This window comes from Deefgea sp. CFH1-16, from assembly GCF_016881365.1.
In the GTDB taxonomy this organism is placed as follows: domain Bacteria; phylum Pseudomonadota; class Gammaproteobacteria; order Burkholderiales; family Chitinibacteraceae; genus Deefgea.
Window position 1 is genome coordinate 1200791 of record NZ_WLYT01000001.1, and the last position, 227972, is coordinate 1428762.

The following is a 227972-nucleotide window of genomic DNA, read 5'->3' on the forward strand; positions in this document are numbered from 1 at the left end:
AAGTCTGGATCAGTTTGGCTAGTCAAGACGGCGAATTTATCCGTCGACAACACTGGCGAAGTCACTTCCATACGTTTAGCGTGGTCTGGGCCATCTTCAAACAGATTGCGCTCAGGGCCAAAGCAAGTGTTCAGCGACATGACAATCGCTTCACGGATCGGGTCGATCGGTGGGTTGGTGACTTGCGCGAATTGTTGGCGTAAATATTCGTACGGCGAGCGCACTTTGGTCGACAACACCGCCATCGGCGTGTCGTCCCCCATCGAACCAATCGCTTCTTGACCATCATTGGCCAAGATGCGCAAGATTTGATCGCGCTCTTCAAACGTCAACTGGAATTGTTTTTGGTACGTCAGCAAGGCGGCTTTGTCCATCTCTTCGAGTGGACTATTGTCAGCAGCCATTTCCAAATGCTGGGCGTGTTCTTTGAGCCAAGCGCGGTATGGTTGTGCCGTTTTGAGTTTGTTATCGATTACATCAGATTCGATAAACTCGCCCGATTTGAAATCAACGGCAACGATTTGGCCTGGTTTCACACGGCCTTTTTTCACTACTTCTTCTGGCTTGTAGCCCCATACGCCGATTTCCGACGCGATGGTGATGTGACGATCTTTGGTAATCACATAACGCGCTGGACGCAAACCGTTACGGTCAAGCGCGCAACCAGCGTAGTCGCCAGCCGCCCAAACGATACCGGCGGGGCCATCCCATGGTTCCATGTGCAGCGAGTTGTATTCGTAGAAAGCGCGCAAGTCGCGATCATTGGTATCCACGTTTTGCCAAGCCGGTGGCACCATCAAACGGAAGGCACGGAATACATCCACACCGCCTAGCACCAAGCTTTCCAACATATTGTCCATACTCATTGAGTCTGAACCGTTGGTTTGCACGATAGGACGAATCGCTTCCATATCCAGCAGATTGCTGTCCATGATCGCTTCGCGAGCACGCGCCCATGCGCGGTTACCCGTTAGCGTATTGATTTCACCATTGTGCGCGAGGAAACGGAAAGGCTGCGCCAATTTCCATTGTGGCCAGGTATTGGTCGAGAAACGTTGGTGATACACCGCCATACTCGAAGCAAAACGCTCGTCTTTTAAATCAAGATAAAACACCGGTAGATTTTCTGGTGTCACCAAGCCCTTATATGACATCACATAAGGGTTGAGTGTTGGGATGTAGAAAGCGGCATCAGCCGTATTGGCTTTTTCTGCCAAGCGACGCGCTTGATACAAACGTCGAGCAAAATCAAGCTCCGACAGGGTAACTGGCGAATTAACAAAGATTTGCTGAATGGTCGGCAAAGAGCGCATTGCCGCTGCGCCAAGCGCATCAAGATTAACCGGTACGTCGCGAATACCTGCTACTTGCAAGCCTTGGCTTTCAAGCGCTGACACGAGATTGCTGATCGACTTGGCCGATTCAGTTTTATTGAGGTTTGAGAACACCAAGCCAGCAGTGAACTGCTCAGCTAAGGCGTAGCCATTATCCGCAGCAACAGCGCGTAAAAAGCCCTTTGGCAGGCGAAATAGCAAACCACAACCATCGCCCGATTTACCATCAGCAGCCACCGCTCCGCGGTGAGTCAAACAGGCCAGCGAATTGATCGCAGTCGAGACCAGCCAGTGACTCGGCTTATCATCCATTTGTGCAATCAAACCGAAGCCGCAGCTATCTTGCTCGAACTGCGGGCGGTATAACGTGCCCTTCAACCAGCTTTGTCTATCCATCACAGCGGCACCCTTACTAAAGCTCAAGAATCAGTCAAATACATGCTGCTAGGGATTGACCCTAGTCAAGCAAAGGGGCTTGATTCTAGCGATAAAGGGGGCTCAAAGCAACTCAAAGCCATAAAAGCACGGCAATCGGGGGAAACCCCAAGAAAGGGGCAGATTGGGAGGTGAAGATTGACGAAAATACTTAATAAATCAGTCAGTTTGCGCAAAACATTCATTCAGAATTCTTCGCGCAAACGAACTCAATCTGCCGATTTTAGCGGCGTTTTGATAGCTCACTACGTTCAATCGCAATGGCGATCAAATAATGGATAATATCGCGGTCATGACCGATTTTTTCGATGCATGCGGCGCGCAAACGATCGACTAAATATTGCTCAGGCGAATCAATCACGCGAGCAAAACGATTGTATTTAAACTGCGAATTACCGACGATCTCTTCCAAAACGTCTAAACGCTCAGGTTGATTATTGCGTAAGCGATACATTTTGCTTTTGGCTAACACTTTACGTTCATGATTCGGCCGTAAAATCACATGCCAATTGCTCGGCTCGTTTTGAACTTCTTCCATTTGGTCTCATCCCTACGTGATAGCCTGCGATATTGACGCTTTACATGCCGTCAAAGACTCAGGCTGATAAATCTCGACGGCATCAAGCAGCCCATCAAGATTAGAATGCATTGATTATACGGCCAATTGACGATACCGAAAGATAATCCCTCTTGCACAAGCAAATACCCTGCGGCCTCTGAGCGACGCTCCGACTCTCCACCACATCGTGGAAAATCAGCCACAAACAGCACAAAACATCTTAAATATAATCAAATTCTTATATACTACATACAATAAATACGCACTTAAATATACGTAAATTTTACACCCTCACCCTCTTCACGACGATCTAAAGCGAGCTAAAACTTGAACCGTTCTCTATACGCCCCGATTTTATTAGGCTTTCTAACCGCTTGTGGCGGCGGTGAGTCACCAAACCCTGAGCAACCCGGTATTGGCGTCAATCCAATGCCCAGCTTAGCACCCGTGCCGAGTTCCTCTCCAGCACCCAGCTTAGAACCGGCACCGAGTGCCTCTCCAGCACTTAGCTTAAGCCCTGCACCGAGTGCCTCTCCAGCACCTAGCTTAAGCCCTGCACCGAGTGCCACTCCAGCACCTAGCTTGCCACCATCCACGCTGCCCACCATACCTTGTGGCGGTGACATTTGCCTCAACCAGCCAGCAGACCTATTACTTAATGATTTCTCGTTCCGCAAGCGCCTCATTCAAGAAAATATGGTTCCCTATCTGGATTTGGACGCTCCGCGTGTCATTGATTATATTCGTGAACCAACAAGCTCCTATAACAATGCTTCAGCCAAAGGCAATGACCAAGCCAGTACCAAAAAAAATGATTTAGTTCGTTGGTACCGGGATATTCGGCATGCTTCTGGGATGGCTAATAATCCGTACCGTGAGTTTGATGGTGGCCCCATTTTCAAACACCCTCCGGTATTTGCCAGCAAAGCCCCCTTCAATACAGCCGAGCATGATGTTGGCGTCTATAAGCGGGAGTTTCTGGAAAATCGCTTAGATTTTTATAATTTCTTTCGTGCGCTCTATGGTGCTCAGCGCTCGTATATCTCCAACTACAAACAAACGACCACGCAAGCTGGGGCATGGCTTGGCCGTCAAGTGGTACCCGCTGGGGGCAGTGGCCATTATCCAAGTTGGACCATCGCCAATGAACAATACGGCATCAAAAAAGCCACCTTTGATGCCGGTTACCATAGTCGCTCCAGTGCCAATATCCAAGTCGGGAATACCGGTGGTGACCAGACTAATTTGAACCACTTTAACAGTAATAATCGCTTAGCTGCTATTTGGAATGAGGGCGAATGGGATAGCATGGCCGCCCTCGGGCACCGTAATGTGTTCTTAGATGAATCCAGCAAGGACATTGGTTTTGGGGTGTACAACTGGTCCTTAGTTTGGACCGTGTGGGGCAGTAATCCGGAAAAAAAACTGGGGCTGGAATAGTCTAACGGAGAAAGCCTACTACACTAAATATCCTGCCGCGACAGCGCAACAAGGGGTTGAAATGTGGCACTCGCACGGATACTACCCGTTCTTTGCCACCTCAGGGCTAAACCAATCAGTTGGTGCCAAATTATTGCCAAACTATGTCTCAGCACTAACGTCAGGTGAGCAAGTAAAACTTAAAATTGAACTGTTTCACAGCCAACAAGACGGCGATTTATCGGTCGGCAGCCCGATTCTTGGTGCTCCTTTACTCAGCCTTGAGCTCTCAGACATTTACGGCACAGGACCTGATAAAGGTGGAGAATCGCCCGTTGGTGCCTCTGTTTCCGGTGGCAAAGATTGGGTCGGCGCATTACCAGATCATGCGCTTGGCGGTCGATGGCACTTCTCAACTATGGGTGCCAGCCAGCTACAATTTCGCATGCCAGAAAAAATGTGGAAAACCATCAGTGCTGGCTTTAGCAATGCCGCATCCAAGCAAAAAAATTACTACACCGTACGCTATACATTCACCACCAACGGTAATGGCTTAAAGATTAAGCAGCCGTTTTATATGAATCAAAGCATTGGCGCGCCATTAATATTGCAAACCACTTATTTTGATATGGACGCCGAATTATAGGACCCATGGTGAATGCCAGCCCAAAGCCAGCGATGACTGGTTTTGGGCTAGTAAAGCTAAAAGTCAGTCAATCAACACCATATATATGGAAAAACAAAAAAGCCAGCATACGCTGGCTTTTTTATCAATGTATCTAGCTGTAGACTTTAATCAACAAACCCTACAGACCCATACCCATCAACGTGGCAGTACGGTTTTTCCCATCAAGAATTGGTCGACCTCACGTGCGGCTTGGCGGCCTTCGCGGATGGCCCACACAATTAACGATTGACCACGGCGCATATCGCCCGCGGCAAACACTTTGGCGACATTGGTTTGATAGCAAGCTTGGCCCTCTGTGGTGGCTTTGGCATTGCCACGCGCATCTTTTTCGACGCCAAAAGCATCAAGAATGCTAGCAACAGGATGGGTAAAGCCCATCGCCAAAAATACCAAATCGGCTGGCAGCTCAAATTCGCTGCCAGCAATCGGCGTCGGTTTGCCGTCTTGCCATGCTAGACGCACCAACTGCACCGCTTTAAGTACGCCATTTTCACCAACAAACGCTTGCGTTTGCACTGCAAAATCACGCTCCGCACCTTCTTCATGACTACTCGAAGTGCGCATTTTGACCGGCCAATATGGCCAAACCAGCGGTTTGTTTTCTTGCTCTGGCGGTTGTGGCATTAATTCCAGCTGCGTCACGCTCGCTGCGCCATGCCGGTTACTGGTCCCCACGCAGTCAGAACCGGTATCGCCACCACCAATCACCACCACGTGTTTACCCGCCGCATGAATTGGATTGGCAGCCCCGCCGACCACTTGTTTGTTTTGCGCGATCAGCAATTCCAAAGCGTAATGCACGCCTGTTAGCTCGCGCCCCGCCACAGCCAAATCACGCGGCACTTCTGCGCCACCGGCCAAAATCACCGCGTCAAACTGAGCATCAAGCTCTGCAGGGGTAATCACGGTTTGCGCATCGCAAACGATACCAGCAGGTATATCTTTAGAACCAACAATGGTATTGGTCTTAAATAAAATACCCTCGGCTTTTAATTGTGCCAAACGACGATCAATCACCGATTGCTCTAATTTAAAATCAGGAATGCCATATCGCAATAAACCACCCACCGCGGCGTTTTTTTCAAACACCGTTACGGCGTGACCCGCCCGCGCCAGTTGCTGCGCGGCGGCCAAACCCGCTGGGCCAGAACCAACAACAGCGACTTTTTTACCGGTTTTAACGCTAGCAATTTGCGGTAGCACCCAGCCGTTTTCCCAGCCTTTATCAATGATTGAGCGCTCGATGGATTTAATCCCGACCGGATCATCATTAATGCCTAGCGTACAGGCGGCTTCGCACGGCGCAGGGCAGACACGGCCAGTGAACTCCGGAAAGTTATTGGTTGAATGCAGCACATCCAAGGCGGTTTTCCAGTCTTGGTGGTAGACCAAATCATTAAAATCCGGGATCACATTGTTGACTGGGCAACCGTTATTACAAAACGGAATGCCGCAGTCCATGCAGCGTGCGCCTTGCAATTTGGCTTTGTCATCGCTTAATGCCGGAACAAATTCACGATAATGCGTTAGGCGCTGGACCACCGGCTCGTAACTGTCTTTAACGCGTTCAATTTCTAAAAATCCAGTTGGCTTGCCCATTATGCAATCTCCTTCACTGCGGCTGCGGCATTCACATTCGCTGCGGCCATTTCTTTCAATGCCCGGCGATATTCATTCGGAAACACCTTCACAAAAGCGGCACGGCTTACTGGCCAATCTTGCAGCAACTGGCTGGCACGAACGCTGCCGCTTAACTCTGCATGGCGAGCAATCAACGCTTTGAGCTGGGTTTCATCAGCGATGTCATTGTGGAACGGCGCGGCTTGTTCCGCAGCGGGTAACACGCGCTCTAGCGCAACTTGCGCCATATTGCAGCGTCCAGCAAACACGCCATCTGGATCGTAGACATACGCCACGCCTCCCGACATCCCGGCGGCAAAATTGCGCCCCGTTTGCCCTAGAACCACCACCGTACCACCGGTCATGTATTCACAACCATGGTCGCCCAAGCCTTCAACCACCGCCGTGGCGCCGGAATTACGCACCGCAAACCGCTCGCCACCGACACCGGCAAAGAAAGCTTCACCGGCAATCGCGCCAAAGAGCACGGTATTGCCAACGATGATGTTTTCCCAAGTTTTGCCGCTAAATGCCGCATTCGGACGAATCACAATTCGCCCACCCGACAAGCCTTTACCCACGTAGTCATTGCCTTCACCGGTTAAGGTGATGGTGATGCCGCGCGCCAAGAAGGCGGCAAAACTTTGCCCTGCCGTGCCGTGTAGCGCCACTTGCAGTGTGTCTTCCGGCAGGCCAGCATGGCCGTAACGACGTGCCACTTCACCCGAGAGCATCGCACCGACAGTACGGTTGATGTTTTTCACCGCAAGACTGATTTGGGTCACTTCACCGCGTTCCAGCGCTGGAGCGGCTTGCGCCAACAATTGCTGGTCGAGCGCCTTATTCAGGCCATGATCTTGCACTTCGGCATGCAAGCGTGACACTTCTGGTGCGGCTTTGGCTTGGTAGAAAATCTTGCTAAAGTCCAGACCCTTGGTCTTCCAATGGTCTACCCCAGCCTGTTTATCCAGTAAATCAGAACGGCCAATCAACTCATTAATGGTGCGAACGCCCATTTCGGCCATGATTTGCCGCGCTTCTTCGGCAACGAAGAAGAAGTAATTCACCACATGCTCAGGCTGACCTGAGAAACGCTGACGCAGCACTGGATCTTGCGTCGCAACGCCGACTGGGCAAGTGTTCAGATGGCATTTGCGCATCATAATGCAGCCTTCCACCACCAGCGGCGCCGTGGCAAAACCGAATTCATCCGCACCGAGCAAAGCACCAATCACCACATCACGACCGGTTTTCATTTGGCCGTCAACCTGCACCCGAACTCGACCGCGTAACTTATTGAGCACCAGCGTTTGCTGGGTTTCAGCCAGTCCCAATTCCCACGGACCGCCCGCGTGTTTAATCGACGACTGTGGCGAAGCACCGGTGCCGCCGTCATGACCAGCAATCACCAAGTGATCGGCCTTGGCTTTAGTCACCCCTGCCGCCACGGTACCCACGCCGACTTCAGCCACCAATTTCACCGAAATCGACGCCACTGGATTGACGTTTTTCAAGTCGTGAATCAGCTGCGCCAAATCTTCAATCGAATAAATATCGTGATGTGGCGGCGGAGAAATCAAACCCACGCCCGGCACCGAATGCCGCAATTTACCGATGTATTCGGAAACCTTGTGCCCCGGCAATTGACCACCTTCACCGGGCTTGGCGCCTTGCGCCATTTTGATCTGGATTTGATCGGCGTTAACCAAGTATTCGGTCGTTACCCCAAAGCGGCCCGATGCGACTTGTTTAATCGCTGAGCGCAGGCTATCGCCTTCTTTAAAGGTGTAATCACGTTCAATGCGATTTTTACCGATGACTTCCGACAGCGTTTGACCCGCATTCAGTACGCCCAAAACGCGCCGCGTCTTCACCGCCTTCACCGGTATTGGATTTGCCGCCAATGCGGTTCATCGCAATCGCCAAGGTTGAATGCGCTTCGGTCGAAATCGAGCCCAGCGACATCGCGCCGGTGGCAAAGCGTTTCACAATCTCGGCCGCCGATTCAACTTCGTCCAGCGGCACGGGTGCGCCCGCCGGTTTAATTGCAAACAGGCCGCGTAGCGTGAGATGACGTTTGCTTTGATCGTTAATCAGCGCGGCGTATTCTTTGTAGGTTGAATACGAATTGCTGCGCGTTGCATGTTGCAATTTGGCAATCGAATCTGGCGTCCACAAATGGTCTTCACCGCGAATCCGGAAGGCATATTCGCCACCGGCATCGAGCTGATTGGCCAACACTGGGTCGCTACCAAATGCCGAGGTATGTAGCCGCACCGCTTCTTCAGCAATGTCAAACAGACCAATACCCTCAACATTACTGGCCGTGCCGGTGAAGTATTTTTTCACCACTGATTTTTGTAAACCAATCGCTTCGAAAATCTGCGCGCCGGTGTACGACATATACGTTGAGATGCCCATTTTTGACATCACTTTCATCAAGCCTTTACCCACGGCTTTGATGAAGTTTTTCTGGTATTTCGCCGCCAGTTCCGCGTCGCCGCCATTGGCATACGCCAAATCCGCCAGCGTAGCCAAGGTCAAATACGGATACACCGCTTCTGCGCCGTAGCCGCCAAGCAAGGCGATATGGTGCGTTTCCCGCGCTGAGCCGGTTTCAACCACTAAACCAGTGCTGGTACGTAGGCCGCGTTTTACCAAGTGCTGATGAATCGCCGACGTGGCCAGCAAGGCAGGAATCGCCACATGCTTGGCATCCATCGCCCGATCAGAAACGATCAAAATATTGGCGCCCGATTTGACGGCGTCTTCCGCTTCGGCCACCAAAGACGCTAAGCGCGCTTCAACGCCCTCTTTACCCCAAGCAACGGGGTAGCAGATATCCAGTTGATGCGAATAAAACTTACCGCCAGTGTATTGGCCGATATTGCGGATTTTTTCAAACTGCGCGCTAGACAAGACCGGTTGCGCCACTTCGAGGCGAATCGGTGGATTAATGTCGGTGGTGCCGAGTAGGTTCGGTTTCGGGCCAATAAACGACACCAGCGACATCACCATTTCTTCACGAATCGGGTCGATCGGTGGATTGGTCACCTGAGCAAATAATTGCTTGAAGTAGTGATACAGCGGCTTGTTTTTTCGCGACAACACGGTGAGCGCAGCATCATTGCCCATTGAGCCCGTCGGCTCTTCACCGGCTTTGGCCATCGGCTCTAAAATAAACTTGAGGTCTTCTTGCGTGTAACCAAAGGCTTGCTGTTGATCGAGCAGCGAGTGGGCATCCGGCAGCGGGAAACTCACCTCGCCATCATCGCCTTCGATGTCATCGAGCTTAATGCGGATTTTTTCAATCCATTCGCGATACGGCTTGGCGTTGGCGAGGCTGTCTTTAAGCTCTTTATCGTCGATAATCCGGCCTTGCTCTAAGTCGATCAAGAACATTTTGCCCGGTTGCAAACGCCATTTTTTTTATTAATGTGCTCTTCACTAATCGGCAACACACCCGATTCAGACGCCATCACCACCAAATCATCGTTGGTGACTAAATAGCGCGCTGGACGTAAACCATTACGATCCAGCGTCGCGCCGATTTGACGACCGTCGGTAAACGCCACAGCGGCCGGGCCATCCCAAGGCTCCATCATCGCGGCGTGATATTCGTAGAAGGCGCGGCGATTTTCATCCATCTCATCGTTGCGTTCCCACGCTTCAGGAATCATCATCATCATCGCTTGCGCTAGCGAATAACCGCCCATCACCAATAATTCCAGCGCATTATCAAATGACGCCGAATCCGATTGTCCCGGATAAATCAGTGGCCAGATTTTGTCGATATCTTTGCCCAGCACCGGCGAGCTAATGGCTTTTTCACGCGCACGAATCCAGTTCACATTGCCACGCAAAGTGTTGATTTCGCCGTTATGCGCGATATAGCGGAATGGATGGGCTAAATCCCAAGTTGGGAAGGTATTGGTCGAGAAGCGTTGATGCACTAAGGCCAGCGCCGAGATACAGGCAGGATCTTGCAAATCTAGGTAATACTCGCCCACTTGGTCGGCGAGTAATAAACCTTTGTAATTGATAGTACGAGCGGAACACGATGGAATGTAATACTCGCCACCGTATTTAAGCTTTAAGGCGCGAATGGCATGGCTGGCGCGTTTGCGAATGATGTACAACTTGCGCTCTAGCGCATCAGTGACCAACACATCATTGCCACGACCAATAAAGAGCTGGCGAATCACTGGCTCAGTGGCTTTAATCAGCGGCGACATCGGCATGTCGTGGTTAACGGGGACATCACGCCAACCCAGTACAACTTGTTTTTCGGCGCGAACTGCGCGCTCGATTTCTTCTTCACAGGCGGCGCGGGCCGCGGCTTCTTGGGGCAAGAAGCACATCGCGACACCGTAATCGCCCATCGGCGGTAACACGATACCCTGGGTGAGTGTCACCTTGCGAAATAGAGCATCAGGGATCTGGATCAATATACCTGCACCATCCCCCGCTAAAGCATCTGCGCCAACTGCGCCACGGTGGTCAATATTTTTTAGAATGAGCAAACCTTGCTCAATAATATGATGGCTTTTTTGGCCTTTGATGTGAGCAACAAAACCCACACCACAAGCGTCATGTTCATTGGCGGGGTCGTACATCCCCTGCTCGTTAGGAAATGCCATGTCCATTCGTCTATTCCTATGCAATATCAATGTCTGAGTAGCAGACTTCACCACATCGTTTAACCGACTTCATCAAGAAAAAATCGCCCAATGGATAAGTGTGCCAGAATAATTTGCTGCTGAAAAAATAAAAACAAGAAACTTAAGCAAAATCAGGCGAAACACCACTAGCCGAAGCGACATTTATCTTCTATGACGAGACAACAGCCTACATAGAAATTACGAAAAATGTCCACAAAAACCTATAGATTGCTTGCAATTTCAATAATAAATTGCATAATTAGCAGCCTAATTGCTTCAGTTTGGTGGCAAGGACTATTACTTGGCTTACTAATGGCTGGCGCATTGCTCATTGGCCAACAGCAAAATCAAACACAACAACACGTCGAGACTTCGCCGCCCCCCATTCACAGTGATTTACCTTTATTGCTGGTTGATTTGCTGCCACTGTGGCAGCGCAATTTAGGCTTGGCGCGCGATCAAAGCCAAGAGGCAGTGAATAAATTAGCGCAACATTTTGCGGATATTATCGATAGCCTAGGTGGCTCAATTCGTTTGGCTTCAGATGGCGCACATGGCGGTAATGTCATTGCCACCATCCATCGCTCTGAGGCGCAACTGAACAATATTATTCAAGCACTCGAGCAAGTGCTCAAAGATCGCGCCGCGCTATTGCTTGAGCTAGAAGACTTAGGTCAATTTAATATTGAGCTGAAACAAATGGCGACTTCAGTGGCTGAAATCGCGGGGCAAACTAATTTATTGGCACTGAATGCCGCGATTGAAGCGGCTCGGGCTGGTGAAGCAGGTCGGGGGTTTGCGGTGGTCGCCGATGAAGTCCGTAAATTGTCAACGCTCTCTGGCGAAACCGGTCAGCATATTCGCAGCAAAGTCGATTCGATCAATGCCACGATAGAAGGCGCTTTAACTGCGGCTAAGAATTTATCTCTTATCGAAGCTTGCATAATCGGAGAGTCAAAAAATATTATTGATAGTGTCGTACTCAGCTTTCATCAAACGGCAGAACAATTGAACCAAACAGTGCAACAACTTAATACCGAAAGCCAAGCTGTCGAACAAGAAATCCACGAAGTTTTGCTTCACTTACAGTACCAAGATCGAATGGGGCAAATCATGGGACATGTACAAGGCGATATGGATAAATTACAACAGTTACTGGCCAAGCAAAGCCCGTTACCAGCACAAAGCCAGTGGTTAAATGAGCTAGAATTGAGCTACACCACCGATGAGCAAAGAACGCTACACTCTGGCATGTCCCTCCAGAGCGCCGCGATAAAGGCAGGAATTGATTATTTTTAAATCCGCGTAATTCCATTCGCACAATGAATTACACTTTACCGCGTAGCGCCGCCTGTTTACTCCAATTCGGCACTTCATCTGCAGTGATTAACTCTCCAATCATCACGCCCGAAACATAGTCACATGCTGCATCTTCCAAGCGCTGTAACTGCGCTGCCGTCGTGACATTGCTGGCATAGGTTTTCAGCGATAAATCATGCGCGAGTTGAATGCTGTATTTAATCAAAAATTGACTAAGTTCCTGGTGTTGAGCACGTTCAATCAAACCGGCGGATAAATGAAATTCGCTCAAAGGCAGCTGGCCCTGCTCTTCGAGCCAAGTAAACCCTTGCCCACGATCGATCGACAAGGCAATACCCACCTCTTTAATTCTTAATTGCAATAAAGTGTTCAAAATACTTGCCGCATCATCACGCCCTACCCAACAAGCCACTTCTAATATGACTGAGCTTGCTGGCAGTTGTAATGCATCAATTTCGCTTAAAAAAGTAGGGGCCATGGTATAGGCGGCAAAAGTTGCAAAAGGCAAAGGAATATTCATTGCCAACCGCAATCCATGTCGCTGCCAAGACGCCAGATCATTAAGCGCCTGAGTCATAAAATTTTGCGCCAGCACGGTAAATTGCGGCAATGCATACAATTGCTCAATCAATACATCGCGATTTTGCCCCGGAAAAACGGAGTCGTCCCACGTTGGCACCAAACGTAGCCCTTGTAACATTCGACTATGCAAATTAATCCGTGGTTGATAAGCAAAACCAATTAAACCGGCATTGATTGCAGCAATTAAATCAGCCGGCAATACCGCACTCAAGGCGGCATTGGTCCGTGGAGAAAATCCACTTAAAGCTGCGCGCAATAAATCGGCAGTCAATGGCTTTTGTACTGAGCCCACAATATGCAAACCATCACTACGCCCTAAAGAAACCACGGAAGAAGACAACAACACAGTTTCTCTAGAACTCACCACTAAAATGCCCGCTTGTTGGCGGCTACGCCCCAGCTCTTTGAGTAAACCGATACCATTCACGCCCGGCATTTCTAAGTCGAGTAAGATTAAATCAGGCTTTAACGTCGGCGCTTTTAATTGCAACAAAGCATTCAAGCCATCGTCCGCCGTCGCAATCACCTCCAATTCCAGCTCTCGGCACAAATTAACCGCGTGTCGCCGCTGTACCGAAGAATCATCCACCACCATCACTGTTGTTGACACAATGGCTCCTTAAGCGCCGATCACGCTAGAAATTCTCGACAATGGCAGCACTTCATCGGCCGCCCCCAATTTAATGGCTTCTTTAGGCATACCAAAAACCACACAGCTGTTCTCATCTTGGGCATATGTTCGCCCTCCGGCCTCTTGCATTTCTTTTAAGCCCTTTGCGCCATCATCGCCCATTCCCGTCATAATCACGCCAATGGCATTACGGCCAGCAAATTTAGCGCCAGAACGGAACAACACATCCACCGAAGGACAGTGCCGACTCACCAATGGACCATCAACGACATCCACCAGATACTGAGCGCCACTGCGTTTAATCATCAAGTGCTTGCCACCTGGCGCTATCAACGCCAAACCGGGTAATAATCGATCACCATGCTTGGCTTCACGCACATCGATATCGCACAGCTGATCTAAACGCTTAGCAAATGATTCAGTAAAATTAGGGGGCATATGCTGCACAATTGCAATCGGTGGGCAGGTGCGGGATAATTTTTTCAACACCTCCTCCAAAGCCTGTGTTCCTCCCGTAGAAGCCCCCAATAAAACAATACGCTCTGTCGTTTGCAGCATCGCGCCCTGAGTCGGTGGCGCAATCACGACATCGGCGGATAATTTAGGGCGAACGACAATGGCCGATGTGTCTGGTTTTGGTTTTAGCAACGACACTTTGGCCCTTGCTGCGGCTCGAACGGCACTAACCAAGCTAGCGGCGTCATCCAGCAGCGCCTGTTTTACCCCTAAGCTAGATTTAGCCAAAACCTGCACCGCCCCTGCGCGCAAGGCCTCAATCGCGGTGGCCGATCCTTGCGTGGTAAGCGAGGATAAAACCACCACTGCGGTTGGATGATCATGCATTAGCTGCTTCAAAAAAGTGATCCCATCCATTCTGGGCATCTCAACGTCCAGCACCAATACATCGGGCCAGTCTTTTTTCATTTTTTCAAGGGCATAAACAGGATCAGGCGCAGAATCGATCACGCGAATATCTACAGTTGCATTTAAAATTGCACTGACCACCTGACGAATTACCGCCGAATCATCAACAACCATGACCTTAATCATATTTTTATCCGATAAATATCGTAGCAATTTAAATTATTCTAATGTCGATTTATTTTATATACCTAGAACTTGAACAATCAGAATAAAAAATAACGACTATTAATCAAAAGATTGATAGCGAGCTATATAGCCAGCATTTTTCATTATTGATACAAACAACAAAAATCCAAACTTTAAACATCCACTATCGACTTATATTGATAAATACCAGGCTTAACTAGTTTTAAATCATTACTCAACCCGTACAGACTTTCAGAGTGGCTAACTAATAAATATGCATTACTTTTTAGTTTTTTAACCACTCGGCTTAATATGTCTTGTTTGCCATTGCTATCAAAGTAAATCAGTACATTCCTTAAAAAAATAAAATCAAACAAGCCAATCTCAGGCAATGGCACAGCAAGATTAATTTGCCTAAATCCCACTTTATTTCTCAGTACCGACGCAATCAATAAGGAACCCTCTTGCTTGCCCACACCTTTAAGACAATATTTGCGCATCAATGTGCTAGGAATGCCATCGGCTCGAGTGAGTGAATAGTGCGCTGTTTTCGCCTGCGCAATCACTCGCAAACTAATATCACTCCCGAGCACATGCCAATCAGCTTGTTCACCGAGCTGGTGCGCCAAAATCATGGCAATACTCCAGATTTCTTCCCCAGTTGATGAGGCTGCGCTCCATACATTGAGTGAGTGATTTTTAGGCCACGTCGCCACTTCATGCTGCATCCAATCAAAGTGTTTGCGCTCACGAAAAAAAAAAAGTCTCGTGAGTCGTCAATAAATCCACCGCAATTTCTTGCTCTTGTACTTCATCAGGATCTTGCAACATCCGTAAATACGCTTCGTACGAACTCAATTGTCTTGCAGTTAAACGTTTTAGTAAGCGCTGCTGTATTAAGGTTTTTTTACTCTCTGGCATATACATGCCCGATTGTTCGCGCATCCACGCACTAAATCGAGCAAATGTGGCATCATTTAATTGCATGGGGCTCTTCATGGGCCTGGCTCTCATCCATTTTTGGCATCTCCCCATCATGCTCAATGCCTGCCAAAATCGACATTTCCTCAACTGACAATACCCGAGAAATATCCAATAACACGATAAAGCGATTTTCCACACACGCCATGCCTGAAATAAATTCAGTGCGTAATTTACTGCCAAATTGCGGCGCTCTTTCGATATCATCGAGCGCAATAGTTAATACTTCATGGACCGCATCGACTAAAACGCCAATCAACTGCGTCATGTCCGTTTCAGGGTCTAAAACTTCAACAATCACCACGCAAGTGCGCCGACCCAGCTCGGTACGAGCTCGACCAAAACGCAAGGCCAAATCCGTTACCGGCACCACCGCACCCCGCAAATTCATGACCCCGCGTAAAAAATCCGGCATCATCGGCACTTCGGTCAAATATTCATACTCTAAAATTTCTCGAATCGAGCGAATGCCAATTGCAAATGTTTCTCCCCCCAGTTGAAATGAAAGATATTGCTCGGTGCTTTGCATTTGGACTTCTGCATCACTTTTACCGGCCGTTTTATTGATTAATGCGAGCGCCCCCATCATTCACCTCCTCTCAAAAATGGACAAAATCATTTTCATCTAAACCAGATGATTGGGGTGCATGCTGAGGCTTTGCTGGTGATCGTTTTTTACTTATTCCCTTAACGGATGGCACATAGCTGCTACGGTGGCTAGTGCTATCAATTTGAAAAAATCCCATCACATCTTGTAGATTGCCTGCTTGCGTGCTGACTTCTTCAGCCGTTGCGGCCAACTCTTCACTGGCTGACGCATTGGCTTGGGTCGAGCTATTGATTTGCTGAACCGCGCCATTAATTTGCCCAACCCCACTAGCTTGCTCATTGGCGGCGGCGGCAATTTCTTGCACTAAATCGGCGGTTTTAGTGCTTGAACGCACCATTTCATCGAGCAAACCACCTGCTCGCTCAGCTAATGCCACGCTACTACTGGCCACCAAACTGATTTCTTGCGCTGCAACTTGGCTACGTTCTGCTAATTTACGCACCTCGGCAGCCACCACGGCAAAGCCTTTACCATGCTCACCGGCACGCGCGGCTTCAATCGCGGCATTCAATGCCAATAGATTGGTTTTGTAGGCAATATCATCGACGATGCGGATACGTTCGGCGATTTTACGCATCGCTTCGACGGTTTCGCGTACCGCTGCACCACCTTCTGAGGCTTCGCGGGAAGCTTTAGTGGCAATGCTTTCAGTTAAGCGGGCATTTTCATTGGTTTGATTAATGGATGAGGTCATTTCTTCGATCGAAGATGAGGTTTCCTCAATACTGGCCGCCGACTCACTTGACGATTGCGATAGACTTTGTGAGGTGCTCGATAACTGCATTGAAGCGGCAGACATATTGTCGGTATTGCTTTTTACCTCAACAATAATGCCGCGCAAACGTTCAACCATGGTTCGAATACCATACGCCAAGCTGGTTTTATCCTCATTACGCACCGCGACGTCGATCATTAAATTACCTTTCGACAATTCAAACATCAATGCTTGTACGTAATACGGTTCGCCACCTAAAGCTCGCGTAATCGAGCGAATAATCAACCAGCTAATCACAACTGAAAGAAGCAGTGCCACCAGTGCCACCGTGACCAATAGCCATTTGGTGTTGTCTACGTTATCAGCAGCCACTTTACCTGCAGCTAGACTTAAGCGCGTTTGCTCATCGCCTAAATCGCGAACTGTGTGCAGTAAATCATTCATTGGAACAATGACCTGCTCTAAAACTACTTTCGCTTCGTCATTATTATTGAGCAAGCCTAACGCTTGAACCTTATCTGACAACTCAAACGCTGGAGGAATTAAAGTTTTTAATTGATTTTGAATCTCAATTTCTTTGCGTGAATTTTGGCCATCGCGCACTTCCATTGAATGATTAAAAGCCGTATATGATACTAAAAAGGATTTTTTCGCCGCCTGATATTTATCTTCTAAGCCTTTGAGCTTAGATTCATCCAATTCAAGTACCGTTTGCCGATTGAGCACGCGCATTTCTTGCAGATGCTCCACCATCGAGCCATACAAATTATTGCGAGCAAAGTTGACTTTAACAATATCATCGAGATCATTATTAATTTGCGCCAGCCCCTGCACCGCCACCACAACACAAATCAGTAGCATCACCACCAGCGAGCCAAAAAACCAAGACCTAGCCGCATTGCAATACTCATATTTTTAGTTGAATTCATCGCTTTCTCCTTGGTTCTGCGCTGGCCGCAAACACAATCAAAATGCCAAATGGTTATGGTTATGTATTGCTGACCGAGTGGCCAATTCATGATTAAAACTAAAAATTTCAGCATCGCGCAGCGTGACATGCTGAACCAGCTCATTAACATCTAAAATCAATGCCACTTGCCCATTCCCTAAAATCGTTGAGCCACCAATCGCTTTTAAATGCTGAAATAAAGCACCTAAAGGCTTAATCACCGTTTGAAACTCCCCCAATAAAGCATCCACCACTAAACCGACTTTTCGTTCATTGGCGCGAATCACCACCACATTGGCACGCTCAATTTCTTGATCGCTCGACTCCAATTCAAGAAAATGAGATAAGCGCAATAAAGGCAATAATTCACCACGTAGATTTAAATGATCCAAACTACCGTCAATTTTTAATTCATCGGGTAATTCAATACATTCAATGACCGACTCCAATGGCACCACATAAGTAGCATTGCTACTACGAACTAAAAAACCATCGATAATGGCAAGGGTTAGCGGTAAACGAATTCGTATTACCGTGCCCACGCCGATATCCGAATCAACCATCACATGACCGCGTAACGCATCAATGCTTTTTTTCACCACATCCATCCCAACCCCGCGACCCGACAAATTAGTCACTTGATCGGCGGTCGAAAAACCCGGCTCAAAAATCAGGCTGAATATTTCTTGGTCCGACAATTGCGCATCAGCACTCACCAAGCCACACTCGAGCGCTTTGGCGAAAATTTTATCGCGACGTAACCCCGCGCCGTCATCACTGACCTCAATCATCACACTGCCTGATTCATGATAAGCATTGAGATAAACAGTGCCATGTATTGGCTTACCGGCCTTGATCCTTGCCTCTTTGGACTCAATACCATGGTCCATTGCATTCCTAACGATATGCATCAAAGGATCAGAGAGCTTTTCAATCATGGATTTATCGAGCTCGGTTTCCGCACCAGTGACTTCCAAATGAATGTCTTTACCCAATTCTTTAGCCACATCTCGCACCACCCGAGGAAAGCGCTGAAACACTTCACCAATTTGCGCCATTCGCATCGACAGCACGCCGGCGCGAATTTGCTCAATCAAATTACTCATGCTCAAGCTCCATTCTTGCAAAGCCATCGCGCCATTTTGCTTAGCCAGTAAATTACCTGCGGCACCAGAAATCACCAATTCGCCGACTAAATTAATCAAGCTATCGAGCTTTTCAGCCTCCACCCGTAAAAAGACCGTTTCACCGGTTTTTTCGGTTTTAACTTTTTTACCTCCGCCCAGCTCCGCGCTGGCATCCTGCGCTAAGCGACTCATGCTCGATGAAACATTTGGCGCTAGGTTTTCTGCCTCAAGCGGCGCTAGGCCTAATTCAACCCACGCGGCATTAATTTGTTCCCACACATCATCAGGAATTTGCCCGGTTTGCAGCTGTAAAAAATCGTGGGCCTCAGCCAGTGGCGCTATCAAAATCAAGCTATCTTCACGCACAAACTCAAATACATCATGTAAAGCCGCTGCAGTGGTGTCGCCTGCAAAGCGCACTGCAAATTGCAGATAATTATGTTCGGGATCAAAATCACTCGCGTTTAACTGCGTATCAATTAATGATAATACCCTTTCAATACGACCTTGCCGTGCTAGAAAGCGAAGGAAACTGGCGGGATCCAAACCATGGCGCAATAAGTCTGGGCCAAAACCCAAAAAGATCAGCCAACTGGGGCTAGTTTCAACTTGAAGCGGTGGCGCGACTTCAAGCGCCTTGGCTTGAACACTGGACGTAGCCAGCGTTTTTTTGACTTGATATTGCTGCAAATCAGCCAGTAAAACGGCTCGATCATCAGGCGAAGGAATAATTGCTGCATTACTCAGCGTATCGACCATGCTTTGCACATAGTCACGACAACCCAACATGACACTCACCAAAGTTTCATCGAGCTGAATGCTACCTTTTCGCAATAAATCGAGTACGTTCTCAACTTCGTGGGTAAATTGAATGACATTGTCCAGCGCAAATAAGCCCGCCGAGCCTTTAATCGTATGCATCGTCCGAAACAGCGCATTAAGCAGATCCATATTGCCTTGGGCGTTTTCAGCGTCGAGTAAAATATGCTCCATTTGCTGCAACAGCTGATTGGCTTCATCAATGAATCCCTGTAGTCCTTCATCATCCATTGGGCATCTCCTGATTTGCCGCGAAGAGCTCATCGCTTAAACCCAATAAACTCACTAGTTCGACCAATTCTGCTGTTGGTTGCAACAACTGCAATGGCTGCTGTTGTCGCTCGGCCTCTTGCTTAACCCAGAGTAACAACTGCACAAAAGTGCAATCACACTCTTGAATCTGCGGTAAAAACAAAGATAAACCTTTGCTTTCATTCATGATCGATTTGAGTTGCTGATAAGTGTCGCGCACTTGGTAGATGGTTTGTTCGCCGTTCAAAATAAGTTCAGTCATTGCTGATTCACCATTTTGTTCTCATCGAGATTCAAGCCAATTTAAAATCACATTTAAGGCAGAATCAGTTTTTGCACCGCTTCGAGCATTTGTGCAGGTTGAAACGGCTTAACCACCCAAGCTTTGACACCGGCAGCACGCCCTTCATTTTTAAGCGTTTCACCTGATTCGGTGGTTAACATGATCACCGGCGTAAACCGATAATTTGCCAACAGTTTCGCGGCCTTAACAAAACTGATCCCATCCATATTCGGCATATTGACATCCGAAATAATCAGGTTGTATTTACGGCCATCAAGCTTAGTGAGCGCATCACGACCATCGCAGGCATCCACGACCTCATAACCGGCTTTTTTCAGCGCCATACCCACGGTTTGTCGCATGCTTGATGAGTCATCAACAATTAAAATGGTCTTCGCCATGCGATACCCTTTGCCTAAAAATGCCGCTAACTCAGGAATTGATACACAGCTATTAAATTAGCTTACTTTTCTCTTATCGCAAGCTGAAATAAAACAAGTAAGTAGTCAAGCAGGTCGTTGGCTGGCGCAAAGCTAGCGCGCTAACGAAGGGAGGGTGCTGCAGCCAGCAGCAAGAGAATCAAACGATGAATTGGCGCAAAGGTATATTGCGTCATAAATAAAACTGGCGGGATTGAATTGCAATTGTCCCGCCACATTGCTTTATGCTAACCAGTGCTGAATCGGTAAAAAATCGTTTAATAATGCGGCTTCTGGCGAAGCCACTTCAGGATGATAATCATAACGCCACGCCGCCATGGGTGGCATCGACATTAAAATCGATTCAGTGCGACCACCCGACTGCAAACCAAATAAAGTGCCACGATCCCAAACCAGATTAAATTCAACATAACGACCACGGCGATATGCTTGCCAATCGCGTTCACGCTGGCCGTATTCCAAATCACGGCGGCGCGCCACAATCGGGGTATACGCCGGTAAAAAGGCATCGCGCCCACCGATTGCATCATCGCAAAACTTTGTGCAAAACCCAGCTCAGAAAAATCATCAAAGAAAATCCCACCAATGCCGCGCGCTTCTTGGCGATGTTTTAAATAAAAATACCGGTCACACCAGTCTTTAAAGCGCGGGTATAAATCAGAGCCAAACCCCGCTAACGCTTGATGACAGGTTTGATGAAAATGCGACGCATCTTCGCGGTGGCCATAATACGGCGTTAAATCCATGCCGCCACCAAACCAGAACACCGGTTCAGCGTCACTGCCAGCAGCGGGTTGCGCGATAAAAAATCGCACATTCATATGCACTGTTGGAATATACGGATTGCGCGGATGGAGCACCAATGAAACGCCCATCGCTTCCCAAGCACAGCCAGCGAGTTCCGGCCGATGCGCGCTCGCCGATGGCGGTAAAGTCGCGCCCAATACATGCGAGAAATTCACCCCACCACGCTCAAACACCGCGCCGTTTTCGATCACTCGGCTAATGCCGCCGCCACCTTCTGGACGCTGCCAACGATCGGTTTGAAAACAGCAGCCATCGATGTTTTCTAATGTCGCGACGATATTTTGTTGCAATGTCAGTAGGTATTCTTTTACTGCAGTGATATTCATTCCATCATTCCTTCATTGAGCTGACGGGCATTCTGTTTTAGCCATCCGAGCGCAAAAAAAATCCCCTTTGGCAACACCGGCGAAAGGGGATTTGGCCCTGAAAGGCAAGGTCGCAGCGTTTAATCCGCGGCCAGTTGGCGATCAAAGCTGCTGCGTTGGAATTGCATTTTTGCTGTGCGTCATTTGATTATTGCTATCGACATAAATCAACGATGGCTGATGGTCGGCCAGTTCGCTGTCGTCGTAATCGGCAAAAGTTGCAATGATCAATAAATCACCCACTTGTGCATGGCGCGCTGCTGAGCCATTCACTGAAATAATCCCTGAACCACGTTGGCCTTTAATGGCATACGTCGAGAAACGTGAGCCGTTGTTGATATTCCAAATATCAATGGCTTCATATTCACGAATGTTGGCGGCATCGAGTAGATTTTCATCAATCGCGCACGAACCTTCATAATGCAGTTCGGCGTGCGTTGCCGTTACACGGTGCAGTTTGGACTTGAGCATATTGCGTTGCATGGTTTTCTCCCGCGCTGCAGGTCATACCGAAAGGGTGGACCAAGTGCCCTAAACAGAGCGTTCACTTAAGCGCATTTAAAATAGGGCTCGATTATAAATTGCATTGGCGAAAATGCCCAATGTAAGTAGTAAAGCAAAAACTTTCTGATCGCCCTGTCTCTCCCTGCCTCACTGCTGGTACTGACAGTGACTGAGCGCCCAGAATCAATTAGGCTTTGGCGCGATAAATTAAACAACCATCGAGCAAAAATTCGCCTTCGCCCACTTGAGCATTGGGGGCGATGCGTTCAAAGTCAAAACGCTGGCCATCGAGTAATAGCCAAGCTGGAATCGCTTTTTCGTTAAAACGCCCTAGCCTTCTTCGGAACGAACGATATCGCGCGCTTTTACTTGCTTGCTACTGGCTTGCTGGCGAGCGATTTCGGCGGCGTCTTCCATGGCATCACGCACTTCAGGCAACGGCGTAACACCGCCACGATTGAACGTAGCTTGAGCGCTCACTTCGCCTTTTTGCACCGGCAAAGCGCGTAAATACAAATTAAATAGCACGCGCGGCAACACCACCCGTTTCACTTGCTTATCGGGGTTAATCACACAAGCCACGCCAAAGTTTTCGCTGCACTTTGGGCATTGCGCTGTTGCAGCAATCGCAATATGGTTTTCCACCAAACGCGCAATGCCATTCATTTGTTTGGCGTCGAGCATCGTGCCACAACGAACACAGGGCTTAGAGAATTGCTTTACTTGATTACCGTTGGCAAATTTCAACGGTAAAAAATCACTGAGCCGGCGGTTAGGCTGCATCATTATTCCTTGTGAGTAGGCGTTTAATTGTTAAACGCGGCCACGAAATTCACGTATTCCAAATCAGCAACGCCGTGATCATTAACGGCGCTGAAGTCAATTTAACAGTATTAGTGCAAAAGCTTGATGGCAAGCAATAGAAAGCCAAGAAAATATTCTGGTAAAGCTTGCCAGCACCACGCGTAGCGTCAATCAGGCAAAACCAGCGAGCCTAACACTCGCTCGGTGACTGCGCTTTACATTCTTGCTACACGCATCTCGACGGCTAATTCCAGATAATCAATATTTAGACGTTGCAAGGCGACGGTAGTTCCTGCCGGCAATTCAGGCAGACCACCGACACGCAGCACCAAAGGCATACCGTCAATGCGTACCAGATTTTCTTTAATCACTTGCGCGTTAAAGTCTTTTAGGTTTTCTTGCTCCATGAAACGCAAGCACCAGTAGCGTTCCATCTTATCTTGGAATTCCGCGTAAGCGGCATAAGCGGCGTCAAACGAGGAAATCGCGGTGAATAATTCAGCGTCATTTTTTTGGTAGCGCGGTTTTTCGCCGCGCAGCATGGCCACTAATTGCTGTTGATTAATGTAATCCACAGCACGGCGTAGCGGCGAGCTCGACCACATATAGCATTCCACGCCAAGACCCGCATGTGCTGTGGCCTGTGTTGACAAGCGCACGCGGCCACCGCCTTGCGAGCGATAAATACCGGCGATTTGCGCGTCGCGCAGCTCTTTACCCCATTGGCTATTGACCAAAATCATCAGCTCGGCAACCAGTTTATCCATCGGCGCGCCGCGTTTGCGTGGCACGATGCGTACTTTTTCGCTCGCCACGCCATCAATCACGTCGCCATCCACCACATCGCGGTCGATATAAAAGTTGTAATCCATCCGCGTTTGCTGCGGCTGATCGGCCTTACCGCGACGCCCTTCCAGTGCACCAGCAAAATGCCACAAGAAATTGAGCTCGTCTTTCCACGGATAATCTGGCCCGTCTTGACCGGCGGTTTCTTCGTTGAAATACGGCTCGATATCATGGTGGCGCAAGTTGGCCACCACCGGCACGCGTTCGATCACTGAGCGGTAGCTCAAAATATCAAAGCCAAGCGACACTTCCAAATACATCGATACCGCTGGGCGCGCCGCACCTTCTTCTAGCGTAAACACATCTACTGCATCGTCGGGCAACATGGTGATTTTGTCGCCGGGGAAATACACCGTTGACAGGCGATCGAGTACCACTTGATCCAGCGCTGAGCCTGGCGCAATCCCCAACACGGGCGCGGCAATATGGATGCCGACCTGCCAGTTACCGTTTTTCAATTTTTGCAAACTGAACGCATCGTCGATTTCAGTGGTGGTGGCGTCGTCAATCGAGAACGCTTTTACGTCGGCAATCGGTAAATCCGCTAGCAATATATTAGTCTGTGCATTCACCGGCTCAAATTCAGCAAAACCACGTCCCTTAGGGAAATGTTCCACCAAAAAGCCATCGAGGAAATATTGCGCGATATTCGGAATCGCACCAACTTTATCCAGTAAACGCAAAGTCGAGGTTTGCGCGCTTTCTGCTGCTTGCGCCAAGGCTTTGTATTCCAAACCGTTTTTGTCTGGGCGATGTATTAGCTTAGAGAGGATAGGCTTAAAGGCTTCTGGCAACATACCTGCTAGTAATTCTGCTTGCCATGCCGCCATTTGCTCCGCTTCACGCTGTTTACGCTCTAAACCGGCGAGCGCCGCTTTGAGGTTTTCTTCTGGCGCGGCTTTGTAGTTACCGCGACCTTTACGATAAAAGTACATCGGCGCAGCGTGCAGTGCGATCGCGGCGGCCGCTTGCTGAATTAAGCTTGGATTTTTACCAAAATACTCAGCGGCAATCGCGGCAAAATTGAGCTCGTCGCCACCGCAGCATCCCACAATAAAGTCACATCAACGTCGGCCGCTTCGCTTTGGGCGGCTTTGAAAAAGTCATCCAAACCGACTTTATCGAACTTGAGCAAGACATTGGCGGCCTTGATTTTGCTGCGCTTACCGCGGGTATCTTCGACTTGCAAACTCGCTGGCTGCTCGTCTTGGATCGTTGCAACCTTAAAGCTGCCATCTTCTTCGTAAAATACATTCATTTATGCGCGCGCCAAAAAAATCTAAAAAAATTTCGAACCACAGAGGCACAAAGACACAGAGAAATCACAACCTAAGTTGAATCTAATTTCTCTGTGCCTCAGTGTCTCTGTGGTAAAAGGTTTTCTGCTAATCACTCAGTTGCGCCAGCAATTCGGCTTGGCGCTCGCTCATCAAGGCTTGTGTTAGCTCAGTTAAATCGCCATCCATGATGTAATCGAGTTTGTATAAGGTCAGATTAATGCGGTGATCGGTCATCCGACCTTGCGGATAATTATACGTGCGGATGCGCTCCGAGCGGTCGCCCGAGCCGATTAACGATTTGCGCTCGGCAGCTTCTTTGGCGTTGATTTCTTGCATTTGCGCGTCTTTAATTCGCGCCGACAGCACCGCTAACGCCCGGGCTTTATTTTTGTGTTGCGAGCGATCGTCGTCTTGGCACTCAAACAATAATGCCGGTCGGAATATGCACCACACGCACTGCCGAGTCGGTTTTATTAATATGCTGACCACCGGCCCCACTGGCGCGGTAAGTATCAATCCGCAAATCGGCTGGATTGATATTGATTTCTTCCATCTCATCAGCCTCGGCCATCACCGCCACAGTACACGCCGAGGTATGAATCCGCCCTTGCGTTTCCGTCGCTGGCACCCGCTGTACGCGGTGTGCGCCCGATTCAAAACGCAGTCGCGAATACGCGCCTTGCCCAACAATGCGCGCGATCACTTCTTTGTAGCCACCGAGCTCAGATTCATTCACCGACATGATTTCAACTTGCCAGCGGTTACGCTCGGCGTAGCGGCTATACATGCGGAATAAATCAGCCGCAAACAACGCCGCTTCATCGCCGCCCGTGCCAGCCCGAATCTCAAGGAAAATATTGCGCTCGTCGTTCGGATCTTTAGGCAGTAGCGCGGTTTGCAAATCATAATCGAGCTGCTCAAGGCGCAATTTACCGTCTTTGATTTCTTCCGCGGCCAATTCAGCCATTTCTGGATCAGACAGCATCAACTCAGCATCGGCCAAATTGGCATTGATGCGATTAAATTCGTGCCACAACTCAACCACCGGGGTGATATCGCTGTATTCACGGTTTAATTTGCGATATTGGTCCATATCGCGCGTGGCTTCTTCAGACGCCAATAAAGCGCTAACTTCTTCTAAACGATCAGCCAATTGCGATAATTTGGCTTGAATTGATGGTTTCATGCGGTTTCCATAAGGCGAGCTACATGCAAGATTAAAACCTCGCAGAACTCAAACCAATGCTAAATATAAGGTTTACTCGGGTCGATTTAGGCAAATCTTGAATAAACCCATTCGTTTTTTAAACGAAAACGGCTTGCTCAGCGGTAAAGCGAGGTATCACGCCGACACGATCATCCCTCATCCAGAACAGGCATGCGGCGCATCCTCAAAGGATTAACCGCGAAATCCACACCGCGCCTAAATACAATCAACACAAATCAACAGTTTGCTACCAAGGCCAGACAATACGAAGGTATATGAATATAACCCTTAACCCTAAAAGGCTATATTCATATACTCCCCACTCCCCACTCCCGGCTTTTAATCAATATCTTGTAATCGATATAAACGGCGAACTAAATTCACCAAAGCTTCTTGCTCATCTGGCGCGGCGCTATTGAGCGCAGCGAGCGGCGTATGCAAAAATTTATTATTCATTTGCTGCGCCATTTGCTCGATCACGCTACTGGGATCAGCACCAGCGGCCAAGCGTTTTTGCGCTTTGGCGACTTCAGTTCGGGTAATGCGCTCAGAATGATCGCGTAAATCGCGAATCGTCGGCACCAAAGCACGGCTGGCTAACCAAGTATTAAAATCACTCAAGCGCTCGCTGATAATCGCTTCGGCGCTTTCTACCGCCAACGATCGCGATGCCATCCCTTGGCGGACGACTTCGGCCAAATCGTCCACGGTGAATAAATACACATCGCTTAAATCGGCGACTTCGCTTTCTATATCACGCGGCACGGCCAAATCGACCATAAAAATCGGTCGATGACGGCGCGCTTTTAAAGCACGCTCGACCATGCCCTTGCCCACAATCGGTAAGGACGCTGCAGTGGACGTAACCACCACGTCAAACTCGGCCATTCTGGCCGGTAAATCGGCCAACAACATCGCTTCGCCATTAAATTGCTGCGCTAGCACTTGACCGCGCTCGAGCGTGCGATTGGCAATGGCGATTTTTTTAGGGTTTTGTGCCGCAAAATGCGTGGCGCACAGTGCAATCATTTCACCAGCACCAATAAACAGCACTTTGCAATCGCTAATCGAAGGGAAAATACGCTCGGCCAAACGAACCGCAGCGGCGGCCATCGACACCGATGACGCGCCAATTTGCGTTCGCGTGCGAACTTCTTTGGCCACGGAAAACGCCCGTTGAAACACCCCATTGAGCAAAGTCCCCAAGGTGCCGGCATCTCGCGCCAATCGTTCGGCATCTTTAAATTGGCCAACAATTTGCGTTTCACCCACCACCATCGAATCCAAACCCGACACCACGCGATAAGCATGCCGCGCCGCAGCTTCACCTTCATAGATATACATATGGGAGGTAATGCTACCCAAGTCTTGATTTCTGTTGTCTGCAAGCCAATACATCACTTGCTCGATATCGCGAGCGTGGCAATACAGCTCGGTTCGATTACAGGTGGAGACAATCGCAGCTTCAAACACGCCTTTGAGCGCGACTAAGTCGGCCAATGCCGAAGGCAACTCATCCGGATTAAAGGCCAGCCGCTCCCGTACCGCAAGCGGTGCAGTTTGATAGTTAAGGCCGAGGACGAGCAGGTTCATGAAAAAATGGCGGGTTGCAAAACCCGCCATTTTACCCTGAAAACACCCACTTCACGCCACACTAAAGGAGTAGAACGCGATTAAAAATTCAGCAGTCGCGCTGACTGGTAAAAAACAAAGGAAATCGTCCACGCCAAGCCCAAAGACCAAACCAGCGAAAACGCAGTAAATGCCGTCGATTTCGATTCTTTTTTCATCGCCGCAATCACTGAAACGCAAGGAATATACGTCAGCGTAAACAGCATAAAGCTATAGGCCGACACCGGATCAAGCGTGTGCGCAAGCTGCGTTGCCAGCGCCGTACCATCATGGCCGGTAATTACCGATAAGGCGCCGAGCACGACTTCTTTGGCAACAAAACCAAAGATCAGCGCAATCGACAAGGTCGAATCAATGCCAATCGGCGACAATACCGGTTGGAAAAAATCAGACACCATCAAGGCATAACTGTGTTGTGGATTAGGAAAATTAGTCAGTAACCACACTAACACCACCCCAATGACGATCATGGTGCTAGCTAAACGCAAAAAAGTCGCGCGCCTCGCCCCAACCCCGCCGCCAGATATGGCTCAGCAATGGCAAACGATAAGGCGGTAATTCCAGCGCAAATGGCTCATTGGATTGAAAGTGCGAGCGAAATAACACCGCAGTGCCCATCGCCACCAAAATACTGATGATATACAGCGACAACAACACCCATGGCGCATTCGCCGGACTAAACAAAGCCCCACTCAAAAAGAGGAAAATCTGCAAGCGCGCTGAGCACAATGAGAATGGAATCGTCAGCATCGTGAGCAAGCGGGCTTTATGATCGCGAATCACCCGCGTCCCCATAATCGCCGGCACATTGCAGCCAAAACCCATCATCAGCATCACAAAACCACGGCCATCGAGGCCCATTCGGCTCATAATGCCGTCCATCATAAACGCGGCACGGGCAAAATATCCCGAGTCTTCAATCACTGACATTAAGCAGAAAAACAAGAAAATAATCGGCGCAAAAGTCAGTACCGTGGTGACGCCATCAAACACGCCGTTCACAATCAAACCTTGCCAAAAAGCCGGCAGCGATTGCGTAGCAGGCAATAAAAAGCTGTCTTTAAGCCAAACTAATCCCGCTTCCATGGTGTCTTGCAACGGCGTACCAATGGCGTAGGTGAGTTGGAATAAACCAAACATCACCACAATAAACAGCGGCAAACCCAACCAAGGGTGTAGCACAAAGCGATCAACTTGCGCCGTCGTATCCAGCGCCAGCGTTGGTGGCTGCTGCACTGCGGCTTGAAATAGGCGTTTTTCTTGCGCATGCATGGCGCTGGCCGCCGGTACATTGGCTAAATCAAGCTGCACACTGGCTTGCGACATCAGTTGATTTAATTGCTGCTTGGCTTCATTCAGGCCCGCGCCCAATTTGGCGCTAATTAATTGCACTGCGCAGCCCAATTCCTTGGCCAGCAAAGCGCAATCAATCGAGATACCGGCGCGTTTGGCTTCATCTTGCATATTGAGGCAAATCAGCAGCGGCGCCCCTAAGGCTTTGAGCTGCAATGCCAGCGCCAACTGGCGATCGAGTTGCGTGGCATTGAGTACCAATACAATGGCGTCGAGCTTGGCTTCAGCCAAAAAACGCTGGGCGACATGCTCGTCCTCAGCGCCGCCGACTAAATCATAAATCCCCGGCAAGTCAAAAATTTGCACCATATTAGCGCCGAGCAAAATTCGGCTGGAAGCCAATTCCACCGTTAAGCCCGGCCAATTGGCCACGCGAGCAGTGCCGCCGGTGAGGCGGTTAAATAAAGTGGACTTTCCAGTATTGGGCATGCCAACGAGGGCGACCCGCTTCATACTAAAACCTCAGCCTGATTCAGCACGACCACCGTCGATGCAATCGGCAGCACCTGAATCAACGCGGCATCAGCGCGGCGCAGCATAAATTCAGTATTGCCCACTCGCAAATGCAAGGGACCACCCAGCCAACCCCGGCGAATCACCGTAACTTCACTGTGCTCACGCAAACCCAGCGCCGACAACCGTGGCTGTAAATCAACATCCGTACTGATGGTGTGTACCACGGCACGTTGGTTTAAATCGAGCTGAGAGAGAGCACGCATAGTCGCCAATCCGCAATGAGAATGATTCATAATATCACACTGTATGGCTGACTTCTCGTTGACAACGATCAACAAAGCACGATTCAGAACCCGCTCGCAACCAAAAAATAAAGCGCGAATAACCCTCGCTGTATCGCCAAAATTAATCACGCGTTGCGCAGCCATCGGCGTGAATAACGCCGATTTATTTTAGTAACAACATTTTATAGCGTAAAAAAAGCGGCCAAGGCCGCTTTTTACTTTGCATGGATCGCAATGCTTTATTTACGATTAATCGCTCGCCATGCAATGTCGGTACGATATTGCGCGCCATCAAAATGAATATCGGCCAAAATTTCATACGCGCGTTTTTGCGCCATTTTGTAGTTTTCACCAAATGCGGTAACACACAATACACGGCCGCCACTGGTGATTGGCTCACCCGCTGCATTGAGCGTAGTACCAGCATGGAACACATGACCGTCTTCTAAATCACTTGGCAAACCGGTAATCACATCGCCTTTGCGCGGAGTTTCAGGGTAATTGGCCGCGGCCATCACCACGCCCAAGGCCACCCGACGATCCCATTCGCATTCAACTTGATCGAGCGTGCCATTCACGCCGTGCTCGCATAAAGTCACAAAGTCTGACTTCAAGCGCAGCATAATCGGCTGAGTTTCTGGATCACCAAAGCGGCAGTTAAATTCCAGTGTTTTAAGCGAACCATCAGGGCTCACCATCAAACCGGCGTACAAAAATCCAGTGTATTCGATGCCGTCTTTGGCCATGCCTTGCACGGTAGGCAAGATTACTTCACGCATTGCGCGCGCGTTGATTTCTGGCGTTACCACGGGTGCTGGGCTATACGCGCCCATGCCGCCGGTGTTCGGGCCTAGATCGCCGTCAAGCAAACGCTTATGGTCTTGGCTGGAGGCCATCGCCAATACGTTTTTACCATCGACCATCACGATAAAGCTGGCTTCTTCACCGGTAAGGAATTCTTCAATCACCACGCGAGCACCGGCGTCGCCAAATTGATTGTCGGACAACATTGCATCCACCGCCGCATGGGCTTCGAGCAAGTCCATCGCAACCACGACACCTTTACCTGCCGCTAAGCCATCCGCCTTAATCACAATCGGTGCGCCTTTAGCGTCGATATACGCATGTGCTGCCGCAGCATCGGCAAAAGTTTGATAATCCGCAGTTGGAATGCCATGGCGTTGCATAAAGGCTTTAGCAAAGTCTTTAGATGATTCGAGCTGAGCGCCTGCCTGAGTTGGGCCAAAAATTTTCAGCCCAGCCAAACGAAATGCATCCACAATCCCTTGCGACAACGGCGCTTCTGGGCCGACGACGGTGAGCTGGATGTTTTCAGCTTTAGCAAATTCAATCAATTCTGGAATAGCGGTGATTGCGACATTGGTGAGATTTTTTTCGAGTGCAGTCCCTGCATTGCCTGGCGCGACAAATACTTTAGTCGAGCGCTCAGATTGGGCTAATTTCCAAGCTAATGCATGTTCACGGCCACCTGAGCCAATGACGAGGATATTCATTTCTTTCTTACTCCAAGCGCTGATTAGTAATCAAAGCGGGAAATAAAAACAACACATTGCCATTATTACTACCACCTGGAATATAAGTCGCATACAGATTGACTTTGTCATATTTCAGAGCAACTAAAGGCAAAGCAAAAGGCAACGGGACATAACTGCCGATATCACTGCGCGAGAACAAACCCGCAGTCAAACCCGCTCCCGCTTTAAGTGGTCCTAAGACATTCCAGTACCACATATAGGCATAACCAATATGGGTTTCTGGCTTGCTATGCGAATCAGAAAACATCATCGCATAAATCATTTCTTCATTATTATTGGGTAAAGCACGATACAGGCTGAGGCCACCGCCATACGCCAGTTCGTTATAGTTATCGATTTTATCTCGATCATAGGTGCTGCGATTATGCCAAGCGTAGCCAGAGAGTAATAATCCAGTTTCGCCTTCATTCCAAATACCACTAATATTGCTGCAGGCTTTATCAAACAGCCACCAATCGGCACAGTCTGCTGCTGATACATTGGCCGCTAACAATAGCCCGATACACATTGCCCATATTTTTTTAAATGTCATTATTTTAATAATTCGTATAGTTAGAAATGTTTTCATCTTCCCGTAAAATACGAACTCTATTGGTTCGTTAATTGGTTTTTTATTATTAGTATTTTTTTATGTCTATCACCTCGGCAGCGCTTAAGCACTGCCGAGGTCGCACTCAATTAATGACGGAAGTGGCGAATGCCAGTCATCACCATCGCAATGCCATGCTCGTCGGCAGCAGCAATCACTTCTTCATCACGCAAGCTACCGCCCGGTTGAATAATAGCTGACACACCGTTTTCGGCAATCACATCTACGCCATCACGGAACGGGAAGAACGCGTCCGACGCTGCGACTGAACCACGCAGTTCCAAACCTGCATTGCGCGCTTTGATCGCGGCAATTTTAGTTGAATCCACACGGCTCATTTGGCCTGCACCAACGCCCAGTGTTTGGCCGCCTTTGCAGAACACAATCGCGTTTGATTTAACAAACTTGGCCACATTCCACGCGAACAACAAATCTTTCAATTGTTCTGGTGTTGGTTGCAACTTAGTCACGACTTTCAAATCAGCCAACATCAAGGCATGCACATCGGGCGTTTGCACCAATAAACCACCGCCAACACGCTTCAAATCAAAACGGTTTTCACCGCTTTCAATGGCGATTTCCAAAACGCGAACGTTTTGTTTTTTGGCGATCAAAGCCAATGCTTCTGCCGTATACGACGGTGCAATCAATACTTCCAAGAATTGCGTCGAAACCGCTTCAATCGTGTCGGCATCCACGGTTTTATTGAAAGCAATAATGCCACCGAAAGCACTGGTGGTATCGGTCGCTAAGGCTAGGCGGTATGCGCTATAGCTGTCTTTACCCACGGCAACGCCGCAAGGATTGGCGTGTTTAACAATCACACACGCTGGCTCGGCAAATTGCTTGACGCATTCCCACGCGGCATCCGAATCGGCGATATTGTTGTACGACAACTCTTTACCTTGGTATTGCTTGTAATTGGCCAAGCTGCCTGCTGCTGGGTCCAAATCACGGTAAAACGCGGCTGATTGGTGTGGGTTTTTTCGCCGTAACGCATGTCTTGCACTTTTTCGAACTGCAAGTTTAAGCGCGTTGGGTAAATCGCTTTTTCACCGTCGGTAGTCAATGCCGTCAGGTAATTTGAAATCGCGCCGTCATACGCGGCAGTATGGCTAAAGGCTTTTTTCGCCAAATTTTTACGCGTTGCCAAAGCCAATGCGCCGCCATTGGCTTGCATTTCTTCGATCAATAAATCGTAGTCAGCGGCATCGGTCACAATCGCCACATGCGCGTGGTTTTTAGCGGCCGAGCGCACCATGGCTGGGCCACCGATGTCGATGTTTTCAATCGCGTCTTCATAGCTGCAATCGGGTTTGGCAATCGTCGCTTCAAACGGATACAGATTCACACAAACTAAATCAATATTACCAATGCCATGCTCGTCCATGGTGGCCACATGGGCGTCTAAATCGCGACGGCCCTAAAATGCCACCGTGGATTTTTGGATGCAAGGTCTTCACGCGGCCATCGAGCATTTCAGGAAAGCCGGTGTAATCGGCAACTTCAATCACGGGTAGACCGTGATCGGCGAATAATTTAGCGGTGCCACCCGTCGAGAGAATCTCGACACCTTGCTGATGCAAGGCTTGGGCAAATGCTAACACACCAGTTTTATCCGATACGCTGATCAAGGCACGGGTAATTTTGCTCATCATGCTTCCTCTGTTTGAATTGAAACTAGACCCCACAGGGGTCGATTTATAACAAATCGTAGGCTTGTAATTTTTTACGCAGGGTATTGCGATTAATGCCGAGCATTTCTGAAGCGCGCGATTGATTACCCTCAACGCGCTGTAGCACGTTCACCAAGAGCGGCTTTTCCATGCGAGCCAAAACCATTTCATACAATGCACTCGGCGGCTCACCATCTAGGTCATTAAAGTACTGCGCGAGCGATTCATTAATTGCCGTTGCAATCAAGTCGGTGGGGGTGGTCATTCAATCTCCCGATTTTTCGGTGTTCGTTATTGTCTTCATCACACAGCTGTTACGCTATTCTGATTCATTCGCTGTGTTGCGGTATTGCAGTCGCTCGCCAAAATTGAGCAAGCTTTTTAAGTAGGTATCGACCGCTAGTGCTTGTCCAGCGGTTGTTTCCTCGGCATACATCGTTTGCCTAAATTCATTACTGCCATGTAAACCCTTGGTATACCAAGCAATATGCTTACGCGCGATTCGGCAACCGGAATATTCGCCATAAAACGCATATAAATCGTCCAAATGCCCGAGCAATACGCCATGAATTTTCTAGCACTTCGGGCGGCGGTAATGTTTCTCCCGTCGCCAAAAAATGCGCAATTTCACGGAATAACCAAGGTCGGCCTTGTGCCGCACGGCCAATCATAATCGCATCGGCCCCGGTTTCTTTGAGCACCAAAGCCGCTTTGGCTGGACTATCGATATCGCCATTGGCAATCACCGGAATCGAGATTGATTCTTTGACTGCGCGAATCAATTCATATCTGGCTTGCCCGTGATACATATCTTCGCGCGTGCGGCCATGAATCGCTAATGCGGCAATTCCTGCTCGCTCGGCCAACTGAGCAACGCGCAAAATATTCTCCGCGCCATTGGCAAAACCCAAGCGAGTTTTGAGTGTTACAGGGACGTCAACAGCATTGACCACGGCATCCAATATATCGCCAACCAATTGCTCGTTTTGCAACAAAGCCGAGCCCGCCAGCTTATTGCAGACCTTCTTAACTGGGCAGCCCATATTGATATCCACAATCTGCGCGCCATTGGCGACTTGAAACCGCGCCGCTTCGGCCAACATTTTGGGGTCTGATCCGGCAATCTGCGCCGAAATCGGCGCCAATTCACCTTCAAAATTTAGCGCGCAGCAAAGACTTTTGACTTGAACGCAAAGCCACATCGCTAGTCATCATTTCTGAGACTGCATGCCCGGCACCAAACTGCTTACACAGCTGACGAAAAGGACGATCAGTCACTCCCGCCATGGGGGCAACGATCAGATTATTTTTTAACTGATACGGGCCAATCTGCATGGCATTTAAATCATTCAAGGGGAAGGCGCGGATTCTACATCGTGCCTAAAAAATAGGCAACAAAAAGCGGCAAAAAGCCGCTGTTTTTGCTGCTGATTGCCGCTCAAAATCCAGCTATGCCGCAACACTGGACTCAGCTCGCGCATCCGCCATCCATTCTTGCATCGCGGGCAAGGCTAGCACTGCATTCATGTATAAATCTAACGGTGCAGGCACGGCAATACCGTAAGTCACAAAGCGAGTGACCACCGGCGCAAAAAACGCATCCACCCAAGAAAAATGCCCAAACAAAAATTCACCATGCCCCGCAAAACGCGAGCGCAATCATGCCAAATCGCCAATACCCGATCAATATCGGCCTGCAATGCGGGGGTCATGACGACAGGGTGTTTCTGCCGAATATCCATCGGGCAAGTACTACGTAAAGCTGAAAATCCAGCATGCATTTCAGCGCAAACTGATCGCGCATAAGCGCGCGCCACGATGTCTTGTGGCCATAATTTTGCCGCCGGATAACGTTCGGCCAAATACTCCGCAATGGCTAAAGAATCCCAAATATGGATATCACCATCAATCAGCACCGGCACTTTAGCGCTAGGCGAAAACTGCAAACGCTCAGCCAAGGCATTGGGCGCATACAAATCATGCGCCACTTCGTCAAATTTAATTCCCGCGACTTTCATCCCCAACCACGGCCGTAAAGACCATGAAGAGTAATTTTTATTGCCAATCACCAATTGCATACTTCACTCCATCCGCCATAAATAAAGCCCAAATGAAGTCAATCATTCAGGCTCTGCATCAAATAACAGCCATATATCCACCACCTAACACCAGCGCTGCCAGCTTAAGTATGATCGACCGATTTTCCCCTCAACTGGAATTTTTATTTGAAAACATGTGCCTTGCTCGGCTACCGAGGTACAACGAATCGAGCCACCGAGTTTTTGCGTTACCAAATTAAATACGATCGGCAAACCTAAACCAATACCGCCTTGATTACGCTTGGTGGTATAAAACGGATCAAAAATTTTAAGCTGCTCGAGCTCTTGCATGCCCTTGCCATTATCCTGCACGCTAATTTGATACCAATTTTCCATTTTTTGACACCACGATATCAACTTTTCCATTCTCGCCCTCATCAAAAGCATGAATTAAAGCATTTTTAAGCAACTGCCTTAACACTTTAATGAGCACCCCTGGATAGCACAGGCACACCCACTGTTCATCGCAATGCAATTCAATGACAATCTTATTTTTTATTATATTGGTTGCCAAGAACGATCTCATCAATCATATCTTGAATGTCTTCTTTTAAATCAATAGAGAGGAAAACACATCAACATCTTGATCTACGGCAACTTCTTTAAAATTATTAATAATAACTGCAATTCGATGTAGGTTTTTTAGTGAAAGTTTAATACTTTGATCAAACTTATCTAAGTAAGCTTCTAGCGATTTTCTTTTTAATGATTGGTCAGAAACCATTTTACTTAACTCATTATTTTCTTCCTCCATATAGCTGGTAGCCGTAATACAAATCCCAACCGGCGTATTTATTTCATGCGCCACCCCAACGACTAAAGCACCTAAGGAAGCCATTTTTTTCTGATTCAATTAGATTTTTTTGAGCCTTAGCCATCAAATCAAAAGCATGTGTTAGCTCTTGGTTTTTCTCAATAATAATATCCGTTTGCTCAGTCACTTCTTTCTGTAGATCAGAAATAAATTGTGCCGACAACCGCGTCCTTAATTTAAAATTAAATATCAAGCTAATGATTAAGCCGAAAAAACTCAATACAGAAAAAACAATCATTAATTTGTTTTTAGTTACTGCATAGGTAACTCTGCTATTATTCCTTGTTTCTTGCAAATGATAAAAATCATTAATCCGCGACATGATTTGGCTTTTAGCTTGTAAATAAGTTTCGCTATATAGCTGCTTCACCGCCGCTGGCGTAACATAATCGCCGGCTTCTTTGGGTTTATTTTGTGCCACCAATTTAAATACGTTTTTTTCTAACTCAGCCAATTGATCCGAGCTGGCTTGTGCCGCGCGCAATTGCTGCAATTCTTGCTCAGTGAAGCCGTTTTTATCGAATAATTTTTGCAAGCTAATGGTTTGACCATTGGGAAATGGCGGCAAACCTTGATGCGGCATTAAGAAATCCCAGTACACGCGATGATAATTTTCTGGTCGAGGCTGAATGCCATTGCGAATATCTAAAATTTGATTGTAAAACTGCAAAAACTTGGGATTTCCCGTTGCGGCATAAGCCCGAGCCATCAATGTGAGCTGGTCTGAGCTCAAGCGCATTTGTTCGGCTAATAAAAATGACTCATAACGCCGATCACTCGCCGCTTGCCGTTCTGCCAAAGTAAAATAGCTAAGATAAACAAACACTGCCGCCAGCAGCGCGCACAGCAACGCCAATATGGCTGACCAGTCTATTTGTTTAAACTGTTGCTTTGTCTCTTGCCTCATCCTGTGACTCCAGCAAACCTCATCATTACTACGCCGCAGCGCGCTCCCCCCCAATGCTGGCCAATTAACCGCCAACTTGAAACAGCACGACTAGTCGCTCTGCCAATTTAAGCGCACTCCGAGTGCTGAACTCAGTATCATGTATTTACAGTCATTTTGCTGACTCATTTGACAAGCAAATGCAATGCATAAACAAGAATTTTGCAAGCAACATACTCAAAAATACAGTCAACACGCTTTACCAATACCAATCAGCTATCAGCCTTTTCCAAAGCCAAATATTTTCTAAGGGGTATTTCAATCCCCACGGATATTTTCATACGCCCGCCATCAATACCCTCTATGTGATCAAGAGCGACATCCAGACGTTACACTCAGCATGAGCTTTACTTTCTGTAAGCAAGGCGACGACATAAAAAAACCGCCGAAAAACGGCGGTTTTTAACATTCTTAACGAGCAGCCCAAAGCTTAATTCAGTTGCACGGTATAACCGGCTTGATTGCTTGGGTGATCTTTATTCACAAATACGGCACGATCATTCTTCACCATTAAAACTTGGAAGAAAGGTTTAAAACGCTCATCGCTAATGCCAAATGCCGCTTGAATCTTGGCAAACAACGCTTGTTCTTCTGGCTCAGCTTCGCCATCGGAGAACGCTGAATCGAGCAGATTCATCAAAATGCACATTTTTTGTGCATCGGTTAATACCGGCGTCGCTTCGGCCAAGAAAGTATCAATCGAATTTTTTTGGCGATACGCCAAAGCACGATCGAGCAATTGACGGTTTTGCGCGCCAACACCGATCGCACCACTGCTTGATTTTTGGCCGCCCAATACCGACAACAAATGGCCGACTTCTTCGTTATCCATCTCGCCATCAGCCGACATCATGTATAAAAGGCCAGTCGCAAAAGCGAAATGTGGACTCATCGTCGTGCTAGTGTCGCTCTTGAACATATCAAACAAACCCATCTCAATTCCCCTTCTGAATAATTCAATAAAATAATACGGCTGATCTAAGCTAATTCAGACCCCATGTTCTGCAATGAGTTCCATATCTACAGCAATCTATTTAACAAAATTTATTGGGTATTGCGATGCAGTACTTAAACTCACTACGCCAGCGGCCAATACATCAACAATTTAAGCGAGTCGCTACCACGCGTAAAAAAACCGCCCGAACAATCGGGCGGGCTTGGGTTTATTCCTTGCCTTGGGCGTGGTCAGATAAAATCAGTGCTGCGCACGATCCATCTCACTGGCGGCATTAAGCTTCTGGCGGTTCTTGAATATGCACGGTACGCGTTGGGAAGGCAATTTTGCGCGTGGTGCTGCTCAATAATGGCCGCAATTTGCAATAACACATCTTGTTTCACCGCATGAAAACGCACCCAGTCGGTGGTTTTAGTGAAGGTATACAGCATAATATCCAGCGATGATGCGGCAAATTGATTGAAATTGACGATTGTCGTTTGCGTCGAATCAATTTCGGGATGCGCTTGTAGCATCTCTTTAATCTGGCTCACGATGCTATGCACTTGGGCAATATCGTCATAGCGCAGACCGATGGTTTCGCGAATCCGCCGATGCGTCATACGCGAAGGGTTTTCGACCACGATGGAAGTAAAAATCGCATTGGGGACGTAAATCGGGTTTTTATTAAAGCCGCGAATCCGCGTATGCCGCCAAGAAATTTTTTCTACCGTGCCTTCAATCTGCTTATCCGGCGAGCGTATCCACTCACCGACGCTAAACGGTCGATCAAGATAAATCGTTAAGCCACCAAAAAAGTTAGCCAGCAAATCTTTGGCGGCAAAACCCACCGCCAAACCACCAATCCCCCCCGCCGCGAGCACCCCAGAAACGCTAAAACCAAGCGTCTGAAAAATGCTCAGCGCCGTGGCAATCACCACGCTTAACCGTCCTAGTTTAGATAAGGCATCCACCGTGGTGGAATCAACACTTTCGCCGCGTTCATAGCGATCGCTCAAAAAGCTTTGGCTGGTTAAAGTGATTAAACGAAATAAGAACCAAGCCAAACATAGCGTCACCCCTACATTACGTAATGGCGAAGTTAAACCCACGATATTGACATGCAAATACTGTGGAATCAGCGTCAAAATATAACTAATCCCCAACACCCAAACCAAACTACGCAAGGCCGGCCGAGCTGCATGCACCAATACATCATCCCAGCGGGTATTTGATTTTTGCGCCAAACGCGTTACCTGACGCAGTGCAAAAGCCAGCAAAGCATTCACCGCCACAATCACCAAAATAGCCAAGAGCACGCTATGGACTTCGGGCGTGTCAAACAGCAGCGTTTTAAGTTGAGTAAGCCAAGTGTCCACTGGCGATTTCCTTATTCATTCAAATTTAAATCGAGCACTGCTGAGCGGCTCAGCAGTCAAGGCGCGTACTTTGGCATTGCACACCCGCAATGTCTGCGCCAAATTACCGCGCTCTGCCCTCATCAATATAAATGAAGATGAACAAGTCCCCAGCCATCTCTATCCAAACTCGTTTTGCGGACTGCAGCGCCAGCATCAATCTGGCGGCTGTCGGTTGTTGCTCGAGTTATTGGCCAGCGATTAACTGACTGATGACTGCAATTTAAACAGCATTTTTCCTATCGTACGGGTATTAAAATCGGGATGTTGAATGGGTAAATTTTGTTCATCGATATATTGGCCCATAATCCGGCGTGCCACTTCTTTATCGCCAGTTTGAACATTAAACACTTGGATTTGCGTACTGTCGCGCTGCACCACGCGATACTGACTACCATCTTTTAACTCGATCAGCAGTTCAGCCTGAATCTCACCGATATCCTCCCCCACCGCGCGATATCTGCCCAGCAGCGGGTGAAAATGCGCCGATCGCATGACGAATAAAAGCTTTTAGCGTATGCCGCATGTATTCATTAATTGGATTAATTTCACCGCAGGCCTCTGCCAATAGCACTTGGCGCAGCAAGGTCACCATACTCGCTTGCGTAGCTGTAGCTGAGTACCAAAACAGCCAAGCTTTATGATGCCCAACTTGTAAGCGAGTCAGATTTTCATACTCGGCAACCAGCACCGTGTTTTTAGACTCCGGCGTCAAAAACACCATCATCACCTTCTCGTTATTGAATGCGCCATCCTCAACAATCGCTTGATAGTATTCGCACAACTGCTTTGGATTCGCCGCACCCACTTTTATTTTATTTTCAATAATAATGCGATACAACAAGGCATCATCGTTACCTAACAGTGTCAGCTCAATATCGATCTCTTTTCTCGCCCCATTAATAAGTTGGTAAGGCTCTTCAAGCGCTACACGTGAATTGATGAAGTTTGCGCGCAAGATCTCAGCAAAATGCTCGACCCCCAGTTGCGCGAGAAAAACACGCACAAAAGCATCACCACCTAAACCGTGGTCTTCCGAACTATCTAATAAATACCCCAGCATTGCCGACATACTCGGCTCATGTAATCGCGCCTTGCCTTGGCTTAAAACTTGAAAAATATTCATTTAAATTAATCCGCATTTCCATCAAAAGAAAAACCCACTGCAGCCAGCTGCTGCAGCAGTTTGCCAAGGGTATATGAATACAGCATTTATCTAGGCATTATTTCTGGTCAATACCTATAGAAAAATCATATGTCAGATAAATAATTTACAATAAGCCGTATTTTTATCTACCGGATTTTCTCGTGACTTCACTTGCACTGATCCAACTGCTGCTAAGCAGCTATCGCCAATTGCTGGGGCATGATTTAGTGCCGGCCACTGACTCCTTAATCGATGCCGCGGCGTGGCTGCAGCATGAGGCGCCGTTTTGTGTGCTGGCGCATGATGCTAGCGACGACCCTCGGTTTATTTTTGCCAACGACAGCGCCCACCGCTGCTTTGATTACCCCGATGGCCAATTACTTGGCCTGCCATCACGACTCTCTGCTGCGACACCTGATCAGCAAGAGCGGGAACAATTGCTTAGCGCGGTGCGAGAACACGGTTATGCCTGCGGCTATCGCGGGCTGCGAATCGCCAAAACCGGACGGCGTTTTTGGATTGAAGACGTCACCGTGTGGAATCTGATCGACGAGCTGGGCGTGCGCCATGGTCAAGCCGCCACCTACCGCCGATGGCGCGATGCGCCCGATTCAGCACCAACCAGCGTAGCAACACTCAGCCAATCACAAGATTCACCACAATGACTGACTTAAAACTGCGTTTAACACTGGCTCGCTTTGACGACGCCATCATAAGAGGTATTATTTCACACACATAAAACAATACCAATAAGGTATGACGTCTGAGATATGTCTGGGAAGCATATCAAGGCCAATTTGGACAGGCGAATCCCACTATGGATGGAGAGGATAATGAATAAAAAAATCAAACTCGCCACACTACTGACAGCGCTGTTTTTAAGCGCCAGTGTGATGGCAGCCGATTGGGACAGCAAAGCCGTGTATACCGCAGGTGCCACCGTCACCTATCAAGGTAAAAACTGGAAAGCCAAATGGTGGACTACCGGTGAAATACCCGGCGGCACGCAATGGGGCCCTTGGGCAATCGAAAGCAACCCAGTACCAACAGCAAGCCCCACAGCAATACCAACTGCGACACCAACGACTAGCCCAACGGCAAAACCCACTGCAACACCAACCGCAATACCGACAGCCACCCCAACGGTAAAACCGACTGCGACCCCCACTGCTATACCGACGGCAACCCCGACGGTAAAACCAACTGCGACACCAACAGCAACGCCAACCGCAACGCCAACGGCGACCCCAACACCGGGTGGCAATACTTGCGCGCAGGTGTGGAATCCGGATGAAATTTATCGTCCGAACTTGGGCCTGGTCATCCGCAGTGCGTATGGCAAAAACTACCAAGCCAATTATTACTCGAGCAATATCGAACCTAGCGCCAACTCCGCCGTCGGCGGCGCATGGAAAGCCCTTGGCGCGTGTACTGGCCCAAGCACGCCACGTGCCTCTGGCCCAGAAACCTTAGCCGAAGCACAAGCGCACGAAGCCGCCGCGATCAGCACGCCGTATATGCAAATGATCCGCGCCTCGGTTGCCACGCTCGACAATAAACTGGTTGAGCAAGTCACGCCGGGCAATCAAAGCAATCCAGCCAACGTGAAACGGGTGGAAGGCATTGTGTCGCAGCAGCAATGGAATTATTTCTTCCCTGAAGCCAACCCGGGCTACACCTACACCAACTTCTTGCGTGGCGTAGCGAAATTCCCGAGCTTCTGCGCCGACTACAGCGATGGCCGCAATGCAGATCAAATTTGCCGCCGCGTTGTTGCTGCCTTTTTTGCCCACGTGGTGCAAGAAACCGGCAATCACAGCGCATCGAGCCCGAATCCAAAATGGCGCCAAGGCTTAACGGCACTGCGTGAAGGGGGCGATGGTAAAGGTTCAGAAGCCTATTCATCCGGTTGCGGTGATGTGAACTGGCAAAAACAGTTTGATGGTACCCTCGCTTGTGGCAAAAACCCAGACGGCACGTGGATTTCTTACTACGGCCGTGGCGCGCATCAAATCTCTTACATCTTCAACTACGCCCCACTGTCGTTGGCGATTTATGGCGACCGCGCCGTGCTACGCGACAACCCCGACTTAGTGGCTTCAACATGGTTGAACATGGCCTCGGCCTTGTATTTCTTTGTGACACCACAACCGCCAAAACCATCGGTATTGCATACCTTGGACGGCACTTGGGTACCGAACGCGACCGATATCGCCGGCGGCTTGGGGAACGACTTCCCAACCACTAGCCAGATTATCAATGGCGAATGTATGTCTAATCCAATCAAACCAACGGCACAGGCGCGTAATAACTTCTACGTCGAATTTGCCCGCGAATTGAATTTGGACATCTCCAAAGAGTCGATGAAATGTACCGATATGAAATCGTTCAGCGGTGGCAGCTCAGCCGCAGTGGCCATCTATTGGAATAAATCGGAAGAAACCGCCGACAACCCAGCACCAATCAAATACCAATGCCGCCTCACCAGCGAGCAATCGGGCTTCTCGGCGCTGATCGACAATCAATACACCCAATGTGTTGAAGCCAAATGGGCCGTCAAATTGAAATAAACCCGCAGCGCTAACCCGCCGCCAACAAAAAGCCACGATATTCGTGGCTTTTTTTATTCCATCCCCCCAAAAACCACGCGGCGCCGCAGCATAAAAAAATCGCGCTAATCAATCGGGCGGTTTGACGTCTCCGGTAGGGTGTATTCGGCGCGAAGCGGCAATACACCAATGATGCGAGATTCATGCGGCGTAATGCCTGCGGCGATTACGCCCTACTCGCTCGGTGCGCTTGAACGGGGATCTCAAGCCCCAGACCCACGATCAAGATGATATTTAGATGTATTGCCAGCAAAGCATTGATATTCAATCCCTAGCAACAAATACGCCCGTAGGGTGTGAAAATCCCGCAGGGATTTGCGCACCAAAACCGCGATTGAGCAGCGATGTAGTAAACACCGCATCCGCGTGCGCAAATCAAAGATTTGCACACCCTACGGCGACCCAAACACCAGCACAAAACCAAGTACGCCAATGGTGGGACCATGGTTTTCTATCCCCTGTATCCAGCCGAGTGAGGAACAAGCGGGGTGGGGTTTTTGCGCTCATTGTTTGAGGCCGCAGGCCGAGTTTTGAGCGCAACCGCCTCGATTGTCCAGAGCGAGGGTACCGACGAAGTCGGCGCAGATACCGGGGGCTGCTTTGGGTTGTTGGGGGATTTGCAGATGACGGGGCCCCCGCAAAGTTGCAAACTTTGTGGGGTGTGAGGTAAAACCCCCTTCCCGCCCGCGCGGCGGAACGCGCACCAAAATCACGCGGCGCAGCCGTATAAAACACAACCACCAGAATCAATCGGGCGGTTTCATTCATCGCGGTAAACGTTGGGCTGCGCAAGCTTAGCCCAACCTACGGCGCTGGTAATTCAAGAATGCAGTGCAGATGATCAGGCAAAACCACCCACGCATGAATTCGAAATGGATGTCTCTGCCGCGTATAGGCCACCGCCTCACGCAGTAGATCGATGTGTTGCACCAAATAAAAAAATTGTTGTGGCGTTCCAGCAAGGTCACAGTAAAAAACCATGTCCCACCCGGTAGCCATGCGCGGTGATAATTAGGCATGCACGCAGTATCGCCACCCAATTCGTAAAAGCAATCCCAAACGTAGGGCGTCAATGAGCAAAGCGAATTGCGCCGAGCAATCGTGGAGCAACCACAGCACACGATTCAATTCACCCGTTGTGCAATTTGCATACAGATCCGTGCAATTGACGCAAAAGCCGGTGCAATTCGCTAATGCTCATTGCCCCCTACGATTGCATCAGACTCGGATCGATTGTGGCTTACGAGTTACTCGCTGAGCCCATTGATTTAAACCTCTTCTGAAACTATTGCCTCCAGATGTCTTTTTAATACAAACCCTCCGAAAGAACTTCCATCGAAAATCACATCCGAATCAAGCAAGAGCATAGGATCAACATTTGTATTGTAAAAGTTACTAAATACCAAAAATTCATCAAAAGAATCTGGATCATTTGGGCAATAAGTGATTTCGGCATTGCCGCGCATAGTGGTATTTTGAAACGCTTTTATTTTTCCTGACAATTTCACATTTCCATAGATGCGTGATTTTTTTTGTGCAATCAATGCGTCAGTAATAACAGCACTACCATAAACCCATGCCTCATTTGTCACGTATGCTTCCCCAGCAAGAATTGCACACCCAAACACCTTGGCCTCTCTTCCGGCACAGCTATGATCTTTCATCACAACGCTGCCACGAACTTCTGCACTGCCGTGTGCCGTCGCATAATCACCTAGATAAGCATTTCCTTTGATTTTTGCTGATCCGCTAACTTTAGCCTGCCCTTCAACAATAGCATCGTCGTATATCCAACTATCATCGCTAAACAAAGCCAAATTACGAGTAGCCTCTACATACCCTCCGATATCACCAATATTTATATCAGCAAACGGCCTCAGCGCTTTTATGCGATACACAGTACTCCCTGATTTAGTGACTTGGTATTGGTCTTTAATTAGCTCATATCGCTTTGTGCGTGACATCTCAGAATGGCAATCCACTTTAGATTATGTAAGAAACACGGGCTACGCATTCGCATAACCCGTTATTAAAATCACCCCACCTTCTTCTTCAACATCTCCAGCGCCATTGCTGGATTGGCCTTGCCGCCGGAGCCTTTCATTACTTGGCCGACCAAGGCATTCAGCGCCTTCTCTTTACCGCTGCGATATTCTTCAATCGCTTTCGGATTGGCTGCCAACACGGTATCGACAATCGCTTCAATCGCGCCAGTGTCCGACTCTTGCTTCAGGCCATCGCGCTCGATAATCACGTCGGCTGATGTTTTATCGGTGGCACCCGATTCCCACATTTTCTTGAGCACGTCTTTGGCGGTTTTATTGTTGATGGTGTTGTCCGAAATACGAGCAATCAACGCGCCCAAAGCGGAAGCGGAAATTGGGCATTCAGCAATGGTTTTCTCTTCGCGGTTCAGCGTGGCCGAGATGTCGCCCATGATCCAGTTCGCGGCTAGCTTGGCATCGGCGCCCGCAGCAACGGTCGCTTCAAAGTAAGCGGCCAGTATCTTGCTGGAGGTCAACATGCGCGCGTCGTAGGCGGATATACCGTACTGCTCGATAAAGCGCGCTTGCATTGCCACTGGCAATTCTGGCAATTCGCTGCGTACGCGCTCAATCCATTCTTCTGAAATCACCAGCGGTGGCAAATCTGGATCAGGGAAGTAGCGGTAATCGTGCGCGTCTTCTTTACTACGCATCATGCGCGTTTCGCCCTTATCCGGGTCGAACAGCACCGTGCCTTGCACCACGCGACCACCGTCTTCGATGGTTTCGATTTGCCAGCGGATTTCGTAATCAATCGCTTGCTGCAAGAATTTGAACGAGTTCAGATTCTTAATTTCGCGGCGCGTTCCCAGCTCAACTTGACCGGCTGGGCGCACTGAAACGTTGGCATCAACGCGGAATGAGCCTTCCGACATATTGCCGTCGCAAATACCGATCCACGTCACCAACTCGTACAATGCTTTGGCGTAAGCCACGGCTTCGGCGCTGGAGCGCATTTCTGGCTCAGAGACGATTTCGAGCAAGGGTGTACCGGCGCGATTTAAGTCGATGCCGGTCATGCCTTGGTAGTCTTCGTGCAGCGATTTGCCGGCATCTTCTTCTAAATGGGCGCGAGTAAGGTTGATTTTGCGCTCTTCGTCACCGACTTGAATGGTGATGACACCGCCTTCCACCACCGGCAAATCCATCTGGCTAATTTGATAGCCTTTGGGCAAATCAGGGTAAAAGTAGTTTTTACGATCAAACACTGAACGGCGTTTAACGTTGGCGCCAATCGCGAGACCAAACTGAATCGCGCGCTCAACGGCAGCGCGGTTCATCACTGGCAAAGCGCCCGGCAAGGCGATATCGACCACCGCCGTTTGCGTATTCGGCGCAGCGCCAAACGCCGTGCTGGCCGGTGAGAAAATTTTCGATTTTGTGGTGAGCTGAGTGTGAACCTCTAGCCCGATTACGACTTCCCATTTCATGGCGTGTCTCTCTTCTTTAAACCATCAGACAGGCTGACGGCGATACCAATAACGATATTGTTCGGTAAATCCTAGCTTGGCATATAAAGCCATCGCGGGATCGTTAGCGACCACAACTTGCAACACAGCCGAAGTCGCACCATTATTTTTTCCCCAAGCCAATAGCGGCTTAATCAGACGAAGGGCATAGCCTTGGCGGCGTTGCTGGCTGTCACTTACGATGTCATACAGCACTAGGGTATGTTGTTGAATAATCGCGAAGCCACAAGCAATAGCTTCTTCACCCTGATACAACGCAGCAAACTGCGTCGGGCATACATAACTCGCCAACATCTGCCGAGCTGCCGCACGATGCGCGACGGCGACTTGATTGAGTTCGGCAAATTGCGCAAACCATGCATCGCTGACCTGCGCGCTCATCCGCACAGCGCTATCGCGCTCTACTGAAAAATTGAGCAAGCTACGCTTCTGCACTGAACTCAGATCAATCTGGCTATAGCCACGCGCCGCTAATACTTCATCCAAAACTTGCGATGCTGCGGTTAGCTTGAAAATAGCGGGTATATTTTGCTCGGCATAACGCTGCTCGCAATAGGCTATTTTTTCCTCATCGGGCAACGTGCTAGCCACCAACGGCGTCACTGAATTGGCGCGCTTGGTATATAGCCGCCAGCAAAGCGCAGCACCCAGCCATCGAACAACTCCGTTGCGAGTGCTGGCCATGCGCTGGTGGTGAGCGCTTCCAGATGAGTCATTTGCTGCATTACAGTGCAGGCGCCTTGGTATGCCAGTCGGTCACTTGCTGGTATTGATGCGCCATGCCGAGCATGCGGCTTTCACCGGCGTAGTTGCCGATGATTTGCATGCCAACTGGGCGACCATTGCTGCCAAAGCCAACGGGTACGCTCATGGCAGGCAAGCCCGCCAAGTTCACGCCCAGCGTGTAAATGTCTTCGAGGTACATCGCCACTGGATCGGCAGTTTTTTCGCCTAAGTTCCACGCGGTGCTTGGCGAAACTGGGCTAAACAACACGTCGCATTCTTTAAACGCGGCTTGGAAATCGTTGGCGATCATGCGGCGGATTTTTTGCGCTTGTAGGTAATAAGCGTCGTAATAACCGTGGCTCAAAACATATGCACCGGTCAGAATACGGCGCTTCACTTCATCGCCAAAACCCTCGGCGCGAGTTTTTTCGTACATATCGTTGAGGCCATTGTAATCCGCAGCGCGGTGGCCATATCGTACGCCGTCAAAACGACTTAAGTTGGTCGATGCTTCGGCTGGAGCGATGACGTAATACGCAGGAATCGCCATTTTGGTATTCGGCAAACTCACGTCAACAATGATGGCGCCCAGTTTTTTGAATTCAGCCACTGCGGCGTCAATTGCCGCACGCACGTCGTCCGCCAAACCATCCGCAAAGTATTCGCGTGGCAGGCCGATTTTCAGCCCAGCCAAAGATTGATTTAAATCGCGGGTGTAGTCCTCGCTCGCTTGTTGCAAGCTGGTGGAATCACGCTCGTCAAAGCCAGCCATCACATTGAGCAAAATCGCGCAATCTTCAGCGGTTTGCGCCATTGCGCCGCCTTGATCGAGCGAGCTGGCGTAAGCGATCATGCCAAAACGACTGACCGTACCGTAGGTCGGTTTAATCCCCGTGATGCCGCAAAATGCCGCAGGCTGTCTGATCGACCCCCCGGTATCGGTGCCCGTGGCCATTGGCACTAAACGTGCTGCCACTGCCGCTGCCGAACCGCCTGACGAGCCGCCAGGTACGGCAGTTAAATCCCAAGGATTTTTAACTGCGCCATAAAAGCTGTTTTCATTGGATGAGCCCATCGCAAACTCGTCCATATTGGTGCGACCGAGCGTCACCAAACCAGCGGCATCGCAGCGCTCAACCACATTGCTTGAATACGGCGCAATAAAATTGTCGAGCATTTTGCTGCCACACGATGTTTTCCAACCTTCAGCGCAGAAAATATCTTTGTGCGCAAAAGGAACACCGAGCAACGGTCGAGTATCACCCGCAGCCCGCGCAGCATCTGCCGCGGCGGCTTGGGCCAGCGATTTTTCACGGTCAACGGTAATAAAGGCATTGAGGTGCTGATGCGCCGCGATGCGATCTAAATACTGCGTTGCCAACGCGACAGCGGTGGTTTCACCACGAGCGAGTTGGTCAATAATTTGTTTGATGGTTAGCATATTTGTGCGTAGGGCATAGGGCATAGGGCGTCAAAGCAGCAGGTTTTACTCCCCACTCCCAACTCCCTACTCCCCGACCCTAATTCCTTATTCAATGACTTTCGGAACCAGATAAAGGCCGTTTTCAACCGCAGGGGCAATCGCCTGAAACGCTTCGCGGCGATTGGTCGCTGTCGCCACATCGTCACGCAAGCGCAGTAACATGTCTTGTGGGTGTGGCATTGGCTCAACACCAGTGGTGTCGATACTGCGCATTTCTTCAATCAAACTAAATAGTTGATTGAGTTGTTTATGGCTCTCAATCACTTCATTTTCGGTCACAGCAATCCGTGCCAGACGCGCAATGCGCTGTACATCGTCTATCGATAGCGACATATTTATTTCCCTGTAGATACGTCCTAAATAGCGGCGCAGTCATGTTGATCAACACAACATACTTTTAATCGTAACGTGGCGCAATTTACCGCGTTTTTTTCATCCTAAAACCACGGCATATCTTTGCCGACCAAGTACAGCGTACTTTAATCGGAACGTGGTCGTATTTACCGCGTTAAAGCTACTTAAACAACAACGCAATAGGGTATCATATCGGGTTTGTTTCTCCCACCTACGGCAAAGGCTCGCGGTAGCATTTACAGTGGACGCGAAATTAAAAATAAATGCGAAGCTTGATTCCTTGCAATACAGCATAATACGAGCATTCGCCCAATTTACAGTGGGCTGAACTGAAGTTTGGCTTGCCATCACACAACATCATTGCGGGATTATTAATGTTTGGACTTCTTTCTGGCTACTTTGCCAACGACATCGCTATCGACTTGGGTACAGCTAACACCTTGATTTATATGCAAGGTAAAGGAATTGTATTGGACGAACCGTCGGTCGTCGCCATCCAACAAGAAGGCGGCCCTTCAGGCAAGAAAACCATTTTATCGGTCGGTACAGAAGCCAAAAAAATGCTCGGCCGCACTCCAGGCAATATCAATGCCGTGCGCCCAATGAAAGACGGCGTGATTGCCGACTTTCACCATCACCGAACAAATGCTGAAACAGTTCATTAAAAAAGTGAACCCAAGCCGTATGTTTTCATCGCCACCGCGCATCGTGATTTGCGTGCCTTGCGGCTCAACGCAAGTTGAACGCCGTGCGATTCGTGAATCGGCACTCGGTGCTGGCGCGCGCAAGGTTGAATTGATCGAAGAACCAATGGCGGCAGCGATTGGCGCAGGCCTACCGGTTGAAGAAGCGACCGGCTCAATGGTGGTAGATATCGGTGGCGGCACCACCGAAGTCGGCGTGATTTCGCTCGGCGGTATTGTTTACGCTTCTAGCGTGCGTGTGGGTGGCGATAAATTTGATGAATCGATCATCAACTATATCCGTCGTAACTACGGCATGTTGATCGGTGAAACCACCGCTGAAGAAATCAAAAAAACGCATCGGCTCGGCCTTCCCAGGTGCCGAAGTGCGCGAGATGGAAGTGAAAGGCCGCAATTTAGCCGAAGGTATTCCACGCTCATTCACGATTTCTAGCAATGAGATTCTCGAAGCCTTGACTGACCCACTCAATCAAATCGTTTCGGCAGTCAAACAAGCGCTGGAACAAACCCCTCCAGAACTTGGTGCTGATATTGCCGAAAAAGGCATGGTACTGACTGGTGGTGGTGCATTATTGCGCGATTTGGATCGCTTATTGATGGAAGAAACTGGTCTACCAGTGATTGTGGCCGAAGATCCACTCACTTGCGTCGTACGCGGTTCAGGTAAAGCACTTGAAAAGCTCGATAAAGGCGGCATTGGCATTTTTGCTAATGACTGATTAGATTGCCGGTAAGGTAAGCAAATAGGGCTTGGCGTATGCCAAGCCTTTGCTAGTTTGGGCCGCTGCCACCTTACCGCCATCCTCACACCTTCACTACTTCGCAGATCCAATGCAAGCTAATCAACCTGCCTTTTTTAAACAAGGCCCGAAACCGCTAACGCGTGTTTTGATTTTTTCTGCACTCTCGCTTGCGCTGATTTTCGGCGATGCCAACTACCAATGGTTGGGGCTCGCCCGCGATAAGCTGTCTTTGGCACTTTACCCCCTGCAATGGCTGGCCACCACGCCCATCAATGCGGTGATTGAAGGTGGGGATTTTCTCCAACAACAAGCCCAATTGGTCAGCGAAAACAAAGCGCTCAATAACGACAAGCTCGCTGCCAAAGGCATGGCCATGCGTTTGCAGGCTTTAGAAATTGAAAACGCGAATTTACGCTCGCTGAGCATTGCCAGTGAAAACACGCCACGCCGCTCGCAACTGACCAAAATTCTCTACAATAGCCGCGATCCTTTTGCGGCGAAATTAGTCCTTGATAAAGGCCAGCAAGATCAAATTAATGCCGGGCAAATCGTGCTCGACGCCAGCGGTGTGGTTGGGCAAATTGTTCGCGTGCAACCGCTCACCAGTGAAGTGCGGCTGTTATCAGATCGCAATCACATGGTGCCAGTGATCGTGGCGCGCAATCAATTGCGTACCGTGGTGTATGGCACCGGCCGCCATGCGCCACTCGAAGTACGCAATATGGCGCAAAATGTTGACGTTCAAGTGGGCGACCAACTGCTCACCTCCGGCATTGATAGTATTTATCCTGCAGGCTTACCCGTAGCGCGAGTAACTCGAGTTGAGCGCACCACTGGCAACGCCTTTGCCCGCATTTATAGCGAGCCTTTAGCCAAAATTGATCAGCATCGTTATTTTTTAATTTTGGATGCGCCCGCTGCGCCGCCACCTTATCCAACAGAAGCCTCAGCACCGAAGGCCAAGACTAAATAATGTGTATTTTTTATCCTTTTTGCGCACTGACTGCGCGTGTGGCCGGAGATTGAGCCATGCCAATTAGCCGCCAATTACTTCGTCCTGCCGGTATGGGCTTTATTTTTTGCTCATTTGTACTGGCTATTTTGATTAATTTATTACCATGGCAAGCCACGGCAATGAATTTTTCCCCTGATTTTGTCGCGCTATTGATTATTTATTGGGCACTCAATCAGCCGCGCCGTGTCGGTGTGGCTTGCGCCTTCTTTTTGGGGGTGCTGATGGATGTCGCCAATGGCAATATTTTAGGGCAACACGCGCTAGCCTATTCCATCATTGCTTATTTGGCCTTGGTGCGGCAGCGGCAATTGGCGATCTTCCCTTTTTGGCAACAAGCACTGATTGCTTGTGCGCTACTGCTATTGTCGCAAGCCATTATGGTGTGCATTCGCAGCATCATGGGCGAGCCTTTTGTGGGCTGGGGCTATTTTACTGGCAGTTTATTTGCTGCCATTTTATGGCCACCTTTTTCAAATTTGATGCTGATGTATCAACGTAAAGACGCGCCCGACGAATTATGAGTTTGCATGATTGCGCTTGTTTTCAATCGGTGCAGCCTATCTGTGTTTTTTTCGCTATTTCGCCAATAATCGGTCGTGGTTGTTTGGCATGCCGCAATGGTGTTTGCCATGAGTAAGAATGTTGTTATCAATCCTAAAGGCGAGCCCGTTTTGCATTTCAAATCCGCCTGATTGTTGCTGTGCTATTTATTTTGCTGATGTTTGGCGTGTTGTTTGCGCGCTTTTTTTGGTTGCAAGTGGTTGAGCACGACCGTTATCTGACATTAGCCGAACAAAATCGCATTTCTTTAGTGCCCATTCCGCCATCGCGCGGCATTATTCGCGACCGTAACGGGGTGATTCTGGCGCACAATTTTTCGGCGTATACGCTAGAAATCACGCCATCCAAAGTCGCCAATTTAGATGAAACCATTGCCAGCTTAAAAGGCATTGTCGACATTACACCACGCGATCGCCGTCGCTTTAAAAAGCTACAAGACGAAACCAAAGACTTTGAAACGCTGCCGATTCGTACCCGCTTAAGCGACGAAGAAGTCGCGCGTTTTGCTGCGCAAAGTTATCTGTTTCCTGGCGTAGAGCTAAAAGCACGGTTATTTCGCCAATATCCCTTGGGTGAAGTGGGCAGTCATTTGATCGGCTATATCGGCCGAATTAATGATCGAGACATTAAAGACCTCAAAGACGACGAAGTGTATGCCAACTATCGCGGCACCGATTACATCGGCAAGCTGGGGATTGAAAGCAGCTATGAAAAACAATTGCACGGCCAAACCGGCTTTGAACAAGTTGAAATCGATTCCGGTGGCCGTGCGGTGCGTACCCTTAAGCGTACCGCGCCACAATCGGGCAAAGACTTAACGCTATCGGTTGATATCAAGCTGCAAGAAATGATCGAAAAACAATTTGGTGAACGCCGTGGCTCATTGGTGGCGATCGATCCGCAAACTGGCGGTATTTTGGCTCTGGTGTCTAAACCCGGCTTTGACCCAAATTTATTTGTCGATGGCATTGATCCGGTGAGCTGGAATGAGCTCAATACCTCGATCGACAAGCCATTACTTAATCGCGCAATTCGCGGCGAATACCCGCCCGGATCAACCTATAAGCCATTTATGGCCATGGCGGCGCTCGAACAAAACTTGCCCTTGGTGCATCAAACGATTTCTGACCCCGGCTATTTTATTTATGGCGGACATCGGTTTAATGACTCCAAAAAAGGTGGTTATGGCTCAATGAGCTTTGATCGCTCGATTGCATTATCCAGCGATACTTATTTCTACCAATTAGCCGTGCAAATGGGCATCGACAATATCGCCAAATTTATGGGGACCTTAGATTTTGGCCGCCCAACGGGCGTGGATTTACCCGGTGAGCGTCCGGGGATTTTGCCGAGCCCCGAGTGGAAAAAGTCCCGCTTTAAAAATCCAGCACAACAAAAATGGTATTCAGGCGAAACGGTCTCCATCGGGATTGGCCAAGGTTATAACGCCTTTACACCCATGCAAATGGCGCATGCCACCGCTACACTGGCCAATCGTGGTTTAGCATTTCGTCCACACGTTGTCGCCACCTTAACCGATCCTCGCAGTGCTGCCAAAACCTTGGTTGAGCCTAAACCCCTCAAAGCCATGGACTGGAAACCGGCCAATATTGAGCGCGTCATCCGTGGTATGGAAGGCGTGATGACCATTGGTACTGGGGCCAATGTGTTTCGCGGCGCGCAATATGTGTCGGCCGGTAAAACCGGTACGGCGCAGGTGTATAGCTTAAAAGGTGCCAAATATAACGCGCATTCCGTCAAAGAGCGCTTACGTGATCACTCTTGGTTTATTGCTTTTGCACCGTCAGACAAACCAACGATTGCACTGGCGGTAATTGTTGAGAATGGCGGATTTGGTGCGCAAGCCGCAGCGCCGATTGCACGTAAAGTGCTCGATTATTACCTCACGGGCAAAATGCCTGAAGATCCACCGAGCAAAACGGCATCGGCCGTACCCGCCATCGTCGAGGAAGTAACCGGTGATTAGCTATATCTGGGATCGTATTAAGCGCCCAATTGATCCTGCGCTATTTATTTTGATTTTACTGGTGTTCGCCGTTTCGGCGGGGGTGCTGTATTCCGCATCCAATCGCGATTTAGAGCGTGTGACCGATAAAGTGGTTTTTATGGGCATCTCGCTCGGTATCTTGTGGTTTGTCGCCAATATTCAGCAAAGAACCTTAATGCAACTGGCGTTACCCGCCTATGTCGGTGGCGTGATTTTGCTGATTTTGGTGGAGTTTTTTGGCATTACCAGCCATGGCGCAACCCGCTGGCTCAATATTGGCATTACTCGGATTCAGCCCTCCGAAATCATGCGGATTGCCTTGCCACTGATGGTGGCTTGGTATTTCAATCATTTCCAAGCCAGCCTCGGTAAACGCCACTTTATTGCTGGCGCCTTAATTATTATCGTTCCGGTCCTGCTAATTATGAAGCAGCCCGACTTAGGTACCAGTTTGCTGGTCGCATCATCGGGCTTTTATATCTTATTTTTTGCCGGTTTACCTTGGGTAGTATTGGCCGTGATGAGTGCAGCGATTGCTGTTATCGCCTACACCGTTACCCATTGGGACTTATGCATTAATATTTTGCACGAATATCAATGCCGCCGAATCGCCACCATGCTTAACCCAATGGAAGATCCACTTGGCGCGGGCTACCACATTATTCAAGGCACGATTGCCATTGGCTCGGGTGGGCTATTTGGTAAAGGCTGGCTGGCTGGCACGCAAACCCATCTGGATTTTATCCCTGAGCGCACCACTGACTTTATTTTCGCAGTGTATGGCGAAGAATTTGGTTTGCTAGGCAATGGTTTATTATTAGTACTGTATTTGGCGGTAATTTTCCGTGGCTTAATGATTGCCAATAGTGCTTCAACCTTGTTTGGTCGCCTATTAGCGGGCGCAATTTCGATGAATTTCTTTACTTATGCGCTGGTCAATATGGGTATGGTCACGGGCCTATTGCCGGTAGTTGGCGTGCCTTTACCGCTGATTTCCTATGGTGGTACGTCAATGGTTTCGATTTTGGCCGGTTTCGGTATTTTAATGAGCATCCAGCGTGATCGCCCACTGATGAAGGCTTGATATGAAACTCACCCACTCGGCCACACTGGTATGCGCTAGTTTATTACTGGCCGCTTGTAGCAGCACACCAGACAAGCCCACGCCACGCCCCGTAGTACCAGCACCGACTCAGCCGTCATCCATGACTGGCACACCATCACCCTATAACTGCAGCTATAAGGCCAGCTCAGGTAACGGTGCTTTTTATAAAGACGATGGCCCAATGGCCGATTTTCCGGCCAATTTGGATCAAGTGCTCGAACCGATCCCACGCTGGGAAACACCACATAAATGGGCCAATCGCCCGTATACCGTACTCGGACTGTCGTTTACGCCGCATAGCCAAATTGATGGCTACAAAGAGCAAGGTATTGCCAGCTGGTATGGGCGTAAATTTCATGGGCAAAAAACCAGTATTGGCGAAACCTACGATATGTTTCAAATGACCGCCGCGCATCCTACGCTATCGATCCCCAGCTATGCCCGCGTGACCAATGTTAAAAATGGCCGTAGCGTGATTGTTCGGGTGAATGATCGCGGGCCATTTCATAAAGGCCGAGTGATGGATTTGTCTTTTTTGGCCGCTTGCCGTTTGGGCTACGCCAATAATGGCAGCGCTGAAGTCATCGTCGAAAGCCTGATGCCAAGCGACGCGCCGAGCGACATCATTGCCAACGCCAAAGTGGCGGTTCACAGCACGCCGGCACCGGTGAGTAATCAACCACGGCCAATCCCCGTCGCCGAAAGCAATGGCAAAGTGTATGTGCAACTAGGTGCGTTTTCGACGCAAAGCAATGCCGAAAACTTTAAAGCGCATGTCGCCAGAGAGCTCGATCAAGACAGCAAATAAACTCAGCATCCAAAGCAGCAGCAACCTTTACCGCGTTCGACTCGGCCCTTTTGCCAGCCGCAGCGAAGCAATGAATACCATCAGCCGAGTGACTGGAGAGAAAAACATTCAAGCGGTGATTAGCCAATAAGCGATCGAAGAGGATGGATCTGCAACCAGGTCTTAGTTGCAGATCAGTAGAATACCAAATTATAGATGCATATCGTTGCAGGCCTTTATTATCAATATCTGCAGCAACATACTACTTAAGTCCGGGCAATGTTCAGATTTGGTGTTGATGCTGTGCCGCGCTCGTCGGTCTGGGGCTTAAAAACCCGTCTAAGCGCACCGAGTGAGGAAGGGAGACAAACATGTTTCATCGTTTGGCTCACGACAATCGAGGGCATCGGGGACCGATGCGCGCTCGGGGCGCCTTTCTTTCCCCCTCTTTCTTTGGCGAGTCAAAGAAAGAGGGCTCCGCCACTGACTGCGACTGTAAACAGCCGTGCCGCAGGCACTTAAAACCATCAACACGTAATCTGAACATTACCTAAGGCCAGGATGGTTTTTTTGCGGCTGATCGAGCCAATATCCTTGTACTTGATCCACACCAAATTCAAGCAACATATTAAAAATCGTTTCGCTTTCGACAAATTCAGCAATCGTCGTTTTGCCCATATCATGCGCAATGCTGACCATGCCACGAACAAAAATCTGGCTGTCTCTATCATTGGGCAAATCGCGAATAAACAAGCCATCAATTTTTAACACGTCGGCTTTGAGCTGCTTCAAATACGCAAAGGACGCAAAGCCCACGCCAAAGTCATCCAAACACACCACACAACCGGTTGAACGCAGCGCGTCGATAAAGCGCTGGGCATCGGATAAATCCGATACTGCTGAGGTTTCGGTTAATTCAACCAATAAGCGTTTTGGATTCACCGCGTATTGCGTGAGCAAGCTGGCGATATACAGCGGTAATTCGGGCTCATCAAATGATCGACCTGACACATTGACCGCAATCGACGGGCAATCGGGATATTGCGCCAACAGTCGAATCACTTCTTTAATCACCCAGCGATCCAAATCGATGATTTTGCCAGTTTTTTCTGCATGGCCAATAAAATTGCCCGGCATAATACAACCGCCCTCGACACCGGGATCTTTCATGCGAACCAAAAGCTTCTAAATGCGCCAATTGCCGATTGTGGGTGTAATAAATACCTTGGTAATGCAGTTCAAAACCATCGTTTTCTAAGGCATCAACAATGCGCTCTTTCCACGATAAACGGTTTAACTCATTGCGCGAATGATCAGCGTCTGGGCGATAAATTCGCCAAGTATTTTTACCTGCAGCCTTAGCTTGATACATTGCCGTATCGGCGTGGGCGACCAATTGATCCGCAGAATTAGCGTGTAATGGATAAATCGCTACACCAACCGACGCCGAAGGGCGCATCAAATGACTGCCAGCGGCAAATTGAATCTGCATCACCGTTTGCACAATCCGATCGGCCAATTTACTCACTTCAAATTCATCACAAGTCGGCAACAGCACTGCAAACTCATCGCCGCCCAGCCGGGCAAACACTTCATGTCGGCGCACTTGCAGATTGATTTCACGGGCGATGCTTTTCAGTAATTCATCGCCAACGGTATGCCCAAAACTATCGTTAACCAGCTTAAATTCGTCCAGATCAAAAAACACCAAGGCCATTTGATGATCGCGCCGGTTCGCTTCGCTCACCATGCGTTCTAATTCTTGCTGAAAGCGATGGCGGTTAAACAAGCCGGTTAATGCATCACGCTCAGCTAAGTTCACCATCCGTTCAGCGATTAAACGCTGCTGCGTGACGTCTTCATATACCCACATTCGGCCATTGGTGACGCCTTGTGGGTCGGTTACGCGGTAACAATTTTGTACGATCACTCGGCGATCATTGAGTGTGACCTCACCAAAATCAACCCGATCTTCCAGCGCGGTGTGCTCTTCTAAATAACAAGACAGCACATCACTGAGTGCCGGTCGATTATCAGCCAATTGCAAAACCTGCCCAATCGGGCGGCCAATCATGGCTTGTGATGACGACAAACCCCATATTTCACAAAAGGCGGGATAAAAAAACACAATCCGATGGTCATTATCAACAAACAACACCCCAAAGCGCATTGCGGCCAACAACGCCAGCATACGCGCACGCTCTGATTTCGGCATGCTGTAAATAGCTTTTACCCAAGGACTGAATCTGACGTAATTCAATCACCGATTTACGCAGCGCCAAACGCTCATCTTTGATTTCAGTATTGTCACGCAGACTGATTCTGAGGCCTAAATAGCTTTGTTCGGCATTGAACATCGGCTGCCAACTCGCCGACACCCAAAATAAGCTGCCATCGCGGCGCATGGCGCGAAATTCGTAATCTTGCTCAGTGGATTTATTATTAACGGCTTGTAAAAAGGTGTCTTCAACGCGCAAGCGCTCTTCTGGCGTGGCAATGGTTAATGGAAAATCCGGTAGCAATAAGCATTCACTCACTGAATAACCCGTAATTCTTACCACCATGGCATTGACCCAAACCAATTGCCCTGCCGGATTGATCCACAGCTCGGCGCTATTGCTGGCATCCGCGATGGTTTGGTATTGCGCTTCGCTGTCTTTTTAACGCCGTCACATGCGCCTTAATCGCGCGGGCCATAGCATTAAAGCGCTGCGATATTTTAGCGATTTCATCAGAGCCATCGGCGACCAAGACCGGCTCAAAATAACCGGTCGCCGCGGTTTCAGTGGCTTGAATCAGGCGATATAAATGCCGTGAAATCCACCACGCGGCCAACAGCATTAAACCCATGATGGCCATAAAACCCAGCATCGCAATCAGGCCGTTTTGCCAAATTAAATACTGAAAACTGCGATAGGCACTGATATTGCTCAACCCAAAACTCAGTTCGCCCAATTGCACCCCATTGACAATCAAGGGCGTGCGAACATGCTCTAATGTTGGATGCTGCCACAATGCATACGAATTATGGTTGCTGCGAGTGGGTAATTGTTTAGAAATATCCCAGCCACGCGCGGCAATCATTTGTTGCTGCCCATCGAGCAACACCAAATAATCAATTTCGTCCGCCAGCTGTAGATGATTGAGAATATCGGCCGCTTTAACTCGATCGCCTTCGATCATCGAGGGTAAGAACACCGCATTTAATAAAGCTAGAGAGTGCCTGTATATGCGCAGCCTCTTGCTCCTGCGACATCTCAGACCAGATACGGTGGGTATTAAACAGTAATGCGAGCAATAATAGCGCCTGCACCGCAATACAGGCCAAAATAAACCGCGAACGCAAAGAAAGGGAAGATAAAGACATACTAAAGCTTACTATCCCTAAAAAAGCAATATAAGAAAAACCGCATATTAGCGAACGAAACGCGACACAATCAATCTGCCGCGTTGCTGACTAGCGTAGCAATACTTTAATAAACACCTTTGATCGCCGCTGGTAGTTGTACAACTCTTTTTTCTCCATTGGCAAATCATCCACCGAAGCTTGCTTAAAGCCACGCTCGACAAACCAATGGCTGGTTCGCGTGGTTAAAGCAAATAGCTTTTCGATGCCCAAACCACGGGCTTGTTGCTCAACGTGGCGCAGTAAATCAGCACCACGATCTTCATCACGATAATCCGGATGAATCACCAGACAAGCCAACTCGGCCATTTTGCTATTCGGGAATGGGTGAATGGCCACGATACCAATGGTTTTACCATCATGCTCGAGTACCGAGTAGCGATGCACTTCGCGCTCAAGTAATTCACGGCCGCGCTTCACCAGCACGCCTTGATCTTCGAGTGGCTCGATCAGCGCCAGCATTCGACCAATATCGTCAATCGTTGCTTGGCGCAAGGTTTCCAGTGGCTCACGCGAAATCATTGTGCCAATCCCATCGTGGGTAAACAATTCCATCAACAAGCTACCGTCGACATTATTGCTAATCAAATGCGCCCGCTGTACGCCATTACGCACCGAACGAATCGCACACGGTAGATACAAAGACACATCGTCGTTGGCATCCGGGTGTTCGGCCAAAAACTGCTCGGCGGCCAAAGCGGTCAATTCAGTTTGCAACTCACCGGCGTCATTAATCACCCCATCTTGACCAAATAAAAACAGCAATTTGTCGGCTTTTAAAGCAATCGCCGTCGAGGTTGCCACGTCCTCTAAGGTCAGATTAAAAATCTCGCCAGTTGGCGAATAACCGATGGTTGAAATCAGCACCAATTCGCCATCATCCATACGGTAATTAATCGCCGTGGTATCGACTTTACGCACTTCACCGGTGTATTGCAGATCCACGCCATCGCGCACGCCCATCGGCTGCGCGGTAATAAAATTACCCGCCGAAACGCGAATATCGGCGTTGGCCATCGGCGAATTAGGCAGCCCCATCGAGAGCCAAGATTCGATTTCTACGCGCACATGGCCAGCCGCTTGAATCACGCATTCTAGTGATGGCTGATCGGTCACCCGAATACCGTTTAAATAACGCCCTTCCAAACCGCGCTCGGCAATTCGCGCCTCAATTTGCGGACGCGCACCATGCACCACAATTAAGCGCACCCCAAGGCTGGTTAGCAAATTAATGTCATGCGTTAGCGTGGCAAACTTGCCATCACGAACCACTTCACCGCCTAAGGCAATCACAAACGTGCGACCACGAAAAGCGTGGATATACGGTGCAGCTTGACGGAACCATTGAACAAAATCTTGCATCAACTCAACCTCTTAAAATCAGGGAGTGGAGCGTTGGGAATAGGGAGTAAAGTCAAAAACACATGACTCACCCGCCCTTACTCCCTACTCCCCTACTCCCCTACTCCCCGCTTTAATAAGCACCACGTCCACTGACCACGGTTTTAATCGTTTTGCAGACAATCGCAATGTCGTACCACAAATTCCAATTTTTTACATACCACGCATCGAGCGCCACGCGCTCGGCGTAAGTGGTGTCGTTGCGGCCAGAAACCTGCCACAAGCCGGTTAAACCCGGACGTGCTTCGAGATAAAAGTCGACTTTATCGCCATAGCGCTCAAGTTCGGCGTCGATAATTGGCCGCGGACCAACCAACGACATCTCGCCACAAATCACATTCCACAATTGCGGAATTTCATCGAGGCTGGTTTTGCGTAAAAAAGCGCCAATTTTAGTGATTCGCGGGTCATTCTTAAGCTTGAAATCGGTATCCCATTCGGCGCGCGCTTGCGGATCAGTCGCTAATAAATGGTCCAATACTTCTTGCGAATTGTGCACCATAGTGCGGAATTTCCAGCACTTAAATGGCACGCCATTCATCCCCACACGGACATGACCAAAGAAAATTGCCCCCGGCCCGCCTTCGCATTTAATCCGCCACATCACATACAGCAATAAAGGGCTGAGCAATAAGATGCCACACACCGCGCCAAACAAATCAAAAGCGCGTTTTAACATAATCAGTGGCTTAACCAACAGATTATTACGCACACGCAGCAGCAAGACTTCATGACTGAAAAAATGATGCGGCACCACGCCAAATAAAGGCAAACCGGCAATCGGCGGAATAATATGCAGGTCTTTATACCGCAGCGACAGTTGCTCGATTTGCGTTTCTAACTGGCGCAATTCATCTTCATTCACCGCAATCACCACGTGCGGGCGACCATTGCTACTGAGCCAAGCCAACAGTGCTTCGCGCTCTAAACGCACCACCGGCAAACGCTCGCCATTAATCTGTAATTCATCTGGCGCGTCTTGATCGACTGACAAAAATGCCTGCACTTCAAAGCCCAGCTGGCGCTCGCTATACATCGCCCGATACGCCTCAACCGCATTGGCACCGGCGCCAATAATCACCGTGGGCAATTGCCAGATCCGTTTTTTTAATAAGCAATCGCGCATTAAGCTACGAAAATACGGCAGCAACACCAGCGCTACGCCCCAAGATACCGGCCACAAAAAACGCGACACGGTAAATTTACCCAGCAACACCAACATGCCATTGAGTAAGGCCGCCAACAATAAGGCGCGCAAAATTTCGAGCAATTCATCCCAAAACGGCAGACGCAAGCTGTAATGCCCACGCCACCAAAAACTGGCAATGGTCATCAAGGCCAAGCCTAAAAATGCCAAGCCTTGCTGCTGCCCTTCCCAAGCCCACCACAGACCAAAACTGGCCGAAATGCGGTCATAGCGAAAAATCCACAACAGCAGCATCGCCACGCCAAATGACAGCGCCAAGGCCATAAAATCAGCCAGCGCCAACCAAGGTTTGGCGCGCTCAGCTTGTAAGTGTTTTTCTTGAATCATTGCGTCTCTTTGGGCGTCTTATCTGCCGTTGGCGCAATGCCATACGCGGCATATAAGCTCGCCATCATCGGTGTTAAAGAATAAAACTCCAGCGCAAAAGCCTGCGCTTGTTGCCCCAATTGGCGGCGTAATGCCGGATCGGCACTCAAAGCCTGTAAATGCGCGACAAACTCATCTGGCGTATGCGCCAAATAACCGTTTTCGCCATTTTTAACTAAATCACGATTGCCAACGACATCGGTCGCCACCACCGGCAAACCGGCCGCCATCGCTTCAATCACCGCCACTGGCAAACCTTCCCAACGACTGGTTTGAATATAAATATCCAGCGTTGCCAACTGCGCCAAAGCAGCAGCACGATCACACCAGCCCGACACGGCAACGCCTGCTGCGCGCAGTGCCGCTTCGCCGCTGGCTTCGCCACCGCCCACCCAGACAAACTCCAGCGCGTCGCTGGCCATTTTGCTCGCCACTTCGGCAAAAAACTCCGGATTACGCGCCCAAACAAACCCGGCCTACCGTACCAATGCGTAGCCGGCGGGGAGTGGGGACTGGGGACTGGGGAGTGAGCGCATTCGCTGGCGGTATTTTGCTTAAATCGACTGCGTTATTTACCACCACCACATTGCCAGATAAGTGCCGGCGAATTTCTTCACCCTCAGACTTTGAACAGGCAATAAAGGTCACCGGCACTCCGGCAAGTATTTTTTCAATCGTTAAGAAGATCCCGTTTTTCAAACGGCCTTCCGCGCGCTGCAAAAAAGACAAGCCATGCGGCGAAAAAAACCAACGCGGCCCATCAGAGCGCAAAGCCCAAGCCAAACTCACCAAGCGCCCTAGCGCCCCAGCCTTACTGGAATGCAAAGCACCACATCGGGCGCAATCGAAGCAATCCATTTGAATAAAGCGCGGCCAGTACGAAAATCGTTTAAAGGATGAATCGCTCGCTGCATCGGCAAATGAATACAATTGACCGCTGGCACAAATAAATCCCGCCATCCTGCTGGCGTTTCCTCGCGCACCGAATGAATCACCGTCACTTGATGCCCGTCTTGCGACTGAGCGTTGGCGATGGCCGACACCATAGACAAAGTCCCAGCGCCAAACGATTCCACCACATGCACAATGGCACTCATGCTTTTTCCCCCGCGCAATTTGGCTTTGATTTTAAACGCCAACGCATACGGCATGGCCAACAAAGCCAGCGTGCGGGCTATGCCTGCCATCGCCGCAGCACTACCGTCGAAGTATTTGCGCTGTAATTTCAACCGAGATTTAAGCTGCGTGTTGCGCTTACCCAGCGAAATACCATTTGGGTCGAGTTCATATTTGATCAACACATCGGGTAAATTAGCCACTTGGTGCTGCCGCGCCAACGCCCAAAACAGCGCGTAATCTTCCGCCGCCGGAAAGTCCAAAGGATACATCCCTAGCGTATCGACCGCTGATAATTTGTAGATCACGCTTGGGTGAATATACGCCGAGTTTTTTTTTCATAAACTGGAGAATCTCAGCGTGCTCAGTGGGATGGCGCAATACAAATTGTTCCACGCCATTTTGATCGACAAAGCTCGCCGCGCCACCGAGCAAGACCACCTCGGGGTGTGCGGCAAGAAACGCCATTTGCAGAGCGATACGGGTCGATACGTTCTCATCGCCGCAATCGAGCCGTGCAATCCATGTGTAGTCACGCGATGTCGCCCATTGCAAACCGGCGTTCAGCGCCCCTTCGATACCTTTATTTTGCGCCAAATTGAGTACGCGTAAACGTGCCGCAACCGTGGTAGGCGGCATTCGCTGCCGCCATCTCAATCGGCGCGCGCGTGCTGCCATCATCCACCACCAACACATCACACGGCTCATCCGCGCCAATACTGGCCAATGATTTCAGTAAGCCATCAGGATTGTTGTAATGGGGTATCAGTAATAAAACCGAATGCTTTAATTCCACGTGCCAACTCCAAGCAGTCGTTTAATTTTTCGGGTCAATGACAACGGTAGTGCCAACGATGCTGCCGCTTTGGCGATATTGAGCATCGACTGTGGCCGCCAATCAAAGTAGCGGGCGAGGATTTTGATTCGCATCGCTTGCTGTTGGCGGCGGCGGCTCATCGAAATACCGCTGTCGTTGTATTCAGAGCGCGTCAGCACTTCGGGTAAATTGGCGGTTTGGTAGCGAGCAACAAAGGCCCAGAAATACGCAAAATCTTCCGCCGCTTGGCAATCCATGGGATAGAGGCCAATTTCATTTACGCCGGTGGTGCGAAACATCACGCTCGGATGGGTAAAGGCATTGTCTTTATGCATCTGCCGCACAATTTGCGCGTGCGTTTGCGGTTGATGCAGCGTAAAGCGATCACCGCTGGCATCAAAAAATGTCACCGCGCTGCCGAGTAAATACACTTCGGGGTATTGGTCTAAAAAGGCCACCTGACGCGCGATACGATCCGATACACACAGGTCGTCGCAATCGAGCCGCGCAACAAATTCATAACCCGCCGCCAAAATCGCTTCTAGCCCAGTATTGAGTGCGTATTCAATGCCGCAATTGTGCGGTAAATAATAAAACTTCAGCTCACCTTTAGCGCGCCACGCGGCGCGGCATAAGGCTTCGTCAATGGTCGCACGCGTGCTGCCATCGTCAACAATCACCGCGTCAACGCACTCATCCGCGCCGACCGACGCCAAAGACGCCGCTAAACCTTGCGGATTATTAAAATGGGGGATCAAGAGTGCGGCGCGGTTCATGGCAGGCTTTAGGCTGTGAATGCGCTATTTTAACGGTTTTCCCCCGCAAAATCGCGCATTCTGGCGTAACAAGATGTCGCAAATGCCAACCCATTCTGCATGAACGGTCAGCAAAGCCGCTTAAACGTCGTGATACTCGCTAAGCAGCGCCTGCCAGCGATCGATTAACACCGCCTGCGAATAGCATTTTGCGCGTTGCTTCAGCCATTCACTTAACTCGGCGGCATGCGTTTGCTGTGCAATGATTAAATCGGCCAGTGCTGCGCCGCTGGCTTCACTCACGACAAATTCATCGCGCCGTTCGGCAAACAGCTCATACACCCCACCGGCATTGGTGCTTGCCAGCAGCACGCCCATCGGCATGGATTCCAACACCACCAAGGGGCAGCCTTCAAAGCCCGACGTGAGCAATAACACATCGGCATTCGCTAGATAATCGCTGACATTGTCTTGCCGTCCAACCAAGGTGATTTGCCCGCTCAAACGCCGCTCGGCAGCAACGGCAAGTAGCCAAGTCTCTAGCGGGCCATCGCCAACAACGGTCAAATGTGCTGCCACGTTTTTGGCATTAAGCGCCACCAGCGTATCCAGCCACAGGTGCGGCTGCTTTTCGGTCGCGATCCGGCCAATAAACACCAAGCGCAAAGGCGCAGGGTCAGCGCGTGGCACGGCGTTGGGCATTGCTTGCGCGGCATCGACAAAATTGGGTAAAACTTGCCACGTGGTTTTGGCGGCACAGCCGAGCCAGCGCGCCATTGAATCTTTGGCGTGCTGAGAAACAAACAGCAATTCATCCAGCTGCCGATACACAAATTGGCATGCAGTGCGATGCACTGGATTCATTTTGGCAAACTGATCAAGCTCAAAAAACGGCCCATGCACCCATGCCATCACCCGTTTTTATTTAAACCCAGTGTTGCCGCGTACGTCATATACAGCGGCAGTAAAAACGTCCCGGCAATCACCACATCGTGCTCGCGAGCCACGCGGCGCGCAGCGCGCCAACCGGCCAGCCAGGTCCATGGTTTGAGTGGCTGCCACACACTGGATAAATCAACGACTTGCACTTGGCTAATGCGTGAAGCCCATAAATTGCGATTGCCACCCAGCAGCACCAGCGTCACCGCGAAACCACGTGCGGCTAAAGCTTCACCGACTAACACCGCGCAGCGCTCGACGCCACACCAAACCCAAATCACGTAAAAAAATGGCGATTTTCATGCTTGCGCTCGCTTGATGATTTGCCACACGCGATCACTGATCAGCATGCGAAATATTTGTTTATGCCATTTTTTAGCTTCTGACTGGGGTATTGGCAGCTTAGTCTTGATAGAAAAAGCGTCAAAACACATACCCAGACTCACACCTTGCGTGCGCTGCAAAGCATCTAACCAAGCCTCAGCCAGCGCCGGTTGGCTCGCCGGAGAAAACTGCGCGATTTGCAATAACATCGCAAACACGCTGCGGCACTCGCTCACCGTCAATACACGAGCTGGTTCTAGCAGCTCAGCCCATTCGGTCGCGACGGCTTGCAAGGGCAAAGGTAGCGCTTGCCTCGCGTAATCGAGACGAATTTTCTGCGCGGTGGCGCGAAGTTGCTGTTTTTTTGGCCTGCGTAATTTGACCGGCGTGACAACGATAATCCAGCAGCACGGCAGGCACGCCAGTAAACACCGCGCCTTGCAAAGCCAAACGGCACCATAGCGCATAGTCTTCGGCGTGAATCGCGCTCGCGTCGTAGCCAGCGTTTTTTACTAAACTGGCGCGCAGCATGACCGTGGGATGGGCGAGCGTAGAATTAAACAGCAAGCCGGTTTTAATGCTGGCATCGGTACTTTGCGTTTGCCATTCTCCCGAGCGATCACCAATAAAGCGCACCCAAGTGCCGCAAACATCGGCGCCGGTTTCTGCCAAGCGCGCCAACTGCATTGCCAACCGCTGTGGCCAGCAAATATCGTCGGCGTCGATGCGTGCCAGCCATTGCCCTTGCGCCAAAGCAATCGCTTCATTGAGCGTGGCAATCAAACCGCGATTTTCGCGGCTGATCACCTTAAAGCGCGAATCAGTGGCCGCAGCTTGCTGCAATAACGCCCAAGTGCCATCTGTTGAGCCATCATCAATCGCAATACATTCCCATTGGGTATGGGTTTGGGCGGCAATTGAATCAAGGGTTTGCTGTAGATACGCCTCGGAATTAAAACAAGGCAAAAGAAAAGAAACCAAACTCATCAATGATTTGTCCCTATTGCTGGCGCTTGGCGAAAAATTGGTCGCGCGCGCCACCAAAAAGCCAGCACGATAAACAATTCCACACACAACACACTTTGCGCCGCACGCACGCCGCCTTGCGCCGAACCGGGCACCCACCAGCACATCAAGATCACATTCAGTATCCCTGCCGCCACCAGCACACGACTGAAATAGCCCTCAAACCCAAATACCAGCAAGGTTTGCTGCCCATACACCAAAGACAAAGCGCCAAGCAAAATCACCGGTGCAAACCACAGCATCACCGCTTGTGAATTGCTTAACGCTAAAAACGCCTTGGATAAAGAAAAATCAGCGCCAAACCACGCCACGCTAATCGGCGTCAGGAGCGGCAAAAACAGCGCCAACATCAAAGCCATGCTTAAACCCACTGCGCCTTGAATAACAAACGCTTTACGAATTAAACGCACGGCTGCAGGCTGATCGGTGGCCGCCAATTGGGCAATCCGGGGATAAGTGGCTTGCACCAAGGGGCCAATCAAACCTTGGGCGATATACACCAGCTTACTCGCCGCTGCAAACAAGCCCACTTGCACTGGGGTCGAAAATAAACCCAGCAATACCGTGGTCGATGTGGTGTAGAGACTGGTTGAAATCGCCGACAGGAAAAACGGCCAACTGGCTCTGAGCGCGGTTTTCAGCTCAGAATAATGAATCCGCACCCACGCCGGTTTGGCCACGCCCCAACCAGTAAACCACCAAACCACACCGGCCAAAATTTGCGGTGTCGCTTGTAAAATCACCGCCAACACGATGTCATTGGGGCCACTCACCCACAACAATAAAAAGCCCAAGGTCAGCGCACGCGCCACCACCATTAAGCCCGAAGCGAGTTGCAGCTTTTCAAAGCCTTGGGAAATACCAAATAGGGAACAATACCGAGCTGAGAATATATAGCTGGCTCCACAAGAAAACCTCGGCATGCGCTTGCCAACTACCCAAAGTAAAGGTCAGCAGCAATAAAATCAGGCTCGACACCAGCATTAGCCCGAGCTTGGCCCAAGTAACGCGCCAAAAAATCCGCGCCGCGGCTTTCGGGTCATCACGCACTTGCGCCACATCGCGCACAGCAGATAAATTAAAACCAAAATCGGTCAGCAAAACGCCGTACTGAATCGCCGCAAAGGCGTAATTCATTACGCCAAAGCCTTCGGTGCCTAATTGCACCAATAAAAACGGGAAGGTAACAAAAGACACCACATAATTAAGGCCCTGTACCAAGTACAAGGCCATAATATTAGAACGCAAACGCGTATCAAACACTCACTACCCCTTCGCCGCTATCGCGCTCAAACGCAATCAATGCCGGCATTTTACGCTAGCCATAAAAAAACGCTGTAACACCATGTTTACAGCGTTTTTTAACCACGCAGACGAAAAACTAAAACAAAGTCATATCATCATCACTACCACTACTGACTTTGAAATACGCCGAATCACCGCGCAACGCCTCAGCCACTTGTTTGATATTGCCGCTGGTAATCGCCACCGATTGCGCGGCGGTAGAATGATCTTGACTCGAATACGAGATTTTTTCGACTGAATCGGCAATATCGTCGGTATTGCGGCTAATTTCTTCTAAAGCATCATGAATTTGCGCCATATCCTTACTCGCGGTAATCGAGGCGCTGAGCACTTGCTGCATTTCCGCTTGCGCCACGCCAATCAAACTCACGCCTGAGCCAACACGATCGACACTTTGTTTGATGGTTTTCATAATTTCATCGGTCATGGTGCCGATGCCCGCAATCATCTCGCCAATCGAGCGCGCCGAACCAGTGGTGCGATCGGCTAGTTTGCGCACTTCATCGGCGACCACGGCAAAACCTCGCCCCGCTTCCCCGGCACGCGCCGCTCTCAATGGCGGCATTTAATGCCAATAAATTAGTTTGATCGGCGACTTCGCGAATCGTGGTCACAATTAAATTAATTTCACTCATTTGCACATGCAACTGGCCAATATGTTGCGCCGACATCGTGACGCTTTGCTCAACACTGAGCACTTCATGCGTGACTTCTTGCAACACCCGTGTAGTTTTCATTGCCGCCTCGCCCGTTGCTGCAACTTGGCCAAACGCCTCGGTTGCTTGCTTGGCCATACTCGCCATGGTGCTGGCGAGCTGATCGACATTCGCGGAAATTTGCTGCGCATTTTGACTTTGCGCCTCACTTGAGACGGATAGATGCTGGGCTTGATCGGTTAATTGCTCGGCACTGCCCAACAACATCGCAGTCTGTCCGTTCAAGCTAGAAATCACATCCGTCCAACGCCCACGCATTCGCGATAGCGTGGCCAACAAGCTGGTTTGATCGCCCTCTTTCACCGGAACAATATAAGTTAAATCACCTTGCTCTAAAGTAATGTGCCGCCTCATTACCCACTGAGGGTTCTCCGCCCAGTATTTTCATCATAAAACGGTACAGAAAAAGACCGCCAAGACCTGCCACGATCACTAACACTAAACCCATACTTAAGCCGAGCCAGAAAATCACCTCAATCTTGTGATCAATCACTTGTACCGTTTGCGATTGCAAAGCATCCACCGCGAGCTGCAATTGATCAATCTGCGCTTGCAACGCATTCGATTGCGCGTCAAAACCTGTTTGTGGCGCTTTCATCAGCGCATTACCGGCCTCACGGCTTTGAGCGTAAGTGGCGACCATTTGCAGCCCACTCGTCAATAATTGACGCGCATTGGCTTGCAACAAATCCGCTGAAGCTTGCATCTGGGGTGCCAATTGACTGATTGCCGCGATATTTTTTTCGGCACTGGCGAGTGTTTTTTTTCGCATCAGCAATGCCGTCGCTCTCTTGAGTGACCGCCGCATCAGTGAGGTATTGCTGAATTTGCACCACATCGTATTTCACTTGCACCAAAGACTTCACTAGAGGATCGATCTGAGTGTGTTCATACTGGCGTAACGACTGGAGCTGATGCAAGAAAACAAACAGCAGCATGATTTGCAATGAGGCAACACTAATCACAATGGCGATAAACGCGATCAATAAAGGCTTAATGTTTTTCATCGATCTTCCCATTTAACAACACATCAAAACGATGCTTTTCTTATTCAAGCACTAGCCAACTGAAATACATATGAAATTTTAATAATTATTTTCTGACATCAACCACAGAGCCAGGCTTAGCGCCCGCTGGCACAGATGCAATCTGACCATCCAACCACTGCACTTTACCGCGCGGGCCAATTAATTCACCGTTAAAACGCCGTAGTTGCGAAGCTGCTGGCATGGATGCAACCTGTGCGCTCGATTGCAATTGCTGCCGTTGCTGCGGGGTATAAAAGAATCGCCCCCACTCGGCCGACACCGGCATGGCCCAACAAAGCAGTAGCAATAGGCAGTATTTCATCTTGGCTCCACGGGCAGCGCTTGAATCGTTAGCCATAGGTAATCACAGTTCAACGCAATGCCACTGGGCTGGGCCAAACTCATTTCGCAGCGCGCTGGCGCCGTAAAGCCCGGCTGCTGCTTAAGCCAGAGCATAAAATTCGACAGTGCGTCTTCGTCGCGCAAGCGCAGTTGGATATTTAGCGGGCTGGCAACGGTGTGTAAATTGGCCATCGGGCTTGCTGCAGGCCAAGGCTGCGGCGCCTGCAATTGATACTGCAATTGCTGCTGAGGGTTTTGTTGTCGATAGAGCGCCAGCGCTTGCAAATACTCAACGCGATGCTCGGCGCCGAGCATCAATTGGGCGTTCAGGCGCTTAAATTGCGCTTGATGCTGCTGAATATTTTGCCACGCCTGCTGGCGCTGGCTCACTTGCTGGCGCAGCTGAGCTAAAGTCTGCTGCCGGCGATCTTGCTCGTATTGGCTCCAAGACCAATATCGATGAGCAGCCCATAGTAATACCCCTGCCACAAGCAGCGCGGCAGTCAGCCAGCATAAAGCCAGTTGCAACGATTTTTCCAATGGCCAACTGAATGCGCGATTCATGGCGCCACCTGCGGCGAGCTGGCTAATGTGAGTTGCAATACAAAATCCATCGGCTGCGCCGCTGCCGATTCAGGGTGATTGGCACTGGTGCGCATTTCAGTTTGGCTCGGCAGCAGTGCCACTTTGGCATTGGGCCAGCGCTGCAATTGAGCAGCCAATTGCTTCATTTGCTGCCACGCTTGCTGCTCTGTTGCTTCAGCGCTGGCGCGCAAAGTGACTTGGATTTGCTGCGCTCGCAGCGGCAAATTCGGATCGGTGCTCGCCACCAAGCCCGCCGTTCCCGTTTGCCACTGAAAATGAAGTAATTGCAGCTGCGAAAACGGCGCTAACACCTGACTAAAACGCTGCGCGGTCTCTTCTGCACTGGGCCAATTGGCGATATCTCGCTGATATAGCTGCACAAGTGCTTGCATTTGCACCGGATCAATGGCGCTGGCCGTCTGTTGTAGGCTGGCTAATTGCTGCGTTTCATGCTCAATTTGCTGCTGCAAACTCGGCCATTGTGTCTGCAGGGTTTGACCATGCCACAGCGCCAAACTAAACAGTATTGCCGCCAAAGCGACAACCGAAAAAGCCGCCAGCTCAATACGTCTGGATAATTGTTTAGCGCGAGCAAACCGTAATACTGCAGGCTGCGCATATTGATTTGGCACATTCAGACTCAATAAGGCCGCCACGAGTACATCCAGCCAGCTTGAGCACTCACTGGGCAAATGCAATTGCTGGCGCAAAAAAAGCCAGATCCACTTGCAAATCAAGCTTTAATTCGTCGTCTTCGGTCGCCAAATCCGCGGCCACTTGCTGTAGCGACTGAGCAATGTGGCTGTCAAATAGGGCCCATACCTGCAAGATTTCACCGCGCGCCCATCACCCGCAGCGTCGTCAAATATTGCCGCGCGCGCCCGTACTTCTTGAATAATTTCTTGCGCTTGCGCCAATAAACCCTGGGTGGAATCCAAACGACCTAAGCGAGAAAACTGTAAAGCGCCATCGGCAAAATAGCTTTGCCGCAGCGTCTCAGGGGTCGAGCGCGACATAATGAGTAAGTACGGCCAATCTAGCGACAATTTTTGCAGTAAATTTTGCGTCAACAACGCCACCGAATACACGCCAACAATCGCGCATTGTGCTGCCAGTAAAGTACTGATCAGCGCATTGATCAGCTCTTCATTGAGTAAGGCGGAAAGTTGCAATTGATCTTGCGCACCACGCTGGCGATGCACTTGTCCTTGCCGATAAGGCGCGCCGCGATAGCGCTGTTCGAGCTTACGCGCAATCAAGCGCTGCTGATCTTTACGCGCCAGATGGGGAATCATTTCTTGTTGAAAATCTTCCTCAGCTAAATCCGTCAAAATATAAAACCAGCGCTGTTGCTGCTGCAGCGCGAACTGCGCCAAGTCGGCAAGACCAGCAGCGTCGTGATTAAAATGCGCTAAGGGCCGCGCGCCTTGATTAGACCAGCACAAGGCAGCGATATGCGTTGGCGTTAGCAGTAAGACTAAGCGCTTCATCGAATTTGACTCAAGGTATCAAAAATCGGTAGCAACACCGCCGACATCACCCAAGCGAGCAGCAAGCCCAGTATCACCGTTAACATCGGTTCGAGCAGCGTTTGTGCTTGTGCGACGGCCAATTTAATATCGCGCTGATAAAAATACGCCACATTGCCTAGCGCTTGATCCAATTGCCCAGTGGTTTCGCCAATATGCAGCATGCGCAGCACCAGCGGCGGAAAAAAGCGCCGCTGAGTAAAGCTCGCGGCCAGCCCCTGCCCTTCATGCATCAACTGCGTAATCTGGCGTAATTCAGCGGCAATCACCCGATGCCCAACCACACCTTGGCAAATTTTTAGGCAATCTAAAATCGGTATCCCGGCGCGATACAGCAGCGCAAAACAATTGGCAAAGCGCGCCAAAATAATTTTTTTTGTTGGATCGGCCCCACCAGCGGAATTTGCAATTGCCATGCCGCAAGCCGATCAGCAAAGCGCTCATCATGCTGGCGCGCCCACGACAGCAATGCATACGCCGCAGCAAGGCTAATTAAAATCAACCACCAAAAATGCTGTAAACCATCGGCTAACGCCAATAACAGCTGGGTATGCCACGGTATGCTTTGTTGCATCGCCTGCAAAAATCCTAATAATTGCGGCACTAAGTACAGCAATAAAAACACCAGCACCGCCAACACCAAACAGGCGACAAAAGCTGGATACAGTAGGATTTTTTGGGCCTGCTCGCTTAACTCATCTTGCCACTGCAACGAGACGGTCAGCCCTTGCAATACCGTCACCAATTGCCCGCTGACTTCGCCGGCATGAATCATTTGCACCATCACCGCGTCAAACACCAAGGGATGCGCCGCCAGCGCTTGCGACAACAAGCAACCGCCTTCAATATCATCAATCACCGTGGCCAGCACTTCACGAAATTGCGGCTGTTCGAGGTGATCGCGCAAATCGATTAAGCCCGCCAGCAAAGGCAAACCGGCACGCAGTAATTGCTCTAAATGAAACGTAAACGTGATTAAATCGCGGCGACTGATTCGCGCGCTGCGCCAACGGCGGCGCGGCTGCGTATGGCTTTTGGCGTCAATCAGCGTTAAACCCAAGCGCGACAAGCGCAACTCAATATCGGCCAAATTGGCCGCATCCATGCCGCCTTGTTGGATTTTGCCCTGCGCATCAGCAGCGCGATATTCAAACTGCATCACGGCATCCGCTCGCTTAAATCGACCACGCGAGCAATCTCGTCGAAGGTCGACACCCCCTCTTTGACGCGGCGGCAAGCATCGTCAGCCAAGCTTTTAAAACCTTTACGCATCGCCAAATCACGGATTTCTTTAAAGCTGGCGCGGCGGGCAATCAATTCATCAAGGTCAAGATCCAGCTTTAAGATTTCACTCACCGTACTGCGGCCTTGATAACCTTGCTGCGCACACTGTGCACAACCTACCGCACGATAGATTTTTGCATCTTGGGTATCTAACTGCAATACGCATCTTTCATACTCATCAGGGCTATACCCCTCGCGGCAAGCCATGCAGAGACGGCGAATTAAACGCTGCGCGATAATGCCGATGATATTGCCCGACAGAATATCCGGCAGCACGCCAATATCCAGCAAGCGCGGCACTGCGCCCATTGCCGAATTACTGTGCAAAGTGGAATACACCAAATGCCCAGTCATCGCCGCTTGAAACGCCATTTCGGCGGTGGCATGATCGCGAATTTCACCAATCAAAATCACATCTGGGTCTTGGCGCAACATTGAGCGAATGCCAGTCACAAAGTCCATTTTGGCGGCTTCGCTCACCGACGTTTGCCGAATCAATGGCAATGGATATTCAACCGGATCTTCCAGCGTCATGATATTGAGTGCGACTGAATTGATGTGATTTAAAATCGAATACAAGGTGGTGGTTTTGCCCGATCCGGTCGGCCCGGTCAGCAAAATCATCCCTGCGGGGCGGCGAATCATCTGCTGCAATAACGCCAAATTCGCCGCGCTTAAATCGAGCTCAGCCAAGCTCAATAATCCATTTTGGCGATCTAAAATTCGCAACACTAAGTTTTCGCCCCAACTGGTTGGCTGCGCTGACACGCGAAAATCCATCGCCCGTCCGGCCAAAGTCAGCGAAATTCGCCCATCTTGCGCGGCACGCGTTTCGGCAATATTCATCTGTGCCAGCACTTTTAGTCGCACCACCATCGCTGGCCAATAGGTTTTATGCAGTGCGCGGATTTGCCGTAAAACGCCGTCAATTCGATAGCGGATGCGAACAAAAGACGATTCCGGCTCAAAATGAATATCCGACGCACCGCAACGCACGGCGTCGGTCAATAAAGCATCAATCAAACGCACCACCGGTTGCGAATATTCAAACTGCGAATGATTTAAGCTGCTAATCAATTTCTCCGGTTTCGATTTCGCGCAAAATGCCGTCAATGGATAATTCAAAACCATAATATTGATCAATGGCGCGAATTAAATCCGATTCGGCGGCCAACACCACTTCGATCTCAAATTGCCCTTGCGTGTGTAACCGCAGCTGATCTATCTGTAATAAATGATTGGGATTGGCCATGGCCACAGTCAGCTTGGTTTGCGCTGAATTTAAGCCAATCGGCAAAATCAATAAGCGCTTGGCCATCGCTTTGGGGAGTAAAGCAATCGCTAACGCATCACAAATAACGCGGCTCAAATCGATACTGACTTGGCCTAGATTTTCAGAAAGTGCTTCGCGTAACACGTGATCGGATAAAAACCCCAAATCCACCAAAATTTTGCCTAATAACAGCCCCGATTGGCGCTGCTCAAGCAAGGCGATGCGCAGTTGATCGTCAGAAATCAAACCCTTATCGATTAATTGCTCACCCAAGCGCCGTTTAGTGCTGTGCAGCATGTTGCGCCTCACTCGACACGGGCTGCGCGCTTAAGGCCGCAATCCGTTGCTGCACCGCCGAACGATCAAACGTCCCGACGCCCTGTAAAGCTTGCCGATAATATTGCAGCGCCAAGGTGGGCTGCTGCAAATGATCTAAGCTCACCGCCAAATTAAACGCCGCCGTGGCGCTGGGGTTTTGGCTATAAACGATAAAAAACTGCGCCTGCGCTTGGCTCCAGTGCTGCTCGCGGGCATAAAACTGCGCTAACAGCTGTGGATCAGCTTGGCCACTTTGCTCTAATTGCAAAATATCTTGCTCAGCCACCGCGTGTGGCAATGCCATCAATGCCTGTTTCACCGCGGCATCTTCAGGGTGCAGCTGCAAAAGATGTTGATACAGGCTGCGAGCGCGTGGTGCATCACCACGGATTTGTGCGATCGCTGCCAAACCCAAAACCGCATCGCGCTGCCGAGGGTTTTGCTGCATTGCTTGCTGGTAATACTGCTCGGCCTGCGTAAAATCACCTTGTTGGTAGGCTTGCCATGCTGGCAATAAGGGGTCAACCGAGTTCGCTGGCTGCCGTTGAATCTGCGGTTTTATCTGCGTCACGCCCGCTAAATGCGGCGGCCCACTTGACCGAACTGGCTGCGTGCTTGCATTAAATCGTGATTGCGGTACTGAGCGCTTAGGGCTGGCCGAAGGCGCTGACGCTTGAATAAGCTGGGTATTGGCTTCTAGCGCTTTAGCTGAGGATACTACATCAACATACCCATCAACTGGAGTGTTCAATTGCCAAGTCGTAGCGACTGATGCACCGGTGCGTGACTCACTTTTGACTACTTCACTAGAAACGGATTCACGGCCAAGCGCTGCGCTCGCCAGCGTTGGTTTTACTGTAATTTGATACGGCAAAAATACGTAGGCCAACCCCAAGCCAAGCACGATGCCGCCACCAACAATCAAACATGGCAAACTCGCCGCCAGAGCATGTTTAAACTGGCTGATACGCTCTGCACCAGCCGAGCGATTGACGAGCGCAGCGGCCTCATCGACGGCGCTTAAATCTGCGGGCACGCCCTCGGGGGATTTGAAGCTTGGCACATTCATTGCGCCGGCCCTATAGAAGGCATCAGCCCACTTTGAAACGCCGACAATTCTGGCGCTGATTTGGGATTAAAAAAATCTGCACTCGGCAAACTACTTGGGTCAACACCTTGATCTTTAATCATGATCGGGCGCAAAAACACCACCAATTCGATCTTGCTGACTTTGTCGTCACGATAGCTAAACGCATCCCCAATCCACGGCAGGCGCGATAAACCCGGCACGCCTTGGCGTAAATTGACTTGTTTGTCTTGAATTAAGCCACCCAAGACAGCGATTTGACCGCTGGCAATTTTGAGCGTGGAATCAAACTCGCGCACCTGTAATTCAGGCACCAAGCTTTTTAATGCCACCTTGGTGGTCGATGCAATAATCGCCACCGCTGGATCTTCGACATAGCCGCTGACATTGGTAATGGTCGGCCGTACATTCATTGAAATCGCGCCCGATTCAGAAATCTGCGGCGTCACCTGCATCACCAACCCCACCGGCACGGTATGCAGCACGCTCTCATACGCCGCTGGGGTAATGATGCCATTGGTGTCGGATGTGGCTGGCGTGACGGTGATGGTGAAATAAACCAGTTCTTCCACCACTTTCATCACCGCCGGTTGATTATTCAGCGCGGTAATTTTGGGGCTAGAGAGCACTCGGGTTTTGCCAAATTGCTCGAGTAATTTCACCGTGGCATTAAAGTTATTACTTTTGTAAGCCAATAAACTCACCGGCGCAGTCGCCAGATTATTCGCCAATACGCTTTGCCCAAAGCTCCAACCGGCGCCGGTGGCGATTTGCGCCCAATCAATGCCCGCCTGATATTGATCACTGAGCACCACTTCAACAATCGTGGCTTCGATCAGCACTTGCCGCTGCGCAGAGGCTTGAATCTTGGCCAGATACTCGGCCACTTTTTTTGCTGCGATTTGTGCGTTGCCCGAATGCTAATGGTGCCGGTTTCAGGATGAATGACCACCAAATTGGGTACTGCCGCTACGGATGAGATCGCCTGCACGGCTTGTTGTTGGATGGCGAGGGTTTCAGCTTGGATTTTATCGATTTGCGCCAGCGTTTTTTCTAGCTTGGCGCTGTTTTCGATGGCCGTAGTTTGCGCCTGACCTGGCAGTAAAGCTTGTTGTGCCGCGTATTGGCTGAGTTTGCTCGTTGCGGGGCTCGTTGGCGCGGGCTCAGGTTTAATGTCGAGGATTTCTTTTAGATTGCTTTCTAAGCGCTGCCAAAATAGATTTTTCGACTCGCTATCAATCGCCGAAAACGAGGTGCTACCGGTGCTATTGCTGGCATTACTTGGGTCTGAAACCGATTTAACTGAATTTAAAATATTTCAAATTCGAGCGCATGGTGCGCTGCAAATTAAAATAATCGAGCTGGTAAATGCGCAGCGTTGGCGTATCGGGCACCACGGTGAGCACACCATTGACCATGCTCCAGCGAATATCAGCCTGACCAGCAATGCGATCGAGAATTTGTGGCAAGGTTTGGTTAATCGCGTTCAACGTAATGTTGCCGCTCACCGCAGGATGCACGTCGATATTGAAGCGTGCGTCACGCGCCAAAGCAAACAATAAATCATGAACCCCAAGCTGACTAACGACGACGCTGTAAACTTCGAGTTGCTGGCGCACATTGGGCTTGGGCAAAATAGGAATTGACGGCACCAGCGGCGGAATCGCTGCGCTGGGCATCGAAGCGGCGCTTTGACTGATGTGCCCAGTGGTTTGTAAACCGTTGGATGTTGAGCAAGCACTGCCAAATAACAAGAAACATCCCGCGATGCACAAAGCCTTTTGCATACTTTAAATTCTTTTTATTAACTTACCTCAAACTAGCATAACTTTTAAAAATTCAAAGTTTCAGTGACCTGCCCGTGCATCTAGTCGCGCAGCAACAACATTTCGCCGCGCAAAACGCCGATGGTTTGAATCTTATGCTTGCGCTGTGGATGTGTTTGTTCCAGCAACTGCGTTATTTCACGGGCTTTTTTCTTATCTGGATAAAGCCCTGCCAACACCCCCCATGCCAAGCTGCCATTAAGTAATGTGGGATACACCAGCACCCGACTTGGTCCTAGATGTGCTTCTAAATCACTGACCAACTGCTCTAAACGCCGCAGCTGACTTTGTGGCACTTTTGACACCAAGATCGTCATGCTATTGGCGTCAGCGGCAATCAATTTTTTATTTGAAAGCATCACTCGCTCATTGAGTAATAAGGGCGCAGCTGCAGCACGTGATTTACTGTCGGCATTTTCACTGAGCGATGAGAGTTTATCTGAGCGCGGCCACAATAATGGCTCGCTAATTTGCACTGGATCGGGATAAAAATACCCCCCCAGTAGCGTCAAAGCGCTAAGTAAAATGAATGCAGCAGTCCATCGCCAAAAATGGCTAAAACGCGGTGACGATACAGCCTCATCTTGCAGTACGCTTTGCACATGCTGAGCATCTACAGTCACGGCTTGATCGGTGTAAGCCGCAAACAAGGCTTGATCTGCAATTAGATTAATCTGCCGACTGATTCCTTGCGTGGCTTTGGCAATCAATTGCACCGCTGGGGCACTAAACAAGGTTTCCCCTTGATAACCCGCCGCCGATAAACGACACGCCAAATATTCGCTCACTTCCTCTGCTGTAAGTAAAGGCAGCACCAAGGTATGGCTGACTCGTTCGCGCAGCGAATTTAAAGCTGTATTCGCCCATTGCAGCTCTAACTCTGGGCGCGCAAACAGCACGATTTGCAATAATGGCTGCGATCTGACGGTCAAATCAGTCAATAAACGCAACAACTCAAAAGATTCAAGCGGCATCGCATGTGCAGCATCGAGCAATAACACCACCTGCCGACCTGCGGCATGCCGACGCATAAGCTCAACTTCGATGTGATCAAAGACTTGATGGGCACTGCCACTACTCAGTTGAATTTGTAATTGCGTCGCAATGGTGACTAAAAACTCATTCTCAAGCACGGCAAAATTCGGCACAAATAGGGTATCAACGCAATTGGATAGCCGTGTCAGCAACATGCGGCACAATAGCGTTTTGCCCGCGCCGATTTCAGCGATCACTTGAATCAAGCCTTCACCCGCCTGAATACCGCTCAGTACGGTATCAAGTATTTCACCGCGCCCCGCCCCAAAGAAGAAAAAATCAGGATGCGAAGTCAGACGAAATGGTGGGCTATGTAAACCAAAATACGTTTGATACAAAATTAAACCCCAAGAGATAAGCCGTATGGCAGCAGCTTGAAAACAAGATTTCATCTGTCAACTAGCATAGCTTTTTTGTTTTAAATAAATTGTAAGTAAATGTAAAGAAAGAAATTGCTCTAGCAACACTCATCGAGGTATCTCATGCCCCGCCTTAAAAACCATGAGCCAGCATGCAATACGTCAAATAGTCAGGTGTGAGAAAATATATACACGGTATAATCCGGCGTTATGATTGAAGAAGCTGCAAGCCTGTCATCAGCGCAATGACGGTGATGCGAATCGTTTTGCTGCAACGCAGCATCAATAATGACCTCTAGCCTGTATACTTAGAAAGCCCTAAAATTCGTTTTCAATCACTCAGCTTAAATCCATGAACCTGCTTGAATTTCAAAATGTCAGCTTTTCCTATGCTGAAAACCAGATATTGCGCGACGTTTCTTTATCGATACGCCGTGGTCAACTGGTGGCGATCATGGGTGGCTCAGGCTCGGGTAAAACGACCTTGCTCAAATTAATTGGCGGCCAATTACAGGCCCAGCAAGGCGCAGTGTGGCTGGATGGGCAAAATGTTGGCCAACTCAACGAGCACGATCTGTATCAAATGCGGCGGAAATTGGGCATGTTGTTTCAATTTGGGGCGTTATTTACCGATTTATCGGTGTTTGATAACGTGGCTTTCCCGCTGCGCGAGCGCACTCAGTTACCTGAATCGATGATTCAAGATTTAGTGCTGATGAAGCTCGAAGCCGTTGGTTTACGCGGCGCGGCGCAGCAAATGCCGCATGAATTATCTGGCGGCATGGCAAGACGCGTGGCTTTTGGCGCGCGCCATTGCTTTAGACCCTGCGGTGATGCTGTATGACGAACCGTTTACTGGCTTAGATCCGATTTCTTTGGCCACGGTGGGCAAGTTAATTCGTGAACTCAATGATGCCCTTGGCACGGCGTCGATTGTGGTCACGCATGATGTGGCCGAATCGCTGGCGATTGTCGATTACGTTTATTTTTTGGCCGAAGGCCGAATCGTTGCCGAAGGTACGCCAGCAGAAGTCAAAGCCTCAACGCACCCTTTCGTGCAGCAGTTTATTCATGCACGTCCCGATGGCCCATTGCCATTTCATAAGCCAGCAGTACCTTATGCAGAGCAACTGGGTTTGACATGTTGAACACCACCATCGCGGAGGCCACTTTTGTTGTTGTTTAATTTTTTTAGCCGTCTTGGCGCACCATTCACCAATGCCTTGATTAAGCTGGGTTTTGCTTGTCGTTTTTTAATCGCGATTTTGCGGCATTCAGCTAGCTGCCTGCTGCGCCCACAGTTGACGATGCGTGAGATTTGGTTTGCTGGCGTGTTATCGGTATTGATTATTTCAGTGTCGGGGCTGTTTGTGGGCATGGTGTTGGCGCTACAAGGCTATGACACGCTGCAACGCTTTGGCGCTTCGAGCTCGCTCGGGATTTTAGTAGCGTTATCTTTAGTTCGCGAATTGGGCCCCGTGGTTGCTGCGTTGCTGTTTGCCAGCCGCGCCGGTAGTGCCATCACGGCTGAAATTGGTTTAATGAAAACCACCGAACAATTGTCGGCGATGGAAATGATGGCGGTTAATCCAATCGCCCGCGTAGTTGCACCGCGTTTTTGGGGTGGGGTGATCTCCATGCCTTTACTGGCGGCGATCTTTAGTGCGATGGGGATTTTTTGGCGGTTACTTGGTCGGCGTGCACTTATTGGGTTTGGACGACGGTAGTTTTTGGTCGCAAATGCAAGGCGCGGTCGATTTTCGCCTTGATGTGATGAATGGCATCATCAAGAGTGTTTTCTTTGGCTTTGCCGTGTCTTTAATCGCCGTTTTTGAAGGCTACGATGCACCGCCAACCGCAGAAGGCGTTTCGCGGGCGACGACTCGCACGGTAGTCACGAGTTCTTTAGTTATTTTGGCGCTGGACTTTATTTTGACCGCGTTTATGTTCCGAGGGGTTTAATAGTGAAACGAGGCATGATTGATTTTTGGGTGGGTTTATTTGCCGCAGCTGGCATTGCCGCCCTATTGTTTTTAGCGTTACAAGTGAGTAGCTCCAGCAGTTTGCCTGCCACATCGAGCTACGTATTAAGCGCTGATTTTGAAAACATCGGTGGCCTTAAACCTCGCGCGCCGATTAAAAGTGCTGGGGTGGTGGTTGGCCGCGTGAGCAATATATAGTTTTGATAATGAACGCTATGTCGCCAAGGTCGAAATGGCGATGGATAGCCGCTACCACTTTAGCAAAGACAGCTCGGCAGAGATTCTGACCTCGGGCTTATTGGGCGAACAATATATTGGCATCACGCCGGGCGCAGACGAGAAAAACCTCGTCAATGGTGATCGCTTTAAAGTCACCTCTTCTGCCATTGTGCTGGAGCAACTCATTAGTCGCTTTTTATTTAGTCAAGGCGACAAAGCCAACAACTCGGAGCAATAAATATGTACTCGCTTTTTAGTAAATTATTATTAATCATCACCTTCAGCTTTACCGCTGGCGCAAGTATTGCCAACAATGATACGCCAGAACAAATTGTGCGCAGCACCAGTAAAGATGTGCTCGATATCATTAAAAAAAATGATAAAGACACTAGTAAAATGCGCGACTTAGTCGATCAACGCCTATCACCATTGGCCGATTACAATCGAATGACTTCGCTGGCTGTAGGCCGTTACTGGAAAAGCGCGACCCCCGCGCAGCAAGATGCGCTGAGCAAAGAATTTCGCACCATGATGATTCGCACTTATCTATCGGCGCTGACTTTATACAAAAACGCGCAAATCAATGTGCGCGGTACGCGTGCAGGTAATGACGCCAGCGAGCAGACTGTGCGCACCGAAGTGAGCTTACCGGGCCAAAAACCGATTCCGCTGGATTTTAGCTTTGAAAAAATCGGCAGCGAATGGAAGGTGTTTGATATCAGCGTTGAAGGCATTAGCTTTATCAATAATCATCGCAACCAATTTGGTGCAGTGATTCGCAAAGATGGCATTGATGGTTTGATTAAATCGCTGAGCGAAAAAAATAACACCTCACGTCAAAGCAAATGAAGACCGAGATCCGTATTAGCGCAGAGCTCAGCTTTGCCAGTAGCCCCGCAGCACTCAATCTACTCGACGCCTCATTGTCGCAAGCCGAGCTCACGCTCGATTTTAGCGATTTAAAGCATGTCGATTCGAGTGCCGTGGCCTTACTGCTCGAATGGCAGCGCCGTGCTAGCGCGGCGCAATGCACATTACGGCTGATTCATTTACCTGCAAATCTGCTGCAACTGATCGCCGTTTATGGCTTAAGTCATTTTTTTTATAATGCCGGCGAAAGCCAATCAAGTTGCTAAAAATGCTCTCTATACTTCATCTATCTAACTTGCTTTTTGAGTCCGCCATGTTACGCCGCCTGATTGTGTTCCCTTTATTGCTGCTCGGTGCTTGTGCAACGCCGCAAAATAATTACGACCCACTCGAGCCGGTCAACCGCCCCATTTATAAAATGAATAAAGCGGTTGACGATGCGGTATTGCGGCCAGTAGCCAAAGGCTATGTGCGTTTTGTGCCACCGCCGCTACGTAAAGGCGTGGATAACTTTTTTGAAAACATCGACGATTTATTCAGCATTCCCGCCGCCTTATTGCAAGGCAAAGCCACGCCGGCCTCTAAAAGCTTTGGCCGCGTTTTGGTGAATTCAACCATGGGCGTGGGCGGCCTTATTGATTGGGCCAGTGATTTACCGATTGAAAAACAAAATGAAGACTTAGGCCAGACTCTCGGCTATTGGGGTCTGCCAACAGGGCCTTATTTGATGGTGCCATTTTATGGCCCGACTACCTTACGCGATAGCGTAGAACCCTTGTCGCGCTTTATTTGGGGGCCGATTGATTACGTTGATGATTTAGCCGGACAAATCACTTATTACAGCGTCTACATCGTCAACGCCCGAGCGCAAATCCTACCGCTAGACAAAATCATCGATGAGCAAGTGGATCCTTACGCGTTTATCCGCGACAGCTATTTACAGCGCCGCTGGTTTAAAATTCACGATGGCAACCCACCGTTTCCTTTACCTATGGGCTCAGCAGACGATTTAGACGCTGCAGCCGAACCTTTGAGCGCCAGTGCACCTGTCGCCGCCGCAGCGGAAAACCCATGAGTGCGATTACTTTTGATCGAGTCAGTAAACAAATTTGGCGACTTTACTGCCCTCAACGACATTGGCTTTAGCGTTGAAGAAGGCGATTTTTTTGCGCTACTTGGCCCCAATGGCGCCGGCAAAACGACGTTGATTTCTATTCTTGCTGGCCTGAGCAAAGCCAGCCAAGGACGCACCACCGTCATGGGCTACGACGTCAGCAGCGATTACCGCCAAGCGCGGCGCGCTGTCGGCATCGTGCCGCAAGAATTGGTGTTTGATCCTTTTTTTACTGTGCGCGAAACCTTGCAATTTCAATCGGGTTATTTTGGTTTAAAAAACAACGGCGCTTGGATTGACGATATTCTCGAAAACCTCGGCCTAACGAGTAAAGCCGACGCCAATATGCGCGCCCTATCTGGGGGTATGAAGCGCCGCGTTATGGTGGCTCAAGCTTTGGTGCATAAACCCCCTGTTATCGTGCTTGATGAACCAACCGCAGGGGTCGATGTCGAGTTACGGCAAACATTGTGGGCCTTTATTCGTAGCCTGAATCAAGCTGGCCACACCATTGTGCTCACCACGCACTACCTCGAAGAAGCGCAAACGCTGTGTAATCGCATCGCCATGCTCAAGCAAGGCCGCCTACTGGCGCTAGAAAACAAAGAACAAATCATGAGCCGGGGCGCCGCGCGCACCGCGCTGATCAAACTCACAGCCGGGCAATGGCCAGCGGCTTTGCAGTCGCTGTTACTGCGCGAGCGTGACAATGGCTTTGAAATCAAACTGGCAGACTGCAATGCACTTGAGCATATTTTAATGACCTTGCGCCAAGCGGGCCTCACGCTCAAAGACATCGAAATTGCCCAAGCTGATTTAGAAGACATTTTCGTTCAAATGATGAGTGCTTAACCGCGCGCAACCGTCCCCTCACCGCTGGACCTTAGGCAACGACAATGACCGGTTTTTACACGCTGTTTTATAAAGAAATATTACGTTTTTGGAAGGTAGGCTTTCAAACTGTCGCCGCGCCGATTTTAACGGCATTGATGTACTTGTTGGTGTTTTCACAAGTATTAGCCGATCGCGTCCAGCCCTTAGCGGGCGTGAGCTATACCGCGTTTTTGATTCCTGGCTTGATGATGATGAGCATGCTGCAAAATGCGTTTGCTAATACCAGCTCGAGTATTATTCAATCCAAAATCACCGGCAGCATGGTGTTTGTTTTGCTGCCACCGCTGTCGCACTTTGAGTTTTTCTCAGCCTATACACTAGCCGCAATTGTGCGTGGACTGGTTGTGGGCCTAGGGGTATCGCTCACGGCACTAATATTTGATTTACCTAGCCTTAAATACCCTCTATGGATTTTAACTTTTGCCCTGTTAGGCTGCGGCATTATGGCGGTATTGGGCATGATTGCTGGGATTTGGGCCGAAAAATTTGATCAGCTCGCCGCCTTTCAAAACTTTTTGATTATGCCGCTGACGTTTTTATCTGGCGTGTTTTACTCGATTCATAGTTTGCCGTCATTTTGGCAAAAGGTATCGCACTTTAATCCAGTTTTTTATATGATTGACGGCTTTCGCTACGGTTTTTTTGGTCAAAGTGATGTCAATCCATGGCTTTCTTTGTCCGTAGTCGGATTTAGTTTACTTATTCTCGCCGCAATGGCCTTCTCCTTGATAAAATCGGGATACAAAATTCGCCGCTAACTTTTTACTCCAGCGATAATTTCATCGCCTAGAGTCGATTTGACCCCCTAAAGAGCATCATGACGCCAGAACAAGTACAAGCCCTTATTGCCCAAATCCTGCCTTGCGAACAACTGGATGTTGAAGGCGATGGTCATCATTTTTATGCCACGATTGTCTCAAGCCGCTTTGAAGGTTTGGGTTTATTGGCGCGACACCGCTTAATCAACGATGGCTTAAAATCCTATATCGATTCAGGCGAACTGCACGCAATTTCAATGCGTGCGACCCTCACACCGGCTGAAATGGCCAAACGTTAATGGCCGAACCCGATAAACGTTTTGATTTATCGGCCATTGATGACGCCAAAGCCGTTATTGAACAAGCCAAAATCGACGCCAAAAAACCCCAAGATCGCCGTAGCGTTGGCCGTTTAGTAGCACTAACTAATTTGCCGTGGCTCATTGGTATTGTCGCTTGGGTGTGGTGGACTTGGTTTAAATAAAACTTCACCGTCGTCAAGCCACTGCCAAGCAGCATGCGATCGCGCATTGGATGCTGCATAAGCCATAAGCCGACGGATTTCATTGCCTATTTCGTTTTTAGAGAATTGATACAATCATGGACAAATTAAGAATTATCGGTGGTCACCCACTGGCTGGTGAAATTACTATTTCTGGCGCCAAAAACGCCGCACTGCCGATTTTATGTGCTTGCTTGCTAACTGCTGACACATTACGTTTGACCAATGTGCCGCAATTGGCCGATGTGAAAACCACGCAAAAATTGCTACAAGGCATGGGCGTTCGCGTGATGACTGATAACGTCCACGAGTACGAACTCACTGCTGCTGAACTCACTAGCCTCACTGCGCCGTATGAATTGGTTAAAACCATGCGCGCTTCAATTTTGGTACTCGGCCCAACGCTGGCCCGCTTTGGTGAAGCCCAAGTGTCTTTACCAGGCGGCTGCGCCATTGGCGCGCGCCCTGTTGATCAGCATATCAAAGGCCTTGAAGCCATGGGTGCTGAGATCATTATCGAGCACGGTTATGTCAAAGCCAAAGGTCGCCTCAAAGGTGCGCGCATTGTTTGCGATATGGTCACGGTAACCGGCACTGAAAACCTATTGATGGCGGCAACGCTGGCTGATGGGATTACTGTGATTGAAAACGCGGCACGTGAACCCGAAGTCGTTGATTTGGCGGAATGCCTGATCAAAATGGGTGCCAAAATCACCGGCCACGGCACTGACACCATTACCATTGAAGGCGTTGCCAGCTTGCATGGCGCAGAACACGCCATCATCGCCGACCGTATCGAAACCGGTACTTTCTTAGTCGCCGCTGCCGCCGCGCGCCAAGGTAAAGTGCTACTTAAAAATACCCGCGCTGACATTCTAGATTCGGTACTAGATAAACTACGCGAAGCTGGCGCTTATATCGAAGCCGGTGAAACTTGGATTTCATTGGATATGAAGCATCGCGCGCGCGCAGTGAATTTACGCACGCTGCCGTATCCAGCTTTCCCAACCGATATGCAAGCGCAGTTTATGATGCTCAATTGTATTGCTGAAGGCACCGGCGTGGTGACTGAAACGATTTTTGAAAATCGTTTTATGCATGCACCTGAATTGGTTCGCATGGGCGCAAAGATTAATACCGAAGGCAATACCGCCATCATCACCGGCGTTGAAAAACTCTCTGGTGCCGTCGTCATGGCCACTGATTTACGCGCTTCTGCCAGCTTAGTCATTGCCGGTTTGATTGCTGAAGGCGAAACCATTGTCGATCGTATCTACCATCTTGATCGCGGCTATGAGCATATTGAAACCAAACTCGCTGGCATTGGCGCAAGTATTGAGCGATTTCATTAATGTTCAATATCAATCCCAAACCAGCAGATGAAGATAGCGACGGCAAACTCAAGCCACCCACACAGGCAGAAAAAACCTGTGCCGTGATTTTACATTTGTCTGGGCTATGTTGGTTGCCGATTATTCCACTGCAAGTATTGGCGCTGATTGTGCCTTTTTTGGGTTTGCAATTTGCCCGCGCGCACTCGGAATTCGTTGAACAACACGCGGTGCAAATTTGTAACTTTCAAATGTTAATGGCTTGTTTTTATGTCTTGGCGCTGATTGCGACTTTATTCTTTAAAACGCCCATTTTTATTTGGTGGGTTGCCATTGGCGCTTCTTTGTTTTCAGTTTGGGAAGCGGCCAAAGCCATAAATGGCTGGCCAGCTAAATACCCTGCCGGTCTCAAACTATTTAAATAAAACCGTGGCGCTTGGCGCCACTGCAGGAAATCCTAATGATTACGATCGCGCTATCGAAAGGCCGTATTTTTGAAGAAACGCTCCCCCTATTGGCAGCGGCAGGGATTGTGCCAAGTGAAGCGCCCGAAAGCACCCGTAAGCTCATTATCGGCACCAATCAAGCCGATGTGCAGCTGATTATCGTACGTGCTTCGGACGTGCCAACTTATGTGCAATACGGCGCGGCCGACTTAGGCGTTGCCGGTAAAGACGTGCTCATCGAGCATGGCGGACAAGGTTTGTATCAGCCACTGGATTTAGAAATCGCCAAATGCAGCCTAATGGTGGCGGTACAAAATGGCTTTGATTATGCCGAAGCGGTGAAACAAGGCGCGCGTTTACGCATCGCCACCAAATACACCGAACAAGCTAAAGAACATTTTGCCAGCAAAGGCGTGCACATCGATTTAATCAAATTGTATGGCTCAATGGAATTAGCGCCCTTGGTGGGTTTGGCCGATGCGATTGTGGATTTGGTTTCAACCGGTAGCACGCTCAAAGCCAATGATTTAGTGGCCGTTGAGCATATTCGCGATATTTCGAGCCGCTTAGTGATCAATCAATCGGCACTCAAACTCAAACAAGCGCGGATTCAACCGATGCTGGATGCCTTTACTGGCACTGTAAATCAACGGAAAAACTAGTTCGATATGCAGTGGCGAAACTGGATTAGCTGGAAAAAAGCGCCTTTTTATGCGTTAGCAATGATGTTTTGCTGGCCTTGGCTGCTGCAATTTCTGAATTTTACTCATTTCAACAATGGGCTAGTTTTCTTTATTGCTGCTGTTTATATCAATTATTTTTCATTTATTTTTAGTATTGCCAAGGGGCAGCGCCTAAGCGAAGGGGTGACTCCCGAGCACGCGGTGTGGCTATTTATTTTAAGCAATATCTTTTTGGCTTTGGTATTTGCTGTTGGTTGGCACCATTTTGCTTTGTTTGGTACTGCGCAGCAATGCATCGCCAACCCCACGGCACTGCAAGCAATTTACTTCTCTGCAGAAGTTTTTTCTACCGTTGGCTTTGGCGAATTATTGCCGTGCTTCAGAACAAGGACAAATACTATTTATTGCCGAATCACTGATTGGAACCACGCATTTTGGCGTGTTTATGACGCTCATTTTTAGTCGGGTGATTTTTCCGCAATCCAAACCCAAAACGCCGCGTAAACCCAAAATCGAGCCCAACGACGATCACGCGGTCAGTAAAACGAATAACTCCACTTCTTAGAATTTATGAGGCCTTGTAAAATGAAACCCTCAACAGCATCCAATCTAAAAAACACCGATTATTTCAAAAATCATTTTTAGTAGCCGCTGGCTACAGCTGCCGATTTACCTCGGCCTAATCGTGGTGCAAGGCGTTTACGCTTATAAGTTTCTCGCTGCGCTTTACAATATGCTGATGAATTTAACCTCATTGAGCGAAACCCAAATTATGCTCGCCGTATTGGGTTTGATCGACGTCGTCATGATTGCGAATTTATTGCTAATGGTGACTGTCGGTGGTTACGAAACCTTTGTTTCTCGGCTGCATATTGATAATGATCCAGACCAACCTGAATGGCTGGATCACGTGAATGCAACGGTACTTAAAGTCAAACTTTCGATGGCGATTATCAGTATTTCATCGATCCATCTATTGCAGACTTTTATCAATGCCGCTCAAACCTCAGAAGCGACAATGAAATGGCAAGTGATTATTCATTTGTCTTTCCTCGTGTCTGCTGCTGCGCTCGCTTACACCGATAAACTGCTGCATTCGGTATCTAATCCGCACTAAGCACCGTCCCATCGATACAGCGCGCCGTCCTTGTGACGGCGCTTTTTTTGTCTCATTGCGAAAAAACAACGGCGTACCGCGCCTTCATTACTTCTGATTTTCAGCTTGAGGCCCTAAATGACATTTAGCTGGATCGCCGCCGATAGACGGAGAAGTCAGGGTATAATCAAGGCCATTCTTTCTTGCATTGGGTCTACGCCATGATTCGCCGTTTTGATTCTACTTCCGTCGATTTTCAATCTGAACTCACCGCACTGCTGGCGTTTGAAACCTCGCAAGACCCACAAGTCGACGTTCGCGTTGCCGCCATTTTGGCCGATGTAAAAGCACGTGGCGACGCCGCCGTGATTGAATACACCAATCAGTTTGACGGCACCAGCGCCCAATCGATGGCCGATTTGGAGTTAAGCCAAGAAGAACTCAAAGCCGCGTTTGAACGCCTACCAAGCGATCAAGCCGCCGCATTACAAGCCGCTGCCGCACGCGTGCGTAGCTTTCATGAAAAGCAAAAAATGACGTCATGGTCATACCAAGACGAAGACGGCACACTGCTCGGCCAGCAAGTGACCGCGCTCGATCGCGTGGGTATTTATGTTCCCGGTGGCAAAGCAACGTATCCATCGTCGGTACTGATGAATGCCATTCCGGCGCACGTTGCTGGCGTTCAAGAAATCATCATGGTGGTGCCAACGCCACGTGGCGAGCGCAATGATATGGTGCTGGGTGCGGCGTATGTGGCCGGTGTGAGCCGTGCCTTTACCATTGGTGGCGCGCAAGCCGTAGGCGCATTGGCATTTGGCACGCAAACCATTCCGCAAGTCGACAAAATCACCGGCCCAGGCAACGCCTACGTCGCCGCCGCCAAACGTGCAGTATTTGGGATTGTCGGCATTGATATGGTGGCCGGTCCATCCGAAATTCTGGTGATTGCCGACGGCACCACGCCTGCCGATTGGGTGACAATGGACTTATTTAGCCAAGCCGAACACGACGAAATCGCGCAATCGATTCTGCTGTGTACCGACGCCGCTTACTTAGCTGAAGTTGAAGCCAGCATCGCTAAATTGCTACCAAGCCAGCCGCGCAAAGATATTATCAGCGCATCACTGGCTAATCGCGGCGCGCTGATTTTGGTGAAAGACTTAACTGATGCCTGCGAAATCAGCAATTACATCGCACCCGAGCATTTGGAGTTGTCAGTCGCCAATCCAGACGCACTATTGCCGCAAATCCGCCACGCGGGAGCGATTTTTATGGGGCAATTTTTACCTCAGAAAGCTTGGGCGACTATTGCGCCGGACCCAACCATGTATTGCCGACGGCCCGCAGCGCGCGTTTTTCCAGCCCGCTCGGAGTGTACGACTTCCAAAAGCGCTCGTCGATGATCAAAGTCTCTGAAGCTGGCGCACAAAAATTAGGCAAAATCGCCAGCGTTCTCGCGCACGGTGAAGGCCTAACAGCACACGCTAATGCCGCAGAACTACGTTTAAAAGCTTAAAGCAAACAGCCCCGCAATCACGACTGTGGGGCTGTTGAGATTGGCAATTTATAACTTAAGTATTGCGCTATAGACTAATAAGAAAATGTGCTACAGCCACATACCCTAAACAAGCAATTCACTCAAACCACTCAAATCGGGTGAAATATTCGGCACCATCGCCGCATTTAAATGCAGCAAAATAAAATTCACTCGACGCGCAAAATCATCCGCCAATTCAAACTGGCCAGTACTGCGAGCGTAACGCTCAGCCTGATCACTTAAACGCATTTCTAAATGCCGTAAACCATCGGCTTTTGCAATCAGCAGGCCACGCTGAATAATGCTCAGTGCCAATACCAGCTGCCCTTTTTTGGCCATTAATTGCGCCCATAACGCCAATAAATTGACCTCGACCCAATGATATGGCGTGCGAGCAACAATTGCTAAACCATCCGCAATTAAATCTTCTGCCGTGATTAGATCGCCCGTTTCTAGCTTAATTTCAGCCAAACGATATGAACTGGTCGCCGCATAATGTGGCAGTTTCTGCTGTAAACATAACTGCAAAGCTTCGCGCAGTAACGCTTTTGCGGCAGGGATTTCACCGATCTTTTTTAAATTAACCGCCCAATTAATTTTGGCCTTAACCAATAAAAAGGGATCGTCCTGCCCCAGCAATAATCCATGCGCTAGACTGTGCATTTTCGCCGCCAATGCATGGTCGCCACCGGCATCACAAATTTGCCCCAAGCCAATTAAGGCCAAACTGCGCGTTTTTAAAAACTCGACTTGTTTACCACACAAAACCGCACATTGCTGCCAATGCTCAAGCGCTTGGGGGTAACATGCTTGCGAGTAATAACAACGGCCAATTTGCTCGATAATTTCTGGCGTGCGCTGCATTTGCTTAAATTCTTCGGCGTAGACCAATGCTTCTGTTAAGCAGCTCAGCGCATGCTTTACATCTCCGAGTTGATCTTCGATTTGCGAGAGCAACAAAGCGCAATCAATCAAACAAGACGCATCAAACACTTGCCGCGCTTCAGCTAACAACGCCAAACACTGCGTGCGCGCACGCTCCGGTTCGATAAACATCGATTGCCTTACCGCCAATACGCGCTGTTGTCGCACTACTTGCTCAGTTAAAGGCAGCTCAAACACAGAATGGATTTACCTCTTGAATTTGTTGTACTCAGATTCATCCGCGGTATAAGTACCGACGAATAGGCGTTTACAGACGATTATTTGCCTTATTATCGTCATCAAGGTCGAATTACTTGAGCGAAGCACCAAGATAAATGTCATCACGGCAAATAATAGTGTCAGATTAAACATGAATGACCCGCGACAAGCTTCGTCCCCCATTCATTTTTGTAAGAAAGAAACGCGGCGGCGAACGTAACGATTCGGCGGATTCTGATAGAATAGGACGGACATCATCGTGGTCCGCGCATTCCGCCCAATGCCCTTTGCCAATCTCGAGAACAGACTCATGCGCCAAGTAACAGTTAGCCGCAATACCTTAGAAACTCAAATCACCATTACCCTCAATTTAGACGGCACGGGAATCAGTAAATTTGATACCGGTGTACCTTTTTTTGAACATATGCTCGACCAAGTCGCTCGCCATGGCCTATTTGATATCGAAATCAAAGCCGTTGGTGATTTGCATATTGATGCTCATCATACGGTTGAAGATGTTGGTATTACGTTAGGGCAAGCCTTTGCTCAAGCGGTTGGCGATAAAAAAGGCATTGTGCGTTATGGCCACAGCTATGTGCCACTGGATGAAGCACTCTCGCGGGTGGTGGTCGACTTATCTGGCCGCCCTTGCTTGGAATATGATTGCGAATACACCCGCGCAATGATCGGCGGCTTTGATGTCGATTTATTTGGTGAATTCTTCCGTGGTTTTGTTAACCATGCTGCGATTAGCTTGCATATCGACAATCTGAAGGGCAAAAACGCCCACCACCAAGCTGAAACGATTTTTAAAGCGCTTGGCCGTGCTTTGCGTATGGCCGTTGAGCACGACCCCCGCATGGCGGGCATCACACCATCGACCAAGGGCACGCTAGTCGGCTAATTTGGCTAAAAACATTAACCACAGAGACACAGAGGCGCAGAGATAAACCAAGACGACCAATGAACACTCAATCGTTTTTGTTTTTCCACTACTCCCTCTGTGTCTCTGTGCCTCTGTGGTGAAATATTTAAAATGAAAATAGCAATCGTAGATTACGGCATGGGCAATTTGCATTCGGTGACTAAGGCGTTTGAGCTGGTTGCCGAAGGGCAAGCCGAGATTATCCTTACCGCCGACCCGGCTGTTGTGGCTAGCGCAGATAAAGTGGTCTTTCCTGGCCAAGGTGCCATGCCCGATTGTATGCGTGAACTCGAGGCCAGCGGTTTAAAACAAGCTGTACTCGATGCTGCGGCAAGCAAGCCTTTTTTAGGCATTTGCGTTGGTGCACAGTTATTGTTTGAACATAGTGAAGAAGGCAATATGGATTGTCTTGGCGTTTTTAAAGGCAAGGTGATTAAGTTCAAGCCCGAAAATATGCATGATGAGCACGGCCAAAAACTCAAAGTGCCGCATATGGGCTGGAATGAAACATTCATTGTGCAAGATCACCCACTATGGGCTGGCATTGCTGACAAAGAGCGCTTTTACTTCGTTCACAGCTATCATTTTGCGCCGGCCGAACCACACGACACCATCATTGAAACCAGTTATCCCAATCGTTTTGCCGTGGCAATTGCTAAAGATAATATTTTTGCCATCCAATGCCACCCCGAAAAAAGCCACACTGCTGGGCTGCAATTATTAAGAAATTTTGTGCATTGGAATGGTAAGCAATAAGCTAAGCAGATATTCAGTTTGCAATCGCTTCGCTCAATTCAGTTAGTTTTAACCTATACTGCTTACTTGGCTTTGACCTATTAACGACTCTTTTACTTTTACACGCTAACATCATGCTGATTATTCCTGCAATTGATTTAAAAGATGGCCAGTGCGTACGCCTGCGCCAAGGTGAAATGAACGATGCCACCGTATTTTCTGACGATCCAGCAAGCTTCGTTAGTCATTGGCTCGATCAAGGTGCGCGTCGGATGCATTTAGTCGATTTAAACGGTGCGTTTGCGGGTAAGCCAAAAAATTTGGCTGCGGTAAAAAAAATCCTCGCGGCAATCAATGGCGAAGTGCCGGTGCAATTGGGGGGCGGCATTCGCTCGCTGGAAACCATCGAAATGTATCTGGATGCCGGGATTGATTACGTCATTATTGGTACCGCCGCAATCAAACAACCGGGGTTTTTACACGAAGCGTGTGATGCCTTTCCGGGTCAAATCATTGTCGGTCTAGATGCCAAAGACGGCATGGTGGCCACTGATGGTTGGGCTAAAGTCACCGACCACAATGTGATTGATTTGGCAAAACGCTTTGAAGGCTACGGCGTTGAAAGCATTATTTACACCGATATCGGCCGTGATGGCATGTTGTCTGGGGTGAATATCGAAGCCACGGTCAAATTAGCCCAAGCTTTAACCATCCCAGTCATTGCTTCTGGCGGTCTAACTAATTTGGACGATGTGCGTAAATTATGCGAAGTGGCCGATGAAGGCATCGAAGGTGTGATCACTGGCCGTGCTATTTATGAAGGCACCATCGATTTTGCCAAGGCACAAGACTTAGCGGATGAGCTTTCCGCCTAAATCGTCAGCGAGGGCGCATGGAAAAACCAGACTGGTTCAATTGGGCAAATGACGAAAGAAAAACGGGTGATTGGATTCGCGCCAATAACCCCAAGTGGTTTGCCGAGGTTTGCCAGATTTTGTTTGAATATGACCCGATGATGATTTCGCTAGTGAGCGAGCCGGAAGGTTATGCGCCAGAAGTAGGTAGTATTTTACGCAGTCTACCGCAGTGCTTGAACGTCGACGACGTGCAACAACTTCTTTTTAATGTTTTCACCCAATGGTTTACGCCAGAATTTGCTGGCAGCCGCAGCCAATACGCTGAAGCTGCGGCCGCCATTTGGGAAAACTGGAAACAGCAACAACTCGATTAATCTGCGGTGCCTCACCGCACGGAAATAAAATGCCTTTAGCCAAACGTATTATTCCCTGCCTTGATGTCACTGCTGGCCGTGTCGTCAAAGGCGTCAACTTCCTCGAATTACGTGATGCCGGAGACCCTGTCGAAATTGCGCGCCGTTATGACGCACAAGGCGCTGACGAGCTGACCTTTCTCGACATTACCGCTTCAAGCGACAACCGCGATTTAATTTTGCACGTCATCGAAGCAGTTGCATCGCAAGTTTTTATCCCGCTCACCGTTGGCGGTGGCGTTCGCGTTCCTGACGACGTGCGTCGTTTACTCAACGCTGGCGCCGATAAAGTCAGCATCAATACCACGGCGGTGACCAATCCCGAAGTGGTCGAACAAGCCGCTAGCCGTTTTGGTAGCCAAGCCATTGTGGTGGCCATTGACGCTAAAGCCACCGATGCCACCAATAGCCGTTGGGAAGTCTTTACCCACGGCGGTCGCCGTGCAACCGGGCTCGATGCGGTGGAATGGGCGCTAAAAATGCAGCAACTTGGCGCCGGTGAAATTTTACTCACCAGCATGGATAGAGATGGCACCAAGATCGGCTTCAATCTGCCACTAACGCGTGCCGTATCTGATGCGGTCAATATTCCAGTTATCGCCTCGGGTGGCGTAGGTAATTTGCAGCATTTGGTCGATGGCGTGAAGCAAGGCCATGCCGATGCGGTATTGGCGGCGAGCATCTTCCATTTTGGCGAATACTCAGTTCGAGACGCTAAGCTCGCCATGCAAGCAGCAGGCATTGAGGTGCGTTTATGAGCCAGCCACTTTGGCTAGATGAAATCCAGTGGGATGACAAAGGCCTAGTGCCGGTCATCGCCCAAGACGAAACATCAGGACGGGTCATGATGTTTGCGTATGCCAATAGAGAGGCCGTTGCACTTACTGCCGAGCGACATACCGCCCATTATTGGACTCGATCACGGCAAAAACTTTGGCACAAAGGCGAAGAATCAGGACATTTTCAACACGTATCAGCCATTGAGCTCGATTGCGATGGTGATGTACTGATTTATAAAATTCGCCAAGAAGGTGGCATCGCTTGTCATACCGGCCGTGAAAGCTGCTTTTTCCGCACTCTGCAAAATGACCAATGGGTTGTTTCCGAAGCAGTTTTAAAAGATCCCAAGTCGATTTATGGTGCGAATCATCAACATTAAAAAATCTCACACCGTTACAATTGCCACGAACTTGTAACGTAAGCGCAATATAATCCCTCATGTTTGCTGTATGGAGCTCGCTATGGTTTCCGCTGAAATTCTTGAACGTCTATCGACTACGCTGGCTGAGCGTCGTTTAGCTGATCCAACTTCGTCATACGTTGCCAAGCTGTATCATAAAGGCACCGATGAAATCCTCAAGAAAATCGGCGAAGAAGCAGTCGAAACCATTATGGCGGCTAAAGATGGCGACAAACTGCATTTGGTGCGAGAAGTTGCTGATTTATGGTTTCACACTATGGTTTTGCTGGCACATCAAGGCTTAAGCCATGAAGATGTACTGGCCGAATTAGCAAGACGTGAAGGCATTTCGGGTATTGATGAAAAAGCGGCACGTAAATAAGCACTCGTGCAAAAGTTTTATCGCCTAGCCTAAGCGCCGAAAATTGACGTTAACATTTGGCAAGGCTGCGATGCACGAAAACTTTTGCTTATCTACTTAGGTCTAATGGGAAGCACAATGAGCGATTGTTTATTTTGTAAAATTGTTGGCAAAAAGATTCCTGCGAAAATCATTTATGAAGACGATGATCTCATCGCTTTTAACGATATTCGCCCAGCAGCCCCAGTACATTTTTTAGTCATTCCGAAGCAACATATTGACTCTTTACTTGGCTGCACCGAACAAGATCAAGTTTTACTGGGTAAACTTTTGGCACGCGTACCCCACATTGCGCGTGAACAAGGCTTACAAGCCGGCTTTAAAACAGCGATCAATACCGGTGAAGCCGGCGGGCAAGAAGTGTATCACTTACATTTACATGTCTTGGGTACCCCAGAAGAGTCATAGACGCTCAGACGCAGATTAATTACCCTGTATCAATATATCTATTTGTATTGATACAGAAATTTAGCACTTATCGGCGATCAATCGCCCTCTCTACTTATCGAGGCATATCATGGGTTCATTTAGTATTTGGCATTGGTTAGTGGTACTGGTCATTATCATCTTGGTTTTTGGCACCAAAAAATTAGGCTCAGTCGGTAAAGACTTAGGCTCAGCAGTCAAAGGCTTTAAAGATGGTTTAAAAGATGGCGAACAAGCTGAAGCTGACGCCAAAAAACCAGCAGAAAAAGAAGTCGGTCGTGTCATTGATAACGACAAACCTTAAGCGTGCTTGGCACTCAGGTTTTCGCTATTTTTATTCACCCCGCTTTTTTCGGTAATGCCTGTGCTTGACATGAGTTTTGGTGAGTTATTAGTCATTGGTGCTGTCACATTGATTGTGGTGGGGCCGGAACGCATGCCTAAAGTTGCAAGAACGGCCGGCATGCTGCTGGGCCGCTTGCAGCGCTTTATCGCCAATGTGAAATCTGAAATCCACCAAGAAATGCAAATGGGCGAACTCGCCAAACTAGAGACTCAATTGCGCGAAGGGACTGATGATTTACGTAATTCAATTCATCAGCCCTTTGCCGACGCCGCCGCTATGCTAGCCGAAGGCGCACAAATGCCACCGACAGGCAGTGATGAGGACAGCAGCGCCGCCCTTGAGCACGCCATCGAAACTTTGCCAGCACTCCCCAATAGTGCCTATCGCGATCGGCGCTAACCTCAATGAACGATGAATCACTGAGTTCATCAACTTGCGGCAGTGAATAGACCCAACCCTTGCCGACAGCGAAAAAGACATGATCGATAATCTACAGCCTTTATTTAGCCATTTATTAGAGTTGCGCACCCGCCTAGTTCGCGGCGTACTGGTTTTTTTGCTGGGCTTTATCGTTGCCTTTGCTTTTTCGGCGCAACTTTACGATTTACTCGTTGCCCCATTAGCGACGGTACTTCCCGGCCAAAAACTGGTCACAATTGGCATTGCCTCGCCGTTTATGGTGCAAGTTAAAATCGCCGCCTTAGTGGCTTTTGTCATTACCTTGCCGCACACTTTATTTCAAGCTTGGGCTTTTATTGCGCCCGGTCTGTATCAGCATGAAAAAAAGCTCATTATTCCTTTAATCATCGCCTCCAGCCTGTTGTTTCTTCTGGGCATGGCCTTTGCATATTTTCTGGTTTTTGGCGTGGTGTTTAAGTTTATTGTCTCGGTTGTACCTGCCAGCATGCAATGGCTGCCTGACTCTGGCGAATACCTTGATTTTGCCATTGGCATGTTTTTGGCCTTTGGCGTGACTTTTGAAGTGCCGATTGCTGTGATTGTATTGGTCAAAATGGGCGTAGTCTCCATCGCAAAATTGCGTGAAATTCGCTCTTATGTCATTGTCGGCGCTTTTGTCATTGCTGCCATTGTTACGCCGCCCGATGTCGTATCGCAATTGATGCTCGCGATTCCACTGTGTTTGCTCTACGAGCTGGGCGTTTTTATTGCAGCCATGTTATTTCGCCCCAAAGCGGTCGTACCCGTTTGATTTTTCTCTGAGTTCATTATGCCGATTCAACTGCGCCTATTGCAGACCTTGCTCTTTTTGTTTGCCGCCGTGCCGTGTGGGATTCCTTTTCGCTGGAATCCCAATCCCGTTTTCCCATCTGAGCTAGCCGCCTTTGTGTTATGCGTGTTGATTACGCTCACTTGTGCCTTTATTCCAAGTGATCACAAAGACAAAATCAATCCACCGTGGACTAGTCTATTTTGGCTGGCTTTTGCCAGTTTTATTGGGATACAAGCGGCCATTATTCAGCCGTATTACGCCACCGAAGTCGTTTATCCTGTGGTCTATGCACTGGGTGCCGGGATGCTGGCTTGGTCTTTATCGCGCGCGATGGCGGTCTACGGCTCGCAAAGTATTGTCACCATGTTTGCCTGGGGTTTACTTGCTGGCGCCATCTTTAATTCTGGCCTCGCAGTGCCACAAATTATGCAATTGGTACAAGAAGGCCCACGACTGATTTTTGGCAACATCGGCCAAAAAAAATATGTATGGGCATTATCTGGCTTGGGGCCTTGCGAGCGCGGCATATTTAGTCACGCAAAAAGACGAGCTGCCAAAGTGGATGTTTTGGATTGTTGCACCGTGGTTGGCGTTGTCATTGGCATTTTGTGGCTCACGTTCGCCATTTTTGTACGCCGTTGCATGGCTACCGGCGGGTTTATTCTTGTGGTGGCGCGGTGGCGAGATCGTTCGTCAATTTGGTAAAGCACTGAGTATTGCTGCTGTTTTAATCATTGTGATGCAATTTTTAGCGCCGCTAGTGAATGAATTACTGCAAGCGCTACTCAAAGCCAAAAATGAAGTGCCAACGGGCTTGGATCGCATTGATTCTAATGGCTCACGCCGCTTGGTTGAATGGGAAAAAGCTTGGTTAGCTTTCTTGCAGCATCCATGGCTTGGACTGGGCTGGGGCGCATATGGCGCGCAAAGTATTGCGCTGCAAGTTCGGCCCGAATTTGCCATTGTCTCTGAGAGTGTTTTATTTACTCACGCGCATAATTCAGTGCTGAATTTACTCGCTGAAACCGGCATTTTTGCTACTGCGATCATCGTAGCAGGGATCACTTGGGCGTTTGCTAATTTATGGCGCAACTGGAATCAACCGGTGGTGGTGTTTGGTGCGGCACTGGCCATCGTATCGATTTTGCATAGCTTGGTGGAATATCCACTGTGGTATTTCCACTTCCTAGGTCCCTTTGTTGTCGCGCTACTCTTGTTGCGCAGCGATGGGCCACAATGCCAAGTGCCAGCGATCGCAGCGCGAATCAGCTGGACCATCTGGGCGGCGATGGCACTGACAATTTCGGTGCTCGGCGCACAGCTATATCTCAAGATTTACCCGATTATGGATCCCGCCAAAGACGAAAAAATCAACGCAGCGCGAATTCAAACTTTAGAAGGCCTACGCAGCAATCCGTTAATCGACTTTTATGCTGACTTTGGTTTATCTAATTACATCGTCGCCAGCAAGAGCGAAATGCCTTGGAAGCTTGGCATCTTACGCAATCTCAACGCGATTCGCCCTTACCCTGGGCAAATGACCGATCAAGCCGTGATGGAAGCACTCAATGGCAATCAAGCCCTTGCCCAGCAGCTCATGCGCCAAGCGGCTTTTGCTTATCCAGAAAGCTATGATTATTTTTACGAAACCTTATTTAAATTTGATGAACCGGCAGTGCGCGCCTTGGTAAAAGAAGTCGATGAAGGACGCGAGTTTTTTAACCGCAACCTCGATTTCAAATTAAAGCGCCCAACCCCGCCTGAGGAAGAAACCGTCAACTAAATACATAGGCAGATCATTTGATCTGCCTTTTTTATAACTATCTGCAGATCATTCAACCGGCCTTTTTTATAACTGACTGCAGATCATTCAACCGGCCTTTTTTTATAACTATCTGCAGATCAATCAATCTGCATTTTTAACTGAACGCAGAGCAACCGATTTGCCTTTTGCTAGCGAACAACACTGCAATCTGTTGCCTTTTCAGCCTTAGCCACCAACCTTGCGCCTTATTTCATCAGCGACTCACATCCTTACGGCATAATTTACTGTAATAGCGCATCGACGCTAAGCCGCAACTTAAATAATGGATGAGACAATGTTAATCACCACCTTCGCGCTACTGGCATTTATTCTGCTACTGGCCTATATCGCCTTACGCGGCGTCTATGAATTTCGCTTATCTCTTGGCGAAAACGCTGACGAGCACATGCCGTTATTTGCGCCGCACACCGGTACTTCAGCCTCTTTTCACCAACGTCATCCGATTTACGCCATTGTGTTATTGGTGCTCGGTGCGCGTTTAGCGACTTGGCTATTGGCATGGCTGTTGTTTATCTTTCGAGAAAATCAGGTGGTCGGCTTTTTTGACAGCCTCAAAACCATTTGGTGGCGCTGGGATGCGGTGCATTATCTAAATATTGCTGCTCACGGCTATGTCACCGACGCGATGCCAGAAAAGCTCAATCTGGTGTTTTATCCACTCTACCCGGCCTTGGTCGCGTTGATTGGGCTCACTGGAATACCAGTGTTTGCGGCCAGCTTAATCGCCTCATTAGCCGCTTTTTGTGGTGCCTGTATCGTGCTCTATCGTTTGGTCGAGCGCGAAACGCAAAATACACAGCTGGCTTGGGATTGCTGCAAAATCTTAGTGATTTTCCCGTTCTCGTTCTTTTTTGCGATGCCGTATACCGAGAGCTTATTTTTACTGCTCACTTTACTGTCATTTTGGTATTTACGCGGCGGGCATTGGCTACTGGCTGGCGTATTTGCTGCGCTGGCAGGCTTTACCCGCAATCAAGGGATTTTATTGCTGGTTCCATTTGCCGTTGAAATCCTATTGCGCTGGCGCAATGGCCAGCTCCACCGCCCTTGGCGCGCGCTGCTAGGGCTTACCTTAGTCCCGTTGGGTTTATTGGCTTATTTAGCGATCAATCACATTGTGGCCGGCAATTGGCTGCAGTTTTTAATCTATCAACGGCAAAATTGGTCACAAAGCTTTGGCTTTATGCCCAGCAATGTTGCCAACGCCTTTAGCAACCTCGTGCAAGGCGATTTAAACCTCGCGCTGGGCACTTGGTTGCCCACCGTGCTGTGCTACTTTGCCGCGATTGCCTTGCTGCTCACCAGTGGCCGGCAATTGCCACTGCCGTATTTAGCCTATGCCGCGGTGTATTTATGGGTGTCGTATTCGCCAAGCTGGTTGCTATCGGGCCCACGCTATTTGATGAGCTTATTTCCACTGGTGATTGCTACCGGTATGTTGATGCAAAAAAATCGTTATTGGCATCAAGCGATCGAACTCATCATGCTCTTCGGGCTGGGGTTTTTCTTGCTGATGTATATCCATTACCAAGTGTATTGAGCAGGGCTAGCGAGCTATACCCTAGCAAAAAATCAAATCGCCACCGCATCAATAAAAAATTCTCGATTGCCATCACCACCGGCAATCGGGCTGGCGAAATAACTGAGCACGCGAAATTGATTTTCCGTCGCGGCGAGGCAAATTTTGGCTTCAACTTGTGGATAAAGGCTGTCATCACGAACGATGCCACCTTTACCCAAGGCCTGTGGGCCTAATTCAAATTGCGGCTTCACCAAAAACAATAATCGCCCCCCCACCGGTAACACCGAGCGCAATGCGGGCAATACCAAGCTCAGCGAGATAAACGACACATCCCCCACCACTAAATCCAGCGGCGCATCAAGCGCAGATTCAATCATGGCTAAATTTAAATGCCGCGCATTGACGCCTTCAAACTGCGTCACTCGCGCATCAATCGCCAAGCGCGGGTGCAATTGATTATGCCCTACCTCAATGCCCACCACGCGCCGTGCGCCGGACTGCAATAAGCAATCAGTAAAGCCACCAGTTGAAATGCCGACATCCAAGGCCAAAACGCCGCTGACATCCAAGCCTGCCGTGGCTAAAGCACCCGCCAATTTAAGTCCGCCGCGTGATACATAGCGGTCTAACTCATCCGGCGTTACGCTGATTTCAGACGCGGGAGAGACTTTAGTCGCCACTTTATGAATTTGCTGGCCATCAACCCACACTCGTCCAGCCAAAATCATGGTTTGCGCCGCAGTGCGCGACGTGGCCAAACCCAATTCAAGCAGCCATAAATCAGCACGCATATTGATTCCAAAAAATAGATCCGCAGCACGCCGATTAACAACGCCACAACGGATGCACTACCAATCAAAACGCCCTCTAAAAAGAGGGCGATCAGCCAACAAACGCAGCGCCAAACGCTGGCCATCCAATCAAATAAATGATTCGTCTGGGCTTAAGTAGCGCCATTGGCCGCGCGGTAAATCACCGAGCAAAATCCGCCCAATCCGAATCCGCTGCAAACCGACAACTTCCAGACCAACTAGCTCGCACATCCGGCGAATCTGGCGTTTTTTTACCTTCACGCAAAATAAAGCGCAATTGATCGGTATTTTGCCACCAAACCCGCGCGGGTTTGAGTTTAACGCCATCGAGCTCAAGGCCGTGATTGAGTAAACGTAAACCATCGGCTTTTAAATGCCCAGAAACGCGCACTAAATATTCTTTTTCAACTTGAGAGTTTTCGCCGATCAAGGTTTTAGCCACCACGCCGTCTTGCGTCAAGACCAATAGTCCAACTGAATCAATATCCAAGCGCCCTGCTGGCGCGAGGCCTTGATAATGCACCGGCGAAAAAGGAATCCCGCTATTGTCGCCAACCCAATGGTTTTCTGGCTTAAACAGAACCACTGCTGGCTCGTAGCCGTCTTCGGCTTGGCCGGAAACATAACCTACCGGTTTATTAATCAAAATCGTTGCGCGGCCAGCTTGTACTTGGGCGGCAAATTTATGCAGCTCAATCTGCTGGCTCGGTAAAATCTTTGTCCCGAGCACATCGACCACTTGGCCATCGACCAAGACCCAGCCACGGGCAATATATTCATCGGCCTCGCGACGCGAGCATAAGCCCAATTCGGCCATGCGTTTGGATAAGCGTAGGGGTTCTTCCATAATTTTTTCTGCTAATAAAGGCCGACAATGCAACATTTTACTGTTTTAATCGTCTAGGCATAAGACCTATTCATCACATCGAGACAAAAGCATGGAATATTATCTAGGCATTAAGCACTTGCATCTGACTTTAATTGGCCTTTCTGGCCTGCTGTTTTTATTGCGCGGCGTTTTAATGCTCAAGCAATCGGCAATGTTGCAACACCCCGTGTTACGCATCACCCCGCATATTATTGACACTGGGCTGCTCATTGCCGGTTTTAGTTTGGCGCTGATGGCCGGCATGAAACCCGGCGCGCACCCATGGTTGATGGCCAAGCTGATTGCTTTGGCGCTGTATATTATTTTGGGAACCATTGCGATTAAACGCGGTAAAACCTACCGCACCCGCGTCATCGCCTTTATCGCCGCAATCGCGGTGTTTGTGTATATATGATCTTCGTGGCGATCAGCAAAAACCCAATGATTTGGGCTTAAGTCACAACGATAAATCGATTTGGGATTTGGGCAAAAGTAAACGCTGTTACCCAAATCGTTCAGAGACTTAAATCAGCGGCGTTGCTGACGCAGCGTCGCCTGACTCGCTCAACCAATGCCCCGACTTACCGCCGATTTTTTCCAGCAAGCGAATGTCGTTAATCACCATGCCTTTATCCACCGCTTTGCACATATCGTAAATCGTGAGCAGGCCAACGTTAACGGCGGTTAAGGCTTCCATTTCGATGCCGGTTTTACCGTAGGTTTCGCAAGTGACGCTGCAGCGCACCGTCGATTTTTGTCGATCAATATTAAAATCAACACTCACTTTAGTTAGCGGCAAAGGATGGCATAGCGGGATTAAATCGCTGGTTTTTTTTCGCCGCCATAATCGCCGCAATTCGCGCCACACCGAGCACATCGCCTTTTTTATTAGTGCCGTCTTCGATAATGCGCAAGGTATCGGGCAACATCCGAATCTCGCCTTGCGCCGTGGCAATGCGATGCGTTTCGGCTTTGTTGCCAACGTCGACCATATGCGCGTCGCCCGCGCTATTAAAATGCGTTAAACCACCCGCCACCGGAATGGCTTCAACACCAGACAAGCGCGCGGCCAAGCCAGCCAAATCGTCGGGGGTATTTAAATTGGGGAAACTGCCTTCTGCAAAAGTTAAACTCACGGCCTGAATACTCTCTAACCAATCCAACATTTTTAAGCGATTACTTGATAAATGCTCAACTAAAGACGCAAGCACGCCTTTGCGTAGCAAACAAATCGTCGGGTGAATGCGGCCATCGGCGGTTTTGGCGACCACAGCTTGCGCGCCCGAGCGCGCCATTTCTGCACGTAATTTAAGTAATAAATCTGACGGTAAAAATGGCAAATCACAAGGAACGACTAGCATCATATCTGCTGGGGATGCCAAAAATGCCGAATGAATCCCAGCCAAAGGCCCAGGATGGCTTGGATAAACATCGCGCAGCACCGCATAACCGTAACGCGCATAATCAGGCAAATTGCGATTTGCAGAGATCAACACATGATCGACCGATACCGATTGACGCTGTAAACCCTCTAAGCACCATTCGATCAAAGGGCGGCCCGATAGCTCAACCAAGCCTTTATCGCGCCCATCCATTCTACGCCCTTCACCACCGGCCAAGATTACCGCATCAACCATCATTATTACCCTTCCCAACGTTGCTTTGCCGTGCTGTCAGATTCGCGAGCATCAACCCAAATGCTGTGGTTGGTAGTCACTTCTTTCTTCCAAAACGGCGCCTCAGTTTTCAAGTAATCCATGATATACGCATTTGCCATATAGGCAGAATCCCGATGTGCGCTGGCAGTTAAAACCAACACAATTTGCTCGGCGGGTTGCATTGGCCCCACGCGATGAATCACCGTCACTGCACCTAAGTCCCAACGCGCACGCGCCTTGAGCACAATGGCATTAAGCGCTTTTTCGGTCATTTTGGGGTAATGCTCTAGCTCTAAAGCAATCAATTCTGGTTGTGGATTCAGGTCGCGCACGCGGCCGACAAACATCACCACCGCCCCCACCGTGGCATCACCGGCAAGGCGGGCGCGTACTCGGCGGCGGCATCAAAATCCTGCGTTTGCACGCGTATCACATCCTGCATCAGAGTCATCTGCGTCATATCAGCCCCCGTCACTGGCGGAAAAATCGCCACCTCGGCACCATCACTAATCGCATCGCTCAATTGCGCCATTTCTTGATTGATTGCCACGCGAAACACTTTTCCAGTCGCCAACTCGGCGTGCCAAACCCCGCCGCGCGCCGCCAATAGGGCAATTAAATCGGCCACCGTGGCGGGCGTGCTGGGTAACATTTCTTCAGACACCCCAAAAGCTTCTTTTAAACGAGCAAAATAAACCAAATTAATCATATTTGAACCCCTTAAACCAAGGCCGACAACGGCAAGTAATTCACCGTATCGCCGGCGCTAATCGTTTGCCCTGCCGCCAAATCCACCAAACCATCGCCCCACACCATCGACGTCAACACACCCGATCCTTGTCGTGGGAATAGCTCGACTTGGCCGGCTGCATTCAAACGCAAACTCGCAAGAACTCGCGGCGATCTCCGGCTTTTTTCCAATCAAATGCCGCGATCAGCGGCAAACTCACCGGATCCAGCGCCGTTACGCCTTGGCGCGCTAATAAGAACGGACGCACCAGCATTAAAAATGTCACCATGCTCGACACAGGATTACCCGGCAAACCAATAAAATCAGCCTCAGCAATTCGGCCATGGGCAAATGGCTTGCCCGGCTTCATAGCGATTTTCCATAGATCGAGCGACCCTAGGTATTCAACTGCTGCCTTTACATGATCTTCTTCACCGACCGATACCCCGCCAGAGGTGATGACCACATCGTTTTGCTCGGCAGCCATCGTGAGTAATTCAATCGTCGCGGCTCTATCGTCGGCCACAATGCCAAAATCAGCCACCGCGCAGCCTAAGGTTTGCAGCAAAGTATGCAGCGCATAGCGGTTGGAGTTATAAATTTGCCCCGCCGCCAGCGGCTTACCCGGCTCAACCAGCTCGTCCCCAGTACTCAACAGCGCCACTTTGAGTGGTCGCACCACCGGCAAAGTCGGGCAACCGATCGACGCCGCCAAGCCGATTTCTGCCGCACCCAAACGCGTTCCGGCCGTTAACACCACCGACTGCGCGGCAATATCCTCACCGGCGCGGCGAATATTCGCGCCATTTTTGAGTGGCATCGTCACCGTAACTCGGCCATCGTTCACCGTGCAAACCTCTTGCATCGCCACCGCATTAGCGCCAGCCGGAATCGGCGCACCGGTAAAAATCCTAGCTGCCTCACCGACCGCGAGTGCCTGCCCTACTTCACCCGCCGCAATGCGCTGGCTCAGCAAAAAATCGGCTGGCGGGGAATTAAAATCGGCGATATTAAGCGCATATCCATCCATCGCGCTGTTATCAAAACCGGGCACCGCCAACGGCGAAATCACATCGTGCGCCAAAACTCGGCCATTGGCCGCCAATAAATCCAAATGTTCAAACTCGCGCACTCGGCGCGCTGCAGCCAGTAAGTTCGCCAAGGCAGTCGCAAAATCCAGCATAAAAACTCCAATCATTATTAAATTTTAAAACTGCGTTTGCGCTCAGCAGTAAACGCCCACCACGGCTGCTGCGGCGCTTCACCGGCCATAAAACGCGTAATTGAGATCAACACATCGAGCACACAAGGATCTTGCCGCACGCCCGTGACATCACATAGCGCCAGATACAATTCATACGGACTGCGCCCAATTAATTGCGTGGCCTCGGTAATGCCCAGCAACTGCAAATCTTTTGCCAACGCCGGGCCAATATTAGGTAAATCTGTCAGTTGATTTAAGCGATTTCGATCGACTTTACTCGGATTCATGCCGCACTCACTCTGCTAGATTTGTACTCAAATGCCGCGAGATTCAGTTGCAAAAAAAGCATAAATAAACTGCGCCAATGCCGGTACATCATTCAAATCCAGATGGGGTATTGCCTGCTGAAGCTCGCTGTCTGTCGCAATGGCGACAATACTGGCATGATCTGGATACAACAGCGGCTTGCCATTGGCCTCGCGCCAGATTTCTATTTTGGGGATTTCTTCCGATTTAAAGCCTTCTAACAAGGTCAAATCAGCCGGTGCCAGCCGCGCAATTTGCTCAGCCAATGTGGGCTCAGCCGCACCGCGTAGTTCGTGCACAATGGCATAGCGAAACGGCGACACCACCATCACCTCACCTGCACCAGCCGAGCGAAACCGCGCGCTATCTTTACGCGGCGGCTCTAGCTCCAAATCATGATGCGAATGCTTAATCACATTCACCCGCCAACCCAGCTGAGCGAGTTCCGGCAGCAATGCTTCAATCAACGTGGTTTTACCCGAACCGGAATAACCAGTAATACCGAGGATGTGGGTCATCTCGCTCACTTTCAGTATTTAAATTTAAAATAATCACCTTCATTCATTCCAGATAGATTTACGTCTGAATGAACAATTCATTAGGCATTTATTTGCAATCGACAGCGACTCATACATTGTCCAACACAGAATCAGATTTAAAGGCGAAGGCAAATAAATGCTCGTTTTTTCTAACTCAGCGAGGCGAAAATCTCGCGGTAAACGTTGGGCTGCATTTCATTTAGCCCAACCTACTAACTAAATTATGGATTTACTGCAAGTAAAAATTGAAGCGCATAAATAATTCCGTACAATGACGCAGAAAAACCAATAAGCATTAAAAATCTAGCAACATTTACTTTCCAAGGTTCTACAAATGGAATCCACATGAAATATACATTTTCAGCCATGCATTCAGAACTGCGTACAGTGAGCAAACTTGGCAAATCACGATTAACAGATAATATTTCTATACCTATTTCCTCTTTTGGATTTAAGGTATCAAAAACCATAAAATATCGATTATCATCAGTTGTTGAGTCCGTATATTTTCGTATAGGCCATAAATTCACAAATTGTGGCTTGAAATTGAATATTAACTCAACATTCTTTGCTGTTTCTCTTCCTGTATTTATGACTTTTATAGAACCCGTGCATGCGCTCTGATTTTGAGCAACTTGATCATTATAAACAGGCTCATTAATCAAAAACGTAAACGCATGCGGACTAGACCAAATTAATTTTGGTTTTGCTTTTATTCCAACATTGAGAAACCATGCGATAAATGGAATTACGATAGAGACAATTTCTTTTATGTGCTGACTTATAAAATCACTCAAGATCTGAATACTCACAAAAATCTCCACACTAGAAATATTAGGTTCTCAATTAAGCTACGATCAGCCCTCTAAACAGCAGTTTAACCCATACACCTCATTTACTTCCAAGCATCGTCAGCGGCTATGCGCCGCGGCACTCACTTTTCTTGCTTCGCCAAGAAAAGTAAGCAAAAGAAGGCGACTCGAGACGAACTCGGCTCCGCCGTTCCCTCGCGTGGCGCGAGCCAAACGATCAAACTGTTCGTCTCGCTTCGTGCTCGGTGTTCGTTTTAACGGGACTTTAAGCCCCAGACCAAGCAGCGCGAAATAATCATGAGGTATTGCCAGCAAATCATTGCTATTTAAAGGCTACAGCCATATACATCAATCACAAATCACAAATCACAAATCACAAATCACAAATCACAAATCACAAATCACAAATCACAAATCACAAATCACAAATTCTGCGCTGTTATACCAATCCAATCACCGCAACTAAGTACGCACTGGTGGCATCATGGTTTTCCATCCCGTTCAAGCGCACCGAGTGCGGAGCGAGACGAACGGTTTTTCGTTTGGCTCGCGACAATCGAGGGCATCGGGGACCGATGCGCGCTCGGGGCTCCTTTTCTTTGGTTCGTTTCTTTTGGAGAAGCAAAAGAAATGAACCCGTCCGCGCGGCGGAAACGCGCACCCAAACCACCGTGCCGCAGGCACATAAACTAAAAAAAAACAACTCACACTCTACACATTGAATTCAACAAGCACACTTCTCAAAACATCAAACAAAAAAATCGGACAAGGCCTGTGCCTTATCCGACCTACATACCACCGTATATCAATACAACCATTGGCCCGAAATGGCCACAGCCCAATACCTAGCCACCCGTTTGCGACATAAAGCGGATAATCTTGCCGGGCTGCTCTTTAAACTCATGTTTTTCGGGTTTTAACTCAATCGCATGCTGCAAAGCACTGAGGATTTCTTCGTCCGTTGCGCCACCGCGCAATAAGGGCGCGAATTCAAATTTTTCTTCCTGCCCCAAACACATATACAAAGTGCCATCGACCGACAAACGCACTCGATTACACGTGGCACAAAAATGCTGTGAAATGGGGGTGATAAAACCAACTCGGCCACTGCCATCTTGCGTTTGCCAGTAGCGTGCTGGTCCGCCGCCCAATTCTGCAACTTCAGGAATCAGATCAAACTGCGACACCAATTGCTCACGGATTGGATTCAAATCCATATATTGCGCATTGCGGCCGGTGTCGCCCATCGGCATGGCTTCGATTAAGCGCAAAATAAAACCATTTTCGAGGCAAAAAGCCACCATACGCTGAATTTCATGCTCATTTACACCACGCATGGCGACCATATTGAGCTTAATCGGCGCAAAGCCTGCGGCCTTGCCTGCCATAATTCCGGCCATAATCGCATCGAAACTATCCCGACCGGTGATGGTATTAATACAGCCCTTATCCAGTGAATCCAGACTAACATTGATGCGCTTAACACCGGCGGCTTTGAGCGCCACCGCGTGTTTACCCAGCTGAGTGGCATTGGTCGATAAAGACAGGTCTTCAACGCCGGGCAAAGCGGCCAAACGGGCGGCCAATGCAGGCAAATTGCGGCGTAATAAAGGCTCGCCGCCGGTTAAACGAACTCGCGATACGCCCGCTTTGGCAAAGATGCCGACTAAGCGGGTCATTTCATCAAAGTTGAGCCAGTTTTTCGGCTCTTCGTAATCGTCAAAACCCTTAGGCAAACAGTAATTACAGCGTAAATCACAGCGATCGGTGACCGACAGCCGCAAATAACGTATGGCACGGCCAAATCGGTCTTGCAAAGCGGTCGAACTCGATAAGGTGGACGTTGACATATTTTTCCTTTTAACTTCAGCAAGTTAATTGCACGAGGTTCGCACGGTATATTGACTTAGTCGAGCGATAGGCATCGTTCTGACAGTGTAGTCAAAGCAATCACTCAAAGCGCAATTTTGCTGATGTGTACGGTCTCAATGACGGTGGCAAAACCGATAAGACGATTAAGCACTATAAAATACTTTTTTTTAATCTGCTGATTGTATTAAGGACTACCTCTTTGTAGGTGTGCCGAGATAGAACCAAATACCCGCCTGTAATAAACAGTGAATCCGTATACTAAACCTATGATTTTAATCGACCAAATTGCTGCGCAGCGCGGTGATCGCCCCCTTTTTTCGAATCTTTCTTTCGCCCTTCAGGCGGGAGATTGCATTCATTTGCGCGGCGAAAACGGCATCGGTAAAACCAGTTTACTTAAAATGCTGGCGGGTCTTTCTCAGCCTGATCAAGGCCAGATTTTGTGGCAAGGGCAAGCGCTGACTGAGCTTGGCGACGACTACCACCGCCAGCTGCATTATTTAGGGCATAAAGATGCGCTGAAAGACTTGCTCAGTCCATATCAAAATTTACATTGGGCGGCGCAAATCGCGGGGAACCCATTATCAGAGGCGGCAATTTTGCACACTTTGGCCAAAGTGGGCTTATTGCAGCAATGTGACCTACCCGTGCGTAGCTTGTCGCAAGGACAAAAAAAACGCGCCGCCTTAGCCAGATTGCTGGCCACGCCACGGCCGCTATGGCTACTTGACGAGCCATTTGTCGCGCTCGATACCACGGCACAAAGTGAGCTGGGAGAGTGGATTAATACACATTGCCAGCAAGGTGGGCTTGTTATTTTCACGTCACACCAGAAATTACCCTGCACAATCAAGCAGGTAACGGAATTCACCCTCACGAGGCCGGTATGAGTAGTTGGGCTTTTTTCTGTACGGTGATCCGATCCGGCGGGATTTATTTTTGGCTTGGCAGCAGCGCGGTGATTTATTGGTTGGGCTGGTGTTTTTTGTCTTGGTGGCTTGCTTGTTTCCTTTGGCGATTGGCCCTGAGGCCAAATTATTAAGCCGCATTGGCCCCGGTGTTTTATGGGTTGCCGCCATTTTGGCCAATTTGCTGGCCTTACCACGGTTATTTCAAGCCGATTGGCAAGACGGCACGCTCGAGCAATTACTGCTCGCCCCCGCGCCAGCGAGCATGATGGTGGCCGGCAAAATTGTCGCCCATTGGTTAACCACCGGAGTACCACTGACCTTAATCGCTCCCTTGCTTGGCGTGCAATACGGCTTAAGTAGCGATTTATTGCTGATGTTAATGGCGACCTTATTTATCGGCACGCCGGTACTGAGCGCGCTGGGCAGTATTGGCGCGGCGCTGACTTTAGGCGTACGCCAAGGCGACATGCTTTTAGCATTGTTAGTCTTGCCACTGTATGCGCCAGTGCTGATTTTTGGCAGTGGCGCGGTAGCAGCCGTTGCTGGTGGCTTAAATGGCTATGCCGAGCTTTCTTTATTGGCGGCAATTGCTTGCGGAGCACTGTTTTTAGCCCCGTGGCTAGCGGCAATGTCGATCAAATTGGCGGTGGAATAATGCCCCATTCAAATCCTAGGACTGCAATGAAACCGAATACCGATGGGCCACGTTGGCTGAATATTTTTCATTTTGCTTCGCCGTATCAGTTTTACCCTTTAGCCGGTCGATTGATTCCACTGTTTGCTACGCTGGCGACGCTATTGGCCATGGCAGGTCTGTGGTTGGGATTTGCGATAGCGCCAGCCGATGCCCAGCAAGGTGAAGGCTATCGGATTATTTTCTTGCACGTGCCGACCAGTTGGATGGCGATGCTGATTTATGTGGCAATGGCTTTTTGGTCGGTGATGCATTTGATTTTACGCACACGGTTATCGGCCATGATGGCGCAAGCCTTGGCACCGACGGGCGCTTTAATGGCGTTTTTATCGCTGTTCACCGGCGCGCTATGGGGCAAGCCAATGTGGGGAACATGGTGGGTTTGGGATGCACGGCTAACGTCGATGTTGCTGCTGTTTTTCCTGTATCTGGGTTTTATCGCCCTCACCCGCAGCATTGATGAACCCGAGCGCGCCGATAAAGCCGGCTCGGTGTTGGCGATTGTTGGCGTATTTAATGTGCCGGTGATTTATTTCTCGGTGAAATGGTGGAATACGCTACATCAAGGCGCGTCGATTTCAATGGAAAAAGGCAGCACCATGGCCAGCACCATGCTGATTGCCATGCTGCTGATGTCGCTGGCGGCGTGGATGTATTCAATCACCACCACGCTCAGCCGAGTACGTAATTTGATTTTGCAGCGCGAAGCGCGCACACGCTGGGTGCAAGAATTACTCGCCATTCCAGCGAATAAAGCCTAGGAGTTGCTATGTATTGGAATAATTTAAGTGATTTTATAGCCATGGGAAACCATGGGGTATATGTATGGGGGCTCTTTTTTTGCATGTGCTGCAGCCCTATGCCTAGAGTGGGTATTAATGAAAACCCAGCGTCGCAATATCGTACGGCAAATACGCCGAGCGGCGACAATTCAACACATCAACCAAAAACCACCCGCAGTCAGCAAGGATGCATCATGACCCCCAGACGTAAACGCGCCGCATGGATTATCGGCGCGCTCATTGCATTGAGCTTAGTGACTTTTTTTGTTGTGAACGCGTTCCGACAAAATCTAGTGTTCTTTTATTCGCCGACGCAAATTATCGCCGGTGAAGCGCCACAAAATAGCGCATTTCGCGTTGGCGGCATGGTGGCCGAAAACAGCCTGGCGCGGGCTGCCGATGGCGTAACCATGCAATTTATCATCACCGATACCGCGCAAAATATCCCCGTGCAATATCGCGGCATCTTGCCGGATTTATTTAAAGAAGGTAAAGGCGTGGTCGCGCAAGGGCGCTGGGAAAATGGCACGTTTATATCGCCAGCGAAGTACTCGCCAAACATGACGAAAACTATATGCCGCCCGAAGCGCAAGAAGCGGTCAATCAAGCGCATATCACGGCAGCCAACAACAAAACCCACGCGGCAAGCCAAGCCTCACAGCACAATAAGGAAGCACAATGATTGGTGAACTCGGTAGCTTTGCGCTGATCTTGGCGCTACTGGTGGCGATTGCCCAAGGCACACTCGGTATTTGGGGCGGCATCCACAATAATTTGCCGCTGATGCGCGTTGCGCGTCCGGCGGCGGTCTTGCAGTTGCTGCTCACCAGCATCGCCTTTGCGCTGTTGGCAACGGCTTTTTTGCAAGACGACTTTTCGATTCGTTATGTGGTTCGACAATCCAATAGCCTATTGCCGGTGTTTTACAAATTCGCTGCAGTCTGGGGTGGCCATGAAGGCTCACTATTATTGTGGGTATTGATGCTGGCAGGGTGGGGTGCGGCGGTCGCCGTGTTTGCAAAAAACTTACCCTTATCGGTGCAAGCCTTGGTCGGCGGCGTTTTAGGCTGGATTGGCTCGGGGCTGTATTTATTTATTTTATTCACCTCCAACCCATTTATTCGCCAACTGCCTGCGGCGGCCGATGGCGCGGATTTAAACCCACTCTTGCAAGATTTAGGGCTGATTTTCCATCCGCCATTGCTGTATATGGGTTATGTCGGTTTTTCGGTGGCGTTTGCTTTTGCCGTGGCGGCGCTGATTTCTGGGCGCTTAGACGCCAGCTGGGCGCGTTGGAGTCGACCATGGACTTTGGCCGCTTGGGTTTCGCTGACTTTGGGCATTATGCTCGGCAGCGCTTGGGCGTATTACGAGCTGGGTTGGGGCGGCTGGTGGTTTTGGGATCCGGTCGAAAACGCGTCATTTATGCCGTGGTTAGCCGGTACCGCCTTGATTCACTCTTTAGCCGTGGCCGAAAAGCGCAATGCCTTTAAGCATTGGACGGTGTTGCTGGCGATTGGTACGTTCTCTCTATCATTACTCGGTACCTTTTTAGTTCGCTCCGGCGTTTTAACCTCAGTACATGCTTTTGCCACTGATCCAGCGCGTGGCTTGTTTATTCTGATTTTCTTGTGCTTGGTGATTGGTACTTCATTGGCGCTGTACGCTTGGCGTGCGCCGCTACTGGAAGGCGGTGGCGCATTTAGCTGGCGCTCTCGCGAGGCTTTATTGCTGGCCAATAATGTAATTTTGGTGGTTGCTTGCTCAACGGTGTTTCTGGGTACGCTCTACCCATTGCTGATTGATGCGCTGGGGCAAGGCAAACTCTCGGTTGGCCCACCGTATTTTAATAGCGTGTTTATTCCATTGATGATGCCGGCGCTCATCCTTATGGGATTGAGTGGCACGGTGCGCTGGAAATACCAAGACGCGCATACTTTATGGCTGGCGATTCAATTACCGTTGATTTTGGCCTTGGTCGGCGGCGCACTCTTGCCATTATTGTGGGGAGAATGGCGTTGGGGGGTGGCGCTAGCACTGACGATAGCCCTATGGATTGCGCTCACCGCAGCGCGTGATTGGAGCTTACGTTTAATCAGCTATCACCGGCAGGGTGGTTCTTGGTGGCAAGCGCTGTGCAAAGTGCCGGCGGCATTCTCGGGCATGCATATTGCCCATCTGGGGATGGCGGTGTTTGTGGCTGGGGTGACGATTGTATCGAGCTATGAGCACGAAGATGATTTACGCATGGCCATGGGCGATACGCATCCAATCTCCGGTTACACCTTGCGCTTTGACGCGGTGAATTCCGCCCGGGCGAGTAATTATTCGGCCTTAGTTGGGCGATTAACGCTGAGCAAAAATGATCGCGTCGAAAGCGTTTTGCTGCCAGAAAAACGGCAGTATTTCTCCAGCCAAATGCCAATGACTGAAGCGGCGATTCATCACACGCCGATTAAAGATATTTATGTTTCGCTTGGCGAGCCTTTGGGCAAAGACCCGTTTAAAGACGATTGGTTAATTCGCGTGCACTACAAAACCGCTGGTGGGCTGGATTTGGTATGGCTGCATTTTAATGGGCTTAGGCGGCATGATTGCGCTGAGTGATCGCCGTTACCGGCAAAAAAAAATGGGGTAAATCAGCATGAAACGCTACCTACCCCTGATGATTTTCTTTAGCTTGGCCGTGCTGCTAGGGATTGGGCTCACGCTCAATCCACGTGAACTGCCTTCGGTATTAATCGGCAAACCCGCGCCGCAGTTTGAGCTAGATCGGCTCGATAAGCCCGGCCAATTTTCGCCCAGCGAGCTGCAAGGCAAGGCGTGGCTACTGAATGTATGGGCCTCATGGTGCAGCGCTTGTATTCAAGAACATCCGGTACTCAACGACATCGCCAAATCGTATGACTTCCCGATTGTTGGTTTGAATTACAAAGACCAAGATCGCGATGCCAAGGATTGGCTGGCATTGCGCGGTAATCCGTATAAAGTCGTCATTGCCGATCGTGAAGGCCGCGTTGGTGTGGATTATGGCGTGTACGGCGTGCCAGAAACCTTTGTGATCGATAAAGCCGGGCGCATTGTGTACAAGCACATTGGTCCAGTCACCCAGCAAGTATTTAAAGACAAACTCTTGCCCGAGCTACAAAAGGCCCAACGATGAAACGCTCTTTTTACTGGCTAATGCCAATATTATTGGCGCTCTCGCTGACGGTGTCGGCCAAAACCGCCTCATCGATTACCAGCAATCCCATCGCCGAAGCGCGGCTGGTTGAGTTATCTGCCGAGTTGCGTTGCCTCGTTTGCCAGAACGAAAGCTTGGCCAGCTCACAAGCGCCCTTGGCGGAAGACTTGCGCCGCGAAGTCCGCGAGCAAATCGCACTGGGCAAAAATAATTCAGAAATCATCAGTTATTTGACTGATCGCTACGGTGACTTTGTAACCTACCGCCCACCCTTTAAAGCGCGCACGCTGTTACTGTGGTTGTTGCCACCGGTGTTATTGCTGATGGGACTGCTTTTATTGTGGCTGCGCCTGCGCCGTATCACGCCGCCAGCAGCAAAAACCGACGCCGATGCGATCAAAGCATTACAACAAGAATTTGATGGGAAGAATCATGACCGCGACTAATATTGGCATTTTCACTTTACTGTGCGCGCTGCTCATTGTCCTTTGCTTATTGATGCTAGTCTGGCCTTTATTGCGTGGCCGCTCCGCTGCCGGCGATATTCGCCGTTCACGCTACGCTTTGCATGCCACAATTTTAGAAGAGCTCGATGACGATTTGCGCAATGGCCGTTTAAGCCAAGATGATTTTGCGGCCGCAAAACAAGAAGCCGAAGCGCGGCTGGTGGCCGAAGTGGGCCGAGCCGATGCCAGCAGCGCGCAGCAAAAAACGCTGCCAGCGAACAAAATTGCTTTGATTCTGGCCATCGTCTTGCCACTGACGGCGGCGGGGCTGTATTTTAAAATCGGCACCCCTGCTGCGCTGAACCCAAGCACCCATCAAAGCCCCAATGTTGGCCCAGCCGAAGTCGATAGCATGGTGAAAAAACTCGAAGCGAGAATGGCGCTCGAGCCCAATGATACCGCCGGTTGGTTAATGCTGGCACGCAGCTATCGCGCTCAAGCTCGCTATACTGAGGCCGCCCAAGCGTATGAAAAATCTTGGCCTTTGCTCGAAAAAGACCCAGGCGAGCTAGCCCGTTTTGCTGGGGTATTGGCGATTGAAAACAATGGTTTTACCGGACGACCGACTGAGCTATTGGTGAAATCACTGGATTTAAATGCCAGCGAACCTGATGCGCTGATGCTAGCGGGCAGCGCCGCCGTTGAGCGTGGCGATTATGCCTCGGCCATCCGTTGGTGGAACAAACTACTGGCTTTACTCGATCCGGGTTCAGAAGACGAAGTCTGGCTCCAAGGTGAGATTCGTACATTACAAGATCGCCAAGCCTCTAGCCCCGCCGCTGCGGCCCACCCCTAAGTAGTTTTAGTTCTACTTCAATGGCACAGCCGCAACGCTGTGCCATTTTTTTTGCCCGTTCAAAACCACTGTATATTTGGATACAATATTTTTATGACACACCTATAACGTGTCGCTACACTGACCGCCTCTTACTTTGCCAAGCTTGGATGCTAGCCAAATGAATATGCGTCAGCGTTTCCCATTTTTGCCATGGCACTGGCTCATCGCCCTTGTCAGCGGCGTATTCCTCGCTCTGATTTATCCACAAACGCAATGGGATCATGCGCTGATCGCGCCGTACTTTGACTCGGTGCAACAGCGTTTTTTCCTCAAAGACCACGCTTTTCTAACCCAATTTATGCATCAAGGGTTAAAAAATCTGATGATACTGCTAGCGCTCATCATGCTTGCAGCATGGGCGGCGAGCTGGAAATACCCAAAACTGCAAGCCCATCGCCGCCGTATTGGCTGGATTTTATGCGGCATGGGACTAGCAGTACTGATCATCTCGATGTTTAAATCTTTCAGCAACCATGCCTGTCCATGGGATTTAAGTCTTTACGGTGGCTTTGCCGCAGAAATTCCTTTATGGGGCGCACTGCCCATCGGCGCTAAACCCGGGCAATGCATGCCCGGTGGCCATGCATCGGGTGGTTATGCTTTGTTGGCGTTTTATTTTGGCTTACTCGATCTGAATCGGCGCTGGGCTTATGCTGGCTTAGCCGCAGGTTTAATCTTTGGCACCGCCATGGGTTGGGCGCAAATGATGCGCGGCGCACACTTTTTGTCGCACAATTTATGGACGTTGTGGACGATCTGGGTGGTTTTATTACTTTGGTACTGCGTATGGCCCCCTGTACGCAAAATGGAATCGACGCATGTTTAAATTTAAAGCTTTAACCAGCGAAAAACTCAGCTTGATTGCTACGCTATTTTTTGTTTTTGCCTGCAATAGTGTCTTTTGGCAGCAGCTGTATACGATACAAAACCCCAATACTGCGGCTGGTTGGTTGTTTATGCTAATTGGCGCGCTATTTTTAATCTTGGTGCTCAATCTATTTCTCAACCTGCTGGCTCTGCCCTACGTCCTAAAACCCGTGTTAACGGTATTGCTCTTGATTACCCCGGTAGTGGTGTATTTCATGTCGCAATTTGGCATCATGATTAACGGCGGCATGCTGCGTAATGCCGCGCAAACCAATCTGACCGAAACCTTAGATTTACTCACCCTAAAAATGGCCTTGTATTGGCTGGTTTTAGGTGGTTTACCACTGTATTTGCTGTGGAAAACACCAATTCAATATCGGCCATTTCGCCGTGAAGCCATGGTTAAAACCAGTGTGATTGTGGGCAGTATTGTGCTGCTGTTACTGGTGAGCTTGGGCTTTTATAAAGAGTTTGCTTCGGTGTTTCGCAATAACCGCGAATTGCGTTATTTAATTACGCCAATGAATTTTATCCAAGCCAGCTCTAATTATTTAAAACACAGCGTGAATATCAAACCGATTGTTGTTGCCGCAATTGGCACCGACGCCAATATATACGTCGCTACCGCAAAGTCGCCCTAAACTCACCATTATTGTCGTTGGCGAAACCGCTAGAGCGGCTAATTTTTCACTCAATGGCTATGACCGAGAAACCAATCCGCGGCTTAAACAACAAGCCGGCTTGATTAACCTGTCACAAGTGAGCTCGTGCGGTACCGATACCGCCGTTTCGCTGCCGTGTATGTTCTCTAAATTTGGCAAAGACAATTACAGCGAAAGCCAAGCTAAAAGTCATCAAGGTCTACTCGATGTAGTACAAAGAGCCGGTTATCAAGTGCTGTGGCGCGATAATCAATCAGGCTGCAAAGGCACGTGTGATCGCGTTCCCAATGAAAGCATGATCGCAAGCGCCGATCCAAAACTCTGTAATGACGGCGAATGTTTGGATGAAGCCTTACTCACTGGGCTGCAAGAAAAAATCGACGCTCAACAGCAAGACGCGGTGATTGTGCTGCATATGATGGGTAGCCATGGTCCGGCTTACTTCAAACGCTATCCACCGGCTTTTGCCAAATTCCAACCAACGTGTAATGACAAACAGCTTAACCGTTGCAGCCGAGAACAAATTCTCAATAGCTACGACAATTCGCTGCTGTATACCGACTATGTGTTGTCGAATGTAATTGATCTATTACGCAAAAATAGCCATCGCGTGGATACAGCCATGATGTATCTGTCTGACCACGGCGAATCACTTGGCGAGAATGGCCTATACCTGCATGGCGCGCCGTATATGCTGGCACCGAGCGAGCAAACTCATGTGCCTGCCATGATGTGGCTATCGCCTGAATTTGCCCAACAAGCCAAGATCGACCTAGGCTGCATGCAAAAGAAAGCGGGACAAGCCTATTCGCACGACAATCTATTTCACTCGACCTTAGGCTTGCTCGACATCAAAACGTCGCTGTATCAAACCGAGCTCGATTGGTTCGCCGCGTGCAAAGCAAAAACCGCGCAATAAATGCGCGGTGGTTTAGGGCGAATTGATGAAGATAGATCTCATGCTGTGCCGCGCTCGTAGGTCTGGGGCTTAAAAACCCGTCCAAGCGCACCGAGTGCGGAAGGGAGACAAACAGCTTTATCGTTTGGCTCACGACAATCGAGGGCACAGCGGAGCTGGGCGCGCTCGGGGCGCCTTCTTTTGCTTACTTTTCTTGGCGACGCAAGAAAAGTGAGTCCCAGTCGCGGACTGCGACTGTAAACAGCCGTGCCGCAGGCACTTAAACCCATCAACACGTCATCTGAATATTGTCATTTTTTATTAGGTATTTAATCACAGAGCATATACAGAATGCTCTGCATTTATATACCTACTTAATACCCAGCTCCACCGCCCAAATCGCCGCTTCAAGGCGGGAACGAAAGCTGAGTTTTCTGAGCAAGCTTTTCACGTGCACCTTGACCGTGCCCTCGGCAATGCCCAGCTCACGGCCGACTAATTTATTCGATAGTCCATGCGCCAAGCACACTAAGATTTCGCGCTCGCGATCGGTCAATGACGCCAGCATCGCATTGCGCTCGCTGCCATCGTCTTCCCGCAAAGCCAAAGCCAAAGCGCGGCCCAAGCGTTCTGGAATCGCCATTTGCCCATCAAGTGCTTCGGCCAAACGCGCAACGATTTCTTCAGGCTCCATGTCTTTTAATAAATAACCATCCGCACCAGCACGCACCGCAGCGACCAAATCGGAGGATTGATCCGACACGGTGAGCATCACAATGCGCGAATCAATATCGAGCTCCTTCATCGCGCGCAGCGTGGCAATGCCGTCCATGCCCTTCATATTCAAATCTAAAATCACTAAATCCGGATTGTGTTCTTGCACTAAGACCAAGCCCTCAGCGCCACTCGCCGCTTCGCCCACCACGACAAATCGTGGATCGAGTGCCAACAGCTGCACCACCCCTTTACGAAATAGCGGGTGATCATCGATTACGATGACATTAAATTGTTCGTTCATTTTCTCGATTCTCAAGTCGGTTGCGTTGAATTCGACGCCGCAAACGGCGTAGTCGGAATAAAGCGTAGTTCTATCAGTGTGCCACAGGGTTCACGGCGTAAAAATTGTAATTCACCATTTAAATTCGTTGCGCGATCACGCATGATGCCCAAACCATAATGCTGCTTACGCTCCGGATGATTGGCTAAACCCACGCCATCATCGGCGATTTTGACCACAATCTGTTCATCTTCCCAAGCCAAACTCACCCAAGCATGCTGCGCCTCAGCATGGCGCTCTATATTGACTAAGGCTTCGCGCACAATTTGCAAAATATGAATTTCTTCATGCGCCGCCAATTCAACACCGAGCAAACGATTATCAAGGCTAATGCTGTGCTGTGCTCGATCGACAAATTCACTGACGGTTTTTTCCAACGCTTCGGTTAAACCACGCTCGTTCATTTGTAAACGAAAGGTATTAAGTAGCTCACGCAATTGCCGATAGGCGCCGTTTAAGCCTTCACGTAGTTCAAACAATGCCGCATTCGCTGTGTCGCTACGCTGCGCTTCAGGAAACTGATTTTGCAAACGCACCACTTGGATTTTTAAATACGACAGCGATTGCGCCAATGAGTCATGCAACTCGCGCGCAATCACACTGCGCTCATCATGCAGCGCCAAGCGATGTAAATCTTGTTTGCGTTTGGCATTAGCCAGCGCCGTACCAATTTGCCGCGCCACGGCTTCGAGCAACTGTTGCTGCCAATCGAGTAAGGCCTGCTGCGTTTTCAGCTGAATCGGCATAATGCCGTAATTGTTAATGCCATCAGTGAGCTGAAACACTGGGGTGTTATTCGATTGCGCTGCGGCGTTCACACCTTCAACGCAGTTGGCACAATCATTTTTGTCGCAGTTTTCAGCGGCGGTGCTCGGCATTAAAGCTAGCCGAAAAGCTTGGGGTGCTTGTTCGGTTTCGGTAAGGCAAATCGCCGCATGCTCCAACTCGATTAAAGCGCCGACATCCACTAAAACCTGATCAAATGTCGCCTGATTTGGCTCTTGGTCTGACAATAACTGCTTGGTGCTATACAGCAGCTCTAGACTGCGCTGATTTTGCGATAAAGCTTGGGTTTTTTCCGCCACCCGCGCTTCAAGCACTTCGATGCCCAGCGCCAGCTCAGCCACCATATGATTCATCGCTTGGCCCAATAGCGTAATTTCACCAGCGCCGTCTTCAGGGGCTTGTACGCTTAAATCCCCTTGTTTGATTTTTTCGGCCGCTGCAGCCATCGCGACTAAAGGCCGAGTCACTCGCCGCGTGAGCCACAATAAAGTCAGCACAAAAACAATCGCCATACTGCCCATCGCAATCCATTGAATCTGCCCCAACCACTGTAAACGCGCCTCGTGTTTGGCTTCTATGGCTTGCACATAGGTATCAATCAAATCCACAAAATGCACCGCTCTAGAGAGCAAATTATCATCGGTATGCGGTGAGGCTAAAATGCCTTTGACCTCAGTACGCCAGGCTTTTTCTAGCTGATCATACGCATGCCGAACAGAGTCCGTCGGGTCGGTCGAAAGGTTTTTGAGTAATTCGGGGCCATATAAATCGCGCTCAAACTCTTGGACGGCTTGCTGCAATGCCGGCATATTGCTCGAGACGTGCGATGGCGCAGCCAAATGGGTAGCCACGATCAGATAGGTTTGCTTGCGCAATGAGCCCGCGACATTGATCGCTGTGCCTTCCCCTGTCGAATACACCACGGTAACCCAACTTAAAAACAAAGCTAAAAAAGCGGGTAAAACCATAAAAAGCAAGGCTTGTGTAATAAATCGCAAGATTGACGCTTGCCGAAAATAATTCATGATGCGCAAAAACCATACCTCCAAATTTCCATGCTCACGATGGTGAGGCGATTCAACAGCAAAAACAATCGTTGATCGGCACAATAATTCACACGAAGCAAGCGCGCTGCGTCTCGATAGCAAGGCTTGTCATGCCGAGTTGACCAGCAAAACCCGAGTACACCACGCCACCCCGCTTTAGGCAACCTAGCCAAACTATCGGTCTACCCCTAAAGCAATACGTCAATTGCAAAAGAGAAACCCTACCCCCTAAAGGGCATTGTCCGCATAAGTGCCGCCGAATACCCTTATTTTTATCTAATTATAGGGTTGAATGCTGCTGTGGATGTAGCACGCCGCAATCTATTACGAGGCCGCCGCCCACAAACGTCGGCCACGCCAGCGCCACCATGGTCAGCAGAGGATTTTTTTACTCGCTGCACGCGTTGTGGCGACTGTGTCAGTGCTTGCCCCAGTCAAATTATTCAACTGGGTAGCGGCGGTTTTCCAACAATCGATTTTTCTCACGGTGAATGCACATTCTGTGCCGACTGCACCACCGTGTGCCAGAGCAAGGCGCTCGATTTAGATCGTTGTACGCCTTGGCATTTACGCGCCAGCATCGATGATCGCTGCCTGGCGCAACACGGCGTGGATTGCCGAATTTGCGGCGAAAGTTGTGATGCCAAAGCCATCCACTTTGAACTGGCTATCGGCAAAGTGGCGCAGCCGCGAATTCAAACCGAGCAATGTACCGGTTGCGGCGCGTGCTTTGCATCTTGCCCCAGCCAAAGTATCCAAATAAGGGAGTGTCTTGTATGAATATTTTCAGCCTCGTGATCCGCGCCGTTCCTGGCCAACTTGAGGCGGTCAAAGCCGCAGTCGTTCAAGTGCCCGGCGTTGAGATTCATGTTGAGCATGAAGGCAAGCTGATTATCACCGTTGAAGACGTACCCGGTGTGCGCTGCACCGAAATGCTGACCCGAATTCAAAACATCCCCAACGTCGCCTCAGCCACGTTGGCCTATGAATATTGCGACGAAGAAAACGCGCCGCCAAAAACATTAAAACAGGAGCAATGAGCATGAGTTTAGACCGCCGTGACTTTATTAAAATATCCGCTGTTACTGCTGCTGCCGCCAGCGCCGGTATTCCGCTAGCACAAGCTGCCCCCGCCAAAACCCTGCCAGCAATGGCCGGTGACGGTAAAGACGCGATTCGTTGGACAAAGCGCCTTGTCGTTTCTGTGGTACTGGCTGTGCTGTCTTAGTCGGCACGCAAAATGGGCGTGTGGTGGCCACACAGGGCGACCCAGATGCCGAAGTGAATCGCGGTTTAAACTGCATCAAAGGCTATTTCCTTTCCAAAATCATGTACGGCTCAGATCGTTTAACTCAGCCGCTACTGCGCAAGAAAAACGGCAAATACGATAAAAACGGTGAATTCACGCCAGTGAGCTGGAATGAAGCGTTCGACATCATGGAATTGAAATGGAAAGACGCGCTCAAAACCAGTGGTCCAGAATCGATTGCGATGTTTGGCTCAGGCCAGTGGACCGTTTGGGAAGGCTATGCCGCTGCCAAGCTAATGAAAGGTGGTTTCCGTAGTAATAATCTGGACCCCAATGCCCGCCATTGTATGGCTTCGGCAGTGACTGGCTTTATGCGTACCTTTGGTATGGATGAGCCGATGGGTTGTTATGACGATATCGAAGTCGCCGACGCGTTTGTGTTGTGGGGCTCGAATATGGCCGAAATGCATCCTATTTTATGGAGCCGCATTACCGACCGCCGTTTATCCAACCCGAAAGTTAAAGTATCAGTGCTTTCAACTTACGAGCATCGCTCGTTTGAATTGGCCGACAGCGGTTATGGCATGGTCTTCACGCCACAAACCGATTTGGCGATGATGAACTTCATCTGTCATCACATCATCTCGACCGGTCGAGTGAATCAAAACTTTGTTAAAGCGCATTGTAATTTCAAGCTTGGCGTCGATGATATTGGTTATGGCTTGCGCCCGAACAATCCACTCGAAACCAAAGCCAAAGAGAACGGCTATGCCGGTGCCGACGGCAAGCCGAAGGGCAATCCAAATGAGATGAAAGACTACTCATTTGAGCAATTTGCTAAATTTGTTGCTGATTATCCGGTGGATAAAGTCAGTAAATTATGTGGCATCCCGCAAGACCGTTTGATTGCTTTGGCTGAACTCTACGCCAATCCAAAAATCAAAGTGACCTCGTTCTGGACCATGGGCTTTAACCAGCACACCCGTGGTACTTGGGCGAACAATATGATTTACAACATTCACTTGCTCACCGGCAAAATCGCCGAGCCGGGCAATAGCCCATTCTCACTCACTGGCCAGCCTTCAGCCTGTGGTACCGCGCGTGAAGTGGGTACGTTTGCCCATCGTTTGCCTGCCGATATGGTGGTCACTAATCCAGAGCACCGTAAACACGCCGAAGAAATCTGGAAACTGCCTGATGGCACCATTCCGGGCAAGATCGGTTTGCACGCCGTCGCCATGGCACGCGCAATTAAAGACGGCAAAGTCAAAGTGTATTGGCAAATGGCCAATAACAATATGCAAGCTGGCCCGAATATTAACGAAGAGCTCTACCCAGGCTGGCGTCGTCCAGACACCTTTATCGTGGTGTCTGATCCGTATCCAACTGCGTCAACTTTGGCGGCCGACTTGATCTTACCAACCGCCATGTGGGTGGAAAAAGAAGGTGCATTTGGTAATGCCGAGCGCCGCACGCAATTCTGGCGGCAACAAGTCAATGCTCCGGGCGAAGCACAATCTGATTTGTGGCAGCTGATGCAATTTGCGAAACGCTTCAAAGTAGAAGAAGTTTGGCCTGCCGATTTGATCGCCAAACAAAGCAGCGTAAAAGGCAAAACCTTATACGACATCTTGTTTGTCAACGGTCAGGTCAATCAGTTTAAAAACGCCGACTTGCAAAAAGGCTTTGAAAACTTTGAAGCCAAGTTGGCCGGTTTCTATGTGCAAAAAGGCTTGTTTGAAGAATACGCCCAGTTTGGCCGTGGCCACGCCCATGATTTAGGCCCATTCGATCTTTACCATAAAGCGCGCGGATTGCGCTGGCCGGTGGTGAACGGCAAAGAAACCAAGTGGCGCTACCGTGAAGGCTATGACGTTTATGTGAAAAAAGGCGAAGGCGTACGCTTTTACGGCAATAAAGACGGCCGTGCCAACATCATTGCGCTGCCTTACCAAGCGCCACCCGAAATGCCCGATGCCAATTTTGATATGTGGCTATGTACCGGTCGTGTGCTGGAACATTGGCATACCGGCACGATGACGCGCCGCGTGCCTGAGCTGCATAAAGCAGTACCGGAAGCGATGGTGTTTATGAACCCGAATGATGCCAAAAAACGCGGTTTGCAGCGCGGTATGGTGGTCAAAGTGGCTTCACGTCGTGGCGAAATCAAAGCGCGTCTTGAAACTCGCGGTCGTAATAAACCGCCAGTAGGTTTGATCTTCATTCCATTCTTTGACGAAGGCCGTTTGGTCAACAAGCTGACTTTGGATGCAACGTGTCCAATTTCGAAACAAACCGACTACAAAAAATGTGCGGTTAAAGTCGTTAAAGCCTAATGGAGGATAGGTATTGCCGTCCAAGCATTGCTAGCAATGAACTAGACGGCAATACCTTTATAAAATGAAAGCAACACCCAATCGACGACAGTTTATAAAAAATAGTGCAGCCGCCTGTGGTGGCGCCCTAGTGCTGTCTAGCGGCTTGGGGGGTTTGGCCAGTCAACAAGCGAAAGCACTGCCGGTACAAGCATTACGTCCGCCCGGCGCTTTGCCTGAAACGCAGTTTCAAAGTGCTTGCGTGCGCTGTGGTTTATGCGTTCGCGATTGCCCTTACGACACCTTGAAACTCGCCAGCTTAGGGCAAGGCATAGGTTGGGGAACGCCGTATTTTGCTGCACGACATATCCCTTGCGAAATGTGTGAGGATATTCCGTGCGTCAAAGTCTGCCCAACCGGCGCTTTAGATCACCAGCTCACCGAGATTAACGACGCGCGAATGGGCTTGGCCGTGCTGCACGACCAAGAAACGTGCCTGAATTTTCTCGGTCTGCGCTGCGACGTCTGCTATCGCGTTTGTCCGGTGATTGATCAAGCCATTACCTTAGAAACCATGCATAACCCACGCTCAGACCGGCACGCGATGTTGATCCCAACCGTGCATTCCGATTTTTGCACCGGCTGCGGCAAGTGCGAGCAATCGTGTGTGCTACCTAAAGCAGCGATTAGCGTTTTACCGCGCTCGCTGGTTCAAGGGCAATCGGGCGAACATTACCGTAAAGGCTGGGAAGAAAAAGCCAATGCCGGCGGCGAATCGTTAATCGGGCCACAAATTGCCTTACCGCCCAATCTGCCAGAGCAGGAGTCGCCATGAGGTCATTTTGGCAACGCAATCGATGGTTGATGTTACGGCGTAGCAGCCAACTGGTGATTTTGGCGCTGTTTTTAATCGGCCCGCTGTTGGGCATTTGGTGGGTTAAAGGCACGCTGGCGTCGAGTTTTAGCTTTGGTTTTTTACCACTGACCGACCCGATGATTTTGCTGCAAACCTGGCTTGCTGGGCATACGCCTGAGCGGCAAGCCGTGATCGGTGCCGCGCTGGTACTGGCGGTGTATTTGATTGTGGGTGGCCGAGTGTTTTGTAGCTGGGTTTGTCCGGTTAATTTAATCACCGATTTTGCCCGCTGGTGTCGTAGCCGATTGGGTTTAAAAGCTGGGCAGCAAGTGGCCAGAAATACCCGTTATTGGCTATTAGCTGGCGTCTTACTGCTGTCGTTCATTACGCAAACGGTGGCTTGGGAATGGGTGAATCCGGTTACCGGATTGCAGCGCGGCATGCTGTTTGGCATGGGTTTAGCGTGGACGATGGCCATCGCGATTTTTATTTACGACACCGTATTGGTGAGCCGTGGTTGGTGTGGGCATTGGTGTCCGGTGGGGGCTTTTTATGCGCTGCTTGGTAAAACCGCGCTCATTCGCATTACCGCGCCCAAACGCCACGCTTGTGATGACTGCATGCAGTGCTTTTATGTCTGCCCTGAGCCGCAAGTGATTCGGGTGGCGCTCAAAGGCCAAGGCAGCCCGGTGATTGTGGCGGGCGAATGCAGTAATTGCGCGCGCTGTATCGATGTTTGTGATCAAGACGTTTTCAAAATTAGCCATCGCTTTAATCAACATACTGATTTACCACTTTAAGGGAGAAATACAATGAAAAAACTAGCCTGTATTTTAGGAATGCTGTTGGCCTTTGGCCTTGGCGCCATCGGCGTGCAAGCGGATGAACTCAAATCACTGCGCGGCACTGAAGCCGTCAGTGGCGACGTAACCCCCGAGCATTACCGTTGGGAGCGCGATAGCCGTCCACTGCCACGCCAGTTTGTACAGCAACCGCCGTTAATTCCGCATTCCATCAAGGGTTATAACGTCACCACTGAATACAATAAATGCCTCGATTGCCATAGCTGGGATCGCACTGCAGAAACTGGCGCCACCAAGGTATCGATTACCCATTTCAAAACCCGTGGCGGCACTGAGCTGACCAATATTTCTCCACGCCGTTATTTCTGCCAGCAATGCCACGTACCGCAAACCGATGCCAAACCACTGGTTGGTAGCTCGTTTAAACCTGCCAATGGCTTAGTGAAATAATTCGCCCACAAAGGAAGATGCACCATGAGCGAAAGCAAACCTAGCCTTAAAGCACGACTGTGCGAGCGACTCAAAAAAACTACGGACGATTAAAATCGGTATCGTTGGCATTGTGATTGCCTTTGTCGTAGGGATTATGTTTTGGGGCGGTTTTAACACCGCGCTAGAAATGACCAATACCGAAAAGTTCTGTCTGTCTTGTCATGAGATGGCCGACAATGTGTATCCGGAATATCAAGATACGATTCACTACACTAACCGCTCCGGCGTGCGGGCCACTTGTCCAGATTGCCATGTGCCGCATGAGTGGGGGCCAAAAATGATTCGTAAGATTGAAGCGTCTAAAGAAGTTTGGGGCATGCTCACGGGTACCATTAATACCCGTGAAAAATTCCTCGCAAAACGCGAACACTTAGCGCAAAACGAATGGAAGCGAATGAAAGCCAATGATTCGAAAGCCTGCCGTAATTGCCATAATTACGAGTATTTTGACTATATGGAGCAAAACTCACGCTCGGCCACCGCCCACCAAAAAGGCTTTGCTGAAGGCGCAACGTGTATTGACTGCCATAAAGGGATTGCCCATCAATTGCCTGCGGTACACCAAAATGTACGGACCGGCGAAAAAGGCGTAACCGCCGAAGTGATGCATCCAACGCGCAATAAAGCCAGCGCCGCCAGTGCAGTGGACGATGACGATTTTGCTGGGATTGAATAAGATTTAAGCAATACCAAACGGGGCTCGATTGAGCCCCGTTCTTTTTATGTCGATACCAATAATTAGGCTTGCAGTTGCGCCAATAATTGCTGCGCCACAAGTTCCGACGACGCTGGATTTTGCCCGGTAATCAAATTACCAGCACTCACAGCATACGGCTGCCAATCGGTGCCTTTAGAATACACGCCGCCTTTGGCAACCAGTTCATCTTCTAATAAAAACGGCACCACATCAGTTAAGCCAACGGCAGCTTCTTCTGAATCACTAAAGCCGGTCACCGCTTTGCCCGCCACCAACGGTTGACCATCGGGCGCTTTTACATGCCGCAACGCCGCTGGCGCATGACACACTAAGGCGACCGGTTTGCCCGCTGCATACAGGGTTTCTAGCAAGGCAATCGATTGTGCATCTTCGGCTAAATCCCACATTGGGCCATGGCCACCGGGATAAAACACCGCATCGTAATCACTGGCTTTGACTTCGGCTAATTTAAGCGTTTTGGCCAAAGCCGCTTGCGCAGCAATATCTTGTTTAAAGCGCGTCGTGGCGGCAGTTTGAAAATCCGCCGCATCACTTTTAGGATCTAGTGGTGGCTGACCACCGAGTGGTGACGCCAGCACCAGCTCAGCGCCAGCATCGAGCAGCAAATAATACGGTGCGGCAAATTCCTCGAGCCAAAAGCCGGTTTTCTGGCCGGTATCGCCCAGTTGATCGTGCGAAGTCAGTACCATTAAAATTTTCATTGCTGCTCTCCAAACCGTCTCACGCTGGCGGATGCCAGTCGTGTTTCACCCTATTGATCTTAGACCCGAATACGCTTGCCAGCCCGCCATCAGCGCGTAATACTGGCGCTGCTTTTATCTTTGGAATCCGCCGTGTTTGCTGCTGCCTTTGCTGCCTTAATTGAATCTAACCCCCAGACTAAAATCGCCAAACTGAGCGATATTCATCTCGAACAACGCGATCCACTCGATCCCACGCCGATTATTCCAATTGCCAGCCCCGGCCGCCCGACTCACCCCGAGTTGGTCGCCCCCAAAGATTTACCTCGCCGCCGCAATTTGGCTGAAGCTGAAAACCGCGCAGCCCTGTTGCATGCCTTTGCGCATATTGAATTTAACGCCATTAATCTAGCGCTGGATGCACTGTATCGGTTTCGCCAGATGCCCGCGCAGTATTATGCCGATTGGCTCAAGATTGCCGTTGAAGAAGCGTATCACTTCAATCTGCTCTGCGAGCATTTACAAACACTCGGTTTTGCCTACGGCGACTTTCCAGCGCATAACAGCTTATGGGAAATGGCGGTTAAAACCGACGCCGACGTGATGGCCAGAATGGCCTTGGTGCCGCGAATATTAGAAGCGCGTGGCCTTGATGCCGTACCACCGATTCGACAAAAACTCGCCAATATCGGCGATCAACGCGCCTGTGAAATTCTGGACATTATTCTGGCCGATGAAATCGGCCATGTGCGTATTGGCAACTATTGGTATCACTGGTGTTGCCAAGAGCGCCAGCTCGAACCCATTGCGACGTTTGTCGCGCTGCTACGGGATTATGAAGCACCGGTATTTCGCGGCACCCTCAACCACATCGCCCGCCAAGCGGCCGGATTTACTGCTGAGGAAATGGCTTTAATTGAATCGTTAAAAGAGTAGAAAAATCGCGAACCAAGCCCAGCAATCGGCTTGGTTCAAATTACGTATTGATGTTGTTTTTTAAGTGCCTGCTCGACGAGCGCGGCACAGCATTAAGCCAAGCTAAAGATCTTAAAAATGACGTATTGCCTTGTATGTATTTAGCTAAAAAGCATACAAGGTAATACCCTATAAAATTTTACCTGTATTTTACCTTTTACCGCCCCACTCTCCACAATAATCCATCACGCCACTTGCCAATCGCTAAACTCACATCTATAGTGTGTTACATACCTAACACACAAGTACAGAACATGGCCGACTGGAATAATCAATCGCCCATCTATTTGCAGCTGGCTGAGCACTTAAGCCAAGCCTTGCTCGATGGACAACCGCAAGAAGGGCAAGCAATGCCTTCGGTGCGTCTATTGGCTGCTGAATATGGCCTGAATCCCCTCACGGTAAATCGTGCCTTGCAAGCGATGGTGGAAGGCGGTTTGCTCGAAAGCCGCCGTGGCTTGGGCATGTTTGTTTTACCGCAAGCGAGCGAGCGATTGCGTGCTGCCGATCGTGCGCGTTTTTTAAGCCAAGAATGGCCGCTACTGCGCGCCAAATTGCAACGTTTAGGCATTAGCGCCAGCGATTTAGACTGGCATGCCAAGGAGTCCGCATGAACGACTTAGTCAAAGTCAGTGATTTAAGCATTCGCTACGGCAACAAAACCGCGGTCAAGCAGATCTCGTTTGCTTTACCTGCTGGGCAAATTGTCGGTTTATTGGGCAGTAATGGCGCCGGAAAAACCTCGCTGATGCAGGCGATGATGGGCTTGATACCTTATCAAGGCCACATTGAAATCTTAGGCTTTAATCCGCAAACTCAGCGCGAGGCGATGCTAGAGCACGTTTGCTACATCCCTGATGTGGCGATTTTGCCGCCGTGGATTGTCGTTGCCGATTTACTCCAATTGATGTGTGGCCTGCATCCAAAATTTAAGCTTGAATTGGCGCAGCAAAAGCTGGCGCAAACGATTATTCCGCTCAACGCCAAAGTTAAACAACTGTCGCGCGGCATGATTGTGCAACTGCATTTGGCCATTATTAGCGCCATTGATGCCCAGCTGATGATTTTGGACGAACCAACGCTAGGGCTAGATATTCCCGCCCGCAAAGCGTTTTACGATATGTTGATCAACGATTGGTGCTCTGACACCCGCACCGTACTGATTGCCACGCATCAAGTCGATGAAATCGAAAATCTACTCTCGAATGTGCTGATGATTAATCACGGGCAATTGGTGCTCAACGACAGCATTAGCCATCTGGATGAGCGCTTTATCGGCGTGCGTTATGGGCTAGACGCTGCAGCGCAAATTGAGGCCGCCGCTCCGCTACACCGCTTTCGGCAAATGGGCGGTGAATGTGCGATTTTTGCGGGGAATGCGCCCGCCAATATTGATCAACTCGGCCAAACCTTCCGCGTTGAACTCGCCGATTTATTTGTCGCCTTAGCGCAACCGAGCATGGAGAAACCACATGCAACAGTTTAAAACCCTCATGCTGCGCGAATGGCTGCAGCAACGTCGCTCTTGGCTATTACTCGGCTTATGGACGCCTGTGATTGCATGGGCGCTGCTGTATATCGTGCTGATATATCAAGGCATGCCACAGTTTAATAGTGCAACAATTTCGGATGCAGCCAAAGTCGCGAGCTTTGGCATTTCAACTCAATCGAGCATGGTGCTGTATATCGCGCTGATTGGTGTCTTGCTGACGATTCCGGGCCTGCCGTACCGTGATAAAGATGATAAATCGTTGTCTTTTTGGCGCTCTTTGCCCATCAATGAAGCAAACGCGGTGATTGTGCCGGTGCTGATGAATGCGCTGCTACTGCCTCTATTGGCCATCGTACTCGCTATTACTCTGAATTTATTGCTGTCTGCACCACTGTGGATCACTCACTGGACAGCACTCATGGGGGCGAACCTGTTGCTGACATTGATTGGTTTTAGCCTGCAGGCCCTACTGACCTTGCTGTGGTTTTTACCCTTAGTGCTATTGTTGGCACTAGGCAATAGCGCAGTTCGCCGCTGGGGGATGGTGATGGTCTTGATTGGCGCTTTTATGGTGCAGTCCTTACTCGGCAGCCTGAGCAATGACGCGCCCGCCAGCCGTTTTGTGGATATTTATTTTTCGGGGTTGTTTGGTGTGATAGATCAAATCGATTTAGGCCGCTTTTTGAGTGCGAGCAGCAATCTATCCGATCAAGTTGGCAATCTGCTGCGCTTTGCCATTAATCCACCTTTTGTTATGGCGCTGCTAATCAGTGGACTATGCCTCGCCGCGCTAATTTGGCGACGCAAAGCCGGTCAAAGCGCATAAATCTTTGGGGGAAGCATCATGAATAAATTGAAGCCGCTACAACAATGGTTATTTCCTGCTTGCGTGTTGGCCGTATTGGCCTTGGGCACAGTGACTGTCTGGCACGCAAAGCCCAACCCACATTTTGTGATTAACAATGGCGCTACCGCCTTTGAATTTGCACTGCAAAGCAAGGATGTCATTCAGCCTAGCGGCAAGGTGGTGCAGGTTTTGCTTAAGAACCAAGGGGCGAAATTAATTAATCATAGCCCTGTGAATGTGCGGCAATTTTCTTCGCCTAAAGCAAGTGTTGAGTTAGATGAGGCGCTGCTGGCCGAGTTGAATCAGGACTTATTGGCGCAAGGCATTATCCAGCTACGCACCGAGCAAAATATCAGCCCCAATATGCCAGCGATTGTTTTTAATAGCGCCCTGGTGGCTGAGCAAAGCGTTTTTCAAAGCGCTTTGAGCGAAGTAGAGAATTACGGCTCTGGCATCACGAGAATCCAGTCACCTAACTTGCAGCACATCAGTGTTTCTAATCGTGGCACAGGCAGGGTCGAAATATTGACCAACACCGTACAATCGGCCACGGTTTCTAATTATGGTGTTGGCGATGTCTACATGCCGAATGTGGGAAACATTGAAATCGATAGTCGTGGGACCGGCAACGTCTACGTTGAAAATGCCGAAACCGCGACGATTCAATTGTATGGCATTGGCACAGTTTCATTTGCCAACGAGCCAAAAATCAATTCAACCATCAAAGGGATGGGGAAAATCAAAACCAATACCCCGCATCCTTATCAATAAGGGCCAGCCACTGTAATGCGCATGCAGTGGCCCCTTGGCGATATTGGTGTTGAATAAAAGCAATATGCCGCTTGCTGGCAGCAACACATCATCGGAAAAAACCCAGCAACAAAGGGTATCTCCACCTAGCGCATTACAATCAATGACTAGGTAGCGATACCCTTAGATTAACGAATGTTTTTCACTGCGGCGAGCCCTTGCTGGCGCAATTGCTGAACTTGCGCTTCGACTTCGCTGGTGCTCAATTGTTGATCTTGGCGGTGGTAAACCCAATCGATGTCTTCTTGGTATTCACGCAGTTCATTACTCTGAATCAGCCCGCTGCCGTTAAACCACAATTGAAACGACAGATACATCGGATGGTCTGGCTGCGCTTTACCACGGTAGCTTTGCACTAAACGGCCATCGATATAAAACCGAATTTCGTCGTTGTGCACATTCATCACCAGCGTATGCCAGCCGGCAAAGCTTTGTTGGGTGGCGACAGCGACGTGATTTTCCGGATCGTACGCCGCAATGGCGTAGGTACCGCTCCACATCGTAGGCGCTGCAATTCCCCAGCCGCCATTGGGTAGGTATTCAAAATCGATTTCACTATACGGCTCAGCGCCTTCGATGTAGCGCGTGATGCCAAAGAAGGTTTGCACGACAGAGTCACCATCGGGCCCTTGCACTGGCGCATCAGTAAAATACATCCGCGCCGCCCAAGTGCCATTTTGATACCGCGCTTCGGTCGTCATCAGCTCAACTTGCGAGCTTTGCCCACCATTGGCTCGGTTGCCAACGACTTGGTCGGCGCTGATATTGCTACTGGCTTTTAAGCGCATCAGCGTATTGCCCGGCTGCGCCGCATCACTCAAGAACGAAATATTGTTCGGGCTCCACTGCCCATTACTCAATCCCGGACCACCATCCCAGCTGCGTAATAACCAGCCATTATTCGCCAGTTGCGTGGTATTGCTATAGCTAAAATCATCGAATAATAACCCCACGGTGGAAACCGGCTCGGTTTGCTTACATGCGCCTAAATCCAGCCAACCGCCCCAAGTGTCTTGGCTTTGCGGTGCGCGATCAACCCACCATTTAGCCGTGAAGTTATGTCCTTGATAACTGACATTAGCGCCGGCGGTATACACCTTGCCGCTCTCCCAAGGCGTGCTACAAGCTCCATTCGGTGTCGGGCTTGGGCTTGGGCTTGGGCTTGGCAGGGTACTGCCGCTGGCCCCCAAGTCAAGCCAAAGCGTCGCAGAAACTGCAGGGTTCCAACCGGCTCCCACATAAAGCAGTGTGGGCAATGATGGCTTGATAAGTATGATTTTGATAACTCACCCGCTGGCCGAGCGAGTAGGTTTTCCCTTCTTGCCACGCTGGATCTGCAGCATATGCAACACTTGCCACGCCAAAAATCGTGGCGGCCAAGATGGCCCTGTTAAACTCATTCATCCTGTCTCCATCCTGTTCATTTTTATAATAATGAATCAAAGTCATTGCTCACCTTAAAACCGCAGTGAGTAAGCCACACTAAACGATGAGGAAGAATGACGAAATAGCAGAATGAAACTTGCGTTTTGTCCAGATCGAACATGTCGATGATCTATCAAGAGTTATTTGAGGTTGGCCCAGAAACGCAGCAAATGAGCGTTGGCGTGCGTGCGTTTCATCACCCGCAGCTCACCAGCCTTGCCGAGCATCATATTCACTTTATGGGCGTATCCGAGGCGCGTGGCCAATTTCATATTGAGCGAATGGGTGCACCATTTCATATCTTATTGATTGGCGTGGAAGGACAAGGCGACATTATTGATGGCGAGCGCAGACTGACTTTAGGGCCCAATCAACTGGCGGTATTACCGGCGTATGGCCATCGTGGCTTTCAGCGGCGCAGTGAACATTGGCGCTTTGCTTGGTTTTTGCTCGATGACGCGCCCTACTGGAATAAACTCGCAGGCCCCGATGCCAGCGTTGTTTCGGTGCAATACGCCCACAATCTATTTTATGCCTTACATACATTGTGCTTTGAAGCGCGAATTAAACAGCAATCTCAAGCCGGCAGTGCGCTGCAATTGGTGATGACTTTATTACAGCGGATGCTCAACGGCGCGGTGCAAAGCATGGCATTGCCGGATCGATTACAGCAATTATTTTCCGGCATTTTTTATGCGCCAGCGCAAAGCTGGCGTGTTGATGTCCTAGCGCAGCAATATGGCGTGAGCGCCGCGCACTTTCAAAGGCTGTGCCTCAAATATTTGGGCGCTACGCCGCAGCAATTGATTATTCAGCAGCGCATGCAAAGAGCGCACCAATTATTATCTAGCGGCAATCATAGCGTCAGCGATGTCGCGATTATGGTGGGCTATGAAGAAATCGCCAGTTTCTCACGGCGCTTTCGTAGTCACTTTGGTTTGCCGCCGGGTGAAATTAGCCGCGCACAACATCGCAAATGCGCCGACACCCATCCCAGCGTAACGCCAAACTAATCAGCAAACGCCTGCTGGCTACCGCAGCTCATGATTCGCGGTATAAATACCGAAACACCATGGCGTTTTTACGCAGAGAATCAAATACTTAAACGCTAAAATTAGCAATTGATTATATTGATATTGTGCGATGCCTAGCTTATTTTCCAAATTACTCAATCTTGAATCGCCTTCTGCTGCAAACACCACGGGAATGAATCCTCATTCACCGAGCAATCAACTCATAGAAGTGCATGAGCTGGATGTCGAAAGCTATATCAGTGAGCTCTGCCAATTGATCGCTAAAAACAAATTCGACACCGATTTACGTCAGGATTATGAAGCGCAACTAGCCCAAATTGCACGCCATACGCCGGTCCGTGCCCGCACCCAATAATCCGCAATGACGCGATACTGCAGATAAAACTGATTATTTACTGTCGATTTACGACAGAACTCGTTATGCTACAGAGCTTATCATTGTTGGATTTAGCCAATGAATTTACTCAGTAGCACGCTGCTGATTGCCTTGTTGATTGCGATCAGCGCCTTTTTATCGATTTCAGAAATTTCACTTGCCGCCAGTCGTAAGCTCAAACTCGAGCAGATGCGCGACGAAGGCGACGCCCGCGCCGATCTGGTTTTGGGCCTACAGTCACAACCCGGGCACTTTTTTACTGCCGTACAAATTGGTGTGAATGTCGTCGCTATTTTGGCCGGTGTACTCGGCGAAAGTGTTTACGCCCAAGCCTTCACCCAATTTTTTAGCCAATACATCCATCCGACGCAGGCGCAAAGTATCGGCTCGATTGGTTCATTCCTGATTGTCACCACCGCGTTTATTTTAATTGCCGACCTAATCCCCAAACGAATTGGTATGGCGGCATCTGAAGCCGTTGCGGTGCGTATTGTGCGGCCGATTTTATTTTGCGTCTCTTGCTTACGGCCTTTGGTTTGGTTTTTTAATGGTTTAGCCAACTGGGTGATTCAACGCCTTGGTTTGCCTGCCGCACGGTTAAATGACATTACCACCGAAGATATTTTAGCTTTAGCCAATGCCGGCGCCTTAGCTGGGGTGGTCGCCAAACAAGAGCATCAACTGATTGAAAACGTGTTTGAGCTCGAAGAGCGTACCGCACCATCGAGCATGACCGCGCGCGAAAACATTATCTGGATTGATCGCTTAGAAAGCGACGAGCTAATTAAAAATAAAATCTTGGCCCATCCTCATGCCAAGTTTCCAGTGTGTATGGGCAATATTGATCAAGTAATTGGTTATGTTGATTCGCAAGATATTTTAAGTAATGTGTTACGTGGAGAAAGCATTTCATTACGCGGTGATGGCTTATTACGCAATGCGCTTATTTTGCCCGAATCGCTGACGCTGGCTGAAATCATGGCGCACTTTAAAGCGGCGCGCGAAGACTTTGCCGTCATCATCAATGAATATGCTTTAGTCGTTGGTCTGATTACGATGAATGACATCACCGGCATGCTAATGGGCGATCAATATATTGCCCCTGACGAAGAACAAATCGTCCAGCGCGATGAGAACTCTTGGTTAGTTGATGGCATTACTGCGATTGGCGATTTGGAGCGCGTCTTGCAAATCGATGCCTTTCCCGATGATGACCAATACGAAACCATTGCCGTTTTTTATGATGTATATCTTACGTAAAGTGCCCAAGCGCACCGATTGCGTGATTCATGCTGGGTTTAAATTTGAAGTGGTCGATATTGACCATTATAAAATTGACCAATTATTAGTCACCCGTGTGCAAAACGAGAGTTCAACCCCATCCGTTTAACTCGGCCAGCAGCGCTGATCACCCTCGGCACTGCTGCGCATCTACATTCCAAATCCAACTTTACTGTAGCTAAATTTACGTAAAATATTGTTTTCGTGTAATTTACGTGACAAATTAAAGAATAATAATATACCATTTACGTAACAATATATTGAGCTACTGTGACAGCATGTATCACAGGCAGGCTGCGGCTTATGGCTTCAAAAAAGGATAAAGAATGAATTTTCTGATTGTTCCGGGCTTGAATGGTTCTAGTGAAGCGCATTGGCAAAGTCGCTGGGAAAAAACCAATAGCAACTTCAGCCGAGTCGAGCAAAACAATTGGCAATTGGCGGATCATGACGATTGGCTGACTAATTTAGACGCCGCAGTACAACGCTCAGGGCCAGACACGATCTTAATCGCCCATAGTTTAGGCTGCTTACTCGTTGCCAATTGGGCAGCTCAAACCACCAAGTCGATTCGTGGTGCTTTTCTAGTTGCACCACCCGATCCAGATCATCCGCATTTTCCAAATACTGCCATCGGTTTTGATTCGCTATCAAAATCGCCATTGCCCTTTCCCAGCATGGTCGTTACCAGTAGCAATGATCCTTATGCTTCACTCGAATTTGCCATCCACACGGCAACGGCATGGGGTAGTAGCTGGAAAAACCTTGGCGCGTATGGCCATCTTAATGTGGATAGTGGTTTTGGCGATTGGCCTGCAGGCCTGGCCTTACTTAATCAATTGCTCAGCCAATGTCAGCAACTGGAATTAAGCGCTAATATGGCTTGAAATTGACCCGTAAAAAAAGCGAGTGCCATTCGCACTCGCTTTTTGCATTCTCCAAGCAAAATAAATTCAATTAGAATTTCAAACCAACACCAGCGTACAAGCCATCCGCTACGGTACGGGTGTAGTGATTGTTAAACTCGGCTTGGCTAAAGCGGTAACCGAAATCAATCGCGATGGGTTTGCTGATATTAAAGCGAACACCCACTGAAGAATCAACATAGCTAGTCAAGCGGCCTGAAGACGCAAAACTAGGTGCCCAGTAGGCGCTGCCATAAAGCGAAAACTGCTGCGTCAATGGAATAGTCAAATCGCCACCAAATGACAGCGCGTATTCAGTATCGCTGTAATTAAAGTCGAGCAAATTGGCCTTAGCACCCACCGTCAAGGTGTTGTCACCGAGTGGAATGTTTTTACCCAAGCCGATATTGGCAATCGTATTTTCGTGATCGTAGTTGTATAACAAATCAGCAGAAAGCTTGAATTGATTGATGTTATTGCTGTAATGCACACCAAGGTATTCATGACCGATTGAAGATGAAAAATCGCTTGCATGTGCGCCAACAGAAAGTGCTAAAGCACAGGCAGTGATATAAAAACGCATGAAAATAGTATCCGGCAGATAAATTGGCCGCAAAGCTTACAGTTCTTATGCGCGTCGCCGCTATGTACAAATGTACAGATCGGCACGTTTGGCTGAATTTAGCGTTAAAACCACGGTAAACGCTGGCAATAATGATCCAATAACAAAGCAGCAAACAACCACGCCAAATAATGTATCGAATAGCGAAACAGCGCTTTGGCCAATGCATCACTGGGCTGACGATACAATTGCCACACACGACGACGCAAAAAACCGGTATTCAGCCAAATCGCGGCCAGTGCATATACACCAGCAGAAAATCCCAAAGCCAATGGCAATAAGGTGGTTGCCGCCAAAATCCATGGGAATACAGCCAAATCGCCAATTGCGTAAATGCACGGCCATGCGTCACCGGCAACATGGGCAAACCAGCACGGCGATAATCATCGAGGCGATACAAAGCTAAAGCCCAAAAATGCGGTGGTGTCCATGCATAAATAATCAGAAATAACACCGCCGCCTCTGGCGAAACAGAATTGGTCATCGCGGCCCAGCCCAGCACTGGTGGCATTGCCCCCGCAGCGCCACCAATCACAATATTCTGCGGTGTTAATGGTTTTAACCAATGGGTATACACCACTGAATAAGCAAAAAAGGTAGCTAGCGTTAAATACATGGTGAGTGTATTGACAAACAGCCCCAACATTATTAAACCCAAGCTGGTGCAAAACAGCGCATACACCGCCGCCCATTGCCAAGATAAATGCCCTTGCGGCAAAGGGCGTAAATGCGTTCTCACCATTAAGGCATCGCGCTGGCGCTCTAAAATACAATTGGCGGCCGCTGCGCCCGTGGCCACCAAAGCAATATACCAATACACGCGGCCAACAACACCGACCACTGTATCTTGCTGGGCATAGCCAACAGCATCCCAATCAAGGCGCAAAAGACGATGAGCGCCACAACTCGCGGCTTACCCAAACGCAATAAATCACTACCCTGATGCGAAACAACCAAGCCCAAGCTATTCATAGCGAACTCCTTACCCACGTCGCATCAAGCCGCGAAATCGCAGTATATTTAGCCACTGGCAAACGCGCGGCGATAAAAAACTAATATCGCTAACAATAGCGCTGCGCCGCCGTTATGCGCGACAGCCAATGGCAGGGGCAATGAAAACAGCACATTGCTAATTCCAAGACTTACTTGCAGCAATAATGCCGCCGCCAACGGCAACGCCAAACGACTAGATCGCTGATGCAATACATAAATTAAGCGCCCAATCACCAACAGCACCAGCATGGCGCCAAGGCGATGCAAACTTTGGATCGCCGCAAGATGCGCCAAGCTTAAAGACGCACCATCGGCCGTTTGGCCTAATACGCGATCAGGGCGAAACGCCTCCCATACGCCGCTATGCCCAGCGAGCTCGTTTTGGCAAAAAACTGAAGTTGAACACGCCAAGCCAGCGTAATTAGTCGATACCCAACCGCCCAAAATAATCTGTCCGGTGAGCAGTAATAGCGCCAGATAGCACCAAGAGCGAATTTCAGTCATAACCGCCGGCAGCGGCGTCGCAATTCGGCCCGCCATCGCCACCAATAAAGCCAACAAACTCATACCACCCAATAAATGCGCCGTGACTACCGCCGGCATGAGCTTTAAAGTCACCGTCCACATCCCAAGCAGCGCTTGAAAAACAATCAACAATACCGGCAACACCATCAGCCATCTTGGCAAACGATCTGGCCGTTGCCGCCACAAGAGCATCGCCAATGCCAAGACCAACACGCCTAAACCAGCGGCCACATAACGATGCAGCATTTCTTTACTGCCTTTGCCTGAATGCACTTCACCACCAAAGGTTTGCTCAGCTTGAGTAATTTCGTGCGGCTCATCCGGTGCGGTGAGTTGACCATAGCAACCGGGCCAATCTGGACAACCCAAACCCGCATCCGATAAACGCACATAAGCACCCAGCATGAGTAAGGTGAAAGTCCAGAGAATGGTCAGTAGCAAGAGCGCTCGAATCATCATTCACCTCAAGTTAAGTCGATAGACCAAAGTTTTCTTGCATCGTTATCTCGTCTGGTCGTACTCAAGTACTGCCTGCGGCGTCACCGCCTTGCCATCAAACTTTTGTACTGAAACTTAAACCACGATTGTTTTTTAAAATCGTCGCTATTTCTTGAATGGTTTTTTGTCGCCCAGCGACATCTTGCAACAACGTTGGCGGATAAAAAATCACCGCATTGCCATGCGGATCGATCAGATATAAACCCAATGCAAAGTGCGTCGGCAATCGCATTGAACACGCCGCAACACTGCGAATCCGCCCACGCTCTCGACCTTGGGCGATTTGTAATTGCTGGGCGCTCATCATCAATTGCGTGGCCTCATGGCTGCAGCCAGCGGGGTCGTGCGCCACCAAGCGCCATTGCTGATCAGCCGCTACAATCGGTTGCGCCAGTAACTGACCGTAGCTTTCGCCACCTTTCACGCGACCACTCAGCCAAAACCATTGCGCCAATAGCACTGGTGCAATACATAAGCCCAGTATTGATATCAGAGTCAATCTAGAGCTAACCTTTGCTGACATACCCCCTCCTTGCGGCAGAGTAAAACTGCCACCATAAATACGCCCCCAAAGCACTCATCAGCCACCAACTGAGCGCATACGCCAAATGCCGCGCTACCCCCATCGGTCGATCCACCGTTAAAGGATAAATACCTACAGGAGCGTCTAGAGCAACACCATAAGCAATTGGCATGGGTAAATGCGCCCACGCCGCGAAACGGCCAAGATCTAAATTTTGAAACACTCGCCCCTGAATCGGCGTCGCGCCCAGCTCAATAAAGCGCGGCCACGGCTGAAACGTAACCCTTGGCGCACCTTCAGCCGCCGGTGGCAACATCCGCTCACCTGGCGACCACCAACCACGATTAACCATCACAATCGAGCCGTCTTTTAATCGAAAAGGCGTAATCAGGTGATAGCCCAACTTACCATCCAGCATGCGTTGATCCAGCATGATTTCCGCGTGGTTAAGCCACTCGCCATCAAGCAATACCACCCGCCATGGTGGCGGACTTCCTTGCGACCAAGTGAGTTCGGGTAAGCGTTGTTGGCTGGTGATTTGCTCGATTAAGCTTTGTTTTTGACTCGCCCGCCACAGCTGCCAAGCACCTAAAGCGAAAGTTAAACAAACTAAACCGGCCAAAAAAATCAAAGCGGCATACTGCCGTTTGCGCAAAATCTGTTGATTTGGCTTAAGCTGATGAGCTGGAGGATTGGGAATGAAAATCGTACTCATAGGACTACTCCTAACCATCATGGCACTGCTTGCTCTGGCTTTAACTCAGCTCATCCGTGGTGGATCACAACGCTTATTTACCTTACTCGCATGGCGAGTTGGTTTATCGATTGGTTTATTTTTATTCTTGATGCTCAGTCGCTTCATGGGCTGGATTTAGCGCATTATTGCAGGCAACGATACAAAATTTGGCCGAGCTACTTATAGCCAATACACCAAAATAAACAGCAATAACCACACCACATCGACAAAATGCCAATACCAAATCGCCGCCTCAAAACCAAAATGGGCCTGCGGGGTAAAGTGTCCTTTTTGCACCCGAAACCACATCACCGCCAAAATGATCGTTCCCACCAACACATGCATGCCATGAAAACCAGTCAGCATATAAAAAGTCGCGCCGTAAGCGCCTGAGCCTAAGGTTAAATGCAGCTCATTCCACGCATGACGATACTCATAAGCCTGCAAGCATAAGAACAGCGAGCCGAGCAAAACGGTAATGCCTAGTCCTAGGCTGAGTTGCTGCCGCTTGTTTTGCATTAATCCCCAATGGGCCCAGGTTAACGTCAGCCCCGACGTCAATAAAATAGCGGTATTGAGCGCAGGTAATCCCATCGCACCCATCACATGATAAGCGTCAATGCTTGGCCCAGTTGCCATCGGCCAATTGGCTGTAAACCCTGGCCACAACATGCTTTGCGTATCGCTAAAAAAGCCCAGTTCGGGCACTGAAATCACTCGGGTATAAAATAAAGCGCCAAAAAATGCCGCAAAAAACATGACTTCAGAAAAAATAAACCAGCTCATTCCCCAGCGAAATGAATAATCCACCTGCTGACCATATTGCTGTGCCGTTGACTCTTTTACCACGTCGCCAAACCAACCAAATAGCATCCAAATTAAAATGGCAAAACCCAGTAATAAGCTCCAAGTACCCAGCGAAACCTGATTCAAACTCAATGCCGCACCCAGCCCAATAAAAAACAAAGCCACCGCCCCCACCGCTGGCCAGCGCGAGGGAGACGGCACAAAATAATGTGCATCGTGAAACGCCGTTTTCTACATTCATGCTCCACCTCCACTCACTAAATACCGTGCCAAAGCTAGCAAAAGTGCCGCTAACAGTAGCGCACACAACACACCGGCGGCGATTAAATATGGCAATTTAAGCGGCGCTCGCTCGGCGTTTTTACGACTTCTTACGCCAAAAAATCCCGCCAGCACCGCCAATATCGTCGCCCATAAGGTTTTCATGGCTGCGCTACTTTTTGCAAACTATACGACAAGGTCGCCGCGCCCATTTCGGCCGGCAATTGATCCGCCACCAATAACACCACGGTGACTTCACGGCGCTCTTTGGCCGCTATTTGCAATTGATCAAAACAAAAACATTCTAATTTTTGTAATAACCCCGCCGCCCGAACTGGGGCAAAACTCGGTACGGCGCGCACTTGTAACACTTGATCTGATTCGTTTTGCAACACAAAGCGCGCTTTGACGACGCCCCCAGCTTTGGCCATCACCACCGGATCTAAAGCCTGCATCGTCATCGGTAAATCAGCTGCCACATTGCTATCAAACTCTAAGCGCAAAGCCGCGCCCGGCTGGGTAATGACCGCCTGTGCCCGATCCAAGCCAATGACTTTACAAAATGCGCTATACAGCGGCGACAAGGCATAGCCAAACCCAAACATCAACACCGCAACCGCCATTAAGCGTAGCGCCACACGCTGATTTTTTTGCGCTAAATCCATCGTTCATCCTTGCTGCTGCGAGGTCAAACCGTGAAATAAACTTGTCTGAGCATCACGGCAACAAAAAACAGCGCCGCGAGCAAAACCAGTTTTAGGGCGGTTTTATGATTACGTGTCATTCATCGTTCTCCAAACCTTGCGCACATAAACCGCGCTGCACGGTGGCCAAATCCGGCGGCGTTTCCCATGTATGATGTGGCGCGGGCGAAGGCACTTCCCACTCCAAGGTATTGCCGCCTTCCCATGGCCGACTCGGCGCTGGGCCAAACACCGCCGCGAATGGTGTGAATCACATTGAATAAAAAAGAACACCTGGCCGAGACCAAAACAGATCGCCCCCACGCTGGCGATCGCATTAAAGTCAGTAAATTGCAGCGCATAATCTGGAATTCGCCGTGGCATGCCAGCGAGCCCCAAAAAATGCATCGGGAAAAACGTCACGTTAAACCACAGCATCGACCACCAAAAATGAAACTTGCCCCGTCCCTCGTGGTACATAAAGCCAGTCCATTTCGGCAACCAGTAGTATGCGGCTGCAAACAAGCTAAATAGAGCACCAGCGACCAATACATAGTGAAAATGCGCCACCACATAATAAGTGTCTTGCATTTGCGTATCGACCGGCGCAATCGACAAAATCAATCCGGAAAAGCCACCCACGGTAAACAAGCAAACAAAACCAATTGCAAACAGCATTGGCGTTTCAAACGTCATACTCCCCTGCCACATCGTCGCAATCCAGTTAAAGACCTTCACCCCAGTCGGCACGGCAATCAGCATGGTTAAAAACATAAAAAAACAACTGCGCTGTCGCGGGCATACCGACGGCAAACATATGATGCCCCCACACCATAAACGACAGAATCGCAATCGAGCAGGTGGCATAGACCATTGAAACGTAGCCAAACAAAGGTTTTCGTGCGAATACGGGGATGATTTGGCTGACAATCCCAAACGCTGGCAGCGCCATGATGTACACCTCGGGATGGCCAAAAAACCAGAAAATATGCTGAAACAGCACCGGGTCGCCGCCCCCCGCAGCTTTAAAAAAAATGCGTACTAAAATGCCGATCAGTCAGCAACATCGTGACCGCCCCCGCCAAAACCGGCGCGACTGCAATTAATAAATACGCAGTCACCAATGACGTCCAAGCAAATAAAGGCATTTTCAATAGCGGCATTCCCGGCGCGCGCATATTTAAAACAGTCGTAATAATATTAATCGAGCCCATAATCGACGATAAACCGAGCAAATGAATGCTAAAAATCGCCAAATCCATACCCATGCCACTTTGAATCGATAGCGGCGGATATAAAGTCCAGCCGCCGCCAGCCGCTCCGCCGGGCACCAATAAAGAAATCAGCAACAACGCGGCAGCGGGAGGCAACAACCAAAAACTCCAGTTATTCATCCGCGCAAAGGCCATATCTGGCGCGCCGAGCATTAAAGGCAACATCCAATTAGCCAAGCCGGTAAATGCTGGCATAATCGCACCAAAAACCATGATAATGCCGTGTAATGTAGTCAATTGATTAAAAAACTCAGGTTGCCAATACTGCAATCCCGGCTGAAATAATTCCGCCCGAATACACAAAGCCATAAAGCCACCGACAAAAAACATCGCTAAAGCAAAAAACAAATACAGCGTGCCAATGTCTTTATGATTGGTGGCATACAACCAGCGCCGCCAGCCGTGATCCATCGCGTCATGGCCATGATTTAAATGCTCAGTTGCGGTCGTCATCATTTACCCTTTGCTCGCGCTGCACGAATTTCTGCTGGCATCACCAGATCTGCTTGATTACCCCAAGCCGTACGCTCGTAACTAATTGCCGCAGCCAGCTCAACATCTGACAAGGTGCCCCAACTTGGCATCGCATTTTTGCCATTGAGCACAATACGGATATGTTCAGCTTTCGCGCCATTAGCGATCTTGGAGCCCGCCAAAGCAGGAAACGCCCCGCTCCCCGCACCATCGGCCTTATGGCAAGCGGCGCAATTGGCTTCATAAGCTTGCTTGCCACGCTGCAATAATTCATCGCGGGTCCACACTTTATTCGGATCATCGCGGGCCGCTTTGGCTCTGGCTTGCTGCTGTGCCAACCACCGATCAAAATCCGCCTGTGACACCACATTGACCACAATCGGCATAAAACCGTGATCTTTACCGCACAGCTCAGCGCATTGCCCGCGATACGTACCGATCTTGTCGGCTTTAAACCAAGTGTCGCGAATAAAACCCGGAATCGCATCTTGCTTCACCCCAAAAGCAGGTACGCCCCAGCTATGAATCACATCATTGCTAGTGGTTAAAATCCGGATTTTTTTACCCACCGGCACCACCAAAGGCTGATCGACTTCAAGCAGATACTGTGGATTTTTTGCCTCACCTTGACTCTGGTAATTCTCGATTTGCCCGCGTGGCGTCGCCAATTTACTTTTAAACCCAAAACCATGATCCAAATAGTCGTAAGCCCAGTACCACTGATGGCCAGTGGCCTTAATCGTAAAATCAGCATCGTGAGTGTTTTTTTGCGCCAGAATGACGCTGGCAGCAGGCCAGGCCATGCCCAATAGAATGAGCGCTGGAATCAGCGTCCATAAAATTTCGACCAGGGTATTTTCATGAAACGGTTTCGCCACATGCCCGAGTGATTTTCTATGCCGCAAAATGGCATAAAACATAAAGCCAAAAACCAAAACAAAAATCAGCAAAATCAGCAGCATCAACCAACTGTGTAAGGATTCGATTTGTTGTGCAATCCCCGTCACGGGCGGCTGAAATGTCCAGAATTCACACCACTAGCCTTGGCATTTGCTATCAATAGCAGTGCCATTACTCCAGATAAACGCCAAAGCATTGATTTTTCCTCCCAACTCACGCTTTCACACTAGTCGAGTTTTACTCAGGCGCAAGTCAGCAAAAGCAAATAAAAATGCGGCGTTGCAGCAAAATCCGCCCATCTGAAAGCAAAGCTAATCACGTCAAAACTGACTATGAAAAAATAGCTGTTTTTATACACTGCGTCTTGGGAGTGCCTCGCCATGGACTTACATTTAAATGAATTGGATCAGCATTTCACGTTGCCGGTAACGCGAAAAGTCGGCTTTCTGCGCCCTTTAGCGTGGATCAAAATGGGCTGGCAAGACCTCATCAAACACCCAGCACCCAGCCTGCTATACGGGCTGATTATTTCAGTCACTGGTGCTTTATTACTACTGTTTACACTGCAAGATGTACACCTCTACACCACCGCAATTACTGGCTTTTTACTGCTAGCTCCGCTGGGTGCCGCCGGTATTTATGAATTAACCAGTGAGCGAGATGAAGGCCGTGAAACGTCTTTTTTACAATCAATTCATGACCTGTATAAAAATGGCGGTCAGTTGGCGTTTTTTAGGTGTGATTTTGGCTTTTATCGCCATTTCTTGGGAACGCACTTCGGCGGTCTTGTTTGCCTTAATGTATTCAGGACAAATCATCGAAAAACAATCCATTTTGCAAGCTTTAAGCGGTGAATTTCTACCCTTTACACTGGCATGGCTTGCTGGCGTTTTGTGCTCGCTTGCTTTGTCTTTGCACTTACCGCAGTCTCAATTCCACTGCTGGCGGATCGAGAATTAGATAGCGTAACAGCGATGATGACTAGCTTACGCGCCGTGGCCGAAAATCTCCCAGCAATGGTCTTATGGGCGTGCATCCTTGTGGGCTTGACTGCATTGGGATTTGCTACATTTTTAATCGGCTTAATCGTCATATTTCCCTTACTAGGGCATGCCACTTGGTATGCTTACAAAGAACTGATAGAGTAAAATTACACCAATACTGCATCTTGACGTAAATTAAAAACACTGAAGCAGTGCGGGATTATCCTGATGTGGAGTTCACTACTTAGCTATTAGCATGGGCCGTAAGATTGATATCAATCTACGGCTCATTTTCTTTTAAGCGGAGTAATACTCAATGCATCTCGAAGTACGCAAACTGATGTTAGCCACCACGCTGGCCCTGATGGCTGGTACCAGCATGGCAGCAAATAAAACGCTGATTTATTGCTCCGAAGCCAGCCCATCCGGTTTTGATCCAACCCGCCAAGTGACTGGCGGCGATTTTGACGCCTCAGCCGAAACCATTTTTAATCGTCTTACCGAGTTCGAACGTGGCTCGACACAAATTCGCCCAGGTTTGGCCGAAAAATGGGATGTTTCACCCGACAATTTGACTTACACGTTCAACTTGAGAAAAGGCGTTAAATTCCACACCACGCCGTACTTCAAACCAAGTCGTGATTTCAATGCTGATGACGTGATCTTTACTGTGCAACGAATGATTGATAAAAATCATCCATTCAATAAAGCCGCGCCGGCTGATTTTCCTTATGTTTCTGACATGAGTCTGGATACTAATATTGCTGCAGTCGAAAAAGTCGACGCCAATACCGTCCGCATTAAACTCAAAACTGTCGACGCCGCTTTCTTGCAAAACTTGGCAATGTCATTTGCCTCGATTCATTCAGCTGAATACGCCGATCAATTACTCAAATCAGGCAAAGCCAATCAAATCAATACCCAGCCGATTGGTACTGGCCCTTTTGTATTTCGCAGCTATCAAAAAGACTCCAACATTCGTTTTGACGGCAATAGCGAATATTGGCGCAAAGGCGACGTTCAGCTGGATAAATTGATTTTTGCCATTACCACTGATGCGTCGGTCCGTTATCAAAAACTGCAGAAAAATGAATGCCAAGTGATGGCCTACCCACGCCCGGCAGACATCAAGGCCATTCAAGCCAATCCAAACTCAACTTGCTACAACAAGCCGGTTTTAACCTCGGCTGGCTCAGCTACAACGTACAGAAAAAGCCATTTGATAAATTGGAAGTGCGCCAAGCACTCGATATGGCGATCAATAAACCCGCCATTTTAGCCGCGGTGTATCAAGGTGCAGGGCAACCAGCCACCAACCCAATGGCACCAACACAATGGTCTTACAACAAAAAGCTCAAAGACGCGCCATTTGATCCAGCCAAAGCCAAGGCGATGCTCGCCAAAGCCGGTGTAGCCGACGGCACTGAAATCACCCTGTGGGCGATGCCAGTACAACGCGCCTACAACCCGAATGCCAAATTGATGGCCGAAATGATTCAAGCCGATGGGCCAAAGTTGGCATTAAAGCCAAGATTGTCAGCTACGAATGGGGCGAATACATCAAGCGTGCTAAAGCGGGCGAGCATGATTCATTGATGATTGGTTGGACTGGTGACAATGGTGATCCAGACAACTGGCTTGGCGTGAACTTAGGCTGCGAAGCGGTCGGCGGCAATAATTATTCGCGCTGGTGCAATAAAGAATTTGATACTTTAGTGGTTAAAGCACGCACGCTGAGCAATCAAGCTGAGCGTACTAAGCTGTATGAAAAAGCTCAAGAAGTGTTCAAGCGTGAATTGCCATTTACCCCAATCGCTCACTCGACGGTGTATCAACCCATTAGCAAATCAGTGCAAGGCTTCAAAGTCAGCCCATTTGGCCTCAATTCCTTTTATGGTGTGACCGTCAAATAATCTGCAATGCGCCCAGCCTAATTTATTTTAGGCTGGGCTTTCTCCGTCTTATCACCGCCCGTGGTTTTTTCTCACGGGGAGAATGCCCATGTTCAGCTTTATCATTAAGCGTATTTCAGTCGCTATTCCCACCTTCTTGGGCGTCACGTTACTGGCTTTCGCCCTCATTCATATGATCCCTGGTGATCCAGTGTTATTGCTGGTTGGTGAGCGCCGACTGGACCCTGAATTTTACCGCGCCGCCATGCAGCGCCTTGGCCTTGATCAGCCGCTCTACGTGCAATATTGGGATTATTTGCGCCAATTGCTGCAAGGCAATTTAGGCGAATCCATCGTGACGCACGAGCCAGTCATGAGCGAGTTTCTTAAATTATTCCCCGCTACCGTCGAGCTTTCGATGGCGGCGATGCTGTTTGCCGTCATTTGTGGCCTCGCTGCCGGCATGCTCGCGGCGACTAAACGCGGTACGGTGATCGATCATTCCGTGATGGGTGCCGCACTCACTGGCTATTCCATGCCGATTTTTTGGTGGGGACTGATCCTCATCATGGTGTTTTCAGTTCATCTTGGCTGGACGCCGGTTTCGGGGCGAATCTCGCTGGAATACGACATTCCGGCAGTGACTGGCTTTATGCTGATTGATACTTTGCTCTCCGGTGAAGAAGGCGCGTTTAAATCTGCAGTGATGCATTTGATTTTGCCAGCCATTGTTTTAGGCACCATTCCAATGGCGGTGATCGCTCGAATGACGCGCTCGTCGATGCTCGAAGTATTGCGCGAAGACTATATCCGCACCGCGCGCGCCAAAGGGCTCAGCCGCACGCGGATTATTATTGTGCATGCGCTGCGTAATGCCTTAATTCCCGTCGTCACCGTGATTGGTCTGCAAGTGGGCACCTTGCTCGCCGGTGCCGTGCTCACCGAGACGATTTTCTCTTGGCCGGGCATTGGTAAATGGCTAATTGACTCGATTTCTCGCCGTGATTATCCGGTGGTGCAAGGCGGTATTTTGCTAATCGCCACGCTGATTATTTTTGTTAACTTGCTGGTCGACATCCTCTATGGGGTGATCAATCCACGTATTCGCCATTCGAGATAAGCTTTTATGAATACCCCGACCACTGTTGTTGAAGCCCCATTTTCTCACCCCTCGCCATGGACAGAGTTTTGGCAATCGTTTCGCGCCAACCGTGGCGCGCTGATTGCGTTAATTTATTTTGTTTGCTTGGTTTTAGTGGCGGTATTTGCCCCTATCCTTGCACCACACAGCCCTATCGAGCAATACCGTGATGCATTTTTAACGCCACCGGCTTGGCTAGCAGGCGGCTCGTGGCAATTTATTCTGGGCACAGATGAAGTCGGCCGCGATATTTTGTCGCGCCTGATGTATGGCGCACGGCTCTCGCTCACCATTGGCTTGGTGTCGGTGTTGCTATCGTTAATTCCTGGTGTGATTTTGGGGCTGATTGCGGCGTTTTATCCGGGCAAAATTGGCGACGCCATTATGCGTTTAATGGATGTAATGCTGGCCTTGCCTTCATTGCTGCTGGCCGTCGCAATTGTGGCGGTACTCGGCCCTGGCCTCACCAATACCATGCTGGCGATTGCCGTGGTGTCGTTGCCATCGTATGTGCGCTTAGCGCGCGCTTCAGCGATGACCGAGCTACACAAAGACTATGTGATTGCCAGCCGCTTAGCTGGCGCAGGCCAATTGCGTTTGATGTTTAACACCGTGTTGCCTAACTGTATGGCACCGTTAATTGTGCAAGCGACGCTGGGTTTCTCGGCGGCGATTTTGGATGCTGCAGCGCTCGGCTTTTTGGGTTTAGGTGCACAACCACCGCTACCTGAATGGGGCACGATGCTCGCATCCGCGCGTGATTACATCGAAAGCGCCTGGTGGGTGGTCACCATGCCAGGACTCACGATCTTGATTACCGTGATTGCCTTAAATCTAATGGGCGACGGTCTGCGCGATGCGCTCGATCCTAAATTAAAAAAATTAGCGTAAGGCAAGGTATGAGTTTATTAGACATTCGCAAGCTCAACGTGACCTTTGGCCACGGCAGCAATCCATTTCGGGCGGTATCGGGGCTTGATCTGAGCATCAATAGCGGTGAAATTTTAGGTATCGTCGGCGAATCGGGCTCAGGTAAATCGGTCACCATGCTGGCCATGATGGGCCTGATTGACGCGCCCGGCATCGTCACCGCTGAGAACTTAAGCTTTGCCGGCCAAGATTTAATTGGTATGAAACCGGCGCAAAAAAGACAAATCATTGGCCGCGATATTGCAATGATTTTTCAAGACGCGCTCACCAGCCTCAACCCAGCGTATACCGTTGGTTACCAATTGATAGAAACGCTCAAACAGCATACCCCACTACGCGGGGCGGCACTCAAAGCGCGCGCTTTAGAATTACTTGAGCAAGTAGAAATCCCCGACGCCAAATCGCGCCTCAATGCCTACCCGCATCAACTCTCGGGCGGAATGAGCCAGCGCGTGATGATTGCAATGGCGATTGCCTGTAAACCCAAATTGCTGATTGCCGACGAGCCCACCACCGCGCTCGACGTAACAGTGCAAGCGCAGATTATGGAATTACTGGTTAATCTGCAAAAACAAAACGATATGGCGCTGATTTTAATCACCCACGATCTGGCCGTGGTGGCCGAAATCGCACAAAAAATGGTCGTGATGTACGCCGGTGAAGTCGTCGAAACCAGCGCCACCGACACCCTATTTGCTACCCCACGCCATCCGTATACCCAAGCGCTGCTCAGCTCGATTCCAGAGCACAGCAAAGGCGCACGACGCTTAAATACCCTCGCTGGCGTGGTGCCGGGCCAATACGATAGGCCAACAGGTTGCTTACTTAGTCCGCGCTGCTTATATGCCAGCGCACAATGTGCATCGCAGCACCCACCCTTAATACCACTATCAGGTACCAGCGTGCGCTGCTTTACTCCATTAGATTCCAACGGTATACCTAGTCATGAGTGAAAACAATATAAGCCCTATTCTGCGCGCTGAACATTTATCGCGGCACTATAAAGTCGGCGGTGGACTCTGGCAAAGCGCCGCCACCGTCAAAGCACTCAATGACGTTTCATTTGAACTGTTTGCCGGTAAAACACTGGCCGTTGTCGGCGAATCGGGCTGTGGTAAATCCACGCTAGCGCGCCAGCTCACCTTAATTGAAAGCCCCAGCGCCGGTCATTTGATTATCGACGGCATTGATATTGCCAGCGCGGATGCCAGCCAGCTCAAAACACTGCGCCCTAAAGTGCAAATGGTGTTTCAAAATCCTTTCGCCAGCTTAAACCCGCGTAAAACCATTGGCGACATGCTCAGCGAGCCTTTATTACTCAACACCGAACTTTCTGCCGAAGAACGCAAAGCCCGCGTGCACGAGATGCTCAAAACGGTTGGTCTACGCCCAGAGCACTATCATCGCTACCCGCATATGTTTTCTGGCGGCCAGCGCCAACGCGTGGCGATTGCCCGCGCCATGATGCTGCAACCGGCGATTTTGGTCGCCGACGAGCCGACCTCTGCGCTCGACGTGTCCATCCAAGCGCAAATTCTGAATCTATTTATGGATTTGCAAGAGCAACTGGGCACCGCCTACGTATTTGTCAGCCACAATCTGGCTGTCGTTGAGCATGTCGCCGACGATGTAATGGTGATGTACTTTGGCAGCACCGTTGAATACGGCCCAAAAACCAGTATTTTTGAGCACCCTTTGCACCCGTATACCCGCGCGCTGATGTCGGCAACACCGGCGATTCGCGCTGAAAATCGGCGCGAAAAAGTCAAATTGATCGGTGAGCTGCCATCGCCAATCAATCCGCCATCCGGCTGCACCTTCCATACGCGTTGCCCCTACGCCAACGCCCACTGCCAAAGCGCCGTCCCCGAATTACGCCCCGTTGCCGGCAGAATGATCGCCTGCCACCGCGTAGAAGAAATCAATTCGCTCACGCAAGTATAAATGCATAAATCTGCTCCTTTAAAAGACGCTGCGGCGTCTTTTTTTACGCCCACGGCAAAGCGGCATGACAACTGAAAACGCCGCGCTAAGTCATTGTGATTTAATCTGTTTTTCCGCCCCTAATCAGCATGATCGATAAAAAAGCATTGACGAAGCGATATATCCAATATATAGTTCGGCCTCTCTGTCGCGGGATGGAGCAGTTGGCAGCTCGTCGGGCTCATAACCCGAAGGTCACAGGTTCGAGTCCTGTTCCCGCAACCAGACCTACTTCGCAAGCCAAGTCGAAGTTTGTAGAGCAACAAAACAGTCGCGGGATGGAGCAGTTGGCAGCTCGTCGGGCTCATAACCCGAAGGTCGTAGGTTCGAGTCCTACTCCCGCAACCAAATATCTAAGCCACTGATTCATGCTTAATGGGTTGGTGGTTTTTTAGTTTCTGCTCGTCGGATTTTGCAGCAGAAACCCAGTACAGACGCGGGATGGAGCAGTTGGCAGCTCGTTGGGCTCATAACCCAAAGGTCGTAGGTTCGAGTCCTACTCCCGCAACCAATACCAAAAAACCTAGGTCTCAAACCTAGGTTTTTTTGCGTTCTGGCTACCTCTGCTACCTCGCCCTATTTCACCACCACATTCGCCCAAGCTTGCCGACCAAATGGGTTTACCACGTAGCCACTGACTTTATCGGTGGTGATGACCGAGGTGAGTGGATGAGCGAGAGGAATCCATAGCGCTTGTTGGCGGATGATTTTTTGCGCGGCTTGGTAATGCTGCGTGCGCTCGGCAAGCTTAGCGGTCGTTTTGCCTGAGCGAATCAAGCCATCGAGTTGCGGCTGGCAAAAGCGCGCAAAATTAAGCCCAGATTCGACCGAGGCACAGGCAAACTGCGGGGTTAAAAAATTATCCGGGTCACCATTGTCCCCAGTCCAGCCCATAAACAGCAGATCGTGCTCACCGGCTTTAGCGCGCTTAATGAGTTCGGCCCATTCTATGGTTTTAATTTCGGCCCGAACGCCAATTTTGGCCAAATCCGCCTGCAGCATTTCAGCACCCATGCGCGGATTCGGGTTCAAAGTGCTGCCGCTAGGGCGTACCCAAATGGTGGTTTCAAAGCCATTGGGCAGGCCTGCTTTGCTTAATAACGCTTTGGCTTTAGTTAGATTTTGCTGTTCATGATTGCCTGCCAAATAGCTCCACGTTGCAAGCGGAAAAGGCCCCTGCGCTGCGCTGGCAGTGCCTTCAAATACGGCCGCTAAATAGGCTTTCTGATCAAAAGCCAATTGCAGCGCTTGGCGCACTTCAACCTTATCTAATGGCTTGTGCTGGGTATTGATCGCCACAAACGCCGTCGCAAACATCGGCGTACTCAAGACCTTGAGCTTTTTATCGTTACGCGCAGCAGTGATGTCTTGCGGCTTCACGCCCAGCGCAACTTGGCATTCACCCGCTTTGGCTTTTTGTACCCGTACCGCAGGATCGGCGGTGATCGCGTAAATCAGTTTGTCTGACTTGGGCTTGCCGGCAAAATAATTGGGATGCGCATCGTAACGAATCACTGCGTCTTTTTGAAAACTTTTCAGCGCAAAAGGCCCGGTGCCAATCGGTTTAGTATTTAACTGCCCCTGTTGATTGGCCGCCAGCAATTGATCGGCATATTGCGCCGAATAAATCGACGTAAACCCCATACTGAGCAGCGGCAAAAAAGTCGCATCGGCTTGCTTGAGCTGAATCACCACCGTGTCATCGGCGGTTTTTTTAATACTCGCAATCAATTTAGCCAAGCCAAAAGATTGCGCGTGCGGGTAGCCATTCGGGGCGCTGGCATACCAAGGATGGTTTGGATCGAGCATGCGCTGAAAACTAAACAGCACATCATCGGCATTTAAAGCGCGGCTGGGCTGAAAATAATCGGTTTTTTGAAAGGCGACGTTTTTGCGTAATTTAAACGTGTATTGCAACTGATCGTCGCTCACCTGCCACGATTGCGCCAAGCTCGGCACCAGCTTGCCTGTCGCCGCATCGTATTCGAGCAAACGATTAAAAATCGGATCAGCTGCCGCGTTGGTATTGGTGAGCGAATTGTATTGCACCACATCAAAGCCATCTGGGCTGGCCTCAGTGCATACGGTAAGCGGCTTGGCACTCACAGTACCCACCACCAGTATTGCCACTAATGCGGCGATTTTATTTAGCTTCATTCATATACTCCAATAAATTAACCAGAATGACGCTATAGCGCCCAAGAAAAAAGTCGTATCAAAATAGCTGGCCCAACTTGAACAAAAAACGGCCGCTCTCAAACATCCCAAGGCGGATCATTCAAATCCGCATTCGCCGGAAGCAATGCCCGTAACGGCGGCAATGGCGTTTGCACAATCGGCGCAGACTTGACCTTGGCCTTGGGCTTTTTCACTGCCGCGCTAGTCTCCGCTGTAATCGCAAATTGGGCCGCATCGGGCAACCAACGCACAAACCGAGTGACATCAACCCCGTGCGGTACATACCATTGCTTGAGCTCAGGGTTAAATCGTGCACCTAGCGCCTTAGCTTGGTCTTTTTCCTTAAAAGGAACATTTAAATACACCTGCACCTTGCTACTAATCATTTAAAACCTTTCATAATAATTGCGTACACAAATAGATTATTAACGCAGTTGCCATCTAATGACGAGTTTTTTTTTAAACCTTCCCCGACCCCAGTCGCAAACAGCAGGCAAAAAAAATCATCGCTAAGCCATCTATTAATTTTTGATGGTTTAGCGATGATTGAATTGATTACGCGCCTAGCGCGTTAAATTAAAACCTTAAACGCGATATGCGATGGCTTCGACTTCAACCAAGACATTTTTTGGCAAGGTTTTTACGGCAACGCAAGAGCGCGCTGGAACGCCAGCACCAAAGTATTCGGTGTAGATCACGTTAAACGCAGCAAAATCAGCCATATCGGCCAAAAAGCAGGTGGTTTTCAACACATTGTCGAGCGAGCTATTGCCTTGCAGCAACACCGCTTTCAGGTTTTCCAACGCTTGGCGTGCTTGCACCGACACATCACCGGCAATCACTTCACCCGTTGCTGGCACTAATGGAATTTGGCCCGAAGTAAAAATCAGGTTTCCAAACGCAGTCGCTTGTGAATACGGACCAATAGCTGCTGGTGCGGCGTCGGTAAAAATAATTTCCTTCATCTTCATTCCTTTAAAATATTAAAACTGCAATCAAACTCAGTACGAGCCAGTATTCACTCGCTCAATCCTACTCTGGCATTATTTTGCTTGTTTATGCAGCATAATTTGCAAAATTTGCACGTCAGTTTGTACCATACCCTGACAAGCCAATTGCCCTAAATTATTGATCGATTGATCAACGTCATGCGCCACAATACCTTCATTACCCGTTACGCAAACGCCATCCATCGCCATCAATACTGATTTATAAACCGATTGCGCCGAAGTCGAGACCTTCATCGCACAGCTATTGGATGCGCCATCGCACACCATGCCGGATAAATCGCCAATCATGCTCGAGATCGCCATGCTCACGGTTTTAAAATCGCCTTTGAGCAACCAAGCCACACCCGCAGCCGCACCCATCGATGCCGTTGTCACCGCGCACAATGCCGATAGTTTCGGTAGTTTGCTGTGGATGTAAATCGCCATTAAATGCGACAACATCAAAGCGCGAGTTAATTGCGCTTTACTCGCCTGTATATGCTCAGCCACCACCACCACCGGCATCGTCGCGGCAATACCCTGATTACCCGAGCCCGAATTACTCATCGCTGGCAACGTGGCACCGCCCATTCGGGCGTCTGACGCAGCGGTGGTGCGAATCAAGATCTGGCTCAACAAGCCTTCAGACATTAGCCCTGCGGCGATTTGGCGCTGTAATGTCGCGCCAATATGTAAACCAAACGTGCCCTTCATGCCTTCTTGCGACAAAGCATCATTGAGCACGCCAGCCGCGTCGATAAAATCAATCATTTCTAAAGGTGCCAGCGTGGCAAAATCATAAACATCTTGCGCTGTCGCACTGGCAATATCGTAAGCGGCGGCAGCCGTTGCTGCGCCCACATCCGCCAATTCAAAAATAACCTGGCCATTGTGCTCAATATAAATAACCCGGGTATGGCTATCGGCAATGCGTACCTTGACCCACTCCTCACAGTGAAACACACACGCTTCCGAATACAAAATATGCGGCACATTGGCAATCGATAACTCAACGCGCTGCTCGGCAATCATCGCCTTGCCCGCATCCACTTGCGCCGGTGTTAAGCCTTTGAGCACTTCCAATTTACCATCTGGATTGCCCGCCAATGCACCCACCGCCGCGGCAATTTTTAAACCAACGGTACCCGTACCCGGTACTGTTACCCCCATGCCGTTTTTCATTAAATTGGCCGACACCTTGGCCTCAATGCGCTCTGGCGTTTTTGCCAAATGCTGCGCAGCAATTGCTGAAGCTAAAGCCAAAGAGATTGGCTCAGTACAGCCCAAGGCAGGCGCTACTTCGTGCTGCACGGCTTTAATAAATTCTGGCCATAGGGCGTGTGAAGAAGACATATTCATGCGTTTTAAGACCTTTTTGATGTCAAATATCTCAGCATGCTGCTGCGCTCGTGGCGCGCCGCACTGGGTTTAATGAGTATTGGTTTTTAGATAGCGATACAGCGTAGGCTCAGAAATCTCCAAAATCGCCGCCGTTTTAGCCACAAAGCCACGAATTGAAAACAAACCTCGTTGCTCTCTAAATCTTTCACGACTTGGGATTTCTCATCAGCCGACATCCGCGATGGCGCGATCGGGTATTGCTCTAACACACTGTGTAAAATTTCTTGCCCAACATCGTCGACCGATGCCGACAACAATTCTTGATGCTGTTCGGCCATATCCGCTGGAAGCAGCTTATTGACCGACTCTTGCAACTCAAGCAAGCGCTTATCATCGGTATTCACGCAGAGCATGGCTGCGGCTTGACCATTCTCACCTTTAATAATCAAGGTGGAAGAGCGCAGCAACACACCACCTCGCGTTTTACTGCGGTAATTGAGTTTGTAGCTCACGTCGCTCGACTGCATACATTCTTGCAGCATGCGCAGCGCCAGATCCGTCGCCGGCGCCCCAACGGCACGACCCGATAAATGGCCATGGCTAATCGCCGCCAGCGACGCATTCACATCGGATAAATCATGCACGACGACTTCAGAATCTTCACCCAAAACGGCGGCAATAAAGTCGACCAATAATTGGGCATCTATTTGTATTTTCATCACGTCGTGCACAATAAAATTTATCTCATCGAAAGTATATCAATCTTAATGATAAAAAATCAATCACAACTTAACGGTAAATATTGTTACTTTTTCGGGCTTTTTATTCACAAAATGCTGATTAAACCAGCATCTAGATTGGTCTTTTACCCGACTCCACCCATCGCCCACCAAGCCGAGCAACACACTCAAACCATGAGTAAAATAAATAATTATTCTCACGAAATTATATCTATCGCCTTCTGCCAGCCAGTGCGGCCACTCGCAACGCAGGCGAAGCGACATCATTCGCTCGGTTCGCCGATCAAAAGAGCAAAAAAAACCCGCGTGGTTTAACGCGGGTTTGAGCGAGTCATTTCACAGCCAAAAATCGGTGTGAATCCAATTTATTCATGTTTAAACAAAGCATCAGTGCGCAGCAATCGCAAACCATTGGCCACCACCAATAAACTCGCACCCACGTCGGCAAAAACCGCCATCCACATGCTGCCGTAGCCGAGCAAAGTTAAGATCAAAAACAGCAATTTAATCCCCAGCGCCAAGGCGATGTTTTGCAGCAAAATGCGGTGAGTTTGCTGCGATAAGCGGATAAAACGTGGCAATTTGCGTAAATCATCATCCATTAATGCCACATCAGCGGTTTCAATCGCCGTGCCGCTGCCAGCGGCGCCCATCGCAAAACCAATATCGGCGCGCGCCAAAGCGGGCGCATCATTAATCCCATCCCCAACCATGCCGATTTTTTGGCCCGGCTTGAGTTGCGCCTGCTGCGCGACAATCAGCTCTAATTTATCCGCTGGCAGTAAATCGCCACGGGCTTCATCAATGCCGACTTGCTCGGCAATACTGCGCGCGGTGTGGACATTGTCGCCAGTGAGCATCATGGTTTTGACCCCCAAGGCATGCAGCTCAGCAATCGCTTGGCGGCTACTGTCTTTGACCGTATCGGCCACGGCAAACAACGCCAATACCCCTTGCTCGCTGGCCAATAAAATCACGCTTTTACCTTGCGCTTCCAGTGGCAACAATTGCGCTTCCAGCTCTGCCGAGCACCAGCCTTGCTGATGAATTAAACGATGATTGCCTAAATAATAGCGCTGACCCGCAATCGTCCCTTCTACGCCCAAGCCAAGCAAAGCCGTGAAACCACTCACCTCTAACAGTGCTACATCTTGACCCGCCAGCGCCAAAGCGCGCGATACCGGATGATCTGAGCGCTGTGCCAAACTCACGGCTAATTGTTCAACCGCGATGCCTTGCGCCGCGCTGGCTATTTGCTGCGCCTCAGTTTGCAAATCAATAAAATCGGTTTGCACTGGCTTGCCATGCGTCAGCGTGCCGGTTTTATCCAGCGCAATACATGCCAGCTTGCGGCCTTCTTCTAAATACACCCCGCCCTTAATTAAAATCCCTTGCCGCGCTGCGGCGGCCAGACCACTAACAATCGTCACCGGCGTTGAAATCACCAAAGCGCAGGGGCAAGCAATTACCAATAACACCAAGGCTTTGTAAATCCACGCCAACCAATCACCGGCAAAAACCAAGGGTGGGAGTATCGCCACCAAGAGCGCAATCGCAAACACGATGGGGGTATATACCCGTGCAAATTGATCAATAAAGCGTTGAATCGGTGCGCGTGTTCCTTGCGCAGCTTCTACTGCATGAATAATCCGCGCCAAAGTGCTATTACTGGCCAATGCCGTCACGGTAAATTCAAAAGAACCGGCCTCATTAATACTGCCAGCAAATACCGGATCCCCCACGCCCTTATCCACCGCCAAACTCTCGCCGGTAATCGGCGCTTGATTAATCGTCGATTGCCCAGCGCAAATTTGCCCATCCACTGCGATTTGCTCGCCCGGTTTAACCCGCACGCGCTGACCAATTAGCAGCGATTGCGCAGGGACATCCAGCCAACTGCCATCGTCTTGCTGCACTGTCGCCTTATCCGGCGCCAGTCGTAGCAAACCTTGAATTGCATTGCGTGCCCGATCCAGCGATTTGGCCTCGATTAATTCAGCCACAGTAAACAACACCATCACCATCGCCGCCTCGGGCCACTGACCAATCAGCATTGCCCCGGTCACAGCAATACTCATCAAAGCGTTGATATTTAAATTGCCATTGCTGAGTGCAATCCAGCCTTTTTTATACGTCGTTAAGCCGCAAGCCAAGACCGCCAGCAGCGCCAAGCCCGCCACCAACAGCGTTGGTCCATCGAGCCAATGCGTCACTTCAGCGGCCAAGGCCGCCACCCCCGCTAGCGCCAAAGGCCACCAGGGTTTAGTCGGGGCGTCAGTGGCCACCGCCTCACCCAGCTCGGGCGTAAAGCCCAAGCTGCGAATCGCCGCCAAAAATCGCCTCAAGCGCTTCGGGCTGATGCTGCACCGTCAGCACCCGCTGCATGAGGTTAAATTCCAAACCCGAAACCGCCGTCATCGCGCCGAGTTTTTTACGCAACAAAGCCTCTTCAGTCGGGCAATCCATTTGCATAATGCGAATCGGCGTTTGCGCCCAACCATCCGCTGTTAGCTCAGCTGCAGCCAAGGTGGTCAATGCCTCACCCTCGCTGTGCCCCGCACAACACGCCGCATGGCTAACCGACGAATGCGCCGCATGCGCGGAAGAATGTTGACGATATTGCGACATCAGGCAGCTCCAACGATTAAACATTAAACACATTACACACCCTGAAGTTACTATAGAGTCAACCGCTAAAATCAACGATGTGCAGTATTGCAAAATTTAATTCGGTAGATCGTGAAAGTGTGATCGTAAAGCGGGCAAATTTCAGGGTTTGCGCACGCGGCCTCATCGCAACCGCGTGCGCCAAGGCGCCCCTACAAAACCTAAGTTTCACCGTAGGGTGTGCAAATCCGCAGGGTTTGCGCACGCCGCCTCATCGCAACCGCGTGCGCCAAGGCGCACCCTACAAAACCTAAGTTTCACCGTAGGGTGTGCAAATCCGCAGGGTTTGCGCACGCGGCTACCCAGCCATTTGAATCAAGCAATGCAACAACACGGATAAAGGAATCGAGAAATGAAAATCGGCGAACTGGCCAAGCTGGCGCAATGCTCGGTTGAAACCATACGGTTTTATGAAAAAGAAGGGCTACTGCCAACCGCCGAAAGAACCATCGGCAATTTTCGCGTTTATGGCCCGGCGCATATTGAACGACTGCGCTTTATCCGCAATTGCCGCGCACTCGATATGAGCCACGAAGAAATCCACACCTTGCTGCATTTGGCCGATCAAGGCGGCGATGGGTGTAGCGCGATTAATGACCTGTTTGACGAGCACATCGCCCACGTCGACACCCGCATCAAAGAACTCGAACAACTCAAACAGCAACTGGCCGAGCTACGCCAACACTGCCAAAGCAATCACAACCCTTGCGGTATTTTGCAAGGCTTAGCCGACATGGAAACCCCCAGCAAATTGGATAAAAAACGCACGCATCTTGGGTAAAGCAATACGCCTATTTTTATTTAACATAAAACCCAAAAATCGTACGTAAAGCACTGAATATGCAAAGTAAAATGCACGAAAAATTATTATTTAATTCTTTTTACCATATATATCAAAAAAACAAAAACACGTCTTAAGTTATTGATTTTATTGAATACACCTTCAATTTAAAGATCTAATTACAGTTCCAGGAAAAAATCTTAGATTTATTATCTATCACGCCCTCTGATTAGAACAAAAGCCATACACATTGCTCTTTATCAAAAGAGCTCATCAAAAAAAATGCGTAACATTTTGTCAACTTAAAATAAACATGATTAGCAGTGAAATAATCCCAAAGCAGTGTTAAAATTTACGCCCGCTCGCACTCTGTTTCAACGTTCGTACTACTTTAATTTTTTCAGTATGAACTTTAATTTAATTAACGTTTCTAGCAAATATTTGTATTTTAAAATTGCTATTCAACAGCTCACAAAAAGTTAATACATCTCAATGACAAAACGCGTTGCCATCCTCGGTTATTCTCACAGACTGCCTAATTCAACTGGTAATAGCTACTGGGATAATCTTCTCAATGAAGAACATCTCATTACCGAAGTCGAGGCTGGCCGCTGGTCTAAGGAAGCTTTTCTTCACGCCAATAAAAACCACGCCGGCACCAGCTACACCTTTAAAGCCGGTTCAATTGGCGATATTTCTGGTTTTGATGCGGGCTTTTTTGGCATTGCCCCGCGCGAAGCGGCGCAAATGGATCCGCAACAACGCATTTTGCTTGAGCTCAGTTGGGAAGCCTTAGAAAACGCTGGCATCAAACCATCAACGATCCGAGGCAGCCAGTGCGGCGTGTATATTGGCATTGCCAGCGCTGATTATTCCTATCGTTTAGCCGACGACTTAGCCGCGATTGATTCAGCCGTTGCCACGGGTAACACCGCCAGTATTGCCGCTAACCGACTCTCCTATGCGCTTGATTTACGTGGCCCGAGCATGGCGATTGATACCGCCTGTTCATCCTCAATGGTGGCTTTTCATCAAGCCTGCCAATCGATTCTTTCTGGCGAAAACACCCAAGCCTTAGCGGGCGGCATTAGCCTGCATTTGCACCCTTATGGCTTTATTATTTTTTCCAAAGCCTCAATGCTGTCCAAAAAAGGCCATTGCAATGTCTTTGATGAAGCTGGTGACGGTTATGTGCGCTCAGAAGGCGGCGGGATTTTTGTCTTAAAAGATTATGATTTAGCCCTTGCCGATGGCGATCCGATTATTGCCGTGGTTGCGCATTCAGGCGTCAATACCGATGGCAAAAAAAATGGCCTCACCGTACCCAGCTGCACCGCGCAAGCCGAGCTACTCAAGCAAACCTATGCCAAAGCTGGTATCGCAGCCAGCGAAATTGATTATCTCGAAGCGCATGGCACCGGCACCGCTGTCGGCGATCCCATCGAAACCCGCGCCATTGGCCTTGCGCTTGGCCAGCACCGCAGCAGCGAATCGCCATTACTCATTGGCTCGGTCAAAAGTAATCTGGGGCATTTAGAAGCCGCCTCAGGCGTCGCCGGTTTAGTCAAAGCCTTGCATTGCCTGCAATACCGGATGGTGCCAGCGACGATTGGCATTAAAAAAACTCAATCCAAAAATTAAATTTGCTGAGCTCAACCTAAAAGTTGTCACCCAAGCGCAGCCATTAAAAGCCACTGGCCGCTTAGTGATTGGGGTGAATTCCTTTGGTTTTGGTGGCGCCAATGCCCATGTGATTTTAGAAAGCGCACCACAACACGCGGCCAGCGCGTCAGCCGCACCAGCGCAAGCGTTGCCGATTATTTTAAGCGCCCGCTCCGCCGCTGCCTTGCCCGCTGCCGCCAGCAATCTGAATGACTACTTGGCCAAAACGCCCGATTTCAACGTTTATGATCTGGCTTACCAGCTCGCTCTACGCCGCGAGCAACACCCGCATCAAGTGATGGCGTTTTGCCAAACGCCAAGCGAAGTGAGCGCATTTTTAAGCCAAGTCATTGCGCAATCAGAGCCATTACTCGGCGGCAAAACCATCGCCAAGGCGCAAGGGCCGGTATTTGTTTTCTCTGGCAATGGCTCGCAATGGGCCAGCATGGGCCGATCTTTACTCGCCAGCAACGCCGTATTTCAACAAGCTATTGCCGAAGTCGACGCGCATTTTATGCCGCTCAGCGGCTATGGATTACAAGACGAAATCGCCGGCCGTAATGGTCAAGATAGCGACCATCGTTACGCACAAACCGAAATCGCCCAACCCGCGCTGTTTGCAATTCAAGTTGCCCTAGTGCAAATGCTACGCAGCCAAGGCATTACCCCGTCGGCCGTCACCGGGCATAGCGTCGGTGAAGTGGCTGCCGCATGGACCGCTGGCGCGCTAACGCTCAAAGACGCCACCGCAGTGATTTATCATCGCAGCCGCATGCAAGGCAAAACCAAAGGCAGCGGGCAAATGACCGCCGTCGCCATGGGCGAAAGCGAAATGAATGCGCTATTAGCCGAATGCGGCCTCAATATTGCCATTGCGGGTGTCAATAGTGCGCGGGGGATTACATTGGCTGGTGAAGTCAATGCCTTAAGCCAAATCGAAGCGCAACTTGCCGCGCGAAATATTCGCTTTAAACGCTTGGATTTGGATTACGCATTTCACAGCGCAAAAATGGATCCAATTGAAAACGATTTAATTGCCGCACTCAGCGACATTAAACCGCAATTAAATAGCATTGCATTTTATTCCACCGTAACCGGCGAATTACTCAGCGGCGAACAACTTAATGCCCAATATTGGTGGCATAACATCCGCCAACCGGTGCTATTTGAAAATGCCATTAACGCGATCAATCAATCCGGCGCCAATGTCTTTTTAGAAGTCGGCCCACACAGCGTATTGCGCTCGTATATTTTAGAAACACTAAAAAATAATGCTTGCGAAGGTTTAGTGCTTGGCACATTAAGCAAAACCGAACACTGCGAAAATAAAGTCTTTAGCGCCATGGCCAGCATTATCGCCAGTGGTTGCGAAATTGACTGGGCGACGCAATTTCCAACGCCCGGGCAATTTATGCAATTGCCCAATTACCCATGGCAACGCGAACGCTTATGGGTCAATAGCAGCACCGAATCGCTAGGGCAACTGAGCCGCGACATGCTGCACCCCTTGCTGGGCTACGCGCTCAAGCAACACGCTAGCAGCTGGGAAAACCAACTCGACACCATTAAAAAACACCGTACTGGCCGATCATGTCGTCGGCGATGCGGTAGTTTTCCCCGGCACTGGCTATGTTGAGCTGGCGCTGGCAGCGGCCAGCCAGCACACCCCAAGTGCACTGATTGAAATTGAAGAATTAGAAATTCTCGCACCACTGATTTTGGCCGAAACCCCTACCAAGCTGGTCCGCACCGTCATCAGCGGGCAACAAATCCACATCAGTGCGCGAGACTATTGTGGTGAAGACGTATGGACCAGCCATGCCAAGGCGCGCATTAAGCCCGAACCCAATGCGCTATTACTCGCGCAAAGCCATATTCAAATTCCACAGCGCGATGTCGACTTTAACTGCGCCAGCCATCAAGCGCTGACTCAAGCAGCAGGCCTAGATTACGGCGCGGCATTTTTGTGTGTTGAGCACGGCTGGATCGATGGCAATCAAGTCATTGCCAAGCTGCAATACCCAAGCGAGCTGCAAGCCGAGCTGGCCGATTATCACTTGCACCCGGCGCTACTCGATTGCACATTCCAGCTGATTATTCAGCTATTACAAGACGAAATGGCGGCGCTATCGGGCGTGGCGTTTGTGCCCACCAAAATTGGCCGCATTGCTTTTGCCAGCAACGCCAATCCACCGGCTTTGGCCCAGCTCACGCTGATTCAACGTGCGCCGCATTCTTTAACCGCAGATTTCATCATTTGCGACGCCGCGGGTGAAGTGATTGTCGCGATTAAAGAAGCGCGCTTTCGCAGCGTTCGGCTGCGTAAAACCCAGCACGATGCCCTGCATCTGTTGCACTATCGCGGCCAAGCCGCGCCTTTACCGGCGCAGCAATTGCCACAACTGCCTGTTACCGCACTGGCTGCTAGCCTGCAGCAACACGTTGCCAGCTTAAGCGAGCAAGCCGAATTTAATCGCTATTTAAACGAAGTCGAGCCACTGCTCGACAGCCTTGCTAGTCATAGCAATATCGAGCTACTGGGCGAGCTGGATGCGGCCAACAATTCTGAGCGCTATCTCAACTGCTTGGTGATTGCCGCCAAAGATCAGCTGATTGAGCGCCATGGTGATCAATGGCAACGCAGCGCCAATAGCGACGACGGCATTAGCGCCAATGCCATTTGGCAAGTGTTGGTCAGCGAATACAGCGCGTATTTCCACAGCATTCATGCCATTGGTTTGGCCAAAATTCGCCATCAAGCCGATTTTGATCCGAGCGCGGCTCAGCCGCAACTCGCCGCCAGCGATTACCCAAGCCTGTGGCGCACTGCCTTGGGCGGTCCTGCGCCAACAAACTTTAGCCAAACAGATCGCCGATTTGCTTGCCGAGCACGCCGCGATGCTCGATATTGGCCAACGCCTGAGTATTTTAGAAGTCGCGGAAGGCACACCGATTTTTGCCCAAGAAGCCGCCAGCCAACTCGATTTGGCCCACTGCGACTATGGGTTTGCCACGCCATCGGACGACACCTTGGCGGAGCTCACGCAATGGCGGCAGCAGCTGCCAGATTTACGCATCGAGAAAATCCCAGCCATCGATCAAATCGAGCGCACCGTGCCACACGGCGTTGATCTAGCGATAGTGAGTCTGGACTTTAGTGATGTCAGCAGCGCCAAAACCGCCATCGCTTATGCCAGCGCGCAATTGGCGCCACAAGGAAAACTCTTACTGATTGGTCGTCATCGTTCGCAATGGCTGGATTTTATTTGCGCTGATCTAGCTCAGCCGATTGAAAACCCGAGCGAATACTGGGCCAGCCACCTCAGCCAGCAAGGGTATTGCTGTGCCGAGCTTATTGAAGTTGCGCCTGATCGATATACTGACTTGTTTTTCCAAATCGCCACCCTAGATCAGCCCGCGCCGATAATGGCCACGGCCAGCGATATCACGCCTTGCCTCATCCTTATCGATCCAGCGCAAATCGACGATGCAGCACACCAAGCATGGCGAGCTAAATTGCAGCAACAACTGAGCGTGCAAGGCATCACTGCCGAGCTGCATCAGGCCAGCACCGAGCAGCCGCTCAATGCCGTTATCAACCAATTATTTAGCGCGCAACGCGGGCATATTATTTTGCACCCGGGGTATCGCCCTGCCAGCGACAGCTTAAGCGTGCTAGCGCAACAAACCCAACGCTGTGGGCAATTGGCGCAATTACTCAACGCCGTCGAGCACAGCCAATGCGCTGCTGATTGCTGGATTATCACCCAAGGCGCCACCGATCTAACCCCAACAGCACCCGCGTTAGATCGCGCCGACAGTGCGCTGTGGGTTTTGCCCGCACTTTGCTCAATGAAGCCAGCGACGCGGCGTTTCACTTAATCGACTTTGCCAACAACAACTCGGCGATTCAGACCGCCGCATTAGCGCGAGAAATCGCCGCTAAGAGTCCCGAGCAAGAAGTCATTATCGACGCCAATGCGCGCGCGCTTTGTGCCGCGCCTGCAGTTAGTTCAAGCGGCGCATAGCGAAAAATCCGCCGCCAGCGACGGCGAAATCATCCAGCTTGGTTTTGAATTCCCCGGTCAATTACGCAATTTGCGCTGGGCCGCCACCACGCCTGCGCCGCTGGCTGCCGATCAAATCGACATCGACGTTGTGGCCACTGGGCTTAATTTCCGCGATGTGATGTATGCACTGGGTTTACTCTCGGATGAAGCAGTCGAAAACGGCTTTGCTGGCCCGACCTTAGGGCTTGAATTTGCTGGCGTGGTGCGCCAAGTGGGCGCCGACGTAGTAGGTTATCAAGTTGGCGATGAAGTGGTTGGTTTTGGCCCATCGAGCTTTGCCAATCGGGTACGCACCCAAAGCAGCGCCATTGCCAAAATCCCCGCTGGTATTTCATTTGCTGCCGCAGCGACGATTCCGAGCGTATTTTTCACCGTGTACTACGCACTGCAGCATCTAGCGCGCTTAGAGCCCGGTGAAAAAATCTTAATTCATGGTGCCGCCGGTGGCGTAGGTATTGCCGCAATTCAATTGGCCAAGCACTTAGGCGCAGAAATCTACGCTACTGCCGGTTCCGATGAAAAACGCGCCTTCTTGCAGCAAATGGGCGTGCAGCATATTTATGATTCGCGCTCGCTCAGCTACGCCGATGAAATCTTGCGCGACACCGCTGATTTAGGTGTGGATGTGGTGCTCAATTCGCTGGCTGGTGAAGCGATTAATCGCAATTTCTCGGTACTTAAACCGTTTGGCCGTTTCTTAGAATTAGGCAAACGCGATTTTTACGAAAACAGCAAAATTGGCCTGCGGCCGTTTCGCAATAACATCAGTTTATTTCGGCATTGATGCCGACCAAATGATGCAAGTGCGCCCAGCGCTCACCCAGCGTTTGTTTACTGAAGTAATGGCGCTGTTTAGTGAGGGCGTATTGTCGCCATTGCCGTATCAAGTGTTTGATGCCGAGCAGATTGTCGACGCCTTCCGCCATATGCAGCAGGCCAAACAAATCGGCAAAATTGTCGTCACTTATTCGCATGGCCTGATGGCGCAACATGCCGCGCCGCAACCAGCCGCGTTGCAATTGTCGGCTGAGGGCAGCTATTTGGTCACTGGTGGTTTAGCTGGCTTTGGCCTTAAAACCGCGCAATGGCTAGCGGATAAAGGCGCTAAAAACCTAGTGTTAATCAGCCGCAGCGGCCCAAGCGCACCCGAAGCGCAAGCGGCGATTGCCGCGCTGCGACTGCGCGGCGTAAAAGTGTTGCCACTGGCTTGCGACGTCACCCAATTGGCCGAGCTCGCCCAAGTGTTTGCCCACTTTGGCCAAACCATGCCGCCGCTCAAAGGCATTGTGCACGCCGCGGTGGTGATTGATGACGCGCTGATTCGCAATACCGATCCGGCGCAAATCAATAAAGTGCTGGCGCCCAAAATGCTCGGTGCCGATTACTTGCATCAACTGAGCGCGCCGCTCGATTTGGATTTCTTTGTGCTGTATTCATCGGCAACAACGATTTTTGGTAATCCGGGCCAAGCGAGCTATGTCGCCGCCAATCATTATATGGAAGCACTCGCAGAGCAACGCCGCGCGCAAGGCCTACCCGCCACCAGCGTTTGCTGGGGTGCGATTGACGACGTGGGCTTTTTGGCTCGTAACGAAAAAATCAAAGATGCGCTACAAAATCGCATGGGCGGCAAGGCACTGAGCTCTGATCAAGCACTCAATTATCTAGAGCAAATGCTGATCGAGCAAAGCTCGGGCTTGAGCGTGTTAGAGCTCGATTGGCCGGCTTTGGCGCGCTTTTTACCCAGCGCCAAATCGCCAAAATTTAGCGCCATCGCCCGCCGCATGCAAAGCAATGACCAAGGCACAGACCAAGCCAGCGATATTCAAAGCTTGATCGACACGCTAAGCGACACTGAGCTGCACGCTACGTTTGTCAGCATGCTTAAGCAAGAAGTCGCGCAGATTTTGCGCGTGAATGCCGACAAAATCGACGCCAGCGGCTCTTTATACGACATCGGTTTAGATTCGTTGATGGGCGTTGAGCTGGTGGTGGCGCTCGAAGAGCGTTTTGGTACCCGCCTGCCAGTGATGGCATTAAGCGAAAGCCCAACGATTAACAAGCTAGCTGATCGCTTGATTTTGCAGCTTAAACACCACGAAGCCGTCAGCGACGACGCCACATTGGCACAAGTGCAGCATTTATCTGCCGTGCACGGCGCAAGTAGCGAAACCGATTCACATGCTTTAGCCAGCCAAATCAGCCAGCAAAGCACTACGCGGATTATTCAATGAGTATCACCAGCAAATTGAAAGACCAGCTGATTCAGCAAGCGCTCGAGCGCAAGCTTAAAAACGCCGAAGCGCCCATCGCTCGCCCCGCTGCGCGCGACGATATCCCCGAAGCGTTTTATCGTTTTCATCTGCATCCGGGCTATTTGCAGCTGCGTATCATCAATGAAGGCGCCAAAAAAATGGGCATTGCCAGCCCATTTTTTAAGCAACACGACGGCATCGCTGGCGCAATCAGCCAAATCGACGGCCAGCCGTATATCAACTTTGCCAGCTACAACTACCTCGATTTAAATCAGCACCCCGCAGTACACCAAGCGGCCAAAGACGCGATTGATCAATATGGCGTTTCGGTCTCGGCCAGCCGCGTGGTCTCAGGCGAGCGGCCGATTCACCGTGAGCTGGAACGCGCCATTGCCGATGCGTATGGCGTCGATGACGCGGTCACTTTTGTCAGTGGCCACGCCACCAATGTCAGCACCATCGGCCATTTATTTGGCCCTAAAGATTTGGTGCTGCATGACGAGCTGATTCACAACAGCGCCTTGCAAGGCATTTTGCTGTCGGGCGCCAAACGCCTACCGTTTGCCCACAATAATTACGCCGCGCTGGATGAAATCCTCAGCACGCAGCGCCGCCAATTTGAGCGGGTGTTGATTGTGGTTGAAGGCATTTACAGCATGGACGGGGATTTTCCTGATCTGCCACAGCTCATCGAAATCAAAAACCGCCACCGCGCCTTGCTGATGGTCGATGAAGCGCATTCATTTGGCGTGATGGGGCCAACCGGCATGGGCATCCGCGAGCATTTTGGCGTGGCTGGGCAAGACGTTGATATCTGGATGGGCACCCTGAGCAAAACGCTATCGGCGTGCGGCGGCTATATCGCTGGCGAAGCGGCGTTGATTGAGCATTTAAAGTTTTTGGCCCCCGGCTTTTTATACAGCGTCGGCATGCCAGCCCCCGTTGCCGCAGCGGCTTTGGCAGCACTTAACTGTATGCAGCAAGAAAACCAGCGGGTGCAAACGCTACAAGCTCGCGGGCAATATTTTTTGGCGCAAGCCAAACAGCGCGGCATCGACACCGGCCACAGCGCAGGCCTAGCGATTATCCCGGCGATTGTTGGCAGCTCGCTGAAAGCCGCGCGTTTATCGGCGGCACTATTTGCCCAAGGGATGAATGTGCAGCCGATTTTGTACCCCGCCGTGCCAGAAAAAGCCGCGCGACTGCGATTTTTTATTAGCTGCGAGCACAGCGAACAACAAATCGACGCCACGCTCGACGCACTGCAAGCGGCATTACGCGCATAAATGGCCAAGTATTCGCTGATTTTTCGGCAACTCATCACCGAGCTATTTGCGCCCAAAGCGCCCGCCATCGAGCAAAAAAATCCCGGTCGAGCGCCACCTGATCGAGGATATTTTGCGCGAAGGTCGGCGCAAAAATAATATCCATCTAGTGAGCGAATTTTGCAGCGACACCGCGCAGCAATACCGCAAGGACCACGGCATCTCGCTCACCAGCTGGATTGCCAAAGGTTTAGCCTCTGCGGTTCATGAAGATTTGGCGATTCAATCGAGTTTGCGCGGCAAAACACGGCGGGTGATTTTTCAAGAAGTCGATATCGCCGTGATGATCGAGCGGCAACTGACCGATCAATCCTACCAACCTTTGCATTACATCATTCGCAACGCCGCCAGCAAAAATCTAACGCAAATCCAAGCCGAATTAAGCCAAGCCAAAACCGGCGAAATCGGCAACGGCGGGCCACTCACCGCCTTAGAATTGGCGTTTTTTAAGCTGCCTAGCTGGCTCAGAAAACCAGTGTGGTGGTGGCTGCGCTACGACCCTTATTCGCGCAAGCAAATGCTCGGCACGGTGGGTATTACCTCGAACGGCATGTTTGCCAAAGGCGCTGCGGTGATACTCCCCATATCGCCACTCAGCCTAACGCTATCCATCGGCGGTGCCAGCCAGCGCATCGTCGCCAGCGGCGAGCAATTCAAAACCAGCGAATATATACAACTCAACCTCAGCGCCGACCACGACGTCACCGACGGCGCCCCCCTCATGCGCTTCGCCAACCGCCTAGTCACCCACCTCGAACAAGCTCAAAGTAGGGTGGAATAAGCAAAGCGCATTCCACCAAGCCACGCACCAAGCAGCGCCTCCACCGAGCAGCGCGTACGTGAATGCGGTGAACGGTGGAATGCACTTCGTTTATTCCACCCTACACATTATTCCACCCTACACAAAACATACATCAACCTGCATTTATTTTGTATTTTCATACAATAAAGCATGTCAAATTATCATCGCCTTTGGTGTCCGGGTGGCACTTACTTTTTTACGGTGAATTTATTGCATCGGCATGGCAATGATTTATTGCTAAGGCATATTGATGTCTTACGCCGTGTGGTGACAGGCGTGAAACAACGCCACCCTTTTATCATTCACGCATGGGTGGTGTTGCCGGATCACTTGCATTGTGTGATTGAATTACCAGCCGGTGATACTGATTTTTCTCTGCGCTGGTTTTTGATTAAATCTAATTTTTCAAAGCAAATTCCCAAAACTGAATTTCGTTCTACGGTACAACAACGCCTTGGCGAGCGAGGTATTTGGCAGCGACGATTTTGGGAGCATTTAATTCGCGATGATAGAGACTTTGCCGCGCATTGTGATTACGTACACATCAATCCGTTTAAACATGGCTTAGTCACCAAGGTAAAAGATTGGCCCCATTCAACCTTCCATCGTTGGGTCAGGCAAGGGCTTTATCCTTTGGATTGGGCGGGCGATTAATGGTGGAACTCTACGAATCGATATCCAAACATCCACGCCGTAGGGTGGAATAAGCAAAGCGCATTCCACCGAGCATCGCGTCCACGTGAACGCGGTAACCGGTGGCGTGCTTGGTAAACGGTGGAATGCGCGGAGCTTATTCCACCCTACATGTAAATGTACATTTTTGAATTTATGGCATTAACGCCATGATCGTAATATCTCACCAGCTAATTGGTGGGCGGCGAGGGGGTGGTGATGGGGTTTTATTGTTTCGCCACCCTCACGTGGGGTTTGCCAAATAAAATAATCGGTGTTGCCGCTGGGTTCGCCGTGGGTGGCGTAGACCTTGGGCAAAATCGGCACATGGTCGCCGTACCAACACAAAGTGGCGGGTCGGCTTAAGGCGGTGAGTTGCGCTCGTAGTTGCGCCAACATCCGGTTGGCGTTGGCTTGGTGACGCAAATAAATGGTTAATTCTTCGCCGTCTTTGGGCGCTGCGCCGTGGTACACCTGCTCGGCGTCGCCCGCTGCCAATTGCTCTAAATGCAAAGGGCCGTGGTTTTCCATGGTGATAACAAAAATAAACGTCGGCTGCGTCGCTTGCGCCAGCACCTCACCGATTTTGGCCGCCACTTGCAAATCATCCACATACGGCATGCCGGCAGGCGGTGGCGCAAAGGCGCTGATGTCGATAAATTCATCAAAACCCAATTGCGGATACAAGGCATCGCGGTGGTAAAAACTGGCGGCATACGGGTGAATACACACCGTGCGATAACCCTGCTGGCGCAACTGCGCCGCCAATGACGCCGAATACTGGCGGGCAAAACGGCGGTAAGGATTAAATTGATGCACGCCCAATTGCTGCGGCGATAAACCCGACAAAAACGCAAATTCGCTACGCACGGTATTGGCGCCCCAAGCCGGTACTGCCAGCTGGCCGTACTGCAATGATTCGGCGCAAAATCGATCATATTCACTCAAAATGTCGCTGCGAATTTGCGGATAATAACGGCGAAAATCCACAAAAGACTCGCTTTGCACCACCAATAAATGCGGTAACACACCCTGATTCGGCTGCGGCATCGGCCACGTCGGTGGCGTCAACTGAGGGTGGCGTTGCTCGGCCCAATAATAAGCAAATAAAGTCGCAAAAAACCCAAACTGCTGCTGATCCTGCGTTGGACAAAACTGCATCGCTGGCACCGCGCGGCGCAATAACTGCACCGCCAAGCAAACCGCCAACACCAAGCCCGCCCACGCCGACCAATACACGGCGTAGCTCACAGAGTTCAACACCGAATCTTCCAGCGCCACGCCCAAATACAGCAGCGCAAAAAATAGCGCGGTACAAAATAGCGCCTTCGCCACGCCAAAAAAAGGCAAATACAAGCGAGGATGGCGAATCGCATCGGCGATGTATTCAAAATCTTGCACAATAAACGGCTCGCGCAGGCTATGAAACTTGCTATTGCTAATCAGCACCAGCAGCAGCAACAAACCCGTTGCCAGCACCGCCGCAAACGCTGGCCGCTGAAACAAAGCCAGCTCAAAACAAAATAAGCCCGCCCAAGCGCACACCAACAAGGCATTCATCGCCCAAGGTCGCCGCCAAATCGCCTGTGGCCGAGGCTGGGCCAAGCGCTCAATCAACACCGTGGCAATCAGCCCCAGCGCTATCGGCCAAGCACAAGCCGACGCCAGCAACCCCCACCCCGCAAGCAATCCATCAAACACGATAACCGATCCAACGCAAAACTCGCTGCGACAACGCCGCGGGCAACACCGCCAACCACCAACTGCCCCAATTGAGCGGAAAAGGAAAACTAATCCGCGCCCGATTGCGCTGCAAACCGTGCTGAATATACGCCGCCGCCCGCTCGGGCGACCACTGCCAAGGCTTAGGCCCAGGCATCGCCTCGCACATTGGCGAGGTCACATAGCCCGGCATAATCACATTCACCGCAATGCCCTCATCAGCCAATAAAGCGCGTAAACCCTCGCCATACGCCTTAATCGCCGCCTTACTAGCGCTATAACTTGGCGTCATCGGCAGGCCAAAATACGCCGCCAACGAGCTAACCAAAGCAATCTGCCCCGATCCGCGCTGGCGCATCGCCGGTAAAAACGCATTCACCAAGGCCAAGGTGGCCAATACATTCACCTCAAATAGGCGCTGCATATCGGCCCACAACTCGCCCTCGGCGGTATCAGACACATTAATATTGACCCCGGCATTGGCAATCAATAAATCCGGCACGTCGTTCACCAAGCAGCGCGCCGCCCATGCTTGCAAAGCGTCAATATCACGGCAATCGAGCACCACCGGCAATACACTCGCGCCTTGCTCGCGGCAAGCTTGCGCCACCGCCTCCAAGCGATCTGCGCGCTGGCCGAGCAAAATCAAACGCACCCCGCTCGCGGCATACGCCAGCGCCAAAGCGCCACCAATCGCGCCCGTAGCGCCGGTAATTAAAATGGATTGAGGAATATAATCCGATTGATGCATGCAATAAAAATCCAATTAAATCGATACCCAAACCCAGCCGCGGCTCGTCACTGCGGACTAGTCCGCAAGCTATTCGCAAGATAGGCCTATACCAAGCCTGCAAAATTAGGCGTTGGTTTAAGACGTGCCACATCGGGAATAGACAGAGGAAACTGACGTAATAATTCGTCAAGAGGAGACACAGCGCTCACTAAGCGCTGCGCGCATGGGCCAATCGCTAAACGATTGCCCGCTTTGCAATAAAAATCCACCATTCAGTTGCGAGGTATGAATCACGGTATTGCGAAAGCGCGACAGCAACGCCATAGACGGCGGCTCGCTGGCATACCAAAAGTCATCCAAATCGCCCTGAAAAGTCAGCCCAGGTAAATTGTAAATCGGATCGCTTAAAGTGATCGTTGGGCAGCCCAAGCTCACCGCCAAACCACCCGCAGTACTGTTCACCGTTACCAAGCCACGCGCATGTTCAAGCAAACTATTTAGGTCTCCCGATTCAAGATAATCAACTCGACCTTGCAAATCCAAAGCCTGACTTAAACGCTGAATATAAGCAGGATAATCTTCTAGCCCCATATCCAATGGATGATTTTTAATAATCAGTTTGGTATTGCTCGACGCATGCAAAGCAAAAGAATGCATCACATGCGAAATCACCTGCTGCATATTATCAAAGTGCGAATGATCACGAATTTGCGCATCACTATTGAGCTGCAAAGGCAGCACATAATAGCTTTGCCCTAATTCATACAGCTCATTAATACAGGCCGCATCGCGTTTTTTTTTGCCAATGCAGCTGGGCAAAGCGCCGCAAATAACCGGCATATTCAACCGGCGCGGTGACTGGCGCATGGGTTTTATAACCGGGATAAAACAATGGATTCCAAAACCCCGCCACGTGATAGGCCACATCGTGCACTGTGCGAATACTAAATTGCGAGCGAAATGGCTGGCCATCACCATACTCGGGCAAAGCCCCGCCTACCTCCCAATACCAATCCGGATCTTTAGGCAGGGGCGAATGCATATTGACGCCACCGCGCTCAAGGGTGATCCAATACGGGCGAAAATAGCCCTCTTCAAACACATGCGTTTGCACCCCAAAAGCCTTGGCCGCAGCTACAGCAGGCAAATGCACCGGTCGCCGATCACCAAACAACACTTGATCGGTTATCCCAAACTCAAGGTATTTATCCGCAATAAAATTGGCTAGATCAGCAGTGTCTCCACGGTAATGCCAAGCGCTCTGCCCCCCCCAATACAAATGATCACCCGCATTAAAATTAATTTTATAAACGGTATGACCATTGGCACGCAGCTGCTGTGCCAAACGGGCAAAAAAAGGCGAACACACGCCCTGCAAAAAAAAAAAAAACTCGACTCGTCATCGTACGCCAACCACACTCCGTAAAATAAAACGCCAACCCTGCCGCAGCCACTGAGGCCCAGCGCGCTGCTGTTGCCATTGCTGCAAGGTATCTAGCGCCTGTTCTGGCGTAGCACTATGCCGAGAATCCCTAGAAAAATACCTTGGGTATAAGATCAAACAGCAAGCAATTAGCTGCTCTAAGCTCAATACCCTAGTACGCCGTGCATTAAACATTTGATCCTGCGTTAAGCCCCAGCCCGAATAAAACGGCTGGCCGTAACACACCACACGCTTACCGCGCAGCAAGGCCTCAAACCCCGTCAGCGACGTTAAAACATGCACCTCGTCCACCTGCGGCAAAATCGCCCCCATTGGTACATCGTGTAAAATTTCATCACACCACTGCCCCGCCAGCGACTCATCTTGCCCCACCGCGCGCAGCCCCGCCACCACATCAGGATGCGGCTTATACACCAGCCATGCCCGCGGATGTGCCGCCCGCACCGCCTGCAATAGCGCCATATTGTGCCGAATACCGCTCGCACCAAATGCTAATGAAGCATCTGATTCAACCTGACCCGGCACTAAAATCACCTGCTCAACATCCGCCGGGCGCGACCAAACCCCAGCCCCTACATTGTATTTAGTCAGCCCTGCCGCCAAAATTCGCTGATGTAAATCACCAGCGCGCGCCAGTAAATCAGCACTGATCTCTGCGTGGTTTAACAAGGTTTCTAAATCAGACACCTGCTGCGCGTTGTAATACATCCCCTTGGTATCCAGCACCCACGATAAAGGCCGAATCAAATCGGCCCCCAAGCCCACTGAGCGCAAAAAACCATCCTCAACCCGAATCACTTGCTGCAAACGAATCGGGCAAGCACGCACATCGCGCATGCCCCACACCACCAAAATCGCCCCATCGGGCAGCGCCGACCAATCATCAACAAAGCGCACCGTTTGCCCAGGAAAGCAACTTTTTAACGTACGGCGCTTCCAATTTGAAAACCCCAGCGCAAAAACCGTAGCGCTCATACTGGCACCGGATCAAGGCTAGCCAACAATTGATCAACCACCACAAAATGGTCGGCCCAAGTCGGCGCCACAAACCCCGCCATTCTAGCCAACTGCGCCACCCGCAAAGGATGCTGGCTATCGCAATAATCACCAATCAAAGCCAACCAACGCGCGCCATCTAAAGGATCGACATACTCGGGAATATCCCCCGCAATCTCATGAAACGCTGGCAAATCACTACACAGCACCGGCAATTTCTGGGCAAAAGCTTCAACAATCGGCATGCCAAAACCTTCGGCAAACGAAGGAAACAACAAAGCCTGCCCATGCTGCAAATACGCCGCCAATTCAATATCAGTACAACGCCCAATCTCTAAAACATGCCCCTGCAAAGCTGGGCAGCGCTCAAGTAAATCCAATGCGTTTTCGCATTCCCAGCCTCGCTGACCAATAATCACCAACTTTGGCGCAGCAGCGCCCAAGCGCAATACCAATTGCCGCCATAACTGCAAAATAAACGCATGATTTTTACGCGCCTCGATCGTACCCAGCATCACAAAATACGGCCCCGGCACAGGGCGCGGTAAAGCCTGCAACGGCAAATCAGCCGCCGCCAGCCACGCCACTGCCGCAGGCGGCATGGGTAAAGCCTGCGCCAATGCAAAAGCGCGCAACTCATCCAAAGTCGCCTGAGAATTCACCACCACCGCGTGGGCATACGTCAACACCGTTTGCATTCGCAATTGATGGCGCTGCAATTCACCGGGGCGACAATATTCGGGATGAGAAATCGGAATTAAATCATGAACAAAAAATAACGGCCTAGCCTGAATCGACGCTAACTTTTTAATATAATTTTTTATTCTCAAGCCCAGAATGACCGGCATTAATTAAAAATACATTCGCTTGATGTAGATCATCATTCGAATTAAAAAAAGACTTTGCTACACAGCGCTGCACCCAAGACTTAAAACCCTTATTAACTTGCAGCAATGCAGAAAAAACTTTTTTTGAATCAGCATTCGCTAATAATACCCACCGAGAATTCAATCGAACTAATGCACGAGAATCAGCAGAAAAATGACGGATATACTCTAAAACAACCCGATCAACCCCAGTAGGCAAACGACCTTGCATCGTTCTATCGATTGAACGCGTGGCATCAATTATTATTTTATACATCGAGGATCAATTCATAGCAACAGAACTATAGTATAATTGAATTTCGCTTTAATTTGTTTATAAAAAAATCAATCAACTCTAATTATGATAATAAAAAAACAAATCAATTCAACGGTTTAGCAAAAACCAAACCGGGTAAATTTTCGCTCAAGGTGTTTGCATCAATACAGACACTTTTATATTTTAGCCACAATCGTTCAGACAACCATACCTGCATTTTCAAGCTGCACTAAATTGCTAACGAGCATTTTGTTTTACAAAGCGATGTTGAATAAACTAAAAACCACAATTCCCACCCTAATGACTCCGATCAAAAAGCTGTGGCAAAACAAGCTATTTCTCTACACCACGCTAATTCCAACACTAATCGCGGTGATCTACTTTGGTTTCATCGCCTCTAATGTATATATATCTGAGTCTCGGTTTGTGGTTCGCAGCCCAGAAAAACAAAGTGCATCTCCTTTAGGCATGATGTTAAAAGGCGCTGGATTTTCTCGCGCCCAAGACGATTCATATACCGTACAAGACTATATTTTGTCGCGAGACGCATTAAAATCGCTTAACGACGAAATGAAGTTGAAACAATCTTTTTCAGCCCCATCAATTGATATCTTTAGCCGATTTGCTGGCTTAGATTGGGATGATAGTTTTGAATCATTCTTCCGTTACTATCAAAATAAAGTCAATGTGCAGCTTGACTCGGCCTCTTCAATTACCACGCTCACCACGCGAGCATTTACTGCCGAAGATGCCCATGCAATGAATCAACGGCTCGTGGTGTTAGCAGAAAACTTAGTCAACAAATTAAATGAGCGTGGCCGCCAAGACATGATTCGTTTTTCGAATCAAGAAGTACTTGATGCTCAGAAAAAAGCCAAAGAAGCTGCATTGGCATTGGCTAATTATCGCAATGAAAAAGGCGTAATTGATCCAGAAAAAACAATCAACAATTCCATTGCAACAAATATCAAAACTACAAGAAGAACTAATCACTACTCGCACTCAAGTACAACAACTTGAAACGCTGGCAAAAGATAATCCGCAATTACCCATCTTGCGTCAAAAAGTCGGTATTTTAGAAAACGCCATCACCGCCGAAACCGAACGCGTGACCGGTGGCGTACGCTCGCTCGCTGGTAAAGCCGCCCAATACCAGCAATTGGTATTAGAAAGAGAATTCGCTGACAAAATGCTCGCCACCGCCTTAGTTTCATTAGAGCAAGCGCGTAACGAAGCCCAGCGCAAACAGCTGTATTTAGAACGCGCAATTCAACCGAGCTTGCCAGATCAAGCAATGGAACCGAAACGACTACGCGGAATTGCCGCCACCTTTATTATTGGCCTCTTAGTTTTTGCGGTAATGAGCATGCTATTGGCTGGCGTTCGTGAGCATATGGACTGATTTATGCGCACCGCCAGAGCTTTAAAAATACAACTGCGAGTGATTGGCGCTTTATTAATGCGCGAAGTACTCACCCGCTATGGTCGACACAATATTGGCTTTATGTGGCTATTTGTCGAGCCGATGATGTTCACGCTCGGGGTAACTGCGCTCTGGACAATGGCAGGGATGCATAACAACTCAACCATTCCAATTGTTGCCTTTGCGATTACGGGTTATTCATCCGTCTTACTTTGGCGCAATATGCCAGCGCGTACCGTCGGTGCTATTGAGCCCAATTTATCGCTGATGTATCACCGCAATGTCAAAGTCATGGATATTTTTGCTGCGCGGCTATTACTCGAAGCCGCCGGTGCCACGATTTCTTTTATCGTGCTCGCCATTATTTTTACCGCACTGGGCATGATGAAAATGCCGCAAGATATTCTAAAAGTGATCACGGGCTGGTTTATGTTGGCGTGGTTTGGGATGTCGCTCGCGCTATTTTTAGGCGGGCTATCTTGCCGCAGCGAAATGGTCGAAAAATTCTGGCATCCCGCAGCCTATATTTTGTTTCCACTATCAGGCTCGGCATTTATGGTGGACTGGCTGCCGAAACCAGCCCAAGAAGCCATTTTGTGGCTACCGATGGTGCATGGGGTAGAGATATTACGTGATGGCTACTTTGGCGCAGCCGTTCGCACCCATCATGACATCGCCTACATGGCCCTATGCTGCCTCATCCTCACTGCATTAGGCCTTTCGCAAGAACGCATTAGCAGCAAAAAAGTCACGCCCAGAATGATCGAAATTCAAAATCTAAGCAAAGCCTATCCCACCCGCAGCGGCATGGTCACCGTGCTCAACCAGATTAATCTGAATATTCGCCCGGGTGAAAAAATCGGCATCTTAGGCCGCAATGGCGCAGGCAAATCAACACTCATTCGGCTAATTAGCGGGGCCGAGCAACCTACTCATGGGCATATCCACCGTGGCATGAGTATCTCTTGGCCGCTGGCATTTGGTGGTGCGTTTCAAGGCTCGTTAACGGGGCTAGACAATCTACGCTTTATTTGCCGGATTTATGGCGTCGATTTTCGCCCCAGAATTGAATACGTAGAAAACTTCTCTGAGCTAGGCCGCTATCTACGCGAACCCGTTAAACACTATTCATCGGGTATGCGAGCACGGCTGGCTTTTGCCATCTCAATGGCCATTGAATTTGATTGCTTTTTAATTGATGAAATCGTCTCGGTTGGCGATAGCCGCTTTCACCAAAAATGCCATATCGAGCTATTTGAAAAACGCAATGATCGCGCCATGATTTTGGTTTCGCACGATCCGGGTTATGTACGCGAACACTGCCAACACGCAGCGGTTTTAATCAACGGCACACTCAACACTTTCGACCAAGTTGACGAAGCCTTTGAATTCTACCAGCAGCATTCCGCCTAAATTGTATGCGCCGATTATTTTTAGCCATCAAAGCCCATTTTTTGCGTCAATGCTCAATCTGCGATGCACGCCAGCGCGTGCAGGCGATCGTGCCAGCCCAAAGCCCACATTTAGCGCATTTAGATAAGCAACTGCTGGTCGATGTCTCAGTCATTATCCAAAATGATGCCGGCACTGGCATTCAGCGAGTCGTCCGCGCCCTACTCTTACAACTACTCAAAAATCCACCAGCGGGCTACAGCGTAAAGCCCGTTTTTTGCACGCATCAGCACGGCTACCATTACGCCCCCCAAGATTTTGGCTCACCCAATTACCGCAAAATCGCACAAGCCAAGCCAGAAAAGTTGCCCCCCACCAAGGCGATATTTTTCTTGGTCTCGATTTATGCGCGCACTTACTGCCTAAGCGCCACCCCGAGCTATTGCACTGGAAAACCACCGGCGTAGCGATCCACATCATCGTTTACGACCTACTACCGGTACGCCACCCCGAATGGTTCAAGCCCAAATCAAGCCAAAATTTTCATCGTTGGCTCAAAACCATTGCCATCTTTGCTGATAGTGCAATTTGTATTTCAAACACCGTTAAAGCCGATTTAAACCATTGGCTCACCCAGCAATATGCACTGAACAATCGCCTAGCGATCAGCACCATCCCCTTAGGCGCAGACCTGCAAAATAGCCTGCCAAGCACTGGGCTGCCCGCAAATATTGAGCAGCAATTGGTTCAAATGTTTCAGCAACCAGCCATCTTAATCGTTGGCACTTTAGAGCCGCGCAAAGGGCATGCCCAAGTGCTGGCCGCCTTTGAAAAGCTCTGGCAGCAAGGGTATGCGATCAATCTCATCATCGCTGGCAAAGCCGGCTGGCAAACCGAAGATTTGCAGCATCAGCTCAGCAATCACCCCAACCCCTCGCTGCATTGGCTAGCCAATGCCTCAGACGAACTATTAGAGCAGCTGTATATCCGTTGCTCGGGCGTGATTGTGGCCTCTTATGCCGAAGGGTTCGGGCTACCACTGCGTGAAGCAATGCATTATCAAAAGCCAATTTTTGCCCGCGACATCGCTGTATTTAGAGAAATCGGCGATCAAGGCATTGCTTATTTTGACGCGCACAACACCGAAAAAATGCACATCGAGCTCGCCCATTGGCTGAGCCAACTCGATCAAGACCCGATCATTTATCAAACGATGAATGAAACTTGGCACGACAGTGCCTCGGCATTGCTGACCAACCTTGGCCTCAATCGCCCATAGACCGCATTTAGACATAGTCAGGAATCGCACATGAGCATTACCTCGTACGCGCAAAACTTTGAAGACGTCATGCTTTGGCGCGCCCTCTCACATGTGAGCAATGGGTTTTATATCGATATTGGCGCGCAAGACCCAACCATCGATTCGGTTAGCCTTGCATTTCACCAGCAAGGCTGGCGCGGTGTTCATATTGAGCCAACACCACATTACGCCGAGCTACTTCGGCGGCAACAACGCGCTGGCGATATTGTTATTCAAGCCGCCATTGGCAATGGCGCGCCGATTATGTCTTTTTATGAAATCCGCAATACTGGCATTTCAACCGCAGACAAAGAAATCGCCACACAGCACCAAAATCGCGGTTTTGATGTCCACGAAATTACTGTAGCCAGCATGCCACTATCGGCCGTGTTTGAGACCTGCCCTCAAGCAGAGATCCACTGGTTAAAAATTGATGTAGAAGGATTTGAGCAGCAGGTTTTACTCAGCTGGGGTATATCTGCCGCACGCCCTTGGATTGTGGTGGTTGAAAGCACGCTACCACTTACGCAAATCGAAACCCACCAAACATGGGAAACCACATTAATTAGCTACGGTTATACCGCAGTATATTTTGATGGTTTAAACCGCTATTACATTTCGGATGCGCATCCGGAATTACAACAGGCCTTTAAAATCCCACCCAATGTCTTTGATGGATTTGCCCTCAATGGCACAGCCAGTGCGCCTTTTCACAAGCTAATAGAAAACCCGCGCCGAAAGAAACATCGCTGCGGCGCAAGCGCAATTGCAGCAATACCAACAAAGCGCCAAGGCCGAAATTGCTCAACTCGCCCATCAATTAGAAACGGTAAAAACGCCGCAATTAGAACAAGAACGAGCACTGCATCAACAATACAATCAACAAGCGCAGCAGCTACACCAGCAATACGCAAGCAAAGAACAAACCCTAATCGAGCAACAATACCAAACTCAACAACAACTCCAACAACTCGCGCGCCAGCAAATCGAGCGCGAACAAAGTATTGCCGCGCAAATGCTGGCAACACAACAACAAGCAGCACAAGAAAAATCGGATTTAATCGCCGCTCAACAATTACAAAACCAGCAGCTACAACAGCACTATGCCAAGCGCGAAGCCGAGCTATTGGCGCAAGCCAATGCCATTCAAGCCAAACTAGAACAATGGCAGCAACAACAAATCCAGCGCGAGCAAGGCATAACCGCGCAACACATCAACGCCCAACAAACTGCAGCCCAACAGCAAACAAACCTCATAGAACTGCACAAAAAAACCAACAACACACACTGCAACTACAATCGGCAGCACGCGAACAAGTACTGATAGAGCGCAATCAACTGAGCCAACAAAAAAATAGCCGACCTACTGCAACGCCAAGTGCTGCGCGAACAAAGCATCGCCGCGCAACGCCTTGCCGATCAGCAGCAAGCCGACGCAGACAAACAAGCACTCGCCGCACAATTTCAAAGCCAAGCGCAGCAGTGCCATGCCTTGTATATGGAGCGCGAAGCAGCGCTTAATGCCCAGCAACAGCAGCTGGAGCAACAACTCGCCGCGCTACTCAGCCAGCAAATCCAGCGTGAACAAGACATTGCCACGCAATTTTTGGCCCAACAACAGCAAGCCGATGCCAGCAAACAAGCGCTGATCGAACAATTTGAAAACCAAGCGCAGCAATACCATGCCTTACACGCCGAACGTGAAGCCGCACTCAACACGCAGCAACACCAGCTTGAGCAACAACTGGCAGCGGTATTGAGCCAACAAATCCAACGCGAACAAGACATTGCGGCGCAACTCTTGGCCCAGCAACAATCGGCCAACGAAGAAAAAACCGAACTCAGCCAACAACATCAACTACACACCCAAGCACTGCAGCAGCAAATTACGCAGCAACAGCTCGCTCAACAACAACTGAATCTCGCTGCAGCTGAGAGAGAAAACGCTTTAAGCAGCGAAATCCAGCAACGCGAGCAGCACGCTCAAACCCTAGTCCAACACCAGCAAATCGAACAACAGCTAGCCCAGCAACAAATCGAGGACTGCCAAGCCGTAGCAACGCAACTACAGACCGAGATTGGCCAAGAGCAAGCGCTGAACCTACAGCTGCGCCAATCGCTCAGCGAAGTACAGCGCCAACTGGCACAAACCCATGCCAGCCTGAGCTGGCGCATCACCGCGCCACTACGCAGTCTTGCAGCGTTCGTCACAAGCAACGGCCAAGCAGCTCCTCAAAGCACAGCGCCAGTTTGGACCGCCACCAATCCCATTGTTAACCCTATTTTATTGACATCTATTGAGAGCCCTAGCATGCCTATTCCCGAGCCGACCAGCCCGCCCGAAATTGCCAGCACCCTCACGCAATTGCTGGCATTACACGATCAGCAGTTTATTCACAGCGCCTATCAATGCGTGCTCGGCCGCCCTGCCGACCCAGAAGGCTTTAGCTATTACTTGGCACGGCTACGCAGCGGCTACGCCAAAATTGGCCTATTAGCCCAATTAAAAAGCTCGGCAGAAGGCCAAGCCCATCACGCCCAAATTCAAGGCTTAGAGCAAGGCAATTGCACAGTATCGCCAAGGGCAAAAGCCAGTGATCGGTTGGTGCCTGCGCCAGCTCAATGGTGGCGAAGGCAATACCGCCACCGAACGCAAACTGCGCGCTATTGAAAATCAGTTGTTCATGATGAGCGCCGAAAATCAACAACGCTTTAATCAATTAGAGCAGGCCTTAGCCGGTGTACATCAATTGATTTCGCAGCAAATGATTGCAAATCCAAACGCAAGAAGCACAGCTGCGGTATTGGCTTCCACCGAATCTGAAGAAATCGAAGGGCTAAAAACTCTTTCTAGCAGTGCAAAAGATATTTATTTTCAACTTAAAACAGCAGCTAAACAGCATGCCAAGAGGGCCGCATAATGCGTATCGTGATTGATTTACAAGGTGCGCAATCTGCAAGCCGACATCGTGGTATCGGCCGCTATAGCTTAGCTTTAGCACAAGCGATGGTGCGTAATCGAGGCGAGCATGAGATTTTAATTGCACTCAATGGAATGTTCCAGAAACTATTGAGCCAATTAGAGCCGCATTTTACAATCTTTTACCGCAAGAAAATATTCGGGTATGGAATTCTCATGGTCCAGTAAATGCAAATGACTCCGCCAATACTTGGCGTAGAGATTCTGCAACATTCATCCGGGAAACTTTCTTGGCCAGTTTACAGCCAGATATTTTACATATAACTAGCCTATTTGATGGTTTTGGTGACAATTCAATACATAGTATTGGGAAATCAACACTAAAAATCCCAACGGCGGTTACTTTCTACGATGCAATTCCATTAATTGAAGAGGAAAAATATCTTAGTCCGAATCCAGATTATGAAAAATTCTACAGAACACAATTGAAATTTTTATCTAATGCAGATTTATTTTTAGCCATATCAGAATCTTCACGACAAGAAGCCATTACACATTTAAATTTAGATGCGTGCAAAATTACAAATATTGCTGCTGCTGTAGGTTTAGATTTTAAACCAAAAGAAATTAGCACATCAGAAGTGCAAAAAATTAGAACTCACTTTGGATTATCACGCCCATTCATTATGTATTCTGGTGCAACGGATGAACGAAAAAATCATCTCCGTTTAATAAAAGCATTTTCTTTGCTCTCCCCAGAAATAAAAGAAAAATATCAAATCGCAATTGTTGGTGGCCTACCAGATGAGAACAAAAATAAGTTTGAACAATACGCTAGCTATTACGGAATAAAACCAACAGATCTAATAATTACTGGCTCAGTCACTGATGAGCAAATGATCAATCTTTACAATATTTGTGATTTATTTGTTTTTCCTTCATGGCATGAAGGCTTTGGTCTCCCAGCATTAGAAGCAATGTCGTGTGGCGCAGCCGTGATTGGTTCAAATACAACAAGCATACCGGAAGTAATAGGACGAGAAGATGCTTTATTTGACCCATTTGATGCCAACTCAATCTGTGAAAAAATAACAGATGTTTTAACTAATGAGACTCTACGAAAAGAACTTTCTGAACATGGAATAGAATACTCCAAAAACTTCAGTTGGGATGAGAGCGCAAGAAGATCGATTTCTGCATTTGAAAAATTTTACGTGAGCAATCAAAAAAAATCCAACATCATAGATACAAGTACGCTTAATGCAGGACTGCTTTCCACTTTAATTAAAAATATATCTACAATCTCTAAAGCTACCTATCATCAAAAGGACTTGTTAAAAATATCAGAGGCGATATCTAACAATCATAAAACATCAGATAATAAACAGTTATTAATAGACATATCTCAACTAGTTAATGTAGACTCAAAAACAGGAATACAGCGTGTCGTACGCAGTATTCTTTATGAACTATTAACAAGTCCACCTAAAGGATTCACAATAGAAGCTGTTTATGCTACAAGTGAAAAAAATGGCTATAAATATGCGAGAAGATTTATTAGTAATTTTTTAAACCTACCGACTATTGATATTGATGACGAATCAATAAACGTATTTAATGGCGATATATTTTTAGGCTTAGATTTACAACCTCATGTAGTTTTAAAACAAGCATCTACTTATGAAAATTGGAAAAATATCGGCGTCAAGATTTATTTTACGATTTACGATTTACTCCCAATTTCACTACCAAATAAGTTCCCAGATGGGGCATATTCCGCGCACTCGAAATGGCTAACCATTCTAGGGAAAGCTGATGGTGCATTATGTATTTCTCGAGCAGTTGCGGATGAAATGGCTGATTGGCTAGAAACATGTAGCCCTAAAAGACTTCGCCCATTTAAATTAGGATGGTTTCATCTAGGCGCAGATGTATCAAGCTCTGTGCCTAGTCTAGGTTTTACAATTGATAACGAAAACACTCTAAAAAAACTATCTAACTGCCCTACCTTTTTAATGGTAGGGACAATTGAACCGCGTAAAGGGCAAATGCAAACGCTATTAGCCTTTGAAGCTCTATGGGGGCAAAGTATTGACGTTAATTTAGTTATTGTCGGCAAACGTGGCTGGAATGTCGATTTTACTGATTGAAATGTTGCGCAATCATCCCGAACATAATCAACGCCTATTTTGGCTGGATGGTATTAGTGATGAATATCTAGAGAAAGTCTATGCCGCTTCGACCTGCTTAATTGCAGCCTCTGAAGGCGAAGGTTTTGGTTTACCACTGATTGAAGCAGCACAACATAAGCTGCCAATTATTGCGCGGGATATTCCTGTTTTCCGTGAAGTTGCTGGTGCTCATGCGCACTTTTTCTCAGGACTTACACCAGCTGATCTTGCCAATTCGATTGCTGAATGGTTGCGTTTAGAACAAATGGGTAAAGCGCCTTATTCAGACTCTATGCCTTGGCTTACATGGCAGCAAAGCACACAACAATTATTAGATGTGATACTCGGTGAGCAATGGTATCAAGAATGGATGCCTGATGATGTTCATCGCTATTGGGGTAGCGATCAGCGCTTAGGTACGCAAGTCGGCATACGCTCTGGGCGAAATATTGAGGCTAACGGCAAGGCAGGCTATCTGTTGTTTGGCCCATATTTAGCACTAGCTGCTGGGCAATACCAAATTGCGCTGCACGGCCATTTTGGCGTGAATGGTGCACAGGGTGCACTACTTGATATCGCCAGCGAAAGTGGCACGTTAGTGGTTAGCACTGCCCCCCTAGTTGACACACACAAACCCCTGCTTAATCAGCCATGTATTTACCTTGGAACACGCCACTAGCGACTTGGAAGTGCGTGTTTGGGTAAATGAAGGCACCGAATTAACCATTAGCTTGCTTGAAATTGCGGCGCACAGCGATAACGACAATCAAATTGTGCTTGAACACCAAGTTCAAGCCAACGAGCCAAGCGTAGCACCTGAAGCACAAGCCCAAAAAGTTGAGGTATCTACTTCCACGCCATCAGAATCAAAGGCTAGCAATAAATACCCAAATAAAAAACCAAGCCCATCTTATTCAAACAAACGTAAAAACAAACGCTAACCCTTTTTTGTACCCACTAGGAATGTATTAAATGAAAACAGCAATTATCACTGGTATTACTGGTCAAGACGGCGCCTATCTTGCCGAGCTTTTGCTCGAAAAAGGCTATGTTGTTTACGGTACATATCGCCGGACCAGCTCAGTGAATTTTTGGCGTATTGAAGAATTAGGCATCCAAAAAAATCCTAATTTGCATTTAGTTGAATACGATTTAACTGATTTAAGCGCTAGCATTCGCTTGCTACAAACCACTGGCGCCACCGAGGTTTACAACCTTGCGGCACAAAGCTTTGTTGGCGTGTCGTTTGACCAGCCACTGGCTACCGCCGCCATTACCGGCATTGGCCCAGTGCATTTGCTAGAAGCGATTCGCATTGTTAACCCAAAAATTCGCTTTTACCAAGCCAGCACTTCAGAGATGTTTGGCAAAGTGCAGGCGATTCCGCAAATCGAAAGCACGCCGTTTTACCCGCGCAGCCCTTATGGCGTTGCCAAGCTATATGCCCATTGGATGACGATTAATTACCGCGAAAGCTACGATATTTTTGCTTGCAGCGGTATTTTGTTTAATCACGAATCACCTCTACGCGGCCAAGAGTTTGTAACTCGCAAAATCACCGACAGCATGGCCAAAATCAAACTAGGTCTGCTCGATGTGTTGGAACTTGGCAATATGGATGCCAAGCGCGATTGGGGCTTTGCCAAAGAATACGTTGAAGGCATGTGGCGTATGCTGCAAGCCGATCGTGCCGATACCTATGTACTGGCAACCAACCGTACCGAAACCGTACGCGATTTCGTTACCATGGCCGCTAAAGCCGCAGGCTTTGATTTGGTATGGCAAGGCGAAGCAGAAAACGAAACGGCTATTGACCGTGCCAGCGGTAAGACTTTGGTGAAGGTCAATCCAAAATTCTATCGCCCAGCCGAAGTTGAATTGCTGATTGGTAATCCAGAAAAAGCTAAAAATGAATTAGGCTGGGAGCCAAAAACCACGCTCGAAGAATTATGCCAAATGATGGTTGATGCCGATATTCGTCGAAATCAAGCTGGGTTTTCTTTTTAATATTTAATCGTTAATTATTAACGAACGGATTGCCTCTATGATGCCAAGCAAAGCTTTTTCTGGTCGGGTTATTTTTGATCACCTTCCCAAAACCGCCGGACAAGCGATTAATGCTTGGCTCATAGAGGAATTAGGCTCTGGCAGCGTGACACCTAATTTAATTGGCGCTCATCAAGATTTGATTCGCCAATACGGCGGAATATATTCAATTATTAGTGCACATATTCAATTTGATATTCAAGAAGCACTTGATCCGCGTTATCAATACATAACCGTTTTTCGAGAGCCCGTCGAACGGGTCGTATCTTGGCTCTATTTCGTCATTAATAATCATGATGATACACAATTACCTGAGACAAGAGCAGAAGCAATCCAAGTATTACAATCCAATGGTAGAGATATTCCCAGCCCTATTCTTAATCATATTTCTAATGGATATGTTGAACACTTTTGCCGTATAAATGGCACTGGTTTAGAATCAGATAGCGAAAAGGTGGCCAATGCTTTTTTGATCATCCAGCAATATGATGCCGTTGGTTTATTTCATGAAATTCCACAATTTCTTGCTGACGTATCTCAACTGATTAGCATACCGATGCAAAAAGAAATCGCTCGGGTTAATGTTACAAATAAGCGCCCTGAAGTCAAAAAATTTATCGCATGAATTGCGACAAAAAATCATCGAGATTAATCAACTTGATATAGAGTTGTTTTCTAAAATTTTAGAGTGGAAAAAGTCGATAAAAAAAACGGCAACACAAAACATTTATTTAACACAAAAATCATGGCTAAAATATGAATTACCAAAAAACAAAATTCGTGACTTCATTAGCGATGAAATAACAATAAACGCCGTACAACTTAGAAATGATAAAGTTGTTCAACACGGTCAGTTAATTGCATTCGACGTAGATTTCTTTATCGCCAAAGACATTAACGAATTAGAAATGGGCATTCATATTTTTTGATGCGGATAAAAAATGGGCTTTTGGCACCAATAGCAGTTTATTGCGGCTGCCAGCCCAGCGATTGCAGCGCGGTGCTTATCGCGTTAGCCATCATTTGATTGCCGATTTACCCGCAGGCAAATACACCGCTGGCTTTGCATTTGCCGAGCTGACTGCAGCAGGCCCACGCGAATTAGCGTGGCACGATGTATTGTGCGAATTTGAAGTGCATTACAATACCAGCCAGCCTTTTGCTGGGTATGCTTACCTACCCGCACAAATGAGTGTTTCCCCGCTCTATACCCCAAAGAACCATCTGTTTAAAAGCCATGATCCGCGCTTACAGCATCAAGTCGGGGTGCGCAGTGACGCCTATCTCAGTAGCAATGGTGAAGCGGGTTTTTTGATGTATGGGCCTTATCTGGCCTTGCCCGCAGGGCGATATCAGCTACGCATTCACTGCGAATGCCAAAACTTTATTGCCGCAGGGGCTAGGTTGGATGTGGTGATGGCATCGGGTGCCATTGAGCTTATGGCCTGCGATCAAATTGATCTTGATTCAGCGGGCTGTATTGTGATGCCGCCAATTACGCTTGATCAGCCGTGCAACGATTTAGAAGTCCGTATTTGGGTTAATGAGCAAACTCAGCTACAAATTATTCAGCTTGAGATTACACCTAATTATTTTTAATTTATTAAAGGGTTGCTATGTTAACCGCATTAATTACTGGTATTAATGGATTTACTGGCCGCTATCTCGCGGCAGAATTACAGCAAGCAGGTTATCGCGTTATTGGCTTGGCTCATCAAGCCAGCGCTACGCCAATTCCCAATGTGGATAAGGTTTATGCTTGCGATTTGGCCGATCAAGCGGGTTTAGCGCAGGTTTTAGAGCACGTGCAGCCCGATGTTGTGGCGCATTTGGCGGCGGTTTCTTTTTTGTTGCGCATGGTGATGTCGATGCGATTTATCGCAGCAATGTGGTCGGCACGCGTAATTTATTACAGGCGATTAAGCTCGCTAAGCATCGCCCTCGCGCAGTGTTGTTGGCCAGTAGTGCCAATATTTATGGCAATACCGATATTGATTGCATTGCCGAATCGACCCCGCCAGCGCCAGCTAATGATTATGCCGTTAGCAAAATAGCAATGGAATATGTGGCTAAATTATATGCCGACGATTTGCCACTCATTATTGTTCGTCCATTTAATTACACTGGCGTGGGCCAAGCGCCGCAATTTTTATTACCAAAAATTGTTGGCCATTTTGCGCGCGCCGTGCACCAGTGATTGAGCTGGGTAATTTAGATGTTTCGCGTGATTTTTCTGATGTGCGCATGGTGGTATCGGCCTACCGTCGTTTATTAGAAACCCCTGCGGCCATTGGCGGCACTTTTAATGTCTGCAGTGGTGAGGCTTTTAGTTTGGCCGAAGTGATTGCTATATTGGCCAAATTATCCAACCATGAATTAGAGGTTCGAGTTAATCCAGCATTTGTTCGGGCGAATGAAATTAAAAAATTTTACGCGGTGATCGTCATTATCTTGAGTCAGTCATTGGCCCTATTGCGGCGTTTCCTCTGGTTGATACTTTGCGCTGGATGCTTGAGGAGGGCGAGTGGAAGTAATTTTATCAGTAGAAGCACTTAAGCCCCCGCTTACAGGTATTGGCCGTTATACATGGGAAATCGCCAAACGAATTAATCACTCAAAAGAATTAAATTCTCGTTTTTATTTAAACGGCCAATGGATCGCCCCGAGTAGTATTAATGACGCACATCATGTGAATTTGCAGCCCACTGCCAAGTGGTTAAATTATTTGCCACGCAAAGCTAAAAAATATTATTGGCAGCATACTGGGCGTAACACTGTATTCCATGGCCCTAATTATTTTGTCCCACCTTGGGCCGAAAACGCAATTGCTACGATTCATGATCTTTCTGTATTTAAATTTCCAGAAACGCATCCCATTGAACGAGTAAAGCAATTCGAGAGGCTATTTACTGCATCGGTTAATCAAAGCGCATACCTTAATTACTGATTCAGAAGCCGTGCGCCTTGAATTAATTGATTTTTTAGCCTGTGATCCAGCCAAAGTGCATGCCATTGGCTTAGGCACCAGTGCGCATTATCGCCCTTATTCTGCAGCCGAATGGCAGGCTGTTATGCCTGCCAGTGGTTTACGCTTTAAACAATATGCTTTATGTGTATCTACATTAGAGCCACGCAAAAATATTGATTTACTGTTAAAAGCCTATCGCCTATTGCCTATTTTATTACGCCAAGCAAAACCTTTAGTTTTAATTGGTTCGGCTGGCTGGGCAGGAGACGATTTAAAGCAGGCAATTGCAAATGCAGTGGCTGAAGGTTGGTTAATTCATTTAGGCTTTGTTGATGAGCAATTGCTGCCCTATTATTTTGCTGGCGCATGTAGCTTTATTTACCCATCAAAATATGAAGGATTTGGCTTACCTATTATTGAGGCTATTGCCAGCGGTACGGCGGTAATTGCCAATGATATATTATTGCGGTGTTACGTGAAGTTTCTAAGCAAAAAGCTCAGTATGTTAATCCAGAAAGCTTAACTGATTTTGCTAAAACAATAGAATCTTGTTTAGAAGATTTAATATGGCAAAGCGAGATACTTCATCATACTGAAACAATTAAAGCGTATTATTCGTGGGATCGGTGTTATGCAGCAACACAGCAATTGTACGCAAAATCAATTTAGCATTGATTAGCCCGAAAGCTTTATTAATTAAATGCTAAACGTTGAAACTAGCTTGCCTGCAACTGCAATCCTTTGCAGGCAAGAAGTAACCACTAAATATTAAATACTATTTGTATCAGACAGCTTGATCACGAATAATTGGCTCTATTTTTTCAATAATAGCTTCAAAACTTTGCTGTATAGATTTCAGATTGGTGTTAATCAACAAGTCAGGTTTTTCTGGTTTTTCATAAGGTGATGTTAGACCCGTAAAATTATTTATTTGTCCTGTTTTAGCTAAATGATAAAGCCCTTTTTTTGTCATGCTGAGCTGCCTGCTCTATTGGCATATCAAGATGAATTTCAAAAAATTCGTCAGCCGAAAATAATGCTTTAGCTGCAGCTCGATCTTTAGCAAATGGTGAAATAAAAGCTGTGATTACAATCAAGCCAGCATCAACCATTAAACGTGATACATGGCCAATACGGCGAATGTTTTCTTGTCTATCTTGCTCACTAAACCCTAAATCTGCATTTAATCCTTGCCGCACATTATCGCCATCTAGTACGCAGCTATGGTAGCCTAAATTGTGCAAATAGCTATCAAGCAAATTGGCCAAAGTTGATTTACCTGAGCCAGATATACCCGTAAACCAAATTAATATAGGTTTCTGTTTTTTTAATTGCGACCTTTGCAATTTTGAAACCTTATACAGCTCAGTCGTTAAATTATTTTGCTCCGCAATGGATGTTTTATCTTTACAATTGGCAACAAAGTAATCATTTCTAAAGCTCGGTTTTTGGTAATTCAAACACTTCACCATCTAAATTATTAACTTCGCCTCCGGCAGCTAAAAGTACGGCGTGCCCTGCTGCGGTATCCCATTCCATCGTTGGGCCTAATCTAGGGTATAAATCTGCTTGTCCTTCGGCAATTAAGCAAAATTTCAATGATGAACCGGCAGGAATAATTTCAGCTATTTTTTTATCGGCTAAAAAATCTGTAAGTAGTTGCTCATTGGCATGGGAACGACTACCTAAAACGGTTAACCCTTGCTCTGGTGGTGTTCGACAATTTAGCAGCTTTCTACCGCCATTTTGTAATACAAATGCATTTTTCTCTGGAATACCGGCATAGAGTTTTCCAAGCGCAGGGGCATAAACTACACCTAGGATTGGTTGACGATTTTCAATTAATGCAACATTAATCGTAAACTCACCATTACGCTTAATAAATTCTTTAGTACCATCGAGAGGATCTATCATCCAAAACTTAGCACCTAATTTTATTTTCTCTTGCTGGCTAATTTCTTCCGATATAATTGGTATATTTGGCGTTAATTTTTTTAACCCTGCTACTAAAATTTCATTTGATTTTAAATCAGCCAATGTTAAAGGTGATAAATCATTTTTTATCTCGACTTTAATATCTTCTGAATAAATGTCCATTACTGCATCGCCAGCTTGCTGACAAAGTTCGATTACGCTCTCTAACATAGAAAATGTCCTGATCAAACTAAATCAACAATTTAGCTTGGATATTAAAATTACCTTGATAAAGACGGCCTAAATATTAGGATCTTTTGTCTTTATCAAGGGTGAATCAATAGCCAACTCTCAATATTTATTTAATTAAATGTATTGATGGTGCTGGTTACTGGATATGTGATTGAGAAAACCACGTTCAAGAATTTTTGTAGTTCTGTAATCGGCGAATTAGATACATACAACAAATCCTTGCTTTCTATCGGGAAGCTTTGCGCGGCAAAGAAACTCGCTGGATCAGTCAAATCTAGTCGATAAATCACCGGGGATTTTTCCATTGGCAGTGGCGTATGTTGATTTATCTTGCCATGCCAGTGCATTTTTATTTTCAAATCGGAAAATAAACACCCCAGCGGCATGTGCACGTGAGTCTTGTAATCCACCGACTCGGCCTAATGCTTGCGCTAGCGTAATGCCTTGGCCTTCAAAATTAATCTCGTCATTTTTGCCGGTTGCGCCGAGCACGGTAAAACTAAATGGCTGGAATAATGCAGTCACCACATCACCCGGTTGCAGCGTAATATTTTGCAGCGGATCACGAATAACTTGTTCCAGTGGCATGCTTTGCACTTGAACGCCACGCGTTAATTGCACTACGGTTTTATTAATGGCTTGTTTTGTGCCACCTGCAGCGGCCAGTGCATCAAGCAGTAATTCACCGCGTGGTGTGAGTGGCATGCGAACACTGCTATTTACATCACCAATGACGGTGGCGTATGAAGTGGTATTGCGAGTTAATCTCACATTCACTTGTGCTTGGTTGGCTTTGCCTTTTAGGCGCTGGGTAATTTCTTGCTCTAATTCGTTGAGCGGTTTACCAATGACATTGATTTTACCGGCAAAGGGCACGGTGATAATGCCGTTAGTATCTATTGTTTGTTCTGGCAAAATAACAATTCGGCTATTGCCTGATGTATTCGAATTACTGGTGATTGCGCTAAATAAGGTTGCTGGTGGCGCTTCCCATACCGAAATCTCGATTGCATCACCTGCTGCTAAACGTTTTTGTTTTAAAGCCTCAGTACCAAATTGTTTTCTAAAATTAGCTTCTTGCCGTTGTGCCAGCAAATCTCTTGCTACTTGTTCATTAATATCAACAACCTGAATCCCGCGATTATCTAAATTAGTACTAGTTTGAGATGTTATTGCTGATGTGCTTGGGCCTGATGTTGGCACACTTGAGCATGCGCTCAGCATAATCGCTAAGCACGATACTAATAACTTAGCTTCACGATTCAATTTAGAAATTGTTTTTTTTGGCATATGACTTCTATTAAAATTAAGATCTAGCTCAATCGCGCTGGTTTCCCTTCGCAACCTCTATGCACTACAAATTGATTGTTATCAATTTTAAACCATTTACCGGCACATCAAATTTAAACTATTGCTTAGTTCTTTATTATTATTTGCTTGTATAGTAACTAGCAAATAATTTTAACTGCGATAGAAAAACATTATACAATACAATTAAGAATAATTGTCACGGTGTAATTTTTAGCTCAATCTCTTAGCCAAAAACAATTACCCCATAATAAAACAAATAAAATCAACCACTTACAGTGCAATTCATCAAATTAAATTGCAATTAATTCATGGAAATACAAACAATGTCTCTTATTCCAGTCATCCTTTGCGGTGGCAGCGGTACTCGTCTTTGGCCTATGTCTCGCGGAGGTTATCCCAAGCAATATTTACCACTGGTGGGTGAGCATTCTTTAGTCCAACAGGCCGCATTGCGTTTAAAAGGTTTTCCTGGTGCGCTTGCGCCAATTTTTATTTCAAATACTGATCAGCGATTTTTGCTTGCTGAGCAAATGAATTCAATTGCAGTTAAACCACAAAATATTGTATTAGAGCCGGTAGGCCGTAATACGGCCCCTGCTGTTGCAGTGGCCGCTATTTTGGCGCAGCGGGTTAATCCTGATGCTTTAATTTTAGTTTTGCCATCTGATCATGTAATTCCTAATCAAGCGCTTTTTCATCAATTAGTTCAGCAAGCGAGCGAGATTGCGGCCAACGGTAAATTGGTGACTTTTGGTATCAAGCCCGAGAGTGCGCATACTGGTTATGGCTATATTCGCCGTGGTGCCGCATTAATGGCGGGCGGTACTTGTTTTGAGGTGGATCGTTTTGTTGAAAAGCCAGATTTAAAACGGGCCCAAGAATTTGTTGATGATGGTAATTACTATTGGAATAGTGGGATGTTTTTATTTAAAGCATCGACTTACCTTGCTGAATTAGGTCAATTTAGCCTAGAAATTTTAAAGCAGGCCGAATTAGCCATTAGCAATGGCCAGCAAGATCCCGATTTTATGCGGCTTGATACTGCAGCTTTTGCTGCTAGCCCAGCTGATTCTATTGATTATGCCGTAATGGAAAAAACGGCCCATGCGGCGGTGATTGAGGCCGAAGGCTTAGGCTGGAATGATATTGGCTCGTGGACTGCGCTAGCCGAGATTACCCCTAAAGATGAATTTGAAAATAGCCAAATTGGTGATGTTATCGCCGAAAATACGCGCAATTGCTACATTCGCGCTGATCATCGTATGGTTGCTACGGTGGGAGTGCAAGACCTGATTATTATCGAGACCGCAGATGCGATTTTGGTTGCCCACCAAGATCAAGCGCAGGATGTAAAGAAAATTGTTGAGCGTTTAAATGCTACCGGTCGTAGCGAATCGGTGACGCATCGCCGAGTGTATCGTCCTTGGGGTTGGTATGAGGGCTTGGATGAGTGCCAGCGTTTTCAAGTAAAACGTATTTTAGTGAGTCCAGGCCGCTCGTTAAGTTTACAAATGCATCATCATCGTGCCGAGCATTGGATTGTGGTTAAAGGCACGGCGTTGATTGTGAATGGTTCACAAGAGCTGATGTTGTCTGAAAACCAGTCAACTTATATTCCATTGGGTACCACGCACCGATTGACTAATCCGGGCAAGATTCCATTAGAGATTATTGAAGTTCAATCGGGCTGCTATTTAGGCGAGGACGATATTGTGCGTTTTGAAGACCAATATGGCCGTCAAACCGCCACAGAGGTGTAGTTTGATGTCAAATTTAACTTGTTTTAAAGCTTACGACATACGTGGCCGCTTGGGTGAAGAGCTCAATACTGAGATTGCTTATCGTATTGGCCGTGCTTATGGTCAGTTTTTACAGGCCAAACGGATTTGTGGTGGGGGCGATGTACGAGCAACTTCGGCTGAGCTTAAATTAGCTTTGGCCAATGGCCTGATGGATGCTGGCGCAGATGTCATCGATATTGGCATGACGGGCACAGAAGAGATTTACTTTAGTGCTTTCCATTTAGATGTTGATGGTGGCATTGAGGTCACAGCGAGCCATAATCCGCTGGATTTTAATGGTATGAAACTAGTACGCCGTGGTGCTCAACCAATTAGTGGCGATTCGGGTTTGCGCGAGATTCAACAGCTAGCCGAGGCCAATGAATTTACGCCGGTATTGCAACGTGGTGCGCTTACTACACTGAACATTTTGCCGGACTATGTGCAGCATTTGCTGACGTATATCGACCTGAAGCAATTGCGCCCACTCAAATTAGTGGTGAACTCTGGTAATGGCGCAGCCGGGCATGTGATTGATGCGCTTGAAGCTCAGTTTAATCATCACGGGGTGCCGATTGAGTTTATCAAGGTACATCATCAGCCTGATTCAAGCTTTCCGAATGGTATTCCAAACCCATTACTGCCAGAGAACCGTAGTGATACGCAAAATGCGGTGATTAAACATGGTGCAGATATGGGGATTGCTTGGGATGGTGATTTTGATCGCTGCTTTTTGTTTGATGAAACTGGCGAGTTTATCGAGGGGTATTATATTGTAGGTCTTTTAGCTAAAGCATTTCTAAAAGATACCCATAATCAAAAGATTATTCATGATCCTAGATTAACTTGGAATACGATTGATGAAGTAAGCGCAGCCGGTGGCGTGGCGATTCAGAGCAAAACAGGTCATGCATTTATTAAAGAGCGTATGCGCCAAGAAGATGCAATTTATGGTGGCGAGATGAGCGCACATCATTATTTCCGCGATTTTGCTTATTGCGATAGCGGGATGATTCCTTGGTTGTTGGTGGCGCAATTATTGAGCCAAACCGGAAAACCACTTTCTAGTTTGGTTGCCGAGCGTATTGCGGCATTCCCATCATCGGGCGAGATCAATTATCAGGTGGCCGATGTTACAGCGACGATTACGCGAATTCGTGCTTTGTATGCACCACTAGCCGAACATATTGATGAGACTGATGGTGTTGGTATGGAGTTTGCCGATTGGCGCTTTAATTTACGTGGCTCGAATACCGAACCTGTGATTCGCCTAAATGTTGAGAGCCGCGCGCAATGCAGCTTTAATGCAAGAAAAAACCGCCATACTCATCCAGCAAATTCAAGGCTAGCCTATCGCTGGAAAAACCGTTTCGTTCTCTTCTACAAGCAATGCCGCTCACTTTATTTACAGTGAGCGGCATTTTTTTTACGGTTTATAAACGAAAAGCGCTCCAGCGCGGCGGGAAACCAAACTCCAACAAACCTTGGCAACATTCACGATTTGCAAAACATAAACAGAAAGTATTTTGTAAATATGCACAGATACATAACTACAGCAAGTGACAGTATTGAGCTTATCTACTAGCATAAAGCTACTTATCATCTGGCGAAAAAGCACTATGGTGGCCTTCCAACGTTTACCGCAGGCTGGTTTGTGTACTTTATTACTGGCGTTGTTAACTGCTTGCGCAGCCCCTTCCCCACCCATGCCGCCGATGCTGACAGCTAGTCAGCTTTCTTTAAGCACTTTGCCTCAATCGCCTGAATTTGCCCGTGGAGCGTGGTGGCGGGCTTTGCGTGATCCGGTGCTGGATCAATTGCTTGACCAGGCTTTGGCGGACAATCCCAAACTCACACTAGCGGCGGCCAAAGTGGCGGCGGCGCGAGCGAACGAGGCGATTGCGGCTAGTGGCAGCGGGCCAAGGGTGAATGCGCAGGCGTCGTTGAATCGTCAACGCTATAGCGCCGATGGTTTGATTCCGCCGCCGATTGCCGGGACTTGGCAAAATTATTCGCAAATCGGCGCTAACCTCAATTACAGCTTTGATTTATGGGGCAAGATTCGTGAACGCGTTGCCGCTGCGGCCGGCGCCAGCCGCGCCGCCGAGCTAGAGCAAGCCAGCGCGCAGCAATGGTTGGCCGCCGAGGTGGTAACGCAATATTTAGTCTGGCGCGCCGCGCAGCAAGAAATCATGTTGCAGCAAGCAGCACTGCTCGCCAGCGAGCAGTTAGCGCAAAAAAGTAAAACCCTAAAACGCGCCGGTTTAGTCAGCCGCGACGCGCAAAATGAACAAACCTTACTCCTCGCCGAGGCGCGCACCGCGCTAATCGCGGCGCAACTAGCCAGCAGTAACGCACAAGCGGCATTGGCCGCGCTCACGCTCACCAGCCAAGCTGATTTGGCAGCGCAAGCCCCACGCGCTTTACCGGCATGGCCGATTGATACGGCTGATTTGCGGCTCAATCAATTGGCGCAGCGCCCTGAGTTACTCGCCGCTAAGTATCAAGTTGAAAGCGCAGCGGCTTTAGTTCGCGCGGCGCAGGCGGATTTTTATCCCGATATTTCTTTGTCGGCATTGATTGGTTTGTCGTCGTTATCCACCGCCACCTTGTTTGATTCGGCCTCTCGCCGCTTAGGCGTAACGCCAGCCATTAGCTTGCCGATTTTTGAGGCGGGCGCTTTACAGGGCGCGCTGGATTTGCAGCATGCCCATTACGCCTCGGCAATTGCGATTTATAACCAAACTCTGCTCGATATCGCCAATGACAGCGCCGCCAGTTTGGCGCGCCAACAAGCCACGCTCAAGATTGAAGCCGAGGCCAAACTCAGCGCAACGGCGGCTGAACAATTGGCCAATAGCGCCCGATTGCGCCAACGCGCCGGTTTGTCGCCAGCGAGTGACACCTTGCAATCGCATTTGTCGCACGTGAATTCGCGTTTATCTTTATTACAGGCGCAACGCGACCGCCTGATTGCCCAAACCAGCCTGATCCGCGCCATGGGCGCAACTGACTCGAAGGAAACCCCATGAGTGAACCGTTGACCACCCCGAATACAGCTGCCGACACGCCCAATGTTGACCCGCATCGCCGCCGCCGCTCGCTCATCGTCGCCAGTTTGCTGCTGCTACTGATTGCGGGTGCGGTGTTGTTGTATTGGCTATTGGTGCTGCGTTATGAAGAAAGCACCGATGATGCGTATGTGGCGGGTTATGTCACCCAGATTGACTCACGGATTGGCGGTACAGTCAGCGCGGTGTATGTACACAATACCGATATGGTTAAAGCCGGTGATTTACTGGTGAGCTTAGATGCCAGTGATGCCACGCTGGCCTTGGCGCGGGCAGAGTCGGCGTTGGCGCGCGCAGTACGCGGCGCACAAGTGGCGCAGCAGCAAGTGGCGCAACTCAATGCCGAAGTCACGCTGCGCGAAGTCGCGTTTAAACAGGCCAGCGACGATTTGCAACGCCGCCGCATCGCCGCCGAGGGGCAAGCAATTAGTGCCGAAGTATTGCAACACGCCGAGCAGGCCAAAGCCTCGGCCCAAGCGGCACTCGAAGCCAGCCAAGCCGCGCTGCAAGCGGCGAAAATGCAGGTGCTCAGCGGTGTAGTGCGTGATTATCCCGAAGTTAGCGCCGCGGCCGATGCACTGCGCGAGGCGTGGCTGAATCGCCAGCGCACCGATATTCGCTCACCGGTTGACGCGCAAGTAGCCAAACGCGCCGTCGCCGTTGGAGCACAAGTTGCCCCCGGCTCACCGCTAATGGCTTTATCGCCGTTATCCAATGTGTGGGTCGATGCCAATTTAAAAGAAACGCAAATCGAGCCAATTCGCATCGGCCAGCCCGTCACCTTAACCGCCGATTTATACGGCAGCTCAGTCCAGTTTGATGGCAAAGTTGCCGGTTTATCGCCCGGCACCGGCAGCGTTTTTTCGCTACTGCCGCCAGAAAACGCCAATGGCGACTGGATTAAGATTGTGCAGCGTTTGCCAGTGCGAATTACCCTTGATCCGCAGCAATTAGCCAAGTATCCGCTGCAAATCGGCTTGTCGATGAGTGTTACGGTCAATACCCATGATCAATCTGGCCCGCGTTTGGCTAAACCTAGCAATGGCCAGCCGGTCGAATCAACCAATCTATATGCGGTATCGTTGCAGCAAGCCAATCAGCATATTGATGCCATTATTCAAGCCAATTTGGCGCCAGCCGCTGGGCGGAAAAAAATGAGTACCGTGTCGCCACTGTATGGTTCAGCGCGAATCTGGGCGACGGCGGCGCTGGCGCTAGCGACCTTTATGCAGGTGCTTGACACCACCATTACCAATGTGGCGATTCCGACCATATCGGGCGATTTGGGTGCATCGGTTACCGAAGGCACGTGGGTGATTACCTCGTTTGGCGTGGCTAATGCCATTTCGGTGCTGCTATCGGGCTGGGTGGCGCAGCGTTTTGGCGAAGTGCGGGTGTTTATGGTCGGCGTGATTGGTTTTGTGATTACGTCGTTTTTGTCTGGCATTGCCCCATCGCTGGATATGCTGATTTTTTTCCGCGTGTTGCAGGGCTTATTGGCTGGGCCGCTGATTCCTTTGTCGCAAAGCTTGCTGCTAGCGTGTTACCCGCCCGAGAAAAAAACGCTGGCGCTGGCTTTATGGGCGATGACGATTATTTTTGGCACCGATTGTGGGGCCGATTTTGGGCGGCTGGATTACTGATAATTGGGTGTGGGGCGGGATTTTCTTTATCAATGTGCCGGTGGGTTTGTTTGTTGCTGGCGTGGCGTTTTGGCAGCTCAAAGGCCGCGAAACTACGCGCTTGTCCGTACCGGTTGATCGCGTTGGCTTGGCTTTATTGATTATCACCATTTGTGCTTTTCAAATCATGCTCGATTTGGGCAATCAATATGAATGGTTTAGCTCTAACTGCATTATTGCCTTGGCGATTATTGCGGCAGTCGGCTTGGTGTTTTTATTAATTTGGGAGCGCGACGAGCCGTATCCGGTACTGGATTTAGCGCTATTTAAACATCGCAATTTCACCATTGGTTCGCTGAGTTTTTGAGCTTGGGTTTTTTAATGTACTTTAGCTCGATCTTATTGCTGCCTTTATTAATGCAAGAGCATTTAGGCTATACCGCAACAATGGCGGGGCTGGCTTTAGCGCCAGTGGGTTTATTGCCAGTGGTGTTGTCGCCGTTGATTGGCCGCTATTCCAGCAAAATTGATTTGCGATTATTAGTCAGCTTGGCGTTTTTGGTGTTTGCCGCTTGCTATTACTGGCGCACTTTTTATACACCAGCGATTAGTTTTGGCTGGTTGGCTTGGCCGCAGTTTGTGCAAGGGATTGGCGTAGCGTGCTTTTTTATGCCACTCACCGCGATTACTTTATCCGGATTACCACCAGAGCGGATTGCCTCGGCGGCAAGTATGTCCAACTTTATGCGCACCATGTCCGGCACCATTGGCGTGTCGCTAGTCACCGCGATGTGGGATAACCAAGAGAAGATCCATCACGCCAATCTGGTGCAGCAAATCAACCCTTACAATCCAGTGGTACAAGACAGCCTGTCGGGGTTGGTCGCGCATGGCTTTAGCATGCAGCAAGCGCTGGGGCTGATTAACCAAAAAATCACCCAATTGAGCTTTTTTATGTCTGCCAACGATATTTTTGGCTTATTTGCCGTGCTATTTATTGTGCTGATTGCCTTGGTATGGCAAGCCCGTGGCCCATTTAGCGAAAGCAAAGACGGCGCCGGTGCGGGGTAATGTAGCCAACGAATCGGCCAAAGTATTCGCCCAACGTATTCGCCCATCGTAGGGTGGAATAAGCGTAGCGCATTCCACCATATTGTGGGATGCGCTACGCGTAGATATGTTGCGAATAGGTGGAATGCGCTTTGCTTATTCCACCCTACGATGCCAAGGGCATTTCCAATCATCACCACCGCGGAAACTACAAACCGATACGAGTTACGCCGGTTCTTCCCAGGTGCTGATGGTGTTGCCGTTTTCGTCCATGATGGCGCGTAGCGCTACGCCGTAGGCTTAAAAGCCAAGCGGGCATCGTGTTCGCGGTAATTGAGGCTGTCGTGTTGGTGACCGTGAAAACTCTTTTGAATTCCCATAGATTGCCCAAGTCGATCCAGCACCGAAAACCCCCAAGGGTGGCAGCTCGGTGCTTCGTGCGTAACCATTATGTCGGCTTTTTCGTGCGCTAGCGCTTGGTAATCGGCATAAAAAATACTGCTGCGTTGTTTGCGTGGCAGGCCACCACGCCATTGATTGGCTTTGCCGCAGTGCTGCAAATAATGCGCTGGGCTGGCGTAGACCGGGTTATTGGGTGGCATCCAGATATGACCGCGAAAAATCCCACCTAAACCAGCGATACGCACGCCGGCGATTTCAACTACGCGGCCATGTAAATTTCGCTCGCTCATGCCTGAATCCCACAAATTACAATAGTCACGCGTGCCATCGGTATCGTGATTGCCGTGGATATACCACACCTCGGTTAAGTCAATGATGTCGGCCAAGACCGTTTCGAGTGGCTGTGGTGCTTGTAGATCGCCGAGCAGCACAATGGCATCCGGACGATGCTGCTGCACCGCCGAAATAACATGCCCAAATTGGCCGTGGACGTCACCACAGAAAAAAATCATTCACTTCTCGCCTATTTCAATACGCTACAGATGGATGAACCCTGCTGCAAAAGCGGCTTTGAGCTTACCAACAGAGTTTGGCAAACCCAACGTCAACAGACCCTAGATTAAAGCATACTGGGTACTTCGCGCTAGCCATTCAGCAAGCGTGTTTGACGTGCATGCGGCAGCAGCGTAGTCTAACGACCCCCTTACAGGCCAACCACGCTCCATTATGACTTATTCAGCCTGCGGCATCGATTTTGGTACTTCTAATTCAACGGCGGGCATTGTGCGCCCCAATGGCGCAATCTTATTGCCCCTTGAGGCCGACAAGCTCACGCTGCCATCGGCGGTATTCTTTAATTTGGAAGAAGACCGCTGGACTTATGGCCGCGCGGCGTTGGGCGAGTATTTAGAGGGCTACGAAGGCCGCTTGATGCGCTCGATGAAAAGCTTATTAGGTAGCAGCCTCATGGATGCAGGCACTGAAATTGGCGGCCAGCATTTATCGTTTAAAAATCTGATTGGGCAATTAATCGGCGAAGTTAAAACCCGTGCCGAGCAATCGGCCGGCCAAACATTTGACGCCGTGGTACTGGGCCGTCCAGTACGCTTTGTTGACGACAATGATGCGGCAGATGCCGAGGCCGAAGCCACATTGGGCGAAATCGCCCGTGGTTTGGGCTTTAAAGAAGTCAGCTTTCAATTTGAGCCGATTGCCGCCGCGCATGATTACGAGCAACGTATCGAGCGCGAAGAGCTGGTGCTGGTGATTGATATTGGCGGGGGTACGTCGGATTTCTCTTTGGTGCGTCTATCGCCAGAACGACGGGGTATGCCCGACCGGTCAGCAGATTTATTAGCCAGCGGCGGGGTACATATCGGGGGTACTGATTTTGATAAACGCCTCTCACTCGCTTGCGTCATGCCTGAATTGGGCATGGGCTCACGACTGAGTAATAACGCCGAATTACCCAATAGTGTGTTTTTCCACTTGGCCACTTGGCATACGATTAACTTTGCCTATACCCGCAAAATGTGGCGTGGTTTTCAAGATGTCTCACCGGAAGTGGTCGACAATGTGCGCTTTGAGCGCTTGTTGAATGTGATTCGTAGCCAAGCAGGCCATCATTTAGCCATGCGCGTTGAAGAGGCCAAAATTGCCCTATCTGAGCAGTCTCATTTTGCCTTAGATTTAGTCGAAGCCGAAAAAGGCTTGATGGCGCAGATCGAGCGCAGCCAATTTGAGCAAGCGATTGCGCAAGAAACCGCCCGAATTTGCGCGGCAGCCCAAGCTACATTGGATGTCGCCGGCATCAATGCCAGCCAAGTTGATACCTTATTTTTTACTGGCGGCTCATCCGCCGTACCCGCCTTGCGCGCCGCCTTAGCCGAGCAATTCCCAGCGGCCCAAGCAGTAGAGGGTGATCACTTTGGCAGCGTTGGTTGCGGCCTTGCCGTCGTGGCGCAACAGCGCTACGGCTAATGGCGGGGATTAGGGAGCTGGGATTGGGAAGTAAACTCATTCCCCATTCCCTAATCCCTAATCCCTAATCCCCAATCAAAGCCCATCGAGCAGATAACGTTGGTATTTTTTTGCCAGCGCAGTTAAACTGCGCCCCTGATCGCGCCCTACCAATCGGCGCGTTGCTTGCCTCATCGAAAACCTTCGACACGCAAGCCACCCATCCAACATACCCCACCTGCCCTAGATTGGTGTCGCTCCTTGCGACAGGCCGCAGCAGGAATAATGAATGTCTGAACTTAATTTTGCTAGCCTTGGGCTAGCCGAACCACTTTTGCGTGCCGTTGCCGATACGGGCTACACCACACCTACACCGATTCAAGCCCAAGCCATTCCATTGGTGGTACAAGGCGGCGATTTACTCGCTGCAGCGCAAACGGGCACCGGTAAAACCGCCGGTTTTACTTTGCCGATTTTGCAATTATTGCTGGCCAAAGAGCCACTCGAGGCCAAAGGTCGTCCACGTGTTTTGATTCTAACCCCGACGCGTGAGCTTGCTGCTCAGGTGGAAGAATCAGTTCAAACGTATTCGAAAATACGTCAAAATCACTTCAATGGTGGTGTTTGGTGGCGTAAATATTCGTCCACAACAAGCGCGCTTACGCTCTCCAATTGATATTTTGGTTGCGACACCGGGCCGCTTGCTCGATTTGGTGAATCAACGCTCGATTGATTTGTCTGGCATTGAAATCTTGGTGCTCGATGAAGCCGATCGTATGCTCGATATGGGTTTCATTCACGACATTAAAAAATTAATGGCGATTTTCCCCAAAGAGCGCCAAACCTTGCTGTTCTCAGCAACGTTCTCCGATGAAATCAAAGAGCTCGCCGACAAACTACTTAAAAACCCAGGTTTGGTTGAAGTTGCGCGCCGTAATACCACCAATGAATTAATTAGCCAGCGCGTGCATTTAGTTGACCGCGATAAAAAATTGCCTTTGTTGACGCAATTGATCAAAGACGGCAATTGGCATCAAGTTTTAGTATTTATGCGCACCAAACATGCGTGTAATAAAGTGGCCGAAAAACTCAATGCGGCCGGCATTTCGGCGATGGCGATTCATGGCAATAAAAGCCAAAATGCCCGTACTGCTGCATTAGCCCAATTTAAATCAGGCGAATTGCAAGTATTGGTTGCCACCGATATTGCGGCCCGTGGTTTGGATATCGAAGAATTGCCGCACGTGGTGAACTTTGAATTGCCCAACGTGGCCGAAGATTATGTACATCGGATTGGCCGTACTGGCCGCGCCGGTTGTACTGGTGAAGCGGTTTCCTTGGTGTGTGTTGACGAGTTAAAACTCCTCGCTGAAATCGAGCGCATTACCAAGCAAGATATTCCTAAATTTTGCTTAGAAGGCTTTGAAGCCGATTTACGCGTGAAGCCAGAACCGATTGTTCGTGGTGGCTTAGGCCGTGATCGCCCACCACGCGATCCAAACCGTAACCCACGCGCCCCACGTGGCCCAGCCGCAGCTGGTGGCGCACGTTTGAATGGCGCCCGCAGCAAAGCGTTAGCTGAAACTGCGGCAGCACAAACCGCGGCCAAAAACGAAGCTCGCGCTGAGCGTCGCCCACGTGCTGACCGTGCTGAAGGCGAAACTGAGCAACGTCGTCCGCGTACCGATGGCGAGCAGCGCCGTCCACGCGCAGAAGGCGCAACGGATACCCGCCGTCCACGTGCTGATGGCGCGACTGATACCCGTCGCCCACGTTCGGATGCCTTAGGTGCTACCGATAGCCGTCGTCCACGTGATGGCGCGCCACGCAATAGCAATCCTCGCAATGCACCGCGTCATGATTCAGTATTGGGCGCTGCGCCAGCACCGCGTCGCGAGCGCATCAATTATGATGAGCAACAACCGCTGAGCAATGCCAATACCTTGCCGGGTGAACTCATGCGCAGTGGCCGTAGCGGCCAAGGCCAAACACGGGGCTATCAAGGTGGCGGTCGCAATGGTGGTCCAGGCGTTACGCGTAATGCCAGCGATGGCTTTGGTGCACCACGCGGCGATCGTCCACAAAGCCGTGGTCCACGCTCTAGCAGCCCTACTGCCGCACTACTTGGCGGCAGCGGTAATAAACGTCGCGGCGATTAAGTCCGACTGACAGTCCATCAGCCCATGGTTCGCCATGGGCTTTTTTATGCTCAAAAATTAAACGCCCATGCAGCAACGCCAAAAAATAACCAGCTGCAACAGCTAAAATCAATCTATAAAATGACGACTGTAAGATAGACTAGCAATAAAACTGACGAAGTTGATCAACTTCGCAACTGCAATTCAGCCTGATTCAATCTATATACAAGGTCTGTACTGACCGTGACGAGTGCCCAGAATGAGCCCCGAACAAGCTAAAAAAACCATGCATGACTTACTGCGGATGATGATTCAACACAAAGCATCCGATTTGTTTATTGCCGATGATTTTCCGCCAGCCATGAAGATTAACGGCAGAATGACGCCGATTGGCGCGCAAAAGCTCAATGCGGCGGCCACGCGAGCGCTGGCTTTGGCCATTATGCGCCCAGATCAACAAACCGAATTTGCACAAGAATTAGAATGCAATTTTGCGATTAACCCCGAAGGCATCGGCCGCTTTCGGGTGAATGTCTTTATGCAGCAAGAAAAGGTTGGCATGGTGCTGCGAACCATCACCAGCAAGATTCCTAATTTTGATGAATTAGGGCTGCCTAAAGTATTAAAAGAAGTGATGATGAGCCAGCGTGGTTTGGTGCTATTGGTTGGCGGTACCGGCTCGGGTAAATCAACGACGATGGCGGCAATGATTGATTACCGCAATGAAAATAGCCACGGCCACATCATTACCATCGAAGACCCGATTGAGTATGTGCATAAAAATAAAAAATTGCTTGGTCACGCACCGCGAAGTGGGCCGTGATACCAAAAATTGGTTTGCTGCGCTCAAAAATACGCTGCGCCAAGCGCCTGACGTGATTTTAATTGGCGAAATTCGCGACCGAGAAACCATGGAATACGCCATGGCGTTCGCCGAAACCGGCCATCTTTGTATGGGCACTTTGCACGCCAATAGCTCTAATCAAGCGTTGGAGCGCATCGTGAATTTCTTCCCCGAAGAGCGCCACCCGCAGCTGTATATGGATTTATCGCTCAATATGCGCGGGATTATTTCGCAGCGTTTGGTGGCGACACCCGATGGCAAAGGGCGTAGCGCCGCAATTGAAATTTTGCTCAATACACCGCTGGTTGCCGATATGATTTTTAAAGGCGACGTTGGCGGTGTTAAAACCGCAATGGCCAAGTCTAAAGAATTGGGTATGCAAACCTTTGATATGGCGTTGTTTGCGCTGTATGAGGCAGGCAAAATCAGTATGGAAGAAGCGCTAAAAAATGCCGATTCACTCAATGAGCTGCGCTTAAACATTAAACTCAACAGTCTGCATCATCGTAAAGAAGAGCATCACAGCGGACTTGAGCATCTCACCCTTGAAGCGCAGCAAGTGCCTGAAGAAGAGGCCGAGACCAGCGAAAGCAGCAACTAAAGCGCGCTATGCGCCAATAAGACCATGGTTTGCGTCGTAAAATATTGCCCGCGAATACATAAATCTTGTTGTGGCCCGCCTTCATTCACAAAGCCCAACTGCTGATACAGCGCTTGGGCTTTGTGGTTATCCACGCGCACAGTCAACTCGATGCGGATAAAACCTTGCTGCCATGCTTTAGCCAGCGCCGCCAGCATTAAAGCGCGCCCCAAGCCTAAGCCTTGCGCCTGCGGCAATAGCGCCACGCTTAATACCCCCACATGGGCAGCGTCACCTTGCGGCAAAATATCGCACCAGCCCACGACAGTTTCATCGCACAGCGCCACAAAATACACATAGTCACGATCGACCATGTTTTGGTAATAACGGAAAGTTTGCTCAATGGGGGGCGCTTGCAAAAAGAACAAGAAACTTTCTTCTTTACATGCCGCATCAAACACTTGATGCAAGCCCGAGAAATGCGCCGCACTGAGCGGCAAAATGGCGTAGTTCATCGTTTCGACGCTCAACATCGCCAAGCTTTCTCCCTCTTTCGAGGCAAGGAGCACGACAGGATCAATAAACACGGCGCACGGCCGCAAGCAATAGGAGTGTGTGGATTGGTGAAGGCTGGCAACGCCTTCACCTCAAGCAATTTTACTCACGATAAGCCACTATACACCTTCTATGTATTGCCCTCTTACGCTTTATTTTTGGGGCGTGTAACACGATACACCGCAAAGGTGGCAATCAGCAGCAATAGCACCCACACACTAAAACCCAGCCAGCGCCAAAAACTCCACGTACTGCTATCGGGCTCGGCCACTTGAATATCCACCACATTCGGAAACCACGACATCATGTCAAAACGCCAGCCGTAGGAGGTCACTAAGGCGGGTTTCTTTTCAAATTCCAGCGTTTTGGCCTTGGCCTGTAAATCCGCCGAATTAAACTTAAAGTAATACGGCCAGCCCCAGCCGGTATCAATATTTTTAAACACCCGAATAATATCGGTCGCGTGATTGGTGTAAATGTAATACACATCCACCGTCGGCCCATCGCTTGGATTGGCCTTGCTAATCGGGCCGTCTTTATCGGTCAGCTTCACCTCAACCCCAGTAATGGTGGTAATGGTTTTTTCTGGCAAAAAAACAATCCAAAGCCACCGTCCCTACCAGCGCAATCAATGCCAACAGAATCAGTAGTACTTTTCTCAGTTTGAGCATCACTCTTTCCTTTTATTGAAGATGGCATTGGTTTTATACCACCGACCCACGCATAGACTAAGCAATTAAAAATGGCAGCTCCAATGAGCTGCCATTTTGAGTGACGCCTCCGGCGGTTATCTCACCGGATTGAGTAATGCCGGTTGACCAAATTCGATCAGTTTACCATTGGATTTTTCAAAATATGCTCGCCAAAACTGCTGCAACGCTGCCATCGTTTTAGGATCACGATAAACACCTTTCGCTTGCTTGGCATCTTCTGCTAATAAGCCCGCGCCCAAGATATAAATTCGAGCGCCCGCAAAATCCCCTTGCAATTGATGTTCCGCCACTAACTTTAATTCATTGGCCGGCTCTATTTTGCGCACCGACTGCTTGGCATAAAAACTCGAAACGGAGGAGTTTTCTAGCATATCAGAAACAATAAACACGACTTTTTGCTGAGCGCTTGATTGCTTTATCTTGGCCGAAATATCTTTTAGGCTGGCTAATACATCCGATTTAGCTACGTCGGATGTTGTTCCAGCAAAGGCTTTCTTTAAAGCACTGCCAGCGAGCTTTGCCGAGTTAGGTGCTTGTGTGGCCATACATTGGTCAAATTTACTCAGCTGTGCTTTACCAATTGCATTACGTTCCTCTGTTGGCAATGGCCGCTCCAAAGTGGCTGACAACAAAACATCGGTGTAATGACCTTGGGTAAATGCCGAAAACTGAGTCACCGACAGCGCGTTGCCTGGCTGCAAAAAAGGCTTTAGCTGATTGGCAACGGCTTGCTGCAGCGTACCATCCAAAGGGGTCGTTTGATCAATCACCACAAAAAGTTCGGTCGCGACCACTTGAGCCGGCACTGTGAGTTTGGCATAGCCATAACAACTTGGCAGTGCGTTCTGCGTAGACGCGTAAACAGAACTTGCAATCGGTAAGCTCAGCAAAAAAGTCCAAAACCGCATTGTATTCACTCGCTTAATCAAATAAACCATCTAATTCAGTGTCTGCTTTGGCTTTTTCTGCCGCCGCTTTACGCTCTTTAATTGCTGTCGCCGCTTGGCTACGTAAATCAGCGGGCAAGGTCGACATATAATCACGTTTGGCCTGAGCATCGGCCAATTCATCGATTTGGCTTAACACCGCCTCAACGGTCAACGTTTGCTCTACGATCGGCGCAATGGCGGTTGGCGTCTTCACTGCTGCGGACATAGGGCTTGATTGGACCGCCGCACGTTGCTCAACATGATGGCGCTCATTGTGGCGTTCTTGCGTTTGATTGGCGCGCTCTTCTTCCATAAAATCACGGAAAGTCTTTTTAGACTGTAGATTTGAGGTGCCAATAATCGAGTTTCTTTCCATCAGCTTTTGCTGCAAGCTTTCTAATTTAGCTTGAGCGGCATCAGCGATTTCTTGGTAATGCTCGCGAACATCGGCATAGGTTGAATAACGGCCATTGCCAATGGCGCGATGTGCGGCGGGCTTTCTCGTCCCGCAAAATCCCAGCGAAAACCAAAAATCACGCCGAGAATTTGCAAAAAGATAAATACAAAAGCCAGCACCACAAACGTACCCCAGCCACCATGACGCTGATTATTCGCGCCCTCTTGTTCGGCCTTCATCTCAGCCTTACCTTGCTCGGCAACATCGGCGGCGGGCAAGGTCGTGGCATCGTTTTTAATCGAGAGATCTAAACCATCGCCATTTGCTGAAATCGATAACATTGGCGCATTGGTTTTACCGGTGGTTTCAAGCAATAATTGCTGCTCTAACACCGTTCCACGCACATAACTGGCAAAGACCGCCACAATCACCACAAAAATCACCGTCGCGGCCGTAATTTTATAGCTTGGGTGAGTACCGACTCGATTGGCTAGCTGCGAATAGGCTGGCTGTGCATCATCGATATTTTGCGGCTTGGCCAGCGCCACTGCGCCAGTGCCTAGCGAATGTATTTTTTTATGATCAACCCATTCACGACGGGCATTGGCAATCTGACTCGATTTAAATAATTCATGGCCAGACAAATGAGTAAATGCCACCAAAATTACCGAAATCAAAAAGGCAATTCCTAGTGCGCCATATTGCTGGGTATTCTCACTGGCACCAGGTACAGTAAAGCCTGCCAGCACATACGCAAACCCCATCGCCTCAACAAACACCATCGCAATAGTCAGTAGCCAAATCCACGACGGTGTTTTTTTACGCCCCAAATCACCCGCCTTGGTTAAATAAGTGATTTTTTCATTAAAATCATATTCATCTTGAATACGAATAAATTTTTTAAAATCACGGCATAGCGTACGTTCGCCTTTTAACCAGCCTGGTTCATTGGCCTCATTAACGTCTTTAGACAGCGAAGCAATTTTGCCAATCAAGGGCATGCTGTACCATGTGTTATGCCACCACCATTTGATTTTTTGCCACAACAACATCATCACCACCGCTGCAAACAGCACACTGACCAGACTCCATGCGGCGACCGGATAGAGCAAAAAAAAACTCTTTCATTACATTCTCCATTGAAATTTAGCGGATCATTTGTGGCTGAAAATCAGCAGCAAACATTTCACCTTGCTGGCGATAAAGTAATTTGCCATTTTTGGCCTGCAAGCCACCCTGTAAGGGGAACAGCACATCCATACATTGAATGCCACCAGCGCCTTGCGCAAAAACGCGATACAACACGCCTTTAGTGCCACGATAAATATTGACGACAGGGCTGAGTTGAACATCGGGTTTGGCGGTTTTACTTTTTTGCGCGTCATAAGCGGCATAAATTTTGAGCTCTGGCGGCGTCGATGGCGCGCTCGAATCACGCAAAATGCCGACTCGATTGAGCATCACCAAATTGCCATTGAGCGTATCGTGCCAAGAGGTGTTGTAGAGTCCCGTCAGGTATTCAGTTGTTGCGTAGGATTTACCGTCTTTTAATGCTTTCACACTGCCAGAGACGCGTGGACGGTCGCGATTGCAACTACTCAACACCACGGATTCTTCGGCATACGCTTTAGCAATCACATTAAATCCAGCGTCTTCTTCGATCCGTTTGCCAAGGTCAATCTGGGTGTTGTTGGCTAATAACTGGTGACCACCAAAATTATATTGTGGTCCTGTGCTAGTTTTAACTGCAGCAATTTTCGTCACCGCTTTATTACTACTGGCATTCGTTTCAACGGAGGCTATTTTGCTGGTGACAGGCGCAGCAACGATGGGAGCTGGCGTAGTAACGCTTTTGGTTTTTGCCATCACCGCGGGTTTGCTGACTTTTTTCTCGGCTTGAACCGTGTCTGGATTTACGGTGCGATAAAACTCATGCTTGGGTTTTCTCGCCTCTAGGTATTTTTGAAAATTACCCTCTCCGGTCACTTCAACCAATTCAACGCGCGGCGATTTTTTGCCCTACCGTCTTCACTACGATTATCCGCAATCGGCAAGCTTTCTCCCGCACCTTGAAAGAATAAAATTTCTTCGGCAATGCCATGATCTTTTAAAAATTTAGCCACGGCTTTCGCTCGCTTCTCCGAGAGCGTGGCGTTGTATTGCGTTTCACCGCTGTCATCGGTATGGCCAATCAATAAGATTTTCTTTTGTTTTGCGGTCGCTAAATAGGCCTCCCGCTCCTTCACATTGCTGATTTGCTTAGCGGCTAGCTGTGGATTGTAAGTATTGGCAATATCGGCAAAGTACTGCTTGGCCTTCACCGTTAATTGATCTGAGTCTTTTTCAAAATGACCACGCCCATCTTTTTCACCCAGCGTGACACTCATTCCCATCGATTGCTCGGCCTGATCTTTACCATCATTTTCAATCACATCGCCATTGGCATTCACACTCGACATGACGATTTGCAAATCATACTGCTTAGCAATTTTGGATAATTCACAGCGCTTTTTATCCATATCCGCGCCAATCAATCCACCCAAAGCAGCACCCGCCAATCCAGCACCAATTGTCACGCCGGTTTTTTTATCTCCGAGGTAATAACCGGCCAAACCACCAGCCAGCGTGCCGATGAGTACCCCCCAATTACGTGAATTATTTGAGCAAGGATCCTCGCTGGCAAAGGCTTCTTTGGCGCCCTTACCTAGACTACTATTTTGAATCGTGGTGCAGCTGATCAACGACGTACATATCAGCAAAGAGAGGGAAGTACGAAGAAACTGACGATTCAACATGGATAAATTCTTTTTTGTAAATTTCAAAACAAAATATTACCAAGTAATCTTTGTGTCAATAAATGACATTGTAATGTGGGTTATTACCTACGTTAACGCCACTGCTAACGGCTTTCAGCGGCACTGAGTTCTATTACAAGTGATTAATTACCGCGCAGTGCCTTTAGCAACGGCTGCTATAATCTAGCGATTAAATTCTTTAAAATGGATAGTCCAATGTCAAACGCTTGCCCACAATGCACTTTGGAAAACACTTATCCAGATGGCGACAACTATATTTGCGCTGACTGTGGCTTTGAATGGCCGATGATCGCAGAAGTAGAAGAAAGCGATGTGCGCATCGTGAAAGATGCCAATGGCAATGTGCTACAAGACGGCGATTCTGTGGTGGTAGTGAAAGACTTAAAAGTCAAAGGCACTTCTAGCACCTTAAAAGTCGGCACCAAAATCAAAGGCATCCGGATTGTTGACGGTGACCATGAAGTCGATTGCAAAACCGATTTGGGCAGCATGATGCTCAAAGCCTGTTTCTTGAAAAAAGCCTAAGGCTGGGTGCCTGCGGGCGGTAAATCCAACGCCAGCGGACCCTCGCAGCCATTACTGCACCTACTGCAGCATAAAAAATGCCCGCTATCGATGCGGGCATTTTTGTAGCTGCTAATTGCTGAATGAATGGCAGTTATTTTTTTGATACCGCATGGCCACCAAAGGCATTGCGCATCATCGACAATAATTTCATGGCGTAATCGTCATTACCGCGTGAAGCAAAACGAGCGTACAAGGCGCTCGACATCACTGGTGCAGGAATGCCCAATTCAACCGATTCCAGCACTGACCAACGGCCTTCACCAGAATCTGGCACAAAGGCGTTTAAATCAGCCAATTCGGTGTCTTGTTGCAAAGTATCGGCGATTAAATCTAGCAACCATGAGCGAACCACTGAGCTATGACGCCAAGTTTCAGAAATCGCAGCAATATCCAAATCGAATTCTTCTTTGGCTTTGAGCATCGCAAAGCCTTCCGCAAACGCTTGCATCATGCCGTATTCGATGCCGTTGTGTAGCATCTTGGTGTAGTGGCCTGAGCCTGCTGGGCCAGTGTGCGTCCAACCGCGATCTGCGCCCGGCGCCAAGATTTTCATAAATGGTTCGGCCATCGCTGCGGCGTCTTTTTCGCCACCAAACATCAAGCAATAGCCGTTTTGCAAACCCCAAACACCACCTGAAACACCCGCATCAACAAATTTAATATTCATTGCGGCCAATTCAGCGCCGTGACGTTGGCTGTCTTTATACATAGCGTTGGCGCCGTCAATGATCAAATCGCCTGGTGCAAGCAAAGTTTTCATTTCATCGAATGCCGCTTCAGAGATCGCGCCAGATGGCAACATCAGCCAAACCACGCGTGGTGTTGGCAAGGCGGCAATCAATTCAGGTACGCTGGCAAATGCTGTGAAATTAGCTTCTTCTTGCGCCAATTGGCTGCGCGTGTCGGCGCTAACGTCAAAACCAAAGACCGTCGCACCGCCTCGAGAGAGTCGACGTGCCATATTGCCGCCCATTTTACCTAAACCGATCATTGCGATATTCATGCTATTTCCTTTGTATTGATTGCCCCGCCGAATACTTAAATTCGAAGCGTAAATCATGCAGTTTTATCGGGATATTCACTACCACCGAAGCACTAGGCATGCTTTTTTTTGATTTGTATTAAAGTTTCATGAGAGCGTAACGCCTAAGCTAGGCGCAAATTCTCACGTTGGGTTACGCTATTATGCCTTCTTTAGCACCACATTTGCCGCAATTAATTTGCCCTGCTGGTAGTTTACCAGCCCTAAAAGCAGCAGTTCAGTCTGGTGCTGATGCGGTTTATCTTGGTTTTAAGAATGCGACCAATGCCCGCAATTTTGCTGGGCTTAATTTTACCGACTCACAGCTTAAATCGGGTGTTGAATATGCACAATCCCAAGGTCGGGAAGTACTCATTGCCATTAACACGTACCCGCAAGCGGGTCGAACCGCTGAATGGCATGCTTCAATCGACGCCGCAGCCGACTTAGGCGCTAATGCGGTGATCTTGGCCGACTTGGGTTTGCTTGAGTACGCCACCCGCCGCCATCCCCAGTTACGCCGCCATTTATCCGTGCAAGGTTCCGCCACCAATTTTGAAGCGGTAAACCTCGCATATGAACATTTTGGCATTAGCCGCGCCGTGCTGCCACGGGTTTTGACTTTGCCACAGATCGAATACGTCATTAAAAACACCCCAGTCGAAATCGAAGTATTTGGTTTTGGTAGCTTGTGTGTGATGGCCGAAGGGCGCTGTATTTTATCCAGCTACGCCACCGGCGAATCACCAAATGCCCATGGGGTGTGTTCACCTGCAAGCCATGTGCAATGGCTACCTAATGGCGATACCCTTGATACCCGCTTAAATGGCATTTTGATCGACCATTTTGAAAAAGACGAACCTGCCGGTTATCCAACCCTGTGTAAAGGCCGCTTTGAAGTCGGCGACGCCAGCTATTACGCGATGGAAGAGCCAACCAGCCTGAATGCACTGTCGGTACTGCCCGAGCTGATCCGCATGGGCGTCAAAGCCATTAAAGTCGAAGGCCGCCAACGCAGCCCCGCCTACGTCAGCGAAGTCACCAAAACCCTGCGCGCAGCGATTGATGCGGCGAGCGATCCACGGTATTCGGTGAAACCCGCTTGGCAACAGGCACTTAGCAAAGTGTCGGAAGGGCATCAACAAACGCTTGGGGCGTATAGCCGACCTTGGCGCTAAGACTTACCTAATTTATAAAAGCCACGCGGCCAGCGCGGCTGTTCAGTTTTAAATTCATCGAGGAAGATCCATGCAACTCACTCTTGGCCCGCTGCTTTACTATTGGTCACGCCAAGCCACACTCGATTTTTATGCCGCTGCTGCCGATTGGGATGTGAGCACGATTTATCTGGGTGAAGTGGTTTGCGCTCGCCGCCATGAATTACGCACTAGTGATTGGCTGGCCTTGGGCCAGCAATTATGCCAAGCCGGCAAAACCGTCGTTTACAGCTCGCAAGCCTTGCTCGAATCCGGTTCGGATTTGTCGTCATTACGCCGTTTTGCCAAAGAAGGCGGCTTACTCGAGGCCAATGATTTAGGCGCAGTTAAAATCGCGCGCGATTTAGCGATTCCGTATATTGCTGGCCCGCATCTGAATATTTACAACGGCGCCACGCTCGACTGGCATCAAGCCGCCGGTGCCATTCGCTGGCTACCCTCGCTCGAGGCCAGCCGCGCGGCGATTGTGGCCACTTTGGCGGAGGCCAAGCTACCCATTGAAACCGAAATCTTTGCCCATGGCCGCTTGCCACTGGCTTTTTCTGCGCGCTGCTTTACCGCCAGACATTACGATTTAAGCAAGGATGCCTGTGAATTTAAGTGCATCGAGCACGCCGATGGCCAGTTGCTCAAAACCCGTGAAGGGCAAGATTTCTTGCGCCTGAACGGGATTCAAACGCAATCGGCGGCTTGCCATGCCTTAATTCATGATTTGGCCAGCGTCACCAACGTGGGTGCTAGCCATTTACGCATTAGCCCGCAAGCAGAGTTTACCGCTGAAATTGTTGCCGCCTATGCCGCAGCGCTCGCGAATCCGGCAACAGCGCCTGAGCTCGATTGGCAACGTATTAATCCCGAAGGTCTGGTCAATGGTTATTGGCATGGCCAAGCAGGTATTTGCATGAAGGAAACCGTATGAACATCCCAGCACCGTTGATTAAATTACTGGCCGCACTCCCCGAAACACCACCCACCGCCGTTACGGTGGCGCTGCTCAATTTGGTTCGCAAGCAATTGTGGCCTGAAGAAGATTTTGCGTGGTGGGAAGGTCGGCAAGTGCGGATGGCGGTCAGCGATTTAAACTGGGGTATTACGCTAAGCTACCAGAATGGCCGCTTTGTCTGTGGCGATACCCCTGCTGATGTAACCTTAACCGCCAGCTTGGCCGATTATTGGTTAATTGCTCGGCGACAAGAAGATCCTGATACCTTGTTTTTTCAGCGCCGCCTGAGCATCACTGGCGATACCGAGTTGGGCCTAACGCTAAAAAACTTGATGGATGCGACCGACTTCTCGCCGCTATTTGCGCGCTTGCCGAGCAGCGTGCGGATGAAGTTGAACGTTTAAACCCTAGGGGCTGTTGCCATTGCGTTTTGCAGTAAGCAAACCCAACGTCAACAGACCCTTACTGCCACTGGTAGTCGCTTAGGCTTGAAAATGCGCGATGTTTTTTTTGTAAATCAGCGACTAAGCCAAGTAATTGATCAGCTTCAAGACTGATTTGATCAACCGCATTGGTCGCGGTATCAATTTTGCGATTTATTTCCAACATGGCGTTGGCCGTGTCTTGAATTGAAACTGTTTCTTTTTGTGCGGCACTGGCGATGCCCATCGATAAGACTTTCATTTCAGCGGTGTTTTGTACAATCGCATTTTGCCCTTGCATCGCACTGGCCACATCAATCGCCCCTTGATTCACGCCCTCGCTCACCTCGTGCATGGCTTTGGCCGCTTCACTCGTTGCTTGACCGATATGCTGTGTCATTTTGGCGATATCGGCAGTGGATGCCGTTGTTCTCTCTGCCAATTTGCGGACTTCATCGGCCACCACCGCAAATCCGCGTCCGGTATCCCGGCGCGAGCTGCTTCAATGGCGGCATTTAAAGCCAATAAATTCGTTTGGTCGGCAATGTCTTTAATCACTGTAGCCATGCCATCAATGGCCGCTGCTGCTGAACCCAGCTCTTGAATCATGCTCGACGACTGCTGTGTGACGACTATCAAATTGGCTGTGGCATGATGTGATCGCGACATACTGGCATGCGCTTCGTTGGCGGTTGCCGTTGTGGTCGTTGCCCGTTCCGTTGTCAAACCAACGCTATGTAATACACTCTCAACCGAGTTGGCCAATTGATCGGTGATCAATTTAATTTGGTGCGCTTCTTGGCTGGCTTGATTAGCCAATTGACTGGTATTGGCGCAATGCCCTTTTAACTGACTAGAAACACGAGCGACTTCAGCTGCTGCATGTTGAATCAAATTCACGGTATGAGCTTGATTTTGAATGAGTTGATTCACGGCCCTTGCCATGTCCCCCAATTCATTACTCCCCATATCAGGCAAGCGCCGACGTAAATCGCCATTGAGATCTGCCAGAAATTCTTTAACCATAAAAATAGGTTGGGTAATTGCACGACTGACTAAAAAAATACCGATCAGCAATATGCAGGTGGCGATCAATACTGAGCTCCATACCCAAAGCTGAGCTTGCTTAATAATCGCAGCTTGTTGATCGTTGGCCTGATGAATATTGTCTTCAATCAGTGAGCTAAATTTTTCCATACTGCCTTCTAGTCGGCCAAAAACTTGAAAGAAGTTTTGATAGGTCGCACTAGCGTCGCCATCGTGCTTTTCAAATTTATCGGCGGCAACTTGTGCCATTTGCACATATTCAGCCAAGTCTGGCTTTAGCGCATTTAACGCATCACGTTCGCTTTTTGGCAATTGCATTTGATCATTTTCAGCAATCAAACGGTTAAAGTTTTCTAGATGTTCTTTTAAGCCAGCTTTTACCGCTTTAACTTCATCTGGGTCTGGATTGGCCACCGCAAAAATTCGATTCATATCCAATACATCGGCCCGAATACCATCATGCATCATATCGGCTTCAGTTTGATTTCTGAGCAAAGTCGTTCCCTTACTCACCGCCTCAATACTCTGCACCAAATGGATATTATTAAGGTAAGCAATTGCACCAACAAACAACATGCCAGTCAGGGCAAATAGTCCTAAAATCGTGATTTGCGTACGAATTTTTAATTGATTCATCATGCAACCCCTTGAATCGAATCAATATAAACGCACTCCCAATAGTGGGTTTAAATGAGTTTATATCGATGTGTTAGCCCCCCGTTTTAGACCGCCCACTGCAGTATTGCAACATTATTCTGACGCCGAATATTATAAAAATTTACTAAAAACTTATTTATTTCCATTGCTTTGGAAAAAAAATGGCCTTCTTTTGCAAGAAGGCCATCGGATTAATGCAGTAGCACGATTTTAGTTGTTATACGCTTTCTCGCCGTGGCTAGACACATCCAGTCCTTCGCGTTCTTCGTCTTCTTTCACGCGCAGGCCAATGGTCATATCGACTAATTTATACGCCACCACCGCCACCGTACCCGACCAAGCAATCGTCACTAAAACACCCAATGCTTGGATTTTGACTTGATCGACAATGCTGTACGATGCAGCCACACCATTGCTCACGTAATCCCATACGCCAGTGCCACCCAGATCAGGGCTAGCAAATACGCCGGTCAAAATCGCACCAACAATGCCGCAAACGCCATGCACGCCAAACACATCTAAAGAGTCATCTGCACCCAATAAACGCTTCAAGCCGTGCACGCCCCACAAACCAGCGACACCCGCGATCACGCCCATCACCAAACCACCACCGACGACCCGACAAAACCCGCTGCAGGGGTAATCACCACCAAGCCAGACACCGCACCCGATGCCGCGCCCAATAATGACGGTTTACCTTTCCACAGCCACTCAATCAACAACCACGTCATTGCTGCCGCCGCTGTGTGCCACCCAAGTGTTTACAAAGGCCAAAGCCGCAGTACCGTTGGCTTCGAGTGCCGAGCCGGCGTTAAAACCAAACCAACCAAACCAGAGTAATGAAGCACCAATCATCGTCATTGTTAAGCTATGTGGCGTCATTGGGTCGCGACCATAACCAATCCGTTTGCCAACAAAGTACGAACCAATCAAACCAGCCACTGCGGCATTAATGTGCACCACCGTACCACCGGCAAAATCTAAAGCGCCATCTTGGAATAAAAACCCAGCCGTCGCTGCCGCTGCAGTTGCTGCCGCCGCACTAGTGTATGCATCAGGGCCAGCCCAGTACCAAACCATATGCGCGATTGGCAAATAAGAAAACGTAAACCACAGCACGCAAAAAACTAATAATGCCGAAAACTTAATGCGTTCGGCAAACGAGCCGACAATCAAACCGCAAGTAATTGCAGCAAATGCACCTTGGAACGCAATATAAATCAGCTCAGAAATACCAATGCCTTTATTAAAAGTAGCGGCAATTGAATCTGGCGTGACGCCCTTGAGCAGTAGTTTTGACGTGGAGCCAAAAAACGCATTGCCCTCAGTAAACGCCAAGCTATAGCCATAAATCACCCACAGCACGCTGATCAAGCTAAAAATACTAAACACTTGCATCAGCACCGACAGCATATTTTTGCTGCGCACCAAGCCACCATAAAACAGCGCCAAGCCTGGAATCGACATCAAAATCACTAAGGCCGTCGCCACAAACAACCAACTGTTATCGCCTTTATTGATCGTCATCACCGGTGCGGCAATTGCGGCAGCGGTGTTCTGAACGCTCACAGCCACTTCGACCACCGCCTCCATTGTTGCAGAGGCAGCACTGGCGGTTATCGCGTCAGCGGCAAAACTAGGGGCCGCCACCCACATGGCGGAAAACAAAGCTAAAGATGCGAGTATTTTTTTCATTTTCATGCGCTCCAGATCAAATCTATCGTGATGTATCGCTAGCGAATTTATTTTTCCTATTGATTTCGATGGCGATCGGCTCAATTTAAATTGCGGCGTCCCCCGTTTCACTGGTACGAATTCGCGCCACGTGCATCAAGTCAAAGACAAAGATTTTTCCATCGCCGATTTTTCCGGTATGGGCGGCTTTTTCAATCGCCTCTATCGTTTGCTCGAGTAACTCGTCGGCAATCGCGATTTCTACTTTGACCTTGGGTAAAAAATCGACCACATATTCAGCACCACGATACAACTCGGTATGTCCTTTTTGGCGACCGAAACCTTTTACCTCGGTCACAGTCAAACCCTGAACACCGATTGCTGAAAGGCCTTCACGAACTTCATCAAGCTTAAAGGGCTTGATAATTGCGCTTACAAATTTCATGGTGTAACTCCTTATACAAACGGTCAGATTGATGAGGGAATTGTTAGCATGAAGCGTGCCAGCTCAGCTTGGCGGCATTTTTCATTGATTTAGATTCATGCCGATCCAAGATAGCACTGTTGCAGCGCAATATTTAAATCAAACGTGCCATGTAATGCTCCGTCTTGGTGCATGTAAATCAAACTGTAGTGAATTTGAATCTGCTAAACTGGATTCAACCATTGCCAATAACTGGAGAAAATCATGTTAAAAGACAAATTTTTCGATGAAATCAGTAATAAAATCTCGGAAGCCATCGCCGCGAGCCCAGCGAAAGATATCGAAAAAAAAACGTGCGTGCCATGATGGGTTCGGCATTTAATAAAATGGACTTAGTCACGCGTGAAGAGTTTGAAATTCAACAAGAAGTGCTCGCCCGCACTCGCGAAAAACTAACGCAAATGGAAGCAAGGTTGACTGAACTTGAAATGTGCCTGCAAACCAACAACCCACAAGACGGCATATAAAATTGACGCCTAGTTAACATATGCAACAAATAAATAAGAAACCGAGCCATGTGCTCGGTTTTTTTGTACCATGAAAAAAACAACGACAAAAGAGATCGCCATGTCTGCCGCCGATGCCCGACTCAATCCAGAACCTTGCGCCTCTAGTTTCTATTTAAGCTACGCCAGCATTCTCGATCTCGACCGCTTAGCCCCGTTATTTAATGCCTACCGGCAGTTTCATGGCTGCCCAGATAATGAGGCTGAAGCACGGGCTTTTTTAGCTGAACGACTAGCGACTGGGGACTCCAAGATTTATTTAGCGCGTAATAGTGCCGGCGAAACCCTCGCCTTTGCGCAAGTCTTTGCCTGCTTTTCATCGATTGCTTTGTGTCGGAGCTGGGTGCTCAATGATTTGTATGTGCAACCGGCGTATCGTGGTCAGCACGTGGGTGAAGCCTTATTAGCTCAAGTTGAAAAAGAAGCGCAAGCCGCCGGAATCGGCATGCTGATGATGGAAACCGGCCCCGAAAACGTGCGCGCCCACCGCATTTATCAAAAAATGGGCTACGCCCGCGAAATGGGTTTATTTGCATTTTGTTCGTCGACTTAACGAATAACGACAAACACGGTTTATTCGAGCAAACATTTGGCCGTTGTCGACGCAACACGCGACCGCTACACGCCAAAAATTCTGAGCAAAGTCATTGCTCAATCAGATAGACATTCAATTTTAATCTTCAACAGGCAAAATACACTGATTGCTCGTTTTCAATCTTAGGTTTTGCTCGTGGCTCAAGAAGTGCTGAATTTTATTGATCAAGAAATTGCCGCTGGATGCGGATTGCTACAAGCCATGCAAGCGGCTGAGCGAGAATTCAATTTGAGTTCGCAACAGGTGTATCGCCTGCTACCTTATTTTGATCGCCGCATGTATTAAGATACATGGGTAGTGTATGGGGGCGAAGCGGGCCGATAAGCCGGGTCCTGTCCAGATGTTGCCATCCGTGACCATCATTCCTCTAGGCGCGCCATTACTGACGTGCTCAAGCAACCTACCCGTAGACTCAGCGAGCAGCTTCAACGCCTACTGCTTGGTCTTGCTCCGAATGGGGTTTACCCTGCCAGCGACTGTTACCAGCGCCGCGGTGCGCTCTTACCGACCCCTTTACGGGGCTCCTCTGACGAGGACACCTTTTCACCCTTACCGATCATCCAATCCCAATCATCTCATCTGACTGTTCAACTTGGATAACTGGCGGTTCAGCTCTCTGTTGCACTTTCCGTCGGCTCACGCCGCCTGGTCGTTAACCAGCATTCTGCTCTATGGAGCCCGGACTTTCCTCCCCCGCCAGCATTACACTGGCAGCAGCGATGGTCTGTCCCGCTTCGCGGTGGCGATTATCACCGCTATACCGACTCAGAGCAAGTAAAGATCACCCGCGACCTAAGTCGCGTTGTTCGCCTTAACGCCATTCCACCAATGAAACGCCAATGGCTGCGCCGCTATTGTGAAAATTATAGTTTTGCAATGAATCGCCCCAGCCATTAAAGGCCTGCACATAACCATGCAATTTACCGGTAATCGGGAAGGCCCATTC

The 227972-nt window shown here is 49.3% G+C and carries 252 protein-coding genes, 3 tRNA genes, 1 other RNA gene and 27 pseudogenes (2 of these 283 running past the window's edge); 135 read left to right on the forward strand and 148 right to left on the reverse strand.

Annotation, left to right across the window (positions count from 1 at the left end):
* Together gltB and GKO28_RS06590 are read right to left on the reverse strand one after the other, a co-directional pair.
* Positions 1 to 1730, reverse strand: the 5' portion of a protein-coding gene (gltB, locus tag GKO28_RS06585) for a glutamate synthase large subunit (RefSeq protein WP_182075727.1). It extends 2710 nt beyond the left edge of the window; only the first 1730 of its 4440 coding nucleotides appear in the window; the start codon lies at positions 1728 to 1730; its stop codon lies off the left edge, out of view.
* 262 nt (positions 1731 to 1992) lie between these two features.
* Positions 1993 to 2307, reverse strand: a complete 315-nt coding sequence (locus GKO28_RS06590; protein ID WP_173532474.1) for a hypothetical protein — start codon at positions 2305 to 2307, stop codon at positions 1993 to 1995.
* Positions 2308 to 2655: 348 nt separating this feature from the next.
* On the opposite strand from GKO28_RS06590, the gene GKO28_RS06595 reads away from it, so the two are divergent.
* A complete protein-coding gene (locus GKO28_RS06595; protein WP_182075728.1) occupies positions 2656 to 3768 on the forward strand; it encodes a hypothetical protein in 1113 nt (370 codons plus the stop codon).
* A 61-nt stretch (positions 3769 to 3829) separates the two neighbouring features.
* A complete protein-coding gene (locus GKO28_RS06600; RefSeq protein WP_182075729.1) occupies positions 3830 to 4393 on the forward strand; it encodes a hypothetical protein in 564 nt (187 codons plus the stop codon).
* 177 nt (positions 4394 to 4570) lie between these two features.
* On the opposite strand, the gene GKO28_RS06605 is transcribed toward GKO28_RS06600, so the two are convergent.
* From GKO28_RS06605 to GKO28_RS19430, 4 genes are read right to left on the reverse strand one after another with little or no spacing between them, the layout of a single operon-like run.
* Positions 4571 to 6034: a glutamate synthase subunit beta gene (locus GKO28_RS06605; RefSeq protein ID WP_182075730.1), complete on the reverse strand. Its 1464-nt coding sequence runs from the start codon at positions 6032 to 6034 to the stop codon at positions 4571 to 4573.
* Complete coding sequence (locus GKO28_RS21255) at positions 6034 to 7959, reverse strand: glutamate synthase-related protein (protein ID WP_282099246.1); 1926 nt, start codon at positions 7957 to 7959, stop codon at positions 6034 to 6036. Before GKO28_RS21255 ends, GKO28_RS06605 begins: the two co-directional genes overlap by 1 nt.
* A complete protein-coding gene (locus GKO28_RS19425; protein WP_282099247.1) occupies positions 7865 to 9457 on the reverse strand; it encodes a glutamate synthase central domain-containing protein in 1593 nt (530 codons plus the stop codon). Before GKO28_RS19425 ends, GKO28_RS21255 begins: the two co-directional genes overlap by 95 nt.
* A complete protein-coding gene (locus GKO28_RS19430) occupies positions 9448 to 10701 on the reverse strand; it encodes a hypothetical protein (RefSeq protein ID WP_247646403.1) in 1254 nt (417 codons plus the stop codon). Before GKO28_RS19430 ends, GKO28_RS19425 begins: the two co-directional genes overlap by 10 nt.
* 327 nt (positions 10702 to 11028) lie before the next feature.
* On the opposite strand from GKO28_RS19430, the gene GKO28_RS19435 reads away from it, so the two are divergent.
* Entirely contained in the window at positions 11029 to 12015 is a 987-nt protein-coding gene (locus GKO28_RS19435; protein ID WP_182075731.1) for a methyl-accepting chemotaxis protein, read from the forward strand.
* 28 nt (positions 12016 to 12043) lie between these two features.
* Here the strand turns inward: GKO28_RS19435 and GKO28_RS06620 are convergent, their stop codons facing one another.
* From GKO28_RS06620 to GKO28_RS06760, 31 genes and pseudogenes are all read right to left on the reverse strand, one after another.
* Positions 12044 to 13228 (reverse strand): EAL domain-containing protein, encoded by a 1185-nt coding sequence (locus GKO28_RS06620; RefSeq protein WP_182075732.1) that lies wholly within the window; start codon positions 13226 to 13228, stop codon positions 12044 to 12046.
* A gap of 9 nt (positions 13229 to 13237) precedes the next feature.
* Positions 13238 to 14299, reverse strand: a complete 1062-nt coding sequence (locus GKO28_RS06625) for a chemotaxis response regulator protein-glutamate methylesterase (RefSeq protein ID WP_203563972.1) — start codon at positions 14297 to 14299, stop codon at positions 13238 to 13240.
* Between the two features lie 173 nt (positions 14300 to 14472).
* Positions 14473 to 15015 carry a CheR family methyltransferase gene (locus tag GKO28_RS06630; protein WP_307838958.1) on the reverse strand — a complete coding sequence of 181 codons (543 nt, stop codon included), beginning with the start codon at positions 15013 to 15015 and terminating at the stop codon, positions 14473 to 14475.
* Between the two features lie 31 nt (positions 15016 to 15046).
* Positions 15047 to 15286 (reverse strand): hypothetical protein, encoded by a 240-nt coding sequence (locus GKO28_RS06635; protein ID WP_203563973.1) that lies wholly within the window; start codon positions 15284 to 15286, stop codon positions 15047 to 15049.
* Positions 15273 to 15869, reverse strand: a complete 597-nt coding sequence (locus GKO28_RS06640) for a chemotaxis protein CheW (protein WP_247646404.1) — start codon at positions 15867 to 15869, stop codon at positions 15273 to 15275. The genes GKO28_RS06635 and GKO28_RS06640 overlap by 14 nt, the downstream gene beginning before the upstream one ends.
* A 10-nt stretch (positions 15870 to 15879) precedes the next feature.
* Positions 15880 to 17466: a methyl-accepting chemotaxis protein gene (locus GKO28_RS06645; protein WP_182075736.1), complete on the reverse strand. Its 1587-nt coding sequence runs from the start codon at positions 17464 to 17466 to the stop codon at positions 15880 to 15882.
* A gap of 105 nt (positions 17467 to 17571) precedes the next feature.
* A complete protein-coding gene (locus tag GKO28_RS06650) occupies positions 17572 to 19731 on the reverse strand; it encodes a chemotaxis protein CheA (protein WP_182075737.1) in 2160 nt (719 codons plus the stop codon).
* A complete protein-coding gene (locus GKO28_RS06655; protein WP_182075738.1) occupies positions 19724 to 20014 on the reverse strand; it encodes an STAS domain-containing protein in 291 nt (96 codons plus the stop codon). The genes GKO28_RS06650 and GKO28_RS06655 overlap by 8 nt, the downstream gene beginning before the upstream one ends.
* A 53-nt stretch (positions 20015 to 20067) precedes the next feature.
* A complete protein-coding gene (locus GKO28_RS06660; protein ID WP_182075739.1) occupies positions 20068 to 20436 on the reverse strand; it encodes a response regulator in 369 nt (122 codons plus the stop codon).
* Between the two features lie 261 nt (positions 20437 to 20697).
* Positions 20698 to 21608 (reverse strand): annotated as a pseudogene (hemF, locus tag GKO28_RS06665) (oxygen-dependent coproporphyrinogen oxidase).
* 141 nt (positions 21609 to 21749) lie between these two features.
* The gene (gene panD, locus GKO28_RS06670) at positions 21750 to 22130 is read right to left on the reverse strand and encodes an aspartate 1-decarboxylase (RefSeq protein WP_182075740.1); all 381 of its coding nucleotides are present in this window, start codon (positions 22128 to 22130) and stop codon (positions 21750 to 21752) included.
* A 351-nt stretch (positions 22131 to 22481) separates the two neighbouring features.
* Positions 22482 to 22937, reverse strand: coding sequence for a hypothetical protein (locus GKO28_RS06675; protein WP_203563974.1), 456 nt, complete (start codon positions 22935 to 22937; stop codon positions 22482 to 22484).
* A 233-nt stretch (positions 22938 to 23170) separates the two neighbouring features.
* Complete coding sequence (locus GKO28_RS06680) at positions 23171 to 24853, reverse strand: RNB domain-containing ribonuclease (RefSeq protein WP_307838959.1); 1683 nt, start codon at positions 24851 to 24853, stop codon at positions 23171 to 23173.
* The gene (locus tag GKO28_RS19440; RefSeq protein WP_247646405.1) at positions 24778 to 25059 is read right to left on the reverse strand and encodes a hypothetical protein; all 282 of its coding nucleotides are present in this window, start codon (positions 25057 to 25059) and stop codon (positions 24778 to 24780) included. Before GKO28_RS19440 ends, GKO28_RS06680 begins: the two co-directional genes overlap by 76 nt.
* 127 nt (positions 25060 to 25186) lie before the next feature.
* Positions 25187 to 26267 (reverse strand): annotated as a pseudogene (prfA, locus tag GKO28_RS06685) (peptide chain release factor 1).
* A gap of 360 nt (positions 26268 to 26627) precedes the next feature.
* Complete coding sequence (gene hemA / locus GKO28_RS06690) at positions 26628 to 27881, reverse strand: glutamyl-tRNA reductase (protein ID WP_182075742.1); 1254 nt, start codon at positions 27879 to 27881, stop codon at positions 26628 to 26630.
* An 80-nt stretch (positions 27882 to 27961) separates the two neighbouring features.
* Positions 27962 to 28408 carry a nucleoside recognition domain-containing protein gene (locus tag GKO28_RS06695; RefSeq protein WP_203563975.1) on the reverse strand — a complete coding sequence of 149 codons (447 nt, stop codon included), beginning with the start codon at positions 28406 to 28408 and terminating at the stop codon, positions 27962 to 27964.
* A complete protein-coding gene (locus GKO28_RS06700; protein ID WP_203563976.1) occupies positions 28395 to 29726 on the reverse strand; it encodes a ferrous iron transporter B in 1332 nt (443 codons plus the stop codon). The genes GKO28_RS06695 and GKO28_RS06700 overlap by 14 nt, the downstream gene beginning before the upstream one ends.
* Positions 29723 to 29992 carry a FeoA family protein gene (locus tag GKO28_RS06705; RefSeq protein ID WP_182075743.1) on the reverse strand — a complete coding sequence of 90 codons (270 nt, stop codon included), beginning with the start codon at positions 29990 to 29992 and terminating at the stop codon, positions 29723 to 29725. Before GKO28_RS06705 ends, GKO28_RS06700 begins: the two co-directional genes overlap by 4 nt.
* 260 nt (positions 29993 to 30252) lie before the next feature.
* The gene (purD, locus tag GKO28_RS06710; protein ID WP_182075744.1) at positions 30253 to 31527 is read right to left on the reverse strand and encodes a phosphoribosylamine--glycine ligase; all 1275 of its coding nucleotides are present in this window, start codon (positions 31525 to 31527) and stop codon (positions 30253 to 30255) included.
* Between the two features lie 7 nt (positions 31528 to 31534).
* Positions 31535 to 32101 carry a lipid IV(A) palmitoyltransferase PagP gene (gene pagP / locus GKO28_RS06715; protein WP_203563977.1) on the reverse strand — a complete coding sequence of 189 codons (567 nt, stop codon included), beginning with the start codon at positions 32099 to 32101 and terminating at the stop codon, positions 31535 to 31537.
* A gap of 146 nt (positions 32102 to 32247) precedes the next feature.
* Positions 32248 to 33813: pseudogene (gene purH, locus GKO28_RS06720) on the reverse strand (bifunctional phosphoribosylaminoimidazolecarboxamide formyltransferase/IMP cyclohydrolase).
* 46 nt (positions 33814 to 33859) lie between these two features.
* The gene (locus GKO28_RS06725; protein ID WP_173532493.1) at positions 33860 to 34099 is read right to left on the reverse strand and encodes a helix-turn-helix domain-containing protein; all 240 of its coding nucleotides are present in this window, start codon (positions 34097 to 34099) and stop codon (positions 33860 to 33862) included.
* A gap of 54 nt (positions 34100 to 34153) precedes the next feature.
* Positions 34154 to 35169: pseudogene (gene dusB / locus GKO28_RS06730) on the reverse strand (tRNA dihydrouridine synthase DusB).
* Positions 35170 to 35283: 114 nt separating this feature from the next.
* Positions 35284 to 35439 carry a hypothetical protein gene (locus GKO28_RS22700; protein ID WP_374220715.1) on the reverse strand — a complete coding sequence of 52 codons (156 nt, stop codon included), beginning with the start codon at positions 35437 to 35439 and terminating at the stop codon, positions 35284 to 35286.
* Positions 35400 to 35912 (reverse strand): glutathione S-transferase, encoded by a 513-nt coding sequence (locus tag GKO28_RS06735; RefSeq protein WP_247646406.1) that lies wholly within the window; start codon positions 35910 to 35912, stop codon positions 35400 to 35402. The genes GKO28_RS22700 and GKO28_RS06735 overlap by 40 nt, the downstream gene beginning before the upstream one ends.
* 84 nt (positions 35913 to 35996) lie before the next feature.
* Positions 35997 to 36269: an ATP-binding protein gene (locus tag GKO28_RS06740; protein WP_182075746.1), complete on the reverse strand. Its 273-nt coding sequence runs from the start codon at positions 36267 to 36269 to the stop codon at positions 35997 to 35999.
* 214 nt (positions 36270 to 36483) lie between these two features.
* On the reverse strand, positions 36484 to 36771 hold the full coding sequence (locus GKO28_RS06745) for a histidine kinase dimerization/phospho-acceptor domain-containing protein (RefSeq protein WP_182075747.1): 288 nt from the start codon (positions 36769 to 36771) through the stop codon (positions 36484 to 36486).
* A complete protein-coding gene (locus GKO28_RS06750) occupies positions 36731 to 37654 on the reverse strand; it encodes a hypothetical protein (protein ID WP_182075748.1) in 924 nt (307 codons plus the stop codon). Before GKO28_RS06750 ends, GKO28_RS06745 begins: the two co-directional genes overlap by 41 nt.
* Before the next feature lie 469 nt (positions 37655 to 38123).
* On the reverse strand, positions 38124 to 38627 hold the full coding sequence (locus GKO28_RS06755) for a TerB family tellurite resistance protein (RefSeq protein ID WP_182075749.1): 504 nt from the start codon (positions 38625 to 38627) through the stop codon (positions 38124 to 38126).
* A 251-nt stretch (positions 38628 to 38878) separates the two neighbouring features.
* Positions 38879 to 40006: a mechanosensitive ion channel family protein gene (locus tag GKO28_RS06760; protein ID WP_203563978.1), complete on the reverse strand. Its 1128-nt coding sequence runs from the start codon at positions 40004 to 40006 to the stop codon at positions 38879 to 38881.
* Here GKO28_RS06760 and GKO28_RS06765 point away from each other — a divergent pair.
* Positions 39999 to 40250 (forward strand): hypothetical protein, encoded by a 252-nt coding sequence (locus tag GKO28_RS06765; RefSeq protein ID WP_182075750.1) that lies wholly within the window; start codon positions 39999 to 40001, stop codon positions 40248 to 40250. The genes GKO28_RS06760 and GKO28_RS06765 overlap by 8 nt on opposite strands.
* Here GKO28_RS06765 and GKO28_RS06770 read toward each other — a convergent pair.
* Both GKO28_RS06770 and GKO28_RS06775 read right to left on the reverse strand, forming a co-directional pair.
* Positions 40247 to 40495 (reverse strand): hypothetical protein, encoded by a 249-nt coding sequence (locus tag GKO28_RS06770; RefSeq protein WP_182075751.1) that lies wholly within the window; start codon positions 40493 to 40495, stop codon positions 40247 to 40249. The two genes, GKO28_RS06765 and GKO28_RS06770, sit on opposite strands and share 4 nt — an antisense overlap.
* Positions 40476 to 41171 carry a PD-(D/E)XK nuclease family protein gene (locus GKO28_RS06775; RefSeq protein ID WP_182075752.1) on the reverse strand — a complete coding sequence of 232 codons (696 nt, stop codon included), beginning with the start codon at positions 41169 to 41171 and terminating at the stop codon, positions 40476 to 40478. Before GKO28_RS06775 ends, GKO28_RS06770 begins: the two co-directional genes overlap by 20 nt.
* 182 nt (positions 41172 to 41353) lie before the next feature.
* Here GKO28_RS06775 and GKO28_RS06780 point away from each other — a divergent pair, with 182 nt between their 5' ends.
* The gene (locus GKO28_RS06780) at positions 41354 to 41857 is read left to right on the forward strand and encodes an MEKHLA domain-containing protein (protein ID WP_182075753.1); all 504 of its coding nucleotides are present in this window, start codon (positions 41354 to 41356) and stop codon (positions 41855 to 41857) included.
* 168 nt (positions 41858 to 42025) lie between these two features.
* Positions 42026 to 43762: a glycoside hydrolase family 19 protein gene (locus tag GKO28_RS21260; RefSeq protein ID WP_182075754.1), complete on the forward strand. Its 1737-nt coding sequence runs from the start codon at positions 42026 to 42028 to the stop codon at positions 43760 to 43762.
* A gap of 843 nt (positions 43763 to 44605) precedes the next feature.
* Here the strand turns inward: GKO28_RS21260 and GKO28_RS06790 are convergent.
* From GKO28_RS06790 to gatC, 7 genes are all read right to left on the reverse strand, one after another.
* Positions 44606 to 44782, reverse strand: coding sequence for a hypothetical protein (locus tag GKO28_RS06790; RefSeq protein WP_203563979.1), 177 nt, complete (start codon positions 44780 to 44782; stop codon positions 44606 to 44608).
* A 287-nt stretch (positions 44783 to 45069) separates the two neighbouring features.
* On the reverse strand, positions 45070 to 45699 hold the full coding sequence (locus tag GKO28_RS06795; RefSeq protein WP_182075755.1) for a hypothetical protein: 630 nt from the start codon (positions 45697 to 45699) through the stop codon (positions 45070 to 45072).
* 137 nt (positions 45700 to 45836) lie between these two features.
* Entirely contained in the window at positions 45837 to 47276 is a 1440-nt protein-coding gene (gene gatB, locus GKO28_RS06800; RefSeq protein ID WP_182075756.1) for an Asp-tRNA(Asn)/Glu-tRNA(Gln) amidotransferase subunit GatB, read from the reverse strand.
* A gap of 24 nt (positions 47277 to 47300) precedes the next feature.
* The gene (locus tag GKO28_RS06805; RefSeq protein ID WP_307839084.1) at positions 47301 to 47906 is read right to left on the reverse strand and encodes a GNAT family N-acetyltransferase; all 606 of its coding nucleotides are present in this window, start codon (positions 47904 to 47906) and stop codon (positions 47301 to 47303) included.
* Between the two features lie 8 nt (positions 47907 to 47914).
* The gene (locus tag GKO28_RS21265; protein ID WP_282099248.1) at positions 47915 to 48040 is read right to left on the reverse strand and encodes a hypothetical protein; all 126 of its coding nucleotides are present in this window, start codon (positions 48038 to 48040) and stop codon (positions 47915 to 47917) included.
* Positions 48040 to 49482, reverse strand: coding sequence for an Asp-tRNA(Asn)/Glu-tRNA(Gln) amidotransferase subunit GatA (gene gatA / locus GKO28_RS06810; RefSeq protein WP_182075758.1), 1443 nt, complete (start codon positions 49480 to 49482; stop codon positions 48040 to 48042). The genes GKO28_RS21265 and gatA overlap by 1 nt, the downstream gene beginning before the upstream one ends.
* 87 nt (positions 49483 to 49569) lie before the next feature.
* Positions 49570 to 49857 (reverse strand): Asp-tRNA(Asn)/Glu-tRNA(Gln) amidotransferase subunit GatC, encoded by a 288-nt coding sequence (gatC, locus tag GKO28_RS06815; protein ID WP_182075759.1) that lies wholly within the window; start codon positions 49855 to 49857, stop codon positions 49570 to 49572.
* Between the two features lie 395 nt (positions 49858 to 50252).
* Here gatC and GKO28_RS06820 point away from each other — a divergent pair.
* From GKO28_RS06820 to GKO28_RS22705, 7 genes and pseudogenes are all read left to right on the forward strand, one after another.
* Positions 50253 to 51301, forward strand: a pseudogene (locus GKO28_RS06820) (rod shape-determining protein).
* A gap of 112 nt (positions 51302 to 51413) precedes the next feature.
* Positions 51414 to 52298, forward strand: coding sequence for a rod shape-determining protein MreC (gene mreC, locus GKO28_RS06825; RefSeq protein WP_182075760.1), 885 nt, complete (start codon positions 51414 to 51416; stop codon positions 52296 to 52298).
* 56 nt (positions 52299 to 52354) lie between these two features.
* On the forward strand, positions 52355 to 52861 hold the full coding sequence (mreD, locus tag GKO28_RS06830; RefSeq protein WP_182075761.1) for a rod shape-determining protein MreD: 507 nt from the start codon (positions 52355 to 52357) through the stop codon (positions 52859 to 52861).
* Positions 52862 to 53028: 167 nt separating this feature from the next.
* Positions 53029 to 54888, forward strand: a complete 1860-nt coding sequence (gene mrdA / locus GKO28_RS06835; protein ID WP_282099397.1) for a penicillin-binding protein 2 — start codon at positions 53029 to 53031, stop codon at positions 54886 to 54888.
* Entirely contained in the window at positions 54881 to 55993 is a 1113-nt protein-coding gene (gene rodA, locus GKO28_RS06840) for a rod shape-determining protein RodA (RefSeq protein WP_307838960.1), read from the forward strand. The genes mrdA and rodA overlap by 8 nt, the downstream gene beginning before the upstream one ends.
* 1 nt (position 55994) lies before the next feature.
* Positions 55995 to 56822, forward strand: a complete 828-nt coding sequence (locus tag GKO28_RS21270; RefSeq protein WP_182075762.1) for a septal ring lytic transglycosylase RlpA family protein — start codon at positions 55995 to 55997, stop codon at positions 56820 to 56822.
* Positions 56788 to 56952 carry an SPOR domain-containing protein gene (locus tag GKO28_RS22705; RefSeq protein ID WP_182075763.1) on the forward strand — a complete coding sequence of 55 codons (165 nt, stop codon included), beginning with the start codon at positions 56788 to 56790 and terminating at the stop codon, positions 56950 to 56952. Before GKO28_RS21270 ends, GKO28_RS22705 begins: the two co-directional genes overlap by 35 nt.
* Before the next feature lie 395 nt (positions 56953 to 57347).
* On the opposite strand, the gene GKO28_RS06855 is transcribed toward GKO28_RS22705, so the two are convergent.
* From GKO28_RS06855 to GKO28_RS07020, 35 genes and pseudogenes are all read right to left on the reverse strand, one after another.
* Positions 57348 to 57938, reverse strand: coding sequence for an EAL domain-containing protein (locus GKO28_RS06855; RefSeq protein WP_182075764.1), 591 nt, complete (start codon positions 57936 to 57938; stop codon positions 57348 to 57350).
* Entirely contained in the window at positions 57868 to 59016 is a 1149-nt protein-coding gene (locus GKO28_RS06860) for a sensor domain-containing diguanylate cyclase (RefSeq protein ID WP_203563981.1), read from the reverse strand. Before GKO28_RS06860 ends, GKO28_RS06855 begins: the two co-directional genes overlap by 71 nt.
* Complete coding sequence (locus GKO28_RS06865; protein WP_182077415.1) at positions 58946 to 59434, reverse strand: PAS domain-containing protein; 489 nt, start codon at positions 59432 to 59434, stop codon at positions 58946 to 58948. Before GKO28_RS06865 ends, GKO28_RS06860 begins: the two co-directional genes overlap by 71 nt.
* The gene (locus tag GKO28_RS06870; RefSeq protein ID WP_182075766.1) at positions 59415 to 59984 is read right to left on the reverse strand and encodes a HAMP domain-containing protein; all 570 of its coding nucleotides are present in this window, start codon (positions 59982 to 59984) and stop codon (positions 59415 to 59417) included. The genes GKO28_RS06865 and GKO28_RS06870 overlap by 20 nt, the downstream gene beginning before the upstream one ends.
* Positions 59962 to 60168: a hypothetical protein gene (locus tag GKO28_RS06875; RefSeq protein ID WP_182075767.1), complete on the reverse strand. Its 207-nt coding sequence runs from the start codon at positions 60166 to 60168 to the stop codon at positions 59962 to 59964. The genes GKO28_RS06870 and GKO28_RS06875 overlap by 23 nt, the downstream gene beginning before the upstream one ends.
* Positions 60169 to 60258: 90 nt before the next feature.
* Positions 60259 to 61569 (reverse strand): amino-acid N-acetyltransferase, encoded by a 1311-nt coding sequence (gene argA, locus GKO28_RS06880; RefSeq protein WP_182075768.1) that lies wholly within the window; start codon positions 61567 to 61569, stop codon positions 60259 to 60261.
* Positions 61570 to 61681: 112 nt separating this feature from the next.
* The gene (gene wbaP, locus GKO28_RS06885) at positions 61682 to 63142 is read right to left on the reverse strand and encodes an undecaprenyl-phosphate galactose phosphotransferase WbaP (protein ID WP_182075769.1); all 1461 of its coding nucleotides are present in this window, start codon (positions 63140 to 63142) and stop codon (positions 61682 to 61684) included.
* Positions 63139 to 63624 (reverse strand): annotated as a pseudogene (locus GKO28_RS06890) (glycosyltransferase family 4 protein); the annotation flags it as partial. The gene wbaP and the pseudogene GKO28_RS06890, both read right to left, overlap by 4 nt.
* Positions 63625 to 63634: 10 nt before the next feature.
* Positions 63635 to 64006, reverse strand: coding sequence for a hypothetical protein (locus tag GKO28_RS06895; protein WP_182075771.1), 372 nt, complete (start codon positions 64004 to 64006; stop codon positions 63635 to 63637).
* The gene (locus GKO28_RS06900; RefSeq protein ID WP_182075772.1) at positions 63979 to 64560 is read right to left on the reverse strand and encodes a hypothetical protein; all 582 of its coding nucleotides are present in this window, start codon (positions 64558 to 64560) and stop codon (positions 63979 to 63981) included. Before GKO28_RS06900 ends, GKO28_RS06895 begins: the two co-directional genes overlap by 28 nt.
* Positions 64493 to 64936, reverse strand: coding sequence for a glycosyltransferase (locus tag GKO28_RS06905; protein WP_182075773.1), 444 nt, complete (start codon positions 64934 to 64936; stop codon positions 64493 to 64495). The genes GKO28_RS06900 and GKO28_RS06905 overlap by 68 nt, the downstream gene beginning before the upstream one ends.
* Positions 64881 to 65093, reverse strand: coding sequence for a glycosyltransferase family A protein (locus tag GKO28_RS06910; protein ID WP_182075774.1), 213 nt, complete (start codon positions 65091 to 65093; stop codon positions 64881 to 64883). Before GKO28_RS06910 ends, GKO28_RS06905 begins: the two co-directional genes overlap by 56 nt.
* Positions 65084 to 65890 (reverse strand): glycosyltransferase, encoded by an 807-nt coding sequence (locus GKO28_RS06915; RefSeq protein ID WP_182075775.1) that lies wholly within the window; start codon positions 65888 to 65890, stop codon positions 65084 to 65086. The genes GKO28_RS06910 and GKO28_RS06915 overlap by 10 nt, the downstream gene beginning before the upstream one ends.
* Positions 65891 to 66010: 120 nt before the next feature.
* Entirely contained in the window at positions 66011 to 66781 is a 771-nt protein-coding gene (locus GKO28_RS06920) for a glycosyltransferase (RefSeq protein ID WP_182075776.1), read from the reverse strand.
* Positions 66781 to 67089: a glycosyltransferase family 4 protein gene (locus tag GKO28_RS06925; RefSeq protein WP_182075777.1), complete on the reverse strand. Its 309-nt coding sequence runs from the start codon at positions 67087 to 67089 to the stop codon at positions 66781 to 66783. The genes GKO28_RS06920 and GKO28_RS06925 overlap by 1 nt, the downstream gene beginning before the upstream one ends.
* 18 nt (positions 67090 to 67107) lie before the next feature.
* Positions 67108 to 67431, reverse strand: a complete 324-nt coding sequence (locus tag GKO28_RS06930) for a hypothetical protein (protein WP_182075778.1) — start codon at positions 67429 to 67431, stop codon at positions 67108 to 67110.
* Positions 67397 to 68119, reverse strand: coding sequence for a glycosyltransferase family 2 protein (locus GKO28_RS06935; protein WP_182075779.1), 723 nt, complete (start codon positions 68117 to 68119; stop codon positions 67397 to 67399). Before GKO28_RS06935 ends, GKO28_RS06930 begins: the two co-directional genes overlap by 35 nt.
* The gene (locus GKO28_RS06940; RefSeq protein WP_247646407.1) at positions 68119 to 68976 is read right to left on the reverse strand and encodes an oligosaccharide flippase family protein; all 858 of its coding nucleotides are present in this window, start codon (positions 68974 to 68976) and stop codon (positions 68119 to 68121) included. Before GKO28_RS06940 ends, GKO28_RS06935 begins: the two co-directional genes overlap by 1 nt.
* Before the next feature lie 25 nt (positions 68977 to 69001).
* Positions 69002 to 69421, reverse strand: coding sequence for an oligosaccharide flippase family protein (locus tag GKO28_RS06945; protein WP_203563982.1), 420 nt, complete (start codon positions 69419 to 69421; stop codon positions 69002 to 69004).
* A 118-nt stretch (positions 69422 to 69539) separates the two neighbouring features.
* Positions 69540 to 70028, reverse strand: a complete 489-nt coding sequence (locus GKO28_RS06950; protein WP_203563983.1) for a methyl-accepting chemotaxis protein — start codon at positions 70026 to 70028, stop codon at positions 69540 to 69542.
* Positions 69964 to 70533 carry a methyl-accepting chemotaxis protein gene (locus GKO28_RS06955; protein ID WP_182075783.1) on the reverse strand — a complete coding sequence of 190 codons (570 nt, stop codon included), beginning with the start codon at positions 70531 to 70533 and terminating at the stop codon, positions 69964 to 69966. The genes GKO28_RS06950 and GKO28_RS06955 overlap by 65 nt, the downstream gene beginning before the upstream one ends.
* A complete protein-coding gene (locus tag GKO28_RS06960) occupies positions 70502 to 70822 on the reverse strand; it encodes a hypothetical protein (protein WP_182075784.1) in 321 nt (106 codons plus the stop codon). The genes GKO28_RS06955 and GKO28_RS06960 overlap by 32 nt, the downstream gene beginning before the upstream one ends.
* A complete protein-coding gene (locus GKO28_RS06965; protein ID WP_182075785.1) occupies positions 70794 to 71186 on the reverse strand; it encodes a hypothetical protein in 393 nt (130 codons plus the stop codon). Before GKO28_RS06965 ends, GKO28_RS06960 begins: the two co-directional genes overlap by 29 nt.
* 85 nt (positions 71187 to 71271) lie before the next feature.
* On the reverse strand, positions 71272 to 71529 hold the full coding sequence (locus tag GKO28_RS06970; RefSeq protein WP_182075786.1) for a hypothetical protein: 258 nt from the start codon (positions 71527 to 71529) through the stop codon (positions 71272 to 71274).
* Positions 71526 to 72113, reverse strand: coding sequence for a hypothetical protein (locus GKO28_RS06975; protein WP_182075787.1), 588 nt, complete (start codon positions 72111 to 72113; stop codon positions 71526 to 71528). Before GKO28_RS06975 ends, GKO28_RS06970 begins: the two co-directional genes overlap by 4 nt.
* A complete protein-coding gene (locus GKO28_RS06980) occupies positions 72110 to 72844 on the reverse strand; it encodes a hypothetical protein (RefSeq protein WP_182075788.1) in 735 nt (244 codons plus the stop codon). The genes GKO28_RS06975 and GKO28_RS06980 overlap by 4 nt, the downstream gene beginning before the upstream one ends.
* 30 nt (positions 72845 to 72874) lie before the next feature.
* Complete coding sequence (locus GKO28_RS06985; RefSeq protein WP_182075789.1) at positions 72875 to 73624, reverse strand: hypothetical protein; 750 nt, start codon at positions 73622 to 73624, stop codon at positions 72875 to 72877.
* Positions 73621 to 74079 carry a type II secretion system F family protein gene (locus tag GKO28_RS06990; protein WP_247646408.1) on the reverse strand — a complete coding sequence of 153 codons (459 nt, stop codon included), beginning with the start codon at positions 74077 to 74079 and terminating at the stop codon, positions 73621 to 73623. The genes GKO28_RS06985 and GKO28_RS06990 overlap by 4 nt, the downstream gene beginning before the upstream one ends.
* Positions 73971 to 74822 carry a type II secretion system F family protein gene (locus tag GKO28_RS06995; RefSeq protein ID WP_203563984.1) on the reverse strand — a complete coding sequence of 284 codons (852 nt, stop codon included), beginning with the start codon at positions 74820 to 74822 and terminating at the stop codon, positions 73971 to 73973. Before GKO28_RS06995 ends, GKO28_RS06990 begins: the two co-directional genes overlap by 109 nt.
* Positions 74822 to 76024 (reverse strand): GspE/PulE family protein, encoded by a 1203-nt coding sequence (locus GKO28_RS07000; RefSeq protein ID WP_247646409.1) that lies wholly within the window; start codon positions 76022 to 76024, stop codon positions 74822 to 74824. Before GKO28_RS07000 ends, GKO28_RS06995 begins: the two co-directional genes overlap by 1 nt.
* Positions 76017 to 76517 carry a hypothetical protein gene (locus tag GKO28_RS19460; protein ID WP_247646410.1) on the reverse strand — a complete coding sequence of 167 codons (501 nt, stop codon included), beginning with the start codon at positions 76515 to 76517 and terminating at the stop codon, positions 76017 to 76019. Before GKO28_RS19460 ends, GKO28_RS07000 begins: the two co-directional genes overlap by 8 nt.
* A complete protein-coding gene (locus tag GKO28_RS07005) occupies positions 76501 to 77607 on the reverse strand; it encodes a lipopolysaccharide assembly protein LapB (protein WP_182075792.1) in 1107 nt (368 codons plus the stop codon). The genes GKO28_RS19460 and GKO28_RS07005 overlap by 17 nt, the downstream gene beginning before the upstream one ends.
* Positions 77604 to 78512 carry a type II secretion system protein GspD gene (locus GKO28_RS07010; RefSeq protein ID WP_182075793.1) on the reverse strand — a complete coding sequence of 303 codons (909 nt, stop codon included), beginning with the start codon at positions 78510 to 78512 and terminating at the stop codon, positions 77604 to 77606. Before GKO28_RS07010 ends, GKO28_RS07005 begins: the two co-directional genes overlap by 4 nt.
* Before the next feature lie 411 nt (positions 78513 to 78923).
* Positions 78924 to 79412, reverse strand: a complete 489-nt coding sequence (locus tag GKO28_RS07015) for a hypothetical protein (protein WP_182075794.1) — start codon at positions 79410 to 79412, stop codon at positions 78924 to 78926.
* An 80-nt stretch (positions 79413 to 79492) separates the two neighbouring features.
* Positions 79493 to 80824, reverse strand: coding sequence for an ExeA family protein (locus tag GKO28_RS07020; RefSeq protein ID WP_203563985.1), 1332 nt, complete (start codon positions 80822 to 80824; stop codon positions 79493 to 79495).
* Between the two features lie 373 nt (positions 80825 to 81197).
* Here GKO28_RS07020 and GKO28_RS22175 point away from each other — a divergent pair, with 373 nt between their 5' ends.
* From GKO28_RS22175 to hisD, 17 genes and pseudogenes are all read left to right on the forward strand, one after another.
* The gene (locus GKO28_RS22175; protein ID WP_307838961.1) at positions 81198 to 81689 is read left to right on the forward strand and encodes an ATP-binding cassette domain-containing protein; all 492 of its coding nucleotides are present in this window, start codon (positions 81198 to 81200) and stop codon (positions 81687 to 81689) included.
* Complete coding sequence (locus GKO28_RS22180; protein ID WP_307838962.1) at positions 81646 to 81993, forward strand: hypothetical protein; 348 nt, start codon at positions 81646 to 81648, stop codon at positions 81991 to 81993. Before GKO28_RS22175 ends, GKO28_RS22180 begins: the two co-directional genes overlap by 44 nt.
* Positions 81994 to 82023: 30 nt before the next feature.
* Positions 82024 to 82807 (forward strand): annotated as a pseudogene (mlaE, locus tag GKO28_RS07030) (lipid asymmetry maintenance ABC transporter permease subunit MlaE).
* 2 nt (positions 82808 to 82809) lie between these two features.
* A pseudogene (gene mlaD, locus GKO28_RS07035) lies at positions 82810 to 83284 on the forward strand (outer membrane lipid asymmetry maintenance protein MlaD).
* A gap of 2 nt (positions 83285 to 83286) precedes the next feature.
* Positions 83287 to 83895: a phospholipid-binding protein MlaC gene (locus GKO28_RS07040; RefSeq protein ID WP_182075796.1), complete on the forward strand. Its 609-nt coding sequence runs from the start codon at positions 83287 to 83289 to the stop codon at positions 83893 to 83895.
* Complete coding sequence (locus tag GKO28_RS07045) at positions 83892 to 84182, forward strand: lipid asymmetry maintenance protein MlaB (protein ID WP_182075797.1); 291 nt, start codon at positions 83892 to 83894, stop codon at positions 84180 to 84182. Before GKO28_RS07040 ends, GKO28_RS07045 begins: the two co-directional genes overlap by 4 nt.
* Positions 84183 to 84229: 47 nt before the next feature.
* Positions 84230 to 84991 (forward strand): VacJ family lipoprotein, encoded by a 762-nt coding sequence (locus tag GKO28_RS07050; protein WP_182075798.1) that lies wholly within the window; start codon positions 84230 to 84232, stop codon positions 84989 to 84991.
* On the forward strand, positions 84992 to 85882 hold the full coding sequence (locus GKO28_RS07055; protein WP_182075799.1) for an ABC transporter ATP-binding protein: 891 nt from the start codon (positions 84992 to 84994) through the stop codon (positions 85880 to 85882).
* 44 nt (positions 85883 to 85926) lie between these two features.
* The gene (locus GKO28_RS07060) at positions 85927 to 86682 is read left to right on the forward strand and encodes an ABC transporter permease (protein WP_182075800.1); all 756 of its coding nucleotides are present in this window, start codon (positions 85927 to 85929) and stop codon (positions 86680 to 86682) included.
* A 56-nt stretch (positions 86683 to 86738) separates the two neighbouring features.
* Positions 86739 to 86981, forward strand: a complete 243-nt coding sequence (locus GKO28_RS07065; protein WP_173534600.1) for a BolA family protein — start codon at positions 86739 to 86741, stop codon at positions 86979 to 86981.
* Complete coding sequence (locus tag GKO28_RS07070; RefSeq protein WP_173532536.1) at positions 86981 to 87166, forward strand: hypothetical protein; 186 nt, start codon at positions 86981 to 86983, stop codon at positions 87164 to 87166. The genes GKO28_RS07065 and GKO28_RS07070 overlap by 1 nt, the downstream gene beginning before the upstream one ends.
* A 116-nt stretch (positions 87167 to 87282) precedes the next feature.
* The gene (murA, locus tag GKO28_RS07075) at positions 87283 to 88536 is read left to right on the forward strand and encodes a UDP-N-acetylglucosamine 1-carboxyvinyltransferase (RefSeq protein WP_182075801.1); all 1254 of its coding nucleotides are present in this window, start codon (positions 87283 to 87285) and stop codon (positions 88534 to 88536) included.
* Positions 88536 to 88940: a DUF4870 domain-containing protein gene (locus GKO28_RS07080; RefSeq protein ID WP_182075802.1), complete on the forward strand. Its 405-nt coding sequence runs from the start codon at positions 88536 to 88538 to the stop codon at positions 88938 to 88940. Before murA ends, GKO28_RS07080 begins: the two co-directional genes overlap by 1 nt.
* Positions 88941 to 88975: 35 nt before the next feature.
* Positions 88976 to 89623 carry an ATP phosphoribosyltransferase gene (hisG, locus tag GKO28_RS07085; protein WP_182075803.1) on the forward strand — a complete coding sequence of 216 codons (648 nt, stop codon included), beginning with the start codon at positions 88976 to 88978 and terminating at the stop codon, positions 89621 to 89623.
* 6 nt (positions 89624 to 89629) lie between these two features.
* Entirely contained in the window at positions 89630 to 90106 is a 477-nt protein-coding gene (locus GKO28_RS07090; RefSeq protein ID WP_182075804.1) for an ion channel, read from the forward strand.
* A gap of 163 nt (positions 90107 to 90269) precedes the next feature.
* Positions 90270 to 90761: a TIGR00645 family protein gene (locus GKO28_RS07095; RefSeq protein WP_374220758.1), complete on the forward strand. Its 492-nt coding sequence runs from the start codon at positions 90270 to 90272 to the stop codon at positions 90759 to 90761.
* Positions 90762 to 90961: 200 nt separating this feature from the next.
* Positions 90962 to 92259 (forward strand): annotated as a pseudogene (gene hisD / locus GKO28_RS07100) (histidinol dehydrogenase).
* A 105-nt stretch (positions 92260 to 92364) separates the two neighbouring features.
* Here hisD and GKO28_RS07105 read toward each other — a convergent pair.
* A complete protein-coding gene (locus GKO28_RS07105) occupies positions 92365 to 93402 on the reverse strand; it encodes a hypothetical protein (protein ID WP_203563986.1) in 1038 nt (345 codons plus the stop codon).
* A 331-nt stretch (positions 93403 to 93733) separates the two neighbouring features.
* On the opposite strand from GKO28_RS07105, the gene hisB reads away from it, so the two are divergent.
* The 14 genes from hisB (at position 93734) to GKO28_RS07170 (ending at position 103322) form a co-directional block, all read left to right on the forward strand.
* Positions 93734 to 94327: an imidazoleglycerol-phosphate dehydratase HisB gene (gene hisB / locus GKO28_RS07110; RefSeq protein ID WP_173532543.1), complete on the forward strand. Its 594-nt coding sequence runs from the start codon at positions 93734 to 93736 to the stop codon at positions 94325 to 94327.
* A 132-nt stretch (positions 94328 to 94459) separates the two neighbouring features.
* The gene (gene hisH / locus GKO28_RS07115) at positions 94460 to 95104 is read left to right on the forward strand and encodes an imidazole glycerol phosphate synthase subunit HisH (RefSeq protein ID WP_182075806.1); all 645 of its coding nucleotides are present in this window, start codon (positions 94460 to 94462) and stop codon (positions 95102 to 95104) included.
* 113 nt (positions 95105 to 95217) lie between these two features.
* Positions 95218 to 95958, forward strand: coding sequence for a 1-(5-phosphoribosyl)-5-[(5-phosphoribosylamino)methylideneamino]imidazole-4-carboxamide isomerase (hisA, locus tag GKO28_RS07120; RefSeq protein WP_173532545.1), 741 nt, complete (start codon positions 95218 to 95220; stop codon positions 95956 to 95958).
* Between the two features lie 17 nt (positions 95959 to 95975).
* On the forward strand, positions 95976 to 96314 hold the full coding sequence (locus tag GKO28_RS07125; protein WP_182075807.1) for a hypothetical protein: 339 nt from the start codon (positions 95976 to 95978) through the stop codon (positions 96312 to 96314).
* Between the two features lie 29 nt (positions 96315 to 96343).
* Positions 96344 to 97111 carry an imidazole glycerol phosphate synthase subunit HisF gene (gene hisF / locus GKO28_RS07130; RefSeq protein ID WP_173532547.1) on the forward strand — a complete coding sequence of 256 codons (768 nt, stop codon included), beginning with the start codon at positions 96344 to 96346 and terminating at the stop codon, positions 97109 to 97111.
* Positions 97108 to 97512: a phosphoribosyl-AMP cyclohydrolase gene (hisI, locus tag GKO28_RS07135; protein ID WP_182075808.1), complete on the forward strand. Its 405-nt coding sequence runs from the start codon at positions 97108 to 97110 to the stop codon at positions 97510 to 97512. The genes hisF and hisI overlap by 4 nt, the downstream gene beginning before the upstream one ends.
* An 82-nt stretch (positions 97513 to 97594) precedes the next feature.
* Positions 97595 to 97915 (forward strand): phosphoribosyl-ATP diphosphatase, encoded by a 321-nt coding sequence (locus GKO28_RS07140; protein ID WP_173532549.1) that lies wholly within the window; start codon positions 97595 to 97597, stop codon positions 97913 to 97915.
* 117 nt (positions 97916 to 98032) lie between these two features.
* Entirely contained in the window at positions 98033 to 98362 is a 330-nt protein-coding gene (locus GKO28_RS07145; RefSeq protein WP_182075809.1) for a histidine triad nucleotide-binding protein, read from the forward strand.
* A 109-nt stretch (positions 98363 to 98471) separates the two neighbouring features.
* Positions 98472 to 98684 (forward strand): Sec-independent protein translocase subunit TatA, encoded by a 213-nt coding sequence (gene tatA, locus GKO28_RS07150; protein WP_182075810.1) that lies wholly within the window; start codon positions 98472 to 98474, stop codon positions 98682 to 98684.
* A 69-nt stretch (positions 98685 to 98753) separates the two neighbouring features.
* On the forward strand, positions 98754 to 99125 hold the full coding sequence (locus GKO28_RS07155; protein ID WP_203563987.1) for a twin-arginine translocase TatA/TatE family subunit: 372 nt from the start codon (positions 98754 to 98756) through the stop codon (positions 99123 to 99125).
* Positions 99126 to 99204: 79 nt separating this feature from the next.
* The gene (gene tatC, locus GKO28_RS07160) at positions 99205 to 99936 is read left to right on the forward strand and encodes a twin-arginine translocase subunit TatC (RefSeq protein ID WP_182075812.1); all 732 of its coding nucleotides are present in this window, start codon (positions 99205 to 99207) and stop codon (positions 99934 to 99936) included.
* 18 nt (positions 99937 to 99954) lie between these two features.
* On the forward strand, positions 99955 to 100662 hold the full coding sequence (locus tag GKO28_RS19465; protein WP_247646411.1) for a hypothetical protein: 708 nt from the start codon (positions 99955 to 99957) through the stop codon (positions 100660 to 100662).
* Positions 100586 to 101740 carry a PglL family O-oligosaccharyltransferase gene (locus tag GKO28_RS07165; RefSeq protein WP_247646721.1) on the forward strand — a complete coding sequence of 385 codons (1155 nt, stop codon included), beginning with the start codon at positions 100586 to 100588 and terminating at the stop codon, positions 101738 to 101740. Before GKO28_RS19465 ends, GKO28_RS07165 begins: the two co-directional genes overlap by 77 nt.
* A 316-nt stretch (positions 101741 to 102056) precedes the next feature.
* Complete coding sequence (locus GKO28_RS07170) at positions 102057 to 103322, forward strand: mannosyltransferase family protein (RefSeq protein WP_182075814.1); 1266 nt, start codon at positions 102057 to 102059, stop codon at positions 103320 to 103322.
* Positions 103323 to 103354: 32 nt separating this feature from the next.
* On the opposite strand, the gene GKO28_RS07175 is transcribed toward GKO28_RS07170, so the two are convergent.
* On the reverse strand, positions 103355 to 104095 hold the full coding sequence (locus tag GKO28_RS07175) for a TlyA family RNA methyltransferase (RefSeq protein ID WP_182075815.1): 741 nt from the start codon (positions 104093 to 104095) through the stop codon (positions 103355 to 103357).
* 129 nt (positions 104096 to 104224) lie between these two features.
* Positions 104225 to 104963, reverse strand: a pseudogene (locus GKO28_RS07180) (pseudouridine synthase).
* A 91-nt stretch (positions 104964 to 105054) separates the two neighbouring features.
* Here GKO28_RS07180 and GKO28_RS07185 point away from each other — a divergent pair.
* The gene (locus tag GKO28_RS07185) at positions 105055 to 105399 is read left to right on the forward strand and encodes a SirB2 family protein (RefSeq protein ID WP_203563988.1); all 345 of its coding nucleotides are present in this window, start codon (positions 105055 to 105057) and stop codon (positions 105397 to 105399) included.
* 108 nt (positions 105400 to 105507) lie between these two features.
* On the opposite strand, the pseudogene moaC reads toward GKO28_RS07185, so the two are convergent.
* The 10 genes and pseudogenes from moaC to moaA all read right to left on the reverse strand — a co-directional run bounded on the left by moaC (position 105508) and on the right by moaA (position 112083).
* A pseudogene (gene moaC / locus GKO28_RS07190) lies at positions 105508 to 105976 on the reverse strand (cyclic pyranopterin monophosphate synthase MoaC).
* Between the two features lie 96 nt (positions 105977 to 106072).
* Positions 106073 to 106624 (reverse strand): annotated as a pseudogene (gene mobA, locus GKO28_RS07195) (molybdenum cofactor guanylyltransferase MobA); the annotation flags it as partial.
* 2 nt (positions 106625 to 106626) lie between these two features.
* Entirely contained in the window at positions 106627 to 106989 is a 363-nt protein-coding gene (locus GKO28_RS07200; protein WP_247646722.1) for a molybdenum cofactor biosynthesis protein MoaE, read from the reverse strand.
* On the reverse strand, positions 106989 to 107351 hold the full coding sequence (locus GKO28_RS07205; protein ID WP_247646412.1) for a MoaD/ThiS family protein: 363 nt from the start codon (positions 107349 to 107351) through the stop codon (positions 106989 to 106991). Before GKO28_RS07205 ends, GKO28_RS07200 begins: the two co-directional genes overlap by 1 nt.
* Positions 107352 to 107362: 11 nt before the next feature.
* Positions 107363 to 107518 (reverse strand): hypothetical protein, encoded by a 156-nt coding sequence (locus GKO28_RS19470; protein WP_247646413.1) that lies wholly within the window; start codon positions 107516 to 107518, stop codon positions 107363 to 107365.
* Positions 107515 to 108555, reverse strand: coding sequence for a gephyrin-like molybdotransferase Glp (gene glp / locus GKO28_RS07210; protein WP_247646414.1), 1041 nt, complete (start codon positions 108553 to 108555; stop codon positions 107515 to 107517). Before glp ends, GKO28_RS19470 begins: the two co-directional genes overlap by 4 nt.
* Positions 108556 to 108572: 17 nt before the next feature.
* Positions 108573 to 108863 carry a helix-hairpin-helix domain-containing protein gene (locus GKO28_RS07215; RefSeq protein WP_182075816.1) on the reverse strand — a complete coding sequence of 97 codons (291 nt, stop codon included), beginning with the start codon at positions 108861 to 108863 and terminating at the stop codon, positions 108573 to 108575.
* 27 nt (positions 108864 to 108890) lie between these two features.
* A complete protein-coding gene (gene mobB, locus GKO28_RS07220; protein ID WP_182077417.1) occupies positions 108891 to 109400 on the reverse strand; it encodes a molybdopterin-guanine dinucleotide biosynthesis protein B in 510 nt (169 codons plus the stop codon).
* Between the two features lie 242 nt (positions 109401 to 109642).
* Positions 109643 to 110233, reverse strand: a complete 591-nt coding sequence (locus tag GKO28_RS07225) for a hypothetical protein (RefSeq protein WP_203563989.1) — start codon at positions 110231 to 110233, stop codon at positions 109643 to 109645.
* 845 nt (positions 110234 to 111078) lie between these two features.
* Positions 111079 to 112083, reverse strand: coding sequence for a GTP 3',8-cyclase MoaA (gene moaA / locus GKO28_RS07230; RefSeq protein ID WP_182075817.1), 1005 nt, complete (start codon positions 112081 to 112083; stop codon positions 111079 to 111081).
* A gap of 288 nt (positions 112084 to 112371) precedes the next feature.
* Between moaA and ccmA the strand changes: the two genes are divergently transcribed.
* From ccmA to GKO28_RS07285, 12 genes and pseudogenes are all read left to right on the forward strand, one after another.
* Complete coding sequence (gene ccmA / locus GKO28_RS07235) at positions 112372 to 112995, forward strand: cytochrome c biogenesis heme-transporting ATPase CcmA (RefSeq protein ID WP_203563990.1); 624 nt, start codon at positions 112372 to 112374, stop codon at positions 112993 to 112995.
* 4 nt (positions 112996 to 112999) lie between these two features.
* Positions 113000 to 113671, forward strand: a complete 672-nt coding sequence (ccmB, locus tag GKO28_RS07240; RefSeq protein WP_203563991.1) for a heme exporter protein CcmB — start codon at positions 113000 to 113002, stop codon at positions 113669 to 113671.
* A 26-nt stretch (positions 113672 to 113697) separates the two neighbouring features.
* Positions 113698 to 114471: a heme ABC transporter permease CcmC gene (ccmC, locus tag GKO28_RS07245; protein WP_182075818.1), complete on the forward strand. Its 774-nt coding sequence runs from the start codon at positions 113698 to 113700 to the stop codon at positions 114469 to 114471.
* A gap of 98 nt (positions 114472 to 114569) precedes the next feature.
* Entirely contained in the window at positions 114570 to 115181 is a 612-nt protein-coding gene (locus GKO28_RS07250) for a cytochrome c maturation protein CcmE (protein ID WP_247646415.1), read from the forward strand.
* Positions 115171 to 116976, forward strand: a pseudogene (locus GKO28_RS07255) (heme lyase CcmF/NrfE family subunit); the annotation flags it as partial. The gene GKO28_RS07250 and the pseudogene GKO28_RS07255, both read left to right, overlap by 11 nt.
* 61 nt (positions 116977 to 117037) lie before the next feature.
* Entirely contained in the window at positions 117038 to 117130 is a 93-nt protein-coding gene (locus GKO28_RS22710; RefSeq protein ID WP_374220716.1) for a hypothetical protein, read from the forward strand.
* A gap of 6 nt (positions 117131 to 117136) precedes the next feature.
* A complete protein-coding gene (locus GKO28_RS07260) occupies positions 117137 to 117655 on the forward strand; it encodes a DsbE family thiol:disulfide interchange protein (protein ID WP_182075819.1) in 519 nt (172 codons plus the stop codon).
* A complete protein-coding gene (locus GKO28_RS07265; protein WP_182075820.1) occupies positions 117652 to 118122 on the forward strand; it encodes a cytochrome c-type biogenesis protein in 471 nt (156 codons plus the stop codon). The genes GKO28_RS07260 and GKO28_RS07265 overlap by 4 nt, the downstream gene beginning before the upstream one ends.
* Positions 118109 to 118978: a c-type cytochrome biogenesis protein CcmI gene (gene ccmI, locus GKO28_RS07270; protein ID WP_182075821.1), complete on the forward strand. Its 870-nt coding sequence runs from the start codon at positions 118109 to 118111 to the stop codon at positions 118976 to 118978. Before GKO28_RS07265 ends, ccmI begins: the two co-directional genes overlap by 14 nt.
* A gap of 160 nt (positions 118979 to 119138) precedes the next feature.
* Complete coding sequence (locus GKO28_RS07275) at positions 119139 to 119846, forward strand: phosphatase PAP2 family protein (RefSeq protein ID WP_182075822.1); 708 nt, start codon at positions 119139 to 119141, stop codon at positions 119844 to 119846.
* Positions 119839 to 120528 carry a DUF1705 domain-containing protein gene (locus GKO28_RS07280; RefSeq protein WP_203563992.1) on the forward strand — a complete coding sequence of 230 codons (690 nt, stop codon included), beginning with the start codon at positions 119839 to 119841 and terminating at the stop codon, positions 120526 to 120528. The genes GKO28_RS07275 and GKO28_RS07280 overlap by 8 nt, the downstream gene beginning before the upstream one ends.
* Positions 120467 to 121468, forward strand: coding sequence for a phosphoethanolamine transferase (locus tag GKO28_RS07285; RefSeq protein ID WP_203563993.1), 1002 nt, complete (start codon positions 120467 to 120469; stop codon positions 121466 to 121468). The genes GKO28_RS07280 and GKO28_RS07285 overlap by 62 nt, the downstream gene beginning before the upstream one ends.
* Before the next feature lie 349 nt (positions 121469 to 121817).
* On the opposite strand, the gene narL is transcribed toward GKO28_RS07285, so the two are convergent.
* Together narL and GKO28_RS07295 are read right to left on the reverse strand one after the other, a co-directional pair.
* A complete protein-coding gene (gene narL, locus GKO28_RS07290; protein ID WP_173532575.1) occupies positions 121818 to 122465 on the reverse strand; it encodes a two-component system response regulator NarL in 648 nt (215 codons plus the stop codon).
* Between the two features lie 11 nt (positions 122466 to 122476).
* The gene (locus GKO28_RS07295; protein WP_203563994.1) at positions 122477 to 124315 is read right to left on the reverse strand and encodes a HAMP domain-containing protein; all 1839 of its coding nucleotides are present in this window, start codon (positions 124313 to 124315) and stop codon (positions 122477 to 122479) included.
* A 321-nt stretch (positions 124316 to 124636) separates the two neighbouring features.
* On the opposite strand from GKO28_RS07295, the gene napF reads away from it, so the two are divergent.
* The 8 genes from napF (at position 124637) to GKO28_RS07330 (ending at position 130727) form a co-directional block, all read left to right on the forward strand.
* A complete protein-coding gene (napF, locus tag GKO28_RS07300) occupies positions 124637 to 125116 on the forward strand; it encodes a ferredoxin-type protein NapF (protein WP_182077421.1) in 480 nt (159 codons plus the stop codon).
* Positions 125113 to 125376 (forward strand): chaperone NapD, encoded by a 264-nt coding sequence (locus tag GKO28_RS07305; protein ID WP_182075824.1) that lies wholly within the window; start codon positions 125113 to 125115, stop codon positions 125374 to 125376. The genes napF and GKO28_RS07305 overlap by 4 nt, the downstream gene beginning before the upstream one ends.
* 2 nt (positions 125377 to 125378) lie before the next feature.
* Positions 125379 to 125564: a twin-arginine translocation signal domain-containing protein gene (locus GKO28_RS19475; RefSeq protein ID WP_247646417.1), complete on the forward strand. Its 186-nt coding sequence runs from the start codon at positions 125379 to 125381 to the stop codon at positions 125562 to 125564.
* Entirely contained in the window at positions 125516 to 127921 is a 2406-nt protein-coding gene (gene napA / locus GKO28_RS07310; RefSeq protein WP_247646418.1) for a nitrate reductase catalytic subunit NapA, read from the forward strand. Before GKO28_RS19475 ends, napA begins: the two co-directional genes overlap by 49 nt.
* Before the next feature lie 64 nt (positions 127922 to 127985).
* A complete protein-coding gene (gene napG, locus GKO28_RS07315; protein ID WP_182075825.1) occupies positions 127986 to 128735 on the forward strand; it encodes a ferredoxin-type protein NapG in 750 nt (249 codons plus the stop codon).
* Entirely contained in the window at positions 128732 to 129556 is an 825-nt protein-coding gene (gene napH, locus GKO28_RS07320) for a quinol dehydrogenase ferredoxin subunit NapH (RefSeq protein WP_182075826.1), read from the forward strand. Before napG ends, napH begins: the two co-directional genes overlap by 4 nt.
* Positions 129557 to 129568: 12 nt before the next feature.
* Positions 129569 to 130009, forward strand: a complete 441-nt coding sequence (locus tag GKO28_RS07325) for a nitrate reductase cytochrome c-type subunit (protein ID WP_182075827.1) — start codon at positions 129569 to 129571, stop codon at positions 130007 to 130009.
* 112 nt (positions 130010 to 130121) lie between these two features.
* Positions 130122 to 130727, forward strand: coding sequence for a NapC/NirT family cytochrome c (locus GKO28_RS07330; RefSeq protein ID WP_307838963.1), 606 nt, complete (start codon positions 130122 to 130124; stop codon positions 130725 to 130727).
* A 62-nt stretch (positions 130728 to 130789) separates the two neighbouring features.
* On the opposite strand, the gene GKO28_RS07335 is transcribed toward GKO28_RS07330, so the two are convergent.
* On the reverse strand, positions 130790 to 131470 hold the full coding sequence (locus GKO28_RS07335) for a type 1 glutamine amidotransferase domain-containing protein (RefSeq protein ID WP_182075828.1): 681 nt from the start codon (positions 131468 to 131470) through the stop codon (positions 130790 to 130792).
* A 120-nt stretch (positions 131471 to 131590) separates the two neighbouring features.
* Here GKO28_RS07335 and GKO28_RS07340 point away from each other — a divergent pair, with 120 nt between their 5' ends.
* The 5 genes from GKO28_RS07340 to GKO28_RS07360 all read left to right on the forward strand — a co-directional run bounded on the left by GKO28_RS07340 (position 131591) and on the right by GKO28_RS07360 (position 135534).
* Positions 131591 to 132385, forward strand: a complete 795-nt coding sequence (locus GKO28_RS07340; RefSeq protein WP_203563995.1) for a ferritin-like domain-containing protein — start codon at positions 131591 to 131593, stop codon at positions 132383 to 132385.
* 293 nt (positions 132386 to 132678) lie between these two features.
* Positions 132679 to 133038, forward strand: a complete 360-nt coding sequence (locus GKO28_RS07345) for a GntR family transcriptional regulator (RefSeq protein ID WP_173532586.1) — start codon at positions 132679 to 132681, stop codon at positions 133036 to 133038.
* Positions 133035 to 133910 (forward strand): ABC transporter ATP-binding protein, encoded by an 876-nt coding sequence (locus GKO28_RS07350; RefSeq protein WP_182075829.1) that lies wholly within the window; start codon positions 133035 to 133037, stop codon positions 133908 to 133910. The genes GKO28_RS07345 and GKO28_RS07350 overlap by 4 nt, the downstream gene beginning before the upstream one ends.
* Positions 133897 to 134742, forward strand: a complete 846-nt coding sequence (locus GKO28_RS07355; protein WP_182075830.1) for a hypothetical protein — start codon at positions 133897 to 133899, stop codon at positions 134740 to 134742. The genes GKO28_RS07350 and GKO28_RS07355 overlap by 14 nt, the downstream gene beginning before the upstream one ends.
* An 18-nt stretch (positions 134743 to 134760) precedes the next feature.
* Positions 134761 to 135534 (forward strand): GIN domain-containing protein, encoded by a 774-nt coding sequence (locus GKO28_RS07360; protein WP_182075831.1) that lies wholly within the window; start codon positions 134761 to 134763, stop codon positions 135532 to 135534.
* A gap of 167 nt (positions 135535 to 135701) precedes the next feature.
* Here GKO28_RS07360 and GKO28_RS19480 read toward each other — a convergent pair whose 3' ends face one another.
* Together GKO28_RS19480 and GKO28_RS07370 are read right to left on the reverse strand one after the other, a co-directional pair.
* Positions 135702 to 136811 (reverse strand): family 16 glycosylhydrolase, encoded by a 1110-nt coding sequence (locus tag GKO28_RS19480; RefSeq protein WP_374220759.1) that lies wholly within the window; start codon positions 136809 to 136811, stop codon positions 135702 to 135704.
* A complete protein-coding gene (locus GKO28_RS07370) occupies positions 136765 to 137022 on the reverse strand; it encodes a carbohydrate-binding protein (protein WP_182075833.1) in 258 nt (85 codons plus the stop codon). Before GKO28_RS07370 ends, GKO28_RS19480 begins: the two co-directional genes overlap by 47 nt.
* A gap of 95 nt (positions 137023 to 137117) precedes the next feature.
* Between GKO28_RS07370 and GKO28_RS07375 the strand changes: the two genes are divergently transcribed.
* The 4 genes from GKO28_RS07375 (at position 137118) to GKO28_RS07390 (ending at position 140576) form a co-directional block, all read left to right on the forward strand.
* The gene (locus GKO28_RS07375) at positions 137118 to 138011 is read left to right on the forward strand and encodes an AraC family transcriptional regulator (RefSeq protein ID WP_182075834.1); all 894 of its coding nucleotides are present in this window, start codon (positions 137118 to 137120) and stop codon (positions 138009 to 138011) included.
* A 130-nt stretch (positions 138012 to 138141) separates the two neighbouring features.
* Positions 138142 to 138387, forward strand: a complete 246-nt coding sequence (locus GKO28_RS07380) for a hypothetical protein (RefSeq protein WP_182075835.1) — start codon at positions 138142 to 138144, stop codon at positions 138385 to 138387.
* 99 nt (positions 138388 to 138486) lie between these two features.
* Entirely contained in the window at positions 138487 to 139668 is a 1182-nt protein-coding gene (locus tag GKO28_RS07385; protein WP_282099249.1) for a hemolysin family protein, read from the forward strand.
* A 347-nt stretch (positions 139669 to 140015) separates the two neighbouring features.
* Positions 140016 to 140576 (forward strand): alpha/beta hydrolase, encoded by a 561-nt coding sequence (locus GKO28_RS07390; RefSeq protein WP_182075836.1) that lies wholly within the window; start codon positions 140016 to 140018, stop codon positions 140574 to 140576.
* A 70-nt stretch (positions 140577 to 140646) separates the two neighbouring features.
* On the opposite strand, the gene GKO28_RS07395 is transcribed toward GKO28_RS07390, so the two are convergent.
* The 6 genes from GKO28_RS07395 to GKO28_RS07415 form a co-directional block, all read right to left on the reverse strand.
* Positions 140647 to 141177 (reverse strand): YfaZ family outer membrane protein, encoded by a 531-nt coding sequence (locus tag GKO28_RS07395; RefSeq protein WP_182075837.1) that lies wholly within the window; start codon positions 141175 to 141177, stop codon positions 140647 to 140649.
* Between the two features lie 104 nt (positions 141178 to 141281).
* Positions 141282 to 141533, reverse strand: a complete 252-nt coding sequence (locus GKO28_RS19485) for a hypothetical protein (protein WP_247646851.1) — start codon at positions 141531 to 141533, stop codon at positions 141282 to 141284.
* On the reverse strand, positions 141437 to 142102 hold the full coding sequence (gene cyoE / locus GKO28_RS07400) for a heme o synthase (protein WP_247646419.1): 666 nt from the start codon (positions 142100 to 142102) through the stop codon (positions 141437 to 141439). Before cyoE ends, GKO28_RS19485 begins: the two co-directional genes overlap by 97 nt.
* A gap of 134 nt (positions 142103 to 142236) precedes the next feature.
* Entirely contained in the window at positions 142237 to 143193 is a 957-nt protein-coding gene (locus tag GKO28_RS07405; RefSeq protein ID WP_203563996.1) for a heme A synthase, read from the reverse strand.
* Positions 143194 to 143287: 94 nt separating this feature from the next.
* Positions 143288 to 143731, reverse strand: coding sequence for a hypothetical protein (locus tag GKO28_RS07410; RefSeq protein WP_182075839.1), 444 nt, complete (start codon positions 143729 to 143731; stop codon positions 143288 to 143290).
* A 7-nt stretch (positions 143732 to 143738) separates the two neighbouring features.
* Positions 143739 to 144470 (reverse strand): SURF1 family protein, encoded by a 732-nt coding sequence (locus GKO28_RS07415; protein WP_182075840.1) that lies wholly within the window; start codon positions 144468 to 144470, stop codon positions 143739 to 143741.
* Here GKO28_RS07415 and GKO28_RS07420 point away from each other — a divergent pair.
* Entirely contained in the window at positions 144454 to 144630 is a 177-nt protein-coding gene (locus tag GKO28_RS07420) for a DUF2909 family protein (RefSeq protein ID WP_173532599.1), read from the forward strand. The genes GKO28_RS07415 and GKO28_RS07420 overlap by 17 nt on opposite strands.
* A 41-nt stretch (positions 144631 to 144671) precedes the next feature.
* Here the strand turns inward: GKO28_RS07420 and GKO28_RS07425 are convergent, their stop codons facing one another.
* The 8 genes and pseudogenes from GKO28_RS07425 to coxB form a co-directional block, all read right to left on the reverse strand.
* The gene (locus GKO28_RS07425) at positions 144672 to 145499 is read right to left on the reverse strand and encodes a cytochrome c oxidase subunit 3 (RefSeq protein WP_182075841.1); all 828 of its coding nucleotides are present in this window, start codon (positions 145497 to 145499) and stop codon (positions 144672 to 144674) included.
* Positions 145500 to 145535: 36 nt separating this feature from the next.
* A complete protein-coding gene (locus GKO28_RS07430; protein ID WP_182075842.1) occupies positions 145536 to 145724 on the reverse strand; it encodes a DUF2970 domain-containing protein in 189 nt (62 codons plus the stop codon).
* Positions 145721 to 146224: a cytochrome c oxidase assembly protein gene (locus GKO28_RS07435; RefSeq protein WP_182075843.1), complete on the reverse strand. Its 504-nt coding sequence runs from the start codon at positions 146222 to 146224 to the stop codon at positions 145721 to 145723. The genes GKO28_RS07430 and GKO28_RS07435 overlap by 4 nt, the downstream gene beginning before the upstream one ends.
* 108 nt (positions 146225 to 146332) lie before the next feature.
* Complete coding sequence (locus tag GKO28_RS19490; protein ID WP_247646420.1) at positions 146333 to 147004, reverse strand: cbb3-type cytochrome c oxidase subunit I; 672 nt, start codon at positions 147002 to 147004, stop codon at positions 146333 to 146335.
* Positions 146967 to 147245 carry a cbb3-type cytochrome c oxidase subunit I gene (locus GKO28_RS19495; protein WP_307838965.1) on the reverse strand — a complete coding sequence of 93 codons (279 nt, stop codon included), beginning with the start codon at positions 147243 to 147245 and terminating at the stop codon, positions 146967 to 146969. Before GKO28_RS19495 ends, GKO28_RS19490 begins: the two co-directional genes overlap by 38 nt.
* A gap of 22 nt (positions 147246 to 147267) precedes the next feature.
* A complete protein-coding gene (locus GKO28_RS19500; RefSeq protein ID WP_247646421.1) occupies positions 147268 to 147972 on the reverse strand; it encodes a cbb3-type cytochrome c oxidase subunit I in 705 nt (234 codons plus the stop codon).
* Complete coding sequence (locus GKO28_RS22715; RefSeq protein ID WP_374220760.1) at positions 147969 to 148358, reverse strand: cytochrome c; 390 nt, start codon at positions 148356 to 148358, stop codon at positions 147969 to 147971. The genes GKO28_RS19500 and GKO28_RS22715 overlap by 4 nt, the downstream gene beginning before the upstream one ends.
* A pseudogene (gene coxB / locus GKO28_RS22720) lies at positions 148338 to 149000 on the reverse strand (cytochrome c oxidase subunit II); the annotation flags it as partial. The pseudogene coxB and the gene GKO28_RS22715, both read right to left, overlap by 21 nt.
* Before the next feature lie 270 nt (positions 149001 to 149270).
* On the opposite strand from coxB, the gene GKO28_RS19505 reads away from it, so the two are divergent.
* From GKO28_RS19505 to GKO28_RS07490, 9 genes and pseudogenes are all read left to right on the forward strand, one after another.
* Positions 149271 to 149744, forward strand: a complete 474-nt coding sequence (locus tag GKO28_RS19505) for a DUF2189 domain-containing protein (RefSeq protein WP_247646422.1) — start codon at positions 149271 to 149273, stop codon at positions 149742 to 149744.
* 508 nt (positions 149745 to 150252) lie between these two features.
* Positions 150253 to 151786, forward strand: a pseudogene (locus tag GKO28_RS22725) (ABC transporter substrate-binding protein).
* Positions 151787 to 151874: 88 nt separating this feature from the next.
* Positions 151875 to 152885, forward strand: a complete 1011-nt coding sequence (locus GKO28_RS07460; RefSeq protein ID WP_173532607.1) for an ABC transporter permease subunit — start codon at positions 151875 to 151877, stop codon at positions 152883 to 152885.
* 6 nt (positions 152886 to 152891) lie between these two features.
* On the forward strand, positions 152892 to 153797 hold the full coding sequence (locus tag GKO28_RS07465) for an ABC transporter permease subunit (protein ID WP_182075844.1): 906 nt from the start codon (positions 152892 to 152894) through the stop codon (positions 153795 to 153797).
* An 8-nt stretch (positions 153798 to 153805) separates the two neighbouring features.
* Positions 153806 to 154789, forward strand: a complete 984-nt coding sequence (locus tag GKO28_RS07470; protein ID WP_182075845.1) for an ABC transporter ATP-binding protein — start codon at positions 153806 to 153808, stop codon at positions 154787 to 154789.
* Positions 154782 to 155780, forward strand: coding sequence for a peptide ABC transporter ATP-binding protein (locus GKO28_RS07475; protein WP_182075846.1), 999 nt, complete (start codon positions 154782 to 154784; stop codon positions 155778 to 155780). The genes GKO28_RS07470 and GKO28_RS07475 overlap by 8 nt, the downstream gene beginning before the upstream one ends.
* Positions 155781 to 155968: 188 nt before the next feature.
* Positions 155969 to 156044, forward strand: a tRNA-Met gene (locus GKO28_RS07480).
* 47 nt (positions 156045 to 156091) lie between these two features.
* Positions 156092 to 156167: transfer RNA gene (locus tag GKO28_RS07485), tRNA-Met, on the forward strand.
* 87 nt (positions 156168 to 156254) lie between these two features.
* Positions 156255 to 156330 (forward strand) — tRNA-Met (locus GKO28_RS07490).
* A gap of 65 nt (positions 156331 to 156395) precedes the next feature.
* Here GKO28_RS07490 and GKO28_RS07495 read toward each other — a convergent pair.
* The 7 genes and pseudogenes from GKO28_RS07495 to GKO28_RS07520 form a co-directional block, all read right to left on the reverse strand.
* Positions 156396 to 157976: an ABC transporter substrate-binding protein gene (locus GKO28_RS07495; RefSeq protein ID WP_182075847.1), complete on the reverse strand. Its 1581-nt coding sequence runs from the start codon at positions 157974 to 157976 to the stop codon at positions 156396 to 156398.
* A gap of 98 nt (positions 157977 to 158074) precedes the next feature.
* The gene (locus GKO28_RS07500) at positions 158075 to 158383 is read right to left on the reverse strand and encodes a DUF5710 domain-containing protein (protein ID WP_182075848.1); all 309 of its coding nucleotides are present in this window, start codon (positions 158381 to 158383) and stop codon (positions 158075 to 158077) included.
* A 198-nt stretch (positions 158384 to 158581) separates the two neighbouring features.
* Positions 158582 to 158962: a RidA family protein gene (locus GKO28_RS07505; RefSeq protein WP_173532613.1), complete on the reverse strand. Its 381-nt coding sequence runs from the start codon at positions 158960 to 158962 to the stop codon at positions 158582 to 158584.
* 78 nt (positions 158963 to 159040) lie between these two features.
* A complete protein-coding gene (locus GKO28_RS07510; protein ID WP_182075849.1) occupies positions 159041 to 160345 on the reverse strand; it encodes a serine dehydratase subunit alpha family protein in 1305 nt (434 codons plus the stop codon).
* Positions 160346 to 160414: 69 nt separating this feature from the next.
* Positions 160415 to 160489 (reverse strand): hypothetical protein, encoded by a 75-nt coding sequence (locus tag GKO28_RS22730; RefSeq protein ID WP_374220761.1) that lies wholly within the window; start codon positions 160487 to 160489, stop codon positions 160415 to 160417.
* A gap of 215 nt (positions 160490 to 160704) precedes the next feature.
* A pseudogene (locus GKO28_RS22735) lies at positions 160705 to 161046 on the reverse strand (PAS domain-containing protein); the annotation flags it as partial.
* A 386-nt stretch (positions 161047 to 161432) separates the two neighbouring features.
* Positions 161433 to 163695 (reverse strand): annotated as a pseudogene (locus tag GKO28_RS07520) (heavy metal translocating P-type ATPase).
* Between the two features lie 391 nt (positions 163696 to 164086).
* Between GKO28_RS07520 and cadR the strand changes: the two are divergent.
* From cadR to GKO28_RS07575, 12 genes and pseudogenes are all read left to right on the forward strand, one after another.
* Positions 164087 to 164515 carry a Cd(II)/Pb(II)-responsive transcriptional regulator gene (gene cadR, locus GKO28_RS07525; protein WP_182075851.1) on the forward strand — a complete coding sequence of 143 codons (429 nt, stop codon included), beginning with the start codon at positions 164087 to 164089 and terminating at the stop codon, positions 164513 to 164515.
* Between the two features lie 492 nt (positions 164516 to 165007).
* Positions 165008 to 166156 (forward strand): polyketide synthase, encoded by a 1149-nt coding sequence (locus tag GKO28_RS07530; RefSeq protein WP_182075852.1) that lies wholly within the window; start codon positions 165008 to 165010, stop codon positions 166154 to 166156.
* Positions 166125 to 167813, forward strand: coding sequence for an acyltransferase domain-containing protein (locus GKO28_RS07535; RefSeq protein WP_182075853.1), 1689 nt, complete (start codon positions 166125 to 166127; stop codon positions 167811 to 167813). The genes GKO28_RS07530 and GKO28_RS07535 overlap by 32 nt, the downstream gene beginning before the upstream one ends.
* Positions 167758 to 167886: pseudogene (locus GKO28_RS22740) on the forward strand (hypothetical protein); the annotation flags it as partial. The gene GKO28_RS07535 and the pseudogene GKO28_RS22740, both read left to right, overlap by 56 nt.
* Positions 167887 to 167895: 9 nt before the next feature.
* Positions 167896 to 169308 (forward strand): polyketide synthase dehydratase domain-containing protein, encoded by a 1413-nt coding sequence (locus GKO28_RS07540; protein ID WP_374220717.1) that lies wholly within the window; start codon positions 167896 to 167898, stop codon positions 169306 to 169308.
* Entirely contained in the window at positions 169208 to 170059 is an 852-nt protein-coding gene (locus GKO28_RS07545) for a hypothetical protein (protein WP_182075854.1), read from the forward strand. The genes GKO28_RS07540 and GKO28_RS07545 overlap by 101 nt, the downstream gene beginning before the upstream one ends.
* Positions 170023 to 170205 (forward strand): hypothetical protein, encoded by a 183-nt coding sequence (locus GKO28_RS07550; protein ID WP_182075855.1) that lies wholly within the window; start codon positions 170023 to 170025, stop codon positions 170203 to 170205. The genes GKO28_RS07545 and GKO28_RS07550 overlap by 37 nt, the downstream gene beginning before the upstream one ends.
* Positions 170171 to 171031, forward strand: a complete 861-nt coding sequence (locus tag GKO28_RS07555; protein ID WP_203563997.1) for a zinc-binding dehydrogenase — start codon at positions 170171 to 170173, stop codon at positions 171029 to 171031. The genes GKO28_RS07550 and GKO28_RS07555 overlap by 35 nt, the downstream gene beginning before the upstream one ends.
* 10 nt (positions 171032 to 171041) lie before the next feature.
* Positions 171042 to 172481, forward strand: coding sequence for a beta-ketoacyl reductase (locus tag GKO28_RS07560; protein ID WP_203563998.1), 1440 nt, complete (start codon positions 171042 to 171044; stop codon positions 172479 to 172481).
* Positions 172478 to 173788: an aminotransferase class I/II-fold pyridoxal phosphate-dependent enzyme gene (locus GKO28_RS07565; RefSeq protein ID WP_182075858.1), complete on the forward strand. Its 1311-nt coding sequence runs from the start codon at positions 172478 to 172480 to the stop codon at positions 173786 to 173788. Before GKO28_RS07560 ends, GKO28_RS07565 begins: the two co-directional genes overlap by 4 nt.
* 46 nt (positions 173789 to 173834) lie before the next feature.
* Entirely contained in the window at positions 173835 to 174608 is a 774-nt protein-coding gene (locus GKO28_RS07570; protein WP_182075859.1) for a 2-oxo acid dehydrogenase subunit E2, read from the forward strand.
* 171 nt (positions 174609 to 174779) lie between these two features.
* Positions 174780 to 175283, forward strand: coding sequence for a transposase (locus GKO28_RS07575; RefSeq protein ID WP_182075860.1), 504 nt, complete (start codon positions 174780 to 174782; stop codon positions 175281 to 175283).
* Between the two features lie 180 nt (positions 175284 to 175463).
* Here the strand turns inward: GKO28_RS07575 and GKO28_RS22200 are convergent, their stop codons facing one another.
* From GKO28_RS22200 to GKO28_RS07610, 7 genes are all read right to left on the reverse strand, one after another.
* Entirely contained in the window at positions 175464 to 177002 is a 1539-nt protein-coding gene (locus GKO28_RS22200; protein ID WP_182075861.1) for an LTA synthase family protein, read from the reverse strand.
* Complete coding sequence (locus GKO28_RS07585) at positions 176995 to 177774, reverse strand: SDR family oxidoreductase (protein ID WP_182075862.1); 780 nt, start codon at positions 177772 to 177774, stop codon at positions 176995 to 176997. Before GKO28_RS07585 ends, GKO28_RS22200 begins: the two co-directional genes overlap by 8 nt.
* Before the next feature lie 168 nt (positions 177775 to 177942).
* A complete protein-coding gene (locus GKO28_RS07590; RefSeq protein WP_203563999.1) occupies positions 177943 to 178596 on the reverse strand; it encodes a hypothetical protein in 654 nt (217 codons plus the stop codon).
* Positions 178529 to 179125 (reverse strand): hypothetical protein, encoded by a 597-nt coding sequence (locus tag GKO28_RS22205; RefSeq protein WP_203564000.1) that lies wholly within the window; start codon positions 179123 to 179125, stop codon positions 178529 to 178531. The genes GKO28_RS07590 and GKO28_RS22205 overlap by 68 nt, the downstream gene beginning before the upstream one ends.
* 30 nt (positions 179126 to 179155) lie before the next feature.
* Complete coding sequence (locus GKO28_RS07600) at positions 179156 to 180175, reverse strand: beta-3-deoxy-D-manno-oct-2-ulosonic acid transferase (RefSeq protein ID WP_182075863.1); 1020 nt, start codon at positions 180173 to 180175, stop codon at positions 179156 to 179158.
* Entirely contained in the window at positions 180172 to 181026 is an 855-nt protein-coding gene (locus GKO28_RS07605; protein WP_203564001.1) for a glycosyltransferase family 1 protein, read from the reverse strand. The genes GKO28_RS07600 and GKO28_RS07605 overlap by 4 nt, the downstream gene beginning before the upstream one ends.
* The gene (locus GKO28_RS07610; RefSeq protein WP_203564002.1) at positions 181004 to 181339 is read right to left on the reverse strand and encodes a hypothetical protein; all 336 of its coding nucleotides are present in this window, start codon (positions 181337 to 181339) and stop codon (positions 181004 to 181006) included. The genes GKO28_RS07605 and GKO28_RS07610 overlap by 23 nt, the downstream gene beginning before the upstream one ends.
* Positions 181340 to 181639: 300 nt before the next feature.
* Between GKO28_RS07610 and GKO28_RS07615 the strand changes: the two genes are divergently transcribed.
* From GKO28_RS07615 to GKO28_RS07710, 23 genes and pseudogenes are all read left to right on the forward strand, one after another.
* A complete protein-coding gene (locus GKO28_RS07615) occupies positions 181640 to 182359 on the forward strand; it encodes a hypothetical protein (protein ID WP_203564003.1) in 720 nt (239 codons plus the stop codon).
* Complete coding sequence (locus GKO28_RS07620; protein WP_203564004.1) at positions 182295 to 182741, forward strand: hypothetical protein; 447 nt, start codon at positions 182295 to 182297, stop codon at positions 182739 to 182741. The genes GKO28_RS07615 and GKO28_RS07620 overlap by 65 nt, the downstream gene beginning before the upstream one ends.
* A 3-nt stretch (positions 182742 to 182744) precedes the next feature.
* Positions 182745 to 183395, forward strand: a pseudogene (locus GKO28_RS19515) (ABC transporter permease); the annotation flags it as partial.
* 126 nt (positions 183396 to 183521) lie between these two features.
* Positions 183522 to 184175, forward strand: coding sequence for an ABC transporter ATP-binding protein (locus GKO28_RS19520; protein ID WP_182077425.1), 654 nt, complete (start codon positions 183522 to 183524; stop codon positions 184173 to 184175).
* Positions 184176 to 184180: 5 nt separating this feature from the next.
* The gene (locus tag GKO28_RS07630) at positions 184181 to 184621 is read left to right on the forward strand and encodes a hypothetical protein (protein ID WP_182075864.1); all 441 of its coding nucleotides are present in this window, start codon (positions 184181 to 184183) and stop codon (positions 184619 to 184621) included.
* Positions 184597 to 185433 carry a glycosyltransferase family 1 protein gene (locus GKO28_RS07635; RefSeq protein ID WP_182075865.1) on the forward strand — a complete coding sequence of 279 codons (837 nt, stop codon included), beginning with the start codon at positions 184597 to 184599 and terminating at the stop codon, positions 185431 to 185433. The genes GKO28_RS07630 and GKO28_RS07635 overlap by 25 nt, the downstream gene beginning before the upstream one ends.
* A 69-nt stretch (positions 185434 to 185502) precedes the next feature.
* Positions 185503 to 186021 (forward strand): annotated as a pseudogene (locus GKO28_RS22745) (FkbM family methyltransferase); the annotation flags it as partial.
* Between the two features lie 199 nt (positions 186022 to 186220).
* Complete coding sequence (locus tag GKO28_RS07640) at positions 186221 to 186778, forward strand: hypothetical protein (protein ID WP_203564332.1); 558 nt, start codon at positions 186221 to 186223, stop codon at positions 186776 to 186778.
* Positions 186779 to 186832: 54 nt separating this feature from the next.
* Entirely contained in the window at positions 186833 to 188125 is a 1293-nt protein-coding gene (locus GKO28_RS07645; RefSeq protein ID WP_182075866.1) for a DUF4214 domain-containing protein, read from the forward strand.
* A 13-nt stretch (positions 188126 to 188138) separates the two neighbouring features.
* Positions 188139 to 188375: a hypothetical protein gene (locus tag GKO28_RS07650; protein ID WP_182075867.1), complete on the forward strand. Its 237-nt coding sequence runs from the start codon at positions 188139 to 188141 to the stop codon at positions 188373 to 188375.
* Entirely contained in the window at positions 188375 to 188602 is a 228-nt protein-coding gene (locus GKO28_RS07655; RefSeq protein WP_203564006.1) for a hypothetical protein, read from the forward strand. Before GKO28_RS07650 ends, GKO28_RS07655 begins: the two co-directional genes overlap by 1 nt.
* A gap of 62 nt (positions 188603 to 188664) precedes the next feature.
* A complete protein-coding gene (locus GKO28_RS07660; protein WP_203564007.1) occupies positions 188665 to 190524 on the forward strand; it encodes a glycosyltransferase in 1860 nt (619 codons plus the stop codon).
* Entirely contained in the window at positions 190505 to 191224 is a 720-nt protein-coding gene (locus GKO28_RS07665) for a glycosyltransferase (protein WP_203564008.1), read from the forward strand. The genes GKO28_RS07660 and GKO28_RS07665 overlap by 20 nt, the downstream gene beginning before the upstream one ends.
* Positions 191208 to 191486, forward strand: coding sequence for a hypothetical protein (locus GKO28_RS07670; RefSeq protein ID WP_182075868.1), 279 nt, complete (start codon positions 191208 to 191210; stop codon positions 191484 to 191486). The genes GKO28_RS07665 and GKO28_RS07670 overlap by 17 nt, the downstream gene beginning before the upstream one ends.
* A 31-nt stretch (positions 191487 to 191517) precedes the next feature.
* Positions 191518 to 192552 (forward strand): GDP-mannose 4,6-dehydratase, encoded by a 1035-nt coding sequence (gene gmd / locus GKO28_RS07675; protein ID WP_182075869.1) that lies wholly within the window; start codon positions 191518 to 191520, stop codon positions 192550 to 192552.
* Between the two features lie 37 nt (positions 192553 to 192589).
* Positions 192590 to 193216, forward strand: coding sequence for a sulfotransferase domain-containing protein (locus GKO28_RS07680; protein ID WP_182075870.1), 627 nt, complete (start codon positions 192590 to 192592; stop codon positions 193214 to 193216).
* A gap of 43 nt (positions 193217 to 193259) precedes the next feature.
* The gene (locus tag GKO28_RS07685) at positions 193260 to 193520 is read left to right on the forward strand and encodes a hypothetical protein (RefSeq protein ID WP_203564009.1); all 261 of its coding nucleotides are present in this window, start codon (positions 193260 to 193262) and stop codon (positions 193518 to 193520) included.
* A gap of 40 nt (positions 193521 to 193560) precedes the next feature.
* Complete coding sequence (locus GKO28_RS07690) at positions 193561 to 194190, forward strand: hypothetical protein (RefSeq protein ID WP_182075872.1); 630 nt, start codon at positions 193561 to 193563, stop codon at positions 194188 to 194190.
* Positions 194191 to 194207: 17 nt separating this feature from the next.
* Positions 194208 to 194381 (forward strand): annotated as a pseudogene (locus GKO28_RS22750) (NAD-dependent epimerase/dehydratase family protein); the annotation flags it as partial.
* On the forward strand, positions 194351 to 194788 hold the full coding sequence (locus GKO28_RS07695; protein ID WP_247646423.1) for an NAD-dependent epimerase/dehydratase family protein: 438 nt from the start codon (positions 194351 to 194353) through the stop codon (positions 194786 to 194788). The pseudogene GKO28_RS22750 and the gene GKO28_RS07695, both read left to right, overlap by 31 nt.
* Positions 194785 to 195147 carry a hypothetical protein gene (locus GKO28_RS07700; RefSeq protein ID WP_203564011.1) on the forward strand — a complete coding sequence of 121 codons (363 nt, stop codon included), beginning with the start codon at positions 194785 to 194787 and terminating at the stop codon, positions 195145 to 195147. Before GKO28_RS07695 ends, GKO28_RS07700 begins: the two co-directional genes overlap by 4 nt.
* Entirely contained in the window at positions 195116 to 195538 is a 423-nt protein-coding gene (locus GKO28_RS07705; RefSeq protein WP_182075873.1) for a hypothetical protein, read from the forward strand. Before GKO28_RS07700 ends, GKO28_RS07705 begins: the two co-directional genes overlap by 32 nt.
* Positions 195539 to 195662: 124 nt before the next feature.
* Entirely contained in the window at positions 195663 to 196082 is a 420-nt protein-coding gene (locus GKO28_RS07710; protein ID WP_182075874.1) for a glycosyltransferase, read from the forward strand.
* A 261-nt stretch (positions 196083 to 196343) separates the two neighbouring features.
* Here GKO28_RS07710 and GKO28_RS07715 read toward each other — a convergent pair whose 3' ends face one another.
* From GKO28_RS07715 to GKO28_RS07730, 4 genes are all read right to left on the reverse strand, one after another.
* Positions 196344 to 196532, reverse strand: coding sequence for an adenylyl-sulfate kinase (locus GKO28_RS07715; protein ID WP_203564012.1), 189 nt, complete (start codon positions 196530 to 196532; stop codon positions 196344 to 196346).
* Positions 196501 to 197019: an adenylyl-sulfate kinase gene (gene cysC / locus GKO28_RS07720; protein WP_203564013.1), complete on the reverse strand. Its 519-nt coding sequence runs from the start codon at positions 197017 to 197019 to the stop codon at positions 196501 to 196503. The genes GKO28_RS07715 and cysC overlap by 32 nt, the downstream gene beginning before the upstream one ends.
* Positions 196994 to 197704 (reverse strand): 3'(2'),5'-bisphosphate nucleotidase CysQ, encoded by a 711-nt coding sequence (gene cysQ / locus GKO28_RS07725; RefSeq protein WP_203564014.1) that lies wholly within the window; start codon positions 197702 to 197704, stop codon positions 196994 to 196996. The genes cysC and cysQ overlap by 26 nt, the downstream gene beginning before the upstream one ends.
* Positions 197705 to 197989: 285 nt before the next feature.
* Entirely contained in the window at positions 197990 to 199015 is a 1026-nt protein-coding gene (locus GKO28_RS07730; RefSeq protein ID WP_203564015.1) for a polysaccharide biosynthesis/export family protein, read from the reverse strand.
* Between the two features lie 344 nt (positions 199016 to 199359).
* On the opposite strand from GKO28_RS07730, the gene GKO28_RS07735 reads away from it, so the two are divergent.
* The 5 genes and pseudogenes from GKO28_RS07735 (at position 199360) to GKO28_RS07755 (ending at position 206581) form a co-directional block, all read left to right on the forward strand.
* Positions 199360 to 200796, forward strand: a complete 1437-nt coding sequence (locus tag GKO28_RS07735) for a mannose-1-phosphate guanylyltransferase/mannose-6-phosphate isomerase (protein ID WP_182075875.1) — start codon at positions 199360 to 199362, stop codon at positions 200794 to 200796.
* A 4-nt stretch (positions 200797 to 200800) separates the two neighbouring features.
* Entirely contained in the window at positions 200801 to 202231 is a 1431-nt protein-coding gene (locus GKO28_RS07740; RefSeq protein ID WP_182075876.1) for a phosphomannomutase CpsG, read from the forward strand.
* A gap of 205 nt (positions 202232 to 202436) precedes the next feature.
* Positions 202437 to 203849, forward strand: coding sequence for an efflux transporter outer membrane subunit (locus GKO28_RS07745; RefSeq protein WP_182075877.1), 1413 nt, complete (start codon positions 202437 to 202439; stop codon positions 203847 to 203849).
* A pseudogene (locus GKO28_RS07750) lies at positions 203846 to 204877 on the forward strand (efflux RND transporter periplasmic adaptor subunit); the annotation flags it as partial. The gene GKO28_RS07745 and the pseudogene GKO28_RS07750, both read left to right, overlap by 4 nt.
* Positions 204878 to 205042: 165 nt before the next feature.
* Positions 205043 to 206581 (forward strand): annotated as a pseudogene (locus tag GKO28_RS07755) (DHA2 family efflux MFS transporter permease subunit).
* Between the two features lie 266 nt (positions 206582 to 206847).
* Here the strand turns inward: GKO28_RS07755 and GKO28_RS07760 are convergent.
* Complete coding sequence (locus GKO28_RS07760) at positions 206848 to 207474, reverse strand: metallophosphoesterase (RefSeq protein ID WP_203564017.1); 627 nt, start codon at positions 207472 to 207474, stop codon at positions 206848 to 206850.
* A gap of 214 nt (positions 207475 to 207688) precedes the next feature.
* On the opposite strand from GKO28_RS07760, the gene GKO28_RS07765 reads away from it, so the two are divergent.
* The 4 genes and pseudogenes from GKO28_RS07765 to GKO28_RS07775 all read left to right on the forward strand — a co-directional run bounded on the left by GKO28_RS07765 (position 207689) and on the right by GKO28_RS07775 (position 212504).
* Positions 207689 to 208942, forward strand: a complete 1254-nt coding sequence (locus GKO28_RS07765; protein ID WP_182075878.1) for an Hsp70 family protein — start codon at positions 207689 to 207691, stop codon at positions 208940 to 208942.
* 268 nt (positions 208943 to 209210) lie between these two features.
* Complete coding sequence (locus GKO28_RS19525; RefSeq protein ID WP_282099252.1) at positions 209211 to 209597, forward strand: DEAD/DEAH box helicase; 387 nt, start codon at positions 209211 to 209213, stop codon at positions 209595 to 209597.
* Positions 209536 to 211080: a DEAD/DEAH box helicase gene (locus GKO28_RS19530; RefSeq protein ID WP_282099253.1), complete on the forward strand. Its 1545-nt coding sequence runs from the start codon at positions 209536 to 209538 to the stop codon at positions 211078 to 211080. The genes GKO28_RS19525 and GKO28_RS19530 overlap by 62 nt, the downstream gene beginning before the upstream one ends.
* A gap of 238 nt (positions 211081 to 211318) precedes the next feature.
* A pseudogene (locus tag GKO28_RS07775) lies at positions 211319 to 212504 on the forward strand (PilT/PilU family type 4a pilus ATPase).
* Here GKO28_RS07775 and GKO28_RS07780 read toward each other — a convergent pair.
* The 7 genes from GKO28_RS07780 to GKO28_RS07810 all read right to left on the reverse strand — a co-directional run bounded on the left by GKO28_RS07780 (position 212501) and on the right by GKO28_RS07810 (position 217872).
* A complete protein-coding gene (locus GKO28_RS07780; protein ID WP_203564018.1) occupies positions 212501 to 213052 on the reverse strand; it encodes a GNAT family N-acetyltransferase in 552 nt (183 codons plus the stop codon). The pseudogene GKO28_RS07775 and the gene GKO28_RS07780 overlap by 4 nt on opposite strands.
* A gap of 131 nt (positions 213053 to 213183) precedes the next feature.
* Positions 213184 to 213630: a DUF1523 family protein gene (locus GKO28_RS07785; protein WP_203564019.1), complete on the reverse strand. Its 447-nt coding sequence runs from the start codon at positions 213628 to 213630 to the stop codon at positions 213184 to 213186.
* A gap of 195 nt (positions 213631 to 213825) precedes the next feature.
* Positions 213826 to 214659 carry a hypothetical protein gene (locus GKO28_RS07790; protein ID WP_203564020.1) on the reverse strand — a complete coding sequence of 278 codons (834 nt, stop codon included), beginning with the start codon at positions 214657 to 214659 and terminating at the stop codon, positions 213826 to 213828.
* Between the two features lie 13 nt (positions 214660 to 214672).
* Positions 214673 to 215056, reverse strand: coding sequence for a hypothetical protein (locus GKO28_RS07795; RefSeq protein ID WP_182075880.1), 384 nt, complete (start codon positions 215054 to 215056; stop codon positions 214673 to 214675).
* A gap of 20 nt (positions 215057 to 215076) precedes the next feature.
* Positions 215077 to 216189 (reverse strand): hypothetical protein, encoded by a 1113-nt coding sequence (locus GKO28_RS07800; RefSeq protein ID WP_182075881.1) that lies wholly within the window; start codon positions 216187 to 216189, stop codon positions 215077 to 215079.
* Between the two features lie 34 nt (positions 216190 to 216223).
* Positions 216224 to 217072 carry a hypothetical protein gene (locus GKO28_RS07805; RefSeq protein WP_182075882.1) on the reverse strand — a complete coding sequence of 283 codons (849 nt, stop codon included), beginning with the start codon at positions 217070 to 217072 and terminating at the stop codon, positions 216224 to 216226.
* Positions 217060 to 217872 (reverse strand): OmpA family protein, encoded by an 813-nt coding sequence (locus GKO28_RS07810; RefSeq protein WP_203564021.1) that lies wholly within the window; start codon positions 217870 to 217872, stop codon positions 217060 to 217062. Before GKO28_RS07810 ends, GKO28_RS07805 begins: the two co-directional genes overlap by 13 nt.
* A 216-nt stretch (positions 217873 to 218088) precedes the next feature.
* Between GKO28_RS07810 and GKO28_RS07815 the strand changes: the two genes are divergently transcribed.
* On the forward strand, positions 218089 to 218418 hold the full coding sequence (locus tag GKO28_RS07815; protein WP_182075884.1) for a zinc ribbon domain-containing protein YjdM: 330 nt from the start codon (positions 218089 to 218091) through the stop codon (positions 218416 to 218418).
* Between the two features lie 133 nt (positions 218419 to 218551).
* Here the strand turns inward: GKO28_RS07815 and gnd are convergent, their stop codons facing one another.
* Positions 218552 to 219463 (reverse strand): phosphogluconate dehydrogenase (NAD(+)-dependent, decarboxylating), encoded by a 912-nt coding sequence (gnd, locus tag GKO28_RS07820; RefSeq protein ID WP_182075885.1) that lies wholly within the window; start codon positions 219461 to 219463, stop codon positions 218552 to 218554.
* A 182-nt stretch (positions 219464 to 219645) separates the two neighbouring features.
* Here gnd and GKO28_RS07825 point away from each other — a divergent pair, with 182 nt between their 5' ends.
* The 3 genes from GKO28_RS07825 to GKO28_RS07835 all read left to right on the forward strand — a co-directional run bounded on the left by GKO28_RS07825 (position 219646) and on the right by GKO28_RS07835 (position 222045).
* Complete coding sequence (locus tag GKO28_RS07825) at positions 219646 to 220659, forward strand: peptidase U32 family protein (protein ID WP_182075886.1); 1014 nt, start codon at positions 219646 to 219648, stop codon at positions 220657 to 220659.
* 70 nt (positions 220660 to 220729) lie between these two features.
* Entirely contained in the window at positions 220730 to 221617 is an 888-nt protein-coding gene (locus GKO28_RS07830; RefSeq protein ID WP_182075887.1) for a U32 family peptidase, read from the forward strand.
* Positions 221614 to 222045 (forward strand): SCP2 domain-containing protein, encoded by a 432-nt coding sequence (locus tag GKO28_RS07835; RefSeq protein ID WP_182075888.1) that lies wholly within the window; start codon positions 221614 to 221616, stop codon positions 222043 to 222045. Before GKO28_RS07830 ends, GKO28_RS07835 begins: the two co-directional genes overlap by 4 nt.
* A 58-nt stretch (positions 222046 to 222103) precedes the next feature.
* Here GKO28_RS07835 and GKO28_RS22210 read toward each other — a convergent pair.
* From GKO28_RS22210 to glnK, 5 genes and pseudogenes are all read right to left on the reverse strand, one after another.
* A pseudogene (locus tag GKO28_RS22210) lies at positions 222104 to 223749 on the reverse strand (methyl-accepting chemotaxis protein).
* 228 nt (positions 223750 to 223977) lie between these two features.
* On the reverse strand, positions 223978 to 224364 hold the full coding sequence (locus GKO28_RS19535; RefSeq protein WP_247646424.1) for a hypothetical protein: 387 nt from the start codon (positions 224362 to 224364) through the stop codon (positions 223978 to 223980).
* On the reverse strand, positions 224364 to 224498 hold the full coding sequence (locus GKO28_RS19540; RefSeq protein ID WP_247646425.1) for a hypothetical protein: 135 nt from the start codon (positions 224496 to 224498) through the stop codon (positions 224364 to 224366). Before GKO28_RS19540 ends, GKO28_RS19535 begins: the two co-directional genes overlap by 1 nt.
* A complete protein-coding gene (locus tag GKO28_RS07850; protein WP_247646426.1) occupies positions 224479 to 225462 on the reverse strand; it encodes a hypothetical protein in 984 nt (327 codons plus the stop codon). Before GKO28_RS07850 ends, GKO28_RS19540 begins: the two co-directional genes overlap by 20 nt.
* Positions 225463 to 225547: 85 nt before the next feature.
* Positions 225548 to 225886, reverse strand: a complete 339-nt coding sequence (gene glnK / locus GKO28_RS07855) for a P-II family nitrogen regulator (RefSeq protein WP_182075889.1) — start codon at positions 225884 to 225886, stop codon at positions 225548 to 225550.
* A gap of 243 nt (positions 225887 to 226129) precedes the next feature.
* Between glnK and GKO28_RS07860 the strand changes: the two are divergent.
* The 3 genes and pseudogenes from GKO28_RS07860 to GKO28_RS07870 all read left to right on the forward strand — a co-directional run bounded on the left by GKO28_RS07860 (position 226130) and on the right by GKO28_RS07870 (position 227311).
* A pseudogene (locus tag GKO28_RS07860) lies at positions 226130 to 226392 on the forward strand (accessory factor UbiK family protein).
* A gap of 100 nt (positions 226393 to 226492) precedes the next feature.
* Positions 226493 to 226984 carry a GNAT family N-acetyltransferase gene (locus GKO28_RS07865; RefSeq protein WP_182075890.1) on the forward strand — a complete coding sequence of 164 codons (492 nt, stop codon included), beginning with the start codon at positions 226493 to 226495 and terminating at the stop codon, positions 226982 to 226984.
* Between the two features lie 177 nt (positions 226985 to 227161).
* Complete coding sequence (locus GKO28_RS07870) at positions 227162 to 227311, forward strand: hypothetical protein (protein ID WP_182075891.1); 150 nt, start codon at positions 227162 to 227164, stop codon at positions 227309 to 227311.
* A 20-nt stretch (positions 227312 to 227331) separates the two neighbouring features.
* Here GKO28_RS07870 and rnpB read toward each other — a convergent pair.
* The 3 genes and pseudogenes from rnpB to GKO28_RS07885 form a co-directional block, all read right to left on the reverse strand.
* An RNA gene (rnpB, locus tag GKO28_RS07875) (RNase P RNA component class A) lies at positions 227332 to 227762 on the reverse strand.
* Between the two features lie 75 nt (positions 227763 to 227837).
* The gene (locus GKO28_RS22755; RefSeq protein WP_374220718.1) at positions 227838 to 227933 is read right to left on the reverse strand and encodes a hypothetical protein; all 96 of its coding nucleotides are present in this window, start codon (positions 227931 to 227933) and stop codon (positions 227838 to 227840) included.
* Between the two features lie 13 nt (positions 227934 to 227946).
* A pseudogene (locus tag GKO28_RS07885) lies at positions 227947 to 227972 on the reverse strand (phospholipase A); its annotated part runs 664 nt beyond the window's last position; the annotation flags it as partial.

Bases quoted from the DNA above. Each gene is read 5' to 3' on its own strand.
- GKO28_RS06590 (WP_173532474.1), bottom strand. From the start codon at position 2,307: ATGGAAGAAGTTCAAAACGAGCCGAGCAATTGGCATGTGATTTTACGG.
- GKO28_RS06600 (WP_182075729.1), top strand. From the start codon at position 3,830: ATGTGGCACTCGCACGGATACTACCCGTTCTTTGCCACCTCAGGGCTA.
- GKO28_RS06605 (WP_182075730.1), bottom strand. From the start codon at position 6,034: ATGGGCAAGCCAACTGGATTTTTAGAAATTGAACGCGTTAAAGACAGT.
- GKO28_RS19425 (WP_282099247.1), bottom strand. From the start codon at position 9,457: ATGTTCTTGATCGACTTAGAGCAAGGCCGGATTATCGACGATAAAGAG.
- GKO28_RS19430 (WP_247646403.1), bottom strand. From the start codon at position 10,701: ATGGACATGGCATTTCCTAACGAGCAGGGGATGTACGACCCCGCCAAT.
- GKO28_RS19435 (WP_182075731.1), top strand. From the start codon at position 11,029: ATGGCTGGCGCATTGCTCATTGGCCAACAGCAAAATCAAACACAACAA.
- GKO28_RS06625 (WP_203563972.1), bottom strand. From the start codon at position 14,299: ATGATTAAGGTCATGGTTGTTGATGATTCGGCGGTAATTCGTCAGGTG.
- GKO28_RS06635 (WP_203563973.1), bottom strand. From the start codon at position 15,286: ATGCAATTAAATGATGCCACATTTGCTCGATTTAGTGCGTGGATGCGC.
- GKO28_RS06640 (WP_247646404.1), bottom strand. From the start codon at position 15,869: ATGATGGGGGCGCTCGCATTAATCAATAAAACGGCCGGTAAAAGTGAT.
- GKO28_RS06645 (WP_182075736.1), bottom strand. From the start codon at position 17,466: ATGCTACTGATTTGTGTTGTGGTGGCGGTGCAGGGGCTGGCGCAAATT.
- GKO28_RS06650 (WP_182075737.1), bottom strand. From the start codon at position 19,731: ATGGATGATGAAGGACTACAGGGATTCATTGATGAAGCCAATCAGCTG.
- GKO28_RS06655 (WP_182075738.1), bottom strand. From the start codon at position 20,014: ATGACTGAACTTATTTTGAACGGCGAACAAACCATCTACCAAGTGCGC.
- GKO28_RS06660 (WP_182075739.1), bottom strand. From the start codon at position 20,436: ATGGCGAAGACCATTTTAATTGTTGATGACTCATCAAGCATGCGACAA.
- panD (WP_182075740.1), bottom strand. From the start codon at position 22,130: ATGCAACGCAATATGCTCAAGTCCAAACTGCACCGTGTAACGGCAACG.
- GKO28_RS06675 (WP_203563974.1), bottom strand. From the start codon at position 22,937: ATGATGCAGCCTAACCGCCGGCTCAGTGATTTTTTACCGTTGAAATTT.
- GKO28_RS19440 (WP_247646405.1), bottom strand. From the start codon at position 25,059: ATGAATGTATTTTACGAAGAAGATGGCAGCTTTAAGGTTGCAACGATC.
- hemA (WP_182075742.1), bottom strand. From the start codon at position 27,881: ATGAACCTGCTCGTCCTCGGCCTTAACTATCAAACTGCACCGCTTGCG.
- GKO28_RS06700 (WP_203563976.1), bottom strand. From the start codon at position 29,726: ATGAAGCGGGTCGCCCTCGTTGGCATGCCCAATACTGGAAAGTCCACT.
- GKO28_RS06705 (WP_182075743.1), bottom strand. From the start codon at position 29,992: ATGCGTGCTCTCTCTCAGCTCGATTTAAACCAACGTGCCGTGGTACAC.
- purD (WP_182075744.1), bottom strand. From the start codon at position 31,527: ATGAATATCCTCGTCATTGGCTCAGGTGGCCGTGAACATGCATTAGCT.
- pagP (WP_203563977.1), bottom strand. From the start codon at position 32,101: ATGACATTTAAAAAAATATGGGCAATGTGTATCGGGCTATTGTTAGCG.
- GKO28_RS06725 (WP_173532493.1), bottom strand. From the start codon at position 34,099: ATGACCACCCCCACCGACTTGATTGCAACGGCAATTAATGAATCGCTC.
- GKO28_RS06735 (WP_247646406.1), bottom strand. From the start codon at position 35,912: ATGCAATTGGTGATTGGCAATAAAAATTACTCTTCATGGTCTTTACGG.
- GKO28_RS06740 (WP_182075746.1), bottom strand. From the start codon at position 36,269: ATGGAAAATTGGTATCAAATTAGCGTGCAGGATAATGGCAAGGGCATG.
- GKO28_RS06745 (WP_182075747.1), bottom strand. From the start codon at position 36,771: ATGGCTTCCTTAGGTGCTTTAGTCGTTGGGGTGGCGCATGAAATAAAT.
- GKO28_RS06750 (WP_182075748.1), bottom strand. From the start codon at position 37,654: ATGAGGCAAGAGACAAAGCAACAGTTTAAACAAATAGACTGGTCAGCC.
- GKO28_RS06755 (WP_182075749.1), bottom strand. From the start codon at position 38,627: ATGGGTTTGTTTGATATGTTCAAGAGCGACACTAGCACGACGATGAGT.
- GKO28_RS06775 (WP_182075752.1), bottom strand. From the start codon at position 41,171: ATGAATATTTTTCAAGTTTTAAGCCAAGGCAAGGCGCGATTACATGAG.
- GKO28_RS21260 (WP_182075754.1), top strand. From the start codon at position 42,026: ATGAATAAAAAAATCAAACTCGCCACACTACTGACAGCGCTGTTTTTA.
- GKO28_RS06790 (WP_203563979.1), bottom strand. From the start codon at position 44,782: ATGGTTTTTTACTGTGACCTTGCTGGAACGCCACAACAATTTTTTTAT.
- gatB (WP_182075756.1), bottom strand. From the start codon at position 47,276: ATGAAATGGGAAGTCGTAATCGGGCTAGAGGTTCACACTCAGCTCACC.
- GKO28_RS21265 (WP_282099248.1), bottom strand. From the start codon at position 48,040: ATGCAGCAAATGACTCATCTGGAAGCGCTCACCACCAGCGCATGGCCA.
- gatA (WP_182075758.1), bottom strand. From the start codon at position 49,482: ATGCTAACCATCAAACAAATTATTGACCAACTCGCTCGTGGTGAAACC.
- gatC (WP_182075759.1), bottom strand. From the start codon at position 49,857: ATGTCGCTATCGATAGACGATGTACAGCGCATTGCGCGTCTGGCACGG.
- mreC (WP_182075760.1), top strand. From the start codon at position 51,414: ATGCAAGCTAATCAACCTGCCTTTTTTAAACAAGGCCCGAAACCGCTA.
- mreD (WP_182075761.1), top strand. From the start codon at position 52,355: ATGCCAATTAGCCGCCAATTACTTCGTCCTGCCGGTATGGGCTTTATT.
- GKO28_RS21270 (WP_182075762.1), top strand. From the start codon at position 55,995: ATGAAACTCACCCACTCGGCCACACTGGTATGCGCTAGTTTATTACTG.
- GKO28_RS22705 (WP_182075763.1), top strand. From the start codon at position 56,788: ATGTCGCCAGAGAGCTCGATCAAGACAGCAAATAAACTCAGCATCCAA.
- GKO28_RS06855 (WP_182075764.1), bottom strand. From the start codon at position 57,938: ATGCCGGGCAATTTTATTGGCCATGCAGAAAAAACTGGCAAAATCATC.
- GKO28_RS06860 (WP_203563981.1), bottom strand. From the start codon at position 59,016: ATGCCGAAATCAGAGCGTGCGCGTATGCTGGCGTTGTTGGCCGCAATG.
- GKO28_RS06870 (WP_182075766.1), bottom strand. From the start codon at position 59,984: ATGATCGAAGGCGATCGAGTTAAAGCGGCCGATATTCTCAATCATCTA.
- GKO28_RS06875 (WP_182075767.1), bottom strand. From the start codon at position 60,168: ATGTCTTTATCTTCCCTTTCTTTGCGTTCGCGGTTTATTTTGGCCTGT.
- argA (WP_182075768.1), bottom strand. From the start codon at position 61,569: ATGCAAGATTTTGTTCAATGGTTCCGTCAAGCTGCACCGTATATCCAC.
- wbaP (WP_182075769.1), bottom strand. From the start codon at position 63,142: ATGATTCAAGAAAAACACTTACAAGCTGAGCGCGCCAAACCTTGGTTG.
- GKO28_RS06905 (WP_182075773.1), bottom strand. From the start codon at position 64,936: ATGCCGCCTACCACGGTTGCGGCACGTTTACGCGTACTCAATTTGGCG.
- GKO28_RS06915 (WP_182075775.1), bottom strand. From the start codon at position 65,890: ATGAACCGCGCCGCACTCTTGATCCCCCATTTTAATAATCCGCAAGGT.
- GKO28_RS06920 (WP_182075776.1), bottom strand. From the start codon at position 66,781: ATGGCATGGGTGCATGGGCCGTTTTTTGAGCTTGATCAGTTTGCCAAA.
- GKO28_RS06935 (WP_182075779.1), bottom strand. From the start codon at position 68,119: ATGAGTTTGGTTTCTTTTCTTTTGCCTTGTTTTAATTCCGAGGCGTAT.
- GKO28_RS06940 (WP_247646407.1), bottom strand. From the start codon at position 68,976: ATGGTGGTGGCGCGTGCGCTGACCTTGGGCTTTTTATTGTTGTGGGTG.
- GKO28_RS06950 (WP_203563983.1), bottom strand. From the start codon at position 70,028: ATGCCGCCATTGAGAGCGGCGCGTGCCGGGGAAGCGGGGCGAGGTTTT.
- GKO28_RS06955 (WP_182075783.1), bottom strand. From the start codon at position 70,533: ATGAGGCGGCACATTACTTTAGAGCAAGGTGATTTAACTTATATTGTT.
- GKO28_RS06960 (WP_182075784.1), bottom strand. From the start codon at position 70,822: ATGGTCGCCACTTACGCTCAAAGCCGTGAGGCCGGTAATGCGCTGATG.
- GKO28_RS06965 (WP_182075785.1), bottom strand. From the start codon at position 71,186: ATGAAAAACATTAAGCCTTTATTGATCGCGTTTATCGCCATTGTGATT.
- GKO28_RS06970 (WP_182075786.1), bottom strand. From the start codon at position 71,529: ATGAAATACTGCCTATTGCTACTGCTTTGTTGGGCCATGCCGGTGTCG.
- GKO28_RS06975 (WP_182075787.1), bottom strand. From the start codon at position 72,113: ATGAATCGCGCATTCAGTTGGCCATTGGAAAAATCGTTGCAACTGGCT.
- GKO28_RS06985 (WP_182075789.1), bottom strand. From the start codon at position 73,624: ATGAAGCGCTTAGTCTTACTGCTAACGCCAACGCATATCGCTGCCTTG.
- GKO28_RS06990 (WP_247646408.1), bottom strand. From the start codon at position 74,079: ATGGCAATTGCAAATTCCGCTGGTGGGGCCGATCCAACAAAAAAAATT.
- GKO28_RS06995 (WP_203563984.1), bottom strand. From the start codon at position 74,822: ATGCAGTTTGAATATCGCGCTGCTGATGCGCAGGGCAAAATCCAACAA.
- GKO28_RS19460 (WP_247646410.1), bottom strand. From the start codon at position 76,517: ATGCTGCACAGCACTAAACGGCGCTTGGGTGAGCAATTAATCGATAAG.
- GKO28_RS07005 (WP_182075792.1), bottom strand. From the start codon at position 77,607: ATGAATGTGCCAAGCTTCAAATCCCCCGAGGGCGTGCCCGCAGATTTA.
- GKO28_RS07015 (WP_182075794.1), bottom strand. From the start codon at position 79,412: ATGCAAAAGGCTTTGTGCATCGCGGGATGTTTCTTGTTATTTGGCAGT.
- GKO28_RS22175 (WP_307838961.1), top strand. From the start codon at position 81,198: ATGAACCTGCTTGAATTTCAAAATGTCAGCTTTTCCTATGCTGAAAAC.
- GKO28_RS07040 (WP_182075796.1), top strand. From the start codon at position 83,287: ATGTACTCGCTTTTTAGTAAATTATTATTAATCATCACCTTCAGCTTT.
- GKO28_RS07045 (WP_182075797.1), top strand. From the start codon at position 83,892: ATGAAGACCGAGATCCGTATTAGCGCAGAGCTCAGCTTTGCCAGTAGC.
- GKO28_RS07050 (WP_182075798.1), top strand. From the start codon at position 84,230: ATGTTACGCCGCCTGATTGTGTTCCCTTTATTGCTGCTCGGTGCTTGT.
- GKO28_RS07060 (WP_182075800.1), top strand. From the start codon at position 85,927: ATGACCGGTTTTTACACGCTGTTTTATAAAGAAATATTACGTTTTTGG.
- GKO28_RS07070 (WP_173532536.1), top strand. From the start codon at position 86,981: ATGGCCGAACCCGATAAACGTTTTGATTTATCGGCCATTGATGACGCC.
- murA (WP_182075801.1), top strand. From the start codon at position 87,283: ATGGACAAATTAAGAATTATCGGTGGTCACCCACTGGCTGGTGAAATT.
- GKO28_RS07080 (WP_182075802.1), top strand. From the start codon at position 88,536: ATGTTCAATATCAATCCCAAACCAGCAGATGAAGATAGCGACGGCAAA.
- hisG (WP_182075803.1), top strand. From the start codon at position 88,976: ATGATTACGATCGCGCTATCGAAAGGCCGTATTTTTGAAGAAACGCTC.
- GKO28_RS07090 (WP_182075804.1), top strand. From the start codon at position 89,630: ATGCAGTGGCGAAACTGGATTAGCTGGAAAAAAGCGCCTTTTTATGCG.
- hisB (WP_173532543.1), top strand. From the start codon at position 93,734: ATGCGCCAAGTAACAGTTAGCCGCAATACCTTAGAAACTCAAATCACC.
- hisH (WP_182075806.1), top strand. From the start codon at position 94,460: ATGAAAATAGCAATCGTAGATTACGGCATGGGCAATTTGCATTCGGTG.
- hisA (WP_173532545.1), top strand. From the start codon at position 95,218: ATGCTGATTATTCCTGCAATTGATTTAAAAGATGGCCAGTGCGTACGC.
- GKO28_RS07125 (WP_182075807.1), top strand. From the start codon at position 95,976: ATGGAAAAACCAGACTGGTTCAATTGGGCAAATGACGAAAGAAAAACG.
- hisF (WP_173532547.1), top strand. From the start codon at position 96,344: ATGCCTTTAGCCAAACGTATTATTCCCTGCCTTGATGTCACTGCTGGC.
- hisI (WP_182075808.1), top strand. From the start codon at position 97,108: ATGAGCCAGCCACTTTGGCTAGATGAAATCCAGTGGGATGACAAAGGC.
- GKO28_RS07140 (WP_173532549.1), top strand. From the start codon at position 97,595: ATGGTTTCCGCTGAAATTCTTGAACGTCTATCGACTACGCTGGCTGAG.
- GKO28_RS07145 (WP_182075809.1), top strand. From the start codon at position 98,033: ATGAGCGATTGTTTATTTTGTAAAATTGTTGGCAAAAAGATTCCTGCG.
- tatA (WP_182075810.1), top strand. From the start codon at position 98,472: ATGGGTTCATTTAGTATTTGGCATTGGTTAGTGGTACTGGTCATTATC.
- GKO28_RS07155 (WP_203563987.1), top strand. From the start codon at position 98,754: ATGAGTTTTGGTGAGTTATTAGTCATTGGTGCTGTCACATTGATTGTG.
- tatC (WP_182075812.1), top strand. From the start codon at position 99,205: ATGATCGATAATCTACAGCCTTTATTTAGCCATTTATTAGAGTTGCGC.
- GKO28_RS19465 (WP_247646411.1), top strand. From the start codon at position 99,955: ATGCCGATTCAACTGCGCCTATTGCAGACCTTGCTCTTTTTGTTTGCC.
- GKO28_RS07170 (WP_182075814.1), top strand. From the start codon at position 102,057: ATGTTAATCACCACCTTCGCGCTACTGGCATTTATTCTGCTACTGGCC.
- GKO28_RS07175 (WP_182075815.1), bottom strand. From the start codon at position 104,095: ATGCGTGCTGATTTATGGCTGCTTGAATTGGGTTTGGCCACGTCGCGC.
- GKO28_RS07185 (WP_203563988.1), top strand. From the start codon at position 105,055: ATGGAATATTATCTAGGCATTAAGCACTTGCATCTGACTTTAATTGGC.
- GKO28_RS07200 (WP_247646722.1), bottom strand. From the start codon at position 106,989: ATGTTTGTCGGCCGCGTGCGCGACCTGAATCCACAACCAGAATTGATT.
- GKO28_RS07205 (WP_247646412.1), bottom strand. From the start codon at position 107,351: ATGATTAATTTGGTTTATTTTGCTCGTTTAAAAGAAGCTTTTGGGGTG.
- glp (WP_247646414.1), bottom strand. From the start codon at position 108,555: ATGCTGGATTTTGCGACTGCCTTGGCGAACTTACTGGCTGCAGCGCGC.
- GKO28_RS07215 (WP_182075816.1), bottom strand. From the start codon at position 108,863: ATGAATCCGAGTAAAGTCGATCGAAATCGCTTAAATCAACTGACAGAT.
- mobB (WP_182077417.1), bottom strand. From the start codon at position 109,400: ATGACCCACATCCTCGGTATTACTGGTTATTCCGGTTCGGGTAAAACC.
- moaA (WP_182075817.1), bottom strand. From the start codon at position 112,083: ATGTCAACGTCCACCTTATCGAGTTCGACCGCTTTGCAAGACCGATTT.
- ccmA (WP_203563990.1), top strand. From the start codon at position 112,372: ATGATTTTAATCGACCAAATTGCTGCGCAGCGCGGTGATCGCCCCCTT.
- ccmC (WP_182075818.1), top strand. From the start codon at position 113,698: ATGAAACCGAATACCGATGGGCCACGTTGGCTGAATATTTTTCATTTT.
- GKO28_RS07250 (WP_247646415.1), top strand. From the start codon at position 114,570: ATGCCTAGAGTGGGTATTAATGAAAACCCAGCGTCGCAATATCGTACG.
- GKO28_RS07260 (WP_182075819.1), top strand. From the start codon at position 117,137: ATGAAACGCTACCTACCCCTGATGATTTTCTTTAGCTTGGCCGTGCTG.
- GKO28_RS07265 (WP_182075820.1), top strand. From the start codon at position 117,652: ATGAAACGCTCTTTTTACTGGCTAATGCCAATATTATTGGCGCTCTCG.
- ccmI (WP_182075821.1), top strand. From the start codon at position 118,109: ATGACCGCGACTAATATTGGCATTTTCACTTTACTGTGCGCGCTGCTC.
- GKO28_RS07275 (WP_182075822.1), top strand. From the start codon at position 119,139: ATGAATATGCGTCAGCGTTTCCCATTTTTGCCATGGCACTGGCTCATC.
- GKO28_RS07280 (WP_203563992.1), top strand. From the start codon at position 119,839: ATGTTTAAATTTAAAGCTTTAACCAGCGAAAAACTCAGCTTGATTGCT.
- narL (WP_173532575.1), bottom strand. From the start codon at position 122,465: ATGAACGAACAATTTAATGTCATCGTAATCGATGATCACCCGCTATTT.
- GKO28_RS07295 (WP_203563994.1), bottom strand. From the start codon at position 124,315: ATGAATTATTTTCGGCAAGCGTCAATCTTGCGATTTATTACACAAGCC.
- GKO28_RS07305 (WP_182075824.1), top strand. From the start codon at position 125,113: ATGAATATTTTCAGCCTCGTGATCCGCGCCGTTCCTGGCCAACTTGAG.
- GKO28_RS19475 (WP_247646417.1), top strand. From the start codon at position 125,379: ATGAGTTTAGACCGCCGTGACTTTATTAAAATATCCGCTGTTACTGCT.
- napG (WP_182075825.1), top strand. From the start codon at position 127,986: ATGAAAGCAACACCCAATCGACGACAGTTTATAAAAAATAGTGCAGCC.
- napH (WP_182075826.1), top strand. From the start codon at position 128,732: ATGAGGTCATTTTGGCAACGCAATCGATGGTTGATGTTACGGCGTAGC.
- GKO28_RS07325 (WP_182075827.1), top strand. From the start codon at position 129,569: ATGAAAAAACTAGCCTGTATTTTAGGAATGCTGTTGGCCTTTGGCCTT.
- GKO28_RS07335 (WP_182075828.1), bottom strand. From the start codon at position 131,470: ATGAAAATTTTAATGGTACTGACTTCGCACGATCAACTGGGCGATACC.
- GKO28_RS07345 (WP_173532586.1), top strand. From the start codon at position 132,679: ATGGCCGACTGGAATAATCAATCGCCCATCTATTTGCAGCTGGCTGAG.
- GKO28_RS07350 (WP_182075829.1), top strand. From the start codon at position 133,035: ATGAACGACTTAGTCAAAGTCAGTGATTTAAGCATTCGCTACGGCAAC.
- GKO28_RS07355 (WP_182075830.1), top strand. From the start codon at position 133,897: ATGCAACAGTTTAAAACCCTCATGCTGCGCGAATGGCTGCAGCAACGT.
- GKO28_RS07360 (WP_182075831.1), top strand. From the start codon at position 134,761: ATGAATAAATTGAAGCCGCTACAACAATGGTTATTTCCTGCTTGCGTG.
- GKO28_RS07370 (WP_182075833.1), bottom strand. From the start codon at position 137,022: ATGACTTTGATTCATTATTATAAAAATGAACAGGATGGAGACAGGATG.
- GKO28_RS07375 (WP_182075834.1), top strand. From the start codon at position 137,118: ATGTCGATGATCTATCAAGAGTTATTTGAGGTTGGCCCAGAAACGCAG.
- GKO28_RS07380 (WP_182075835.1), top strand. From the start codon at position 138,142: ATGCCTAGCTTATTTTCCAAATTACTCAATCTTGAATCGCCTTCTGCT.
- GKO28_RS07385 (WP_282099249.1), top strand. From the start codon at position 138,487: ATGAATTTACTCAGTAGCACGCTGCTGATTGCCTTGTTGATTGCGATC.
- GKO28_RS07390 (WP_182075836.1), top strand. From the start codon at position 140,016: ATGAATTTTCTGATTGTTCCGGGCTTGAATGGTTCTAGTGAAGCGCAT.
- GKO28_RS07395 (WP_182075837.1), bottom strand. From the start codon at position 141,177: ATGCGTTTTTATATCACTGCCTGTGCTTTAGCACTTTCTGTTGGCGCA.
- GKO28_RS07405 (WP_203563996.1), bottom strand. From the start codon at position 143,193: ATGATGATTCGAGCGCTCTTGCTACTGACCATTCTCTGGACTTTCACC.
- GKO28_RS07420 (WP_173532599.1), top strand. From the start codon at position 144,454: ATGAAAATCGTACTCATAGGACTACTCCTAACCATCATGGCACTGCTT.
- GKO28_RS07415 (WP_182075840.1), bottom strand. From the start codon at position 144,470: ATGAGTACGATTTTCATTCCCAATCCTCCAGCTCATCAGCTTAAGCCA.
- GKO28_RS07430 (WP_182075842.1), bottom strand. From the start codon at position 145,724: ATGAAAACCTTATGGGCGACGATATTGGCGGTGCTGGCGGGATTTTTT.
- GKO28_RS07435 (WP_182075843.1), bottom strand. From the start codon at position 146,224: ATGGATTTAGCGCAAAAAAATCAGCGTGTGGCGCTACGCTTAATGGCG.
- GKO28_RS19490 (WP_247646420.1), bottom strand. From the start codon at position 147,004: ATGCTGATTGCCGTGCCGACTGGGGTGAAGGTCTTTAACTGGATTGCG.
- GKO28_RS19500 (WP_247646421.1), bottom strand. From the start codon at position 147,972: ATGATGACGACCGCAACTGAGCATTTAAATCATGGCCATGACGCGATG.
- GKO28_RS19505 (WP_247646422.1), top strand. From the start codon at position 149,271: ATGGACTTACATTTAAATGAATTGGATCAGCATTTCACGTTGCCGGTA.
- GKO28_RS07460 (WP_173532607.1), top strand. From the start codon at position 151,875: ATGTTCAGCTTTATCATTAAGCGTATTTCAGTCGCTATTCCCACCTTC.
- GKO28_RS07465 (WP_182075844.1), top strand. From the start codon at position 152,892: ATGAATACCCCGACCACTGTTGTTGAAGCCCCATTTTCTCACCCCTCG.
- GKO28_RS07470 (WP_182075845.1), top strand. From the start codon at position 153,806: ATGAGTTTATTAGACATTCGCAAGCTCAACGTGACCTTTGGCCACGGC.
- GKO28_RS07475 (WP_182075846.1), top strand. From the start codon at position 154,782: ATGAGTGAAAACAATATAAGCCCTATTCTGCGCGCTGAACATTTATCG.
- GKO28_RS07495 (WP_182075847.1), bottom strand. From the start codon at position 157,976: ATGAAGCTAAATAAAATCGCCGCATTAGTGGCAATACTGGTGGTGGGT.
- GKO28_RS07500 (WP_182075848.1), bottom strand. From the start codon at position 158,383: ATGATTAGTAGCAAGGTGCAGGTGTATTTAAATGTTCCTTTTAAGGAA.
- GKO28_RS07505 (WP_173532613.1), bottom strand. From the start codon at position 158,962: ATGAAGGAAATTATTTTTACCGACGCCGCACCAGCAGCTATTGGTCCG.
- GKO28_RS07510 (WP_182075849.1), bottom strand. From the start codon at position 160,345: ATGAATATGTCTTCTTCACACGCCCTATGGCCAGAATTTATTAAAGCC.
- cadR (WP_182075851.1), top strand. From the start codon at position 164,087: ATGAAAATCGGCGAACTGGCCAAGCTGGCGCAATGCTCGGTTGAAACC.
- GKO28_RS07530 (WP_182075852.1), top strand. From the start codon at position 165,008: ATGACAAAACGCGTTGCCATCCTCGGTTATTCTCACAGACTGCCTAAT.
- GKO28_RS07560 (WP_203563998.1), top strand. From the start codon at position 171,042: ATGATGCAAGTGCGCCCAGCGCTCACCCAGCGTTTGTTTACTGAAGTA.
- GKO28_RS07565 (WP_182075858.1), top strand. From the start codon at position 172,478: ATGAGTATCACCAGCAAATTGAAAGACCAGCTGATTCAGCAAGCGCTC.
- GKO28_RS07575 (WP_182075860.1), top strand. From the start codon at position 174,780: ATGTCAAATTATCATCGCCTTTGGTGTCCGGGTGGCACTTACTTTTTT.
- GKO28_RS07585 (WP_182075862.1), bottom strand. From the start codon at position 177,774: ATGCATCAATCGGATTATATTCCTCAATCCATTTTAATTACCGGCGCT.
- GKO28_RS07590 (WP_203563999.1), bottom strand. From the start codon at position 178,596: ATGCCGGTTATTTGCGGCGCTTTGCCCAGCTGCATTGGCAAAAAAAAA.
- GKO28_RS07600 (WP_182075863.1), bottom strand. From the start codon at position 180,175: ATGAGCGCTACGGTTTTTGCGCTGGGGTTTTCAAATTGGAAGCGCCGT.
- GKO28_RS07610 (WP_203564002.1), bottom strand. From the start codon at position 181,339: ATGTATAAAATAATAATTGATGCCACGCGTTCAATCGATAGAACGATG.
- GKO28_RS07615 (WP_203564003.1), top strand. From the start codon at position 181,640: ATGACTCCGATCAAAAAGCTGTGGCAAAACAAGCTATTTCTCTACACC.
- GKO28_RS19520 (WP_182077425.1), top strand. From the start codon at position 183,522: ATGATCGAAATTCAAAATCTAAGCAAAGCCTATCCCACCCGCAGCGGC.
- GKO28_RS07630 (WP_182075864.1), top strand. From the start codon at position 184,181: ATGCGCCGATTATTTTTAGCCATCAAAGCCCATTTTTTGCGTCAATGC.
- GKO28_RS07650 (WP_182075867.1), top strand. From the start codon at position 188,139: ATGATGAGCGCCGAAAATCAACAACGCTTTAATCAATTAGAGCAGGCC.
- GKO28_RS07655 (WP_203564006.1), top strand. From the start codon at position 188,375: ATGCGTATCGTGATTGATTTACAAGGTGCGCAATCTGCAAGCCGACAT.
- GKO28_RS07665 (WP_203564008.1), top strand. From the start codon at position 190,505: ATGTCGATTTTACTGATTGAAATGTTGCGCAATCATCCCGAACATAAT.
- gmd (WP_182075869.1), top strand. From the start codon at position 191,518: ATGAAAACAGCAATTATCACTGGTATTACTGGTCAAGACGGCGCCTAT.
- GKO28_RS07680 (WP_182075870.1), top strand. From the start codon at position 192,590: ATGATGCCAAGCAAAGCTTTTTCTGGTCGGGTTATTTTTGATCACCTT.
- GKO28_RS07710 (WP_182075874.1), top strand. From the start codon at position 195,663: ATGCCTGCCAGTGGTTTACGCTTTAAACAATATGCTTTATGTGTATCT.
- GKO28_RS07715 (WP_203564012.1), bottom strand. From the start codon at position 196,532: ATGACAAAAAAAGGGCTTTATCATTTAGCTAAAACAGGACAAATAAAT.
- cysQ (WP_203564014.1), bottom strand. From the start codon at position 197,704: ATGTTAGAGAGCGTAATCGAACTTTGTCAGCAAGCTGGCGATGCAGTA.
- GKO28_RS07730 (WP_203564015.1), bottom strand. From the start codon at position 199,015: ATGCCAAAAAAAACAATTTCTAAATTGAATCGTGAAGCTAAGTTATTA.
- GKO28_RS07735 (WP_182075875.1), top strand. From the start codon at position 199,360: ATGTCTCTTATTCCAGTCATCCTTTGCGGTGGCAGCGGTACTCGTCTT.
- GKO28_RS07740 (WP_182075876.1), top strand. From the start codon at position 200,801: ATGTCAAATTTAACTTGTTTTAAAGCTTACGACATACGTGGCCGCTTG.
- GKO28_RS07745 (WP_182075877.1), top strand. From the start codon at position 202,437: ATGGTGGCCTTCCAACGTTTACCGCAGGCTGGTTTGTGTACTTTATTA.
- GKO28_RS07760 (WP_203564017.1), bottom strand. From the start codon at position 207,474: ATGATTTTTTTCTGTGGTGACGTCCACGGCCAATTTGGGCATGTTATT.
- GKO28_RS07765 (WP_182075878.1), top strand. From the start codon at position 207,689: ATGACTTATTCAGCCTGCGGCATCGATTTTGGTACTTCTAATTCAACG.
- GKO28_RS19525 (WP_282099252.1), top strand. From the start codon at position 209,211: ATGTCTGAACTTAATTTTGCTAGCCTTGGGCTAGCCGAACCACTTTTG.
- GKO28_RS19530 (WP_282099253.1), top strand. From the start codon at position 209,536: ATGGTGGTGTTTGGTGGCGTAAATATTCGTCCACAACAAGCGCGCTTA.
- GKO28_RS07790 (WP_203564020.1), bottom strand. From the start codon at position 214,659: ATGCGGTTTTGGACTTTTTTGCTGAGCTTACCGATTGCAAGTTCTGTT.
- GKO28_RS07795 (WP_182075880.1), bottom strand. From the start codon at position 215,056: ATGGAAAGAAACTCGATTATTGGCACCTCAAATCTACAGTCTAAAAAG.
- GKO28_RS07810 (WP_203564021.1), bottom strand. From the start codon at position 217,872: ATGTTGAATCGTCAGTTTCTTCGTACTTCCCTCTCTTTGCTGATATGT.
- GKO28_RS07815 (WP_182075884.1), top strand. From the start codon at position 218,089: ATGTCAAACGCTTGCCCACAATGCACTTTGGAAAACACTTATCCAGAT.
- gnd (WP_182075885.1), bottom strand. From the start codon at position 219,463: ATGAATATCGCAATGATCGGTTTAGGTAAAATGGGCGGCAATATGGCA.
- GKO28_RS07825 (WP_182075886.1), top strand. From the start codon at position 219,646: ATGCCTTCTTTAGCACCACATTTGCCGCAATTAATTTGCCCTGCTGGT.
- GKO28_RS07830 (WP_182075887.1), top strand. From the start codon at position 220,730: ATGCAACTCACTCTTGGCCCGCTGCTTTACTATTGGTCACGCCAAGCC.
- GKO28_RS07835 (WP_182075888.1), top strand. From the start codon at position 221,614: ATGAACATCCCAGCACCGTTGATTAAATTACTGGCCGCACTCCCCGAA.
- GKO28_RS19535 (WP_247646424.1), bottom strand. From the start codon at position 224,364: ATGGGCGTGATCGCGGGTGTCGCTGGTTTGTGGGGCGTGCACGGCTTG.
- GKO28_RS19540 (WP_247646425.1), bottom strand. From the start codon at position 224,498: ATGACGTGGTTGTTGATTGAGTGGCTGTGGAAAGGTAAACCGTCATTA.
- GKO28_RS07850 (WP_247646426.1), bottom strand. From the start codon at position 225,462: ATGAAAAAAATACTCGCATCTTTAGCTTTGTTTTCCGCCATGTGGGTG.
- glnK (WP_182075889.1), bottom strand. From the start codon at position 225,886: ATGAAATTTGTAAGCGCAATTATCAAGCCCTTTAAGCTTGATGAAGTT.
- GKO28_RS07865 (WP_182075890.1), top strand. From the start codon at position 226,493: ATGTCTGCCGCCGATGCCCGACTCAATCCAGAACCTTGCGCCTCTAGT.